This is a genomic window from Bradyrhizobium sp. Pa8, from assembly GCF_052588265.1.
The window spans coordinates 6,963,806-7,190,842 of the sequence record NZ_CP176767.1; the positions used below are offsets into that span (position 1 = coordinate 6,963,806).

Sequence of the window (227,037 nt, forward strand, 5' to 3'; positions counted from 1 at the left end):
CCTCGTCAAGGGCGCGGCCGGCGTTCATGTCACCACGCGTGCGGCGTTTCTCGCGGGCGGCGCATCATGAATGTCGCGCTGAGATGGCAAGCGCCGCCGCAACGCGCGCTCCGCGCGGAGCAGCTCGGTCATCTCGCACCGCTGTGCCTGAAGCGCGAGGTCGAGACCTATCCGAAGCCCGGGCTCGTCAGCCACGTCGACAACGGCGCGCATCGCGATATGGACGCCGGGCTCTTGTGCCGGAGTGCCGACACGCTGGCTCCGTTCTTTTGCGACCTCGCAACCGCGGGCGCCGAGGGCGCCAGCATGGACCGGTTGCGCGCGATCGGGGTTGCGGCGGAGCGCGCGATGTTGGCGGCGACCTCAGGTGTGAACACGCATCGCGGTGCGATCTTCGGACTGGGTCTGCTCTGCGCCGCGGCCGGGTATCGTAATGCTCTCGGCATTCGGAAGCCGCTCGGCGAATTGGTGTCGCAACGTTGGGGCGACGCCATCCACGCGGGCCCGATATCCCTGCGCAGCCACGGCGCCGTGGCGTCACGTCGCTACGGCACCGGCGGCGCCAGGGCGGAAGCGGCTTGCGGCTTCCCCTCCGTCTATGTCATCGCCCTTCCCGCGCTACGTGCGGCACGGAGGCTCGCGCCTCAGGATGAAGAGGCGGTCCGGGTTCAGACCTGCATGGCGCTGATCGCAGATGTTGCCGACACCAATCTGTTGCACAGGGGCGGAGCTGACGGATTGCGCTTCGCGCAGGCCAGCGCATCCGCATTCCTTGCCGCAGGCGGAATCGGTTGCCCAGGCTGGCGCAAACACGCCGACGGCATTCACCAGGCTTTCGTCGCGCGCAATCTCAGTCCGGGCGGATCGGCAGATCTGCTCGCCATGGCTCTGTTTGTGGACGCTCTCTTCGTCGATCGGCTGGCCCCCTGATGCTTGCACTGCTCTGCGGCGGACAAGGCACCCTGTCGGACAAGATCTTCGATCTCGTCGCCGATCGGCCTGCTACGGAATCGGTTTTCGCCGGCGCGACCGCTTGTCTCGGTGAAGATCCGCGGAAATTGATCACGACACGCAGCGCGGAAGAGCTGTCCGCCAACCATGCCAGCCAGATCCTGACCGTCACATCGGCGCTCGCGATCCACGCCTGTATCGTGGACTTGCTGACTGAGGACACCGCTGTCACGGGCTACAGCGTCGGCGAGATGGCGGCCTGGAGCGTTGCGGGAATATGGACCGCCGCCGAAGCGTTGCGACTGACCGATATTCGCGCCCGATTGATGGACGGCGTGGCGGGGCCGGATGGGCGGCTCGGCTATGTCCGCGGGCTCGAACGAACCGCGCTCGAACACCTGCTCGAGAGGCACCGCTGCGAGATCGCAATCAGGAATCCCGACCTTCTTGTCGTGTTTGGAGGCGCGGAGCGCGATGTCATCGACCTCTGTCGGGAGGCGACGACACAAGGCGCCGCCCGCGCGGGTCTCCTCGCCGTCAAAATCGCCTCGCATACGACGCGTCTCGAACCAGCCTGCACACCCTTGCAGCAGGCGCTTGCGACCAGCAGACGCACTCCTGTCGCAGATCAACGGACTCTTCTCGCCGGGGATGGCGGCGAGCGCATCTTCTCCGTGACCAATGCGACAGCAAAGCTCGCATGCCAGATCGCGCGCCCGATCGACTGGGCGGCGACGCTGGAGGCTCTCGTAGAGCTCGGGGTCGATCAAGTCCTGGATCTCGGTCCAGGACACGCGCTTGCCGAGATGATGCAAGGCTTCCATCCATCGATCCGATGCTACGCCGCCGACGGGTTTCGCACGATCGATGGTCTGCGAAACTGGGTTGCTTCCGAATGGGCAGGGCGCCCGGCGGCTCGCGATTGAGCGAACGCATGAAATTTCTCGAGAGAACTCGCCCTCGACAAGAGAAGCCTTCAGATACTCACCGCGATCGGTGCTGAAAGCTGTGGTGTTGAGCAACGCCAGGCATTGCCCCATAAGCCCTGTTGGGCCCAAACCAGGGAGCCGCGCCGCCGGGGAGCTCAAGGCCCATTCTGCCTGCTGGCGTTAACTCGCAGTCGTTCAATATATCCCTGTCGGGATATTGCGCCTGAAACGAAGCTGGATTTGAAGTCGCCCACGTCGGGCACTGGGCACTGGCAGAGCTTATCACGCCAATCGACATCATCGCTGCAATAATGGAAGTCCTGAATCCAATCATAGTCGTACTCCGAACGGTTGTTGTTTTCGTGCGGAGCGTTCGCGCTGGCCGGAATAGGCTGCTCTGTTGAAAGCGTTTCCTTAGAACTTTTTTGGATAAGGATTACGTAGGTATGCGCTTGAGAAAGGACACGCGGTGGAAAATCACGGCCGCGCGAACGGCACTCACCGTTGCGTGACCCGCACCCACATCCACACATGTCTGACGTCGGGATTACGGTGACAGTGTACTCAATGACCCCGGGCCGCTCCCTCTGCAGCTTTGGCCGCACCTCTTCTGAGGCTTTGGCGATCAACTGGTGGAAGAGATGTCGAAGATTACGGTGACACTGCACTCAATGGCTCTGGCCGCTTTCGCGGATTCGAAGGCTCATGAACTAAGTGCACCGTCTCTGTAACATGTAACGCTGGATGGCGAAGACCTGCTGACGCTGCTCGGGCGGACGTAGAAGCAGGCCTCGCTGCGTGAGCACAACAATGGATCGCCGTCGCCGACCCAAGATCGGGCCCTGACGCCTGTTCGGAAAGTCCGACCTGAACCAAAGTCCGTCTCAACTGTTCAGGTCGCAGCCGGAGCCGATCCGAGACGTGCGGTTCAGGCCGAATGGCCGCTTTGCCCCGCGTCCGCGCGTAGTCGCGTCTTGACCAGCAGCAGCCGCTGGCAAGCGAATGATAGCTGGGGCAGCAGCGCGGCCCATCGAATGGTTGGACTCGCGCTCAAGACCGAGACAAGCCCCAAAGCCATCAGCAGCATGCCAAGCCAGGTCCAGACCCGTCCGTCATCGCCCGCCTCCGCGGCGGAAAAGGTGGGCGGCGCCGCCGAGGCGGCAACCACGTCACTGGCGGCCGGCGCCGCCGCCAGGAGTGCCTCCACGTCAACCTGGCGCGGCGTGATCTCGTCAGCCGTGAGCCGGTCGCGTTTGGAAAGCGGGGCCGGCGACGCGCGGGTTGCGATCCCGGTGGCGAGGACGGGACTGGCGTCAACCACCTGCGCGGGCACGGACGGGCTCGGCCGGGATGTATCCGCAGGTGCGGAGCGCGGCAGCTCCGCGCGCGCATCCACCACCACCTTCCGCTTGCGCGCCGCGGTCTGGTTCTCTTCGGCCGTGGCGACACGATGTTTGGTGGCGCGTTGCTGAACCAGCTTCTTCACCGTCTCTGTTCCTTCGGCGACCTGGAACCAGCATCTGCGCTGGCCTTCCACCCGATAGACCCAGTGCTGGCCATCGGCGGTCGACTTGCCGGGCCGCGCCAAGCACGCCGCTTCCGCGGAAGCGGGCGCAGGGGCTGTGGCGGGACCGGCATTGAAGAGTTCGGAAAGGGGAGTCGAAAACGCGGATGATGTCGAGAGACCCGCAAGAAGCGCAAAAGCGGCGTAACAAACTCGCAAATGACCGGACATGAAAAACCCCGGTGTTGCGCTCCTGCCCGAACGGGAGCTTTGGCCGTGACCTAGGTCGCAATGCGACTTAAATCCGGCAACGCGGTGGATTCATTTTGGCCGCAGGCGAGATGCAGGCGACCTGGCCGTCAGCTCGATTGTCCATTTTCGTCATCCCCTCAAGGTCGCACTTTCAAGCATCGGCCCACGCAAAGTTGCAAACGCTGTAACTTTACCCGAACGGATGTAGCCGATGTTACGGCTGCCAGACGAAGCGCTATATCCGAACTGACGACTGGGCTTTCGACCTTCCCGGGATGACATTCTGTCTGGAGTCCAGAACCCGTCCGATTGCGTGGAGCGATTGCGATGAGGGAGGCTACGATGGATTTTTCGCGGATGTCGGATGGGATCCGGCTGCATCACGCCTCTCATCGGCACGATGGGTACGATGGTGACGACGAAGCGGGCCCGGCACCGAGTGCCCCGTTCGTGGCTGACGCAGTCGGTGGTGGCACCCTGGTCCATGGTCCCGGCCCGTTTGCAGATCAATTTGTAGGTCAATCTGCTGATCCTGGAGCGCACCCCGCGCGCGCAAATACCCAGCATAATGACTCCGACCCGATTCCATCCAAACATCCCACATCGGTGGGCGACACGGGCGGCCACGTCGGCAACCACGCTGCGGCGGGCCTGGATGTATCGCCCACCACGCCCGCTTCCGGCGCGTCACATCCCGGGATGAGCATCGCTACGGTCGAGAGCGGAGCCAACACGGCCGGGAATGGCGGAGATGGCTACTTTTACGGAAGTATCATTCACGCGTCCCTGTTGATCTATCAACCGATCAACATTTCGGTGAGTTTTGGATACGGCTCGGTCGCCCTGGCCAACCAGTCCAACAATTTGAATGTCGATCAATCCGCCTTTCAGATGGCCGGCGTCGGCGGCCATGGCGGCAATGACAACATTGCATCGGGAGGCAGCGTCAGTACGTCCTTAGGCGCCGGCGTGATCGCGACCGGCGACAACGGCGCCGGAAACGGCGGCAGCGGCTATTTCTCGGGTGCGATCGTGGACGCTCCCGTGGTGATCTATCATCCGATCAATATTGCGGTGGCGGCCTCGAGCGGCACTGCGCATGCAAGTCAATCGAACACGGTGGACATCGATCAATCGGCCACTCAGATCGCCGGCGTCGGCGGAAGTGGCGGAAATGGCAATTTGGCCGCCGGCGGCAGCGTCATGACGCTCGACCCCAGCTGGGGATCAAGCAACGGAGAGAGCGTCTTTGGCGTTCAAACGGGCGGAAGCCAGGCGGGCAATGGCGGTGACGGCGTGTTCTACGGTGAACTCGTCCATACCTCGTTTGTAGTGTACAACCCGATCAACATCGCAATCGCGGGCTATGGTTCCAGCACCTACGCGGTCCAGATAAATGATGTCTCCGTGGATCAATCCGCGGTTCAGATCGCTGGCATTGGCGGGCACGGCGGCAACGACAACGCCGCAGCGGGCGGCCATGCAAGCCTTCTCTCCCATAATCTGTGGGGCGGCTCCGATACGATCGCGACCGGTTCGAACAGCGCAGGCAATGGCGGCAACGGCCATTTTGCCGGCAATCTGATCGACGTCAGCGTCGCGATCTATGCACCCATCAATATCGCAATCGCAGGTCCCCATTCGACGGCCGTAGCCGATCAGGTCAACAACGTGCACATCGACCAGAGTGCGGTCCAGATCGCCGGCGTTGGCGGGGACGGCGGCAACGGCAATCTCGCGCTGGGTGGCGATCTTTCCGCCCATCTTCTGTCGGATCTTCACCTGATGGCTTAGCGAAGCATCGCGCCGCTAGCACAAGCCCGATCGCGCGCTGCATCGACACTCTGCGCATGCAAGCACGCCCTGCGGGCCCTCCCGGATGTTTCGAGCTCTGGTGTTGCGCGACGAACGCCATACTTTCGTACGTAGGTCGACCAAACCGGATGGTGTCCGATTTGACATCTATCGCCCTCGCGCGTGGGCGGATCAGACTTGCCGCGCGCGTCCGCCTGATCGGGATGGATGTTGCACGACACCCAACAAAACGACGGAGGCCTCAAATGATGCCAAAGGCAATCAACATCTCGGATACGATCAAAGTCAAATCGATCGACACCGGTGGTCAAAGTGCCGGAAATGGCGGCGACGGTACTTTCAAGGGAGCCATCATCAGCAAGCCGACTGTCAACTTCGATCCGACCAACAAGGCGGAAGGTGCCGACGTTCACGTGAGCACCGGCGATCACGTCAAACAAACGGCGGATTGGGATGCCGGCGGCGCCAACGCGAAGGCCTCGTATTTTTCGAAGGCCCATGGCGGAGACGCCGAGTCGAACGGAAGCCAGAAATCCTACAGCGGCTACGATACCTCCAAGGTCTACGCCAATACCGATGCGACCCAGATCAACAAGGTCATGGTGGACCAGCACCAGGACGTTGTGGCCGGCATCGGCGGCGATGGCGGAGACGGCAACTTCGCATGGGGTGGCGGAGTAACCTTCCATCTCGATACGCTCTAACCAGCCGCTCGTCCGACTGGCAGGACCGGCGGCCGCGGCCGCCGGTCCTGGATTTCACGCCAATGATCTAACAATGCCGTTGCCGGATTGCGTTGGCCCTCGGTCAAGTGCGCCGGACCTCGATTTCAGGCGGTGACGATCATGCTGATGCCGCCCCTTCAGTTGCCTATCCTGCCGCAGATCGGGACGCCACTGCACGCGGCCCTCCGGTCCTGCGCGGGACCGCTCGGTCTCGTATTCGCGTATAGCTGCAGCTACAACCTGCTTCTGTTTGCGCCCTCCATCTATCTTCTTCAAATCTACGACCGGGTGTTGTCGAGCCGAAGCGGCGACACACTGCTCCTACTCACGCTCATTGTCGCGATCACGGTGGTCGTCGGCGGCGTGTTCGATGCATTGCGGCGCGCCGTCCTTGGACGCCTTGGCGCCTGGCTCGACGATCGCCTTCGTCCTTGCGTGCTTTCGGCCGGCCTCGGATCGGCGCTTCGCAGCGATTGGACGCAAGCGTCGGGCGCGTATCGGGATCTCACCGTGCTGCGCCAGTTCGTCGAGTCCGGCGCATGTACGATGCTGTTCGACGCGCTCTGGGCGCCCTTGTTCCTCCTTGTGCTCTTTCTGATCCATCCCCTGCTTGGCGTGGTGGGCGCCTGCTGTGTCGCCTTCCTGTTCGCGCTCACGGTTGCCGGAGAGCTGGTCACGCAAGACGCTCTGCTCAGATCCGGCGCCGCGCTGTCCAGAAGCTGCGGCCGCCTCCAGACTGCGGCGAGCAACATCCACATGATCCGCGCCATGGGAATGTTCGATAGCGCTGCGCGCATGATCCACCGTGACGCGCAGCACGCCCGCAGAGAGCACGATGTGGCACTGCGGCGAGGCGAGATCGTCTCACTGGCCACCAAGCCGGTTCGCGCGCTGTCGCAGGTCCTGATCATGGGGGCTGCCGCATGGCTCGTCCTCGATCACGGGAAGAGTCCGGCAATCATCTTTGCTTCCACGCTGATGTTCAGTCGGGCGCTCGCGCCGGTTGAAAGTGCGGTTGCAGGCTGGAAATCACTCGTGACGGCCGTGAGCGCCTGTCAGCGGCTCGGCGCACTTCTCGCCGCATTCCCCGTCGCCCGACAGCAGAGCGCGGAGGTTTCTCCGCCGCAGGCGCGAAGCGGCCTCGTCGTCGACAACGTTGACGTGAGGCTTGCGGGGACCAACCGTCTTCTGCTGAACGGCGTCTCGTTCAGCCTCATGCCCGGAGAATGCCTTGGCATCATTGGTCCGTCCGGGTCAGGCAAGTCCTTGCTCGGCCAGGTGATCGCCGGGCTGTCGATGCCAACGCATGGCCGTATCGTCCTCGACAATACCGACGTCTCGCTGCTTCGCGAGGGCCGAAACGGCGACCGCCTCGGATATCTCCCCCAGGACATCAACCTGCTCGGCGACACGATCAACGACATCATCGCACGCCTTGAAGATGCCGACCGGCGGAAGGTCATCGAAGCGGCCAAGCTCGTCGGCATCCATGGGGCGATCATGGGCCTGCCGCTGGGTTACGACACGGTGGTTCAGAGTGAAGCAACCTTCTCGCGCGGGTATCGGCAGCGCCTCGGTCTTGCCCGCGCCTTTTTCGGCAGTCCACGCCTCGTCGTTCTCGACGAACCCAACGCCAGCCTCGACTACGGGGGCGAGCGAATGCTCCTGGATGTCATCGAGCACATGAAGCTCGCAGGCGTCATCCTTGTCGTCGTCACCCACAGGATGGGTCTCCTCGCCGCCACGAACAAGATTGCCATCATGGAGGGCGGTGCGGTCGCCGCGTTCGGCGACAGCGAGGACATCTTTGAACGGCACCTGAGCCGACCCCAGGTTACTTCGCAGATTGCGCCATGATCTGGAACTCTCTCACCATCTGGAAGCTTCCCGCCGTCTCGAGACTTCCCATGATCTGGGACCAGCTCATGCGAGCGCCGGCGAGCCCCCCGCCCGCCCGGCGATTTGGCGTGGTGACCGCAATCGACGATTTCGAGCCTCTGGAGTTTCCATGGTGTTCGACGCCCACGCCGACCTCTCCGCGCGGAAGGCTTCGCGGTATCACGGTCGCGGGCAATTTGCTGGTGCTCTGTTTCATGCTGGGGCTTGGGACATGGGCGAGCTTCGCACCTCTCGAGAGCGCCGCGATCGCGTCCGGCGTCGTGGAATCGGAATCGAGCCGTAAGACGATTCAGCATCTGGAAGGCGGTATCGTCAGGAAGATCCTGGTTTCGGATGGCGATATCGTGCGCGGCGGCCAAACGCTGATCGAGCTGGACGACACCCGGGCCGGCTCGGAGATGCAAAGCCTCCAAGGCCAATTTTGGGATGCAGCTGCTCGTGCCGCACGGCTTCAAGCCGAGCAGCAGAGATTCGAGAGGATCGCAATCCCGGACGCGCTTGAACAGGACAGCAGGCAGAGCGGGGTGGCGGCCGCCGCGGTGTCGGCGCAGCAATTCATTTTTCAGGCACGCCTGCAGGTTCACGAGTCGCAGCTTGCGGTCATTCGCGAACGAAGGCGTCAAGTCGAGAAGGAGATCGAAGGTCTCAAGGCTCAGGAAACCGCCACCGGGCAGCGGGTCGACATCGTTCGGGAGGAACTGGATATGGTCGTGACCCTCGTCAACAAGGGACTCGAACGGCGGCCGCGGCTTCTGAACCTGCAGCGGGAGCTGGCTGACGTTGAGGGCCGCCGCGGCGAGATCGCCGCGCAGATTGCCCGCGCCGGGCAGGTCATCAGCGAACAGCAGGCCACCTTGTTCAAGCTCGAGAGCGAAAGGCAGAACGAGATCGCACAGTCGCTTCGTGAAGCACAGAACCAGATATTCCAGCTCCGCGAGCGGTTGCTTGCGGCCAGGGATCAGCTATCGCGAACGGAGATCAAGGCGCCCGAGGACGGCGTGATAACCGATCTGCGGATTCATACGGCCGGCGGCGTCGTCGGAGCGGGCGCTCCGCTCATGGACCTGGTGCCCCGGCAAGACCGCCTCATCGTGACCGCGCGCCTCAGGCCCGAGGACATCGATGTGGTTCATCCCGGCCTCAATGCCGAGGTTCAACTCGTACCGTACAATCAGCGTCGCGTGCCTCGCCTCAAGGGAACCGTCGTGCACGTATCCGCAGACCGGCTGCTCGACAAGCGTACCGACCAGCCATACTACGCGACCAGGATCCGGATCGACGACGGGCAGATCGTCGCGAACGACATCCAGATCGTCCCCGGCATGCCGGTTCAGGTGTTCATCACGACGGGGCGCGGCACCGTGGCTCTCTACGCGCTCAGGCCCCTGCTCGACAGCTTCCGTGGTGCCTTCAGAGAGGACTAAAGCGCGGTGAGATCGGGGTGGATCGTCATCGCACTTTCCGGGGCCGGATCATGCTTCAGGTCTCCGGCATGAGAGCCGCGCCGGGGTCGTGATCGCGACTCTGCGCGGGCAACCGGCCGCGCCAGCGGAGGACGGCTTCCGTGCGATTGTGGGCAGCACATTTCCTCATGATATGCTGAATGTGCATTTTGACAGTGCTTTCCGAGAGGCCCAATTTGGCGGCGATCAGCTTGTTGGGCAGGCCGAGCTCCAGTTCCGCCAGAACCTGTTGCTCACGAGGCGTGAGATCGGTCACGCTCCTGTCGATAGCCACTCTGGCTCCCTCGTTCATCAGATATGCGGGCGTGAGCCCGCGCGCATCCGGCGGCTCGAAATCCGGTATCCTGTTCATCCCGGCCACGGGCAACGGCCTGTAGGCGCCGCCGACAAGAACAAGGCGCAGGCCAGCTATGGCGATCTCGATCGGTAGCGAGGTGGAAAGAAAGCCGCGCACGCCCCGCTGCATCGCGGCCTGCACGGTCGGCTCGTCGTCATGGTTTGACAGGACCACAGTGGCGGCGTTGGGACAACACTCCGCAACGAAGGCGAGATCGTCCTCAACCGAGGGATCACCGACGGGCTTGTCCGCGATACTCAGCATCACCAGACGAACATCGCGGGCTGACGTGCAGTCCAGGCCTTGGACCGATGCCATGTCAAGGATCTCAAGTTCGTCCAACTCCCGCCTGAGGACGTGCAGAATGCATGTACGAGGCAACAGGAGCGGCTCGATGATCACCAGAACCGGCAAGTGAAGCGATTCATTGAGTCGTTTTGAAGTGTTGGTTATGTCGTGCATGATGTCCTCGAGATGAAAAGAACTTCCGCGATATTCCCATTCCGTATTGCGTCTCCCCTGCTGCTGCATTCATCCTGAATGCATCATCACGAGAGCGGCGCAGTGCCGCCGTTAGCGCCGCATCCACTGCGGGATCGCTGGCACCTGGGGGGAAATTCTTTCCGCTCAAATCATGTGGGCGCGTACTGCGCGGCGGCGCAGTCGACGCATTCCCTCAATTGCAGATATTTCGATACGCCGTTGACGCCGCCGACCACGTTTTGCCGTCGACGACATAGGCTTCATCCTCCTTCACAAGATAAAGAAATGGTCTCTCTCCGGTCTCGCCGCCTGATGCGCTTCTTCCTTTCACACGCCCGCATATCGTATCCACGGGGCGTCCAAGCATGTTCTTTCGCATTGTGCGCTTCATTTCGGTGAATTCGGCCGATCCTGGATCCTCCATCTTCGCCGCGATGGTGACCTTCGCCTTGTCCAGGACAGGATCTGATACTTCCGCGGGCCGCTCGGATGCCGGCACGCTGATCTTCGTCCGCGGGGACGCCGCTTTGGCGAGATCGGCCGATCCGCGCTTCTTTGGAAACGATTTCTTGTCGGACCGTCCTGGGGTTGCAGAATCCGATTTGACGATCGCAGGAACCGGCGCCAGGGCCGCCTGCATTGGCTGCGCGGGTCGGGCGACTGCAACCCTGTCGAAGCAGGGGCGTGACGCGCAGCCAAGGAAATACCCTCGGGAAGGCGCGAACCAGCCAAAGCCGATCAGGACCCCTGCCAGCACTCCAACAAAAAGCAGTCCCATCCGATTCCCCTCCTTGGGAGCTCGGCTCGCACTCGTAACTAGGACTAATTCCGCGCTGGTGATCTATCTGTTGCGCAAAAGCATTAAGCGCCCATTAAGCGCGCGCCGTTGTCCGGCCCATGCCTGGATGGGGCGGATTAGATCGGGCTCCAGACCCGTGCCGAAATGACCGCAAAAGACCAATCGTGAAAGCAATCATGGCCGATTTGGTCCGCTCTTGGACCGTCTGCAACCGCACCGAGCAAAAGTGGCGAACTCGTCGACATCAAGGAGGCACCACAACTCAGCGCTCGGTTAAACGCCTCGCGCGTGAGAATAAAGGAGCTCAAACTGCACCTTCGGATTGAGAGGGTACCGCTCGAACTCGTCGTCAACGAGGGCAATGGTGAGCCGTATGACGAGAGCACTCATCGCCACTGGGTCTCAACCGCGCGCGCCGTCGCCGTGTTTGGCTTTAGCGCGTAGACGATCGTGAAGCATGAGCGCGCCCGCGATGCGGGAATTTGCGATCGCACAACGCAGCCCGATTCCGAGTCGGGCGCCGTGATTGCAATCCTCACTGCCGGGCGTGAGACCTGGCGCCAAGCACACTCGACCGCGTAGCGCTCCCATTGATCTTCGCCGCGAGACGCCTTGCTCATCGGCGGCATCCCGCCTTGCGGGATTCAAGCACGACCGCTGTGCCACTCGTCGCACCCGTGCGACCTGCGACGACAAAAAGCGTCGCACGAGACCCGTTTTGTTCGGGGCGTCCCAATGCGTAACTTATTGTAGGGGAAGGCTTTTTGAATGGTGGGCGCACCAGGGCTCGAACCGGGACCCGCTGATTAAGACGTTGCTCCGTCGAATTCGGTAAATCAACGTCGTGCGTCCGAGCCTTGGGCGGCTGGAAGGAAATGCCCGGATGCACCTGGCGCGGGTCTGCCCAAGTCCGGAAATCGTTGGCAGCACCGCTGTCGGTCCAGCGGAAACAGGAGAACGTGTTGTCGCTGATCGCTAGCGACGCGGCGACTCGTATTGAAAGCTCCATCAAGGATTGACGAGCTTCCTGCGAACGGCGTAGCGGACCAACTCGGCCGTCGATGACATTCTGAGCTTGCGCATCGCTGACGCGCGGTGGGTCTCGACGGTCTTTACGCTCAGCTTCAGGATGACACCGATCGACTTGTTGGTGTGTCCCTCTGCAATAAGCTGGACAACGCCCTGCTCGCGCGCGGTGAGCAGCATGTCGGACGTATTTTGCCTGCCGGCCTGGTATTCGTGGAGCAACTTCTCCAACAGAACGCCCGTGAAGTAAGGTCTGCTATCGAGCAAGGCCTCGATCGCGAAGATCAGGTGCCTACTGGCGTCCGATTTGAACAGGAAGCCGCGAACGCCAGCCAGGATGGCTTCAGTCAGCAATTCCTCATTCTCGTGCATCGTCAGGATCAATACTTCGGTGCGCAGATGCATCGACTTGAGGCGGCGGCTGACCTCAAGTCCGTTCATCAGCGGCATCGAATAGTCGGCTATCACGACGTCCGGACGTGTCTCCATCGCCACGGCCACAGCCTGCTCGCCGTTGGTCGCCTCTCCGCTGACGATCCAGTCTGAGCGGGTCTCAACGATCGCTCGGAGCCCGGAACGTACGACTTCATGATCATCCGCAATCACGATGCGTTTCACGGCGTCGTTCCCGTATGCGGGCCCAGAACCTGTCGGGCAATCGATGGGGATTTCCAGCAGTCAAGTTTGCCAAATCTACCGATTATCCTTCAATGGGTTATCCTACAAAACCCTGATATCTCCAGGCGGATGTACCAAACATCAGCGTTTCCAATCGGACATCGACGGGTCTTGCCCGCGCGCAGCCCAAATCGGACCGCGACACGATCATCGTCGATCAGCCTTCGTTTCGTGGAGGGAACTCCGGAAACCGACGGACAGAGACTGCCTGCCCTCGGGGGTCCATGATCTCCGTCATTCCGTGCGCACGCTGGCTTATGATTTCAGTGACGCGCGCCGGCTGCGCCTTTTGGTCATGAGACCATGCGGGAACACCGCGCACAGCGTCGTGCCGGAGTGTCGCGGTGCAGCATCGGACCGGATCTCGAACGTGCCCCCAAGCTGCTTAAGTCTCGCTCTCATGGCGGGAATGCCGACACCGGACGATATCGCACCGTTGCCACGTTTTGTGTGATCGACCGGAAAACCGCGCCCGTTGTCGCTGATCGTCAGATGGAAGTGCCCCTCGATCGCCTCAACGACGATTCTGACCTCCGTCGCCTTCGCGTGACGGAATATGTTGGTGAGCGCTTCCTGAATGACCCGCAGCACCGAGAGCTGGCTCGCGTAAGGTAGCTGATCGACGGCGACGGGAATCCTCGTGCTCACCCGCAACGACGTACGTGCACCAAACCCCAAGGCATGCTGCTCGATCGTCGCCTTGAGTCCCCGGTCCGTCAGATCCTGGGGGTGGAGCAGATAGGTCAGGGAACGGATTTCCCTGAGTGCCGCGTCGATCGACGCGTCGATATCATCGCAAAGCCGCTCGACGCCGCGCGGGTTATCGAGGCAAGTGCGGACACGCATCACACCAAGACTGGCGGCAACCAGCTCCTGGCATGTCGAATCATGAAGCTCCGATGCGATCCGCTGGTGGATGTCCTCGCGGATGGACATCAGGCTGACGTCCCCGTGAAGGAAAGCAGCCTCTTCAGTCATACAGTCGAGCCCCTCCTTGTGGAGTAACCGATGACCGCCAATCAACCGGGCCGCATTGCCGGCCATGCGATGGAGGATCGGAACAACGGTTGTCTCGACATCCCGCAGCAAGCCGCCGAGCATCAGACTGTGCTGGATTTTGGCCTCGGTTCCTTCCGCAAGACATCCCTTGAGGATTTCACAGAGACGCTCGGCGTCTTCCTTGGCAAGACATTCGAAGACGTCCAGCTCTCGGACCTCCTGCTGCGACATTCCAAGGAGAGCCTCGAAGGCCTGATTGATTGCCTCGTACACGAAGCGCCCGCCCCGTAAGGGGCGGACCGCGAAAAGGAGCTCTTCGGAGTGTGTCCAATTTGAGCGATCGCTAATTGCGTCCGGGCCAATCAGGTGACCGTCGATAAAGGGACGCGTCGGTTCGCAAGCAGGAGAACTGTGTGGCTTCACGGTACGCACCCAACTTTCCGGGTCGTTTTCGAGGTCGAACTCAACGCTCAATCTCGAAAGCTCCCCTCTCCAGTCGTCCCGGCATCGATCACCGGACTACAGGAAACGCCCTAGGGGAGAGATCGGACTATACGCTCGATCTTACCCTGAGCCAGCAGGTTGTATTCTCCGAAGACCAAAACCTCGCATGACTGGCATGAATTCCGGCATATGACTATGCAGTTCGTGCCACGCAAATATGGCGGCGACACCCAAGACGCGACGATACGGGACGCAGCGCACAGTGGTGGGATTGTGAGCCATATCGATTTCACGCACCCCTCCCTATCCTGAGATCGCTTTCTGCGCTGCAGGATGATGTTGAGCCGATCGCGCGCGATGCAACTGCGCTGCGGTACAACCGAAATGGCACAATCTCGCCGAAAATTTCGACCTTCGATGGAGCCGGCTTGCGATCGCTGAAATCAAGCGCAAAACTCGATGTGCCCCGAACGTGCCAACAGGAGGCTTGCGTGCGAACATTCCGAGCGCTTTGCGGCGTTGCATCAATCGCAGTATTTGCCGGTCCGGCTTTGGCACAGACACCCGCCAGTCAGGACCAGAAACCTTCCATGGAAGAGTTGATGCGCCGTCTCGATGCGCTGCAAGCCCGCGCAACAGAAGGTGACAAGCTGATCAGCGCGCTGCGCCGTCGCGTCGACGAACTCGAAACACGCGATAAGCATTCGAAGTCCCAGGCCGCCACCGCACGTCGTGACGTCGTCGCACCGACCGCCGGGCAAAAGCCGCCTGCGATTCCGGTTGCGTCGACTGAGCCGCGAATGACTGCGAGTGCTGCGGTCCCTCCACAAGCCGCGGCGGCGCCCATTCCGGGCCTGCGTCCGCCCGAACCGATGGGCAGTCAGTTCGACGGCGAAGGCGAGGACGCGCTGCGTTCCGATCTCCCGGGTTTGTCCTTGCGCATCCCGGGTTCGCAGTCCGAGGTGCGATTCTACGGTTTCGCGAACGTCAATGGCTACCACGACTTCAATGGCCGCAATCAGTCCGATGCGCCGACAGTGCAAACCATTCCGCTTTCCGGAAGCCCCGCCGACATCCAGGGAGGCGATACCGGATTGTCCGCCCGGTTCAGCCGCATCGGTATGGATACGCGCACGGCGACCGCCTGGGGCACTCTGGAAACCCGCTTTGAAGGCGACTTCGGCGGGGGCACGGCAGCCTCACCCAATGCGGTCTTTCGGCTCCGTCAGGCCTGGGGCGAGGTCGGCAGCGAACAGTTTCGTGTCCTGGTCGGCTGGGCGAACAGCCTGTGGAACGAGGGCGTCTATGAAACTGTGAACTTCTCGACCAATCTCAACCAGTCATTCGTGCGCCAGGCGCAGGTTCGGGCGACCGCGACATTGGCTCCGGGATTGACCGGGCACGTTTCGATCGAAATGCCGGATACGCAGTACACGTCCGCGGCAGGCGTATTCACGCAGATCAGCACCCCGGCTGGCTTTGGTGGATTGAGTCCGTCATTTGCCTCCGTGCCCGATCTACTCGGCCGGCTCGAATACCGGAACGATGGCCTGGGCCTCGACCTGCGCGGCCTGCTGCGCGATCTCACCATCCGCACGGCTGGTACGGCGGCGGCGCCGCCAGCGGTCGAGCGCAATACCGCCGGTTGGGGTCTCGCGGGCAGTGGTCGCTTCCCAATGCGATGGCTGTCACCAGCTTTCGGTCCGGACGAGCTGGTTGGCATGGCCTATTACGGCCAAGGCATCGGGCGCTATTTCGGCGGCAATACCTTCGGCCAGGATGCGCTGTCCAACATCGGCCTGCCCGGCGCTGTCGATCCCAGCCTCGACGCCCTGCCGACCTATGGCGCGAGCGCAGGCTACCGCCGCTTCTGGACACCGCAATTGCGCAGCAATTTCGTCTACTCCTACGCATGGCAGCAATATCCGTCCTATGCGCAATTGTTCGTGCCGGGATCTGCCTCGGCGACGTCGTTGAACAGCACCATGCAGCAGGGGATCGTCAATTTGATCTGGAGCCCGTTCGCCGAGCTTCGTGGCAACAGCGTCGGGACCGGATGGCTCGACGTCGGTCTTGAATATGTTTACTCCCATCGGGACGTGTACGGCGGCACCGCAGCAACAGCCCCGGTCAGCGCCGGCTCTGGTACCGCCAATCGCATCCTTGGCTCGGCCACTGTGCGGTTCTGAAGACAGCCTTGTTGCTTCGCAGGCAGACATGGAAGCCTTGCTGACACAGACGTTCGTTCGGGTCGGTAATTGCCCCGGAACAATCTAGGCGCATTCGGTATTCAGGCGGATTTTGATGCGCCTTATTGATTGTTCGTAAGGCAGCGTGTGAACGGACAGATCGCGAAAGGATGAGCAATCCTCTCCCGAGAGGCCTCCGTGTCTCCATGGTCCTTTCAGATCGTCGCCGCACTCGCGGCGATGACGCTGGCATCTTCGTCAGAGGAGTAGCGGGGTCGTCGCGTTGATTACGAGATCAGCGGTTTCGAGCGCGCATTGGCGTCCGATCCTTCCTCGCTGTTCTCATAGCATGGATCATCATGGTACCAGCGCTGCTCCAGCCGTCGCTAATGGAGCGGGAGGATTTCCGACATGAGCGCGCGCAGTGACGCCACAAACACGCCGCCATCGAAGACGATGACGCAAAGAGCCCTCGACACTGTCGAACGCGTCGGAAACAGCGTCCCGCACCCGGTCGTGATATTTCTGATCCTCATCGCCATCGTGTTGGTGCTGTCTCACTTACTCTACATCTTGGGGGCAAGCGTCACCTATCAGGCCATCAATCCGGATACTCACAAGATCGAGACCGCGACCTCTGCCGCCAATAGCCTGCTGACGGCGGATGGAATTCGTCATATTTACACCCGGCTCGTGCCAAACCTCATGGGTTTCACCGCGGTTGGGCTATTGATCGTCGCCATGATGGGCGTCGGCGTCGCCGAGGAAGCCGGCCTGATCAACGCGTTGATCAGAAAACTCGTAGCCGTCTCTCCGAGCTGGGCACTCGTTTACATCGTCGCGTTCGTCGGCATCTTGTCCAGCATTGCCGCAGACGCCGGCTATGTGGTGTTGATCCCGTTGGCCGGCGCCGCCTTCTTGAGCGTTGGCCGGCATCCTCTCGCCGGGCTCGCTGTGGGATTTGCCGCAGTCGCCGGTGCATTCACCGTGAACATGATCATCAAGCCGCTTGATGCCGTTCTGACGGAAATCACCAACGACGCAATCCACATGGTCAACCCCACCACGTCGCTGGATCTGACCGCCAACGTCTCGTTCTCGATCGCCTCCGTTCTTGCCCTGACCATCGTCATCGCGCTCATCAACAACCGGATCATCGAGCCACGGCTGGGCGCTTACCAAGCCGAGAAGACCGCCAACACTCAGCCGGCGGCGAACGGAGGGCAGCTTTCCGCCGACGAGTCGCGTGGGCTGAGGTACAGCGGCTTTGCGCTGCTCGGGGTCGTGATCCTGTTCCTTCTGTTGACGGCTCCGTCGGGCGCGCCCCTGCGCAATCCGACGACGGGCGTCCTGATCGGCAACTCACCATTCATGAACGGCCTGATCGGGGTCATCATGGTGCTGTTCCTTGCAACTGGAATCGCATACGGCATCGGCGCTAAAACGGTGAATAGCTCCACGGCCGTCATCGCGGCCATGACCAAGGCGGTGGCTTCGCTGAGCGGCACCATCCTCCTCTTCGTCGTCATCAGCCAGTTCGTCGATTACTTCAACTATAGCAACATTCCAACGTTGATGGCTCTGACGATGGCCGATGTCTTGAAGAGCGCGAATATCGGCACGCTGTGGCTGCTTGTTGGCTTCATCATTGTCGTCATGATCCTGGACTTCGTGTTCACGCCGGCGATCGCCAAATGGGCCATCTTCGCGCCGGTCTTCGTACCGGTGTTCGTGCAGCTTAACGTCGATCCCGCAGCCGTCCTGGCCGCCTACCGCGTCGGCGACTCGCCGATCAACGCGATCACCCCGCTCAATGCCTACTTTGCCATGGTGGTCGGATTTGCCCAGATTTACGACAAGAAAGCGGGTGTCGGGACGGTTGTCGCGCTGATGTTGCCGTACACTCTCTGGATGGCGATCATTTGGACCGTGCTGTTCGTTGTCTGGTACCTGCTGGGCTTGCCTTGGGGATTGTGAGGCGCAAGGCAGCCCTAACCCGGAAAAACCCCGAGATGTCCGGGTAAAGGGCCTGATTGTTCACCAAGGAAAATCACGTTAGATGACGGTCCGTTGGACTTCGTTAAAGGCAGTGAACGAAAACGGCGAGTGAGGAGCGTTTGACCCGACACATGTCGGGGCTCCCTCGGTGCTTCTCATTATGGAGGCTTGGAACGCGCAATGAATGCGAACGCCGATGCCGAGAACAACTATTCCTATGTATCAACCGGACACCTGCCGGCCGAAGCTGAAGTCATCTCGCTGATCGACGAGGTGTACGCGCGCTACAAATCAAATACGGACGGCAAGAACTCTCAAGTATATCCCGCGCTCGCCGAAGTGCCGAGCGACCTGTTCGGCGTTTGCGTGGTCGGCACCAACGGCGCGGTCTACGCTGTGGGGGCGGCCGAATACGAGTTCTCGATCATGAGCGTTTCCAAGCCGTTCATCTTTGCATTGGTCTGTCAGGCCCTCGGCCCGGCGCAGGCACGCCAGAAGCTTGGAGCGAACGCGACCGGCCTTCCGTTCAACTCGCTCGCTGCCGTCGAACGCAGCCCCGATGGCCGCACAAATCCGATGGTGAATGCGGGCGCGATTGCGACGACAAGCCTCGTCCCGGGAACGACGGCTGATGCGAAATGGAAGTTCATCTACGACGGATTGTCACAGTTCGCCGGACGTCCGCTTGCGCTCAACGACGAGGTTTATGCCTCGGCGTCGGAGACCAACTTCCGAAACCAGAGCATCGCCCGCCTGCTCCAGAGTTTCGAACGGATTTACTGTGATCCCGCAGAGGCGACCGATCTTTACACCAGACAATGCGCGCTGAATGTGAGTGCCAAGGATCTGGCGGTGATGGGTGCGACTTTGGCGGACGGTGGCATGAACCCCATCACGAAAGTGCGCGTGGTCGATCCGTCGGTCTGCCACTACGCACTGGCCGTCATGACGACTGCCGGAATGTACGAGACATCAGGCGATTGGCTTTACGATGTCGGGCTCCCCGGCAAGAGCGGCATCGGCGGCGGGATCGTCACGGTCTCCCCGGGAAAAGGCGGTCTGGGGACTTTTGCGCCGCCGCTGGACAGCGCCGGAAACAGCGTCAAGGGACAGCTTGTAGCGAAGTATCTGTCGCAGCGGCTGGGCATGGATTTATTCATGTCCAACCCGGAAGCGTAGGTTTGCAATTGTCGGAGATTCAGCCCGCACCGACTTTGGCTGGACTTCAGAAAAAATGACAGGGGACACGCCATGACGATGGCATCCGCGACGACGGTTCACTCTGTTGAAGAAGAGAATGCATCCTGGGTGCCAATGATCACCATCGCCCTCGGCCAGATGATCATGTCCTACAACGTCGCCTCCTTGCCAGTTGCGCTGGGAGGGATGGTCAACAGTTTTGGCGTTCCGCCTACAACTGTCGCCACCGGCGTCGTCGCTTACTCGATGCTGGTTGCCGGCTTCGTCATGCTCGGTGCGAAGCTGACACAGCGCTACGGGGCGACGCACGTCTTCCGCATTGCCGTTGCCGTGTTCGGCGCCGCGCAGGTGTTGATGACGTTCAGTCCAAACGCAGACCTCATGATTACCGCACAGTCCTTGTCCGGCGCGGCTGGTGCGGTGATCGTTCCGTCGCTGGTGGCGCTTATCGCGGAAAACTACAAGGGACGGCAGCAGGCAACGGCCGTTGGCGCACTGGGATCCGCCCGCGCTGCTGCGGGCGTTCTGGCATTCGTCATCGGCGGCACTCTGGGCACATTCATCGGATGGCGCCCGGCGTTCGGGATTCTGATTGCCGTGTCGGCTGTGGTTTTCCTTTTGAGCTTTCGCCTCAAGCCCGATGAGGCCCGTCCGGAGGTCCGGATCGATTTCGTAGGTGTCATTCTCGCTGCCGCAGCCATCATTCTGATCAGCTTCGGTTTCAACAACCTCAATCGGTGGGGGCTGGGATTGGCGGGGCCCAATGCGCCATTCGACCTCTTTGGCGTATCTCCCGCCCCGATCATGATCGTGGTGGGTATCGTGCTCGGTCAGGGCTTTCTGAGTTGGACCCACAGACAGCAGGCTGCGGGGAAGACGCCGCTTCTTGCGCTCGAGGTGATCGACTCCCCGCAGGAGCGGGCCGCGGTGTATGCGATGTTTGCTGTCGTGGCGCTGGAATCGATGCTCAATTTCTCGGTTCCACTATACATCCAGATCGTGCAGGGGCGCACGCCGCTGGCGACAACGATCGCCATGATGCCCTTCAATCTCACCGTCTTCTTCGCTGCGATGCTGATCGTGCGATTCTATGGTCGGTTCACGCCGCGGCAGATCGGACGCTATGGCTTCATACTCTGCACTGTGGCGCTCCTTTGGCTCGCCTTTGTCGTGAGGAATGATTGGAGCGCCGTCCCGGTTCTCCTTGGCCTGGTGATTTTCGGCATTGGACAGGGATCGCTGGTCACACTGCTGTTCAACGTGCTGGTCACGGCTTCGCCGAAAGAGCTCGCCGGCGACGTCGGCTCGCTGCGCGGCACGACCAACAATCTCGCCGCGGCCGTCGGCACAGCGGTGGCCGGGGCACTCCTCGTCGGCCTGTTAAGCGCGGCTGTTTTGCGGACCATCGCCGAAAATCCAAAATTGCCGCCTGAGATACAGGCGCAGCTGGACCTGGATAACATCACCTTCATCAGCAATGACCGGCTGCAGAGCGTGATGGAGCAAACCACGGCCTCTCCGACTCAAGTGGCGGAAGCGGTGCGCGTCAATACTGTCGTGCGATTGCGCGCTTTGAAAATTGGCCTCATCATCATGGCTGGCGTTGCCTTGCTTGCAATTTTCCCGGCAGGAAAGCTTCCCAACTTCCTGCCAGGCGAAATTCCCGACCCGGCGCCGCGTAAGCGCGGAAGGAACGAATAGCAATCGTCACCTCGCGGCAAGGAACAGCCCTTGCGACAACGGACGATGTGGCAATCGTGCGCGTATTGACCAACGGCTCAAACGACCCTCCGGAGGGCTCCATGACCAAGCTCGATGATGTCCTGTCCAACGTCGACGCAAATCTCGATGCGGCTCTCGAGCGTCTGTTCGCGATCCTGCGCATCAAGTCGATTTCGACCGATCCGGCTTACAAGGCCGAATGTATGGCCAATGCCGAATGGCACGTGGCCGACCTCAAGAGCATTGGCTTCGACGCCTCGGTGCGCCCGACACCGGGGCACCCGATGGTCGTGGCGCATGACCGCAACGCGCCCGGCCCCTCGGCGCTGTTCTACGGTCATTACGATGTGCAGCCGGTCGATCCTCTCGAGCTCTGGGATCGCGATCCCTTTGACCCGTCTATCCAGACGATGCCCGATGGCGCGAAGATCATCACTGGCCGCGGCTCCGCCGACGACAAAGGCCAACTCATGGCCTTTGTCGAGGCCTGTCGCGCCTGGAAGGCGGTCACCGGCAAGCTACCGATTCCGATTTCGATCCTGCTGGAGGGGGAGGAGGAATCCGGTGGCGTGAACCTGCCCGGCTTTCTCGATGCCCATGCCGCCGAACTGCGCGCAGATATCGGCCTGATCTGCGACACCAACATGTGGGACCCCGAGACGCCGGCGATCCAGACCATGCTGCGCGGACTCTGCGGTGAAGAGGTCATCATACACGCCGCCGACCGCGACCTGCACTCGGGCTTCTATGGTTCGGCCGCGGCCAATCCGAACCGCATCCTCGCCCGCATCCTCTCTGACCTGCACGACGACAACGGACGCGTCACGCTGCGCGGATTCTATGACGGCGTACCGGAACTGCCCAAGGCGCTGCGCGAGCAATGGGACAGCCTGAACTTCAGCGCTAAGTCCTTCCTCGGCGCAATCGGGCTTTCGATTCCCGCCGGCGAGAAGGGCCGCGACGCGCTGGAGATGGTCTGGTCGCGCCCGACCTGCGAAATCAACGGCATGGGCGGCGGCTACCAGGGGGCCGGATTCAAGACCGTGATTCCCGCCATGGCATCGGCAAAGGTGTCATTCCGTCTGGTTTTCGATCAGGACCCCCATGCCATCCGCAAAGCCTTCCGGGAGCATGTGCATGCACGCGTCCCGGCCGATTGTCGTGTGGAATTCCTGGAGCATGGCGCGGGTCAGGCGATCCGCTTCCCGATCGAGGCCCCGGCCTTCGGCAAGGCGCGCGACGCACTGACGGCCGAATGGGGCAAGCCCGCAGTCTTCATCGGCGGTGGCGGCTCCATTCCCGTAACCCATCAGCTCAAACAATCGCTGGGCATGGACGTGGTGCTTGCGGGCTTCGGCCTCGAGGATGACCGCATCCACAGCCCGAACGAGAAGTACAATCTCAAGAGCTTCCATAAGGGCATCCGCTCCTGGGCACGTATTCTGGACGCGCTGTCGCGGTAGAGCGGCACGGGCACGCAGCGCTGGCTCCGGGCCGGACCGCCCTCGCGAGGTGCGATGACGCCGCATATCCTCATTACCTTTGCCATCATCGCCACGATGGTGCTGCTGTTCGTCTCGAACCGGGTGCCGGTCGCGGTCGTGGCGCTAAGTGCGACACTCGTGCTTTACGCGACCGGCATTCTGGAGCTCTCCGAGGCGCTGGCAGGCTTCGGCGACTCCACGATACTCTTCATTGCTTCGCTCTTCGTGGTGAGTGCCAGCCTGGATTCGTCCGGCGTCACCACGTGGGCAGGCCAGGTGCTGATCCGTTACGCCGGCGAAAGCCGGACACGCCTGTTGGTGCTGTCGATGTTGCTCGTGGCCTTTCTCACGGCGCTGATCGGCTCGGGTGGCGCGGTGGCTGCCCTGCTGCCCGTGCTGGTGATCGTCTCCGTCCGGCTCAAGCGTCCGCCTGCACAACTCATGATGCCTCTCGCCTTCGCCTCCTATTCGGGTTCGATGCTGGTACTGACCGGAAGCCTTGTGAACGTGCTGCTTTCCGACGCGGCAAGCGATGTCGGCCTCGCGCCCTTCGGCTTTTTCGAGATGACGGTGATCGGCGTACCACTCCTGGCCGGTACCGTGGCCATTGTAGTTCTTTTCGGCGATATGCTGCTGCCGGTGCGCACTAGCCGGGAGATGCCGGAGGACCTTAGCCACCATTCGCGCATGCTGACTGAGCAATACAAGCTGTTTGACCAAGTGTACCAGCTCGAGATCACCGCCGCCTCGCCCTATCGCGGCACGTTGCAGGCGGTGCTGGAATCGCGGCTGGAGCGCGAGAACCACCCGGAGCTCAGCTTCATCGCTATTCGCCCGCGCCGCCAGAACAGCATCTCGTGGCAGCATTCTCTCGTCGAGGGCGATCGACTCATCATGCGCGGCGAACAGGCGGCGATGGACGCGTTCGCGGAGCAGCATGGCCTGACGCCCTGCGAGGAGACGATCGGCAAAATGCGGGAGGCACTGTTTAACGATAGCCACGGCTTCTCCGAGGTAGTGCTGCCGCCCCGCTCTCGTTTGATCGGTGAGACCGTCTTCCCCGGCATGGTCACCGAAAGTGGCGATCTGATTATCCTGGGCGTTCAACGCGGCGGCGAGAATCTCGGACCGGGCGAAGCCGTTCTTGCGGCGGGTGACACGCTGTTGCTGCAAGGTCGTTGGGAAGCGCTTGAGGAGTACGGGCGCGATCCCAACGTGCTCGTCGTTGCTGCCCCCGACATGATCCGCAGCCAGGCCAGGCCCCTGGGCACCGGCTCCATACGCGCCATTGTCATTCTCGCGGTCATGGTTACGCTGCTAGCGACGGGCGTCGTGCCAAGAGTCGTCGCTGGATTGGCGGCGGCCTGCGCGGTGATCCTGCTGGGCGTACTCAAGATCGAACGAGCCTATCGGGCGATCAACTGGAACGTGCTGATCATGGTCGCTTCGCTGATCCCGCTCTCGACCGCCATGTACAAGACCGGTGCAGCCTATCTCATCGCCGATACACTCGTTGCCATTGTCGGCAATGCGAGCCCGTACGCGCTGTTGGCGGGGCTATTTTTGCTCACGGCACTAATTGGTCAGTTGATCAGCAGCACAGCGACGACACTCATCGTCATTCCGATAGCCATTGCCTCCGCGGAAGCTGTCGGTGTCTCGCCGCGCACCGCGCTGGTGACTGTAGCGGTGGCTGCGGCCGCTTCCTTTCTTACGCCAATCGCCGCCTCAGCGAGCCTCATGGTGCAGGGCCCCGGCGGCTATCGATTTGGCGATTTCTGGAGGATGGGTCTACCGTTGCTGCTCTGGTTCTTCCTGGTAGGCACGTTTCTCGTGCCCATCTTCTGGCCATTCGCAGGATGAGCAGTTTACGCAGGATGATTGATTTGCGTCTTAACCGACCGGATATTTCCGTATGAACACCAATCTTGCTTTGGTTCTTCTGCTGCTTGCGGCAGCGATCGTGATGTTTATGGCCAATCGCCCGCGCATGGATGCGGTCGCGCTGCTGATGATCGTGATCATGCCATTTACTGGGGTGATTACCATCAACGAGGCGCTGGCGGGGTTCAGTGATCCCAGCATCGTGCTGATCGCGGGCCTCTTCGTGATCGGAGAAGGGCTGGTGCGCACCGGCGTGGCGCGGCGCCTCGGCGACTGGCTAAATGCGACTGCCGGCAGCAGCGAGACGCGCATGCTGGTGCTGCTGATGCTGGCAGTCAGCGGGCTCGGTGCATTCATGAGTTCGACCGCCGTGGTGGCCATATTCATCCCGGTCGTGCTGCGCATCTGTCAGAACACGGGCGCCGCGCCGAGCCAGTTGATGATGCCCTTGAGCTTTGCGGCCCTGATCAGTGGCATGCTCACCCTGGTCGCGACGGCGCCAAATCTCGTGGTCAACGCCGAGTTGATCCGCCAGGGTGCGGCAGGCTTCGGCTTTTTCAGCTTCACGCCCTTTGGGCTCACATTCCTGGCGCTCGGCATTGCCTATATGCTGTTCGCGCGGCGGTTTCTGCCCGTCTGGGCCAAGCGTGTGGACGGCGAGCGCCGTCAGCCGAACTTGCTTGATTGGGTAACGCAGTATGGCCTCACCGATCGCGCCTTGCGCGTACGCGTGCTGACTGACTCGCCGCTGGTCGGCAAGCGCCTGGAAGAGCTCCCGCTCCGGAACAGTGGCGTGAATTTGCTCGCCATCGAGCTTCCCGGCCGTTTCGGGTCCGAGGCGATCCGCCCGAACGCAAGGACCGAGCTCGCCGCGGGGGAGATCTTGCTGCTCGACGTCATCGCGTCCCCTGCTGAAACCAACCGGATGCTGAATGACTATATGGTCGAAAGGCTTCCTTTGGGCGATTGCGGCTACTTCACCGATCGTTCGCAGGAGATCGGCATGGTCGAAGTCATCGTCCCGGCGGAGTCCAAGCTGATTGGCCAGAGCATTTTGCAGGCGCGGGTGCGCAGCGAAATGGGATTGACCGTGCTGGGGTTGCGGCACGGTCGCAAGGTCGTCAGCCGGGAGCTGCTCGATGAGACCTTGAAGGTCGGTGACACCCTTCTGCTGACCGGCTTCTGGTCTGACATCCGCAAGCTGCGATCCGAATTCTCGGATCTTGTCGTCCTGAACCTGCCGACCGAGCACAAAGAGGTTCTGCCGGCCGCGAACCTCGCACCTCAGGCTCTGGCGGTGCTGGCTTTGACGGTCGGCATGATGGTCAGCGGTGTGGTGCCGAACGTGCACGCGGTTCTGATCGGCTGCTTGCTGATGGGGTTGCTGGGCTGCGTGGATTTCAACAGCGCCTATGCCTCGATCAATTGGAAGAGCCTGGTTCTTATTGTCGGCATGCTGCCCTTTTCGATGGCGCTGCAACGAACCGGTGGCGTCGATCTCGCCGCCGACGCGGTGACGCATCTTGCGGGCGAGGCATCACCGCGAGTCCTGTTGGCGCTGCTCTTCGTGATCACGGCTGCCCTTGGCCTGTTCATCTCGAATACGGCGACCGCGGTGCTCATGGCGCCAGTAGCGCTCGCTGTCGCGAAGGACATCAGCGCCTCGCCGTATCCTTTCGCGATGACTATCGCCATCGCGGCCTCGGCCGCCTTCATGACGCCTGTGTCTTCGCCGGTGAACACCTTGGTGGTCGGACCGGGCAATTACGGGTTCGGTGATTTCTTGAAGATTGGTGTCCCTTTTACCGTCGTCGTGATGGTAGCGACCCTGGCGCTGGTGCCTTGGCTGCTTCGATTTTAGCGGCCGTCAGGCCGGGCGCGATCCCGCGGACGGTTGCACTTTCTCGTCCCGCGCAAACCAGGCTACATACAGCGTCGGCAGGAAGACCAGCGTCAGAACGGTGGCGACCAGGAGTCCGCCCATGATCGCGAATGCCATCGGTCCCCAGAATACTGTTGGCGCGATTGGAATCATCCCGAGAACAGTCGATACGGCCGTCAACATGATCGGCCGAAAACGGGAGCTGCTGGCATCCACCGCAGCGTCCCAGGCCGTCTTGCCCAAAGCGCGTTCGGCGTCGATCTGACCGATCAGAATGACCGCGTTCTTGCTGATCATGCCGAGCAGCGCGAGCACGCCGAGAATGGCGACAAAACCCAGGGGCCTGCCGGACAGCATCAACGCTGCAACCACGCCGATAAGGCCGAGCGGCGCTACGCTGAGCACCATGAACAGTCTCGGAAAGCTCTGGAGCTGCACCATGAGGACGGTAAACATGACGAACAGCATCACCGGCACCACCGCCAGCACAGACGCCTGCGACTTCTGACTTTCCTCCACGGTGCCACCCACGACGACGCTGTACCCCGACGGAAGGCTCTTTCTGAAGTTCTCGATCGCCATCGAAAGCGACGTAACCACGCTCTCCGGCAGCTTGTCGCCGGCAATAGCAGCCTGAACCGTCAGGGTCGGAATGCGGTCGCGCCGCCAGACGAGCGGAAACTCCTGGTCATATTCGAAGGAGGCGAACTGGCTGAGAGGAACAGTTTGCCCACCCGGCAGCGCCACTTGCAAGTTGCGCAGACCGTCCAGCGAGCCCCTCTGCTCGTTGGTCGCGCGCGCCACCACATTGACCAGATAGATATCGTCGCGAACCTGGGTAATGGGTGTGCCGGATATGACCGTATTCAGGACTGTCGCGATCGCTTGCGAACTGAGGCCGAGAAGGCGAGCCTCGTTCTGGTCCACGCGAATACGCACTTGGCGATTGGGTTCCATCCAATCGAAATTCACCTGTTTGGTGTCCGGACTGGAGGCTACGATCTGTCCGACTTTGAGCGCGATTTCGCGCACCCGTTCCACGTCGGGCCCACTGACCCGATACTGCACCGGCCATCCAACCGGCGGTCCGAGCTCAAGCGGAGAAACGAACGCAATCGCGTTAGGAAAATCTTGCGCGAGCAGCTTTTCGAGCTTGGAATGCAGGCGCTCGCGTGCAGCGACATCCTTGGCGATCACCACGGCCTGCGTGAAGAAATCGTTCGGGAGCTGAACATTAAGGGGCAAATAGAAGCGGATGGCGCCGCGCCCGACATAGGTGCTCCACCGCGCCACATCGGCATCGGTCGAAAGGGCAGCATCCAGGCGCTTTGCCGCAGCCTCGCTCGCGTGGATTGAAGAGTTCTGCGGCAAGCTCAGGTCCACGAGCAATTCGGGACGGTCCGACGATGGAAAGAATTGTCGCGGGATGAGCGGCAGCGCAAGCACCGAACAAACGAAGAGCGCCAAGGAGATCGCGATCGTCAGCCATTTCGCGCGCATCGCGAAAGTCAGGAAACTCCGATACATGCGGAAGATCCTGCCCGGATCCGCCGTACTTGTCTGCTTCGGTGGAACAAGGATCGCTGCTCCGAGCAGTGGCGTGAAAATGACCGCAACGAACCAGGAAACCAGAAGTGCGATCGTGACCACTGCGAAGAGCGAGAACGTGTATTCACCGGCGGAACTCGCGGCAAAGCCGACCGGTATAAAGCCCGCTATCGTGACTAGCGTGCCCGCGAGCATCGCCATTGCATGGGTCCGATATGCGAAAGTTGCCGCCTCGATCTTACTGGCGCCCTCTGCGAGTCGACTGAGCGTCGCATCGGTCGTGGTCATCGCATCGTCGACCAGCAATGCGAGCGCAATGATGAGCGCGCCAAGCGATATTCGCTGCATATCGATGCTGAGAAGTCCCATGATCGGAAACACGATCGCCAGCGTGAACGGTATGGCCAGCGCGATGATCAAGCCGGGTCGTACGCCCAGGCTGATGAAACTCACCACCATGATGATGCCGATCGCCTGCATCAGCGAGACCGTAAACTCGCGGATCGCCTGGTCGACGACAACGGGCTGGTCCGCGACCAGGCTGGGCTCGATTCCAATGGGTAGATCCGCGGTGATTTGCGCCATTGCCTTTCCGATATTGGCGCCGAGCGCGAGAATGTCGCCGCCATCCCGCATGGCGATTGCAAGGCCTATTGCCGGTTTGCCATTGATCCGAAACATCGGCTGGGACGGATCCGTGTAGCCGCGTCGCACCTGCGCAATATCGCTCAGGCGAAGCATGCGGCCGCCGGCGGAAAAATTGATGTTGGCGATGTCCTGCTCCGACTGGAAGCTGCCTGATACCCGAATCGAGATGCTTTCCAAGCCGGTCTGAATCGTTCCCGCCGGACGCACGATGTTTTGCGACTGGAGCGCCGCAATAAGAGCGGACCGATCAATTCCGAGGGCCGCGAGCTCCTTCGTGGAAAACTCGACGAAGATCACTTCATCCTGTTCGCCCAGAAGCTCAATCTTTGACACGTCAGGGACGAGAAGCAGCCTTGAGCGGATGTCCTCGACCCGATCGCGCAACTCGCGCTGAGTGAAGCCGTCACTGGTAAAACCATAGATGATGCCGAATGTATCACCGAATTCGTCATTAAACCCCGGCCCGATCACGCCTGCGGGCAGTGTATGACGCATGTCTCCGATCGTCTTTCGTACGTGGTACCAGGTGTCGGCCACCTGTTTCGCATTCGCGCTCCCCTTCAGATTTACAAAGACGGTCGCGACACCGGCCCTTGTGAAGCTCCGCAGGAAGTCCAGATGCGGCGTTTCCTGCAAGTGACGTTCGAGGCGCTCAGTCACCTGCTTCATCGTCTCTTCCACAGTTGCGCCGGGCCACGCGGCCTGGACGACCATGGTCTTGATGATGAAGGCGGGATCTTCGTTGCGCCCCAACCGGAAATAGGACAGCGCCCCCCCGACCACCGCAATCATCATCATATAGACGACCAGCGAACGGTGTTTCAGAGCCCAGTCGGAAAGATTAATTCCGCTCATGGCTCGGATCCAAGAATCCGGACCTTCTGACCCGGATGCAGCGCCTGAACGCCGGCGGTGACAACTATTTCGCCGATGTCGAGCCCCTGGGAAATGATGGCCTGCGCTTCATCGAATCGCAGCACGTCCACATTGCGCACCGCGACCGTCGCGGTGGCCGGGTCGACGACCCATACGGCGGGCTGCTCGTTCATCCTGGTCAGCGCGGAAGATGGAATATCGATCATCGGCCCTGCAGTGGTACTCACTCGCCCTATCACTGACGCACCCAACCGCATCGCGGCCGGCGGATCCGTCAGGCCGACCTTGACCTCGAAGGTTCGGGTCACAGCACTGGCCTGTGCAGCGACTTCGCGAATGCGCCCTTGCGCCGTTATCGACGGATCGTCAGCCAAGCTGACAGTGATCTCTGGATCGGTGGAGGCCGACCTGATCAATTGAGCGGGGACATCGAAGATCGCATCGCGACCGTCCTGCCGTGCGATCCTGGCGATCATCTGCCCGACTTGGACGACCTCGCCGGCGACCGGACCTGTAGCTGTTATCACACCGGGCGCATCAGCCTTGAGTTCGGTGAAACCAACGAGGTCATGCGCAGAACTCAGTTGCGCTTCGGCCGCATCGACTTGCGATTGCGCGGTTTGCCGTGCCTGGGTTGCGGCATCATAGTTGGCGCGCGTGGTCCACCCCTGCGCCAACAGCGTCTCCTGACGATCGAAGTGATTGCGCGCCTGGGTCAATTGCCCCTGAGCGGCGGCAAGGGAGGCCTGCGCCTGCCGCAGCGTGCTCAGTTCATTCTGCGACTCCAATCGTGCCAGCACCTGGCTGGCCTTGACCCGGTCGCCTATCTTGGTGTCATTACTCAACAATCGTCCCGAGATCCGGAATGCGACATTCACCTCGTCTTCTGCCTCGACCCGTCCGGAGAATGTCAGCGGCGTTGTGACCTTGCGTTTTTCTACGGTCGCTGTGCGTACGATCCGCGGCGGGGATGCGTCCTTGGTTTCGGTTTCCCGTCCACATCCTGCCAGCATCAGCGAGAACGCCGTCACCAGCGTCGATGTGAGGATGTTTCGGGGCGCGGATCGGCTGCCGTGCATGAACATGACCTGTTCCGTTCCGGAAGTGAGATCTTGCCGGGGGGATTGCTCAGTCCGCAGTCGCATTTTCCCCGGTACCGCCATCCGCATTTTTGCCGAAGGAGTCCGCCGTCAACATCGGTAAATCTACTCGGTGGCGCCGGATGGAATCCGTGCTCGGCCATCAGCAGATTCCTGAGACATGATCAGGCAATCACCCGATGTCGCCGGTTCCGTCCACGACGCATGATGCAATCGTCAGGTGAAGCAGTCGCGACCCCTGTCGCGGCTCCGCCGTTCTCGTCTGGGGCGCGCAAACGCGCTTCTTCAAAACACGGCAGACCCGGACGACACAATCCGGGAGCAACCGAGGAAACCGGGATGACAGGGTCCTCAGGTGATCGATATGGGCGTGCCGTCGTCGAGGTTGGAGGATCGTGGCGAACTGCGACTTTCAGAGCCGCATTTTTCCTTTGCCTCTGGCTCGTGCTTGCCGGCGCCAATCCGACCGATATTCCTGCCGCGGCGGCAGCAATCGCGGCAGCAACCTGGGCAAGCCTGCGCTTGCTGGAGCCGAGCAGATCCCGGCGGTCAATTCCTGCCATGGTCCGCCTGGCGCTGCTTTTCCTGTACCAATCGGTGGTCGCCGGCGTAGACGTCGCACGCCGCGCGCTCGATCCCCGGCTGCCGCTGCGGCCGGGATTTGTGTTCTATCCGACCGGCCTCTCACGCGGGATGCGACGTAACGTGTTCACGACACTCACCAGCCTTTTGCCTGGCACTGTGCCAACCGGGGAGGAGAACGGGCAGCTCGTCTATCACTGTCTCGACGTCGAGCAACCTGTCGTTGCCGAACTTGCCGCGGAGGAAGCGGCGTTGGTTCGGGCCCTCTACAATGACTGAATTCCTGACCGCCGCAGTCGGCTTGATCCTGGCGATGCTGGGGCTCGGGCTGGTCTCCATCTTGCGTGGCCCGACAGATGCCGACCGGATGATGGCGGCGCAACTGATCGGGACTGCCGGCATTGCCGTCTTGCTACTGCTCGGCACCGTGACAGGCGTGCCGGCGGCCGTCGACGTGGCATTGATACTGGCACTGCTCGCCACTTTCGCATCCATCGCATTCGTCAAGAAGGGGCTCTCCCGCCTCGAAACCGATGGGGCCGATCCGGGGGAGGACAGATGAGCGTCGCACGCGACATCATCACGGTTGCGGGAGTGTCGGCAGGCGTATTCTTCTTTTTCGCCGGCACCGTCGGCCTTCTTCGCTTTCCCGACACCCTGACTCGTCTGCACGCGCTCAGCAAGGCCGATAACCTCGGCCTGGGTTTCGTCGTGCTCGGGCTGCTCCCCCAAACAGGAGGTCTGCGCGACGGACTGAAGCTGATCAGCATCTGGATGCTCGTGCTGCTCGCGGGCGCCACGGTCTCCCAATTGATCGCGCGCACGGCACGTCAGAGTGGGTCAGGCAAATGAACATCGCAACAGTGTTCGAGATCGCGCTCGCCGCCGTGGTGCTGGGCCTCGCCATCTGGACGATCGCCGTCCCCGACACCTATTCGGCCACGGTCGGTTTTATCGCCTACGGACTGCTGGTTGCGCTGATCTGGGTCCGTCTTGACGCCGTCGATGTCGCGCTGACCGAGGCTGCAATTGGCGGAGGCCTCGGCGGCGTCGTGCTGTTGGGTGCGGCCGCCCGGCTGCGCGATACCGAGGCGATGACAACGGAAGGGCCCAGCCTGATCGTGCGCTTGAGCGCGGCCATACTGTCCGCGTCGATCGCCGCAGCGCTGGCCGTCACGATCCTGCTGCTGCCCGATCCGGCGCCAACGCTCGCGCCCGCCGTCGTCGCGAATGCCGGGGCGACCGGAATGGCCAACCCCGTCACCAACGTGCTCATGGCATTCCGCGGAATGGACACCATGCTCGAGAAGGTCGTGCTCCTGCTCGCCATCGTCGGTGTCTGGTCGCTTGCGTCGGACCAGGCCTGGGGCGGTCGTCCCGGACCACGCCATCAAGCTGATCCAAATGGCGTTCTCGCCTTTCTTGCGCGCCTGTTGCCACCCGCCGGCATCGTCGTCGGCATTTACATGCTGTGGACGGGCGCTGATCACCCCGGCGGAGCATTTCAGGGCGGCGCGGTTCTGGCATCGATGTGGCTGCTGGTGATCATGGCCGGGCTGGTGGATACCCCGCCCGTGCGCAGTCGATGGCTACGTCTCATCCTGGTGGCCGGCCCCGGCCTATTCCTTGCCGTCGGCCTTGGCGGGCTCTGTTTTGGGTCGGCGTTCCTTGCCTATCCCGTTGCGTTCGCCAAGCCGCTAATTCTGAGCATTGAGGTCGCGATGCTCCTGACGATCGCGACGACGCTCGGCCTGCTGCTCGCCGGTGCACCTGAAAGGAGCGCTGAGCGATGAGCTCCGTGACGGTGTTCGGACTATGCGCCGCCGCGGCGGTCGGGCTCGGGCTCTACGGCCTGATTGCCAATCCGCAACCGCTTCGCAAGATCATCGCATTCAACCTGCTCGGCAGCGGCGTGTTTCTTCTGTTCGGCATCGTCGGGCGGCGAGGCGCCGCAGCGGGCTTTGGCAACGACCCGGTGCCGCAGGCCATGGTGATCACAGGAGTCGTGGTCGCGTTTTCCGCAACGGCTCTGGCGATAGCCTTGTTGCTGCGGCTTTTTCAGATCGCAGGCTCGACGACGCTCAATAGTCGGGGGGCGGCGAGCCCGCGCTCCGATCCGTCCGGTCACTGATGCTGCCCCCCGCCCCCGCGCTGGTGACCACCGCCGGCGGCTTTCTGCTGGTGCTGTCGATCGTCGTACCGGTCGCGGGCGTCTTGCTGGCGTTCGCTCTCGGCCAGCGCTACGTCCGGCAGGTTGCCTCCACGGTCGTACCGGTCGGGTCGGCGATTGCTCTCGCCGTTCTCGTGCTCTTGCCTCGGAGCGACGGCCACCTCGTCTACCTGCTCGGCGCCTGGCCACCCCCGCTCGGCGTAGCCCTCCGCGCGGACGGATTGTCGGCGGTCATGCTCGCGACGACGGCGGTCGTGATCTGCGCGGTCGCCATTTTTGCCGCAACCGATTTTCGTCCGCAATCTGTCGAAGCGCGCGCACCTTTCGCATTCTGGATCCTGCTTCTGGCAATCTGGGGTGCGCTGAACACGATCTTCGTCGCGGGGGACCTCTTCACGCTGTATGTTGCGCTGGAATTGCTCACGTTCGCCGCGGTGCCTCTGGTCTCTCTCGACGGTCGCGCGGAGACGCTTCGGGCTGCGCTGCGGTATCTGCTCTTCGCACTGCTCGGCTCGGTCCTCTACCTGATGGGCACCGCGCTGCTCTATGGTCTCTGCGGCACCCTTGATATCGAGTTGTTGTCGCATCGCGTGAGCGCGGACTCCGGCGTGCTCATCGCGGCAGCCTTGATGACGACCGGTCTCCTCGCAAAAACTGCACTCTTTCCGTTGCACCTCTGGCTGCCGCCCGCTCACGCCGGCGCACCGGCCGCAGCTAGCGCGATCCTGTCCGCCCTGGTCGTGAAGGGATCGTTCTTCATCCTTGTGCGGCTCTGGTTCCACGTCATGCCGGGTTTGCCCGGCTTGGCTGCCGCACAATTGCTCGCGGCGCTGGGAGCCGGAGCGATCTTGTTCGGAAGCGTTGTCGCTCTCCGGCAAGAGCGCCTCAAGCTCCTGATTGCCTATTCGACGCTGGCTCAGATCGGGTATCTCTTCCTGATGTTTCCTCTTGCGTTCGGCGCGTCCGGGAAGCTCGAAAGTGACCAGGCCCTGGCGGGCGGCCTGTTGCAGGCAGTTTCCCATGCGACTGCCAAGGCGGCGATGTTCATGGCCGTCGGATCAATCTACACCGGGCTCGGCCACGATCGCATCACCGGGCTGCGCGGTGTCGCACGGGCCCTGCCCTTGAGCGTCCTGGCGTTCGCAATTGGCGGTATCGCCCTGATGGGTGTTCAACCGAGCGGAGCGTCACTCGCGAAGGAGTTGTTGCTCCAGGACACGGCGAGAACGGGGCAGTGGTGGTGGGCCGTCGTGCTCGAGGCCGGCGGAATGTTCACGACGGCCTATGTCGTGCTGGTCCTGTCCCATGCGCTCGCGCCATCGGACCAGCCGATTGCCCTCGTCGGCCCGGCACCGCTCAGCCGCGACCTCGCGGCACTTGCCTTGGCCCTCTGTTCTTTGTTCCTTGGCTTGCTGCCCTGGGATTCGTATTTGCCGGTCCCGTATGATGCGACATCGAAGCTGTTCGGCATCGACGCGCTATCCAAATTGCTCCTGCCGGTGCTGGGAGGGGCGGCGCTCGCGATCCTGCTCAGCCCGTGGCCACACCCGCTGGGCTCATCCGCGGCCTGGAAAGCGCTCATGAGAGTGGTCGGTCCGCTCCGGCGCGGCTGTCTTGGATTCGGCAGCCTTGTCGAAAGAAGCGACGAAGTTCTCCGTCAATGGTCCGCCGCGGGCATCTCCCTGCTCCTGGTGTCGCTGCTGCTCGCCGCGTCGATGTTAGCCGCAAATTGAAGACTCAGAACAGCCGGATCGCGCAGATCGGGCCGAGGGATTCCCCTGCTCTAATGATCCGGAACATTCTCTCCCGCGCCCAAGGGTTTTCTCGGATGTCGAGCTTGCAATTCGCCGTTTAGTCTCCGCGCCATGCAGTTGGCATCAGTCTTCCCGCGGACCCTGCGGGAATGCCCAGGAGGTCTCCATGTCTGATCTGGTTGCGATCGTATACCCGACCGAAGCAAAGGCCGAAGAAGTCCGGAATCGGCTGTTCAAATTGCAAAAGGAATATTTGATCACCATCAGTGACGCCGTGATCGCCGTCAAGGCCGAGAACGGCAACATCAAGCTCAACCAGCTCGTCAACACCACGGCAACGGGCGCGATTACCGGCAGCTTCTGGGGACTCCTGGTCGGCGTGCTCTTCCTCAATCCGATCATCGGTGTCGCGGTCGGCGCTGCGTCCGGCGCGCTTGGAGGCGCCTTGTCCGATTTCGGCATCAACGATTCCTTCATGAAGGAGCTGTCCGCTTCGCTCCATCCCGGCAACGCCGCGCTCTTCGTCCTGATCAAGAACATGACGGCCGACAAGGTGTTGAACGAAATCAAGGATGCCGGCGGAGTCGTATTGAAAACGTCCCTGGACGAGACCAAGGAAAAGATCCTGCGCGATGCGCTCGCCAGCGCGGCGGAGCGGCCGGCGGCCTGAAGCCGCCTACCGCCTGCCGCCGAGCAGGCGCAGCAGCATCATGAACAGATTGAGGAAGTTGAGGTAGAGCGACAGTGCCGCGATCACAGACTTGCGGCCTGCCGTCGTCGCATCGTCTCTGCTCTCGTACATCCCCTTGATCCGCTGCGTATCATAGGCTGTGAGTCCCGCAAAGACGCCAACGCCGACGATCGAGATCAACCAATCGAGCCCCGTCGACCTCAGGAAGATATTGACCAGGCTTGCGACGATGATGCCGATCAGGCCCATGAACAGGAAGCTGCCGACTGCGGACAGGTCGCGCCTCGTGGTGTAGCCGAAGACGCTGAGTGCCCCGAACATCGCAGCCGCGATGAAGAACACGCGCGTTATCGAGGAGCTGGTGTAGATGTGCAGCAGCGTCGAGAGCGAGACGCCGACCAGCGCCGCATAGACGAAGAACAGAATGCGCGCCGTTTCCGCCGACAGCGTATTGATGCGCGCCCCGATGAAGAACACCAGCCCGAGTGGCGCCAGGATGAAAACCCACATCAACGGGCTCTCAAGCAATGCGGGCCCCATGAGCTGATACGTCAGCCACGCCACAATTGCGGTCAGGCCCACGCCCGCGGCCATATAATTGTAGATGCGCAGCATGTAGGCGCGCAATCCGGGATCGATCGCAAGCGCGCTGCCACCAGTGCCTGAGGCAGTCAGATTCGGATCATAATTCGACATCGCTTGCCTCCTCGGTTTGGTTCGCATGAACAAACCAAGCTAGCGGTGCGGCCCTTGCGGGGACATCGGATGATCACCCGAGCGTCGGAAGATGTATCACCCTATCTCGGGATACCCGTATCCCGTCAGAGCGACTTACCGAAACGTAACCCTGGGTTGCCCCAGGCTTCTCATCCTTTTTGCCTGGACTCTGACACCTTTGTCACTGGAAGCTGGTCACGCACCGGCCTAATCCGTTCGCATGCGCTACTTCTTTCACATCGTCGACAGATACGGCCTTTGTCCGGACGGAATTGGATGCGAGTGCGCCGACCATGACGCCGCCGTTCTGCACGCCAGGCATATCGCGACTGAACTCGCTAAGGCAGGCGAGTTGTTCCGCGCGAGCTTCGTGTTGGTCGCCCCGGCCGCTGCGCCCGGATCGGCAAGTCCTCATTAGAGGAGTCGGCCGATTTCCTGCCTCGCCCGCTACATAGAATCCCTGATGTGCCGACCGAGAAGCTGCCTCTAGTCTCGTAACCGAGGGTGGCGGGCCTACCCCGTTCAAATTCGACCCTTCCGCCCACCTCATCTCCGGGGTTGAGGGCTCGCCGCACGCGTCCGCGTCTATGCGTTGGCCGTCGGCGCCATCTCGATCTGAAGTGTTGTGGGTCAGTTGGAGACAAACATGAATGTCCGGACCATTTGCGGTGCCGTGATCCTTGCCGGATCGATTGCGTCCGCGCAGTCGACCAGTTCCCAGGCGCAGACAACCGATCCGGCCGCATCCGTGCCAAAGCAGGTCACGACACCTGCCCCAAGCACCGCCGCGCCAAATACGAATACGAACCCCACCAAGCATCGCTACTGGCGTCATCGCGGCGGCTCGCATCCCCATTTTGGCAGCCGTCGTGTTCGCACCTGAGCCCCGGCGCGACAGTTCGTCATTGCAATCCGCCGCCGAGACACCCCGATCGATGAGCGATGTGAGGACAGGACAAGAGCAACCGCGCGAGGCCGTGGTCCGCGATCCTCCAGACCAGGGCATGACCGACAGGCGGCGCGGCTTTCTCGCAACGGGTCTCGCCCTGCTCGCCATCTGCGTTGCTCTCTTCCTCGTATGGCAAACGGCCTCGAGTCTTCTCATCATCTTCGCAGGCGTACTGTTTGCTGCCTTTCTGGATGCCGCCGCACGCGCACTGGCGCTACTAATTCCACTCAATCGTGTCTGGCGGCTGACATTCGTGCTGCTGCTGCTCACCACCTTGGTCGGACTAGGCCTCGTCTGGGGAGGCGGCAAGCTGCCGGAGCAAACACGCATCCTGCTGAAGGTCATGGACACCCAGTTCGACGTCTTGCAGCAACGCCTTCTGACGTACGGCGTCGATCTGCTTGGTCCGGAATCGGGGCGCGATTTTGCGCAATGGCTGCTGTCCGATCAGGGCCGGTTCTTCAGCCACGCCCAGCTCGTCGTTGGCAGAGCGTCGAGCTTTCTGACCGGTGTGCTGGTGATCGCGTTCCTCGGTATCCTCTTCGCCTTTGATCCCACCAGCCATCGCGAGAGTCTGGTGATGCTGGCGAAGCCTTCCTATCGCGCCCGAACACGCGCCGTAATGAACGAGATGGGAAACGTCCTGCGGCTGTGGTTCGTCGGACAGCTGATCCGCATCATCCTGATGACACTGTGCGTGTGGGTCGCGCTCTATCTGATCGGGCTTCCCGGCCCGTTCGTGCTTGGGCTGCAGGCGGGCCTTTCCAACTTCGTTCCGTATCTGGGACCCATCCTTGCCGCGATCCCGATCGCGCTCGTCGCGATGCCGCTCGGCGCATCGCTGCTGATCTGGGCCGTCGTCATCTACACAATCATTCAATCGATCGAGGGCTATGTGATAGGCCCGTTGATCCAGCGCCAGGCGGTCGAAATTCCTCCCGCATGGACATTGGTCGCGATCGTACTGTTGGGCGCAATGCTAGGCGTGATGGGTATCGCACTCGCCATGCCGCTGGTCGCCGTCGGCCGGGTCGCGATCATCAGATTCTACGTCGAGGATTACCTCGGCGATAGCAGCGGGCGGATGTCCAACAGGGGACCATCGCAAATGGGCGCGCCATGAGCGAGATTCGAGCCGAACGGAACAATGGAATGGAGCCATCCCCGGCGCACGCGCGGATGACACATTTTCTGTGGCAGCAACTTCCCTACATCATCGCACTGGTGCTCGCCGTCGCGGGCGTCGCCTATACCAACGCCTCTCACCAGCCTCTCGTTGGCTATTGGGAATTTCTCGCGCTTGCCATCGGCGTTGTGTGCGTCATCAACAAATGGCCGGAGGTCGATGGCAAGGAGGCCCGGTGGCGACTGATCTGGACCCAGGCGCTGCACTGGGTTGCCGTCCTGGTCACGATGAACATCATGCTGGTGTCAGGCGTTCAGCAATTGTTGCCGACGCCGGCAACCAGCCTCGTTCTTCTCACATTACTTGCGCTCGGTACCTTCCTCGCGGGCGTCAGTCTTCTGTCGCCGCAAATTGCCTTCCTCGGCCTTGCGATGGGCGTCACGGTTCCGGCGATATCCTGGTTACAGCAATCCATCATCTTCTTCCTGTTGGGCGCCGTCCTGCTGATCGGCCTCGGCATCACGTTCTGGCTTCGCCAGGATCGCAGCCCAGGGAGTTCGCCCACCGACACCGGAAGTCAAATGGAGGCCTGAATGCGCATTAACCTGCTTCTTGCGATCATCTCTGGATCCGCCTTGATGTGCGCCGACGCCCTGCCCGCACGCGCCGAGGCCTTCAGGGTCGGCCGGCTCGTATGCACCAGCACTCCGCGCGTTGGGCTGGTGCTTGGCTCCGCGCAGGAGCTTCGTTGTATATTCATCACGAGACGCCCGGCCCGGCAGTACGTCTACGACGGACGGATCAGGCGCGTTGGTCTCGACATCGGCGTGACCAGCGCAGGAACCCTCTCATGGGCCGTCTTCGCCAGGAACTCGCGCGTCGGCCCCGGCACGCTGCGCGGGAGCTACGTGGGGGCGAGCGGCAATGTCGCGTTCGGCCCCGGTCTCGGAGCGAACGTTCTGATCGGAGGCTCTCGCCGGACGATTGCGCTCCAGCCTCTGTCGATCGAGCGATCGATCGGATTGAACCTTGCGGCGGGAGTTACGAACCTGACACTCGGCCCGCGCGGACCGGAATAGCGGCTTGTCCCGAACCCCGGAGCAAGGAGGGGACAATGGACCTTGCGGACGTCTCGGTCAGGATGCTGGCGGCGGGTTTCCTGACATTCACCGCTGACGGCACGGGCTGGACACAGCCAGCCGCAGACCCTCCGCCCGCTGTCGGCATCGTGGAAGCGATCAGACGATGGCATGCTCGCCGCAAGCTCAATCGGGATTTTTATGGTGCCGATGCTCTACGTCCCGTTTCAGCGCCTGCGCGAGCGCGCGAAGGCACGACCGGTCCCGACGCGGACCACATGACCCGAGTATCCAGGACGGCGGGAATACTCCGAACCAATTGCTCGGGGTTTCGTCGGATGCACCGCGGTCGCCGCCATTGCGGGTGGCGGTGGAGGTGACCGTCCGCGATCCCTTTGCGGACGGGAAAGGACAGAGCTGCGCTTCCGCAGCGATCAGCTCTGCTTCACCGCCGCGATCGGTTGCGAAGCGCGGCGGCGCCGAGCCGCTGATTTCGTTCACTCTTCAATCAATTTAGCTCTGATCGCGTAGCGGACCAGTCCAGCTATCGAATTGACCCCCAGTTTTCCCATGGCCGACGCCCGATGCGTTTCCGTGGTCTTCACGCTTGAGCTCAGCATCGCGCTGATACCCTTATTGCTGTACCCCTCGGCCACAAGCTTGACAACGAGCCGCTCTCGCGGAGACAGCTTCACATGCCCCTCGCCAGCTTCGTCTTCTCGACCCGACTGACCACAAAATCGTCCGCCGACGAATGGCTTACGTGCCATTAGCGCTTCAACAGCAGCCAGCAGCAGCTTGTTTGCGTCCGACTTGACCAGGAACGCGCGCGCACCCGCTTGAAGTGCCTCTTGAGCCAGCACGCCGGATTCGTGCGCGGTAAAGATCAGCACCTCAGTTTCGCGGAGATGTTTTCTTATTCCTCGGGTTATTTCCAGTCCCGTCATGCGCGGCATGAAGAAGTCGACGATCGCAACATCGGGCCGCTCTTTGAGAGCGGCCTCAAATGCCGATTTTCCGTCGGACGCCTCGGCGACAATCATCCAACCCGGCCGCTGCTCGAGGACCGCCCGTAGCCCGGATCGAACAGCATCATGATCATCAGCAATGAGAATTCGTTTCATGAGAGGGCTGCCTCGATGATCTTGTCGTAAGAAAACCTGGACGAACTATGGGCTCTGCGTTTCAGCAGCATCTCCAACCGGGCCATCTCATTCGCGCGCAAGAGCACATGGAAAGGTCGCGCGCAGGATGGTTCCGCGCCGCAGCGTTGTGGGTGCCGATAATATCTCAAGCTGCCCTCCCATCTCTTGCAATCGAGCTCGCATGATACGGATTCCCGCTCCGGGTACCCACGGACGAGAGCGGCATGCGCCATCTGCAGCGACCATGCCTTGTCCGTCGTCTCGAACCTCGAGCTTGAACTTCCTGTCCCTCGCCCCGATAGTTATGGCGACCTGTGTCGCCTTGGCGTGGCGGTAAACGTTCGTCAGGGCCTCCTGAACAATTCTCAGCAACGCTCGCTGCGCCCCGTATGGCAGGCCGTCGACCGCGGACGATATCGAAACCTCAATATTCAGCGGCGTTCGGGCTGCGAACCCTTCTGCGAATTGCTCGATTGTCGTCCTGAGCCCTCCTTCAAACAGGTCCTGAGGGTGAAGCAGATATGTGAGAGACCGCAATTCCTTCATAGCGCGACCGATCGAGATGTCGAGCTGATCGCAATGTCTCGTCGCCTTCAGAGGATCGCCGAGCGCGCTCCTTACTTGCATCAGAATGAGGCTCGCCGCCGCCAGATGCTGGCACGTTGAATCGTGAAGCTCCGACGCAATTTGACGATGAACTTCTTCCTGCAGAGCGAGCTGTTCGGAATTCGCCTTGCGCGCATGCCTCGATCCTCCGGAGGCATTTCGAACATGTCGGCTGACCGGTATCTCCTGAAGGGACATGATACACTCGCCTTCCTGCAGTGCTAACTTTCGAACTGCTAGTTTCCTGGCATATGCAGACAACTCTCCGATAAATTTAGCCTACCGCCGCGACATACGACCAAACAATCAGTATAAGCCACTACGTAGAAATCCTCTAGGCAGCCAATCCCCGTCGTGTGCCGAGCATCCCAAATTTGGCGCGATGCTCCCTGATTCAAATCAAGGAGCTGCATGCAAGGAGCAGCATGCGGGTCGTCGAAAACGCGATTATGAAGACGCGTCCGTCAATCTGCGCGCTGTGTCATCGCCCGCCTGACGGCGGCGGCAGCAATCGAGCGGCCCGGCGAGGGTGTTGCGCCGCAGAACAGTCCGCCGCTGTTTAGGTAAGACGTCTTTCCATATTCCGCCCGGGGCCACTTCTTTGAAATTCCGGGTGGATCCTTGGACATGGCGGTAGGTTCGATGCTCGATACGGGGACCAGGCCTGCTGCTCGCAGACTATATGCTCTTGTTGGAACGCAACCTGCCAAATCTGACTATCGATGGTGCGGCGCGCCTTCCGAATGCCGTTCGAGCCATGGTGGCGGGCTGCGTTTCTCCTTCTGATGATCGATCGGCATGGGCGCTCCCACAGATCAGACCCACGCTGCTGGAAAAGGTCCGTCAGGCGGTTTCCAAAAGTCTGCCTCTCCATCCTTGGGCCCAGACCAACTGTGTCGCCAAACGGCCATGTCGCGGTCCCAGCTCTATCGCGTCCTCGAGAGCGAAGGCGGCGTGGCGAGTTACATCCAGCGCCGTCGTCTCTCTGAAAGCTTTTCCATGCTGTGTGACACTTCAAATGCGCAGCCGATCGGCGAGATCGCGACAAGTCTGTGCTTCGCCGATCAGTCGAGCTTCAGCCGTATTTTCAGACGCGAGTTCGGTATGACGCCGACAGACGTGCGCGCATCCGTACATTCAGGGCTTCCGCCGCCATCGGCACGTCGTCCAGGTCCATCAAGTCCTGCACATAGTCAGAGGAGCTGGCAGCCAGCGCCTTCGTGTTGTCGTTCAAACCCCTCGTCGATTGAGAACGACACTGCTTTGATTACGTCGGCAAACTTGGCAGCTTCCTGGCCTGAAGCCATCGGCTGAGCCCCGATCCGCACATGGTCGGGATGCTCGTCGTCTAGGTTCTTCTGCTGCATGATTTTCAGACCATCGAAGAAACCGAGTACGCTTTCGATGAACTTGGGATCATCGAAGATGCGCTCTGCGCAACCCATCGGTGTCTTTGATCGCATCGCGTATCAGTGGTATGATGATGCGCGCTGAAGCCCATGGAAAGCCGAAAGTGTAAGCCAAGGTTGTCGTTTCAATGCGGACCAGGCCCCGACTTCGCGACGTGACCAAGCCCCTGGGCCAAGCGGCGGTGGGCACGTTGACGATCGGAATATTACGTACCGCTCGCTATTTCGATCCAACCAAGACCGCCAACTTATTCGCTCGGATCACTCGCTCAATCGGGCCCATGATGCGGGAGCAAAAGACCGGTCGAGCCAATCTAACCGCCGCATTTCCGGAAAGATCGCCTGCGGAGATCGATACCATTCTCGCAGGCGTCTGGGACAATCTCGGTCGAGTCGGCGCCGAATTCGCGCATCTTGATCACATCTGGAACTACGATCCCGCGCGGCCCGAGGATAGCCGGATCGAAATCGACAAGCGCTCGTATGATTTGTTTACGCAGTTGCGGCTCGACGGGAAACCGGCGCTGATCTTTGCGAGTCATCTCGCTAACTGGGAAATTCCGGCCCTGGCAGCCGTCGCGCACGGGCTGGATACCGCGATCCTGTATCGCCGACCCAACATCGCGTCCGCCGACCGCATCATCCAGGATTTGCGCGCCGTGAAAATGGGCACACTCATTCCAGCGGGTCGTGACGCGCCCTTAAGACTTGCCGAGGCCCTTAAAAGTGGCCAGCACGTTGGAATGCTGGTCGACCAGTATCTGACCAACGGCGTCGAGGTTACTTTCTTCGGCCGCAAGACCAGGGCCAATCCGATGCTTGCCCGACTGCTGCGGCAGATTGAGTGCCCGATTCATGGTGTGCGCGTCATCCGTCTGCCCGGACAACGCTTTCGTGGCGAACTGTCTGAAGAAGTGAAGCCGGTCCGCGATGCCGCCGGACAAATTGACATTCAGGGAACGATGCAAGCGGTCACGTCGGTCATCGAGGGCTGGATCCGCGAATATCCCGATCAGTGGCTGTGGCTACACCGTCGCTGGAGGTAGCACTTGACTAACCGCGGTCACCCTTAGTGGAGGTACATCGTCCAACTCGGCAATGCGGCGGTCAATCTCGCCGATCACGCGTTCCGAGAACGGCCCGAGGTGCATGTACAACGCCATCAGCATCACGATGTACCGTAGCGCGCCCGGATTGGTCTCCGCGACTTCGACGAAGGTCTTCCAGAACGGCTCGCGAACCTTCGGCAGAGCCCGCATGATCTTGTGTACGCTGTCGATGCCGCCAAGCCTCTTGCGCACATCGCCATCCGGGAGATCGCGTCGCCGGTCGGACCGGTCGAGCATGGCTGCGAGACGCGACAGCCGTCCAGCATATGCTACCGGACTGTAGACGTGCCCGAGCACGGCCTTGTAATCGGCAAGGATGTCACGAAGCGGACGCTTGGTATCGAAATTACAGCCGAGCGTGCACTGATCGCCCATCTGCTCGACGTTCATGAGGTCATGGCCCTGGTGCAAGCGGCCTTCCGCAGCCAACCGCCGTGTAAGCTGCGTCCCAGGCAGCGCATAAAGCAGTCCAACGATGGAGACTGGAATGCTCGCCTCCTCGATGAGGTCGGCCATTGCCTGTCCTATCGAGGCATTTTCGCTATCGAACCCGACGATGAAGCCAGCGGTGACGAACATGCCGTAGCCGTAAATCTTGTGAATGCACTCGGCGATGTTGCGCTTGGTATTCTGCTTCTTCTTCATCTGCACGAGCGTCTCGGGATCCGGGCTCTCGATGCCGACGAAAATCGCGAAGAAGTTCGCATCCTTCATCGCCTGCAGCAGTTCGCTGTCGTCCGCGATGTTGATCGAGGCTTCGGTTGAGAACTCGAATGGATAATCGTGGTCTTCCAGCCAGGCTTTGAGCCGCGGCATCAAGGTGCGGAGGTTCTTCTTGTTGCCGATGAAATTGTCGTCGACGAAATCGACATGCCCGCGATAACCGTGATCGTAGAGCGCCTGCAACTCTGCGAGAATCTGATCGTTGGTCTTGGTACGCGGCACACGACCATACAGCTCGATAATATCGCAAAACTCGCAGGTGAACGGGCAGCCACGCGAATACTGCAAGCCGACGTATAGATAGTGATCGAAATTGAGAAGATCGTAGCGAGGCATCGGGCTCAGCGTGACATCTATCTTGAATTTCTCGGCGACGAACACGCCCTTGCGTTCGCCGCTTTCCCAGGCGGCGATGAACTGCTCGATGACATGCTCGGCCTCGCCGATCACCTGAAAGTCCGCGTCCGCGTAAAGATGCGGGCTGGAGGAGACGTCCGGCCCACCAACACATACTGGCTTGCCGCGCAGATGGGCGAGATCGATCAGGTAGATGGCATCAGGCTGCTGGTTGAGCATACCGCCGATCATCACAAGATCGGCCCAATCGAGGTCCGCATCTGTCAACGCTTCGGTATTGCGGTTGACGAGCCGGATGTCCCAATGCTTCGGCAACATAGCGGCGACGGTGATCAGGCCGAGTGGCGCCGTTGGATACTTCGCGCCGACGAGTTCGCAGGCCTCCGCATAGTTCCAAAACGAATTCGGAACGAACTTCGGATAGATCATCAGGACGCGGCATGGGATTGTCATGCTGTTCCAGCCCAGGCGTTGATGGCACAATGCCCCGCTGTTGATCGGGGCTCAAGGGTTCGCTTCGCTTATCGATAAGGCGTCTGAGTACTGGTGGAGGTGAGCGCTGCGGTTCAGTTCGCGCACCTCGGCGGTAGTGCATTGCGAATCAATCAGGCCTGACGCGAACATCGCCGGCCGCAAGGCTAGTATCAGTTTCCGCAGATACGCGTTCTATTTGGATTTTTTTGGGGCATGCTTTTTCAGTCCAGTCCCGGCAGCGTCCCCACGGCAGGGCCAAGCATCCCTGAATGCTTCGATCGCGACGGTGATCCCCGGTTCATTCACCCGATCCGGATTGTTATCAAGATACTGCAGAAAAACCTTCGCACTTTGCAATGGGCTGCCTTGCGCGGGGGGGCATGCACGCACGTCAGCGGGCAGATTTGGTGAAAAGAGCATCGCGGTCTCGATCATTCCCTCACATGCACCTGCGGACCGAGCTTCGTCCTGATTGCGAAGCGAGTTCTTGACAAGCAGCTCGCAAGACTTTTGCGCGTCGGTTCCCTTATCGACAACCGTGGCGCTGGCCGTCCCGATGATAGCTAGGATTAGGCCGGCAACAATCATATGGACCCGCATCCACGTCCCCCGAATACCGGCGCGATAGCTTGCAAGCATTGAGTATGCCGCAATAGAGCGGCCGCCCGCGCCGTGCCAGGCGGCTCAGACGGCTTAGCTCAAAAAAAGCGTCTGATCCATCGCGCTCGAATACGAGCGACGTGAACTCAGCTCTTCCATTTCCACAGAGCCGAAGGAGCGCTTGTCGACTTGATAACACGCAGCTTTCCGCGCCGTGACCGCTGCAAAGGTCGGCTACACCGCGATCATGATCGCGGATCGCCATAGACCGCGACAAGCGTGCTGATGGTACAGATCTCGATTCGGCACGGAGAGCGTCTATTGTCCCGCCGTGTACGCGACGTGCACTGGTCGATTGATGTTGATGCTCGGCCTTGACGCAGAACCATTGCCCAAAACGGCAATCTTCGTCTGCGACGACAAGTTCTGCGAACCTTCCGGAACTACGCCAAGGAGGACTTCGCCCTCGAAACGGCTTTCAACAAGAGCTTAGCAATGTCAAAGCGGAGGTGGAGCTGCCTTGCAGCGCAGCGCCACGGACGCTCCCATGATCTCCCGGCCTATTCATCAACCAGGCGAGGCAGCCTACGAATGTTGGTCGTATCGAACCGCATCCTCAAAGAACAAGCTCGCTTGAATTTCTTGAAGACCTCACACCCATCTTGACGCGCGGAAAACTGGATGAACTCAATCCGAGGATTCTAGCCTCGACCGGGTTCAAGCTGCGCAGTTTTTCGCCCCCCGTTCAGCTCTCTGAGTTTGTTGACGTATTCCTCAGGCTTTAGCAGATGAAACGGAGCGTTGAGGCCCATGAACGTCGCTATGCGGCCGATAAAGGCAGTACAGTTTGTCGTTGCTGCATTCCAGAGCGGCGAAGACGCCTGCTGGCGCTTGATATAAGCAAAGACCTTCTTGGCGTCTGCCTCAGACAAATAGACGCGATAGCTGGCCGTCAGATATTGCTCGTCAAGATCACCGTAGGTCGCGCCCGTCTCAGAAGGGACAAACATGATGTGTCCCAGGATATAGGGCACCTCGTCGCCGGCCGGAGCCAGACCAGCGACCTCGACCTGCTTTTCGCCCGTCTTTCCATACCAGACGAATGCATGACCGTACGTTGCCGCCGTGCGGGCACGAAAATCAACGTAGTAGGGACCCGTGGCGGCAGCTCTTCGAGCTGGCTTTACATCGGATATCGCCGGCGTAGCAGCAGCCATGCTCGCCGCATGCTTCGTCGCCGAACTGGGGAGAGCGTCCCGTTGCTGCTGGTCAGTACGCGCCACGACTGGTTGCGCGCTACTGATCCCGCCCCCCAAGCCTACAAAGGCCGCCAGCATGGCGGCCTTTGCAAGAAGCTTTAGACCCGGATATTTCCGAATCAGTCCCGCCATCTTCGAACCCTCTTGGATCCAAGATCCGATGCCACAGGTAGTCTGCTACCCCAAACGAACGCCGCTGGCGTACGAATGAATAGTCAGATCAACCCTTGGTCACCAACGGAGCCGGGGCAGCGACCGGGTATTTGCCCACGGGGCTCTTACCCACGGGATATTTGCCGATCGGAGCTTTGCCAACGGGCGCCGCGGCGGCAACCGGCTGAGGCCGTGGCAGGTCCGCAGCAGCTGCGGTTCCCACGAAAGCCAAAGTAGCGATTCCAAGGACAACGAATTTCAACATCGGTTCTCACCATTGTTCGGAACGATTGGATTCACCTGACACGCATAGGAATAACCCGACACTCGCCACAGCACCAACGAATAGACCGGGAGTCCGCGGTTCCGACCGCTTTTTCCTGGCGTATGTTGCGGAAATGGCACGCAAATTGAGGCGTCTGGTTCCAAATCAGTCTCGTGCGTACCACAGGTCGAGACATGCCGGGACCTAGCTCAGAGTATCCACGGGAAGACCCGACCGGTCCGTGCCATATAATCGCGATAGCTGTCGCCAAACGTCTGCAACATCATTCGCTCCTCCCTTGCGACGCGGCCAAAGAACAAGATCCCGAAGCCGGCCAGGCCCGCAAAACCGGCAATCCAATTCGGCAGCAGCAATGCCTGGGCGATAGCCCACAGCCAAAATGCCGAATACATCGGGTGTCGAACTCTCCGGTAAATCCCTTCCGTCACGAGCTCATGATTCTCCCGCACGTCGAGACTTATCGACCAATTCCGGCCGAGTGCACGGTGAGTCAGGTGAAACACGCCCAAAGCCGCAATCGCAAAGAAAGAGCCCAGCCAAGCCAACGCGGGATAAAAGCTGTGAGCTGCGAAACGAGGCATTCCTGTCGCTACGTAGAAAAGCGGAACAAGTCCGAGTCCCGAAAGAGATATGAGCAGGAGCGCAGTTTCCAGGGGGCCGCGAGCGCTCCGCACAACCCTCGCACGGCGGGAACGCCGCGCGTACTTATAGCGTATGAGGTACCAGCCGATCGCCAACGCAACGAAGATGACTTTTGAAATGGTGGGCGTCATTTGAATCAGGCTGCCGCGCCCGGATTTCCCAGCAGTTCGCTTTCCGACACCGGCGCGCCCGCAATAAGGCCTCCGTCGTCAGCGATCATCGACACAGCGCCATCCGGGGCGAGCGTCTGGGATTTGGCTGAAATAGGTCCGCATGTGAGCATGAAGTAGTCGTACGATGTTCGCCTGTCATTTCCACTGACGAACTGGCAGTGCACGCGGAAGAAATTGAAGCGGATGCGTTGATACATGTCGTCGTTAAGCATTCGACTAATCTTCACGACCCTGACGGTCGCCTCGTTTTCTGTCGACAAGCCCATTTCGGCCATTGGCCGGCATTTGTAAAAATTCAACACGTCGGTGAGGGCTTGATAGTCGCCCCAGAAGATCGCGCGGGAATTGGCGACGCGTTCCACCGCCCTACGAAAGCGTACTGCCTTCGGGTGCATGCCGATCTTGAGTATGGATGATCCAACGCTCAAGAATGTGACGGGAATCTTCTTCCGACCGAGCGCAGGGTCCAGCTTCAAGGCGCGATCGAGTAGATCAACCGCTAGCACGGCGCCAAGGCTATGCCCCACGACCAAAATTTCGTCTGCGGCAGAGTTGCTCGCCGCAACCACGAGCTCGGCGGCCAACCTGTCCAGCCTCTGCTCTATCTCCGAATTACCGAATCGGATGTACTCGCAAGAAAAGATCCAATCGTCGAACAAGTCGCCCAGGTGCAGCCAGCGCCACGGACCCGCCAACACGGCTGCGAGCCCGAAGAGGCCGCCACCGGTAGCAATGGCAATTGATCCGGTGATCTTGAATGCAGCCACGCCAATCAAAAAGGCGGCAGCGATGAGCAATCCGAACGCGACAAATGGATAGAGAAAGAAAAGTGCGTAGCGCCAATTGGTCTGCAAGTAACGCCAAAGAGTGCCGGCCAATACGAAATCCAGAAACGCAAGAATGCCGACGGAAATGCGTGAGCCGATGCTTCGCCCCCCGAACACCTCAATTACATCGTGCCATCGGACCAGACGGTAATCGGTTTCGACGAGCCAATCGGGGCCGATTGTCGTCACGTTCCATTGTATCTGGTCGGCGGTATCATGCGAACCGTCGACGGTCGCTTTCACTGACCAAGTACGTTGGAACCTCGCAATTTCGCGCACAAAGCGTCGTTGCGCGCTGGCATGCGACGTGATTGGATCATAGCCGCCGATATGGAATACCAACCGTTTCGCTACAGGCTTGCCGGACATTGTCCTATCCCCGGACTCATGCGTGCTGCTCGCTGCCCCCTCAATCGATCTGTAATCAAAAACAGACGTTTGACGCCAAGGGTTGTCAAGAGAGAATCCACCAGTTATTGGGGAACATGTGTCGATTTGTTCTGCCATCCGTAAGCCGAACCGCTCGAACAATAGCGTCGATCGGTGCTGCCGCGATTATCGGATTGTCCAGCACGGCGCCCTCTCAAGCGCAGAACGAGGCATCATCTGGCGAGAGATGCCTTGCTGCAAATTTGGATGTTTCGCTGGGCGCACAATTGCCCCGCACGGCGGCGCGCTTGAGATCTGGTGAGCCGCTAAAGATTGTCGCGATCGGATCATCGTCGACCGTGGGGCTCTGGGTACTTCGGTCCGCGGCCACATATCCGCAGGTGATGCGCCGAGAACTCTCGAGACTTCGATCCAACGCAACGATCGAGGTCATCAACAGCGGTCGAGTCGGCGATACGATTCCGAACAACGTCGCGCGGTTCGAGCGTGACGTTTTCGCGCACACGCCTGATCTCGTTATCTGGCAATTAGGTACCAATGACGTCGCCTGGGGTGGCCGGCCGGACCAAGGGCTCAAAAGAAACGTTGTTGAAGGGGTAAGGGCACTTAAGGCGGGCTCTGCCGATGTCGTGTTGATGGATCTGCAATATGCGCCACAGGTGCTCGCCTCAGCTGGCTATTCGACGATGGAGGACATCATCATCGATGTCGCAAAACAGGAACGGGTCGGGCTATTCTCTCGTTTTGCGCTGATGCGAAACTCGGTCAGTGCCGGAGTTGCGCAAAGCGCGCTTGTAACGTGGGACGGATTGCACAACACCGCCGATGGTTATGATTGCATTGGACGAGCCCTTGCCCGAGCCATCTCAACGAGCGCGCGTTGAGAGGCCCTAGACCAGGCGAATCGAAGGCTGCGGGCTCGCAAGAGTTTGGGCACCGGCCGTGACAGCGATGCCGAGCGTGCAGGTGCCCACCAACGCGAACAAAGACCAATTATCGTCGACAATCACCGCATCTCTCGCAGCGGTGACAGCAATTCGCGCCGACGCTGTCAGGAGGTGCGCTCATGCACCATTATGCCAGCCAACTTTTTGACCTGTTACTGGTGCTTGTCGCCGCGTGGATGGTGCCGGCCACCATCTTTATTATCTACGCCTATTTCGCTCGTCTTAAGAATCCGGTCACCGAATCGGTCTTTGGACGTGTGGTGATCATATCCTTGTTCATCATAACCACGTCGATCTGGCTCCCGATAATTCTGACCGCCATAGTCCTATCACTGATCGGTCATTTGTGGTTCCGCTTCAGGGGACAACTACGCAAATAGCTACATATTGCTAGAGCCGAAAAAGATGGAGTCGAATTAGAGCGGCCCCTCGGCAAACTAAAAAAGGGAAGCGAAGCAATGTCCGCGTTTCTCCCTGCTCTGACGATAGCTGCCGTCAATTTTATAACAATCGCCACGGCTGCAGAATGGCGACCGCAGTTTCTCTCAGCGTGCCGAAACGGTTGCGTGCAGCAAAGCGGCTTTTCGACGGACGCTTGCTTGCAGATTTGCATCTGCATGGCGTCAGAGTTGGAAGCGAAGTTTAGTATCGAGACTCTCGGCTCCATTGATCCCCCGAGTGCTGAGCAACTACACCAAACTAACGAAATCAGAATGCTTTGCGTCCGGCGCGTACTAGGACGTTAGAGCTGTTGCCATTGGCACGGTGGTCATCAGCTTGACCGTGACGTCGCTCTCCGTCTTTCCAGCCGCAAAATTGGCTGCCCCGGCTGTTCGAGGACAATATCGCGCCGACGGCGCATCCGAGTTCTCCCTTGCGAGACCATCTCAGCCCTGAGCTCGAAGATGGCCTTTGAACCGATGCTCACATCGTTGAGCGCTTAGCTCACACCGCGTTTGCTGAATCGCCAGCGAGCGGCCGCGTACTGCACCCTCGCCAACGACGCTCTCGGGCAAGCTCCAGCCAACCGTGCAACTTGGCAAGCTTGAGAAAACCGTCGGTGCTGCCGACCGCCACCTGACATCGCCCCCGTTGGTGCCTTATCGGGAGTTCAAGTCGGGAGCGGCTCGCCCCAGCGATCCGAATATTCCGGTTGTGGCTTTGCGACGAGCAGTGGGTTGTCCGATTTCCACGCCCTGGCATCCCAACTTGCGATGAGATCGCAACCGATCTGTACCAAGTGGTCTGCGCGCTGTACTTCAGCGCGCGAAGGTACAGAACAAGGACAAGCGCATGGTCATGAAAGTTTGATTCCCACGCGAGGTTATCAGAGCGGATCAAGCCGATTTCGCAACTGTGGGGCCCGTTCTGATCCCCAAATGTCCCAAATCGTTGATCTTATTTGGTGGGCGCACCAGGGCTCGAACCTGGGACCCGCTGATTAAGAGTCAGCCACGGCTTGAGAACAATCAATGACTTACCCGTCGCACCGCTGGACCTCTCCGGCCGAGAATGGGCATTCGTCGCACGATCATCGCATTTCGCGCTGACTATCGTCCGAGCGCGGAAGTCAATCCCAGAGTCGAACCTTGGCATCAAAGTTCGCGATGCGAATTACTCTTGCTGCCCGAATAAGGGACATCAGGCCTAAATACGGCAGGCTGCTTAGCCGGACTTGCCCAAAGCTTTCAGGATAAAGCAAATTTGGGCGCGCATGCTTGCTTCAGTGTCTTCACCGTGTGCAACGCAGTGCTCGATCAGAATCGGATGGAAGAAGGGCGCGAACGCGGATCTGACCGCTCGTGCGACTTCCGCGGCGTCTTCGACGTCGAACTCGCCCGTGTCAGCGCCCTTGCTTATGATCGCCTCCAAGATCATCAGCATCCGCTCGATGTGCGCCTGAATGATCGGCCAGTTCTCCTGCGTGGCAGCGACGATCAACTCGTGCATGGGCTTTGCCTTGGCCAACATCTCTTGCTGTGGTGGTGAACGACGGTCAGCAGTTGGTCGAGTTTCTCCCCGGCCGGCGCGTCCGTGCGTGCGATCGCAAAGGCGATCTCGGCAACCTGGTTCATCAGACGCCCGCAGATGGACTCGTTGATTGCATTCCTGGAGGGAAAGAAGCGGTAGATATTCGCCGGGCTCATGCCGAGTTCAGCGGCGATGTCGGCCACCGACGTCCTGTGGTGACCGACGCGCCGAAAGCGCTCTTCCGCCGCTCCCAGGATCCGGGCGCGGGCCTCGTCGGACTCTTTTCCCGTTCGGACCGGACGATCCATTGGAGCAACAGAGCCTTACTCGGCAGCCAATGCTGGTCGCAATTCTGGCTTCTCGCGCGAAGCCTCGTGCATATCATCTGCGGTCGGCTTGATCCGAAACCACGCGGCATACAGCGCAGGAAGGAACAACAGGATCAGAACCGTTCCGACCGCGGTGCCACCGATCAGCGTATAGGCCATCGATCCCCAGAAAACGGAATGCGTGAGCGGGATGAAGGCCAGCACGGCAGCCAATGCGGTCAGGATCACCGGCCTCGTGCGTTGCACCGTCGCTTCGATAACGGCGTGATAGTCATCAAGGCCGGCGGCAAGGTTTTCCTTGATTTGTTCGGTCAAGATTAGAGTGTTGCGCATCAGGATGCCCGCCAGTCCAATCAGGCCCAGAATGGCGTTGAATCCGAAGGGCTGGTGAAAGATCAGCAACATCGGCACGACGCCGACGAGGCCAAGTGGCCCCGTCAGCACGACCATGGCCATCGTCGAGAAGGATCGCACCTGCAGCATGACGACGATCAGCATGGCGGCAATCATGGCCGGGAAGATCGTCGCCAACGCGTCATTGGCCTTGGTTGCCTCCTCGATCGATCCGCCCAGCTCGATACGATAGCCGGCCGGAAGAGATGCGATCAGGGGCTGCAGGGCCGTCTTGATCTCCTTGGAGACTTCCGGAGGTTGGGTCGCCTCATTGACATCCGAGCGTATCGTGACGACGGGGGTGCGATCGCGGCGCTTCATAATCGGCTCTTCAAGTCGGATTTCCGAATGGCCGACCTGGTCGAGCGGAATCGAACCGCCGTCCCGGCTCATCAACGAGAAATCCGCCAGACGCGCCGGATCGAGCCGCTCGCCACCGGCGCTACGTGCCACGATCGGGACATTGCGGATGTCCTCGCGAACCTGCGTCACGGCGATGCCCGTGAGGAGGAACTGGAGCTGGCGGCCCACCTCGGCCGGCGAAAGGCCGATCAGGTTCAGTCGGTCCTGATCCGGGATGAAGCGAAGCACGGGCGTGCGATCGCCCCAATCCCGATTTGTCTGCCGCGCGTCCGGGACGCCGCGCATGATCTCGAGGGCTTTTTGAGAGATCGCGTACAACTGCGCGGGGTCGGGCCCCATGACCCGGAACTCCACCGGGAACGGCGTATAGGGTCCGAACACGAGCTGGGTGACGCGCAGATTGGCCTCGGCTGCAAGGCCCTGTGACACGGCCTGTCGGAGCCGGTGCTTCAAAACTTCGCGCGCTTCCGCGTCGGGCGTCAGCACGACGATCTTGGCGAAGGCCGGATCCGGCAGCTCGGGTGCCATCGCGAAGAAGAAGCGCGGCGCACCCTGACCGACATAGCTCGTGATGATCTTGGCCTCGGATTGATCGTGCAGCCAGCCCTCGAGCTTCTCGACGGTGGCCGTCGTCGTCTCGATGCTGGTGCCTTCCGGCAAGCGAACCTCCACTAGCACTTCCGGGCGGTCGGAGGTCGGGAAGAACTGCTGCTTGACGCCGCCCATGCCGACGACGGAAAGCGCGAAGGCGACGGCGACGATGCTGCAGGTCAGGAACTTGTGGCGGACGGCGAAGGTGATGAGGCCTCGCAGGCGCTGATAGTTGGGCGTGCCGTAGATCGCGTGGTGACCGCCTTCGACCGGCTTGATCGCGGGCAGCATCTTGACGCCGAGATAGGGCGTGAAGATCACCGCGACGATCCATGAGACGATGAGGGCAAAGCCCACGACCCAAAAGATGTTGCCGGCGTATTCGCCGGCGGTCGAGCGCGCAAAGCCCACCGGCAGGAAGCCTGCGATCGTCACGAGTGTTCCGGACAGCATCGGCGCCGCAGTGTGACTCCACGCATAGGCTGCCGCCGAGATGCGGTCCATGCCCTCTTCCATTTTCACCACCATCACCTCGATGGCGATGATGGCGTCGTCGACGAGAAGGCCAAGCGCCAGGATGAGGGCGCCGAGCGTGATGCGGTCGAAGAATCGGGCGGTCTCCAACATGATGAGGAACACGACGGCGAGCGTCAGAGGAACAGCAGCCGCGACCACGATGCCGACGCGCCAGCCGAGGCTGAGCAGGCTCACCAGCAGCACCACGCCGAGCGCCATCGCGAACTTCATCATGAACTCGTCGACCGCCGAGGTGATGTTGACGGCCTGATCGCTGACTTTGGCCAGGGTCATCCCGAGCGGCAGCGTCCGAGCGATGGCTGCGGACCTGTCCTCCAGCGCCTTGCCAAGCGCCAGACCATTCCAGCCCTCCTGCATCACCGCTGCGAGCATGATGGTGGGCTCACCCTGGTGTCGGATGATGTAGGTGGGAGGATCCTCGTAGCCGCGGCGGACCTCGGCAATGTCGGAAAGCTTCAGCGTTCGCCCGGCAGCGACGATCGGCGTGTCGGCAATCGCCTGGACGCTGTCATAAGCGCCATCGACCCGGATGAAGACCTGCGGCCCCTTGGTGTCGATCGAGCCTGCCGGTGTCACCGTGTTCTGCCGCTGCAAGGCGGCAACGATATCCGTTGCCGACACACCGAGGGTTGCCAGCTTAGCATAGGAAAACTCGACGAAGATTTGCTCGGGACGTTCGCCGAGGATGTTGATCTTCTTGACGCCGGGCACGTGCAGGAGGTCCTGACGGATGACCTCGGCTTGCCTGGCGAGCTCGCGCATCGGCATGCCCTTGGCCTTGAGGGCATAAAGGGCGAAGCTCACATCCGAATATTCGTCGTTGACGAAGGGGCCGAGCACGCCAGAGGGCAGCTTGCGCGCTTCATCTCCCAGCTTCTTGCGGGCCTGATAGAATTCCTCCTGCACGCTCGATGGCGGCGTGCTGTCCTTCAGCGTCACCGTCATGTAGGCATAACCGGGCCGCGTCGTCGTCTCCACCCGGTCGTACCAGGTCAGTTCCTGAATCCGCTTCTCCAGGGGTTCGGCGACCTGGTCCTGCATCTCGCGAGCCGTCGCGCCCGGCCACACGGTGGTGACCGTCAGGGTCTTGATGGTGAAGGACGGGTCCTCGGCACGCCCGAGCATGATGAAGGCGTAGGCGCCTGCGGCCGCCAGCAGGAGGATGAAGAACAGGGTGACGGCCCGCTCGCGGACGGCGAGCGCGGAAAGATTGAAGCTCATCAGTTGCTCCTGCTTTCCGACGCGGTCCGGACGCGAGCGCCCTCGTGCAGGAGATGAGCGCCGAGTGAAACAATCTGATCACCGGCGTTCGATCCGGAGATAACGGCCGTTTCGCTGGTCACACGAAGAAGCTTGACGGGCTGCAGGCGTACGGTCGAGGTGGCGCCGTCGAAGACCCAAACGCCCGTCGTCCTGCCGTCATCGAGCACGGCTCCCAGAGGCACCTGGAGTTCGGGCTGACTATCCTGGCTTGCAAGCCGAATGGTGACCGTCGCGCCAAGTGGTGCCACCGCGGCCTCACCATCGAGCACGTAGCGGGCCTCATAGGTGCGGGTCTGGGGATCAGCGGAATCCGACAACTGCCGAAGATGTGCGCTATAGCGGCGCCCATCGCCCCCATACAGGCTTGCATCGGCGAGCGAACCAATCGCCGGCCGGGTCGTTTCGGGAAGCGCCACCACAGCTTCGCGAGGACCGGACTGTGCCAGCCGAACGACCGTTTGGCCGGCGGAGACCACTTGTCCCGGCTCGCCAAGTGTTTGGGTGACCGTTCCGTCCGCATCGGCCACCAGGACGGAATAGGTTGCCTGGTTCTCGGCGACCCCTGCTTCGGCTTCCGCTGCGGCAAGCTGCGCTTTGGCGGTGTCCGATGCGGCCTTCGCCTGCTCGTAGCGCTGTTTGGACGTCCATCCGTCGTTCACGAGGTTGGCGTAGCGCCGCTCGTCGGCGTCGGTCTGAACGACAACTGCACGCGCAGCGGCGACGGCGTTGCGCTTCGCTGCGACCGCCAGACGGAGGTCGGTTTCGTCGATCCGCATCAGCGGCTGGCCGGATTTGACCTGCTCACCGACATTCACGAGTCGTTCGACGATCTTCCCGGCAACGCGAAAACCAAGATTGCCCTCCACTCTCGCGCCGATGGTCCCGGTGAACCCGCGTTCGGATCCGCCGACTCGCGCGGCCGTCACCAGACGGACCATCGGGGGCTCCTGCCTGGGGTCGCTGACCGCGGAGGCTTCATGGGAGGGAGTCGCAAGAGCAACGAAGGTCGCCACCCCCGCAGGCACCAAAATACCAGCGAGCACCGCAACACCCCTCATCATGACCCGTCTCCTTTGAATTTTAGATTTCGTATGACATCTATAATCCATTTAGATGTCGATCGCAATCCATAATTGGCGGCTAACGGGAACGTGATCCCGGAATCCTCCGCCACGCGCCGGTCAAATCCAGCCGCGCAACTTGATAGATTGCGCTTGAACTCTATATCTCATATAGAAGTCGAACGAAATCCAAATGGAGATCTACGATGCGAGTGAGTCGCACTCAGGCGGCGGAGAACCGCCAAACCGTGATCAATGTGGCAAGTCGCCTCTTCAGGGAGCGCGGCTTTGATGGCATCGGGCTCAAGGATCTGATGAAAGGTGCCGGGCTAACCCAAGGCGCCTTCTACAAGCAGTTCGGCTCAAAAGAGGATCTGGCGGTAGAGGCGTCCAGGCGCGCATTGGAGAGTGCGTCCGGCCGATGGTCGGACGCTGCCGCGGCACATCCTGATGATCCGCTTGGCGCGGTGATCGCGTTTTACCTCAGTGGCGACCATCGCGGAGAAAAGATGGACGGCTGCCCGATCGTGGCTCTCGGCTCAGATGCCGCCCGACAGGGCCCCGACGTGAAGGCGGAATTCGAAGCGGGAATCAAAGCGCATCTCGACGTGCTCGGCCGCTTCATCGCCGGGACCGGCGACGAGGCCTCCCGCGGCAAGGCCATGACCATTCTCGCGACGATGGTCGGCGCAGTGACGCTATCGCGCATCGTCAACGACCCTGATCTGGCTCAGGCGCTTTTGGACGCCGCGGCCGAACAGGTTCGCGACGTCGCTTCCGCTTGAAAGCGCGCGCCCTCACGGAGAGATCGAATGCTCAGCATGAATGAAGCCAAACCAAGTTTGCTGAAGATATCGGATAAGCTAAGCGTACGCTTTCAAAAGACCGGTAGCGGGCCTCCGCTGCTCCTCATTCATACGATCCGGACGCAGCTTGAATATTTCCGCGCTCTTGCGCCCCTCCTCGCCAGATCGCACACGGTGTATACTATTGACCTCCCGGGCCACGGCCACTCACCTATAGATCCGAGCGCGAACTTCGACGAACCCTACCTTAGGCAGGCCGTCATTCGCTTCATCGAGGAACTCAATCTTTCGGACGTCACGATCGTCGGCGAGTCGATCGGCGGCGCATTGGCCCTCACGGTGGCGGCGTCGCTTCCCCAGAGCGTGAAGCGGGTCTACGCGATCAACCCCTACGATTACGAGACTCGCTACGGCGACGGTATTCGACGCGGCAACTGGTCCGCGAACTTCATCATCGGAAGCTTGCAGATCCCGGTGCTCGGCGCGATCAATGCTTCGCTCGAGAACAAGATCGTGCTCGGCAAGATCATGGGCGGCGGATATCACGACCCGCGCAAACTCCCGGCGGATCTGCTTGCTGAGTTCGGTGAAGTAGCCCGTCGCCCGGGATACAAGCGGGTCGCACGCAAGGTGCTGGCAGGCTGGCGATCCTGGAGCAAGGCACGCGATTACTATCGGCAGATCTCAGCGCCCGTGACGCTCATTTACGGCGACAGCGATTGGTCGCGGCCAGATGAACGCGAACGCACACGCTCGCTGATTCCTGCTTCGCAGATGGTGACTCTCAAGAATACCGGCCACTTCTCGGCTGTCGAAAATCCGTCGGAGCTGGCTCGCTTGATAATGGAGACAGAATGACCGCAATGATCGACACAAGGGTGTTCGATCACGTTCACAGTTTTGCTCGCCCTAGTATTCCGTTCTACGACGGGGACATAATCGACCTGTACCATCGCATCTGCGCGCTCTATCGAATGGGGTGAAGATGCAGAAGCAAAGAAAAAGGTCGCACAACAATCCGACCGTGCGACGTCCGATCGCGAAAAGCATTGCACGAAACGCGCTTTGGTTTCCGCCCGGAATTGAAAACCCTACATCAGCAGGGCTTTGAGATGGTGGGCGCACCGGGGCTCGAACCTGGGACCCGCTGATTAAGAGTCAGCCACTTTCGAAGCAAAATCAATCGCTTAAGTTCAAAAGGAGACCTCAAGACACCTAATCAGATCAATAGGTTACCGAGGAATTGTAAATCGTAGCGGAGCAACCCACACGACCTGCAGCCCCTGCGTCCCGAACGTAACTAGCAATCGAAAAGATCAACAAAAACAATGTAGTTTGCCTGCAGTTGACCAGCTTTATCACCGTCCGTTCACGGGGCTTCGGTGGTCAATCGGTAGTCAGTTGCTCGCCAGCTGTCGAATTCATCTTGGCAATCGGCACTCCCTTCACTCGGGAGAGGTCCAAGGTTCGATCCCTTGTGCGCCCACCATTTCATCCTTCTATTCAAGCGCTTGGTAGTTTAATTCCCTCGCCGCGTGCCCCAAAAAAGCTGGGGCACAATGTGGGCACATCGATATCGGACGGCGCCGAGCCGATCGTCATCCGCCGCGGATGCTCTAGCACCGATATCGCTGCCTCGAAGACCAATTGCCGCTACCGAGGGCGCCCCTCCTCTTTGGACTTTCCGCAGCCGACGTTAGGTACAGCCGAACCCCGGAGGATAGAACGGATGGACGACGAATCTGATGAAGCTGAAGGGGCGCGGGGCCGTCTCGCCAATGCACAGCAAACGCTGATCAACCTCGGTTTGACAGAGGACGAGCTCGACGACTTGGGTAGCTCAGACATCTTCAAGTACGCACGAAACGGAACGTCCCCGCTGAGGCGACAGTTCTAGTTTTCCGACGTCGACCTTCGACATCGCAGACGAGTTGGCGTTCGGACGAGCCGCTGATTAAGCGGGCGTATGATTTGTTAAAGAAATCAATCGGCATTCCGACAATTGGGTCGATAGACCTTCATTGAAGCCGCAAAGGCTTTTCTCTCTGTCGGAATGACCTGGTTCGGCCAGACGTTCTCGGCAAATTGATAAGGCAGAACCGACCGGTCAGCCCATCGGCCCACGCGTCGAACTATGGGCCGAAGGTCATCGCCGACGATCCCGACGGCAAAGCCTATACGCAGCGAGACTACCGCGTCGCGCTCGAGCGGCTGCTGGCGGCAAACCGCGTCAATACCGCCAGAATCAGCCCCTCGACCGGCCCACTTCAGGCGGGACGTCGCTTGCTACAGGCAAAAGCAGAACCGACGGAATCTCGGCATTGCATAGCCGAAGAAAAAAGTATCCAGCGCCCGCCAGGCCGAGCATCAAGCCTGGACTTTCGACGTCAGCCAGGCCGCGAAATCGGGTGATCGCGCTGGCGGCTTGTCTGGCAACATGAATATCATCTGCCCTTGCCGGGCCGAGCACCTGGTAACCGGAAATCAGCACGTCGGCGTTCCCCGGCAGCCCATGACACAGCGAATGCTCCAATCGACGAGACTCCATTGCGGCAACGATCGCCGCACGCGTCGTGTTCAAGGCAATCTCGGCTTCTTCCCGATATGCGTCGTTGCCCGTAATTTGATAGGCACGGAGCCGGGACAGCGCGATCCCTGCGGCCCCGTGACACCAAAACGTCTTGTAGGACAGAGGGCTCTTGCGGTTCGTGCGATGCGACTCCTCGCGAAAATCAGGCCAGTTTCCAAGATCGCTATTGAAGAACTGTCGCTCATGGCTGAGAGCATCCTCCGCAGTTCTCAAATACCCGGCCTCCTTTGTCGCGTTATAAAGCTCGAGGAGAGCGTAAGCGACCCCGGCTGTACCATGGGAAAAACCTATCAAATTGTGCCGGTAGCGGAAGGTATGTGACCGCCAGGAGCATCCGAGAGCAGAATGCTCGGCGTCTCTCAACAACCCGTCTCCCAGTTGACGTGCAAGATCGATGTGAGCCGCATCTCCCAAATCATATCGCAGCCGCAACAGTCCGATGATCGCACCAGCCTTCCCGGCGATCAGATCAAATTGCCTGTCCGTCCGGTTTGCATGTCCAAGAAGGGTCAAAAGCTTGGCGGCACCCGCCGATAGACTTTCGTCACCGAAGATCGTTCCAATACGTGCAGCCGCGCATGCAATTCCTGTCAGGCCTGAGTAGAATCCAAAACGCTTTTCCGGAGGCACGCTCCGGAAACAGGCGAGCGCGTGCCTGATAGCGCCAACAGCGGTCCGGCGTACCTCTGGATCGCCGGTTAGCACTGCCAGCTCCGCCATGAACAGGGCGACGCCGCTGGTTCCGGCATACACGTCTGGCCCCAATGTCCTGTACACTGTATTGAAGTGGGAACTCGTTTTGGCGTGGTCGAGCACGAGCTCTGCACCGATCCAGTTACATCGCTGGTCGTGCCATATCGCCTGTTGAACCAAGACGCGGCCGATTTCAGCAGCCGCTTCCAGGCATTCTGCGCTGCTGCACGCTCCAGGCGCGGCATCCGGCGCGGGCCCTCGTCCTGAACGAGGCACAAACTCGAATCGGTCGAGCGATCCGAGGTTTAAATAGGGGGATTCGAAATCAATGCTATCTTCGATGAAGCATTGCTCTACCGATTGCAATCGATCCTCAATCGAGGTTTTGCCCGCTTCATGGGCCCGCAGCATCCCCTCTGCCAATGCCCGGCAGCGACTGAGCCCGAAGCTGAGGTCCGACGGCGGACTCTCCGCAATTCCCACACCCGCAGCGAGTCGCTTGGTCAATGCGGGCGTTGTCGACCGCAAGCTCGTTTCGATCGCCCGGTAGGTGCTCTCGAGAATTGACGAGACCTGGCGAAAGTCGTCCTTGCGTATGTATAGCACAACGGCATCGCAACGCGTGTAATGCGCGGCATCGTCGAGTGTCCGAAATGCCGCAAACGGGCACGAGATCAGCCACCAAGAAGCGCGCGCAGAAGTTAGAGGCCAAGGGCAAGACTGTCGACTTCAAGGAACTGCTTCGGTTCGAGCCAGATGGTGGCACCACAAACATCCGGCGACTGAACAGCAAACACTGGAGCCGATGATACGGCACGGAACACCGCTGCGTCGTACCGTTCACATCGTTCAGCGAGCTCAACAGAGACGCCGGCGACGATATCTGGTTTGCGCTGGACGAAGCGCGCCCCCTCGCCTGCTTCGCCGGGCTCTGGACGAACTGGACGTCGGTGCGGAAGGTCAAGGAAGGTGAAACGACGAACGATCTTTTTGCGTTTCTGACCACAGATGCAAACGCTGAGGTTCACGACGTCCCCCCAAAGCAATGCCGGTTATCTTGACGACTCCCGCTGAAGTCGACACGTGGTTGGGGTCACCTTGGGATGAAGCCATGGCATTGCAGCGACCACTTGCGAACGGGCGTCTTAAGATCGTCGCAAGAGGTACGAAGGAAGACCCAATCAACTGATTTTTGAAGCTCCTTCCCGCAGATCTTTTCAGCGAGTGCGCGAACAAAAGGCCTGTGCCCGCCAAGCCATCCGACATCTTGCCGATAGGTCACAACAAATGATTAAACTGTTCGCGATCTTGCTCTCGTTGGCGGAGCTTCTTCCCAACGCGCTCGCCGCTGAGGAAAGCATCGTCGGCCGCGCCAGCGTGATCGATGGCGACACGATCGAGATTCACGGCACCCGCATCCGATTGTGGGGCATCGATGCGCCTGAGAGCGATCCGCGTTGCCGTGGCAGCGACAGCGAGCTTTATCGGTGTGGTCAAAAGGCTGCCGCCGCCCTGGCTGGCTTGTTCTTCGCGATCGCGCGCCCAGTAATCTGCGATCGAAAGGATCGAGACCAGTACGGCCGCATCGTCGCCTTGTGCAAGATCGGCGATCCTGGACCAGACATTGCGCACTGGATGGTTTCCAACGGACACGCACTCGACTGGCCGCAATACTCTGCAGGTCAGTACGCGGAGGCACAGCAGCGGGCAGAGCGTGCCAGCGCTGGGATGTGGGCGGGCAGTTTTGTCGAGCCGTGGCGGTACCGGGCCTGCACCCGGGCCGGTGAACGGCCTTCAGAGTGCTCGGACAAGGCACCCTTCCGATGAACAGACGCCTTTGTCAGAAGCGAGGACGACTGTCTGCCTTCAGGAATAGAGCGGACTGGCTCGCGGCCCATCTGCACTTCGGCTTGTGACCCAGAACAGACATCGCAAATGCAGTAATCGCAAGCAATTCATAACCAAAAAAAGCCTCGGCGAGCCGGGGCTTCGGTTTGCGTAGACTGAGGCGATTAGTACCTGGCCGCGATCGGAGCACCGTAGCCGCCGAAGACCATGTCCACATCCTGGTGACCCGCTCGTTGTTCCAACTGAGCCTCTGAAGGACGCCGCTTAGCGGCGGTTCCTTGAGCGGCGTCTCGATGCAAGCTGTAATTGGCTCAGCTTGCCCCAAGACCATAGCTGTCCGCAGTTCTAGAGATTTGACCTCTTGGTGTTGTTTGATCCCGATGGAGCGTCGATCTGCCTCAGGGTTCGCGGATGCTTTCGTCGAGACCACGCAGCAGCGGATAGAGGAAATAAGACAGGATCGTGCGCTCGCCGGCCTTGATCTCCGCGGTTACCGCCATGCCAGGGATCAGGCGGAAACTGCGCGGCACATCACGCAGGTCGGTCGCGGTCAACTCCACCCGCGCCTTGTAGTAAGGACGCTGCTGCCCATCTTTCTTCGGATCCGGCGTGAAGGTGTCGTCCGTGACGGTTCGAATCTTACCGGACAGGGTACCGTGCTTCTGGAAGGGCCATGCCTCGAGTTTGAGGCGAGCTTGACCACCGGTTTCGACAAGACCGACATCAAGCCCCTCGACCGAGACTTCTGCCTCTAACGGGGATTCGAGAGGAACGAGGGTGTAAAGGGCCTCGGCTTCTTTCAAGACCGAGCCGACAGAGCGCTGCGCCACTTCGAGCACGATCGCGTCGGCGGGTGCGCTTAGCACCGTGACAGCATTCCGCCGTGCCGCCTTGCCGAGTTGCTTGGTCCCGGCGTCGTGGTCGCGGCGCGCTTGGACCATCTCCTCGGCGGTCTTCTGGCGGAACTCTGCGAGGTAGGCCGCTTTCTCGGCCTTGAAGCGCTCCATATCCTCCTTGAGTTCCGTCATGCTGTTGACCGCAAGAAGAATTTCTCGCTCGACCTGCAGTCGCTGACTCTTGGCATCAAGATAATTGACCTTTGAGCCGATCTGCCTCTGCATGAGATAGTCCCGCATTGTCTCAAGGTCCGTTGCCACGCCAAGGCGGACCTCTAATGCAGCGCGATCGGCGCTCTTGGTCGCCATCTCAGCTTCAACATGGCGGATTTGCTGATCGTAAGCGGCGAGCCTTGCCTTGTTCTGCTCGATTCTGCGAATCCAGATCGTCGACTGCAGGCGCGCTTCGTCATCGAGTCTTTGGGGCTCGTACGGCCGATCGTTGAGCTCGGCTTCGAGCCGCTCGATCTGCGCGGCGAGGCTCTCGACCCTTCCCCGCAGTTGGCTGACATCGGCTTCACTGAAAGTCGGGTCGAGCGTCGCCAATGCGTCGCCTTTCCGCACGACGTCGCCCACCCTGGCGTGCAGGCTGCGCACCGTCGAGGTCTCGAGCGGCTGCACGACGATCGTTGATGCCGTCGTGACCAGTTTGCCCGACGCGACCACGATCCGGTCTACCTTGGCCACTGCCGCCCAAATGCCTGCAATTATGATGACCGCGACAAGCACGTACAGAGTGGCTCGCGTGACCCAGGGCGGGCGCCGCTCGTCAATTTTGCGGGCATCGCTTTGGAAGTCGATCACTGCTGTGAGAAGCGTATTCATCGGGCGAGGTGCCTGTGCTGCTGGTTCCACAGCTGACGGTAAGTCATGCAGCGGGAGAGGAGTTCGCTGTGCTTGCCGTAATCTGCAATACGGCCACGATCGAGCACGACAATGGCGTCCGCTGCCACGAGCGAGGACAGTCGATGCGACACCATGATCACGGTCCGCCCCTCGGCAATGCGGGCGAGATTTGCCTGGACGATCGCCTCACTCTCCGGGTCGAGGGCGGAAGTCGCTTCGTCCAAGACCAGGATGCGCGGCCCACGCAGCAATGCACGGGCGATCGACAGGCGCTGCTGCTGGCCGCCGGAGAGATTGGTACCGCCCTCCTCGAGGAATGTGTCGTAGCCCTGCGGAAGAACTTTGATGAACTCGTCGGCGCCGGCCATCGTGGCGGCGTGGACGATCTCCTCGAGGCTCACATCGGGCTTGGTGGCAGCGATATTTTCCCGCACGGTTCCGCGGAACAGAAAGCACTGCTGCATCACGACGCCGACCTGGCTGCGCAAGTGCGGCAGATCGAGCTCGCGAACGTCGTGTCCATCGATCCGCACGGAGCCGAGCTGCACCGGGTACATGCCGCGGATCAGTCGGGTCAACGTCGTCTTACCGGAACCGCTGCGGCCGACGATGCCGAAAACCGACCCGGCCGGTATGGTCAGCGACACATCGTCCAGGGCCGGCGGGGCGCTCTCGCTGTAGCGGAAGATAACATGCTCGAACTCGACCGCCCCCTCGATCGGCGGGCGCAGGCCGCGTGCATTCGAAGCCCGCTCCGGAGTGCGGTTCATGATTTGGCCGAGCATTCGCACCGAGAGCCCAGCCTCCTGGTAGCCCTGCACCAGTCCGACGATCTGCGCGAGCGGCGAGGTGACCCGGCCCGACAGCATGTTGAACGCGATGAGCGCGCCAACTGTCATCTGGCCGTCGAAGACCAACAGGGCGCCGAAGCCGATGACCGCGACCGTAAGCAGTTTTTCGAGGAGCCCGATCACCGCCTGCGCCGACGTCGAAATCCGCCCGACATCGAATCGCGACTCGGCGGCCTGGGCGCAGCGCGCGTCCCAATCGCGCTGGCGCAACGGCTCGGTCGCCAACCCCTTGACCGTCTCCATGCCGTGGATGGTCTCGACGAGATAGGCCTGACGCTGCCCTTCGGCCTCGTAAAGGACGCGCAACTTGCGGCGGTAGAGCGGGATCAACCCGCCGATTATACAAGCGGTCATGGCCGAAAAGCCAAGCACCAGCGTGGCGAGGCGGCCGCTGTAGAAGAACAGCAGCGGCACGACGACCAAAAGCGAGGTGGCGTCGAGCAATGTCAGGAATAATCGACCGGTCAGGAACTCGCGGATCTTTTCGACCTGCTGCATGTGCTTGGTGATGACCCCGGCGGAGGCGCGCTCGAAGAAATCGATTGGCAATGACATCAGACGCTCGAAGGTCCGGATCGAGGTTCTGACATCGATCCGCGCCGAGGCGTAGACCAACAGAATCCGCCGCAGGTAGTTGAAGACCGCATCGAACAGGACGGCGGCGCTGACCCCGGCGGCGAGCACATAGAGCGTCGTATAGGCATGGTGCACGAGCACCTTGTCGATCGTGATCTGGATAAAGATCGGCAGGGCAAGCGCCAGCACCTGCAGCATCACCGCGGCCACCGCGATGTCGCGGAACGTCGCGCCGTTGCGGACGACTTCCGGGATGAACCAGGCAAAGCCGAAGGGCCGGCTCTCATCCGCGAACGCGAAGGTGCGGCGCAGCAGCAAGAGCTCGCCGTTCCACTTCTTGCAGAAGGCCGCCTGGTCGAGGTGCAATGCCGCGACGCGGTCGGCCAAGGGGTCGAGGACGCCGACCTTGTCATCGTGAAATCCGAGCACGACGACGCTGTTGCCATTGTTCAGCCGGGCGATCGTCGGATATGCCTCGCCGAGGCGTTGCAGGTCCTTCCAGCCGACCTGCAATTTACGGCTGCGCATCCCGCTGCCGCGCGCGATCTTCGGCAACAACCGCGTGATGTCGTCGTCGGATTTCAGCGCATAATCGTGCCTGATGCGGTCGATGGAGAGGTCGACGCCGTGGTGCCGCGCGACCGCAACAAAACATTTCAATGCGGTTTCGAGCGCGGTGCCTTCCATTGACTAATTCTCGCTAAAGTTCGGCGATTTCGGCGGCCCCGACTCCGGCGCGGGCTGAAGAGCGGGCCCGCCCACCGGCGCCGGAAGGGGTGCGGGTTGGGGCACCGGCTCGATGCGCCCCAGCCGCCGCACCGCCGCTACGCCGCCGCCCCGCTCAGGCGACGGCTCGGCTGCGGGCGGAAGGGTGGGCGAGCGGATCACGCCGGCCTTTTCGAGCTGCTCGCGCATGCCGTTCTGCGCCTGCAACATTTGTGAGAAGGCCTGCAGACTGGTGATTAGCCGCTGCGTCACCTGCGGCTCGGGACCCGACAGCGATACCAGTTCGATGCGGATCATGCCGTGCTTCAACGAGATCTCGCCAAAGGCGTCGACAAAGGTTTCGGGCACCGCGTCCATGACCTAATCCTAGACCTACTCCAAAAAAGCGGCCGGGCTTTCGCCCCGGCCGCTGCTGCATGGCGTTAAGCGTTCGCGACGTGGATCGAGAACGGGTCGCTCTTGGTGTCGTTATCGCCATCGGCGATGGTTGCCGTGAGGTTCACGTTGAGCGGCTCCGGGTTGAACGTCGTGGAAATATTGAACTCGATCACCGGAACCTTAACTGTGCCCGAACCCATGAAGAGCTGGACCGCGTCGAGGTCGTTTTTTTGGTCGACGGAGGGGATGACGAAGCTCACTTGCCCGCCTGCTTCTGAGTGGAGATCCGTGCTCGCCACCTTGGTGATCGCGCCCGCGGTGACCGAGTTGTCGGCGTTGCGGGTGTAGGTCCTGTAGAAGATGCCCTCGGTCGTGGGGTCGTAGCCGCCGACCGAATTGTCGATGAAGAACTTCATGCTGCTGACCAGGAAAGCCGTCGGGTCAACGACGAAGCTCTCGTCGATGGCACCTCCCTGTGTCGTCTGGCCGTCGACGCCGGCAAGGGCGTTGCCGTCGAAGTTGTTGTTGGCCAGCCCGATGCCCGACGTGCTGACGTTCATGGCCGCCGAGCTGATGTAGGACGGGAGGGGGTTAGTCTGGATTTGGGCTTCGGTCTTGTCAAGATTGCCTTCGATATCACCTACCGGCGCAAGGGCATTAACTGCGCTGAATACGATCTTGCTGCTTCCGATCGTCAATGTCTGCACCGGGTCCGGGCCGCCCGCACCGAGGCTTCCGTTCGCGGTTGAAATCGTCGTTATCGACCCGGGGGGAGTCGTCAGTTGGAAGTTATAGGTGGGGGGAGGACCAGCATTCGGGTCGAGGGTCAGTGTAAACTGCACCGTCTGACTGTTGGCGATGCCGTCGGCAGTAAAGTCGGCTGTGATCGACCCGCTGTAGTGGAAATTGTCCGTCTTGGTCAGCGAGCTGTTGGAAGGCGTGGCGGTCACAGTACCATGCGTGTCGATCTCGAAGCTGTTCAGTGCCAGGTTCAGTGACTTGAACCCATCGGCGCCGGGAGCCTCGGTCCAGGTGCCCTGGGCGCCCGCGCTGTAGGTGCCGGAGGAGTCGTTGACCGTGATCGCCGGGCCGTCGTCGAGGAATTTGAAGCTTGACGTGATGTCGACCGTGTTCGAGCCGGGATCGCCATCGCCGTCCGTGGCGGTTGCCGTCAGCTTGACGAGATTGGTGCCAGAGAGCGTCACCGAATCATTGGGATCGTTGGCGTTTGCGTGTACCACCGCCCGCTGCTGGTCGAGTGTCACGAACCCGGTCGAGAAATTGACGCTGATCACGAACACGATCGGGTCGGACAGCGTCGTTCCCGCGACCCCGACTACGTTGGCACCGTTCTGGAGCATGACCACCGTCTTGCCGGTGGCGGTATCGACCAGGTTCGAATTGCCTCCAGCGGTCGAGAGCCCATAGGTCGGATTGGGCGAGCTGCCTGCCCCGTCGGCCCCGAAGCTGACCGAGAACAGGCCCGAGAAATCGGCCGAATTGTTCGTGGTGAGGTCGCTCTCGTCATCTGTGACGGTCTGCGAGTTTCCCGTCGAGGTGACCGTCGGAGCGTCATCGAGAAACTTGAAGCTCGATGTGATGTCAGCCGTCTTCGCGGCGGTATCGCCATCGCCGTCCTTGGCGGTTGCCGTCAGCTGGACAAGGTTAGTGCCAGACAGCGTCACCGAGTCGTTGGGATCGTTGGCGCTTGGGTGTACCACCGCCCGCTGCTGGTCGAGCGTTACCTCCCCGGTCGCGGAGTTGACGCTGATCACGAACACCGTAGCGCCCGTGATTGCCGTCTTGCCGATGATATTTCCGGTGACGGCATCCTGCGACACCACGACCGATTGGCCGGTCGCGGTGTCGGTCAGGTTCGAAGTGCCTCCGGCGGTCGAGAGCGCGTAACTCAGACTGCCTGGGCTTGCCGGCCCGTCGGCGCCGAAATTCGGCGTGAACACGCCCGCGAAATTGGCATGATTGTCTGTGGCCAGGAAGCTCTCGTCGTCCGTGACGGTCTGCGACGCTCCGCTCAAGTTGACCGTCGGACCGTCATCCTCGAAGAAGGTGTGCGACCCGACCTCTGTCGCGCTGGTTGAGACGCTGACGATCTGGAAGCCGCCGACGTCGAAGGCGGCGCTGGCGTTGCCTGTGCCGCTGCCGGCGTTCCGGATCAGCACCCGTTCGTGGCTGCCATTGGTCGTGTAGTCGATGTGGGTGCGGGCCAGCACGCCGCCAATTGTGACGCTGCCGTCGGCGGTCCATGTTACGGTCGCCCCGCCACTCGACTGAGTCCCGGTTCCCCCTGCCGGGCGCGTAAAGCTCGCGCTGAGCGACCCGCTCAACACGACCTTGTCAATGCTAACAGTTCTGCTGGCCAGATTGTTGAAGTCGTCCAGAACGCCATCGACGTAAAGTGTTCCATCCTCTGCTGACCCATCGTGTGGCGAGTTGACCGCGGTGAGCTTGACAACCGCCGATTTTCCGCTTTGCAACTGAACGACATCGAACGTCGCTTCGTTGGCGCTGAAGAACGTGCCGTATTGGATATCCGCTTCGACGTTAGCCTCTGTCGGGCTGAGATTCGGAACGGTGAAGTCCGGGTTCGGATTGGTGACGAAGGTGAACCAGATGCCGTTTCCGTTCGGGTCCTGAGTCGATGGCGGCTTTATCTGCTGGGCGTTGGTGCCGAAGGTCGTGTTGGTGACCTGGCTGGTGACGATGGTGTCACCGCTCGAGATGTTTGCGCCGGTGGACTGGTTTGCCGGCTGCATGCCGGTCGCGACGACGGCCTTGGTCCCGTTGCTGCCGGCGAACATGATGAACAGGTTGTTGCCCGACGGCGAGTTCGAGGCGTCGAATGTGAGGCGTTGCTCGGCTGCTACAAAGAGCTTGTTTGTGAGGTCGACCGAGTCGTCGGGCGTGTCGCTCGCCGAATCCTGGGCAAGCGGTTCGGTGATCACCGTCCACATCTTGGCGCCGGTGATATTGCCCGAGGCGTCCTTTGTCTCATCGAGATAGACGGCGAAGGCGATGTTGCCGCTGGGATTGGCCGTGCCGTCGCTGTTGCCTTCCACGCCATAGGCGATGTTGTTGTTTGTCCCATCGACGAACAGGAAAATTTCGCGCCCGCTGGTGGTCTTAAATCCGGTATCGACGTAAACGACGCCTGCGGTGTTGTCCTGGTATATCGGCAGCGGATCGCCGCTTGAGTCCTTCGCGAAGGACAAGCCGGTGATCGTGCCCCCGGGATCGGGCGTGATGGAGACGATATCGGCGCCGGTATTGCTGCCGTCGAAGCCGCTCTCCGCCGCCTGTGTCGCTGTAGCGCCTACAGCCGTCAGCCGGGTTGCGAACGCACTCGGGAGCGAGGCGATAGCGATGTCATTATCGTTCGCGTCTCCTGCGGGCGACGGTGTTGCGGTTGCGTTCTGCAGGCCCGCAGTTTCATCGATCGTCAGGTTCGTCGTCGTGGTCGTGACAGTCATTATCGCCTCCACTGTTGCGAGCCTCATCGGCTGTTAGTAGCGTTCGAATCGCCGCTTCGCGGCTTCGATGCAAAGCAAAGCGCAATCCATGCGCCCACTCTTCGGCGATCTGCCTTGATCGCCGCGATGTGTCGTCAGTTTCCGCAGTTCTTGGAGAGGAAAATCGGGGCGCGGCGGGAGCTGCTGCTACTCCTCGTTCGCCCTATCAGACCTGCCGGGTGGGCCCGTCGCGAAGAGGAGCCTCGATCGACGCGTTGTGGACCAATGAGCTATGGACCGCATTTGCATGCCTCCTTCCCACGAGTGCAGGTGGAGAAGCGAACGGAAAAACCGTCGCTGACATAGCGCGATCTGCAAATTCCATTTGACCCCGACGTGATCGCGTCGGGAAAAAGTAGCACTCGTATCAATAGCTCTCTAATGAGAACGCGTAAAGACAGCAGAGCATACCCTTTGGATACCCCCCAGCGGCTGATCCACGGCAGCGAGAGTATTGTTGCCAATCGCGGTATCATCCAATCGGGCGATGTGATCTAGCTATCTTCGCAGGGGGCGTTGCCGAGATGATCTCTGGCCATAGTCGTGTCGGAAACGTCGCCAAGTGTGTGTGATTATGTGCCGAGAAAAGTCTCCAACCGCACAATGCGAGCACGGCAGCGCGAGGGCTTCCTAGATATGCTGGGGGTTTCGCAGAGTTCGAGACCAATTTGCGGCGTGAGCGACAACTCGAAGGGATCGCCGACGCAAAGGCGCGCGGCGTCTACAAGGGACGCAAAGCGACAGTCGATCCAGAGAAGATCGGAAGATGACGGCTGATGGCATGGGGCCATCGCCAAAGCGCTGAAGATTGACCGCGCGTCGGTCTATCGAGCGTTCGAAAACTGAGGCGAGAGGTCTTACCTCAGCGATGATTTCTGGCGGACCACCGGGGGAGGGAAAACTCGCAGCAAAGCATGCTTTCGCAATCGGACGTTGGGATCGTTCCCAGTTCGGTCCGCTCCTACCCTGAAAGCGGACTGTTGCTCCGCTCGGTTGAGGTCAGCTCAGGGCCACACAAGCAGACGACCAGTCGCTGCCCACTGGGGCGCGACGCAAACGCCGGTAGGCTTCACAAGGCAAAAATATATAGGCATTGCCGAAGCTCGGCCTCGTAGCCTCCGAATAGCGAAAGAGTTCGCTCGAATGCTCCATCAGCCTTTGGACAATGCTGACACCAACTTCGATACGGACTCCTCCAATTTGCTGGCTGGATCGCGGTTCTCTTGATTTGCCGGACAAGCCTGGCCTCCCGGTGATCCATCAGGATGCGCTGTCCATCGCTCGACAAAGTAGCCGCCCTCGACCAATCGATTGGACTCGCGAGATGAGGGCATTGTCCGCTACATAACGCCTCATGGTTGACGGGAGGCGCATGCAAGCTTGACGGATGAAAATCAGGACGGCGCTTCTCGCCGCCCTGATTGTTCGCTGTTGAGTCCCGTCCGCTCAGGCAGGACGATGTCGAGCGCATGCGCGGAGCGCGCGCGGTCGACAAACTGCGAGAACATTTTACCAGTTCTTCTGAATGCGGAAAGCGGCCGATGCCTCAAAGTCCCACGCCTATTCCACAAGGCGACGCGGACGCCCTTGAGGAATCCGTCGATCAGGCACTCGCGGCCTGCGGCGGCGATGCACGTGCCACGATCAGGGCTTTGATCCTGGCCAACGAATACCTGGAAGCTGAAGTTGCCGAGCTTATGAAGTCGGTTTCGCACGCCTACGCGCGCGGAAGATTTCATCCTTACAACGGCTAGGAACGGACGAGATGTCAGAAGTCACCTATTACGTCGCGTTGCCCTTTGTCGCCGCCGATGACGGCATGGCGCCTGGCGAGCCAACCGAGTGCTTCAATCCCAATGCAGCCGTGGTACGGGCCGAAGCGCTGTCGCGAAAGCCCGGGCATATCGGCGCTGTCGCGTTCTCGCGGACGGGAAACCCTGCCACTGGTGACTTCAGCGATGCCAAGCTGATCAAGAAGTTTGGTGAGGTCCCGACCGACCTGAGTGCGCTTTAGCGCGATGGAAGGCCCTCTCCGCCCTGACATGAGCGGGTCAAGGCCGTGTAGCGCCCATCGGGCTTGGCCTTGACGCGGTCAGGACAGGGTGGCTTTGAGTTTCTGGACAGCGAAGCAACGCGGAGCCAGGAGTAATGCACCCGGCGCGCGCATCAGTGTTAGCGGTGCCGCAGGCAGATGCTTGACCGAGTGCCTCCGGCAAGAAGTCATCAGCGCTTCGCGTGAGGGATTGTGACCCGAATGGGCGGAGACGGCATAGCGGCTCCGGGCGCAGCCTAAAGCCCGGCCCGCAAGGCACGCCCAAATGTTAGTCCCCAGGCGTCCAAAGGGGAGCCCGGACTGGTTTAGGTGGAGGCGTGAGCGATAGGGGCTGTGGCTTTTGGACCGGTCTCGGCCTGGGCATAGGCGGTGGCGTTACAGTGGCCGGTTCTATTGGAATGACTATCTCGCGGGGCACGGATTTCCGCAATCGGATCTCGATGCGGCGGCGCTGCGGATCATCGCGTGGTGCCCCCTCAATCGCAAGCGTCTCGTCGGTATTGACAAGTTGAGCTCCGGATAGGGGCAACAGCTTGTATGGCGCCAACAATTGACTCTGCCTGAGCACGCTCACAACAGAGGCGGCCCTGGCCAGCCCCAGACCCGCGTTATCGGCAGGAACCAGCGTCGATATGCTCGAAGTGCCCTTGAGGACTGAAGGCAGGTCCCGATCTAAATTCGTCGGCCGAACGCCTAACGGCTGTTCGTCAGTATGGCCAACAACCTCGATAACATCGACGTCGTACTTCTTGATATATGCGAGAATTTCCTCAGGCGTTTTGCCAGTAAGCGCGTCCATCAGTTTCTGTGAGAGTTCTGCGCTCCCACTTTTGAATGAATAACCCGCCGCATCGCTCAGCGTAATAATCGGAGGCCATTGGTGGCCGCTGGGGCCCGCCCCTGGAGACGCAGTCGTTCCACGCTCGATCGCTTCCAATATCGCCAACGTCGAGACCTGCGGCTGTCCGGGCTTGGACATCGCACGATTGATCGCGCCGACGGTTTCCGCATTCCTAATGGCTCTGTCGACGTTAAGCCCATTTGCCTTCAGCCGGTCGAGATCAGCGATTCGCTCCCGAAGCTCCTTAATCGACACGCCGCTCTTCTCAAGGTCGGCCATTGCGGTTTGGCTATCCACTAGCTCCCGCCAGTATTTGTCGATTTCATTGGAATCAGAGAGGCCCGAGAGATTCTTGAGCTTCTCGGCAACCGCCGTGTTCTCGCGGAGCGACGCGACCGTATCTCGATCGCGCTGGTTCTGTGCGATTTGCTGCTGCAACTTATGTTCCGCGGTTACCCGCTTATCTTGTTCGCGTTTCAGAAAGGTCGCCATGACGATAAGCAGGCAGAACACCAGCAACAGCATGATCTCAGCCATGGTGAGCCCGAGCACAAGACCTTGCCGGTACGATGAGCGCTCTTGGATGATCTCGCCGTCTATAGCCATAGCTATCCTCAAATTCCTCCAGGGCCTTGATTACCTTGACCGCAACGCTTCGTCAGCGGCCCGCGCAGCTTCTGCGGTTCGGATTTCCTGCATGAGCCGCACGACGGCTGCGCCAACGGCTTGCGTTTGCTGAAGATTGGCCTCGATCGTCTGTGCCTGGACCTCGGCGCTTTTGTTGAATGAATTGATAGCTCTCGTCAAAGCCGACATCACGGGAGAAGGCTTGATTTCGATGATCTGGTCTGGAGTCTGAAGGGTTGCCAGCTTTGATGTGACCCCGTCTATGGCTTTGGTCATATTCGCCGTGCTCCGCGCCACGGCATCGCCCTCGTGACTAAGACGCTCAGAAATCGCCTCCAGGGTTTCGACGACACCTGTGTTGAATTTTTCAAGCGTCTCACTAGACTTCCTGGAGGCTTCCTCAAGGGGTCTACCCGCAGTCTGCGCAAACCCTTTAATGTCAACTGCAAGCTTTTCGCTCGCCTTGCCCAGCGTCTCGTTTCAGCGCTGTTTTCCGCGCTTACTGTTCGTGTGTGCGTCGCAGAGCTACTGCCGTTGGGGCATCAGCGGAGGTGAGCCCTACCCTAGCTAGAGCGTTTCACATTTTGACTGAAGCATAACCGGCGTTGGCGAAGTAGTTGGCGCATTCGCGAGGCTGGATGTCGTGGACGAGGTGACCGATGTGGCGCCAAGTGTCCTCGATGGTGCGCTTCTGAGCTTGCCGCATCCAGTGTTTGATCTTGGAGAAGGCCTGTTCGATCGGGTTGAGGTCGGGCGAGTATGGCGGCAGGTACCAGAGCCTGGCGCCAGCAGCCTGGATCATCTGCCTGACAGCTTTCGACTTGTGGCTTCCGAGATTGTCGAGAATGACGATGTCGCCTTCGCGCAGGGTTGGCAGGAGAAGGTGCTTCACATAAGCGCGGAAGCATTCGCCGTTGATCGGGCCGTCGAAGACGCAGGGTGCCGTGAGTTGGTCATGACGGAGCGCGCCGAGGAATGTGAGGGTACGCCAGTGACCGTGTGGGGCGAAGCCGCGCAGGCGTGCCCCTTTGGGGCCCCAGCCCCGCAAAGGGGCCATGTTGGTCTTGATCCAGGTCTCATCGATGAAGACGAGCCGGCCCGGATCAAGTCCGGCCTGCCAGGATCGCCAACGCTGGCGCCTACGAGAGACGTCGGCGCGAGCCTGTTCGAGGGCGAACAGTGTTTTTTTTGAACCGCAGCCCTTCCCGACGCAGGAACAGCCAGACCGCGTTGTGTGAGACCTTGACCCCACGGGTTGCCAGTTCCGCCTTCAGACCATGCAGCGTCAGGTGCGGCGTCTGAGTGATCCGCTCGACGATGAAGGCGCGGTGCGGATCAAGCACAGGCTTGCGGTGACCGCCCATCTTGCCAGGCACAACCGAGCCGGTCGCCCGCTGCCGCTGTGACCACTTCACAACCGACGAGACCGCAACACCAAACCGTTCCGCCACAGACCGGCAGCTCTCGCCCGCCAAAACCGACGCCACCACACGCTCGCGAAGATCCAGGGAAAGAGGTCGGGTCATGCGATGCTGGCCTCCAATCCAGTCAGCATCTTGAATCACAATCCGCCAAAAACCGGAATCCCCTCCGATTCCATTAAGCAATGAAAGGCTCTAGCCTGCTCAGTCCGCTTCAACCTGGGCCAGGAGCCGACTAGTTGGTAAGATTCGCGTTTGAACTCTCCCGCGCCGTCATTACTGTGACTGGATTGCCAATTGCCTTTCCCGCCGCGCGGATGGTGTCAATGAACAGCTTCGCGGCCGGGTTCAAACCAATCGGACCACCATGTCCTCTAGCTCCAAAGCTAGTATCGCCAAGAAAGCGCGCACGAAGGCTGAGGCGGATTTTGCCACCTGGCTCATGATGGCCAAGCTCGGTGGTTTCGATGACCTGCCGTCCAGCGCCCAAAGCTTTCTGACTAACTATCGAACTCGGCTCGAGACAATGAGCGAGACCGAGTCCACGGCCCTAGCCGTTCGCGAGGTCTACAGCGCTTATTACAGCGAGATGGGAGACGTGGGCGCGCCCCCGGAACCAAAGGCTCGCACACGCGCGGCGATTTCGAAACGAGGTTCGCTATGACCTCCAGGTCCTCGATCAGTTGGCTCGGTGCGCCGCTCGTCGCTTTTTTTCTGACCATCTGGCCGTTAGTTTCGTCGGTACATGCTGTTGAGGACGCTGGAAAGGTTGGCGTGGTGTCCTTTGGCCTGTTCGGGGATCAAGGCGTGTTTAGATCCGAGGCGACCGGTGCAGCTCAGGTCGTAGCTGGCCGTTTTCGGACTGGATCGATCAATGTGGAGTACAATTCCAAGAAGGGCGGAAATGCAACGATCGAAGCGCTGACCAGGTCGTTGCAGGCGGCAGCCAACCGCCTGGATGCTGAGAAAGACGTTCTCTTTTTGATTCTCACCTCGCATGGCTCTCCAGACGGCCTCGCAATCAAGGCGGGGCGGCACACAGAGACGCTCACGCCATCTCGTCTCAGCAACATGCTCGCGAAGACAGGTGTGCGACACAAGGTGGTTGTCATCTCGGCTTGTTATTCCGGGGTCTTTATCCCGCGCCTGGCGAATCCCGATGTGCTGGTCATCACCGCGGCCGATGCCAACCATCCGTCGTTCGGCTGTCAGGACAAGGCCAAGTGGACCTATTTCGGCGACGCATTTTTCAACATCGCGCTCCGGAAAGCCGTTAGTGTGAAGGATGCGTTTCTGGATGCGCGCTCACTCGTCCGGAAGCGAGAATTGCGGGAACACTTCGAGCCGTCGAATCCCCTCATGGCAGGCGGCGCAGACGTGCTGCCGTTGCTCGTCGGAGGCCCTTGAACAACCGGCCGCGAAGCCCTGAGGCGATTCCTCGCAGGCGTGCACCCGCAATGCACATCCCATCACGGTTTCGTGGAACAAGTTCGCTTTATCAAATTCGCGAGTGCGCCGGGCAAATGAACTCCCCGCCGCACGACGCGTGCCGCCGATCTTAAAGTGTTACCTTCTGTCGGCGGTTGCTCACGTTTGGGCCAATTGTTTGCAGCTTGTCACCGTAGCTACTCGCGCATGCCTCTTTGGAGGAGCGGTGATCCGCCAACGTTTGCGGCTGCCACACCAGAGTGCGCAAGCCTCACTTTCTCTTCACCAGCCAACGCCGAACTCTTCAATGGCAACGAGCTATTCACATCATCCTCGTTCAACAACTAGTCTGGCATCAGCGCCTATGTAGCGGGGGTGTTCACTTCGTCGTCGGTCCGTTGCCTCAACCGTCATAAAGACCGGAAGCCTCTGCGGATTGATCTAACCACTTCTGGTAAGCGACGAACACAGAGCGGCGTCGAACTCTGCCCTGCAACGGTGGCGGATTTCATCGTTAGCTTTCTGTTGGGCTTCCGACCCTCGAGGCGCAGTATTGAGCCCATACTGCCCGACAGACTGTTGTGCGATGGGAGAAGAGCGAACGCATCGCCGAATGGTCGAGCTATTAGTGATCGCCCTGGACCAGGTCGAAGGCTGCAACCGTCGCGGATATGCCAGAGAGATCAGCTCAGCAGATGGTTCCCCCTCGCATCAACACCGCAACTGGTTCGACAGCAACGGCAATCCCAAATACCTCTATACGTCGGCGAGATGAACCACATCGCGATCAAGATGTATGAGCAGCTTGTCGACCTCATTCAACTGAAACATGCGCTAAACGCATTTAATCCATAGCGTAAATATCGCCCTGATCTAGAGAACTTCATGCGGAGGCAACAACGCCGGTTGCTGGCTGTCCATCATCGCGTCAAGCGTCCTTTCGTCTGCTCACAGGCATAGAGGTTACGCCTTGCCACTTACGCTACTCACAAAAATACCCGCCGCCGGTGTCGGGGCCCGCGGCGGGCAGTCTACCTACCTTACTCAACGAGTTTCTAACTTCGGAGGCCGGAGACGCGTTCCATCCGTGAATACATCCCAGCGTCTCCTACAACCGCGAGCGCCTTTGCAGGTTGTATTTTTAAGAACGGTTCTCGAACAGCGCGTGAACCTGATGTGATAAAAGAGAACGGGGCTAGGGAATGTCGCTCCTGCTTCGACTCGGGCCGATGCTGTGCGGCTTGTTGAGGAAGAACTCCCGGTTGCCGAAAGCGGCTTCCGCATACTGGTCAATCGCGACCTGGATGGCCTCGATGTGCGCCCTGCACCAACCTTCACGGGTCGACAGCCTCCGCGTCTGGTCGAGTGACTTCAGGAATTCGGGAGCATCCTGAATGTCGGAGAAATACTTCGGTCGTTCAACTACCACTTCCGCCCTCCTAGAACGCGCGTACTGGTTTCCTGCGGCTGCGCTTTCTTCATCTCGTCCCGCTGCAAACAGAGGCCATCGACCTTGGCCTGCATCCGGCTTAGCAGAGCTTCCGCCGAGGCGGTCCCTACCCGGCACGCTGGAGCTGAAGGATTTCCTTGCGCTGCCGGCCTATTTGCGCGCGCATGCGCTCGATCTCAGAGCGGAGATATAAGAGTGTGGGCATCTGTTTTTCAATGAGTTACGGAGCTCAATGAGAACAAATAGGGGGTAACGAGTCAATCGCTAGGAATAGTTGTTCTGATTTAGAACGCCCCTATTCCAAGTTTCTTGCCCCTTATGAGCAAGCAAACCGAGTACCTCAGAGAACAGGCCCGTAGAGCGGAACGGCTCTCTCAATCTGTCAGCAGCAATCAAGACTGCCAGACTCTGAAGGCTTTAGCCGAGGACTTGGACGCGGATGCCGAGCGGTTGGAGCGCTTCGAAGATTCCCTCAACCCGCCAAGCTGAGAAGTAAAACGCCGCCTGCTTGGCGGCGGCTTTCCAGCCGCAAGAGGATAACGCGCAAAATCTCATCTCGATATTCTAGGCACATCTTATGCCAAGCTCTTACGAAGAAAGACGTCCGGGCGGTTGGAACATTGCTGTGGCCCTGGGGCTGTTGGCGGAGCATTCCTGAGCGATCGCGGCGCTCCGCCGAACCAAGATGCAGAAGACGCATCGCCGATGCCATCCAAAGAAAAGCGTGACGCTTCCACGGACGATCTTTCGCTCTTCATGCTCGGGACGCTGACTCAGGCACCTCAGCATGACCTCAGAGAGGTCGGGCAGACCACCGACGACGCGACAATCGTGTTCTTTCCTTAGGACATGACTGTAAGCGACGGCACAAGATGATGACGGGCTATGTCCGGTTCGGGGTCATAATGCGAAGAACTCAACCGGACCAAATCTGGTCCGCATTGCCGTACTGAGCGGACCTCAACGAAGCGCTCGGCGACTTCGCTGATGGGCCAGAAGCGGAACAAGAAGGCGGCCCGGCGACCTATGACGGCGCTATCCCTGGGACAGGGAAAGCGCGGCACATTTCAACGCTCTTCGCTCTGAGTCGCCTTACTACTGCTGCATCTCCCTTCGACCTGAGAGAGTCCGCAATGAGTTCGGCGATAAGCCGCATTTCGGGCTCACCCATGCCACGCGTGGTCGCTGCCGGCGTACCGAGGCGAACGCCGCTTGGTTTGAGCGGCGGACGCGGATCATCGGGAATGATCTGCTTGTTTGCAGTTATTCCGACGGCGTCGAGAATGTCTTCGGCCGCGCCGCCGTCTAACCCAGCACTCGTCACCGTATCCACGACCATCATGTGATTGTCGGTTCCGTCTGTAATCAACTTCATCCCGCGTTCCATCAACGCTTCGGCTAGAATCTTCGCATTGCGTATGACCAGCCGTGCGTAGGCCTGATAGTCGGATGTCGTTGCTTTCTTCAGCGTTACGGCGGTCGCGGCCACGACATTCATGTGCGGACCGCCTTGCAGTCCGGGGAACACCGACGCGTCGATCTTGCCCGCAAACTCCCGACGACAAAGAATGATTCCGCCGCGCGGCCCGCGAAGTGTCTTGTGCGACGTCGTCGTGATGATGTCGAAACCCGCATCGAGCGGATTGCGCAGAACGTTGCCGGCAATCAAGCCGCCGTAATGGCTCACGTCGGCCATGGTAAGTGCACCCACTTCATCGGCGATGCTCTTGAAGGACGCGGCGACGCATCAAGCCGTTCAAAGGTCTGAACCTGAGCAACTCACCGCTCAGATGGTTCGACGGCTTCGACCAGTTACCAGTCCGTACACAAAGAGCACGATGACGGCGCCGACGACGGCTCCGATAAGACCGGCTCCTTCTCCCGGCCGATACCAGGCGAGGGCTTGTCCCAAATATGTGGCTACAAAGGCTCCAACGATGCCAAGGACGGTTGTCAGGATGAATCCCGACGGCTCGTTGTCTCCGGGCATGATAAATTTCGCGATGACGCCCGCGACGAAGCCGATGATGATCGTCCAAATGATGCTCATGACTGATCCAAATGGTGCGAATGTTAGGCTGGAAGGCGTCCGTCCGGCGTGTATTTGTCAACGGCTGCAGGCAGCTCCCGTGACAACCGGTCGAGGATTTCTCGCTGCGACAGGCCGGTCTGTTGCTCCAATTTTTGGAGAACATCCGGACCGATTGCTTGCTGAAGTTCGGGTGGTGTCACTTCCCTGTTCGGACCTTGATTGATCCAGGATTGAGCCGTATCGGCCTGACCATTCTGCTTGAAGTGTTCGAGCAGTTCTCCGATCCCGCCGTTAAGCAGCGAGCCCACACCGCCGCCGCCTACCAGACCGCCTAGATTGCCGAGCATACTGCTCAGGGAATCCTTTCCGTCCCCCGTCGGCTGACCGGATGTAGCGTTGCGGAACAAGTCCGCCAGTTTGTCACGATTTTGGTAGCCGGCAATCGCGAGCAGACCCAGCAACGCAGTCATCGATGGCATTCCGCGGCTCATTGTCGGCTCCTGAATTAGATCACTGATTATCTCGAGAAAAGGCGGTCCGCCGGGCGGACCGCCCGGGAACTCACCGCGCTCCGGTGCCGTAGAGTTGACGCTCTCTCCGAACCTCTTCTGCGCCATAAGGCTGGGCGGCAGGATCGTAACTCTTCCAGCCAGCCTTCTGCCAAGCCGCGCTACGGTCGCGCAGATTGACGGCGGACTGGTTCAGGATCGCTTCGTATCGCGCCCGATCCGCATCCGGGACGCGGGCCGAAACCAGCGTGCCGCCGCGCCTCACGCCCTCAGCGTAGAGCGGTGCTTCCTCGTCGGAGACACCGGCCTGCGTCAAGGCCCCGACGACCCCGCCTGTGGCTGCGCCAGCTGTCGCGCCCAAAGCGGTCGACGCAAGCCATCCGGCTGCGACAACCGGCCCCAGGCCGGGGATCGCCAATAGGCCAAGGCCCGCGAGCAGACCGGCGGCGCCGCCGAGACCCGCGCCTACTCCTGCTCCCGTAGCCGCACCTTCGGCACGATCGTCGACCCCGTCGCGGTCACGATCGACCCTCTTGTCGGTGTTGTACCAATTGTCCGAGTTGTTGGCGACGATGCTCAGATCCGAATGCGGCACGCCCGCCGCCTCCAGGCCGGTCACCGCGCGCTGCGCGTCGGAATAGTTGTCGTAGAGACGTGAAATCGTAACGGTCATATCGAATCCTTCTCGGTTATCGGTGTTGAGCGATCGCTCACTTGGCTGCGTTCACGTTGCCTTGGAAGTCCAGGCTGACATCGGTGGCGCTACCGCCCTTGCTCGCCTTCCCGCGCCACACGCCATTGTCGTCCTTCTTCAAGGAAGTCACGTTGGTGTAGCCAGCTTCTTCGATCTTCGATTTGGCCTGACCCTCGGTGAAGCTGTTGGCACCTGAGACCGGCTTGTCGGAATTGTTCTGTCCGGAGCTGTTGACCGCGTTGTTGTTGGGCCGATCCGTCGCCGGCGGATTCTGCGCAAACGACGGACCAGCCAGAAGGGAAGCAGCCGTCAGCAACAAGAGAAATTTCTTATTCATGTCGTCCTCCAATAGTGGCCGGGCACAACATGCTCGTTGCGACGATGTTCCTATTTTTCCCGTTTCGGATCGAACGAATAGCCACGACGGGACCGGCCGGATCCTCGATTCAGCTAATGCCCCGCATCGACAGCCGAAAAAATCTCAGGTGCTCATTTGACGGAGGGAAGACGTCGAAACCACGGGACGCACACTTCCAATGTGATTATTTCGATCCGGCGAGTCGTCCTTCAACCACCCGAATCGCGTTCGCCGAGCGCTTTTTGGGCGTTTAAGGACGCGACGCGCCGCGGCCTGGCCAACAGAAGTTGGCCATCGCACTTCCGCTTGGCGGTCATCAGCGCTGCATCAGCATTATCGCTCATGCTAGTAGGTTCGTTCTTTGGGAACGATAGCGTCAAACGCCCGCAACTTACGCGAGCACCAAAGTGCACACAGCGATTGCGGGCGCCACGACTTTTGCTGCGTTGCCGTCAGGAACGTCGCTTTGCCTTCGTCGGTTGGACAACTCCCGTCACTGATGACGGCGGCCTAAAACAAGGGACTTCCGATCATGAGCCAAAACAATCAGAACCAAGGCGGCCAGCAAAATCAACAGGGCGATAAGGGTGGCCAGCAGGGCCAGAACCCAAACCAGAAGCCGGGTCAGCAGACACAGAACCCCGGACAGGACAAGCCGGGCCAGGGCAGTCAGCAGCAAGGTAACCGCTAGACGAACAAGAGGCCTCAAGGGAAACCTTGGGGGGCCTCTCCCCATTCGAGACCTTGTGAGAATGGTTCTTACCGGCTTGGAGCGCGACTTCTTATCGAGATTAGCTGTCGAGCCTAGGGCCAGTCCTCCGCTGTTCGATCACAACCTCGTCGGGCGGTTGACCGAAGTCGGGTTGGTGAGCGCGGGATGTTCTCCATCCGCCGCCATCTGGTACAAAATCACCGATGCGGCTGCACTTCTCGCAAACTGAGGCGCCTGACCAGATCAGTTAGTTCTTGACCGGAACGACCAGCCGCTTTCTCAGCATTGCAAAGCGGCTTTCGCAGGAGGCTTGCGTCCGCCCTAGGGTCTTGGCAACGACCGGCCAAGGCGAACCGGCAGATCGCATGTCTTGCAGTTTAGCCTCGTCCTCGGACGACCAAGGCTTCATGCGGTTGGGCGATGGCTTGCCGATTGTGAATGGCATTTTTCATTCCTGGACGAAATCACTTCTCATACGCATTAAAGATTCCACGGCGGTACGCGCATGTTCAGAAAGCGTGCCACTCATTGGCGAGGCGCAACCACGCTTGCCGATCATCCTCACGGTATCGCCCCCGCCGCCGACCGACGACATTCGTCGGCGTTGCTCTTAAATCGTTCAGCATCGGCTTGGGTCACGGCGCTTCCTTGTTCCTTCAATCGAGGAGGAAGGGCGCGCGTTCCAATTGATTGTCGATTGCCAGACGCGGCCCGCCACACGTAGCCTCGGTTTGTCGGGACCAGCGCCAACCCTTTCAGAAGGATGCTTAACTGCAAGGGTTGCTGACGTCAGTGCAAGGAAAACGCGAGGAACCTGGATCAAGTCTCGCGAGTTTTCCGGCGAGCGGTGCATTCTTGCGCATTAGATTTCCGGCCCTGGTAAAATCGGCAAGGACGAGCCCGCCAAGCGAGGTACCAAGTGGGTCGCCCGAACGCGGTCAGCAAAAGGATAGCCAAGCCCGGCACACCGACGGCGACTGATCGCGAAGTGGCGGAGCAAAAGCCACTCCCTCTCGGTTCGGGCGCACGCATGAATGCCCGAGTGGTGTTTGCGGTGGCGATCGTAGCGCTCGCGTTATGGACCGCCGGAGAGTTCTTGCCACCTTTGATCTGGGCGACCATTCTCGCTGTCACCTTATGGCCCCTCTACATCAAGTTCGCTGCACGGCTAACCTCGGGCCCAACAACGCTTGCAGCCGTCGCCTTCACGGTTATCGTCGCGCTTATCCTGTTTACGCCTATGGCACTCGCTATCTACCAGGTGGCCGAGCAAAGCGGTGACATCACGAACTGGCTGAAGAAGGCCAGAGAGAGTGGAATAGAAGTGCCCGACTGGATCGCTCGCCTACCGGTCGCAGCAGAAATCGTGCAGCAATGGTGGCGCGATAATCTGTCGGATCCAAAAGCCGCGACTGCCTGGCTCAAGACCATAAATGCGGATGATGCGTCTGGTCTATTCAACACATTCGGCGGTCAGTTAATGCGTCGCCTGTTAATGCTCTTCTTCTCTCTATTTGCCTTGTTTGTGCTGCTCAGCAATGGCCGCTCTGTCGCCAATCGCACCGTTGAAACGTGTGATCGTATTCTGGGGCACCCCGGCGAGGGTGTGGTGCAGAAGATCGTGGATTCGATCCGAGGGACGGTGAACGGTACCGTGATCGTCGCCATCGGCGAGGGCCTGTTGATCGGCGTCGGATACCTTGCTGCAGGCGTACCAAATGCCGTGATGTTTACCATCATAACGACCGCCTTTGCGATGCTTCCGTTCGGCGCTTGGGCAGTGTTCACGGCCGCCGCCGCGACTCTTTTGTCCGGCGGTGGCAGCGGGATCGCGGCCGCAGGCGTCTTCGTTTGGGGCGCTGCTGTCATGCTTGCTGGGGATCACTTTGTGTGGCCAACTTTGGTCGGGGGAGCGGCGCGGCTCCCTTTCCTCTTTGCATTCGTCGGAATTTTTGGTGGGCTGGCTGCCTTTGGCCTACTCGGTTTGTTTCTAGGACCCGTCATCATGGCCGTACTATTGACGGTCTGGCGAGAGTGGATATTTCGGCCTGAAGAGCAAGGCCTGTCTGACTGACAGCGCCGACGCGCCGGTCGTAACGCATTCGCGTAAGGCTCACAGCCGAGCGCTATTTTGAGCGGTATCTGATACGGCACAGGCTACAGCCTCCGCCTTTGCGTTTCGTACCGATACCTATTGCCTGCGTCTGCCGTTCGATGCGTCCGGCTCTCCAAAGCCGATCCAGCACATTCGCTATCTCATGGGCTTCACCGCCGCCTGGATTTGTCCGGGCGTTTGCCAATCAGATCCAACGATCTTTACCAATTTGTCGTCGAGAGAGCGTGCCATAATAGCTATCCACAAAGCGTTCGTGCGAGCACGCCGCCGCGCGTGGCCTTATCAGCAAGCTGCGGCAGAGGCGGACCTGGGCGTGCGCGCCTCAAATAACATGACTTCCAACACAGTGCTGACGGGTTGCCGCCGACGCGCCTCGCCTAATGAGGCAAGATCGATGCCGCTCGTCCGCCCGAGTCACCTGCAGACGACGAGGTAGAGTTCAGCGTAACGGGTTCAAGACCCGGGATCAGATGAACGGTTTGCCTCCGGTCACGGCGACCGTCGTGCCAGACGTGTAACTCGAAAGCGGATCCGCCAGCATCACGTACGCCGTCGCCAGCTCGGCCGGCTGCCCGGCCCGCTTCATCGGTACCTGCTTGCCGAAGTTCTTCACAGCGTCGTCGGGCATGGTCGACGGGATCAGCGGCGTCCAGATCGGCCCAGGCGCCACGGCGTTCACACGGATGCCCTTCTCCGCCAGCATCTGGGCCAGCCCGCCGGTAAAGTTCTGAATGGCGCCCTTCGTCGTTGCATAGGCGAGCAGTGTCGGATTCGGCATGTCCGAGTTCACGGAGGCGGTGTTGATAATGGCGCCGCCCGGCTGCATTTGGGGCACGGCGGCCTTCGCAAGAAAGAACATGGCGTGGATGTTCACATCGAACGTCATCCGCCATTCCTCATCGCTGATGTCGGCGAGATTCTTGAAGGTCGCCTGATGGGCGGCGTTGTTGACGAGAATGTCGACGCCGCCCAGATCGCGGATTGCCCGATCGACGACCTTCCTGCAATGGTCCGCGGACCTCAGATCGCCCTCGACCAAAACGGCCTTGCGGCCTTCCGCTTCGACGAGCGCCGCAACCTCCTTGGCGTCTTCGTGCTCCTCGAGATAGGCGATCAGAACGTCGGCGCCCTCGCGGGCGAAAGCGATAGCGACCGCCCTTCCTATCCCGCTATCTCCGCCCGTGATGATGGCACGCTTGCCCTTCAGTCGCCCGGATCCCTTGTAGCTGGCTTCTCCGTGATCGGGGCGTGGGTCCATCTTCGCGGTCGACCCGGGCGTCGGCTGCTTCTGGCTGGGGTAAGGCGGCTTCGGATAGTCAGGCATTGAGATCGGTCTCCACGGGTCGAGAGCGCGACAACCGACTGAAGGCCATCAAGGTTCCTAACCCGTCGCCCGCCTCTCTCCTCCCGACACCACCCGTGACGCGCTTGCACAAAGCAGGAGAAAGAGAGCGCGCTCGGCCTTGTACCTTGCGCCCACGCGACTGCACTCCGAGCCGGACATGACGACGTCTCCTCCGACGGTGCAGACGGCCCACTTCCATCGGCCGCGACCACGCCTCTTCAGCACGATGTCGAACCCCGCAAATCGATCCTCTCCGCCCGGAGAAGTCACGCCGCCACCTTCGGCAAGCCAATCTGGAGCTGGTCGAGAAGCCGCTGCTCACTCTCGATCCGGCTAAGATAGAGCTCGCGCTCTTTCTCGGTCTTGGCGCCGGCAAGCAGCAGGCGGTATTGATCGATGACCTTCTCGCTGCCGCGGATCAGCAGATCGCTGACGGTCATGACACCACCCCCGCGCTCGCCTGCGCGGCCGGCGTTTCGGACAGGGCAAATCCGATGGGGAAGGTTTCAGAATTTAGCGCCTCGAGTGATGCAGTCTCCTCGGCCATGCGCCGTTCGATGAACTGGCGCTCGATATCCGATAGCTGCGTCTTCAGCAGGCTGCGATAGCGGTGAATGTTGTTGCGGTGCGCACGGATACGGGCAAATTCTTCGTCGAGCATCGTCGCCACTCCCTGACGGTCTTCAGTTGTCCTTTGCGGTTCGAGAACGGGGAAGCGAGCTTCCCACGGGGAAAATATTCGCCGCGAAAAGGCTGTCAAGACATCAGCCGTGCGATGCCGAAATCCTTGGGCCAAGCGTGTTAACCAATCGCGGCACGCAAAAAATTTGCGGTCGGCCTCTTGAATCGTCCTTGCGTTTTTCTAGGTCGTTTTTCGCCGCGAGCGCGGTGTCGGACGCCTTCAAGGGTCCGGCACGGGCGCCGGCCGGCAGGGTTTCGGACAGCCGTCCTGCGCTTCTTGTACCATCTTGCTCCTAGGAGGACTTGGATATGAGCACCACCTTCGACTTCGCGCCCCTCTGGCGCTCCACAGTCGGCTTCGACCATCTGGCCGGCCTCGTCGATAGCGCGCTGCGGTAGGCGGCCGAAGACAACTACCCACCCTACAACATCGAACGCTCAGGCGAGTACAACTACCGGATCACGTTGGCGGTCGCGGGCTTCGGCGCCGACGACATCGCCGTCACCGCCGAGCAGAACGCGCTGACCATCGAGGGCAGGAAGCCCGACAAGGCGGTCGGCGAATTCCTGTACCAGGGCATCGCCACGCGGCCGTTCCGGCGGGTCTTCAATCTGGCCGACTACGTCCAGGTAAAACAGGCCTCCTTCCAGGACGGGCTGCTGATCATCGACCTCATGCGCGAGGTGCCCGAGGCCATGAAGCCGCGAAGGATCCAGATCGCAGGCAGCGCTCCTTCCTCAGATCGAGCAGAAGAAGGCGGCCTAACCGCTTCCAACCGAAGAAGAGCGACGGCGGGTTCGCGCCCGCCGTCCATCAATCATCATGAAAGGAGCGTAACGGAGGCCGACGAATTCCAGCAATTTCAATCCTCTCTTCCAGCCCGCCGCGTACTATGCGTCGCCGGGCCACTTGCTGAACGACGAGCCCCTCTCGGCGCCCGAGAAGCGGATCATCCTGTCGTCTTGGGCGTCCGACATGTCCGCCGTCGTATCCTGTCCCGCGCTGCGCAATATCCCCGGCATGGGTCACACCATCCGCCTTGACGATATCCTAGCGGCGCTGCGGCGTCTGAATGGCGAGGACGACGATCCGCCCCGCCCGGGCGGCGCACCATGCGGCTGAGGCGGCCTTGGGCCGCCGCGCGGCGGAGGTCTGCGTGAGGCCGTTCTCGGAATGGTGCTGCTCGGCCACGTCTCGGCGGCCTGGACCGTGCCATTTCTGGCGCTGTTGTCCGGCTCGTCCGACACAGGGCCTTCCGCTTCGACTGACGGCTGCCGCTCAGCGCCGGCGCGCCACCCATATCCCGACAAGGAAGGCGACGAAGAGCGATCGGAGCGGCGCTTTGACGGTCACCTCGCGCAACTTTTCGGCCCAGCGATCGAAATCATCTTGCGAGGGCATGCCGAGGGCGCTCCCTTCCGCTCCGGACGATCTTGCGCTGGCGACCGTGGCGCGTTCCGGATCCACGAGGCCAGAGGCCTCCGTCATTGCCGCCGTTTCCTTGGGGTCCATGCCGCTCTCCATTGGCTGACGGAGCGGATAACCCGCGCGAAAGACCGCAAGTTCCTGAACGGGCTTTGTAAACGCTCAGGCGGGCTTCCGCTGCGACCTGGACAACTTCTTCGACGCCGCTTCCTTCGCCGGCTTCTTGCCGGCGATCGACATCAGCATCTCCTTCTGGCCAGCGGCAGCCTTGCGGCTTCTTCGCCGATTTCTTTGGCGCCTTCTCTTCGGCCCCAGCTCCAGACACGCTGCGCCGCAGGGCCTCCTCAAATCGACGACGTTGCAGCCCTTCGGCCTCTCCTTCGGCGCAATCGGCTTGCCGGCACGCTTCTGGTTGATGAGATCGACTTCGTATTGGTCTTCGAACTTGTCCGGCTCGAACGACCCGGCTTTTTTGGTTCACGATGTGCTTTGCGCTTCGGCTCTTCCAAGGCAAATGCAGGCACTTTTTGCTCCCGCTCAGCGTCCGTGTAGAAGGTCGAGGAATGACGACCGATGATCTCCTCCGCTTCATAGCCTTTGAAGCGCTTGGCACCGAATTCCAGCTGGTTACATGGCCCTCGCGGTCGCGGCGAATCCTTGTGCGGCGAATAGGAACGGGAATGCTCACACCCTGTTCTTCGGTAACCATCCCTCCTTGAACGCCGAGGCTCCCCATGTATCATCACGTCAAGAAACTCATGTTCACCGTCCGCGTCGACGAGCCGGATCCGCGCTTCGGCAATATGCTCCTCGAGCAGTTCGGCGGCGCCAACGGCGAACTAGCGGCCGCCATGCAGTATTCGATACAAGGCATCAACTGCGAGGATCCGGATCGCAAGGATCTGCTTATGGACATCGGGACCGAGGAACTCAGCCACCTCGAGGTCGTCGGCACGCTCGCCCGCATGCATCTCAAGCCGTCGAAGTTCGACCGCCAGGCCGCGGAGGCCGACCCGTTGATCGCGATCGCCGGCGGCGGCGGCGTGAACCTATTCAATTCGCAGGGTAACGCCTGGACCGCCGACTATCTCAAGATAACCGGCGAACTCGACGTCGACCTACGCAGCAACATAGCTGCCGAGGCGCGCGCCAAGATCGTCTACGAACGCCTCATCAATTTCACGGACGATGCAGGAACAAAGGACGCGCTACAGTTCCTCATGACGCGCGAAATCACGCACATGAAAGCATTCTCGCTGGCGCTCGAGAGCATGGGCAAGCCGCAGCTGAGCATCGGGCGCATTGCGCCAACGCCGGGCCTCGTCGACCAGTTCTTCAACGACTCCACTGGCGCCGGCGACCACGGCGAGATCGACACCCGCGGCCCCTGGAACGAGGGCGGAGACTGGGTCTTCACGGAATCGCCGGCCATCCAAGCGGGAGACCCCGGTCCCGCATCCTCGATCGTCGCCGAAAGCTCGCCAACCGCTGATGAGGTCGGTCTCGGCGCACTTCTGATCGACGAGCTCGGCGATATCCTGCACGCCGAAAAGCAGCTCACCAAGGCGATACCGAAGATGGCGGAAGCGGCGCGCCACGATCAGCTGCGCGAATTGTTCGAACAGCACCTCGCCGAGACGGAAGCCCAGATCGAGCGGATCAACGAATGCTTCGAGCTACTGGGCAAGACGGCCCGCGCTAAGCCCTGCAAGGGCATGATGGGCCTAGTTGAAGAAGGCCAAGAGGTCATCGAAGAGGGCGAAGAGAAGGAGGATGCCACAGCGGACCTCGCCTTGATCGGCGCGGCGCAGCGGGTCGAGCACTACGAGATTTCCGGCTACACCACCGCCCGGAATCTCGCTCAGCAGCTCCGACACAGTGCCATCGTCGCCCTTCTGTCGAAGTCGCTGGCCGAAGAGGAGAACGCCGACCAACTACTCAACCAGGTCGCGCGCTCGCTCATGTCAATCGCCAGGATGCCATCGGCGATCGAGCAGACAGGGGAAGCTGAGTAATCCGATCCCCGCTGTCGGCTTGCCGGCCGACAGCGGGCTTGGCTCCCCAATTTGGCGGCCAGCTCCGCGCCACCATGTCTTGGAAGCATCACGTACGCCCCGGACACACCGCGGTGAATCGCGCCCCGAAGTTGCGTTGCTGGTTCACAAGCGAGCAGCAACCCAAGAAGGCAACTTTTGATCCCTCTCTCGATGAACCCCTTCGACGTACGGTCGTCGCGGGACACGCCAGTCGCTCGGGTCGGACGTCGAGGACCAACAGATTGTCCGCGAGGCCACCGGCCCCGCCTCCTCCAAAATGCCTGGGCCTCGCACGTCGAAAGCAATTTTTGAACAAACCAGCGCGACGGGCCGGGCTCGTCCCGCCGCGCGGAGACGGCGCCCGGACCCCAAATCTATCCCGGGCGATGCGGCAAGTGCGGCGGCAAAGGACAGGTCTTCCACGAGCTCGCCATCAACGCGGCCAAATACGGAGCCCAGAAGAGCGACCGACGGCGCCGGGCTTCGGCACCAGATTGGTAGAAACGACGACAGACCGGATCGGGGACTGGAAGCCGGACGGGCTGGTCATGTCCTTGCCGCTGGCATCGCTCCGCATCTGACACGTCCGCAGGAACTGCTTCTTCGCCAAGGCCGTTAGCGGTCGCGGAGAAGAGAATGGACGTCCGGAGCCGACCGAGGAAACACGCCAGCGCCGACGGCTGGAGCATCGCCGCAGCGCTAGGGCTGCTCGCCGTAGCGTTCTTATGGGACCGCATAGCTCCCACGGAGCCAAAAGAAAGCGGCGGCTTGGAGCCGGAGGATAACGAGAGCCGGCATGCATCCGCCACCGCCGTGGCCACCGAGGGAGGAGACCGTGGGCGGCACGCGGCATCGCCGTCGGAAATTCCCGCGAGGGGTTGGAAGGACATCCTGTGGCGGGTGCACGGCAACATCGGCGACCATCGCATCCTCGCCCTCGCCGCCGGGATGACCTACTACAGCATCCTCGCCATCTTCCCAGCGCTGGCCGCGCTGGTGTCCATTTACGGTCTCTTCTCCGACCCGGGCAGTATCGCCAAACATCTCGATGAGATAGCCGGTTTCGTACCCGGCGGCGCTATTGATGTGGCGCGCGAGCAGCTCACTCGTGTTGCCACGAAAGGCGATCGAACGTTGGGCTTCACCTTTGCGGTCGGGCTTGCGATTTCGCTCTGGAGCGCGAACGCCGCCATGAAGTCTCTGTTTGACACGCTGAACATCGTCTATGGCGAGCAGGAGAAGCGGGGCTTCTTCAAACTGAATGCCATGTCGCTGACCTTCACCGTCGCCGCCATCGGCTTCATCCTGGCCGCATTGGCCGCCGTCGTCGCCATCCCCATCGTTTTGCAGCACCTTTGGCTCTCCGACCCCGTCGAACTTCTCATTCGTTTCGCGGTTTGGCCGGCGATGTTCTTCGCCGTCGCGCTGGGCCTGTCCTGCATCTACCGCTTCGGTCCAAGCAGGCAGGCACCGCGATGGAGATGGATCACTTGGGGTAGCACAGGTGCAACCTTGCTTTGGCTCGCGGCCTCCGCGCTGTTCTCGTGGTACGCCGCCAACTTCGGTACTTTCAATGAGGCCTACGGCTCCCTCGGCGCCGTCATCGGCTTCATGACGTGGCTATGGCTCTCGGCGATCGTGATCCTGCTCGGCGGTGAACTCAATGCGGAGATGGAGCATCAAACCGCGCGCGATACCACCACAGGACGGCCCAAACCGCTCGGCGCTCGCGGCGCGAAGATGGCGGATACGGTCGGCGCGACACACGCCGCGACCTAAAGTTTTTGGCCCAGACGGTCTAAACGTTCGGAAGTTTCATATAGATCCGTGAGTTCATCGTGGAGCGACGAACGCTGCCACGTCTTCCACGTCTCGGACGGCGAAAAGGCGCTTGCGTGGTGCAAACGCACGGCAGCGGACGTGCTGGTGACCGTATCTCGATGCCGGGAAATATAGACGGGTGGCAGATCGCAGAGCGTTGTCGCCAGCACCATCCGGAGCTGCCGATCATTACGCGACAGGCTTTTTCCCATGGCGGCCCGACCGGTGCATAAAAGCCTCATAGTGCAAAAGCACCATCACCCGGCGCAAATCGTCCAGAAGGTGAAATAGACAACTAACGAACGCGGCCGCCGTGACGGAACCTGAGCGATTCTTCGGCGTTCCCTTGCCATCATTGTGCAAGGAGGTGTTTTTATGGGATTCTTCACCAAAGACATCAAGACGATGGACGACCTGTTGATCCACGGTCTGCAGGACATCTACTATGCCGAGCAGCAGATCCTCAAAGCGCTGCCAAAGATGATCGACAAGGCAACAAACCGCGACTTGGTCACCGGCCTCAAGACCCATCTCGAGGAAACCAACAAGCAAGTCGAACGGCTTGAGAAGGCATTCATCAAGCTCGGCAAGGAGCCGAGCGGCACGAAGTGCCCAGCCATCGACGGCATCATCAAGGAGGCTGACGAGACCGCCGGCGAAATCGAAGACAAAGCGGTCTTGGATGCCGCCATCGTCGCAAACGCGCAAGCCGTCGAGCACTACGAGATGTGCCGCTACGGGACGCTAATCGCTTGGGCCGAGCAGCTGGGCCACGACGAGATCGTGCGCTTCCTCACGACCAACCTGAACGAAGAGAAGGCGGCGAACACCAAGCTCAACACGGTAGCGCTCCGCAAGGGCGTCAACGCCAAAGCCTCCGACGCGGCCTGAAATCCTTCCGTTGAATGTTCAGCGGCTCCGTGACATCGCGGGGCCGCTGCCGCGTTCGGGCTTGCGAGCAGCACGCAGCTTGCGCCGGGCGAACCAAGCGGCCACAGAAACGCAAAGCCAAGCTAGGGAGGCGCCAGTAAACGCGCCGACGACGCTGCGTTCGACCAGCAACCAAAACACTACGGCGAACGCCAACATGCCCAGCGCCCCGAGCGCGGCGCCGGCGGCGTCGAGCGCTGCGGCCTGTTGGCCTCGCCGCTCGCCTTGTAGCCCAGCCTGCCGCATGCGGCGGATTTCATGTTTCTCGATGAGCGTGGCGCTGGCGCAGAAGATGGCCGGCAGAGCGAGGAATAGGCCGCCCACGGACGCTCCATAGCGGCTGCTGATCAGACCGGTGAAGACCGTCGCCGCCCCGCCGAGCGCGAAGCGGACCACATACTCATACCAGCGGCCTTCCCGCAGCGAGGACGGCGAGACGCAGATGGGCGTGCTCATGTCTGACCTCCGGCGGCTGCCTAAAGGCAAAAGGCCGTGGTTAACCAAGCGACGATCGACAGCAAGGTCGCCAGCAGCGCGCTAATCCGCGCGCGAATCAGCAACTGGCAGACGACGACGCTGTAGACGGCAAGTGCGACCGCACCCGCCATCATCGACAGGCTTTGGACGGCTGCGTAGGATTCGCCGTGCCGGTAAATCGCGATGCCCAGCGTGGCCAGCGCGACCGAGGGCGCGGCCCCGAACAAGCCGGCGAAGCTCTTGGGCTTCAGCACGTCCCCAAGCATTGAGAACGCCGACACCACGACGCCACCGATCAGAAAGCGGATGACGTACTCGGTCATTTCGGCCGCCTCTCATCCGAGGATCGCAGCGGATATCCCGTCCAGAACCGCAGCATCCGCTCCATGACAGCACCGAGCGCAAAGCCTGCGACCACGTCGCTCGCCCAGTGCGCCAGTACGACGATCCGCGTCAGGGAAAGGCCCACCGCCAAGGTTTGGATCACTCTTCGCGGCATCGGCGGTAAAGTGCCCGCGGCGGACGCCAAGGCGCCCATATGCAGCGCATGCTCCGATGGAAAAGCGTCCTCCCGCTTGCCCGAAAACGAGACGCCGTGCACGTGGCCGAGCACCGTCTTGCGATCCGGACGAGTCTGGTCAATCACCGACTTCAAGCCGTGAGGTACCAAGGACACCGCGACAGTAACCAAGAGCGCGTGGTTACCGGCGCGTTGCAACTGCTCCGATCTGCCTCGGCTCGCGACCCACCCGGCGACAGCCAACGCCAGCAGTATCTTTTCGTCGACGCCCCACGTCAGTCCACGTGAGACCATCTCCGCGCGATGGTTTGTGTTGCGCGCCACGGTTTGCGCAATCAGCAAATCGGGCTTGGTAGGCTTAACCTCAACTAGGGCCATCAGCTCGTCCGTCGCTGCCCGGAGAAGCAACGTTGTTCGAATTGCATCTGCCATCATAACGTCCGGACGAGTTCCAAGTTCATATGCGTGTCATAAAACCAATTTGTCTGGCCTTCATTGAAGATGCATCGGCTCTGTCGGGAGAGGGGGGAATCGCAATGGCTGACGGCAACTCCTATCGGACGACGCCTATCGTTGTCAGCATGGCGACGTCAGGCCGAGCAATACGTTATTGATCGCCGCCACCGACAACAGCGTTCGGATAGGTCAAGGCATTAAATAGATCGAATGCGCGAGCCGTTCTCAGCATCAACAGACCGGCCAAGGCACCGGTCTCGGCCTCAGCCAGCTGTACGCTTCGTCAAACACTCGGGCGGCCCTATCAATATCTACGGCGAGTTTAACGAAGGGACGCCCTCAAACTCTACCTGCTTCACTATTTGGGAACGTCAGTTGTCGAAGACATCGCTGCGATGCCCAAAACCATTTTTGACGGCGCGGAACTACTCGCGCAACGCGATCGTTCATCAAGGACGTCTCGATCCGGGCGTTCATCTCATCCATAAGCAGCTCTCAAGCGGAGATATCACGGGATTTGGTCGGGCGGATTTTCAACAAGTCTTGCCCCCACTTTCATGCGCGCCACGAATGTCGCGCTAAGCCGCGCTCAAGAGTGGAAAAACAATGTCCATACGGCGACGAGGCTCGCGGCCGCCAACGCGAGGCTGGCGAGCAGGAGCACGAGGACACTGGGTCGGGTTCTGCCTGACGGACTTCCACGGACTCTCGACGATCGGGCGTTGGCGATTACTGTACATTTTGGAATCCTTCCTCTGAAGCAAGCCCGCGCCAAAGCGTTGGTTCCTGCGGAGGAACGGCGCCGCCCGCCAAGCGTTCATGTTGGCGGAAACAAAGGAAAGCCCATGGCTGAAAAATTCGATCCGGCACCACAGGACAAGCATGCCAAAGACCCCAACCAAAATGTCCAAGGCAAGGAAAAGACGAAAGACGAGGAGCTCGAACAAGGTCTGAAGTACAGCTTCCCAGCGTCGGATCCGGTCAGCAGCACGCAGGCATCGAAGGCGCAGCCTGACTGAGGCGGCGCAGGTATTCAAAGCGCTATGATGTGAAGATACATCCCCAGCACGATAGCGATGCTGAGGATGATGATGCCGATGAAAAACCGGCCCATCAGTTCTCCTTCCGAACACCCTTAAACTTCTTCGCGGTCTTCTTGACGGCCATGAACTCGCCGCTCGTCTTGTTGCGCTTGGTCGAGGTTTTGGTGAGAGGGTTCTTGAGTTGCGTCCGCTTCTTCACCGCGCCCTTGCGTGCGTTGTCTCCAGACGGTTTGTTTACTGCCATCGGTGCCTCCAAAACGATTCAAGGCACGAATCAGGTTGTTGGTTCCTGGCAGGAACATCGTCCAGCTTGTGGGCTTTTCATTCCTACGGTCCCCGTGCTCGCGGGGAGGCCGTCAGCGCGCGGTATACCTGCGGTGTATGGTGCAGGGCCCGCGCGCTCTTTTAACCTTCCTGTTTGGGAACGGCGTCGGCGTTGAGTGAGAGCTTGACGACGTCGCCTTCGACCGATCCGACAAGCTTCTTGTCGATATAGTGGTGATGGTCCTTGTGACCCTCGGGGCTATCCTTCTTCGTCAGCTTGATGCGATCCCCCTCTACTTTATCGACAGTGCCAACCTGGACGCCGTCCTTACCGACGATTTTCATGTGTTCTCTGATTTCGGACATGTGCTTCTCCTTGTGAAGAGGCAACGGGAACAGCGGTACATCGTTGCAATGCCCTCCGAAGAGGGCTGTTCTGGCGCGAGGACGGCGCTGCCCCCAGAGAATCGCAACCCTCCTCAGATTTCAATCACTTCCTAAAGTGGCGGCCGAGCGGGCTTCCATCTCCACCGGTTTCGACCTAACTAGTAGGAGAGCGCCGGCGTTTACCCTGATCATGTCAGACGCTTTTGATTACTTCCGCGCCTACGCTGTTAGAGCCCTTTGCAGGGCCCGATCGATGCCGCAGGGCAAGATGAAACATCTCCAGCTTATGGCCGGGCGGATCTATAATCTCCTCAAGAAAGAGGCCGCTTATGGCCCGAACACGCAGCACCTCGAGGACTTCCGGGCAGCGCAGAAACTCGATCGATCTTTCGACGATCGGCCCGATGACGCCTCGACAAAGTCGCTTTGCTCCGGCGACTACGCGAAGCATGGGACGGGAGGCTCGTTGAGTGGCCTCCGACGCTCGCACCGTGCAAGGCCTCCTGCGGGAACGCAATGACGCTTGGGGAGATCACGCGCTACCTCCGCCACAAGCGGCGCTCGCTCGCCCGCGCCGCCTGATGCCGCAGGGGCACGATCGCTCGAGGGAAGGGTGGTGGCGGTCGCCGCCGATCGCGGGCACCGTTTCAGCAAACCGACGAAGGACCGCATAGTTCTGGTGGAAGGCAATGGCGTCGAAGGCGACGCCACGCCGGCCCTTTCGTCCGGCACCGCTATCTGGCCCGTCGCAGACCCCGCCTGCCCAATCTCCGGCAGGTCCACCTGATCCCATCCGAACTCTTCGCAACGCTACTTAAAGCTGGCTTTGAGGTCGGTGCCGGCGACCTCGGCGAGAACATCACCACTGCCGGCCTGGACCTCGAGCGCTTGCCGCTCAGGTGCCTGATCGAACTCGGGCCGACGGCGATCATAGAGCTGACCGGGCTCCGGACGCCCTGCGTCCTCATCGACCGCTACCGGGCTGGCCTCAAACGGCAGGTGCTCTCGTCGGCGGAAACGGGCCGTCCGTTCAAGTCCGGGGTGCTGGGCGCGGTCCGGGCCGGCGGGACGGTTGCGGCTGGCGATATCGCGCGAATTCGGCTTCCGTCCTCGCCATTTCGCGCCCTCCCGGCTCTGTAGAAGGCCCAATACCTCGACGACCCGCCCCAGATTATCCCGAGGCTTCATGAGCCGGCCCGATCGGATGATCTTCTTGGCGATCAGTTCGCCGAAAGGGTGGCCTTCCACGATGATCCGTGATGCCGTCCTCGACGACTTCTGGCATCGATCCAAAGCGGTAGGTGATCACTGGCCTGCCGCAGCCATCCCCTTGATCATGACGACACCGCTTCCGTCCTCGCCGCCGTATGCGCGCCATCCCGACGTCCTCTCATGCGACGGAACATTCAGGTCCGGCGCCGGTTCGCCAAGTTCCCTGGCTGCGCGCTTGAACTCCCAAGAAGACGCTTGTTCACGGAGAGTCTGCTGATGCCACCATCCAACGCGGTCAGAAGCGTTCCTGATCGGCGCCAACGAAGGCTTCTAATCGTCTTGGCGATGGGATTCGTAGCCTTCGGCGCTGCAGCGGCCGCCCTCTTCTACGTGCTGCAGCCCGAGACACTCCGGATCGCCGTCGGCCCCTCAGGCAGCGAAGATCACCACGTGGTCGAGGCGATGGCCGAGGCCTTCGAGGAGGAAAGCAGGACGGTCAGGATCTTGCCGATCACGACCGCAGGAGCGGCCGAATCCCTGGCCCTCATGGGCGCCGGCAAAGCCGACTTGGCGGTCGGCCGGGGCGATCTTGCCATGCCGGCCGACGCGCAGACGCTCGCCGTCCTACGTAAGAATTACGTCGTCCTGTGGTCGCCCTCCGGGCGACAGGGCAAGGACATCAAGAAAAAGGCAGGGGCCAAGATCGCAGAGATAGCCGATCTGTCGGGGCGTAAGGTCGGCATCATCGGAAGGACCGGCGCCAACGTCGCACTCCTGCGGACAATTCTAGAGGGCTCCGGCGTGCAGCCTGACAAGGTTTCCACGGCTCAATTCGGGACCGAAGAGATCGAAAAGCTTGCGCAAGACACCACGCTGGACGCGTATCTCGCCGTCGGGCCCCTCGACAGCAAGATCACGGCCGCGGCCATCGCCGCGACGTCCCGATCGCGCGGAGCGCCGAAGTTTATTCCAGTCGAAACGCCCGAAGCCATCTCCCTGAGGCACCCGCGCTACGAAGCCGAGGAAATCCCCGGCAGCGTCTTCAACGCAAATCCGGCTTGGCCGGAGGACAAGGTCGACACCATCAGCGTCAACCATCTCATCCTGGGCAGAAAACAGCTGTCAGAAGCCAAGGCCGCGGCGTTCTACCGGCAGCTTTTCGCTGTCCGGGACACGATCACGCAACGTGTCGCCGGCGCCGCGCACATCACGAAGCCGGAGACGGAGAAAGAGGCAGAGCCTTCCGTGCACCGGGGCGCTGCTGCGGTCATCAACGGGACCGAGCGGACGTTTCTGGACAAGTACGGCGACTACTTCTGGTTCGCCCTGCTTCTTCTTTCCGGCATCGGTTCGGCCGCCGCCTGGCTGCGTCGCTACCTGAACCGGGACGAGCGAGACGACAACACCAGCAACCGCAACCGCATTCTCGAACTGGTCTCGGGCATTGGGGAAGCCCGGTCAGAAGAGGATCTGCGGACATCGCAACGCGAGGTCGACGCGATCATCGCCGAGACACTCAAGTGCTACGATGATGGAGCAATCGAACAGGAGGACATGGCCGCATTCGGTTTGGTGCTCGACCTCTTCGATCATGCCGCCGCCGAGAGACGAGCCGCGCTGCAGAGCGGTTCGAGCTCTTCGCTTCCCTTCTCGAAGTCGCCTCGAGGTGGCGTCGGGTGACGGGCGCGAACAGCCAGCGATGTGGTTTCGGGCTCGGCCTTTCCTTGTCCGACGGAACTCACGATGCATCCTACACGTTCCTTGCCCACTGTTGTCCCGTCGTCCGGCCATGACCCGAAAATCCACGCTGCCTCATCGCCTGCAGCCCATGCTAGCCACGCTGACCGACTCACCGTTTGACGATCCTAATTGGGTCTTCGAGGACAAATTCGATGGTTTTCGTATGGTCGCGGAAATCCGCGGGGGTAGGGTCGCGCTCTATAGCCGCAACGGGAAAATCATCAGCCACTCCTATGTCGAGGTCGCGAAAGCACTTGAGGGCGTGAAGGCCGACGCCGTGATCGATGGCGAGCTCGTCGCGATCGGGAAGGACGGCGTATCCCATTTCCAGTTGCTTCAAAACGCCCTGCGCCACGAGGCTAAGCTTTTGTACTGCGCGTTCGACCTCATGTTCGCAGACGGCAAGGACCTGCGTGCGCTGCCGCTCCTCGAGCGCAAGAAGCGGCTCAAGGTCATCCTGCCGCGCCACAAGCTGATCGCGTTCAGCAACCACCGCAAAGGCAGCGGCACAAAGTTCTTCGCAGAAGCCGAGCGGAGACATCTTGAAGGCATCATGGCTAAGCGTGCCGACAGCCCGTACGCGTCCGGACGCCGGACCGCCGACTGGCTGAAGGTGAAGACCGCGCAGCGGCAGGAGGTAGTTATCGTCGGCTTCACGGCGCCGAGGCGAACCCGGCCCTTCTTCGGAGCCCTCGTGCTGGCGGTACGCGAGGACGATGCGTGGCGGTACATCGGCCACGTAGGCACCGGCTTCAGCCACCAAGTTCTCGAAGAGCTTCACGGCAAGCTCGTGAGGCTCAAGACAGCCAAATCGCCCTTTCCTGCCAGGGTGAAGGATGAGCGGGTCACTACCTGGGTGCGTCCTTCGTTGGTTGCTGAAGTGAAGTTCGCGGAGTGGACCAGCAAGGGCGAGCTGCGCCAGCCGGTCTATCTCGGCCTGCGGTCCGACAAAAAGGCCAAGGATATCGTTCGCGAAAAGAGTTGGTCGCGAAAATAACGTCGCCGAGACGAAGCGTACGACTTGGAGTTCAGCCGGTTTCGCGCTCGGATGCTGAAGGCCACGGCGGCAGGGGCGGCAACCCGAGAGCCTTGCGTATAGGTCCGAACGATCGCCGGTGAGCTGCGCATGCGCCGAGCCTGGCGAGCGCCTCATAATGAGCCGGCACCGGGTAGCCCTTGTGATCCGCGAAGCCGTAGCCGGGGTGGCGCAAATCGAGCGTCCGCATGACGGCGTCGCGCTCGACTTTCGCGAGGATGGAGGCGGCGGCGATGCTGGCGGACTTGGCGTCGCCTTTAATGATGGCCTGCTGAGGGATGTCGATTTCCTTCAAGCGCTTCGCATCGATCAGCAAGTGCTGCGGCGTCAACCCTAGTCCCTGGACCGCACGCTGCATAGCCTGGATGCCTGCCCAATAGATGTTGATCGCGTCGATCTCCTCGACCTCGACGAACGCCACACACCAACTCTCTGCCTTTTCCTTGATCTCCTTCGCGAGTTCTTCGCGAGCTGCGGTGTCGAGCTTCTTCGAGTCGTCGATTCCGACTATCCGCGTGCCCGGTTTGAGAATCACGGCGCCAGAGGAGACGGGCCCGGCGAGAGGGCTCATTCCGGCTTCGTCCACGCCTGCCACTGCATGATGGCCGCTTTCCCAGAGAGATGTTTCGAAGCGGAGCATCTTGCGGAGACGCTGCCCTTCGGACCTATTTCCGAAACGCCGTTTGTCGATTGAAGCCAGGATGGCACGGGCTCCCGCGCGGGTGTCGGCCCGCAAGATCTCCTCGATGCTGGCCTCGAGCGGTCTTTTCTCGACGACATAGCGTTGACGCAATAGATCGAGTGAATATTGGGACATAGCGGCCTTGCTGGGGTCTGACTCTGGGGAGCGTGTCGATGAACTTTGTGGCGATTGTCTGAAGTTAAGCCATGCCCCTCCTCGACCTGCGCAGCGCTTGTCGAAAGGAACCACCGGCTCCCATCCGTGGTCCGGATAGTCTTCGCTGCATCTACACATCGCGTCCGCCGACCCCAGAACGGAACCAACAGGTGCCTTCGTTCCTTTAGAGGGAGTGGGGCCTCAATCTCAGGGTGCTTCCGAGGGACAGGCCCATGCTCCGACAGACCGGCAACGAAGAACAGGTTCTAGACCGCACCGCCGAAGTGGCGGCCACCATCGCGGAAGAAGGGCTTCGGTACGTCAGCGACTCCGCCCCCGGCTACACGCGCAAGCGGACCGGGACCACCTTCAGCTACTACGACAAGGACGGAAGGCGCATCACCGACGCCGGCGTCGTCCGCCGCATCAAGTCAATCGGCATCCCGCCGGCCTACGAATCCGTGTGGATTTGCCCCTCGGCCAACGGCCACATCCAGGCGACCGGGCTCGATGCGCGGGGCCGCAAGCAGTATCGCTACCACGCGAAATGGCGCGAGCTGCGCGACCAAAACAAGTACGAGCACATCATCCAGTTCGCGGTCGCGCTGCCCGCGCTACGCGACCGTGTCGCCGCCGACATGAAGCTGGACGGACTACCTCGCGAGAAGGTGCTGGCCACGATCGTCAGTCTTCTGGAGAAGACGCTAATCCGGGTCGGCAACGCCGAGTATGCCGAAACAAACAAGTCCTATGGGCTCACCACCATGCGCCGCAAGCATGTCGCGGTTGGCCGCGGCGTACTTCGGTTCGACTTCACGGGCAAGTCAGGCAAACAATGGAAGCTTCGCGTCGAGGACAAGCGGATAGCCGCGATCGTGAAGCGCTGCGCGGAGATCCCGGGACACGAGCTCTTCAAATACCTCGACGACGACGGACAGCCCCGCACTGTCGATTCCGGCGACGTCAACGCCTACATCAAGGACATCACGGGCAAGGACTTCAGCGCCAAGGATTTCCGGACCTGGGCAGGGACGGTTCTGGCAGCGTTGGCGCTGGCCGAATTCAAGAAGTACGACAGCCAGGCCGAGGCCAAGCGCAACGTCGTCGCCGCGATCGAGAGCGTCTCGAAGCAGCTCGGCAACACGCCGGCCATCTGCCGCAAGTGCTACGTGCACCCGGAAGTCCTGAACGCCTACATGTCAGGTGACCTCGTGAAGATGATTGAAGCCAAGATCGCGCAGAAGTTCAAGCGCCAGTACACCAAGCTCACTTCCGACGAGATTATGGTGCTGGCATTTCTTCGCAAACGTCTCGATTTTCTGACTGCCCCCACCTAAGCCGCGGCTTCGGCGTCCTGATCGCCGACAGCCTTTGCCGAACGAAGCCGGTCGCGCTCCTCGCACTAACCCATGTGAAAAACTTCGGGACATCGCACAACGTGCGCAGTTTCAGGTTTTTGCAACAGGGTTGAGTGCTTGAGGGCAGGAAGTGCATACCGCTTTAGCCTCGTCGACAGCGGCCTGCCGGGCTGGCTCGAACGCGGCGGGGCGGGCCTCCATGAACTCAAGCACTACCCGTCCCTTGGACGTGATCTGCCAGCCGCCCCTGATGCGTTCGACCAGCCCCTGTGAAAAGATGTCGAGATCCGGAACCCGCGCAGCGAGGCGTTTGGTCCGCTCCGTCCAATCCCGGCCACTGGTCGCCAGGATGGCCAAGTCCCGCTTGAGGTCCTTCATGACTGCGAAGCCGTCCGGATAGCTCACCAGGATCTTGAGGACCGTCACCTGAAAGTTCACGCCCGCTCCGGATCGATCAGCGCCACATCGTGGGCGCACGGGATAGGGCGTTGCGGCCGACCTGCCTGAAGCCGTTCGGGCGAAACCTCACCTCTGGTAGCGGCCTCCAGTATCTTCGCTCCGACGTGAGTCCGTGCTCCGATCTCGCGGCGCGAGACGCTTTCGCATACTTCGTCGAAGACCGCGCGCAAAAGCGCGGTGGTTGCCGTGTCGAACATGACCTGCCCCTAAACGGGAAAATGCCATCCTAGCTTGGTTCTTCCAGCCTGGCGATTCAGGCATGTTAAATTTTGCGGAAAATGGGTTTGGAACTCGAGTCGCCAGCGCGGGTGCTGAGCGCCTCAATGCAGCGGCGGCAAGCCCTCGCAGACGGGTCTTTTCGGAAGGTTATACGCTGAGGGCAAAAGCGTCGAGAAGGACAAGACTCGGGCGCAATATTGGTTCGAACAAGAGAACATGGGAGAGGAATAACGCCGATTGATGGAGAAACTCTACCTCCAAGACTAGTGTAACGTCGGTTGTTGGCCCTCAGCGGGCCTTCGTGAAATGTCGCCTTCTGCGCCGCTGTTAGCGAATAAGCGGACATCGCAGGTCTAGGAGAAGGGAGAAGCTTTCTTCACTCGACATCATTGCGAGGTTTACTTTGGCTTCTCAGCTTGGATGTGCAGGACGTAGAGCGTGTTCTGAAACTCGTCCGTCACTTCCATACGCCAATCGTGCCCCGGCCTCAGCTTTCCGTCGATGCCCTGAAGCATCTGCCCGGCCGTGACCGTGGCTTCCTTCCATGCGGCGTGCTTGTCCGAAAGCTCCTCTCCCACGTCATCGACGTCGGTGCGTTCGTGGGTGATGTGGAAGAAGTATCTTGGCATGCTTGCGTTACGGCAGGTTCGCGCTAGGTCGACGCGGCTTAGTCTGGTTGCCCCAACCCGGGGGACGTCAGCCAATCACTCAGGTGCGCGCCGGTCTCAGCGATCCGTGCTCGCTTCAGCAGCGCTTCACGTTCTGCCCCGGCGGGCAACTGGCTGGCCAGTTCTTTAAGCTTAGCGGCCTGCTCGGCCATTCGTTCGTCAAGCGAGCGGGTTTGCTTCACTCTGCGGCGCATGGCGCACCTTTGATTCGTTAAAAAACGAATCCCCAACTGCTACAGCGGCATTGAGTTCCTAAAATTGAACTCTGGTCGCCGCCGGAGAAGCCCGCGTGGCCTCAGTGCTCGGAGGGCTTTTGTCGTTGAGCTCTGCGCGCCATCTCCATCCATTCTTCCCCAAGCTTCAGCCACGCCTCCTTGTCGACCTCACGGGTCGCCTTTTCAGCCTCATCCAGGCAATTCTGCGCTTGATGCAGGTATCTGGCAAAATCAGCGTCGCCCATCGCGTCCAACGCGGCGGCGAAAAGAAGGTGCCAAATGAGAGGCCGCAGGACGCCGCCTGAAGACAGCTCCTGCGGCCTGTGTCGCGACGTCTCGAAGGAGCGTGACAGCATCTACCCGAGCAGCAGGGGCAACAATTGGGTCAAGAACTGCGCCCAACGCGAGACGCTGACGATTGCCGGCTTCGCGCTCGATGATGGCAAATGGGACGGCATTTATCGCGCGGCGCAAGGGCGACAACCTGATCTTTGCCGGCAAGGTCGATCACGGCTTCGACAAAACATCGGCGGCCGAGTCGCGGCGGCGCCTCGAGCCGCTGGTCCGGAGGACACAGCCCTATGCCAAGAGGATTGTGCAAAGGCATATGGGTCCAACCGAAGCTATTTGCTGAGATCGAGTACCGCGCGAAGTCGGCCGAGGAATGTGAGGCATCCGTTCTTCAAGGGGCTGCGCGAAGATATTTGATTAGGCCATGTACTCATAAATGCCGCTCTCGAGGTGAATGACCCAAAGCGGACGCAACACCTCCGTTTTTCGCTGGCACAAACTGTGCATCACACTTTGGCGATCCCCCGTCGCGGTTTTTACGGTAGTCGGCGGGGAGGAAGAGCCTGACCCCGCGGGGACGAGGCTCTTCGCTTTAATTAGAAGCCGGCGTAATAGTCGTTGACCGTACGCGTTCGGCTGGGGTCTTCCCAATTCCAGCTGCTCTCGTCGGCGTACTTCGGTGCGCCTTCGAGTTGTTGCTTCGTGACGTTGGTGCGGTAGCCCTCCAAGCTGGTATCGTATTTCAACGATTGCCAGGGCAGAGGATAGTGATCATCGCCGATGCCGAGGAATCCGCCGAAGCCGAGTACGGCATATGAGATCTTGCCGCTCTGCTTTTCGATCATCACTCGTTCAATCGAGCCGATCTTCTCGTTGTCGGCGCCGTAGACGGCGGTTCCTTCCACCTTGTCGCTACCAATTAGGCTGCCTGTTTCGCGTTGTTCTGTGGCCATGTATTCCTCCACTGACTGAACACTGTCAACCGAACAGAGGGGCAGCCGTTCCTCGCTGCGACGAACGGCCCCTCGGCTGGTCAGGGTTGCTCGGACTGCGCGCCCCTCCCACCATAGCTTGCAGCGCCTGACCTCTGAATAGGATGCTCCGAGAAAACGCAGTCTGATGCAGGACCGGAGCCTTGGCAGACCAGGAGGAGCGTCAATTTGGGCAAGGTCCGAGCCGACTAGCTAGGGCAAACTGGCCATGTCCGGTCTTGACCTACCAAACATCGCTGGGATTCTACGATCTCGCGATTGCCACGCTGTCCATGAAGAAGGCGCTGGAGGCGTGAGGCGCCGGCGGAAATCTCTTCCATCAAGGCTCTGCCAAGGAGACCGACGATCCGGTCGTCGTTGCTGCGACTATGGCTTGCCCGAGCGCGGTGCTTAAGCGGCCCGGCCGGATCGAATGAGCGGTTCGCGGAGCACTCCGACCTTAAATTGCCTACTCGGCATGTCGGGAGCTCACCTGCGCGACCGTGAAACTTCGGCATACGGACGTACTGCGCAGCAGTGGTCTGTCCGCGCGGCGCTTCGGGCAAGACAACTTTTTGCGGAACGAGCTCATTGATCTTCGGACCGAGCCTCGAATGCTCTGCGAGTTGCCAATCTACGAAAGCCGGCCCGGACAAATCTACCTCAGCGGAATGCCTGCCCGTCGCCCCAATCGAGCGCAAATACAGAATGCGCTAAGCAATGTTCCGAAGACTTCGGGAAATCTCGCCCCCGAAGACATCAGCCGGTGTGGTGAAGTCGATCGGTGCTTCCCGCTCGCCGAAGGCATGTCGCAGAATGCCCCACGCGAAGGGCTACGGCTCACAGCCGCGTCATGAGGAATGTACCCTACCGGATCAGTGGAACGATGACGCCTCCGGCGCCTTTGCCTTTGTGGATGGGTCGCAGTTGCGGGCGCGTATATGAGAGGCGCAGCACCCCCTGATGCAAAGAGGCCCAGAAACGCATGGCTCCCGTTAAGGCGGAGTTGAACAGATACTTCGAGTTGATCCAGCGCCGAGTACCCACGAGGGTATTCCGTTTCATTCGGTGGCTACGTGAACCCTCTTCATTTTGGGTTCGTGTTATTGTCGCAATGTTGCTCATTCTGGGAGGTGTCTTCAGCTTTTTGCCCGTCTTTGGTCTCTGGATGCTTCCTCTCGGGCTCCTTCTCATCGCACAGGACGTACCGATCCTTCAAAAACCCCTCCTCATCTTTTTGAAATGGGTCGAGGCTAAGTGGGGGTGGCTAAGAACCGCCTTGAGGTGGAAGCCACAGCAACATGGTCGCGATGCCGATCCACCAGGTGCAGGCGATCGCGAATGACGCCAAGTTCGTGCGTCTGTACTTAAATCATAATCCTCCGCTTCGGGCAGCGTAGCTGCGCTTTTTTCAATGGCAAAAGGCCCCCGGTCTAGGACGAGAACCTTGGGTGGCGCTAGGAGTACATCCGTGCAGTGCCACGCCTCCCACAACCTTCGCCGCAACTCGGCCAAGGAGCTGCTCGACCTTGATCGCGCTGTGGCGCTCCTCGGAAGGGTTCTTTGTGCGCGAATATTGAAGACTCCGGCTGCGGACGGCGTATCATCGGCCGTGGAGATTTCGGGGATGGCTGTCTCGACCAACGAGCGTCCGATGTGTCCTGTGTGCAAGCACCGGATGGTGTTGGCGCGCATCTCTCCCGGCCCCGCGGGTTCGATGAGCGCACCTTCGAGTGCTCGACTTGCGAGCGTACCGAAGTGGTCCGCTTCGCCGTGGATACGATGCAAACAGACGCGGTCGGCTGGCTCGCCGGTGAGCTGAAGCCGCCAAACTGAAGTTCGGTGTGAGTGGCGCGATAGATGAGGACTACTGCAAGGAACAGACGCAACGCATTCGGCTGAGCGGGCTGATCTCCTTCACCAGGCGCGGTCTGTTGGCGCTGGTCGGCCGATACGCCCTCAGGGCGGCCGGTCCCTTGAAGGCCGCGGAGCGGCTGCTGCCGGTGCGCGCCACGCCGCCGGGGTCGATCCTCTCGGGGTCGGGCGAGGCGTGACGAAGGGCGCGATCGAAGTCCGGTTCGACGCTTGCGACGGCGCGGGATCGCTGCCCGCGCGGGAGTCCGAGCCCGGCCGTAGGACCTATCCGGGCCGCTGCGTGAAGTGCGGAAGGCAAGGGCCGTATGCCGGCCAAGTCCGAGTGAGGTGCGGCTCGAACCTCCCGGCGCTTGACATGGCAACTATGAATTGAGGAGGCGAGAATGGTCCTGATAGGATTTGGCGCTCTGCTTGTTCTCGGCGGAATCTTGTACATGGCAGGCGCTACTATTTGGCGGGGATCGCTTAGTCGGCCCGCTGGCGATACACTAGAGCCGACCCGGCGCGGCGTGGGATTTTTGGGGGTCGGAGCGAACTGGCCGGGCATTCTCCTTCTGGCAATCGGTGTCCTTCTGTTGGTATTGGGGGCCGGCCTCTAGCCTTAGCCACCCGCCGAGCTGCCCGCCTGGATGACAAGTTGGTATCGACGTTTCAGCCGGTGGCTCGTGGTTGTGGCGGCGCACTCGAGCCGATCGAGGTCCGCACCGTCTTCCGCAATCACGAGCTGTCGCCAATTCAGGCCATTGGTTCCACGTCGCTGTGTTCAATCTCGACGGAGATCGAGCGCCCCGCCGGACACGTGCCGGATCCTCTTGAAGAGCGATCAGTTCGTGATCGACTTGGACACCAACGTTCTTGCCACCGGTTCCCTCCCGGTTGGCCTAAGGCGGCCTCGATCGCTCCGCGACTGCTTCATGAAAACGGCCCGCTCGATCATGTCAGCGGGCTATTTCTTTTCCCTTCTATTTCCCTTTCATCTTCGGGTCATTCATGGTCGCCCCCGGGTTAGCTGAACTCGGGCTGCTCGATGGCCCTTGACCGCTGGTCGCGGCTGGAGAATTGCCGCCGCCCCCAGATCCCGCACCTGCGCCGCCGGCTCCGCCCGATCCAGCGCCCGCGCCGGCTCCAGCTCCGCCTGCACCGGCTCCAGCTCCGCCTGCACCACCCGCACCGCCTCCAGCGCCGCCCTGCGCCGAGGCAGCAGCGATCGATCCGAATACAAGGGCAGCTGCAAGGACTATCCTACCAAACTTCATTGTCGTTTCCTCCTGTTGAAGTTTGTTTGCAACCGACCCTCCAGTGCAACGTTCCTATGCTGGTGCAGACGCGTCGAGGTGCCACATGGCCACGGACACTCCTCTCAAACCGGACGATTTTCCTCTTGAGGTCGAAGACCAAAAGTTGAGGACGCAAAAGGGCAAGCCGGTCGCAACGGCCTCGTCGCATAAGCTCGCTGACCAGATCGCCGAACAGCTAAACGAGCATGCTCACCGGGAAGAGCAGGATCGCTGGTCGGCTTGAAAGGCGTTCGTGGCCGTAGCGCCGCCTGAAGGCCGAGACGTCGCTGGGTGCGGCCGTCTTCCTGGAAGAGAGCTAGGGATAGCGCTTCTGCGGGTCATCCCGCCGCTGCGCTGCTTTCGTTGTCCGGTCTAGTTGAGCGCGCTCGCTGCGGCGCAAACGGCCGGATTTCATCACGCCGTACAGAATCGCTCCGCCCAACACGAAAGCGCTAAGAAACCACAGCCACAAAAGCGAGGCTGAGGTGTCGCCCAGCAGCATACCTACACCAGAATTGCCCATCTAATCTCTCCTCGGTTTAGAGAAATCAATCGAGCGTCAATGGCGATGTTCCTATCGTGGTCTTCGCGCGGGAACGCACCAGTTCCGATAGCTACCAAACCACCATGTAGCGGAGGTGCCGCTTGGTCAGGCTGCGGCCTCAGTTTCGGCGGCGCACTTCCGAATGACAATTCCCGGCCAGCCGAGCACCGCTGAGAGGCGTTCGAACAACAGGGTGCAGATTGCCGCCCGCAGCTGAACGGCCTGCCGGTTGGGCTGCGCCTGCCGCATAAGGGCCAGCAAGTTGATGTTGTCGAAGGCCTCGATCCAGCGGAGTCCAAGGTCAGCCCAGGCCGGCTGCGCTGCGATCAGATCTGGCCCAGATGATAGGCGCTTTGAGGGCTCGTTCGTTACCGGTCAATTCCGTGATCGTCCGCAGGACTAGCGTCAGGTGACCGGGCCCATGCTCATCGAAAATGGTCGCGATCGTCGTGTCGGCGCACGTCTGGCGATCGCCGGGGCGAACCGTCGTCGGCACAATCTCAATGCCCATGTCTTGGCAGATGGAGTCCGCGGAAATCGGCATAGCTAGATAAGTAGAGCCGGTGGCCGAAAAGCGCCACAGCGCTTTAGTCGTTCCTCTGATCGGCAGCCTGCGTCCGGTTCACCCTTGGAAGCAGACTTCGCAATGGCCCCTGCGCGGTTCAGCTAAGCGCCATAACCTGACCTTCCATGTGGCCCCCCGCGACCACAAGCAACTTCATTGCGCCAGCTCGTCGAGTAAGGACTTGGCCTGCTTCAAATCCAACGTGTCGAAGCCCTCGGTGAACCAGCCGTAGATAGGCGCGAGGAGATCGCGGGATTCTCTGCGCTTGCCACGGTCGCGCCAGATCTGGGCCAAGCTGGTGGCAGCGCGCAGCTCCAGGCATTTGGCGCTCTGGCAACCAGCCACGTCTAGCGCACGCTGAAACCACCCCTCTGCTTCGGTCCCGTCGCCGCTCCGCCTGGCAAGCGTCAGCTCCCCAGTTAACCGGCAGATTTCCGCCTCCCATCGCCGCTCGCCGGTTTCCTCGACAACGCGCGCAGCCTCGACCAGCGCGGTTAATCCTTGCTCGATTTCTCCGGCCCACGCCGATGCTTCAGCCAGCGACGCGAGATAATAGGGCCGACGGATGCGCACGCCTGTCGGCTCGACGGCCGCGAGACCGCCGCGAATCTCCGCGATACCTTCCGCCGCTTGCCCGCGTGCCGCGATCGCCCACCCCCGCAAGATGCTCCCAGCCGCCGCCAGGTGCGGCGCGATGCCATGCTCGGCGCACACCGCGATTGCGGTCTCCGCATGCTCCTGGGCCGGCTCCGCTTCCCGCCGATGCTGGTAGATCATTGCCGCGAACACCAGGGCGAGAACAAGGCTGAAGGGGTGCGATAGCCCCCGCGCCATCCTCACTGCTTCGCGCGCCGTGGCAAGCGCTTGCTCGGGGAAGCCAAGCGGCCACAGCGTGGCGGCCGAGGTGTATCGATTGCAGACGGCTGCGTCGTGGCCGCCATACAGGAACATATGGGCACGGTGCGCGTCTGGCCGATATAGCGCCCATCCGGCTTCAAGATGCGTCCGGCACGCGGTCAGTTCCGGGAGATGGAGGAGCGTCGTCCATGCGGCATGATGCGCCTGCAGGAGGAGCGCCGGATCGGCGCTCTGCCGAGCGATCGCGAACAGGCCGTCCAATAAGCCGCGAGCCGCCTTGAACTCGCAGCGCTGCTGGTAAACAACCCACAGCCCCCAGTTCACGGCAAACAGTTGCGCTACATCGCCGGCTCGCTGACACAGATCGCGTGCGCGCAGGTAGGCTTGCTCCACCTCCGGCGCCGAATAGCCCTTGGTGGCGATCAGCACCGGCGCAAGCACGAGCTGCAGGGCGAGTTCGCGGCGGGCACGCTCCGCCGGATCGACGACCCGCCTGACGAGCGCCAGCCCCTTGTAGAGATGGGCAAGGCACTCGGCATGCGCCGAGCGCTCAGCCGCGCGCTGGCCGGCCGCTTGCCAGTAGGCAACGGCGTTTTCCGCAAGATCAGCTTCGGTGAAGTGGTGCGCAAGCACCTCCGGCTGGGTTGCCGCGATGTCCGGGAACGTCTCCTCGAGCGCCCGGGCGATGCGCGCATGCAGCGCATGCCGCCTGTTACGCAGCAATGTGCCATAGGCGGTGTCCTGAACGAGGGCGTGCTTGAACAAATAAGTCGCGTGCGGCGGGATGCCGTTTCGGAACAGCAACCCGGATTGCATCAGGCGGTCGAGCGCCGAGACCAGTTCCGGCTCTGACTGCCGCAGCACGGCGGCTAACAGCACATGAGAGAACTCACGACCTATCACCGCTCCGATTTGTGCTACTTCCTTGGCCGGGCCAAGCCGGTCGAGCCGCGCCATCAGCGAAGCATACAGGCTCGCGGGGACCGCCAGCGCTGGAGAGGGAATCGCGCCCGCAGTCTGCATCGCTCCGCGCTCGCCCCCAGCCTCCAGCACCGCCTTCGTCATCTCCTCGACGAACAACGGGATACCGTCGGTGCGCTCGACAATGTCCTTTCTGACCTTCGCCGGCAGCAGCTTGTTGCCGACGACGCACTCGATGACGGTCCCGACCTCGCGATGCCCCAGCCGATTGAGGGCAATCGTTGTCACATGCGGTTGTCCGACCCAGGGCGCGTCGAACTCAGGCCGAAACGTCACGATCAAGAGCACGCGAAGGCTCGCGATCCGGTTCACCGAGCGACCGAACGCTTCCAGGCTCGTGGGATCGCCCCAGTGCGCATCCTCGACGATCATGAGCACGGGGCTGGACCGCGCTAGGGCTTCCAATTGGACGCCGAGTGCCGCCAGCATTTTCTGCCGGCGCTGTTCGGGAACAGGCTCCAGAGCGGGATAGCGTCCGTCGTTAGGTAGCGACAACATCTCGGCCAACAGCGCCGCGTCCTGCCGGGACGTCGAAGTCTGCGCCAGGAGCGCATCGAGTTTGTCGAGCTTGGCTAGCGGTATGTCGCCGTGCACAAGTCCGGCAGCCCGTTTGAACTGCCCGATGATCGGATAAAGAACGCTGTCGATGTGTTGGGGCGAGCAGAAATAACGAAGCCGTGTGTGAGGTTCGGCGGTCAGGCGCTCCATGAGCGCGGTGGAGAGTCTGGATTTGCCGATCCCGGCCTCACCGGACAGCAGCACCACCTGGCCTTCGCCGGCCTTGGCTTTTGCCCAGCGCCGTAACAGGAGTTCAAGCTCTTCTTCGCGGCCGACGAGTGCGGTCAGGCCGCCGGGATGCATTGCATCGAAACGGCTCTCGACAGAACTGGCCCGCAGCACCGCGAAAGCTCGCACTGGACCTGTGATCCCCTTAAGCTCCGTTGGCCCGAGGTCCCGCAGCTCGAAGAGATTGCCCAGCAGTTTGCGCGTGCCCTCGGCAATGACGACCGTGTTCGGTTCCGCGATGCTTTGCAGACGGGCCGCAAGGTTCGGCGTCTCGCCGACAATCCCGCGCTCCTGCGCTTCGCCGGAGCCGACGAGATCTCCGACGACCACCAGCCCGGTGGCAACCCCAACCCGCATCTGCAGGGGCTCGCGAGCTGAGAGGGCAGCAACCGCGTCGATCAGGGCAAGGCCGGCACGAACAGCTCGCTCGGCGTCATCCTCATGCGCCTGAGGATAACCAAAGTAGACGAGAACGCCGTCGCCCATGTATTTCGCCACGAACCCGCCGAAGCTGCGGACGGTCTCGGCAACACACTTCTGGTAGGCCGTGATGACCTCGCGCAAATCCTCTGGGTCCATCCGGACCGAGAGCGCCGTCGAGCCGACGAGATCCGAGAACATTACGGTCACTTGGCGACGCTCGGCGGTGTCCTCTTCCTGGATTGCCAGAGAAACGTCGAATACTGGCGTGGCTGCGCTCTTTTCCGCGCGCAGAGCCGCAATCGCATCTAGAAGCATGCGGCGGTGCCCAACCATGGCGACGCCCAAGTCTTTCAAGTCCTCCGCCGTCAGATTGGGCAGGACCTTCTCACTGATCTCATTTTCGCGGAACGCCGCCTCATACTGTTCGAGGCCAAGCCTCCGCAGCCAAACTCCGACGTCCATGATGGCGCCCCGGTTCGCCTCGCGCTGCATGATCCCGCAGTCGAGACAGCCTGTCTAGAGCACCCTCTTGGAGGACCGGTTTGGGTCACTTGCGGCAGTCGAGGCAAAACCACCCGGCGTCCGTTTTAACGCGAACAGCCGACGTGACGATAAGCGGCTCGCTACCTGCTAAGGGCCAGTAACCGACTTGCGAGAAATGGCAGCTTTGGACGGCAAAGCGGCATCGGCCGACGAGTTGGCTTCGACCTCCATCCTTTCCTCCACCCCGAAGTTCCCTTAGTGGACCGGATTTTCATGGTTTCGTTTGCAGGTGACGGAAAGTGGACCCGCGCAGGCTTGTAGGCGCTCCTCATCCACGAGACATTCTGTCGCTGAACCATTCGTTTTGCCGGAGGACTAAACTCTAGGCGGATATCTGCCGTTCGCAATGTCGAACGGGCGTGCAGCGGTGTGATGCGCCACGTCGATTGCAACAGCCGTGGACGTGGTCGTCCTTTCCGCTGATCCGTTCAAGTGAGAACTGACTGCCGAAATACTACCGCTAGTCACGGAGGAGATGCCATGACGCAGATCCGGCTGGCCTCGCTGCAGGGCGAGGCGATTACACTTGAAAGCGATGCAATTGAGGCCTTTCGCCAAACCTTGCGGGGTAACGTCTGTCTGGCCGAGGAGCCGGGCTACGATGAAGCACGTACGATCTGGAATGCGATGATCGATCGCCGCCCAGGCGCGGTCGTGCGCTGCAAAGGGGCCGCAGACATCATTCGTGCCGTACGGTTTGCGCGAGAGTACGGCCTCTTGGTCGCCGTGCGCGGCGGCGGACACAACATCGCGGGCAATGCCGTTTGTAACGGCGGGCTCTTGATCGATCTCTCGCTCATGCGTTCCGTCCGGGTTGATGCATTTCACCGCACGGCGCGCGTGGACCCGGGGGCAACGCTTGGCGACTTCGACAAGGAGGCGCAAGCTTTCCGCCTTGCTACCCCGCTCGGGATCAACTCGACGACCGGCGTTGCGGGATTGACGCTGGGCGGCGGGTTCGGGTGGCTTAGCCGCAAGTTCGGGCTTGCCGCCGACAATCTGATCTCGGCCGACGTGGTGACGGCCGAAGGTGAGCTCATCCGGGCAAGCATCGCCGAGAATACCGACCTGTTCTGGGCGCTGCGCGGAGGCGGAGCCAATTTCGGGGTGGTGAGCTCCTTTGAGTTCCGCCTGCACCCTGTTGGCCCAATGGTTCTGGCCGGGCTTATCATCCATCCCTTTGCCCGGGCGAAGGAGCTGCTCGCGGGCTATCGTGACGTCGCCGCCAAGGCGCCCGATGAGTTGACCGTGTGGGTGGTGCTCAGGCAGGCGCCGCCGTTGCCGTTCTTGCCTGCCGAGGTTCACGGCAAGGAGATTGTCGCGTTCGCCGTCTGTTATGCGGGAGATGAGAACGAGGGCAAGCGCGCATTGGAGCCGTTGCGCGCGCTCGGAGAGCCGATCGCGGACGTGATCGGCATGCAGCCCTTCGCGACGTGGCAGACTGCGTTTGACCCATTGCTCACGCCCGGCGCCTATAATTACTGGAAGTCGCACAATTTCGTTGAGCTGAAGGACGGGCTCCTCGACACGCTGGTAAGTCAGACGACAAGCTTGCCGACTGGGGAGTGCGAGATTTTCATTGGTCAGCTCGGCGGTGCCACCAGCCGCGTAGCCATCGACGCCACGGTGTTCCCCCACCGCGATGCGAAGTTCGTCATGAACGTTCACACACGATGGCGCGACCCGGCGGATGAGCAACGTTCGATCAGCTGGGCGCGCCAGCTCTTTGCTGAGACCGCATCCCACGCAACCGGCGGCGTTTACGTCAACTTCATGCCGGAGGACGAGACCGATCGCGTGGCGGGCGCCTACGGCCCGAACTATGCTCGTCTCGCGGCGCTGAAGGCCAAGTACGATCCCGGCAACCTGTTCCGGTTAAACCAGAACGTCATGCCGTCCGCCGCACAGCGACCGGCCGCCTGACAAGAAACCGTAGTTGAGGCGCAACGGAGACGAAGTTGGACATCGGAGAATGGCTGCGCACCCTGGGCTTGCAGTCCTATGAGCAGACCTTCCGCGACAACGGAATTGACCCTGAGATCCTGTCCCATCTGACGGTTGAAGATCTCAAGGAGATTGGAGTCCAGGCCGTAGGCCATCGGCGAAAGATTCTCGATGCAATCGGCCTGCTGCCAGCGGACCTGGCAGCGGCGCGGCCCCCTGCGTCGGTCGAGCGACGTCAGCTCACGCTCATGTTCGTCGACCTCGTCGGATCGACCGACCTCAGCCGCCGTCTCGATCCCGAGGAACTGCGCGACGTCATGCGGGCCTACTCGAATACAGTGGCGGGAGAGATTGCGCGACTGGAGGGCCACGTCGCGAAGTTTCTAGGAGACGGGGTGCAGGCCTATTTCGGCTGGCCGCGCGCAAGCGAAGATGCGGCGGAGCAAGCCGTCCGGGCGGGACTTGCCGTCGCAACAGCGGTCAGCGGCATGTCGTCAGGCGCAGGGGGCCTGCTGGCGGCACGTATCGGCATCGCCACCGGGCTTGTCGTGGTGGGCGATCTGCTCGGGGAAGGTGCTGCGCAGGAGGAAACGGTCACCGGGGAGACACCCAATCTCGCTGCCCGTCTGCAACAGATTGCGGAGCCCGGTACGGTCGTTATCGCCGACAGCACGCGCCGCCTCGTCGGCGATCTCTTCGAATTTGTTGAGCTCGGTTCCCTTCAGCTCAAGGGCTTTGTCGAACCGGTCCAAGCGTGGCGGGTCATAGGCGAAGGCAGGGCAGAGAGCAGGTTCGAGGCTCTGCACGGCGCCCACGTCACGCCACTCGTTGGGCGCGGCGAGGAACTCGAACTGATGCTGTCACGGTGGAGGCTTGCAGAAGGAGGGGCTGGACAGGTCGTCTTGCTTTTTGGCGAGCCGGGAATTGGAAAATCACGATTGGTGCTCGCAATGCGCGAGCGGCTACAGACCAAACAAATCGCGCTCGTTAGCTATGCCTGTTCGCCGCATCACCTGAACAGCCCGCTCTTTCCCTTTATCTCGCAGCTCGAGCGCGAGGCGCGGTTCGCACCTGAGGATGCCGCGGAAGCAAGGCTCAAGCGCCTCAAATTACTCCTTGGCGAAGACGGCGAAAGGCTGTCTAGCGATGAAATCCAGCTTCTTGCCGAACTGCTTGGCTTTCCAAGTGAGAGACCGAGCACCCAGCCAGAGATGTCGCCGCAGCAAAGGAAGGCGCTCCTGTTCCGCACATTCTTGGCCCGGCTCAATCGACTTGCCGCTTGTGGCCCGGTTCTGATGGTGCTTGAAGACGCGCACTGGCTCGATCCGACCTCGCGCGAGCTGTTCGACCAGATCGTGGATCGTCTCCAGGACTTGCCAGTGCTGGTCGTCGCCACATTCCGCCCGGAGCTCCCGCCGCCATGGACCGGGTTTCCGCACGTCACGTTGCTCATGCTGAACCGCCTACCACAGGCGCAGGTGGTCGTGCTCGTCGACCGGATCACCGATGGTAAAGCGCTTCCCGCCGAGGTTCTCGATCGGATACTGGAGCGGACCGAGGGTGTGCCGCTTTTCACCGAGGAGCTCACGAAGGCCGTTCTTGAAGCCGGGATTCTCCGCTACACCGGCGCTCGCTACGTGCTCGCCGGAGCATTACCGTCCTTGGCGATTCCAGCGACGCTGCACGATTCGTTGATGGCGCGGCTTGACCGCCTTGCTCCCGTCAAGGAGGTCGCCCAAATCGGAGCCTGCATCGGCCGCGAGTTCGATCACGAGCTGCTTGCTGCAGTCGTGTCGATGCCAGAGGTGGAGCTCGCCGCGGCGCTTGACCGCCTGGTGGCCGCAGAGCTCGTTTTCCGGCGGGGGCTAGCGCCTGCCGCTACCTATGTCTTCAAGCACGCCCTGGTGCGCGACGCCGCCTATGAAAGCCTGCTCAAACGGCGCCGCCAGGAATTGCACGCGCGGATTGCCACGTCGATCGAAGCGCTGTGTCCTCAACTTATCGAAGCGCAGCCGGAGCTCGTCGCCCGTCACTTCGGCGAGGCCGGATTGGCAGAGAAGGCCATTCCATACTGGCTGAGGGCCGGTCGCCTCGCAGCCGCTGGATCGGCGAATATGGAGGCAATTGCCCATTTGAGATCAGGGCTCGAGTGCGCCCGAACACTTCTCCTCGGCGCAACACGCTCGCGCTTCGAGCTCGACCTGCAGCTTGGGCTTGGCGGCCCGTTGATTGCAACGAAGGGATTTGCGTCGCGCGAGGCGGAAGCGGCGTTCCAGCGTGCGCAGGAGCTCAGCCGCGAGCTGCAGAGCGAGGCTGATCTCTCCGCCGCGTTGAAGGGGCTCGGCCACGTCTATCACGTGCGCGCCAACCTGCGCGAGGTCACAAGCCTCGTGGAGGAGACGGAGTTGCTGGCCAAACGAAGCGGTGATCCCGTGCGTCAGGCCGAAGCCGATCATCTTGCGGGAGTGCTCTCGTTCCACCTTGGCCAATTTCAATTCTCGCGCGATCGGCTCGAGAGAAGCGCACAAGCCGGCGAATACCGCGGCCGCTATTATTCCGAAGTTTACGGAATTAATATGAGCGTATTCTGCCGTGCCTATATGAGCCATTGCGACTGGCATCTGGGCTATCCCGTTCGTAGCCTCAGGATTGCGGAGGAAGGGCTCGCCGTGGCGCGTGAGATTTCACATCCATTCAGCATTGCGCTCGCGCTCAACTATCTGGCGATGCTCCATCAATTCCATCGGGAGCCAAATGCCGCACTGCAAGCCGCTGTCGAGTCACGCGACATCTGCGCCAAGTACGGCTTCGACTACTATGGCGCATGGGCCAGCCTCGTTCGCGCCTGGGCGATTGCAGAATCCGGCCGGCGTGACGAAGGTCTTGCGGACTTTGATGCGGGGCTTGAGGATTTCCGGCGCACAAGTGCGGGGCTACGTATTCCGCACCATCTTGGCTTGCTCGCCGCGCTTCGTCGCAAGGCTGGAAACGCCGTGGCCGGGCTTCGGGTCATCGACGAAGCGGTCGCACTTGCGGACGCAAGTCTCGAGAGCTGGTGCGCCGTCGAACTTCACCGGGAGCGCGGTGAACTGCTGTTGCTCGCAGCCGGGGCGGAGGCCGAAAATCAAGCGGACGCGGAGTTCGAGGCTGCGATTGAAATTGCCGCGGCCCAAGGAGCAAGGTTGCCCGAGCTTCGCGCAAGCGTTGCGCGCGCCAGACTTCAAGCGGCACGCGGCATGCGGCGAGAGGCGCGCAACGCTCTTGTGCCGATCTACAGCTGGTTCAGTGAGGGCTTGGAAACACGCGATCTCGTGGAAGCTCGCAAGTTGCTGGCAGACTTGTGACCAAGTTGACGCATTAACCACTCGATCTGGGTTCCGGACAAGACAGAGCATCTCGCAGGCTGACTTTGGGTTCAAAGGGCTACCAAGGCCGAACCGACCGGTTTAGACACCGGGCAAAGCGGACATCTTGCAGACACGCCACTTCTGCTGTGGGTCAAAGCTGTCATCACCGGCCAATCGTGTTTTGGTCCGCTTTCCCTCCGAGATCGGACGCGAGCGGCAGCGGCGGCGAAGTCAGCCATGGGCCAATAGGTGACATTCGAGATGGAAGAGGCGGGCAATGTCAGCAGGCAAATGGCTTTGCATTTTTATTGCTCCCTGACACCTCCCTTCCTCAGCCCATCGAGAATGTCATCGAACTCTCGACGAAACTGCGGGTTGCTTGAGATTGAGTAACCGAGGTCACGGTACCACTGGATCGTAAAGTCCGGCCGGAGCTTGTTCAATTCAGTCAAGCTCTGCTGTGCCTGTTCGAATTGCCCCGTGGCTCCATAAGCCGATGTCAGATCCACATAGGCGTACCAGTTGTTCGGATTGGCCGAGCGCCTGCATTCTTCGATGGCTTCTCCATATTGGCGTAGGTGCAAGTGTGCATGGCAGAGCCAATAGCGCCAACGGGAAGCAAAGGGATCTTTGGGGCTGATTCGGAGAGCCAACTGGGCCGGCGAGAAGGCTTCGCGCGCTCGCCCAGAGGTAACAAGTGCAATTGTTTTGGCAGCGTAGACATCAGGATTATTTGGATCAATTTCGAGCGCAGCATCGTATTCAGCCATAGCCCCCTCAGGGTTTCCAAATAGAAGAAGGGTTCCCTTGATCGCATGAGCAGTCGCGCTTGACGAGTTCTTGGACAGAACTTTGTCTATGAGGTCGATCGCTTGTTTTTTGTCTTCGACCACGGAAGCAGACCATCGATTGTTCACATCGGCGGCCAAACACCGCGCTTTCCCGACCATGGCCTCAGCGTTGTCTGAATCAAGGCGCAGCGCACTATCGAACAGGTCCTTTGCCTGACTATTCTGAATCTTCGACGGCGGCTCGAAGAGCTTTGCCCAGCCGCGCATCGTGAAGTCCGTGGCGTCTGGATTCCTCGTTCGATCCACTTCGCTGCGACGGCTTTCCGCTTGGATCAATTCAATGTTCAGCGAGCGAGCGAGCCGCGCTGTGATCTGGTCCTGCAAGGCGGCGAGGTTCGGACGATCGCCGTCGAAACGATCGGACCAGACGTCCCGACCGCTCGCGACGTCCGTAAGTGATACGTACACAGTCCAGTAGCCGACGAGGCCCCCCGCGACCGCGCCGATCGCGGCAATCGAGGCGAGCGCCCCGCCGATCAGCTGCAACCGCGCCCGCACGAGACCCTTAAAGTTGAGAGTCGATGCCGGCTGGTCCGGTGGCTCGTTGTCGGAAGGCGTTTTGTTCAGCGAGTCATTTTCGGATGGCGGTTTGTCCTGTTGGCCGCTGGAGACTTCTGAATTCGTCACCTTTGCATCCTCGCAGGGCTAAGTGCCCGGATGCTCAAGCCTAGCAGGTTTTTGCGGCGTCCCGTTGGTCAAGGTTGCTGACCAAGTTCACACCTCTTACGAGTTGTTGCGGTGAAGTCTAATTGATGATGTCCGCTCCGGAGCAGCCGATGGTGGGCAATCCTCGCGTTCTATCTATACCCAACAACAGACGCGCCGGCGGCCGCCGAGGACTTCGGCTCAGGGCCATAACCGGACTCATGCACCGCAGCAATTGGCGGTTTTACTCGATCACGAGGCCGACACTGCAGATCGTCGGTGGCGGTGAAGATGAACGCTTGCCGGCACACTGATCTCGACGCATGTATGTGTGACGTGGAAAGTTTCTCGCTTGGCTACTAAAATTGTTTCCGTTCTGCCTGCGACGGAGGCGAAAATGTCACAAAGTAGCTCCGGCGCTCCCGGTTGGCAGCTCGAAGGTAACGCTCCCCTCGCCTACGACACACACATCGTCGAGGTCTTCTTAAAGGACTACTCGCGCCGACTTGTGGAACTCGCCGCGATCAAACCGGGCGATCGCGTGCTGGACGTCGCGTGCGGCACTGGTGTTGTGACCCGACTCGTAGCAAATAGGATCGGTTCTACAGGACAGGTTGTCGGCTTTGATCTCAACGAGGGCATGCTCGCGCGGGCGCGCACTTCGCATGAAACAGCCGGCGCGATCGATTGGCGTGTGGGCAGCGCTACAGACATGCCGTTTGCTGATGCGACTTTCGACTGTGTCATTTGCCAACATGGCTTGCAGTTCATTCCTGACAAAGCCGCAGCGGTTTCCGAAATGCATCGAGTGTTGGCCGATCGAGGTCGGACAGTTATTAGCGTCTGGCGTTCAATCGAGCATTGCCCGTGGCAAGCGGCGATCGCTGAGGCTGTTGATCGTAATGTGGGGAGTGAACAGGCTGCGCAAATTCGATCAGCATTCAGCTTCGGTGACGCTGACCAGTTACAACAAGTCATTGTTGCGGCGCGATTTCGAGACGTCGAAATTCGAATCGACAGCGAGACCATTCGACACACCTCAATAGCTGAATACGTGCCAGGCTATATTTCAGCAACCCCTGTCGCAGCAGCAGTTGCCGGCTTGGACAAGGAGGCACACGCAAAGATTACCGCCGACGTAAGAGATGCACTTGCCGCCTACCGCGTTGGCGATGGCCTCGCCGCACCAATTGAGGCTTACGTGGCAATAGGGCATCGCTGACGACGAATGCGATGGCTTTGGCATCCGAGGAGACGATGCGTGTTATGGCACCCTTCGATTAGCGGGGACGACTTCTCATGCTCTTCCCTCAAGTTGACGAACCCGCCCTGCCACATCCCTATTGTGCGTCACAGCAAAAGTGCCGCGCCCAAGACCGCTCCGGGTCACAAGCGGCGGTGTGAAGCTGCACTGGCCGATGTCCGGCCTACCGCTGTCAGCCGACCTGGCAAATGCTCAAGCCTTGTTCTGTTAAGGGCCATGTGTGGACGGCTCCGGGTTGGCAAGAGTTTTCTTCACGTCTGCGGCGGTGGTCGGAGCAGCCATGTGTTCGGCCTGTTTGCGCGGTACTCATGACCGCTGGCCATAATGCCCTCCGCGGATCAGGTCCCTCTCAAAACCTCGCATTCGATGATGCTGTGGCCCATGTGGGTTGTCCTGATCGCCGGATCGACCGGCGCTGCATTACGTGCTGTCGCCCTCCCAACCGTGACGTCACGCCGGATATCCGGCGCGATTCCTTTACGCCGCGAGTGCGACGGGCTCCCTGTAGAGCTCACCCCTGGCCATCATCGCCCATGCCATCCTGGCGAGCTTATTGGCGAGTGCAATCGCAGCGACTTTTGTCGGTCGACGCGCCAACAGCCCCGTGAGCCAGGGCCGATGCCCGGTGCCATGGATCTTGGCATAGCGGATCACGGCGAGCGCTCCGGCCGTGAACAGGCTGCGCAAATAGCGATCGCCTTGTTTGCTGATACTGCCGAGCTTGTCTTTGCCACCGCTCGAGTTCTGCCTCGGCACGAGCCCAACCCAAGCTGAGAAATCCCGTCCCGATCGGAAGGCCCTGGCATCGGCAACACTCGCGACCAGCGCTGTTGCCAGCGCCGGACCGACGCCCGGGATCGCGTCCAGCCGCTTGCTCGTCGCGCTTGATCGATGCCAGGCGATGATGCGTCGGTCGAACTCCAGGATCTGGCCCTTCAGCACGCGCAATTGGCTGCCGAGAGCAGCAAGACACGCGCGGGCCACGTCTGGGAGCCGGCGATCAGCTGTATCGGCGACGACTTCCAGCAACTGCTCGACACCCCTGCGCCCGACGGGGGCAACAATCCCGAACTCGACAAGATAGGCGCGGGTTGAATTGATGACGGCAGTCTGCTGGCGGATGAAGAGATGACGCGCCCGGTGGAGCATCAGACAGCCCTGTTGCTCGACCGTCTTGGTCGGCACGAAACCGCATGTTGGGTCTCGTGACCGCGTCGCAAATCGCCTCCGCGTCCGTGCTGTCGTTCTTCTGTCGCTTGACGTAGGGCTTCACATAGGCCGGAGGCATTAATCGCACCGTATGCCCCAGCGCGCCTGCAGCTCGCGGGACCAATGATGCGACGAGGCGCAGGCCTCGATCCCCACCAAACATGGTGGCAACTTCTGGAAAAATGCCACGACCTGCTGGCGCTTTAACTGACGGCGGACGACTACCTGGCCGGCTGCATCAACGCCATGCACTTGAAAGACCGACTTCGCGATATCCAGACCGATTGTCGAAATTGACTGCATAGGCTGCTCCTCCGAATCGTGGGAGCCTCAAACGGCGCCCACTCCTTGGCACTCTCGTGCCCGTGGAGGAGCCGTCCACAGCATCAAATCCGGACTCATGCGCGCAGCAAAAACGACGATCCGATCCACCCCGCGGCGAGTGGTCACTAGTGACCGCATCATGAAGACATTGCCCGATCCACGCCGTTCAGCAGCCCGCGAAGTGGTAGTGCCTCCAGCCCCGAGAGGGGCCACATAGAGGTTGGACCTTCAAGCGTTAAAGAAGGTCGCAAGGTACCCGGGCAGCCAAACCACGGTAATACCGATTCCCATTAGGGCGGCCTGTTAGATGAAGCCATGGTGACGAAGAGGGCGCTTTCAAACAAACAAAAAGTCATTCGCCATCATCAAGCCCGTGAAGTTTGCAAGCGTGACTTGATCAGCTCCCGCCATGATAATGGTGCTACTTCCGCTTTGGGTGATGACAAGGTCATCAAACGACTGCACGCCCGCAACATCAATGAAGGCTATTTTATCATCCTGGCATTGGCTGAAATCCTGGATGACATTGTTGGTTCCTACGGTCATTGAACCGTCGTCCTTGAATACAAACGTATCGGCACCTCCATGAGCATTGCCGCTCAGCTCGCCATCTCCCCACATCTCATTGCTGACTGTGCAACCTTGCCCAGCCGTCCCCGCGTATAGGACATCGCTGCCGCCCTTGGCACGACCGGACATTTGCGCCGCATCGCCCCACAAGAAGTTGTCGACCCGGCCGATTTCAACGGCGTGGCCGCCGACGAGAAGATCATCGCCTCCTTGGGTCGCCCCGCCCATGGCCTGGGCGTCGCCATAGAGCTCGTTTACAACATCGGTCAGCGACCTGTCGCCGCCGCTTAGACTGTCACCACCTCCGCTGGCAGCGTCGAGCATCGTAACAGCATCGCCGAGGGCGAAGTTTTTGCTCCCCTGCAACGTCGCAACGTCGTCGCCGCCTTTCGCATGGCCCGACATTGTGGCGCCGGCGTCCCCGTAAAAAGACACTGTGGAGCCGCCGTCGTTGACGAAAGTATCGTTGCCGCCCTCGGCAAAGCCGGAGATGTCGCCGCCGGCATCGCCATAAAAGGTCTTTGACGTTACCGCCCCACCGGAGCCCATGAAACTGTCGTCGCCTCCCTCAGCATGGCCCGACATGTTACCTCCGGCATCACCATAGAACACCTGCGTGGCGAACAAGGCCCCGTTGAAGGTGTCGTTGCCACCTTTGCTGTAGCCGGTCATGTCACCGCCGGCATCTCCGTAGAATGTGTTGCCTGAGTCCGTTCTGGCTGTGAATGTGTCATCGCCGCCCTGGGCGTGGCCGGACATGTTGCTCCCGGTGTCCCCGAAAAAGATATTTGCCGCCTGCCTGGAGCCCTGGAAGCTGTCATTGCCACCCTTGCTGTGGCCAGACATTTCGCCGCCCGCATCGCCGTAAAAAGTGTGGGTGCCGCCCTGTACCGTCTGAGTAATAAAAGTGTCATCGCCGCCCTGAGCGTGACCCGACATGGCGCCGCCGGCATCGCCGAAAAACGTATTGATTTGCTGTCTGCCAGTTCCACTCAAGAAGGTGTCGTTGCCGCCCTTACTGTGGTCCGACATGTCCGCGCCAGCGTCCCCGTAGGCAGTGACACCAGCCATTGGGAGTCCGTTAAATGTGTCATCGCCGCCCTGCGCAAAATCGAAAATGCTGCCAACCACGTCGCCATAAAATGTGTAATTGGAAAGTCCGATTTCATCGAAGGTGTCGTTCCCTCCCTTCGAAAAGTCAAACATGCTACCACCAGCATCCCCGAATAGGGTCGGTGCGTCAGGATTGCCTATCAGGTTGTCGTCGGTGCCAAATTGACGATTGACTAGGTCACCCGGAGTAAGCGGAACAGGCTGCCTGCGCATCGGAAGTCCTCCTCGACTGCATCCAACACAATCTTAAGATGTCTCGTCCGGCAGCAAACAAACTATAAGTGGGTACTTCCTTAAGCCATCCCGTTCCTTGAACCGACGTCGTCGAATCTCGCTTCTCCCAAGCGACTTCCAATCGAAGGAGCCCCCGATTGGTCTAGGAGACCGCGTGGGTCGGTCGAGGGATCCTTGAACGAGATACTCGATCTCGCCCCTAGTTATTCCGATATCCCTGAGCTCCAGCTCGCTCAGGTCGTCCAGCGTCGCTCGGAAGGTTTGGCGGATACGACAAGCACAAAAAGCGTCAAAATGACTCTTAAGAAAATTGGGGGGCGCTGCGTCGACACTGACGTCTGCGCCGATCCCGTCGCAGTATAAATCGTGCTCATCGCTATATCCCGGAGTGACCACCCACGGGGCGACCTTGCCAGGGCAGATCGGAGGCGCTTGACACCGAGCTCACATTTTCCTCACCAGAGGCTTATTTTCTGCGTCGCACCCTACTGCTACATTCCCTCGTGCCACGCGTTGGACACCGACCGCCGCGAGTTTCGTCGCGGACCGGATGCGTTGCCCGTAGCGCCCCAGGTATTTGACTTGCTCGCGCACCTGATACCTCACCGGGAGCGCGTCGTCAGCAAGGATGAGCTGATCAATGCGATCTGGTACGGACGCGCGGTATCTGATGCCGCGCTCACAACCGTCTGAATGTCGCACGACGTGTGATTGGCGACAGCGGCGAACGGCAAGGTCTCATCAAGACGGTGTCGCGCAAAGGTTTCCGCTTCGCATCGTGCAGGAAGAAAGGCAGGGAAGCCGGGCCGAGCAGGCCGGTTCGACGACGTATCGTGTAGAGACTGAAGAGACGCCGTCTTCAGCCCCTCGCCTTTCAATCGTTGTGCTGCCGTTCGCCAATCTCAGCGGAGATCCCGAGCGAGAATATTTCGTTGATGGTGTGACCGAGCCTGACCACGGACTTGTCGCGTGTCTCCGGCTCGTTTTGTCATCGGCCGACACATCGCATTCACGTGCAAGGGCAAAGCGATAAATCTTCAGCAGATTGGCCGTGAGCTAACTGTTCGTTACGCGCAGTGGTTTGCGACGTTTCCAATCGCGCTTCCGTGGAGCGTGCAGCAGAGCAGGCGTTCGCTGCCTTCGGCAACATTCACCTCCTCTGGAACAATGCCGGTGTGGGCGTCGGAGGTCAATTCGAGATGATTGCCCCGAACGACTGGAAATGGGTCATCGCGGTCAATCTCATGGGCGTCGTCCATGGCGTACGGGCGCTTTTGCCCCACATCAGGGCGCATGGTGAGGACGCTCACATCGTCAATACCGCTTCGCTTGCAGGCGTTATTTGTCCGCCCGGAACCGCCCCATAAGACGCTTTCAAATTTGGTGTTGTAGCTCTCTCCGAGACGCTGGCTGCCGAATTGGCGGAAGCCCGATTGGCGTCACCGTGCTGTGTTCGTCATTCGTCCGTACGCGGATCGCTACCAGTTCGCGCAACCGCCCGCCGCGGTTCGGCGGCCCGCTTGCCCAAGCCAATGCGCAATTGGAAGCACTCGTGCAGGCGGGATTGGATCCGCAAACGGTCGCACAGCGCGTCATGGCGGCCGTGCGTGATAACGACCTCTATATCTTCACGTACGCCAACCCGGGTGCCGCGGTCGAGGAGCGCTTTGGCAAGATCGTCGCTGCTTTCGACAAGGCCGCGAACCCTCAATAGGTGTTCGTCATGTCTTGCCGGTGACCAGGGGGTCCTGAAAGTCACCGGCCTATAAAGCGGCGCACGCTTAAAGCAGGCAATCACTACGGCATCTGATTGACGTTCCACGTGTGCGCCTTGATCCGCAAATCGGGGGCGTCTTTCTCTGCGATAAGCAAGAAGTTTCCGCTGATATCCGTTGTCTTGTCATCGGGCAGGTTGACATTCCCGGTCCAAGTCCCTTGCTCCCAAATAACGCTTCCGTCGTCCGAGCAGTGTCCCTGCTGGATCTCAAGATGATTCCAGATTTTGGTCGCGACTTCGGCCCATTCTTCGATGCCTTTGCGCCCGACCACAGTCGGTTGTCCGGCCGGTACGAGAACAGCGTCATCGGAGAACAATGCCGCCCAACGATGCGCGTCGTGACCGTTGACCAGTTCGACAAACCTGGCATTCAAATTGGAAAATGCTTGGGATATATCCATGTTCGCCTCCTAGAGGTGCGATGAGATTTGCGGTAGTTTGCGCCACGTCCGGCGAAAATCTCAACTCACCCTGATCCGCACGTGGCGAAGCCGCCCTTTCGGACAGTCGATTTCAGGGGCGGTCAAATTCTATTGCTGGACCGGGCGGCTGTCGAGTGACGAGATGTTGGAAGGTAACGTCGTACGCGGATGCGTAGGGCATTGAGAACCTACGGCAGCGGCAAAAACTCTGCGCCATTCGCGACAATGCTGGGCAAGTAACATTGTTAGAGCGGGAGGATCGTCATGAACTCTGATCAGGTTCGACAGGCAGTCGATGAGGCAAATCGCAGGTTTGGCGTCGCCGCCGCCGGCAAGGACTATGCCGGTATGGCTGCGTTCTATACCGAGGACGCCAAGGTTCTACCGCCCGATGCGCCGATTGTTTCGGGGAGAAAGCCGATAGAGGAATTTTGGCGGACGGCGGCAGACGCGCTGGGTCTAATAGACGTCACTCTCAAGACGATCGACCTCGAGGTTGCCGGCGACACCGCTTACGAGATTGGCGAGGCCGACCTGAAGCTCAGCTCTGGACAGGCGAAGGTAAAGTACCTCGTTGTTTGGCTCCAAAGGGATGGCCGGTGGCACTTGCATCGCGACATCTGGAATAGCATGCCGACTAGCTAGAGGCGGACGGAGTATCGGCGCGATCCAATGCGTAACAAGGCTTTCCCGATTTGACTTGCTACGAGTTCGCTCGCGCGGCCCTGACTAGTCGATGAGATGAAATGTCGCCTAGTGGCCTTGAGCTGAATGCCACTGAAGCCATTGCCATGTCTGCTGTCTGAGGGAAGCCGGATGCCTCCCGACCGAGAGGCCGACCGCTGCTTTTGACCCTGGCCGTGTGAAAACGCTGGGGCTGCTGTTATGATTCTCCTGTGATTCTTTGGGGGAATCGATGAGGCGCTTCGTTGAAGAGGCGGATCGTGGGCAGCGGACGCTGCTGCCTGAATGCCTCGATGATTTCATTGACGAGCACAACCCTGTTCGCGCGATCGACGGGTTTGTCGATGCGCTTGATCTGGCCGAGATGTGCTTCGGTGGAGTTACGCCGGCGGCGACTGGCCGGCCGTCGTATCACCCCTCGGTCCTCCTGAAGCTTTACATCTACGGCTATCTGAACCGGGTGCAGTCAAGCCGGCGGCCGGAACGAGAGGCTGGACGCAACATCGAGGTGATGTGGCTGCTGGGTCGGCTTGCTCCCGATCACAAGACGATCGCGGACTTCCGCAAGAACAACAGCCTGGGGCTGGGTAAGGTCTGTGCGCGCTTTGTCGAGCTGTGCCGCGGGATGGGTCTTCTCACGACGGCGAGCGTCGCCATTGATGGGAGCAAGTTTAAGGCCGTGAACAACCGGGACAGGAACTTCACGCGCGCGAAGGTGGAGCGGCGGCGTGCTCAGTTGGAGGAGAGCGTCGCGCGCTATCTGAGCCAACTTGACACGGCCGACCGACAGGAGCCGAGCGAGGTGCTGGCGGCGAAGGTGACGAGGCTGACCGAGAAGCTGACGAAGCTGAAGGGGGAGATGGCTAAGCTTGCTGCCTACGAGAAGCAGATGCTTGCTTCGCCGGATCAGCAAATCTCCCTGACCGATCCGGATAGCCGTTCGATGGCAACCAGTGGCCGCGGATCCGGCGTTGTCGGCTACAATGTCCAAGTCGCCGTCGATACCGACCATCACCTAATCATCGCGCATGAGGTGACGAACAGCGGCTCAGATCGGGCACAGCTTGCCAATATGGCCAGGCAGGCGAAGGCTGTTCTGAGGACTGAGACGCTCGAGGCCGTTGCCGATCGCGGCTACTTCAGCAGCCCGGAGATCCTCGCCTGCCACGAGGCCGGCATCACGGTAACTCTGCCCAAGCCGATGACTTCGGGCGCCAAGTCGGACGGACGCTTCGGTAAGCAGGACTTTGTCTATTTGCCGGAGGAAGACGCCTATCGTTGTCCGGCCGGGGAGCGATTGCCGTATCGCTATACAAACGAAGAAGCCGACAAGATGCTGCGGCGCTACTGGACCAACGCCTGTAAGAATTGTTCGATCAAACCCCAGTGCACGCCCGGGTCAGAGCGACGGATCACGCGATGGAAGCACGAGGATCTGCTCGACGCCGTGCAGCAGCGGCTCGATGCGAGCCCGCTCGCTATGCGCCTTCGTCGCGAGACTGTCGAGCATCCGTTCGGCACGATGAAGGCACGCATGGGAGCGACGCACTTCCTGACCAAAACTCTCCCAAAGGTAGCCACCGAGATGGCCCTCTCGGTTCTGGCCTATAATCTGACCCGAGCAATGAATATCCTCGGGATCAGGCCGCTGATCGCCGCGATCGCGGCCTGAGGCGGGCCCAGTTTTGGCTTCAAGACTGACGGCCCTGCAAGGCCGTTTTTACACGGCCAAGACCCATGGCGGACAAAGCTTTGTTTCGGCGTTAGCTTTCAGATACGTGCGCGTGTCGTCGATTTCCGCACAGAACGCGGCGAACTGGGACTACCGTCGTTTAGGTGGGCCAAAGGCGATGCCGAAGGGATTTCCTTGGCAATAAAGGCACGCCTAGTGACCCATATCAGTCATTGCTCGAGCAAAATCAGTTGCCAATAGCCTTCGGCGATTCCTACCCCGAACGTTCCCATCGAGCAAGTCGTTCGCGAAGAAACGGCATGAGCGCCCGCGCAGTCGCGGCAACTCGAAGCTATCATTGGTAAGCAGAGCGCGGGAGGACTGGCTCTTCTCAGACTGACCCGTTGGACGTGTGTCTGTGGGATCGCCAGCTAGACGTTCGTTGGTTGGAGTTGCTACCTAGAATCATCCTCGACTTCCAAAATGTGCGATTGATCTTGGTTCTGGCGGAACTCCTACAATCCGAGGGTTTGGAACGCCACATCGCAATGCCTGTTGTCTTTTCAGAAATGATTGTGGCCCACTTTCTTGGAGCGTGAGATGAGCAAACGCAAACTGGCAACAGGGGCAAAGCGCGCCCGCAATCCGAAAAAGGCAGCAAGGGCCCAGCAGAACAAGCAGGACGTTCTTAGAAGCCCGAAAGACGGTTTGTCGGGCTCTGTTGCGGCAGTCTCGATTGAACCGCCTCTTAAGCTTCATGACCATCCAAAGCACGATGCGCCCCTCATTGAGACCCGGATGGATACGCTACCAAGTGACCTCAGTCAGAAGATGATGGACAGCGATCCAACGAAAGTCTTCGCTTTAGCGACGGTAAATATGCAGACTTATCAAGCGAAGCTTCTTGAGATAGCCCAGGCCAACGGACAATTTGCTTTTGAATTCGGCCTGAGGCTTGCGGCGACCAGGTCGCCAACGGAATTTTGCGCTGTCATTACGGACTTTACAAGCAGACGGATCGCCATGTTCGGGCAGCATGCGAAAGAAATGGCTGCATATCCGTTCTGGCGCATCGACGCGTCTCGTGAACTCCCGGTTCTGCCCGGACAATGACAGTCCAAGCCGTAGCCGCTGCGGCAAAACAGATGGGCTCAACGCGGCGACTACGGTTTGCTTGCTTTCGGCTTGGCGAGTGTGAGCTCATCGGGCGGGAGCGGGAATCAGCGGCTGCCATTGGCCCCAAGCCAGAAAATAGTGCCGGGCTCGAGACCGTCCAGCGCCCCAACATCCCAAAAAAACCAGGGCCCACGAGAAATCCGCCCATTGTTGAAAAGCGATGCCAAGCAGCGATCGCCTGTGCTGAGGGCGTTGCACTCAGCTAGCATCGCGTCCGGGGAATGGCAGCGACCGTCATCCGCCTACCATCATTAGCTACAACCATTACGCTGAACCAGATCTACGATACGCTTCCGTGTCGCGCGTAACCCGGCGGAGTTGACGAATTCAAAAACTGGAACTGGCAAAGCCTGGTGCAGCTGCTCACGGTAGCTCGTGGAGATACCGCCGGAGGGCGCCTTCGTGCGGAGCGTGGCCGAGGCCCGCGCAAGCAGGCAAGGACTCGGGTTGGGGCCATACATCGCTTCTCAGATCGCGAAGGCGCATGACGGCTCTTTGACCGTGGCGTCGTCGCCGAAGGAGACGCGCTTCACATTCACGATGCCGTCGAGTTAGCTCCGCTTCACGATTCATCCGGCGTGCGGATGCTCCAGAAAGAATCGCAGCATTTCCTTCGTCGCATCCGGCCCCTCTCCGTCCGTATAGGATCCGGCGGGGCTCCCTCCGGACCAGGCGTGGCTGGCGCCGTGGATGTTCCAGTGCTCCAAAATCTCGCGCTGGCCGTCGACGTGGGTCGTTCGGGTATATCCATGCCCTCCCGGAATTTGCCCGCGATGCACTTTCTTCTGCGTCTTGGTCGCTCCGATAGCCTGCCTGACGACCTGGGCGCCATTGTCGGGATGGACGGTAGTGTCGCGATCGCCGTGAAAAACAATGGTTGGGATCATCGGGCCGGTCGCCACAAGACGAGCGCCTTTGCCCCCTTGCCGCATGGCATTGAACGCCGAGGGCATATCGGTGGCGGCTCCGTAAGCGAGTCCGGAATGGATCCCGACCGCCGCGTATAGATCGCTATAGGTAGCTCCCATGATTGCTGCAGCGGCGCCCCCGGCCGAGAGGCCGGCGACGAAGACGCGCTTTGGATCGATCGAGTAGTCACGCATGACTTGGCGCGTGATGCCGGCGATCAGCGAGGGCTCGCCTTCGTCGCGGCGCTGGTCGGACGCGCGAAACCAGTTCCAGCACTTGGACGGATTGGCGCCGCCAGGCTGTGCCGGATAGACCACCAGGCAGTTCTGTTCTTCCGCGATGAAGTTCATTCTGGTGCCGGCTGCGAAATCGTCCGGCGACTGCGTGCAGCCATGCAGCATGACGACCAGTGGGCGCGGCTGACCGCGTTGGTAGCCGCTGGGGATGAACAGCTTGTAGATCCGGCTTCCGGCGTGGTTGCTATAGGTGCCGCCGATGAACTTCGTTCCTTCCGGCACGATGTCGGTGATCGAAGCAGGCGCGTGCTTGGCGCCCCGCAGGCCAAGCCAGGTGCCGTCCTTGGCCCGATCGAACAGCGGCGGGTACCGACGTGCCGTCGTAGCCGGAGCTTTGAGGTCAGCCCTGCCGACGCGGGTAGACTTGAGGTCGATGCTGGCCGGAACGCCGCCTGGAAGACCGACGAGCTGCGTGACGAGCGATGCCGCAGCGGGCGCATGCTCGCCTTTGAACATGCGTTGTAGCAGCGCCGTGGCTTCGGTCAGTTGCCCCGCTCGCGTCAACCGCGTCGCTTCGCGCAGCGTGTCGTGATTCAACATCGTGTTCACCTTGTTCTGTCGGCGAGAGCGGCCTTGACCGCGGGGGTGGCATGGAGGGCTCCGAGCACGGAAACCGAGCCGATGGTGGCGCGGGCGAGTTCGGCCGTGACGTCCTGCGCGATGCTGGCAAGGCCAAGCACATTGATGTGCACCATCTCGCCGGCTCGCCGCGCCGCTTCGAGATCCGCGCGCGTGTAATTCCGGAGGCCGAGATCCAAGCCTTGACGGGCGGTAGATTGCTTGACCACCTCGGCGTGACGCTCGAGCTGATTGCGGATCGCCGTCCGGATGAAATCCGTGCGGTTCGAATAGAACCCATCCTTCACCATCAGATCGACGTGGCCCAGGTCGACGAAACCGAGATTGATGGTGATCTTTTCAGTTTCCGGAGACTTCGGCCTCAGTTCTTGAACATTCGAGGGCATTTGCTTCGCCATCCATATACCATCTGATGGGATGGGATATGGATGGTACTACGCCCTATACAAGAGGGGCTTGACGGAACTTTGGAAGAAAGTGCCGGGCTTGTCTGCAAAAGCGAAAGCCACGGCGATCGAAACGGTCGAGCAGAAAGCAGGGTGTTGAGGTCGTGCAGAACGTAGAACCACCGTCCAGCGAGCCGCACGAACTCGGTTTCGGCAAATTCGGTGGCCCACTCGCCCGTATCCACCTTTCCTCTGACCGCCGTGCCGGGGGGCAATTCTCCGCAGCGCGGTGATGATCTCGGGATTACCGATGTCGCCGCCGTGAATGATGTGGTCGACATGGGCCTCGCATGCGAAGAGCCTCCCGCCTGAGCAGGCCGTGCGTATCCGAGATGATGCCGATGGGGAAGGTCGCGCGTTGGGCCGCGGCTTGCTGATGCACCGCGGTGCCCGGACATCAACCGCCTAAGCCGACCTCCGCCGCTGGCCCGCCGCGGGTTTCTTCGCCGATGCTTCCTTCGCCGGCGCAGCCTCCCGACCGACGCTCCGCCGCAGCATCAGATCGACGACGTTTTCCCCTTTAAACCCCGTCTTGCTGCGCCTGTTCCTAGCTTGAGGAAGGAGTCCCGGTTCCGTTGCGTGAGTCTCTTCCAGCGTTGAGTGTCCTTTCAAGGCGTCATTTCTGATTTTCTCGTCCTAGCGCACGCGCGAGATAGTGCGCTGTGCGGCTGAGCGGTTGACGCGCGACCTCCATAGGCGTTCCTGCCGCGACGATACGCCCCCCGTCTTCACCCGCGCCCGGGCCGATATCGATCACCCAGTCGCTTGCGGCGACGACCGCCATGTCGTGCTCGACGATGATCACCGAGCTGCCGGACTCGACAAGACCGTCCAGCTGAACGATCATTTTTTCGACGTCGGACGGATGCAGGCCCGTCGTCGGCTCGTCCAGGACATATATTGTCTGGGAACGCTGAGTGCGCTGTAGCTCGGTGGCGAGCTTGACGCGCTGCGCCTCGCCGCCGGACAGCTCTGTGGCGGGTTGACCAAGCCGGATGTATCCAAGTCCGACCTGGCGCAAGACATCGAGAGAGCGCGCGATGACGGGATCGTCGGCGAAGAACGCGTGGGCGCCTTCGACCGTCATTGCGAGCACGTCGGCGATCGATTTGCCGTTCAGCTTGACGGCGAGCGTCTCACCGTTGTAGCGCGCACCATGGCAGTCCGGACAAGGCGCATAGACGCTGGGCAGGAAGAGAAGCTCGACGCATACGAAGCCCTCACCTTGACATGTCGGGCATCGGCCCTTGGGCAGATTGAACGAGAAGCGTCCGGCGTCGTAGCGACGCCGGCGCGCTTCCTTGGTTCCCGCAAAGAGCTTGCGGACCTGATCGAACAGCCCCGTGTAGGTTGCCAGGTTCGATCGCGGCGTTCTGCCGATCGGCTTCTGGTCGACGACGACCAGACGCTTCAGACCTTCGAGCCCTTCTACGATGTCACCGCCGGTAGCTCCACTCGGCGCACGCTCGAGGTCATCTTCGTTCGGCTCATTCGCCGATGTTGCATGTCCGAAATGCTGTACCAGCGCGTCGACGAGAAATTGGCTGACCAGGCTGGATTTGCCGGATCCGGATACGCCAGTCACGCTCGCCAGCACACCGAGAGGCAAATTGACGTCAAGGTTTCGCAGGTTGTTGCGGGTGACTCCGCGCAGACGAAGCCAGCCCTGCGGGGATCGTTCTCTCCGCCTCGGCGGAGCACGCGATCCGAACAGATATTCTCGGGTGCGGGATCTCTCGACCTTGCTTAGACCGTTCAGCGGACCGCTGTAGAGAATCTCGCCGCCATACGTTCCGGCATCTGGCCCGACATCGACGATCCAGTCAGAGTGGCGAACGACGTCCAGTTCGTGCTCGACCACAAACAGTGAATTGCCCGCCGCCTTTAGCCGATCGAGCGCGCGGAGAAGAGCCTCGGTGTCTGCTGGATGAAGCCCGGCGGATGGCTCGTCTAACACATAAACAACCCCGAAAAGATTGGACCGGACCTGCGTTGCAAGCCGAAGGCGCTGTAATTCCCCCGGCGACAGGGTTGGCGTGCTGCGCTCGAGCGTGAGGTAACCGAGCCCGAGATCGAGCAGTACGCCAAGCCGACCGACCAGATCCTGCGCGATGCGCTGCACGACCACGGCCTTTTCCGGATGAGCCTCGCGACCTGCGCCGGCATCCTCGCAGTGAGGCCGCATCAGCTCAGTCAGCCGTTGCAACGGAATTCGAGCGATGTCGGCAATGTCCATGCCGGCGAATTTGACGGACAGTGCCTCCGGCTTCAGCCGCTTGCCGTGACATGCGGGACATTCGGTGCTCAGCATGAACTGAGAGACCCGCTTCTTCATCATCGCGCTGGTCGTATTTGCGAAGGTCTCGATCACGTAGCGCCGGGCGCCAGTAAACGTGCCCTGATAGCTCGGCTCCTCCTTGCGCTTCAGCGCCCTGCGCACTTCCTCCGCATCATATCCTGCATAGACAGGGACGGTCGGCTGCTCGTCCGTGAACAGTATCCAGTTACGCGCCTTCTTGGGCAGCTCGCGCCAGGGCTTGTCGATGTCGTAACCGAGCGTTGTCAGGATGTCGCGCAGGTTCTGGCCGTGCCATGCGGTCGGCCATGCTGCGATCGCCCGCTCCCGGATGGTCAACCTGTCGTTCGGCACCATTGAGTGCTCGGTTACGTCATAGATCCGCCCGAGCCCGTGGCACCGTGGGCAGGCGCCCTCTGCCGAGTTGGGCGAAAAGGCCTCGGCGTACAACAGCGTCTGTGATCGCGGATAATCTCCCGCGCGCGAATAGAGCATGCGAAGTAGATTCGACAGGGTCGTCACGCTGCCGACGCTTGATCGCGTCGTCGGCGATCCCCTCTGCTGCTGAAGCGCGACCGCCGGCGGCAGGCCCTCGATCTCGTCGACCTCCGGCACAGCCATCTGGTGAAACAACCGTCGAGCGTATGGAGAGACCGATTCGAGATAGCGGCGCTGGGCTTCCGCGTAGAGTGTTCCGAACGCCAGGGACGACTTCCCGGAGCCTGACACGCCAGTGAAGACGACCAGGGCGTCACGCGGGACATCCAAGTCCACGTTCTTCAGATTGTGCTCGCGGGCACCGCGCACGCGAACGTATCCGCTCGTTGGTCGCTCCTGAATTCGTTGTTCAGGCTTTTTGACGGCGTCATCCATCAATGAACTCCCCGCCTCCGCGTGAGGACTGACGACGGCTTAACTCTAACCATCCTCATTCCGCGCCATACCATCAAGCCCATGGATCATAGCTACGACGATCGATACATCTTTTGCTCTGATCAAAGGCTGAAGCTCTCCCGAGCCGTATAGGTCACGGCTTCGATTTTGTTGCCGTCTAGATCGCGCACGAAGGCCCCATAGTAGTTGACATTGTATTTTTCACGAATGCCTGGCGCCCCGTCGTCACTTCCGCCGTTCGCCACCGCCGCCGCATAGAAGCGTCTCACGACCGCCCGGTCGGACGCCCGGAAGGCAATGTGGACGCCGTTTCCCGGGCTGGCAGGCTCACCATTTGCCGGCGTTTCGAGACTGAGCACGATGTCGGGTGCGCCGTAGTGAACAGATTGATCCGAGGACTTGATAACGCGAAAGCCGATCAATGCCATCAATGGATCATAGAACGTGCGCGCCCGAGGCACGTCGTTCGTTCCGATCGATACATGATGGATCACCGGTCAAACCTTCTCCTGGAACCTGAGCGCGAGAAGCAACTGACACTGCCAACCCCTCGCGCTCCCTTTTTTAATCTTTCCGATCTAGCAATCCTTGTCGCCGGCGCCGGCCGTCGTCTTCGATTGTTCGGATGCCGTCGGCTGGCCTTGCAGCTGACGCTGGGCATCCTGCGACGATGTTGCGGTATGTTCGCTGGCCTTGTTCATGGCCGACGTCGGCGGATGCTCCTTGGCGGCCGGCGCAGCAGTGCCCGTGGTCTCGCTCGCCTTGCCGGCCGTGACCGGTCCCGATCCGGCGTCTCGATTGGCGGTGCTGCAAGGACCGGCAAGCGCGACGGTAGAGCTAACTGCCAGCAACGCGCCGACCAGCATTGACTTCATAAGCATGACATTTCCTCCTGTTTTGCCGGCTAATGCTTAGCGGAGCCGGGTTCCGCCGTTTTGCGATGCTGCTTTGCGAGCGCCTCGGCAGGCGTCACGTTTGCGATCGCGGATTGGATCTTGTTCTTGAGTCCCGTGACGACATCGCCCTCGCCCTTCATCATGGCGTTAAAGCCTTGACACGCAACCATGGCGGGATCGTCTTTCTCTTCTGAACCCACCTTGGTATCGAGCATGTCGGCGCGCCGGAAGAACTCGGTCTCGGTGGCGCCCGGCATGAGGCAGGTCACGCTGATCTCCGTGTCGCGAAGCTCCTCGCGAAGCGCAAACGACAGAGAATTCAGATAGGCCTTCGACGCGTTATAGACCGCCTGGAAGTTGCCGGGGGTAAAGCCGGCAATCGAGCCCGTAATCAGAATGTGGCCTTGATTGCGTCGGCGCGTGTCGTAGCCGAGTTTGTGCAGCAGACCGGTGGTCCCAGTGACATTGGTGTGTACGACACCGCGAATCCGGGCCAGGTCCCGATCGAGGAAAGCATGCCCAAGTCCGCGCCCGGCGTTCGCCATGGGCACGTCGATCGGACGGTCCTTGGTAGCCGCTTGGAGCTGTTCAATGCCTTCCTGCGTTGCGAGGTCGACGTGGAGAGCCTCGATGGCGCCCACACCAGGCTCGCTTCTCAAATCGGCGGCCGCGATCTCCACCTCGTCCGCGGCAATCAGCAGGTCAAATCCTTCACGCGCGCAAATGCGCTCAAACTCGTAACCGATCCCCGTCGATGCGCCGGTCACGATTGCAAATTGCCTGTCCATCTCTGCTCTCCGTATTGTCGCGGAACTCGCCTGTCTAATCGCGCCAAGCTTCGGCCGTTCCTAACGCGATAGGAACTTCGAGGCACAGTCCCGCTTAGCCGTCATCCCGCGCTTGGAGTTCCCCATGAAAGCTCTCACTTGGCACGGCAAAGGCGACATTAGGTGCGAGACCGTGCCGGATCCCAGGATCGAACATGGGCGCGACGCCATCATCAAAGTGACCGCCTGCGCGATCTGCGGATCGGACCTGCATCTGCTCGACGGCGTCATGCCGAGCATGGAAAACGGCGACGTCGTGGGCCACGAGACGTTGGGCGAGGTCGTCGACGTCGGGAAGGACAATACCAAGCTCAAGGTCGGAGACCGGGTCGTGGTGCCCTTCACGATCTCTTGCGGTGAATGCTTCTTCTGCAAGAACGGTTTCTACTCTGGATGCGAGCGGTCAAACCCAAACGCCAAGATGGCCGAGAAGATGTGGGGACACTCGCCGGCCGGCCAGTGCGACACAGTGGCCGTGTGGGGTTGCGGTCCGGTCGGGCAGTTCGCGATCAAGAGCGCATTTTTGCTGGGAGCCGAACGCGTGCTGGCCATCGACACCGTTCCGGAACGCTTGGCACTTGCCAGACAATCGGGCGCGACTACGCTCGATTTTCAGAAGGATGACATCTACGATCGTATCCAGGAGTTGACCGGCGGGCGCGGCGCGGACGCTTGCATCGACGCTGTGGGCACCGAGCCTGACACGACGGCCAGCATTAGCTCCGTGATCGACCGGATCAAGGTCGCGACCTTCATGGGAACGGACCGGCCACATGTCTTCCGTCAGGCGATCGAGTGCTGCCGCAATTTCGGGACGGTTTCGATCGTCGGCGTCTATGGCGGTTATCTGGACAAGATTCCCATGGGCAGCGCCATCAATCGTGGGCTCACCTTCCGGATGGCCCAGACCCCCGTCCAGCATTACATGCCGAAGCTGATGGAGCGCATCCAGAAGGGCGAGATCAATCCGTCCTTCGTCATCACCCATCGCGCGACACTCGAGGAGGGACCGGAACTCTACAAGACCTTCCGCGACAAGAAGGACGGCTGCATCAAGGTCGTGATGAAGCCCTTCGGAGCCTTACGACTGTCGGCTATCCGAGCAGGATTACAATGGAGAGCACGGACGCGTATTTCGATCGCAAGCTGGCAGAACTGAGGCTTCTGAACAGCTGTCTGGCCGCACCACTATCTCTGGATCGTCCCGGTTCGGTCGCCGACGTCGTTCGTCGCAAATTTCAGCTGACCGCCGCTCTCAGAGCCGCGCATGAGATGCAGGAGTGGAACGCCACCGAGACGGCCTGGGCCGGCAGCGCGCATCCAGTCAGGGGGCCCTTTAAATTCCAATACGACTATCAACGCGCGGACCTCGCCGTGGAAGGACCGTCATTCTATGCGCTCGATGCGTGGCACATTCGACAAACGATCTACACGGCGTCCGGCATGGCGGCGATCGCTTCGCTGCTGCTGGCATTCTGCAAATCGATCGGAGGTGCGGAGGTCCTTGCGCTGCCTGGCTCTTACGGAGAAACGCTGGAACTGATCGAAAGCTATGCTGGTCAATTGCACCTGGTGGTCGGGTCGGTCGAGCGTTTCCCGGCGGACAGCAGCTCTTGCAGAATTCTGCTGTTGGATTCGTGCATTGCGTCTCGCGATTTCGGCGATGTCATCAATTGCGGAAAGCTGGAATTCGACCTCGTCATCTTCGATACGACCTGTTTCACCAGCAGTTCAGGTCGTATTGAGCAGGTCGTTAGGTGGGCATGGCGCCGGGGCATTCCGTTGATCCTGGTCAGAAGTCACAATAAGCTGGATTCGCTAGGTGCGGAGTACGGGCGGTTAGGTTCCATTACATTGATCCACGACGACTTTGCGACGAAGCGGATACCTTCTCCATGCCTTGAAAACCTTATGACGGAAACGCGCAACGCCATAAGGCTCCTCGGCAATGCGGCCTTGCCCGCACACTTTCCGCCTTTCGTGGGTACATCCTCCTACCGTTCCCTGACGCGGAGGCGTATGGCCTCGATCCTTCATAATGGTCGTTTCTCCTCCCGGCATTTCGCCTTGAGGCTGCGAGGCGTGCCGTCGCAGTTGCAGCCCGTTCACGGACTCTACGTCACGTTGGGATCTCGCGAACCTCTCGACGAGGCGGCAGCGCGGCAGGCGGCCGCCGCCATGAGCGAGGAGCTAAGCGAAGTCGGGTTTCCCATCCGTCACGCCGGAAGTTTCGGGTTCGATTTCGCGGCGACGGAATGGTTCCACGACTTGACGACCGATCGTTATAGCGTCCGCATAGCCGTGCCGGATCTCCCCTCGAGCCTTTGGCGCGATCTGACGGAAGCGATCGGCGACTGGTGGCTTGCTTCAATGGCCTGAACCTGAGCGTCGGACAACCTGAATATTGTCGGACGAGTTCTTCGACGCCGAACCGGAAGACGCAGCAGTGCGAGAAAGTATCGCCTCGCCGGACTGAGGCATGCCGCACGTCTCGTGGTCAGGAACCTTCGGAAGGCATGCACATTATTGCGGCAATGGCGCGTGAGACGTCATCATCAGGAGCACCTCGTTCATGATTGACACCGTCGTCGTTACCCCAAGAGATACTCCCGGTTCGTCACTCCCCGGCCTCTCGTGGCCAGCCATTGTTGCCGGGCCATCGTTGCTTGCGCAATCACCTTGCTTCTTCTTGCCTTCGGGACTGGCCTCGGCTTGACCATGATGTCGCCCTGGTCGGGCTCCGGCGTATCGGCAACCACCTTCAAGATCACCAACTCTCATCGTGATTGCGATGATCGCCTCCTCGATCGGCGGCTATCTTGCCGGCCGCCTGCGCTCCGGTTGGACGGGCGTCCACAACGACGAAGTGTATTTTCGCGACACGGCGCACGGCCTTGTAGCCTGGGCCCTGGCTTCGGGTCCTGCGGGCCGCCGTGCTCGCAACCCCAGCGACCTCCCTTCTCGGCGTGGCGGCCACTGGCGCAAGCCAGGCCGCGGTCACGAGAACGAGCCAGCCGGCCGGCCGGTCCGATGGAAGGCTACAGCGACTCGCTTTTGCGTGCCGATCCACTTGCCGACATTGCCGGCGTACCAGGAAAAACCCCCGCCAAGCCAAAGCATGGAGCAAACCGAACGCTGCGGCCAAGCTCCATCCAGTGGGGTCGTTTTGTCCGCCAGAAGCTTTCTCGACGTCATCAGTCCCTCCACGATTTCGATCACAGTGGATGGAAGGAGTTCCTGTCGGTCGCTCTAGGCGGCCGGCACCTGCTGGCCCGTTCGGAAGCCTGAGCCGAAGTCTCAGATCAAGGGCATTTCGGAAACTTCAAGCACGGCATCAAGGCTTCGCCGCACATTAGGCGACGGGACGTTGTCGGCAGTTAGAACGAACACGAGCAACGATCGCCCGGTGACCTCGTAAGCATGGCCGAACTCGAAGGCCGGCATCTGACTTTCCGGCTGGTTCGTGTCGATAAGTCCCGTCCAATTTCGCCCCTCGGCCACGACGGGCAAGGTGAAGTTCACGACGTCGTGGTGGGCGTTATAGATCAGCAGCATAGTTGCGTCCGAACCGCGCCGCTTGATCCCGCTCTCCTGGGCGCGTCCATCCAGCAACATCCCGAAGCATTTCGCGTTGCCATCCTGCCATTGCTCCGCAGTCATTTCCTCGCCAGTCGGCGACAGCCACGTCACATCCTTGACGTCCAGCTCCTCGTTATGCGTTCCGACCAGGAAACGGCTACGGTACAGGATCGGGAACGCCTTGCGCAGGACTATCAGCCTCCGAACGAAATTGCGCAGGCTTCGTCCCTTAGCCGACATACCCATCCAGTCGAGCCAGCTCGTCTCATTGTCCTGGGCATAGGCGTTGTTGTTTCCATTCTGGGTATGACCGAATTCGTCGCCCGCCAGCAGCATCGGGGTACCGTGCGAGAGCAGCATCGTTGCGAACATGTTTCGCTTCTGACGCTCCCGCAATGCCGTGATGTCTGCGTCCTCGCTCGGTCCCTCGATCCCACAATTCCACGAGTGGTTGTCGTCATGGCCATCGCGATTGTCCTCGCCATTCGCTTCGTTGTATTTTTCGTTGTAGGAAACGAGGTCGTTGAGATTGAAGCCGTCATGGGCGGTCACGAAATTGACGCTCGCCCAGGGCCTGCGCCCACGCTTGTTGAAGAGATCGCCGGACCCGGAAATACGCTTGGCAAACTCGGGCATCGTTCCGTCGTCGCCTTTCCAGAAGGCTCGTGCAGCATCCCTGAACTTGTCGTTCCACTCGGCCCACCCCGGAGGGAATTGGCCAACCTGGTAGCCGCCTGGCCCGATATCCCAGGGCTCGGCAATGAGCTTCACAGTCGAAAGAACAGGATCCTGGCGACATGCATCGAGGAATCCGCCGCCTTCATCGAAGCCGTACGGCTCCCTAGCGAGAATGGTCGCTAGGTCGAAACGAAAGCCGTCGACCCGCATCTCGGTCGCCCAGTAGCGAAGTGAATCCGCGACCAGCTGCAACACACGCTGGTGTGAAAGGTTTACCGTATTCCCGGTGCCTGTATCGTTGATGTAGTAACGCTTCTGATCGGGGAGAAGACGGTAGTAGCTGGCGTTGTCAATGCCTTTGAATGATAAGGTCGGGCCGAGCTCATTTCCTTCCGCCGTGTGATTGTAGACGACGTCAAGAATGATCTCGATACCATGGGCATGAAACTGATTTACCATGGCCTTGAATTCGTTTGCGACCGGCGTCTTGAGATAGCGCGGCTCCGGCGCGAAAAAGGCGATGGAGTTGTAGCCCCAATAGTTGCGCAATCCCTTTTCGACCAGATAGCTGTCATCGACGAAGGCGTGGATCGGCAGGAGTTCGGCGCTTGTGATACCGAGCGAGCGCAAATAGGCAGGGACGTCGGTGTACGCGAGGCCAGTGAACGTGCCGCGATCATCCTCCGGCACGAGCGGGTGCCGAGCGGTAAAGCCCTTTACGTGCATCTCATAGAAAATGGTGCGTTCCCACGGCACTTCAGGCTTGCGCGACCCGCCCCAGGTGAAAGCCGGGTCGATGACCCGGCATTTCTGCATTAGAGATGCACTATCACGCTCGTCGTAAGAGAGATCCTTGTCGGAATGATCGAGCTGGTAGCCAAAAAGCTCCGGCCCCCAGCGCAATTGGCCGACCAACTGTTTGGCATAGGGATCGAGGACCAGCTTGTTCGGGTTAAACCGATGTCCTGCGTCCGGCTCATAGGGACCATGAACACGGTAGCCGTAGACGGTCCCGGGACGGGCCGAGGGCAAATAGCCGTGCCAGACCTCGTCGGTATATTCGGGCAGCTCGATCCGCTCGAGTTCGGTTTTGCCGGCGTCGTCAAACAGACAGAGCTCGACTTTGGTGGCATTGGCGGAAAACAGTGCGAAGTTGACCCCGAGTCCGTCCCAGGTGGCCCCGAGCGGGAACGGCTTGCCTTCGGTGATCCGGGAGCGTCGCAGGCTGGATGCTGCGAGAACGAGCTTCTCTCGTGCGTTCGTCGATAAATCCATAAGCCCCCTCAAGAAATGAGCACCCCACTAGGGGCGTGTTCGATGGTCCCGACCGGGGTCGGATCGACGGTGGTTACGGAGGCGATGACTGCTGCAGCGGGAAGCTCGGCGACCTTCGGAACGAGACAGGCCTTCTGGTTAGCCACTTCCTTGCTGATGGCGGCTATAGAATTGCCGATCCCGCCGACGATTTCACCTAGCTCCGCGTCCGTGACGCGGAGCCGTTTCTTGAGTATCCGGACCTGCGTGCGATCCGACAGGTCGAGCTTGTTGCGAAAGGCTTGCGGTTTTGAGCGGCGCATAATGGAGACCTTCCTAATTGAAATAATGCTCGCCTGATCCCACGGTTCCCGACCAATCCTTTGCGCCGACCTAAGAGCTATTCCGCCGGGTCGGCGTGCTCTATCGCAATCGGCATCTTGGCAACCGACATCAGCGAGCGAGCGACCTAGTTCAACAGCTGGTCAGCGTTCTCTTCCAAGGCCAAAGACTTTGGACAGCAAGCCGACGATCGCGCTGTGGCGGAGTTCATTCCGGAGTAACGGCGCCGATCTCGCTCGCAACCTCCTTACCGAGACAAACGTCCTCCAATCCCGAGCTTTGATAAGAGAGTGCGATCGGCTTTTTGCCTAACCTGTTCAAACGTGCATTGAGAAGGCTTTTTGTCCGGTCGCCACCTGATGATCGAAGTCCCGTGACGGAAGCGGCCGCCGGTGAAATGATCGTAGGACACTTCGACCACATATTTCGCCTTGATCGGCTGCCATTCTGACGATCGCTTCTTCGACCAGCGACTGGGACCGCCCGGGGCATTCCCTGTAAAGCTCTGAGCTTGCTTGACGGCTTCAAGCTTGTCGGTCAAAGCCAGCCTGTCCCTTGCTTTGATTCCCGACGAAAATCCGATGTGGTGCAGCAACCCGTCGTCATCGTAGAGCCCGAGAAGAATCGATCCGACAACCTGCCGACCCGCGAGACGGTTTTCACCGTAGCGAAAGCCGCCGATGACACAGTCCGCACTACGGTAACGCTTTATCTTTTGCATACCCTCTCGATTGCCGGCCTGGTAAGGAAGGTCGAGGCGCTTCGCGATGACACCATCGCTTCCACCGCCAGCCGACGCGAGCCAGCGTTGGGCATCCCTTAGCTTCGAGCTGGCCGGCGAAAGGCGAAACAAGTTTGCCTTCGAGAAGAAACGAGCGGCGAAATTCTCCAGAAGTGGTCGCCGCTTGGCGAGAGGCTCACCCGCCATATCGCTACCGCATTTCATCAGAAGGTCGAACGCGACGAAAAAGGCTGGGGTCTCCGTAGCCAATTTTTTCACGCGGCTTGCGGCGGGGTGAATGCGCTGCAGCAGGTCATCAAATGAGAACTGACCACCTATCGGAACGACGATTTCACCATCGAGGACAAAGTCTTTCTCGCGGACCGTCAGAGCGCCAGCCATTATTTCGGGAAAGTACCGGTCGAGGTTCCGTCCGGACTTCGAATGGAGATCGACTTGCTCGCCCTCCCGCACCAGAAGGCAACGAAAGCCATCCCATTTCGGCTCGTACAGCCATTGCTCCCCGATCGGAATGGTGTCGACCGAACGGGCCTCCATGGCCTCGATGACGATGCGGCGCTTTTTCACGCCGGTCAGTCTTCGACACGAGCGAGAGGCCCGATGGCCGGAGCGTTCATTGGCTGACCGTCGACATCGAACATCGATCCATGACAGGGGCAGTCCCAACACATCTCAAAGCTGTTCCAATGCAGGTGACATCCCACGTGAGTACAACTCGCCGATCTCAGGTGCAGGGCACCTTCCTCGTCTCTAAAGGCAGCAAGTTTTTCCAGTCCACGTCGCACAATCGCGCCTTTGCCGGGCTTGATATCGTCGAGTGAACTGACCTCGCCAGGCGCCACATACTCCGCAAAGCTTTTAATTGCGGTGACGTTCTCAGTCACAAAGTTTTTGGCGGCTTTAAGAGGAACCCGGCTTGGCTCGTAGATGTCCCTCCAAGGGTGATCCTCACCTAAAATGAGGCTCGTATTCAGCATCGCACCGGCGACACCATGTGTCAGGCCTTGTCCGGAATCACCCATTGCAACGTAAATTTTCTTGCCGCCGGAATCCTGTCCGACGAAGCCGGCATAATCGATTGTATCGAGCACCTGCCCCGACCAGCGGTGCGTCTCTTTGCCGAGGCCGGAGATCAGGCTGCGGGCCCAGGCTCCCAGCCGATCAAAACGGCTATCAGCATCGTCTGCCTCTCCGCTTTTGTGATCTTCGCCTCCGACCAGCACATAGTCAGTATTGGCCGGACCGGGTTGCAGGCGCAGGTAATGGTAAGGATCCTCGGTGTCCCAATAGAGCGCGTCAGGTAGCGCGCCGCGCTTGATCTCGAAGGTGATGACATAAGTCCGGTAGGGTGCCGTCTTGGTGTGGATGGCAAAGCGGTCGGAGATCGACGAGTTCGTTGCGACAACCGCATGTTTGGCGCGAATAGTGCCGCGCGCGGCTTTGACCGTAACGATACCATCGTCTTCTGTCACTTCATCTACCGGGCTGTCCCGGAAAAAGATGACGCCCTTCTTACTGCTGGCCTTTGCCACCCCGGCCAGATATTTGAGGGGGTGAAACGTCGCCTGCCGCGGATAGCGCAGAGCGTGACGGTTCTCGCACCCTTTGAGAGGTACCCCCATCAGCCGGTAAACGGGGGCGCCGACCTTGCGGACCGCATCCATTTCCTGGTCGATCGTATCGGACGGCATGTCGCGACCCTGAAAAAGATAGCCGTCAAGCCTGCGAAAGTCGCAATCGATCTTCTCTATCTTCTGGATTCCTTCGATGCGGTCGATCGCAGCCGCTTGGCTGCCGCAAAAGAGCTTTGTCGCCTCGTGCCCCCTGATCTTCGTCATTTCGCTGACGAGATCGTCGCACAAGGGAGCAAGGTGAGCCGACGTCCGCGACGTCATGCCACCGCAAATGCGGCCGCGGTCGATGACAATGACGGACTTGCCCCGCTGGCAAAGCTCATACGCCGTTGATATCCCGGCGATCCCGGAGCCGATCACGGCGACGTCGCCCCCCTGCGCGCCGTCGAGCACGCGTGAACCAGGTGCGACGTCAGTATCCATCCAGAGCGATCTGCTGGTCATGATGTTCTCCAAACACGTGAGAACGTTCCCATGACAGGCGGAGTTCCAATTCTACGTGTCAGACCTTGGGTACGGTGGCCAGCATGCGCCTGAAGGTTGTCGCGTTCTTCGGATCTGGCGGAAGACATCCCCGATAGTCTGCTGCTGCAGTGGTCGGACGGAGTTGAGCTGCTCGGTTCCGAATCCGTTGGCCGCTTAATGGAGCCGCGCGCCCATCCAATCACGGATGGCAACGCGCGATACGACCATGCCAGTGACTTTCTCCACGCGCTCCTGAGAGACCTCGGACAAAAGGTGCAGTGATCAAAACCGCAGCGCTATGGTCGCGGAAGCCGTCAGACGCGCAGATTTTCTGCGCTGCTCTTTCCGCGCTTGCGATCAACTTGAATTTCGTAAGAGACCTTCTGCCCCTCAGCCAAGCCCGATAAGCCGGCGCGCTCCACTGCGCTAATATGCACGAAAACATCCTGGCCGCCGTCATCGGGCTGGATGAAACCGAATCCCTTGGTTGGGTTAAACCATTTCACAATGCCTATCGCCACGTCCGCCTCCTGGTTGAACAATGAGCATAGCCTAGGTCGACCGCCTTGGTGCTGACAAGCAAAATTCCCGCCGCGCGCGAACGTCGAGTAGTGTAAGCAATCAGTGGTCTGATACGGGCAAGCGATCTGAAGGCGACGACCTGGCGCTGGGAATGTGAACTAGTTCACAGATCGGGAAAGAAAAGCTCACTACCGTGGACGAGAACGGGCGAAGATACTTCGCTAGGTCTTGCAGTGCTACTCCGGGTTGCGTGCCCCATCAAGCAAACGATGGAATGGATTAGTGTATCCGTCACAGGCACACGATGATCGACGACCATTTGGCGCGTGCACATCGCAAGAATATTCAACGCTATCGCCTTTTATTGCAAACTAATCTGACCGAGTGCGAGTGCCAGTTTGTCGAAAGGCGCCTAAGCGAGGAGCAATCCAAGCTGGAGATGCTGGTCAGCTCGTGTTCAAGCGAAGCGCACTGCGATCGATCAAGTGCTCCAGGTAACCACGTGGGCTACGTCGGCGCCCCCGCCCAAGGAGGAGCCATGCCACCTCCGGTCAGCGGCCCGTGGGCTTCGCATCGTGACTACTAAGCAATCCTCCATTTCCGTCTTTCGCGTCACTGCGCGCCGAACGCGGCGCCTGAGCCGCAGCACGTCAGAGATCCGCCTCGTTGCAACCTTGGGGAAAAAACTCACCAATGGTCATGCGCGCTGCGACCCGCCGGGTCCTAGCGGGCTCCCTGTCTACTGCCCAGCGTGGGCGGTGCATCCTCGGATCTCATTCGATTGCGATAGGGAGCGGTCAACAGTAACTGGAAAATAGCTCGAGCTGCCATGTATTGCGCAGCGGACCGGCTGCGCTCGTCACCGGCCAACAGAGGACTTCCGCATCCATCTGAAACAAACCACCGCCAGGTGCGGCCGCGCCTGCAAATCGAAAGGTCGAAGAGAGCAAAATCGCCAAAGGCCATTGGGCGCCCCATCAAAGAGCTTCAAGAATAGACAGCAAACATTACAATTCTGACAGAACAACTTTCGGCTAGTGCACGAGTTCCTGAGACTGCGTACGGGTGTCCCGAAAGCACCATGGCGCTGACGATCTTCGGTGGCTATCTGTATAAAATGCGACCGACTACTTCCCGGTGCGGATGTAGCTTCCTCTCAGCTATTACGTTGCAGGTCGCTCGGAAACGGCAGCCATGTCACCTTCTGCCACTAACAAGATCGCGCTCTTCATCGACGGGGCCAATCTCTACGCGACGGCGAAAACTCTGGGCTTCGACATCGACTACAAGCGCCTGCTGAAGGAGTTTCAGAGCCGCGGGACGCTGTTACGGGCGTTCTACTACACCGCGATCATTGAGGATCAGGAATACTCCTCGATCCGCCCGCTGATCGACTGGCTCAACTACAACGGCTATACGGTCGTCACCAAGGCGACCAAGGAGTTCATCGACGCCTCCGGCCGCCGCAAGGTCAAGGGCAACATGGACATCGAGCTCGCCGTGGACGCCATGGAGCTCGCCGAGCACATCGACCAGATGGTGCTGTTCTCGGGTGACGGCGACTTCCGCTCCCTGGTCGAAGCCGTCCAGCGCCGCGGCGTCCGGGTCACCGTGATCTCCACCATCGCGAGCCAGCCGCCGATGATTGCCGACGAGCTGCGCCGCCAGGCCGACGTCTTCACCGACCTCGTCGAGCTGCAATCCAAGCTCGGCCGCGACCCGTCCGAACGCCCCGCCCCGCGTGACCGCGGCGAGGGACGCGGTCATCCGCCAAAGTTTTTACAAGAGCCTAGGGGGAATGACCCTAGCGGCTGAGCCCTCCGATGACGGGGGCCTAGGAATCGTACCTCAAGAGACCTTGGCTGAGCAGTCCAACAAGCCCCTTCCCGAGAAGGAGCTAAACAAGACCGAAGCCTCCGAGCTCATCGATAAGTTAGTGAATGGCGCCCGCTGCGAACGCTTCGGGGTCAAGAGTGACGGTCGGCGAGCTGCGCTACGAGATCAGCTAAGGGGCGATATTGTTGCAAAAGTCTTTTTGGGGCGACGAACGAAAATTCCTAGAGCCGCTGATGCGTTTTACGCGCTGCGACGTGAGGACCACATCGTTTCATCCAAAATCGATTACGGATCTCCGTAGTGGAGCTAAAGAGCCACGCAGCCGCGCAGAGGGGACTGTCTCTAAGGTCACTGTACCAAGGTGCAATGTCAGGAGCATTCAACCGGCCGAACAGCCCGCATGACCGCAACAAAATCCTCGGCTTGAATGGGGCACAAGACTCCGCGCTATTAATATATGCACCTTGCCGGGAATTTGGTTCCTTGTAAGTCCTTAACAAATATAAAGAAATCCCGCTAAACATCTGAGCCCAGTGTTGCGGCTGAGCTACATCAACCTGCGGGCGAACGGGATAGCATCGATTCCTTAAGTGGGCGTCGCGCCTTTTTTGAACTTCTTTCTGGGGAGATTTCTCGTAATGAAAAAGCTTCTATTTGCCGCGGCCGGGATGATGGCCGTGGGTCTATCTGCTCCTGCGTCGGCGGCTGATTTGGCGGCACGCCCGTACACCAAGGCGCCACCCCCGATTGTCTCTCCGGTCTATGACTGGACTGGCTTCTACATTGGCGCCAACGGCGGATGGGGCCAAAGCCGCGGTTGCGTGGATTTCGTAACTGATCTCGGAACAGTCGCAGGTGGTTGCGCGGATCGCTCCGGCGGCCTTGTCGGCGGACAGATCGGGTATCGCTGGCAAACCAACCAGTTCGTTTTCGGGTTGGAAGCGCAGGGCGATTGGGCCGACATCAAGAACACGCGCGTCAGCCTAGTCGATCCACTCATTTCGACCACAGGGAAAACCGACGCTATTGGTCTCTTCACGGCTCAACTCGGTTGGGCGTGGAACGCCTCGCTGCTCTACGTGAAGGGTGGTGCGGCCGTGACCCACAATCGTCTTGATGTCTTCAACAACTTCACCGGAGTGGGTCTGGACTCGGCAAGTCATACGCGCTGGGGCGGCGCCTTGGGCGTCGGCTGGGAATATGGCTTCACGCCGAACTGGACGGTTGGTGTTGAATACGACCACCTCTGGATGGGGAATGACACCCGCACCTTCGTGGGTGCAGGCTTGGTCACGCCCGGTGGTGTCACTCTCGTTGGCGAAAGGTTCAGTCAGGATGTCGACATGGTCACCGTCCGGTTGAACTATCGCTTCGGCGGTTACGGCTCTCCGGCCAGATACTAATCGCTCCATCTGCGCAAACCAAAGCCCCGGCTCGCCGGGGCTTTTTTGCGGTTCATGAATTACTAAGGTCACTGCATCCTTGCGATGTCCGAGATGGGTCGCAAGCGGCGGTGAACGCCGGTGCTGCCCATCGTCTGCTCTACCTCCCACAGCCGACATTTCAATGGCTTGAACGCTGTTCGGCGTGGGGCCACAAGCGGAAGTCAGAGATTGCCAAATCGTGGTCAAGATTCTGCTTCTCGCTTGAAAAACGCCGTTCTGACGTTCCTAAGGAACTCGGAATATTTCATGCCGCTCGTTCTGACGACGGTCTGCTGCGCGATCGCGAGCCCGAACAGCATGTAGAGGAATGCAAGCAGCCATGAAATTGGCTGCGCCAGATTGTAATGGATCACGTAGGCGAATGTGTAGAGCGAGATCGGCAAAAGGATCACCAGGGCGGTCGCCAGGCCCGGAGAGTAGAAGTGTTCGAGCCGGAACATCCGGATCATGGAGATATGCATAATCGCCTCCATAATTCCGAGCATCATGGTCGCCATAGTCAGAAACATCACGTGCGGAAAAACTAATGGGACAAAGGCAATCAGCAGCGCGTAGGCCGCGGTGATTATCTCGCCGAAATTTCGATTGCTCGCGGTGAAGTGCAGATGCGCCGTGATGAGTTCGACGAACCCGCCGGGGAAGCGGCCCTCCTCCCACAGATGCAGCACCAGCCCGACGAAGAAAAGACCACCATCCGCTGCGGGACTGGCATCGATGCCCAATTGGCGCCCACGTAGACGGCGACGCCCAGCCCGAGGCCGGTCATCAGGGCGAGGTCGTTTCTAACAACGAAGCCGATCATGGCTGGCCCTGCCGTTCTATTCCCGGCTTCCGACACGGACAGCGACGTGAACGGAACCTCGCTGCTCTTCGATGGAAGGCGGACCTTGCGTCGTGGTCCGTCAACTCGATGGCGCTATCCGTTGACCAGACTACCTCTCTTGCAAGGCCATGCGAACACCAAGACCCAGGTAGATCGCTCCGATGACGCGGCCTTGCCAGCGACCGATGCTGCGATGACGAGCGAGCCAGCCGGCGACTTGGCCGGCGGTGAGAGCGATCAACGCCGTGTAGATCGCGCTCATGATCACGAAGACAAGGCCGAGAACCGCAAGCTGCGCGACGACGGAGCCTAGCTCGGGATGCACGAACTGGGGCAGGAAGGCCAGAAAGAAGAGCGCCGTCTTCGGATTAAGCACTTCAGCGAGAACGGCCTGCCGGAAGGCAAGCGGTGCGTCGACCAAACGCGACTGCGCCAACTTGAGATCTTCGCCTCGTTCCATCAACGCGCGGATGCCAAGATAGATGAGGTAAGCGGCACCGGCATACTTCACCAGGCTGAAGGCGAGAGCGGACGTCAACAGCACTGCCGACAATCCGAGCGTGGCCATCGCCGTGTGAAGCATGTCGCCGGTGGCAATGCCGAGACCTGTGGCTATTCCGACGCGATGTCCGCCTACGGACGATCGCGCGAGCACCAAGAGGACGGCGGGCCCCGGAATGAGGAAGAGACCGAGAACTACTGCGATGTAGGTCAGCAAGGTGTCGAAATGAATCATGGCAAGTCCCAATCTGGCAGTTGGAGATCAAGAGCCAGCCAGACCTGATCTTTCAATGCAAGTCCTGAATTGTCCCTTCACAAGTGGTGGGAACTTGACGTCTGGTTCGGGTCAAAAGCCGTAAGCTTCAGTTTGAGCAAATGCTTTCCGGTTTGCGCCTCAAAGCAGACGCAGGGCGTTCATGAGTACACGCCCTTCTGTAATGGGCCCGATGATGTCAAGCCTCCCGAGTGAACGTCACGCCGCCGAGCTCATGCTTCTGTCCGTGGTCGACGCCTGGCCGCCACATCATGCTGTCAGAGGGAGCGGTGAGCCTATCTAGATACGCGTGGTTCGTCAGACGACGGCCACTGGGCGTGTAACGGCTTCACCGGATCCACCGTCCCGGCGACGGGACTTCGGGCATTGGGCTTCAGTTCAGCCCGGTTGCGTTCTTAATTTCCTCCGCCTGTTCTATGCCGCTATCGGCCCCGCTTCAGCCCATCGGTAAGTTGTGCCGTCGACCCAGATCCGATGCAAGATCACTGCGAGCTTACGTGCCAGGGCGACTTTTGCGCGCTTCGAGCCTCGCCGTTTGGCGACGTCCATCCCCCAGCGCTTGAGTTTCGAGAACCGTGTGATACGCGATAGCAGAACGTTGGCGGCTTCATACAAGACCGTCCGCACCGTCTCATCGCCGGCCAGCGTGATTCCGCCCGTGACGTCCTTTTCTCCCGATTGATATTTCTTTGGTGTGAGCCCGAACAGCGCGCCTGCTGCCTTTGACTTTGCAATGCGCTTAGGATCATCAATCGCCGATTTGTAGGTAATAGCCACTAGGGGACCAACGCCTGGCACTGTCATCAGCCGGCGACAGACCGCATCGTCACGCACAGCTGCCAGCACAGCCTTGTGTAGCCTTCCGTATTCTGCCTTCAGGGTCGATCGCGCCGAAAGCATCGCATCGGCAATGCGCTCCAATGTCGCCTGGCCCGCAACCAGCTCTCGAATCCGCGCTTCGAAATTCCTTCGCGTCACCGGACCAACCTTCAGACCGAAGCCGCGCAAAATCCCTCGGATACTTAGTTCTACATCGATGAGCCGCCCGAGAAGCTGTTTGCGTGCGATCAGGAGTGCCCGGATCTCTTGCGCGTCAACCGACTTTACGTGTACCGATCGATACCACCCCATCCGGATCAACTGGGCGATCCCGCGGGCATCCTTCCGATCCGTCTTAACCGTCATTGCAGACAACGCGGCCTTCACGTGCCGCGTTTCCAGCAGAACTGTTTCGAATCCTGCACCTCTCAGGCCCGCATGCAGCCATTGCGACAGCGGCCCAGCCTCCAGCCCGATCCGCTTCACTGCAAAGCCGAGCGCCTCAAAAAGCTCAACTAAGGCGCCGGGCTCGCTTGCGACCTTTGCTTCCCTCAGGATCTTACCCTGGGCGTCCACAACACACACGCTCGACAGTTCCAATGACACGTCGATTCCGGCATAATTGTCCACGGCTGTCCTCCGTCTCCAGATGCTTGGGGCCGACTCAAATCGTGACCCCGTTTCATCATCTATCGGGGGACAGCCACCATCATGACCCCTTGCTCGGAGCCGGGCCCATTACCGCATCTAAGTTTGGCATCGGTCGCTCCTCCCTATTGCGCAAACCAGCTCAAGAAGTTCTCGCGATCGATCTTCAGTGCCCCCGGAAAATGTATCGACGTTTTAATCTTGCGGTTGTCGTCCGAGCGGCATACTCGATGCGATCTATGTCGGCGTTATCGGCCGCAGTAACGTCCAAACGCCAATTCATGTCGTTCGGATAACCTTCGTCGCATTCGATTTCGACCGCGATGACCAATTCGCCCCCCGGAAAGCTCCGGATCTCCTGCAGTGCTATCAGCACCAGATCTTTCCTTGACACGCTGATCATTGCGAGGCTCCGCCGCCACTTCCTCTGACAATACGTTGCGTTATTGCCTCGTTCCTAAAGCTCGAGACGAACAGCATGCCGTCTTGTCGCACACAGTAAGGCACAGCAGACCCCGTCAGTTCTAGAGGAACCAGGCTCTCCACGGTTCATTATCGCTCGAGGAGGACGCCATGACTGACACGCCATCCCAAACCCAAACCCCAACTTTCGCTGCCGCCAACGAAACGGTCCGCGCGGTCGCACGCGATGTCCGCGAGGGGCTCGGCGACGGCAAGGCCCTTCCAGGCCGAGGCCGAAGCTAACGACAAGAACGCCGAATGCGTCAAAGCGCGCTGGCCAATTTCCACGACAACCGCGGCACAGCCGCGACGCTGCTCGCTGATGCCGGCGCAACGGCCCCGGAGATCGCCGAGGCGCTATGCTGGAGCGTCGACAAGGTGCGGAAGGTGATCGATCTCTACCCCGCCACACGGGGCGTGCTGGCGACCAATGCAATAGCGAAGCTTGAGCAATTTCGAGATCGAAAGACTGCACCACCGGAGTAGAAGCCAAGCTGCGGATGCTGGAGGCTAATATGATTTGTGCCTTCGGTTCTGCAGCTTCTACGGTGCGTCGCAGCGCGATGGCTGCTTGCTGCGCTGACCCCTCCCAAAAGATCTAATATACCGCTACTTTCGCGCACCCGTTTTTTTCCGTGACTTTGCCTTTGCAGGCTTGCGGTCGCCTTGGCCCGCTTTGGCGGCTCTCTTTGCCTTGGTGCGCTTGTCCTGCGAAAGCGAGCGACCGACGTTATCGCTCTCTTTGATCCGGCCTTTCGCGTCGCGCCGGATGTAACGCTTGTCGCCCTTGGTCTCGATTAGTTCGCGTCTGGCGGCGGCTCGCCATTTTGTAATGCGCTTCATTCCAATCCCCAGCTTGTGTTCTCATCCAACTACAAGCGGAGCCGCAGGGTTCCGTTCTGGAGATGGGCGCGCCGGATGGTGCGCAGCCGGCCAGGCTCTAGCGCGTGCCGCGCCCGGGTCTTCGTCCCGGCCATCCGGTGACGATCCTTCGCGCTGAAAGCCGGGACTCGCCCCCTGCAGCCGTCAAAGGCGAGCTCGCTCGCGCTCGTGCGAAGAGCACCCTTGACCGCTAATCCCCGCTCATTGCCGCAGGCGCAACCCATTTATGGACAGGAACCAGGCTCCGCCCCGCTCCGTTGGAGCTGGCGTTTGAGGATAGGGCCATGGCAAAGAACGACGACCTTCGCTGGGGAAGTCTTGGACAGAACGCAGTTCATATCTGCGTCGATATGCAGAGGATATTCGCAGAAACCACGGAATGGAAGATGCCGTGGCTGCCACGCGTGCTGCCGAATATCGTTCTGATCGCGGGCGCGCATCCCGAGCGTACCATTTTCACCTTACGCTCCGTCTAACAGTTCGCGTTCTGCCGAGAGCCAAAACTCTAGGTCCCTCCCCCCGGGCCGCCCCGCGCGCTCCCAAAGCTCGTGCGCCCGCATCCTGATTTGCTCTTCTTTGCTCTCCGCTTTTAGTCTGCGAAGTCTCACGCTGATCTCCCAAGCGAAAGCTTCGAGCCGCTCTACGGTCGCTCCATCGGCAATGAGTGAGACCGCTCGATGCGCCAAATCAAGCTGATGCTCTAGTCGCCGAAGTTCAGGCAGGTAATCCATAACGCACTCGCACGCTAGTCAAAGAGTGTCCGGTGTCTTCAGCGACTGCTCGGCCTGAAACAAAAATTCGTCATCCGGTCATTAGGCTTCTCGGCCTCCTCCCAAAGCTTGTAGGCGCGAGCGCGTATCTCGTCTAATTCTGCTCGCCCCATGTCCGTACTCATTGGCGGCGGGCGCTCGTCCTGGGGCTAGCAGGGCCGCCTAGGTAACCCGACCGATAATGAGCGGTTCCAATCCCCGAAGGCCCCGCCCACGGCGGCTAACCCTGCAAGCCCGTTAACCACAATGTTTGACCCCTCGCCTCTGCTCCACAGTGTCGCGGGGAGCGAAGCGATGGACTGGAAAAAAGAACTAGACGCGCTCCGTGCTGTCGTTCTTCTGTCGCTTAACGTAGGGCTTCACATAGGCCGGAGGCATTAATCGCACCGTATGCCCCAACGCCTGCAGCTCGCGGCACCAATGATGCGATGAGGCGCAAGCCTTGATCCCGACCAGGCATGGCGGCAACTTCTGGAAAACGCCACGACCTGCTGGCGCTTTAACTGACGACGGATGACCACCTGGCCGGCTGCATCAACGCCATGCACTTGAAAGACCGACTTCGCGATATCCAGACCGATTGTCGAAATTGACTAAATAGGCTGCTCCTCCGAATCGTGGGAGCCTCAAACGGCCCTTGGCGCTCTCGCGCCGGTGGCGGAGCCGTCCACAGCATCGGAAGCGGAAGTCGCGGAAAGTTTGCAAGTTAACTGGAAGCGGTCGCCTTAAGTTGCAGCCGTCGAGCGTGTCGTGGGTCGCCGCAGTTGTCGATCTAAACTATCTCAACTGCCATATCGCTTCCGGGCTTTGCGCGGTCATCGTCCAATCGAACAATCCTGCGCGGCGTTAAACCCGATACAATTAGCCACTCGTCAGGCTTACTCCCCTCGCCGATAACCACCGTAGCATCCTGATCGGGCAGCGCCTGAAGCGCTTGCACGAGCTCCCGAACTCTCATCTGCTATTCCCCCTCTCAGCTGGAGGCAGCTCAGGCAAAAAGCATAGCGAGCAGGCCGATACCAGCGAGCCCAAACCATCGATTGAGCATCCCTGATCGCATTCGCGCTACGGGTTTAATTGCTCATACCAAGCGGCACCTGAGAGCGGGAAGTGAATTGAGATAGATCAATGGTGGAGGATCAGCACCGAGACGGCGGCCACGGTGAAGACACCCGCCGCAACAGCAACCACACGCACCAGTAGCTCACTGCCCATGACCTAAACCAACTCAGGTTAAGGCCGAAAGCCTGTGCAGTTCGTGCCAAAACGAACAACAACTGGGAATTCTAGGGGAGAGACAAGCTGCCCCAGCCCCGGGGGGAAAGGGGAGTGAAACCTCGCCGAGCGCCCGCTCAGGGCAAACTGAGAAGAGTTCAGTGCGAGTATATTTTTTCCGCTTTGCACTCGAACGCGGACATTCACCGTGGAGGTCGGCAAGTCTCTGAAGGGCCAATAGGCGGCATTGATCCTAATCCCATCTGATCGCAAGGACGCTTAGCTAATCAAACGCGCCGCGCGGACCGAATGTCCATTCGGGGTCACTAAGCGGAAGTTTGGGGCCGCCTACCGAGGCGGCGTTACTCACTCTTAAACTCCGCAACCTTTTGATCTTGCCTCCAGAGCTCCACGTCGCAGCCGTCTGCCAGACATCTGGCGCGTCTCTTTGCTTCGCTTTCGTCCTTGCACATTAGATCGATGCGAAGCTCGATATGTCCATCGAGGCCCAAGATGTATGCACGGTACTCTTGTTTTGGTGGCCCCTTCCCAAGGTTAAGTGGCATTTCGAGTTGCTCCGGTGAATTTGTGCGTGAAATAAACGCTTATGATCGCCACTGCGACGAGTGGTGCCGCCGATGACAGCAACGACAAGGCAGATACGAGCTGGGGTTGAATAGGAGGCGAAATGGGATGTTCGATCATGACAACACTCCCTTTGCCCTGACGGCGGGAGCGCAAATGGTCTCTCAGGTGCCGGTGTGCCTTGCTAGGTCCAGCAATGGAACTATGCTGAACTTAACTGGCCGACATAGCGAGTCCGAAACTGAGCGTCCGCCAACTAAAATTATGCCAATGGGGCTTACCCGTGGGCGCTTTAGTGCCGACCGACCGTCCGTTTAGGGCCAGCCCTTAGCGGACTTCAGGGCTTGACGCCCCTGCCCCGCCGGTGCCCCTTCTGACCCCCGAGGCGGACATTCGGTAGCAGCATCTCGCGCATGGGCCGATCAAGAGCACATCGCTCAGCCGCGATCCCTGCCGATGTAGCGAACCCCACGCGGCGAATCGCCGAAGCGAACTCGGAACAGGCGATTGAAATGCGAAACGTCCGAGAAACCCACCTCCAGGGCGATATCGGAAATCAGTTGCGCACCGGCGCGCGCCTCGGTCAGCAATTTGAGCGCAAGTTGCAGACGTAGCTCATTCACGTGCCCGGTGAACGACGATCCTGACAGCGCCATCAGGCGCTGCAGATAGCGAGGTGAAATGCCCTGGCAGCGAGCGGCCGTTTCGACGCTGAGCCCGGGCTCCTGAAAGTGTGTCGCGATGTAGTCGAGGACGGCACTGTGGCGCGAGGCCACGACCGCACTCGCATCGCTCTCGCCCAAGGGAGCGCACCCGCCGACTGCGAGCGCTACGAGATCACAGGTGTGAGCCATGACGACTTCACGCAGCTTGGGGGCGGCCAGAGCCCCCTCCTTGAATGCCGACTTCAGATAGGCCATGAGGAGACGAAGCGGTTCATTTCGCTGAGGGATCGGTCGCATAGCGAGGCTCTCGATGTCCGTCACGCGCTGCGCAAGCGCCTCGCGGGGCACGGCCAGACCGAATAGTATTCCGTCGACATAGGTGACGGTGGCGGGCTCCGAATGCAGAATCGAGACTGCGCCGCCGGCGCAAAGCTCGACGTCGCGGCCCCGCTGCGTCAGCTGACTTTTGCCGGGCGAGGAGACGATCAGGCCGATCGAGTCGTCACCGTCGGCAATGCTCGTCCGCAAGCGCTGGAAGCGCATTGGCGAGCCTTTCAGTGCGAGCCTGCGCAAACTGCGGATCGCCTGCAGCGTTGCGTCGACTTGAAACGGAATGTTCGCAAGAGGCTCGACATCGACGTGGACTATCCCCCGCACAAAGCTCTCGCGCCATAGTGGAAGTCGCATCCGCTCCGGATGTTCGCGCGTCGAAAATCGATGCGATACGAAATCGGCTGCGTCCGTAGACATGGGGACCTCCAGCCTTGATAAGACATTGGGTTCAAATGCAGCGAAAGGCCAGCTGTCGGTATCCGTACTTTGCAATTTGCGCACCGACCGTCCCTTGAGGTACGCAGGCCTCCAAGAAGCTACATCGCTTGTCTGCTAGTCTCGTTCACCTGTGATTGATGTTGATGTGAACTGGCTCACGTGGCGACCGGAAAATTGCGACAATCTTTGATTGCGAATATCGCGTGCAAATATCTCCTTTGAGGGGATGATTGTGATGGCTCTATTTCAAATTGCTGCCATCGGATCCTATTTGGAAATCCCTGGCAGGTTGCAAGACCAAGTCAAACTTTACAACGCTGTTCGCGACTGCTCGGGCTCATCGACCCGCGAGCAGAAGTTCTGCAGCACGAGACTATCCTCTACCGATTTCCTGTCGTGCCTTGATCGTCGCATCACCATTAAGGTCCGTCGGACACAAATTACGTCCCGGCACAGCTCCTTTTCAGCCGCCGGGTGAAATGGTCGAAATCTGTCACATGGGACGTCAACCGTGGTGATCAGGAAGGGATTCGATCATGTCCGCCATAGTCGACATGCTTTATCGCGAATACTGCCGTGCGCGTCTCATCGAAATGCGAAAGCAACTTTTGATACGGGGCGTCGGCGACATAACCTTGCAAGTGCCTTGGGAGGACGACGATCCTGCCGACCCCGGCGCTCAGAGGAGCAGCTGGGCGACCAAGGAGCCCCCATCATCCAACGGGTAGCTGGCGCGCGTTATCGACCCCATGAGTGCGAGCGCGCGCAGACAGGCCGGCAGATGGATGATCGAACTCACACCTCGACGCGATGGTTCGGCGAAACTCCGCCGGAGTTCAAAGCGGCTGGCCGCGATCTGCGTATCGACATCTGTCGCGGGATCGCGTTATGGTGGATCTTTCTCGATCACGTTCCCAATAACATCGGGAGCTGGCTGACACCGCGCAACTACGGCTTCTGCGATGCCGCCGAGATATTCATGTTCCTCTCGGGCGCGACCTGCGCACTCGCCTACGGCAGAGCACGGGAGCGCGAGGGCTGGAGCGGCATGATCGGCCGTTCGCTGCGGCGAGGATGGGACATCTATGCGGCGTTTCTGCTGCTCACGCTCGCTTGCGTCGTCCTCGTCTACCTTGCGGGCAGCGATGATCTCGCCGACGAGAGCAATACGCGAATTCTGCTCGAGCATCCGGGCGCCACGCTTGCGCACGCCGCAATCCTGCAATACCGGCCCGTCAATACCGACGTCTTGCCGGTTTTTGTGATTTTTCACGTGCTGTTTCCGCCGCTGCTGTGGCTGCTGCTGCGAGCACCGAAGGTGACGCTTGGAGCGTCCCTGTTGCTGTACGCACTCGTGCACGTTTTCGGTTGGAGTGTGCCAGCCTGGCCCAATGGCGTCTGGTTCTTTAATCCGCTGGCTTGGCAGCTTCTGATCGTGCTGGGCGCATGGTGCGTCGTTGAGGGAGGGAAATTCCGGCCATGGATGATGTCGCGCCCGGCGCTTGTTCTGGCCGTTCTCTATCTGGTTTTCGGCCTGCTCCTTGCACAGAGTTGGAGCATCAAGCCGCTGGTCCCGCAAATTTTGAAGGATCTGGTGTTTCCATTGGATAAATCGAATCTCAGTCCGATACGGCTGCTGCATTTTGTGGCTCTTGCAATTGTGGCACTGCGATTCATTCCTCAGAATTGGGGAGCGCTATCAACGCCGGCGCTGAGCTGCGCAAGGTGGTGTGGCGAGAATTCGCTGCCGATCTATTGTCTCGGCGTCCTTCTGGCGCTCGCTGGCCACCTTACGCTGCTCGACCTCTCCGAGGGGCTTGCGATGCAGATCGTGGTCAGTTTTGCTGGAGTCCTGATGATGATCGTCGCCGCGCGGCTACTGAACGCGATCAGCCTCAAGCGCGAGCGGAAGTCAGAGTGGACGCAGTTGATCGAGAAAGTTCCGCCGGTTCGCTAAAACTGTAAACTGGTAGATTGCGTGGAGCACGGCGAACGGCTCTTGGCCCTTAGCTGCTTCCCTATTCGCACACGTTGTGTCGGCTTGCGGGGTGCGAGCGGACCGAGGACGAAGATCGCCGCGACGCCGGCATGTACCCCTATGTAGACGTCCGCCGAGGACGCCGTCGCGCGGTCCCCCCAAACCCACACGCCGCGAAGGACCCGAACGACCGATTGCGGAGGGTCCGCTACCCACGAGGTCTCGCGTATCATCGCAACCTCGATGCGAACCGCGTCAGCATCGATAGCCCGACGGGAAATTCCACATCATTTTCTTGAGGTTCCACCTCCGTCTGTAATCCACTTCACACCTGAACCGCAGCTGCGGCGCGATATAATCTCTTGAGACGTCTTGGCGTCATTCGAGGCATTTACAGATTTCGTTCGGGCGGGCTCAGTCGTTCTTGCGTGGTTTGGCACCGAAACGGGAGGCCAGCATGCCAACGTCATCTCCCCTTGTGCGATGGTCGACTGAGATGCTGCCGGAGCACATGCGGTTCTCCACGTTCCGTGAAGAGTTTGCGCGGCTGAACCTCGCCTTGGACGTGATAGATCACAGCGGCGGCCGCCCGCGTATCGACGTCACTTACTTGCCGCTCGGCACGGTTGGCGTTTGTAGCATTAGCACCAGGCCGGTCGAGTTTATCCGTCACAAATACCACCTCAAGGATAGCCGTGAGCAATTCGGACTAAACATCGTCGAGGCTGGACCGGTCCAATTTGCAAATGCCGGCCAGGAACATGTCTATAATGCCGGCTCCGCTTGTTTGATTGACCGGGGAAGGCTGCTTCGAGTATTTGGGTCGCGCGGCGCCAGGGTCAAATTCGTGACCGTGCAGGCTGCCGCCCTTAGGTCTCTGGTTGCGCAGCCGGAAGATCTATCAGGTCGGCCGGTGCATCCTGGACCGGCGCTTCGGCTGCTCCACCTCTACCTGCGGTCGCTCGCATCCTTCAAAGAACCTTCGTCATCAAAACTCGCCTCCACCGTCGGCGCACATCTCCTCGATCTCGTGGCCGCGACGCTCGGACCGACCGCCGAAGCTGCAAACATCGTTGCGGAGCGTGGTGTGAAGGCAGCCAGGCTACAGGCGATCCTAGCGGAGGTCGCGAAGCGCTCCAGCGATCCCAATTTCGATCTGCACAATGTCGCTGGAGCAGTCGGTATGTCGCGGCGATACGTGCAAAAATTGCTCGAGGGGACTGGAAAGTCGTTCACCGAGCACCTTGCAGGGTGCCGGCTTGAGCGTGCCTTCGCGATGCTGACTGACCCGCGCCACCTGCATTTGGCCATCATCGATATCGCGTTTGCAGTCGGCTTTGGTGACGTTTCTCATTTCAATCGCTCGTTCCGCCGGCGCTTCGGCGAGACGCCATCAGGCGTGCGCGCCGCATCGATCGTGCGGCAGAAGTCATGCTGCGCCCCATCACAATGCGCGGGCGACGGCCGCTGAGAACGCGGACAACTCGACCTCACGGGACGGCAGAAGCGCAGACTTGGCGCTGCGTAAGGCCGCAGGAAAGCCCTGCACCACGCCAGGAGCGCGGGGCTACCTGCGTGCTCACGGACTACTGCAGCGGCGCTGATCGGCTGCAAGGGGCCGAGCAGGCCATGCAAGGGTTCCTTCACCTTGATCCAGGGATACATCCGAATGGGCTATAGCCGGAGATCGCTTCGCGCTGAAGAGTGAGACCGCCGCTGCTGGGGGCCAAACGGAGATGTCCGATGGGTGTGGCAGGCTGGCGCTTCGCGCGTGTGAAGAGAACTCTCCGCGTCCGGGTGGCCCTTGCCGGCCTGCTGGAAGAGTTGCCGTTTACCTGCCCGGTGCTGGTCGCGATCGGCTCGATGATCATGATCGCAGTCAAACTCTGCAAGGATTGGCCGCAGTGAGCCGGCCCCCGGGGCGCGCTCAATCATCTACCGAGTGATCTGCAACCTTCTCACGCCCCTCGATGTGAAGCGTGCCAGCATTGAGCCGCCGTCAGCCACCAAGAGCGACGCGAGAACGGATAATCCGGGACCGCAACTTAGTGCCCATAAGCCGTCGATCGATCAGCTGGTCGCAGTTGGAGCGCTATTCGGGCAACCCCGCTTTCCGGAGGCCCTCAATCAGCAGTTTCGAGTTTGATTGTCCGCCCCGGGCGATGTACGCGGATATCGTAAACGCGGGATCGGTCTCAAGCAGATGCGCTGCCGCCTCACGTGCTTCCGCATCACGTCCGAGGTGGGCAAATGCGGACGCGAGACAGCGGTAAGATGTCGGAAAGGAAGGGTTCTGACGTAGGGATTTTTTCCCTGCGGCGATGGCCTCGTCAAACCGACCAAGCTCGATTAAGGCAGTCCCCATCCCAGTAAACGACCGGTGTAGCAGCGGGTCTACCGGACTCATGCGAATGGCGCGTTCGAAGCTCAGGATCGCTCCCTCCGGCAGCCCGGCAACTTTTAAGACCCAGCCTCTGCAGTGCCATGCCCAAAATGAATTCGGGTTGAGGGCGACCGCCCGGTCTGCCATTTCGATCTCACTTTCACTATCGCCGACCATGAACGCCGAGATTGCGGCAGCTCTTGCTAACGTGTCGGGATCACTGTCGTCGATGCTCAATGCCAAACGAGAAAGCCGAACTGCTTCCCGGCGCTCGAATTGAGGATCGACAGCATAGCCCTGAAGGACGTTTTGCATGTGAAGGTTACCTGCCAGAGCCGCGACTGGGCCGAACCGAGGGTCCAGCTCCAAAGCACAATGCGCCAACCTGATCGCCTCGGTATTCCCTTCGCGGGTCGCTAGGTACCACTGCTGCATAGCCCGCAGAAAAAAGTCATAGGCGGTCAGGTTCTCCGGTCGCCGCCGCGCCGCCATTGCTATTTCCGTTTGAAGCAACTTTGGTTCAATGGCTGAGACAACGGCGACCGTCACGTCGTCCTGAAGCGCGAAAATATCTGTCAGATCACGCTCGAACCTGTCCGCCCAAATGTGTGCCCCTGTGATCGCGTCAATTAGTTGCCCTGTGATACGAACTTTCCCTGACGCCTTGCGCACAGAGCCTTCAAGTACGTAGCGGACGCCAAGCCTGAGCCCGACTTCCTTGGCATCGACCGCTCGCCCCTTGAAAGTAAAGCTCGAATTGCGAGCGATCACGAACAACCATTTGAACCGCGAGAGTGCGGTGATGATTTCCTCCACCATTCCGTCCGCAAAATACTCCTGTTCGGGATCGCCGCTCATGTTCTCGAACGGCAACACGGCGATGGAGGGCTTGTCCGGGAGTGGCGGGACCGCACTCAGCCTATCGATCCGCGCGCTATCCCCCCCTGCGCGTACCGCGTAAGCACGGATCGGTTTAGAAATGTTCTTGAGCTGCTGTTCGCCCCGGTCCTCGAAGCCAACGTCCAGCTTACCCTCGACCTCGCTGTGCACCTTTTCGGAAATCAGGATGCCGCCTGGATCGGCTGTCCCCTCCAGCCGGACAGCAATGTTGATCCCGTCGCCAAAAAGATCGCCGTCGGCGCCGACGATAACCTCCCCGAGATTGACCCCGATGCGTAGCTTAAGGGAGCTTCGGCCTGATGCGATGCTTTCCTGTATCTCCACCGCGCACCGCACCGCAGCCGATGGACTTGCGAACTCGGCCAACGCGCCGTCACCCGTGGTCTTGATCAGTCGCCCATTGTTGCGGGAGAGGCCAGGCTCGATGACTTCGCGCTTCAGCCACTCGAACTCGGCGTAGGTGGCTTCCTCAGCGCGTTGCATCAACGCAGAGTAACCGACGACGTCGGCAGCCAAGATCGCCGCTAGTCGTCTCTGAACCCGCTGCTCGGTCACGGCGGCCCTCCGAACGGCCAGACTAACCACGCCGCTGAGACAAGAAGCAGCCTAGCACACCGCACACCGGGAGCGGCGACGCAAAGGCGTCAGGGGCGAGGTCCTAGGAAGGCCGCACGACCGCCCGGAGCGGTAGGGCTACAGGACACCGGGAACGGACCACGGCGAGCAACATGTGAAATAGGGCCTAATAGGGCCCGGCGGGTTCGTGGCGGACCCTCAACCCTTCAACTACATTTGATAATTGTCTTCATATTCAATATCTTACAACGATCTTGACAGACCATAAAAGGCTCTTGCGGAAAGGACCACACGGTTTTGCCGTACGCGCGTTCGCGGTCGTCTCGATGCAGCGGGTGCGCGCTCCACCCATCTCGCCGCCTATGCTTCGAGGTCCAGATCCGACCTGAGCTTGTAGCCGGCACCGGCAACAGCAACGCCGCTTCTGACGACGCCGGCGCCGACGCAAGGCCGGATGGACCCGACCCCGGGCCTAGCCGGCGCAGGCAGCAATCCGAAGCGGCGCAGCTCGCTAAACCTCGAAAAGCCGTTTGACGGCGGATAGGACCTCGCTGGCGCGATTGCCGAAATCGCGAGCATAGCTAGGGAATACCGCGCCTCTGGGTGAGGCGAGAATCACCGGCAGGGAGGCATCGATTAAATGGCGCTCTTCGCCATAGAACGGGACCAAACGGAAAAGGCCCGCACCGGTCCCTCAAAGAGATGTGACGCTAGTCCGTCCGATTCCGGAAAAGTTGCGGCTGCGCCTGCACCGATCGGGCATCGACCCTGTCACGATCGTGGTTGGGACCCATCTGATCAAGCGATATCCCACGCGAGATCGCGAAGAGATCCGCATCTTGTGTTACGCGCAGACCAGTTGCAGGCCCAACGGCGTACCGTCTTCTTCGAACGTGGGTGAGCGGCCGTTACCGGCGGAACACTCTCAAGGCGCGCATCACGAAGCCCAGACGCGAGGCCGTCCGCGCTGAGAATCGTGGTCCCAAGCCGCTGATGGCTAGATCGCGCCTGAGACTGAACCGATCCTGATATGGGTCTCAAGTAGCGTCTGCGACAAACCGGCTTGATGTCGGCTACGCGTCTTCGCGATGTAGAGATGCGCCCGGTCGCTTATCCGAAACGCTGACTTGGATCCCACCGCCAGACAAGCCGGCAGACGCGCTCTAAACAGGTATCTGCCGTCCCGGCGGGAAAGGTAAGCGTGGCGAGCCATCTTCAAGACCGTGTCCAGTGTGAGGGACACAGGTCGCGCCGCTGCGATAGAATACGGTTCAATCCATTGAAATAACTGAAGAATTTCGGGAGTTGGTAGCTACCCTAGTTGTGGTAGCGGGAGAGGGACTCTCTACCAAAACCGGAAATTCTGCAGATAAATCAATTAAATCGACCGAACACGATGCGCCTGTGTCTTGTGTCGGTGATACAAAGTTGTGGCGAGAGACGCAAGCGCGCACCCTTGCTTGATGAAGAGGAGCTTGCCGTGGCGAGGTACCGGCGCTCGCTCGACTTCAGGATCTGCGATCACGCCGCAATCTCTTCTGTCCCGCTCCTACTCTCATCACGCTTTGCATTGATCAAGTTGGGCTGCTGCGCGAGCGTCGCATAGGGCGCGGTGGTGGTCTTTGAGTTCGATATTGTACGCCCAGGTCAGCTTGCCAGGACTGCGCGACATCCAAACTGACATCTAAATGAGTGAATGCAGTTCAACCAAGCCTGCAAAGTTCTCATTTCTCGGTCGGTTCCACGACAACGCAGACTAAGCCCAAAATCAAAGCTCACGAGCGCTTTGGGAGGATGCGTCTGCGAAGCCAAATTCGGGCAGCAGCTGCGACCGCGCAAGGCGCCGAATGGCAATCTTCGGCATTGACTGACCTGTTTGCTCGCGGCGTCGGGGCCGCCGTCCGGGCCAGCCAACCATCAGCCAACGGCCACGGCCACGGCCATTTGATCGACCAAAGATCACGTGAAGAGCGCTCCGAAGCCGACTTGCGGATCGCCGAGATTAAGAAGCGGAGGAAGACGGGATGAAGTTCAGGACGTTTCTCGGTGCAGCGGCCACGCAAGGAGCATCCGGGTCAAATCGCGCGCACGCTCTACCGGGCGACGCTGCTCGGCAAGCGCGGGCTGGCGCTGGCGAAATTGCGGGTACTCGAATTCACGGGCGAAGCCATCGAGAAATAGGCGATCGGGTCATCCGTACGTGATCAGCCCCGCGAAGCCTTCGTCCATGTGGTCTTGGTGGTGGCAGTGGAAGAAGGTCGGTCCGGGGTCGTCGGCAACGAAATCGACCTCGGCAGTAGAGTACCTGGGCATGCTGATCGTATCCTTGATCACCCCGGAGGTCGGCTTGTCCCCGACCTTCGTGATCTCGAACGAGTGGCGATGCAGGTGCACGGGATGCTCGTCGCCGCTGTTGTTGTTCAGCACCAGACGATACCGCTTGCCCTTGACGACGGTGAAAAGCGGATTCGTGTCCGGCCATGACTTTCCGTTGATGGTCCAGCGATTGTAGCCGCCCCTTCCGCCGGGAATCTTCTCGAATTTGAGGCCAATCGTCTCGTCCGGCGCAGCGGCCGGCACCTCGGAGTGTCCGAATGCGGTGTAATCCCAACTAGATTCCGCGGGCGCCGACCAGGTCGGCTCGCCGCTGTGGCCGGCGTATTCGACGACCACGCCCATTCCCATGTTGCGGTCCTCATCCTCCGTCGAGCCGAAGACCCAGACGCCGGGATTGTTCATCTCCACGATCACGTCGGCGCGCTCGGCGACGTCGAGTTTCAGGTTATCAACGGTCGCAGATGTCGGGACCGGATTGCCGTCCAGCGCCAGCACCTTGAAACGATGTCCGGGCAGTGCAAGCGAGATGCCCATATTGCCGCTCGCGTTGAGCACCCGGAAGAGCACGCGCTCGCCTTCGCGCACCCGGATCGGTTCTCCGTGGCCCAGCATGCGATCGCCGAGGGTCGCGGCGTGATACATGACCTCAAGTCCGTTGTCCGGCGGCGGGCCTTTTTTGATGTCCTGCATGCTGACCCAGTGACCGCCCCAATGGTGAGCGGCAAGAAGCACCTCGCGGTCATAGCTGCCGGGATCGCCGGCGGCGGGCTCCACGATGAGGAATCCGAACTCGCCCGTATAGGTGCTCTTGTTGAGATCGGTCATGGCCATCGCGTGGCTGTGGTACCAGCGGGTCCCAGCGGGTTTCGCGACGTACTCGTAGGTCAAGGATTTGCCGGGCTCGATGATCGGCGAGCCTTCTTCCGTCGACCCATCCTGCTGCGAAGGGATCATCAAGCCGTGCGAGTGGATCAAGTTAGGGTAGCCGGAATCGTTGGTGACTTCGATCCGGACGGGCTGGCCTTCCTTGACGCGCAGCGCGGGCCCGGGAACAGTCCCGTTGTAGGCGGTGGTCTTGATGACCTGTCCGGGCGCGATCTCAAGCGATGTCGGTGCAATTCTGATCTTGTGGTCGACAGTCTCCTTGGGCAGCGCCTGAGCACGAACGAGCGGGAGGGTCTTGGCGCTCATGAGCGAGAGTGCACCGGCCTGCGCGCCGCGCAGCAGAGTTCTCCGGCTGATAAGCGTTCGTCTCCGCGTGTCTCCACGTCGATCGATCTTTGTCATCGCTCTAGCCTCCTTCGGACGCCGTTGAGTATCACCGGTCGATCGGCCCGCGACAGCCAAGAGAGCAAATTCCGCCAACAAAAGAAGTTGAGTGAGGGAGTCCGTTTTGGCCGAAACGGACGAGAGAACCGCCCTTTTATCGAAATTCGATAACCGCCAGAACGACATCCGAAGATGCGGGGTGAAGGAAAAGTATGAGGGATGACGCGACCGACGGGAGCACAGGTGTCGTCTCGCCTGCTGAAGTGCTCCTGATCTTTCTCAAATTGGGGCTGACGTGTTTCGGCGGTCCGATCGCCCACATCGGTTACTTCCGCGACGAGTTCGTTCTGCGACGAAAGTGGATCGATGAGCACGCCTTCGCCGACCTCGTCGGCCTGTGCCAATTCCTGCCCGGCCCCGCCAGCAGCCAGGTCGGCTTCTCGATCGGCCTGATGCGAGCCGGCTACCTTGGTGGGCTCAATGCCGCCGTGGTCGGCGTGCAGGTGCTGCACTTTACGAGCCGGTCTGGACCACGACCGTGCACACGGGGAAGGATTTTGGCATTGCGCTTGTCGGCTTCGTCTTGCTGGTCGCCTGGCGCGCCCCTCCGCTGGTCGTGGTCGCCTTCAGCGCCGTTGCTGGAGTTCTAGCGGCGCTAATCTGACTTCGGGCTGCGGGCGTGACCCACGGCTAACCACGGCGTTTCACTCCTGCGATGTCAGCAAGTGGCCGATTGTGTTGCAAAAGTCGTTTTGCAGGAGACGTCAAAAATTCTGAGGGCCGCTGGCGCGTTCTTCGTGTAATGATCTGAGGGACCTCGTCGCCTTGCGCCAAATTCATGGGCGACTTCGGTAGCGCGACCGAGGCTATGTGAATCGTCGACCTCTTTGCGCTTCAGGTTTTCGCTAAAAATTTGGACCGCTGCAACTTTCGACTTTTGCAACAGTATCGGCCCATCAGGGAAGTGGCGGCACGTCCCAATGAGGTCCGCTCCGAAAGGCATTGTGGACTCGATTTGCTCAAGTTGAGTTCTTCGCATTTTAACCCAGAGCGGACTTTGCCGAGGGCCCTTGCAGACCCCCGACACAGAACTTCTTGAGCGACCTTCCGGAGGACCGGCGGCTTCCACGATCCATCGAGGATGCCCTCCTTCCCCCAGTAGGAGCGAAGATAGAGCGAGAAACGTCCGCCTGGCGCGGGCAGCCAGTTCGATTCCTTGTCTCCACCCGGCGACTTCGCGCCGGCGTACAGCGAGAGCGACCCGTCGGCATTGCGCTTCAGGTTCTTGTTCTTGGTGCCGAGCGAGTAGCGCTTGAGGTCGTTAGGGTTGAAGAGGTGCTTGTCGTTGTACAAGGTCAAAGACCAGGAGCCACTATTGCAGAACACGACGCTTGAGACTCGAAGTCGCGGTCCCGGATGGTCCGGGCTGCCCATTCCACAGCCGTGTCCCACATCGAGCGTCACCCTTGCTCGGCCCGAGACGAGCGTTTCAATGCGACATTATCACCCAGCAGGGTGGCCGCCCGATGATAGTCTTGGTCGCGCCGCCCCAAACCCATTCGCTCAACCGATAATGACCGTAGGCCCCCATGACCAAGAGATCGGCGCCTCTAACTTTGACCTCCGCCTCGAGTATCTTCCCGACGGAACTGCCATCAATCCGCACCGTTTCGAAGCTTGCGCTAATGCCATGTTCAGCCAGATGGCGGACCACTGCCGCACCCGACTGCTGCTCCGCCAGGGTGTTGCCGTCGGTCGCTGTGATGATCTGCACATCGCGAGCACGGCGCAGCATCGACAGGGCATCGCCAACGACTCTTGCAGCCGGCGCGCTATGGTCCCAGGCAACGATCACCCGGTCGAAGTTGACAGGCAGCTCGGCGGCGAGTTCTTCCGGGCACAACAGAATCGGTCGACCTGATTGAAAAATCAATCCCTCGATGACCTTTTCCGCTCGGTCATCGTCCGGCTTGACCGGAACAATCGACAAATCCTTCGGGCGTGCGCATAGCGCAAGGTGTTTCGGGGCATCCCCCACTCTCAAATGCGCAACCCTCTGTACGTTGCGTACCCCGACCTCGGAGACGGCGGCATCGAACGCTTTCAATAAGCCTTGCGCATCCGTAGTGCTTCTGACCTCGTCGGGGAAATCGGCCGAGATCATGACTTGCGGCCGAACAGAGACATCCTCTTCGACAGCCAGCGCAGTGATCTCGGCGTCGAAACTCGCCGCCACATCAACGCATTTCGCGATCGCTGCAGTTAATCTTGGGCTTGGGTTCCCAATGAGCGGCAAAAGCATATCCTTGATAGCCATCAACGCTTCTCCGAGAATGGCCCTATTCTAGCTGATCCCAATGTCGCCGATTTGACGCAGGTCAACCCTTGCCCGACTTCGGGTATATGGTCGCCTGCGGCGAAGTCTATCCCAGCAATCGGCGCGATTCTTGAGCGCCGCCTACACCGCCTCGCTATCGCTGCTCACGCGTTAATAGCAGTCATCGTGAAGCGCCTGCGGAAATCACTTGTTGCGCCTTCCTAGCGAACGCCGCAAACTGTCTCCGTAGACCGCGAGACGCGACGGCACGGTGCAAGCGGGCCACAACGGGAATGCGACATGTACGCGATGGTTCTCTCCGCGCGCGGCGCGCCGTTGACGTTCCAAGAGCGACCTGACCCGATCCCGGGCCCTGGCGAGGTCCGCGTCAGAGTCAGCGCGTGCGGTGTGTGCAGGACTGACCTGCACGTGGTCGATGGCGAGTTATCCGGCATTCGCTATCCAATCATCCCCGGGCACGAAGTCGTCGGCCGCATCGAAGCACTGGGAGCAAGCGTCAACGAGCTAGAACTAGGCATGCGGGTGGGCGTTCCCTGGCTCGGCTTCACCTGCGGCGAGTGCGCGTACTGCGGCGCCGACAAGGAAAATCTCTGCGATCGTCCGAAATTTACCGGCTACACGCGCGACGGCGGCTTTGCCAGCCACCTCATCGCCGACGCCAGATACTGCTTTCCGCTCGGCGAGCGCGGCGAAGACGCCGCGCTTTCACCTCTCCTTTGCGCCGGTCTGATCGGCTGGCGATCCCTGGCGATGGCCGGCGACGGCAAGACGCTCGGCATCTATGGCTTCGGTGCTGCCGGCCATATCGTGGCGCAGGTCGCTCGTGGGCAAGGGCGGAAGGTCTATGCCTTCACCCGCGGTGGCGACCAGGAAGCACAGGAGCTCGCGCTTTCGCTCGGCGCAGACTGGGCCGGCGGCTCTGGGGATACCCCGCCCACCGAGCTCGATGCCGCGATCATATACGCACCGGTCGGACCATTGGTGCCGCTGGCCCTGCGCGCGGTGCGCAAGGGCGGGCGTGTCGTCTGCGCCGGCATTCACATGTCCGACATTCCGTCGTTTCCCTACCATATCCTCTGGGGTGAACGGCAGATCATATCGGTGGCAAACCTGACCCGAAAGGACGGCATCGATTTTCTCGCCGCCGCGGCGAGGATCGACATTCAAACACACACGACCGTATTCCCGCTCAGTCAGGCCAACGAGGCGCTCGCCCGTCTGAGGGACGGCAAGCTCGTTGGTGCAGCCGTGTTGTGTCCATGACCGCCGCGTCTACTGCTCGAGCACGTAGGAGCCCGGCGCATCGCCCAAGGGCGCGCCTTTTTCTGTCGCACCTGGCAAGGGGGCCGGAACAGGTTGACCGGAATGGGCGGTAAGAAATCGCGTCCACTCGGTCCACCATGATCCTTCGTGAGATGGCGCACGCTGGATCCATTCGTCCGGGCCGAGATAGAGATCATGCGCTTTCTTGGTGAGCACCTGATAGCTGCGTCCCTCTTCGCCTAGCGGCGCGACAATGCCGGCATTGTGTCCGCCACTGGTTAGGACATAAGTGATGTCGGCATCGGCAAGGAAATTGATCTTGTACGTCGATTTCCAGGGCGCGACATGGTCGCGTAACGTGCCGACGACAAACATCGGCATATGAATATCCGAGAGAGCGACCGGCCTGCCGTTGACCTGATAACGCCCCTCGGCAAGATCATTGTTGAGGAACAGCCGCCGCAGATAGTCCGAATGCATTTGATAGGGCATACGCGTGGCATCGGCATTCCACGACATCAGCTCGCTCGGTGCGGCGCGCTCTCCGACCAGATAGTCCCGCACAACTCGCGACCAGAGTAGGTCGTTGGTCCGCAACATCTGAAATGCACCGGCCATCTGTGCCGTCCCGAGCAACCCCTGCCGCCACATCATATCCTCCAGGAACGCGACCTGGCTTTCGTTGATGAACAGGGTCAGCTCGCCGGCTTCCGTGAAATCGGTTTGCGCCGCGAGCAATGTCACGGTTCGCAGGCAGTCGGGGCGCTCGCGAGCCAGCCTGGCCGCCGCGATCGACAACAGCGTGCCGCCGAGGCAATAGCCCGCGGCGTGGATGGCTTGCCCAGGCCGAATCGAGTCGATGGCAGTGATCGCGGCATCCACCCCGAGTTCGCGATAGTCTTCGAGACTGAGATTGCGATACTCAGATGTTGGGTTCTTCCATGAGATTATGAAGACGGTGAAGCCGCTTTCAATTAGGTAGCGGACCAGAGAATTACGCGGCGACAGGTCGAGAATGTAGTACTTCATGATCCAGGCAGGCACGATCAGAACGGGTTCGGGCCGCGCAGTCGGCGTCGTCGGAGAATACTGGATGAGTTCGATCAGCTCGTTGCGATAGACGACTTTGCCGGGTGTGATCGCAACGTCCTTACCCACCACGCAAGTCTGATCGCTCCTCAGCCTCGCACCAGCGAGCAGAGCCCGCCAATCCTCGACAAAGTTGTGCAGGCCGTAGACGAAATTGCCGCCGCCCGTCTCCATGATCTTGCGCAGAACCTCTGGATTACTGATGGCAAAATTGGTCGGGGCCACCGTGTCCAGGCATTGACGAAGCGCGAAGTCGACGATCGCTGCGTTCGAATGGGCTAGTCCGTGAATGCCAGTTGTCGTCGAATGCCACCATTGTTCGGTCAGCAGGAAAGCCTGGGCTAAGAAATTGAAGGATGGCAGCTCCCAATCCGTACCCGTGAAACGGCGATCGTTCTCCGGCGGCTTGATCACGGACCAAGCCTTGAACGTTGCATGTCTCGGCACCATGGCGTCGACAAAATCAAATGCGTTCTGGATTGCGCGACCGGCAAGACTGGCCTGCTTTCCGGGCGAGGCCAGCAGATGCAATTGCCAGTCGGCAAAGGCCAGAGCCAGCGCAGCCGGCGAGAGGCCGCCAGTAAAGCGCACCAGCGTTGCGTGAAAGGATCGGTCGATGGCATCAACGGCGGTATCGGAGCTCGACGGCTGCTCTGGCGCCGGTCTGTCATTGATCGGGGGCGCCAAGGGGACCTGATCAGAATTGGAAGCCGTGGGAATGCGGCCGGCGGATGCTGGAAGCGACATGGTGAACTCCTTTGGCGCGACCAGCCTACCAATATCGACCGCTGCCGGATTGAGCTGCATCAACCCGGAGATTGGACTGCCGCTCACCTTCGCTTGGCCCAGGCAGCAACAGACCGGCGAGCCTATCGATGATCGAGCAGCCTAGCGTGGCCAAGGGTTTGGCAGCTGCCGAGTTCTGGCAAACGCCAAAGGACGTCCTCTACGGCGCGCTCGGCTCCGGTCCGGACGGTCTATCGCAGGCCGAAGCAGACCAGCGCCCCGCTGGTTCAAGTTCGTAAGCCTCAAGTGAGCGGCTCGTGCGAATTGGGAGCGTTGACATCGGCGACCAACCCCACGCTCAAACCATATACTGTCCGCCATTGATCGAGAGCGTCGATCCGGTGATGAAGCCCGCCTCATCCGCCGCCAGGAACACGACGGCGCGCGCGACCTCTTCGGGTCGGCCAAGACGGCCGACAGGAATCTGCGGCAAGATATTCTTTTCCAGAACATCCTGCGGCACCGCGTCCAGCATCTCGGTACGAATATAGCCGGGGCAAATGGCATTGACCGTGATTCCGAACCGCGCCGTCTCCAGCGCCAGTGCCTTGGTAAACCCAAGCTCGCCGGCTTTGGCCGCGGAGTAGTTGGTCTGTCCGAACTGGCCCTTCTGCCCGTTGATCGAAGAAATGTTGATGATCCGGCCATATTTTCGTGCGCGCATGCCCTCGATCACCTGCCGGCACATGTTGAACATGCCGTCGAGATTGGTGCGGATCACGGCCTCCCACTGCGGCCGGGTCATCTTGTGAAGCGCCGCATCGCGAACGATGCCGGCATTGTTGACCAGGATGTCAATCGGCCCGAGCGAGGCCTCAACGGACCTCACCCCGGCAGCACAACCATCGAAATCGCCGATGTCCCATTGATAGGATGAGATGCCCGTTCGGCTCGCGAAGGCTTTGGCCGCCTCGGTGTTTCCAGCGTGGGTCGCCGCCACCAGGTAACCCGCACTCTGGAGCGCTTGCGATACGGCGGCACCAATCCCCCTCGTCCCGCCAGTCACCAATGCCACCCGCACCATGTCAAAAAGCTCCCATGTCGTAACAAACACATATCCGGCGCGCCTGCCGCCGCTTTGACGTGCGTCAAGGTACCCAATGGCGACACGTGCTGTTCTTAAACGTCCAGACCGGAGCGGGAGGCACGCATGTTTAGAGACCTACTGGTGCACATTCCGACGGAGCGCTCGCCGCAGCCCGCCATCGACGCTTCCGTTTCCCTAGCGATGACTACAGGCGCACAGCTGGATGCAATTGCGACCGGATACACGTCGACGATCGTACCATTTGTTGCGGAAGGCGGTGCGGCCATCGCATCGTCTCTGCAATTCGAGTACGAACGTGCTCTGGAACGGGCCGACGCCGCATTGCGCATTTTCGAGGTCGAGGCGAAGAACGCGAAGATCGCCTATGGGATATACGCACTGAGCGACTCTGTCGCCGAGACCATTTCGAGGGTTGGTGCGGCGGCTCGCCTCCACGATTTGACGGTCGTGTCACAAGGGAATCCGGACGTCGAAACGTTCGACAACCGGGTCCCACAGGAGCTTCTCTTGCAGGCGGGCGGGCCGGTGCTGTTCATCCCTTACACTTTCCGTGGCGCGTTTAAAGCGTCACGCATCGGCATCTGCTGGGATGGCAGTCGCCTCGCCGCTCGCGCGTTGCGGGACGCGATGCCATTCATCACCGAAGCAGATGCCCTGACGACCATCAGCCTCAACGCGTCCGAGGTTCCGGCCGACGCATCGCCCGAACGGCTCGCGAGACACCTTGCGCGGAAGGGCCTGCCGACGAAAGTCATTTCGCTTCAATCCGACCGTGGCAATCTGCAGTCGAGCATCCTGTCGATCGCTGCGGATGAAGGCCTCGACCTCCTGGTTATGGGTGGCTACGGGCATTCTCGGCTTCAGGAAACGGTGTTCGGCGGCGTTACGCGGGAGATGTTCCGGAGTATGACCCTTCCTGTCCTAATGTCGCACTGATGGAGCACGACGTGAGGACACTTCGCCGAACTGAACTCGCCATAACAGGCGCCATTCTCGCCGCGGCTTTGCTTCTCTTCGCAGGCCCCACTATGGCGTCGAGCATCGAGCAAGGACGGCGGCTCGCACTGCTGTATTGTGCAAAGTGCCACTCCACCGACAGGGTCAGTCCCAGCCCACTAAAGATCGCTCCTCCGTTCAGGACGCTACACGAACGATATCCGATCGAGATGCTGCAAGAGGCACTGGCCGAGGGCATCGTCACTGGGCATCCGGCGATGCCGGAGTTTCGTTTCGATTCGGACCAGGTTGGCGATTTTATGGCCTTCCTGAAGACGCTGGAGCAATGAGGGCTCGATTTCTGGAGAATGGCTGGATGACTCTACGGAATCTCTGCGCGGCTTTTGCCATCTCGGCGTTGGCGGGCACAGCCGCAACTGCCCAATCGGACTTCCAGCCTTCCACAACCGTAAGGCAGTATGCGCCTCGTCTGGTCGAACTCATGAGTTCGGCGCAGCTTCAGCATCTGAAATTGTGGTTTGCAGGCAAGTCGAAGAACTGGGAGCTCGCCGCGTATGAACTGCGCCAGTTGACGGATAGTCTTACCCAAGCTGCCATACTCTACCCGGGCATTCCCGTGAGCAACGTGACCACGATGGAAGAACCGCTGCTCTCAATAGCAGACGCGATAGAAACGAGAGACGGCCGCAAGTTCGCTGCTTCCATGCGCGGACTGACGGACGGCTGTAATGCCTGCCATACCTCGCTGGGGCGCAGCTTCATCGCAATGGCAATACCGACAGACCAGGAGCCACCTGCCAATCAGATATTCTCTCCATCGAGGAAAGCGCAGAACAATTGACGCAGCGCAGTCCTTTGCGATCGAGCAACTCGATCCTTCGCTGTGTCGGCCCGTCGAAGACCAGCAATTGTTCATCTCTGAGGATCGAAAGAGTGCGTGAAACGGTCAGCCGTTCGTCCATTTCGAGGAGGAGTGCGGCCACCCTTTCCGGCGCCCTCTTTCGGCCGAGAAGAAGCATATGGCTCTCGGCGTGCTCGGGGTTTCGCGTGACGAGACTGAGAAGGCTTCCTGCCCCCAGCCTGCGATCATCGGCGGACCTACGTTTCAAGATTTCATAATCAGGATGCCGCACCAGTGCCCTGGGCAGATTGCGCTAGGAACACTCCGCGTGGAACTTTGCGCTGCCGACTACAAAGGGCGTCTCGGCCCTCAGCCTCACGTTGACCAGGATCAAGCTGGGCCAAGCGCAGTCGTACACACTGGTCTCGGATCGGCAGAAAATCTGAGGCATTCAAATGGCGCACAAACAAGTCCTGTTTCACTCAGCAGCCCGTGAAAAAGTCCTGCGCGGCGCATCCCTGCTCGCAGACGCCGTGCGCGTAACCCTGGGCCCGAAGTCAAAGTCCGTTCTGATTCAGAAGGGGTGGGGGGCGCCTATCGTCTGCAATGATGGCGTCACCATTGCCAAGGAATTCGACCTCAAGGATGCCGAAGAGAACCTGGGTGCTCAGGTGTTGCGGCAGGCAGCAGAGAAGACCGGAGACGTCGTCGGCGACGGTACCAGCACTTCAACCATCCTTGCTCACGCCATCCTTTCGGACGGAGTTCGAAATGTCGTCGCCGGCGCCAGCGCGATCGACCTCAAGCGCGGGCTCGATCGTGGGACCCGGGCCGCCATCGCGGCTTTGCACGCCATGGCGAAGCCGGTGAAGACCAGAGCGGAGAAAGTACAGGTCGCCACGATTTCGGCGCACAACGATGTGTCCATTGGTGAATTGGTGGCAGATGCGATCGAAAAGGTCGGCGGCGACGGCGTCATCTCGGTCGAGGAGTCCAAGACGACCGAGACTCTCCTGGACGTCGTCGAAGGCATGAAATTCGACCGCGGCTTCCTGTCGCCCTATTTCGTCACGGATGCCGACCGGATGGAAGCTGTGTTGGAGGATCCACACGTCCTGCTCTGCGATCAAAAGATCGGAGCGCTACGCGATCTGGTCCCCCTGCTCGAGCAGGTCGCCAAAAGCGGCCGGTCGCTTCTGATCATCGCCGAGGACATCGAGGGCGAAGCCCTGGCCACCCTCATCGTCAATCAACTTCGGGGCGTACTCAAGGCCTGCGCGGTCAAGGCACCCGGCTTTGGCGATCGACGCAAGGCCATGCTGGAGGACATTGCCATACTGACCGGCGCGCAAGTGATCTCCGAGGAGATCGGCATGAAACTGGAAAGCGCTGCCCTGCAACAGCTCGGTCGCGCCGCGCGCGTGGTCTCCGACAAGGAGAATACAACCCTGATCGGCAGTGGTGGCGATCGTGCCCGCATCGATGCGCGGCTCGCCCAAATCCGCGTCGAAATCGAAAAGACGACCAGCGACTACGATCGCGAGAAGCTCGAGGAGCGCCTCGCCAAGCTATCGGGCGGCGTTGCCGTGATCCGGGTGGGAGCACCGACCGAAGCAGAGATGAAAACGAAAAAGGAGGCGCTGGACGACGCGATCAGCTCGACGAAAGCTGCGGTCGCGGAAGGCATCGTGCCGGGCGGCGGCCTTGCGCTGCTTCGGGCCGTCGAGGCTGTGGCCAAGGAAGAGGCCACGTGCGAGGGCGACGAACGGACGGGCGTACAGATCCTGAGGCGCGCACTCGAAGCCCCCGCACGTCAAATTGCCGAGAACTCCGCGACCGACGGGGGCGTCGTGGTTGCACGGATGCTTGGCAGCGAGGGCAATTTCGGCTTCGATGCCGCCCGGAAGGTCTATGTCGACCTCGTGGAGGCCGGCATCGTCGACCCGGTGAAGGTCGTACGGACCGCGCTTGAAAACGCGGTTTCCGTCGCAAGCGTGCTTCTTTTGACGGAAGCGACGATGACGGAAATTCCGGAACCGAAACGCGAGCGGTTGCCTGAGCCCGACATGGCGATGTAGTTGCGGCACGTCCCTGCCGCAAACTCCAGCATCGGGATCATTTGTCACAGGATGTGACGATGCCTTATCGTTCAAACGAAGATCTTCCCGCCGGAGTACGACACCACTTGCCCCCTCATGGCCTGGACATCTATCGGGAAGTGTTCAACCACTCCTTTGCCTCGCATGTCGGGGACCTCCGGCAGGAAGAGATCGCACACCGAACGGCCTGGGCCGCCGTGAAGCGCTCCTACGTGAAACTTGGCGACCAATGGGCGCCGAGGGACCGGATGCATGACCGACGCATATGATCTCGACCGTTGGTCGAGAAATGTCTGTCTCGCTGCCGCATTTTGCTCCGTCGGAAGGGCGCTGATCGCCGAGCTCGCGCCACGTTGAACGAGGCCTCACTCACCACCTTTTTTCCAGTGAATCTAAACGCGAGTGTAACCCGGGCAGCTCGAAACACCTTTGCGGCGCGGCTCGCGAACTTGAGCGAAATCAACCTCCGTCCGATGGCCGTGCTTATGCTTCATGGCGACCGGGATGGTCAAACCTCGAAGGAGAAATCATCATGGCAACCGAGACAAGATTACCTGTCACGAAACCGTCCAGCGCGCCCGTTGCCGGCAGCGAGACATGGCGGCCGTTTCAAGCACTGAGAAGCGAAATCGATCAGATCTTCGACGATTTCGGCAGCGGCTTCTGGAATCGGCCGTTCCGATCGCTCGCACGGCTCGAACGCGACCTCTCCAAGTCGATCTCTGCGCCGGCCGTCGACGTCGCCGAAAGCGACAAGGCCTACGAGATCACGGCGGAGCTGCCTGGCCTCGACGAAAAGAACATCAACATTACGGTCGCAAACGGCGCTCTCACCATCAAGGGCGAGAAGCGGGAAGAGACCGAGCAAAAGAAGAAGGACTACTACGTCTCCGAGCGCCGCTACGGCACCTTCGAGCGCTATTTTACGCTGCCGGACGGGGTCGACGCCGACAAGATCGAGGCGACCTTCAAGAACGGCGTGCTCAAGGTCACGCTTCCGAAGACCGAGGCGGCGCAGAAGCCGGCCAAGACGATCAACGTGAGGGCCGCCTGAGGGCCTCACCGGAGCGAGGCTGCCCCCAGCCGCAGCCTCGCCCCTATCATGGAAGTCAGAGCATTGTCGACCTTGGAGGGCGTATCATGCGCGCACATCATGTCATGACTAAAGACGTCGTCGCCGTGACGCCGCACACCACGATCGAAGAAGCTGCCAAGATCATGCTTCGGATGCGCATCAGCGGTCTGCCCGTCATCGATGATGCCGGCAAACTCGTTGGCGTCGTCTCGGAAAGCGACTTCCTTCGCCGCAGCGAGATCGGCACCGCTCGCAAGCACGCCGGCTGGCTGAAGTTCTTCATGGGACCGGCACGAGCGGCCACCGAATTCATTCACGAGCGCGGCCGCAAGGTCGAAGATGTCATGACGCGGCACGTTATCACGGTGCAGGAAGAGACCTCGCTCGCCGAGCTGGTCGACCTGATGGAAAAGCACGACATCAAACGTGTTCCGGTAATGCGGAGCAAGGCGCCGGTCGGAATCGTCACGAGGACGAATCTGTTGCAAGCAATGGCGAGCCTCGCGCATGAAATCCCCGACCCGACTGCCGATGACGAGCACATTCGCGAGCGCATCACGCGTGCGGTCAACGCGGCTGACTGGCGCCCAATCGGATTTGAGGTGAGCGTCCGCCGAGGTGTCGTGCATCTGCACGGGCTCATCACCACCGATCAGGCCCGGCGGGCAACGATCGTTGCCGCCGAGAACACCAATGGCGTCAAGGAGGTTCACGACCACCTCCGCCACACCTACTCGGAATATTTGGCCGAGTCGGAGAAAGACATGAAGGCTGCGGGCTAGTCTGCTCGCGGATCGAGGTCGCCATGCTCGGATGGATCGTTCGGATTCTATTTGTCATAGCAGCGCCGATCACGGCGCTGTTCGTAGCGCGTGGTGACGCGCTGAACTTCGGCTTGATTCAGACCTTTGTTGCAGTGCTCCTTGTCACAGGCCTGGTCGGGCTGGCTGCGGCCTATTCCGGGCGCAGCCGACGCGCCCCTCGCTGAACATGCATACGTCCGGATCGGAATTCGGATCGCCGACGGGCCGAGGACGATGACCGCGGCAAGATCTTGATCCTATTGGGCGGACACAAAAAGCCTCGTGATCGCGTCGACCGGTGCTGCAAAAGCGAAACCACCTATTCGAGCGACGATCACTCCGATCAGCTTGCCCTTTATATTCACCAGCGCGCCTCCCGAGCTCCCCTGGCCCACAAGCACATCTGATTGGATCAGATCGCTATTGGCGATGCCTGGGCACGAACGATGCAACGCTGAAACAATGCCAAATGTCACGCTCTGTCCCCAATCCTGGGGATCGCCGATCGCCAGGACGGGCTCTCCCACCTCAAGCGCGCCAGGTTTCTCCAAAGCCAGTACACGAAGGTTATCGGCGGCGATTCGCAGTAGCGCAACGTCATCTCGCTCGGATCGGGCCAGCAGAACGGCGTTCAGGGCTCGCCCATCCTGGAGCAATGCTTTTACGACCGTTGCGTTTGCAACCAGGTGATCTGCGGTGACGATCAGCCCTGTCAGGGCATCCACGATTACGCCCGCTCCCTGCAACTCTCGAGGTGTAGGAGGATCTGGAAATCCAGCTTCCGGATCGAATATTCGTGGCTCTGACGGCAGGCCCCAGCTTCGTATCCCCACCACAGCCGGCGAGACGCGTTTCACGAGGGGAGCAAGGCTTCTCGTCGAGTAAGTCTCTTCTTGTTCTCTATAGAGACCGTCGCCCCAACAGGCACTGGACCCGAGGACAAGCGTCAGACTCCACACCGAGAGGCCTATCCATCTCAGACATCGGCAAAACATACTGTGTGACATAGGGCACCGCCCCCGGCGATCAGAGTACGTTACCTGAAGAGACTAACGACCTGGATTGGGAGCGATTTGAGGATTCTCAAATTGCTTCGCTCTGCTCGCAGATTTCCGGGTGGATGTTGGATGGCCACGGGCTGCACCACCTTTTTCCGGCCTAAGGATACTTCCTTAGGTGAAGCCCCCAAATTTCAGCCGCACGGTGGATGCTTTAGAAGGGCTTCGCAGGCACGCATTTGGCTCGATGACGAGCGGCCTGCAATGAACCATTCGATCTGCACCGTGGATAAGGCAACGCACCTGAAGGTGGTCGTCTCCGTGCTGCTCGCCAGCATCGCCATTGTAGCGACCGCACTGACCGCCCGCCTGACTCATCCGGAAATGAATGCGAAGGCGACGACTCAGACGGTCTACGAGGCTCGTTCAGCCCATGCTCTTACCGAGGTCGCGCGACGCGAGAGGCACCCGATTTAGATCGGCTGTTGGAGGATCGTGAGATGACCGCCGAAGCGATCAAGGCGTTGATGATATTGGCGCTGTATAGCGTGCTCGAAATCACGCTCTTTTATTCGTCGATTGGCGATTTTCGCAAACGTCTGGTTCGCCCGCGCAACCGAACCGCCACCGCCGAACTTGCCGGTCGAACACAGGAGGACCAGGGCGCGCACTCATAAATGCATCGTTCACCTCCGAGGTGATGCATACGTTCTACGACGCACTGGGTATTTCGACGTTGCGACCTTCGCCCATTGTCCAATCACGTCAGGCCAAGGTTGCGAACCAGCATATAGATCGCCACCGCGAATATGAGCGCCGCGAACACGGTGTTCAACGTACCTTTGCGCTCGGCGAGGGAGCTGGCCGAGCGGGCGCCAAAGAGCCCCCCGAGAACTCCGCCGCAGACAAACAACGCGGCAAGATACCAATCGACGAGGCCGGACAGGGCGTAGTTGGCCGCCGTCGTCAGCCCAAAGGCGGTCACCGCCACGAGAGAGGAGCCAACCGCGTAGAGGATCGGCATGCCGGTGGCAGCGATGAGTGCCGGCACGATCAGGAAGCCGCCGCCGATCCCGAAGAAGCCGGACAAAGCTCCCGTGATGAGCCCTGAGGCGAGAAGCCTCGGCAGGTTCTCGCGGTTGAGCCGGACCGATGGCTCACCCATGCCGGAGCGGCCCTTCAGCATCAGCGCGCCCACGACCATCATGACGGTGGCGAACAGCGCGAGCAACTTCTGGCCCTCGACGATCTTGCCGAGGGTAGAGCCGAGGAAGGCGCCGGCCACGCCTGCGACTGCGAATACGGAGGCGCAGCGCCACTTCACGTTGCCGGCGCGGGCGTGGTTGACGAGGTTCGCGGCAGCGTTCGCCGCGACGGCGATCGCGCTGGTGCCGATCGCCACATGCGGATCCGACACGCCGACCAGATAGACGAGGAGCGGCACGGCCAAAATCGAGCCGCCGCCTCCAACCAGCCCCAGCGAAAATCCGACCAACGAGCCAGAGACGAGGCCGAGCGCGCCTTGGGTCAGCGCCAGCATAGTGGGCTACTCCTCATTTCAAACCGCTGTCATCCGGCCCGTGTGGGCGAGCCGTAGACGCTGCGGTTCCAAGGCGCGCGCATGAGAATGCGGGCCATGCCGCAAAAGCCGGTGAGGCCGGCCGTGAGCAGCCCGGCGCCGACGAAGGCCGGCACCGCGAAGAACCAGGGCGACACGAAGAGCCCGAGCAGCGTGCCCACGACAGCAAGACTGCCGGCCCCAATCTGTACCTGGCGCTGAAGCTCCAGCGGTTGGCGCCGGTCGTTCACGACCGGCAGGCCCGCCTTGCGCCAGGCGTCGAGTCCGCCTTCGACGATAAAAGCTTCGCAGGTTTCGCCAAGCTTCGCCGCGAGCCGGGGCGCGTTGGCCTGAGTGCGCGCGCCGCTTTTGCAGTGAAAGATGACCGGCCTGCCCTGATGCAAGGCGACATCTGCCTCGTCGAGCTTCGACAAGGGAAAGTGCCGCGCGCCCGGGATCTTTTCGCGGGCGTGCTCATCGGCTTCGCGGATGTCGATCAGGACGGCGCCGCTGTCGAGAAGGCGACGCGCCTCGGCTGGCTTGATTGTGGGTAGTGACATGATTAGCTCCTCTACTTTCCTGAATTAGTTCTTCGCCTTGGTGGGCTTGCAAAACAGCCTGTGCAGCGTGGCAAAGAGTTGCTCGATGCGCGGATCGGCGATGCGGTACCAGAGCGTCTGGCTTTCGCGCCGAAACGCGACGAGGCCCTCCTCGCGCATCCTCGCGAGGTGCTGCGACAGTGCCGATTGCGATAGCCCTACGGCTTCCGCGAGCGCACTCACGTTGCTCTCGCCACATTCGACGAGCTGGCACAGGATCATCAGCCGACGCTCGTTGGCGAGCGCGCGCAAAATGCCGGCGACCTCGACCGCCTGCTTTTCGAAAGTCTCCAGATCGAAGGCCCGGGAGGCCATTGGCCGCTACCTTATTTAAGGTATTGCTAATTTAGATATTGCTAATATATTTGTCAAGAGCAGCGGAACAGGTGACATCCAGGAGGTTCAAGCCATGTCAGGACAACCGATCATCCGAGCGTTCTTCGACGAGCCGACCAACACGGTGAGCTATCTGGTTGCCGATCCGGCGACCAAGAGAGCCGCCATCATCGACCCGGTATTCGACTACGACCACAGTTCGGGTGAGGTGGACACGCGCTCGGTCGAGTCCATGCTGAAGACCGCCGAAGAGGCGGGCTACACGATCGAATGGGTGCTCGAGACGCATGCCCATGCCGACCACCTCTCGGGCGCCCCTTTCATCAAGGCGAAGACCGGCGCCAAAATCGGCATCGGCGAGCACATCAAGGACGTGCAGCGCATCTTCCGGCCAATATTCAACGCCACGGACCTGAAGACCGACGGCAGCGACTTCGACCGGCTCTTCCGGGACGGCGAGCGCTTCAAGATCGGCGAACTCGACGTGGAGGTGATCTATACGCCGGGGCACACGCCTGCCGACGTCTCTTACAAGATCGAGGATGCCGTGTTCGTCGGCGACACCCTGTTCATGCCGGACTACGGCACGGCTCGGGCCGATTTCCCCGGTGGCGACGCGCACAAGCTCTATCGATCGATCCAGCGGCTCCTGGCGCTGCCGCAAGAGACGCGGCTTTTCATGTGTCACGACTACAAGGCTCCCGGCCGCGACATCTACGCCTGGGAGACGACGGTGCGCGAAGAGCACGAGAAGAACGTCCAGGTCAAGGAGGGCGTCACGGAGGATGAGTTTGTGGCCATGCGCAAGGCGCGCGACGCCAAGCTCTCGGCGCCGCGGTTGCTGCTGCCCTCCATCCAGGTGAACATCCGCGCCGGCAAATTCCCACCGGCGGAAGCCAACGGCGTACGCTATCTCAGTATTCCCGTTACGCTGAAGGGAGGAGCGGAGACCTGCGTTTAAGCGCAGGCCAGCCGCTATCGTCTGAAACTCTCATTGCGACGCCTCTTTCGCTCTAGTCGTCGACGGACGTGCGCGAAAGAAGGATGTCGTCTTGTGGCCCCAAAAATGGCGGTGGAGCAAGATTGGCGGAAACATGATCGCTGCTCCGCTCGCGATCGCACGTTAGGCCGCATCCGATGCCTTCAATTTGACGCGGATCAATGCGGATACATTGCCAATCGAACCGCTCGAACGTCGCCGCGATGGCGCAAGGGGTTACAGCGGTCGTGGTCCGGCGTAGACGGCTCCGTCTACAGCGACACGAAATCGCCTCCGCCGTAGTCGTCCTCCGGGTCGGGATCGACGGCTGGAGACAAAGGCGGTCGTCCATCTCTCGAACACCTGGAACGTTCTCGCAGGCTATGATTGCAGCCCGATGGGCGTTTTCGCCTTTGCTGATGGCACGTAGCGCGACCGTATCGTCCCGGACGCAGGTGGCTGATTGCTGCTTGGCAGCTATACCGCTCCGCTCCGGCACCATAGGACGAGTACGTAGTTCTCCTTAGGGTTTCCTGCGAAATATCATTCCTGAATGGGGTCACATACTGTCTGTCGATCACGAGGGAGATGGCCGATGCTCACAAGCGCCCCCACCACCATCACGCGGATCGCTGCTAACAAGATTGCACCTGCCCCCAACCACGTCTCCGACCAATTCGCGGGCATTACCGGCCATGTCGGCCTGGTCGCCAGCGAGTTCACTTACAAGAAGGACGAGGAGATATTCGGCGAGGATGAGCCGGCCGAATACGTCTACCAGGTGACGTCCGGCGCGGTGCGCAGCTACAAGCTTTTGTCAGACGGACGTCGTCAGATTGGTGCATTCCACCTGCCCGGCGACGTTTTCGGACTGGAAGCCAGCTCGGTTCACCGGCTCGCTGCTGAGGCTATCGTGGATACGACGGTACGCCTTATCAAGCGCAACTCTCTTGAAAAGGCCGCAAGCGCCGACGTCAGCGTTGCCCGCAAGCTTTGGATCATGACCGCCGGTGAGTTGAAGCGGGCGGAAAATCATATGCTGCTCCTCGGGCGCAAGAACGCATTGGAGCGGATTGCGAATTTCCTTCTGGATATGGACCGGCGTCTTTCCGTCACCGGCATGATGGCGCTGCCGATGTGCCGGCGCGACATCGGCGACTACCTCGGGCTCACCCTCGAAACGGTCTCGCGCGCGCTCTCTCGGCTCCATGTGCAGGGCGTTCTCGACTTTTCCGGTGCGCGTCAGATCGAACTGCGTAACCGCGATCGGCTACGCAAGATGGATGCGTAAAAAAACCTGGCATTTCGGCTCGAGCCATCTTCGCGGCTCGCTTGATCAAAGTGAGATCGGTTGATTTGCCATTTCCACTATGGCCGGCTCACTGATTCGGCCAGCCATGAGCAAACAATGATCTGGGTCAACATGCCGCTCGGTCGCGTCGGTACCCTGTTGCATCTGCGACAAAGATCTTCCTCTCGATGAGTGACATAGCATCCGGACGCGCCCAGCTCAAATCCCGCCGTGTCAATCTCGACACCGGCCGGGAGAACGTCGTTGTGATCTCCCGCCGGTCCACCGCGCTGCGGCCGGACCTGTTTCGAGGCTTTTCCAGAGTCGAGCTGCGCAGCGACTCGAAGACGCAACTGGCGACATTGCTGCTCACAGATGACGACAGCCTGGTCGGGCCCGACGAGCTTGGCATGGCGGAGCCGGCATTTCGGCGCTTTGGACAGCCGGCAGGCAGCTATATTGCGGTGACCCCTGCCCCCTCCCCACCCAGTCTGGACGCAGTTCGCGCCAAGATTCAGGGCAAGACGCTTGAGGCTCCCGAGATCGGCGCAGTCGTCGATGATCTCGTGCACTATCGCTATTCGGACATGGAAATCGCTGCGTTCCTCGTTAGCTCCGCCAATTTCATGACATCCGGAGAGCTAATCGCTCTTACGGTGGCTATGGCGAGAGCCGGGACGCAGCTGAGATGGAAGGCAACGACCGTCGTCGACAAGCACTGCATTGGCGGCATTCCCGGCAATCGCACGTCCATGATCGTGGTCCCGATTGTGGCCGCCCACGGCCTGACAATCCCGAAGACGTCGTCGCGCGCGATCACGTCGCCCGCCGGAACGGCCGACACCATGGAGGTGCTGGCCCGCGTCGACCTCAGCGTCGAGGCGATGAAAGAGGTCGTCGCGTCATGCAACGGCTGCCTCGCCTGGGGCGGGCACGTCAATCTGTCGCCGGCGGACGACATTCTGATCAGCGTCGAGCGACCGCTGGCGCTGGATACGCACGAGCAGATGGTTGCTTCCATTATGTCGAAGAAGCTGGCCGCCGGCTCGACGCATCTTCTCATCGATCTTCCGGTGGGACCCAACGCCAAGCTCACGACCGCATCGCAAGCCATGCGGCTTCGCAAACTGTTTCAGTTCGTCGGCGATCGTTTTGGCCTCGAAGTCGAGGTCGTGACCACAGATGGACGGCAACCCATCGGCAACGGAATCGGCCCGGCGCTCGAGGCGCACGACGTGATGGCAGTCCTCGCTAATGAGCCCGAGGCTCCGCGCGATCTTCGTGAGAAGTCGTTACGCCTTGCCGCCCATCTTCTGGAGTGTGACCCTGACTTGCGCGGCGGTGCAGGTTATGCGCGTGCGAGCGAGCTCCTGGAGAGCGGGGCGGCGCTTCGACAGATGGTGAAGATTATCGAAGCCCAGGGCCCTGCGCCTTCCGCAAGCGAATTCGGTAGTCTTACCATGGACATTCACGCCGCAAGAGATGGTGTCGTCTCGGCGATCGATTGCTTGCACCTTAATCGGCTGGCACGGACGGCAGGCGCTCCGCTCGACAAAGGCGCAGGCATCAAATTGTTCAAGAAAATCGGCAATCGGGTCGAGCAAGGAGAGCCGCTCTATCGCATTCACGCGTTCGAACCCTCGGGGTTCGACCTTGCTGTCGGTATGGCTCAGTTGGACTCTGCTTACCGAATCGAACCGCAAGCCGAGGCCTCACGATGATCCGGACTGCGGTTCAATGGCTGCCCACTTCTACCCATTTCGGGCCTCGGCTTGCTGAAACTCTGGGTATTGCCGGCCATGAAATTACCCTACATCGATTTCCGGATGGAGAGCTGCGGGCAACTGTTGGCCCGGCGGCCGCCACCACGATAGTTTGTTGCTCGCTCAATCAGCCCAATGAAAAGCTGGTAGCGCTGTTGTTCGGAGCGGAGGCCTTGCGACGCAACGGAGCCAAGCGGCTCGTGCTCGTTTCGCCTTATCTCGGTTATATGCGCCAGGACACGGCGTTCCATCCGGGTGAGGCGATTAGTCAGCGCGCAATCGGTGCTCTTCTGGCGAACATCTTTGATCGCGTCATCACGGTTGATGCACATCTTCATCGCACGCCGAGCCTCACCAGCGTTTTTCCCGGAATTGAAGCGGACAATCTGTCGGCCGCTCCTGCGATCGAGGCTCTGCTTCGTGCCGAGACAATCGCTCCGACGACGGTCGTGGTCGGCCCCGATGAAGAGTCGCGATCATGGGTGGCCGACGTTGCCGGCCGTCTCGGACTTGCGTACACCGTGGCGCAAAAAGTGCGCCGGAGTGATCAATCGGTACAGATTGCGTTGACAGATGCGGCGCTGTTCGTCGACCGTCCGGCGCTCTTCATCGACGATATCGTGTCGTCCGGCGGGACGCTTACCGCCTGTGCGGAAGCTATCGCCGCGTCAGGAGCCTCTTCTATCGAGGCTATCGTCGTCCACGCACTGTTTCCGCCGGCGCTTATGACGGCGTTCGGTCGCGCCGGCATCCGTGCCGTCCGATCCACCAACAGCGTGCCACATCCAACGAACGCCGTCAGCCTCGACGATCTTCTTGCTCGCGCATTACGGCGGGAGGTGGTTGGCATACCGGAGATTGGGAGCACCCCATGAGCGTTACCGTCCAGTTTTGCGGCGCCGCCCGCACCGTTACCGGCTCCTGCTATCTCTTTGTTACGCCGAAGGGACGATTCCTGGTGGATTGCGGATTGTTCCAGGGACAGAAAACGCTGAAAGCGCTGAACTATGGTGCGTTCCCGTTTCGCCCGGGGGATGTCGACGCCGTATTACTGACGCACGCCCACATCGACCACAGCGGGCTCCTACCGAAGCTCAAGCGCGAAGGCCTTTCAGGTCCGATCCTGGCGACGCGCGGCACTATCGAGCTCTGCTCCTACATGCTTCCCGACGCAGGCAACATCCAGGAAACGGAGGTTGCCGCCCTGAACCGCCGGAACGCCACCCGAGGGCGGGCCGCCGTCACGCCCATCTACTCGCAAGCCGATGCGATTGCGACCCTGGACGCCTTCCGGCCGGTCGAATACCAGGCCTGGTACACCGTGATACCGGGCGTGCGCGCCCGCTATTGGAATGCCGGACACCTGCTCGGCTCGGCTTCGATCGAGCTGGAGTTCGCAGATCAAGGTGGTAACGGGCGGCCCTTGCGTGTCCTGATGTCGGGTGACATCGGCCCGGATGCCAAACTGCTGGAGCCGGATCCGGAGGGCCCGACCAGCCTTGACTACGTGTTTTGCGAGTCGACCTACGGCGATAGCGACCGCCCGTCCACAACGCATGCGCTGCGTCGCTCGCATCTGGCCCAGGAGGTGCGCGATGCCGCCAGCGGGCGCGGCGCGCTGCTGATCCCTGCTTTCGCGGTAGAACGGACCCAGGAGTTGATCGTCGATCTGGCCGACTTGATGGCCCGTGGTGAGATTCCGACCGCACCGATCTTCCTCGATTCGCCTTTGGCGATCCGTGCGACGGAGGTCTTCAGGAATAACGCGGCGAGCCTCGACCCGACCGTCGATCTGGACCGACTTCTTACGTTCAATCAGTTGCACTTCACGGAAACCGTCGACGAGAGCAAATCTATCGCCAGGCTCTCCGGCTTTCACATCATCATTGCCGCCAGCGGAATGTGCGACGCCGGCCGCATCCGCCATCATCTGAAGCGATGGTTATGGCGCAGGGAGGGCACAGTCCTGCTCGCAGGATTCCAAGCCCAAGGCACCCTGGGCCGCTTCCTGCGCGATGGCGCGAAGGCGGTGAGGATCCAGGGTGACGAAATCAAGGTTGCGGCGAGAATTCGGTATATCGACGAATACTCCGGGCATGCCGACGGTCCCGAACTTGCGCGCTGGATAGCCGCGCGCCGCCCCATTCATCGCGGTTTGTTCATCGTGCACGGGGAAGAGCACGCGCTCGGAGGCCTTCTGAGCCGGATCGCCGAACGAACCGTTCCAACCGCCCAGATTTTCACGCCGATGCTGGACGATGTCTACGAACTATCGACCGCCGCACCGACACCGATCGACGTCTCTCGCCGCCGCAGGCTCACTCCCGATGCGGTCGTCAACCTCGATTGGCACAACGATATGTCCAAGCTTCTTCTCGATATCAATGACCAGATCGAGGCCGCGGCGGACGATCGATCACGCGGCGTCATCATCCGGAAATTGCGCAGAGCGCTTGAAGGGGCGTGAACGGTGCTCGCTGATCCTAGCCTCGAATCTGCGCGAAGACTGAAGAGAGATTTGGTCAGAACAATCTTATTCGAGGCGCGGCAAGGTCGGTGAGCCAGGTAAACACGGTCGCAAAGACTGTGAGAAGTGCGATCCCGGTGGCACTAACCATGACTTGAGCAACGACGCCGTCGGATACAGTCCTCAGAAAGATATAAGCGACAAGCGACAGCAGAACTCCCACACAGTAAACCTCGAGCGAGTTCTCTCCGCAACGAATGGCGCCCACCAGCGCCCGCGACCGTAAACCGGTCCAATGCGCCGGCACGAGATTGGTGACACAGACCGCAAGCGCAAGGAAATGCATGAGCCGCAGCGGATCGAGACCCGACTTGTCTATCGGATAGACCAACCCTTTCAGGAACTGAGGAACCGCGAGCTCGAGAGCCGGGTTGATCCAACTCATCGTAACAGCCAGCGACCAAATCAGGTATGCGGCCGACAGCAGGATCACCGGACGTGACGTCACGAGTGGCATTAGCCGCCAGCGCCCCACGACCACCCACCATCCCCCGAGCGTGACGAGGAATTGCCAGGCGAACGGGTTGAAATACCAGTCGTTCGTCGGCCATCCCCGGAGGTTCCAGCCGTATAGTTGAACAAGACCGTACAGCAGGGCCGAAGCGGCCAAGGTGACATTCGGGCACCTGAGCAACAAAAACAGCAACGGCGCAAACAGCAAATGGAAGAGCACGAAGGTCGGCAGCACATCCGTATTGACGGGCCGGTATTGCAGGATCGCCGCACGCGACAGCGCCTCTCCCGGTTGCTGCAGGACGATCGCCACATTTTCATCGTCTGCGAGTTCGGCATCCATCCAATGAACGGCGACGACCAGAAACAGCGTCAGCAGCAGAAATGCAGCATAAATCTCCCAGCTTCGTCGAACCGTATGACAGATTGTCGCCCAAGACCCGGTGCTTCGGAGCACGCGTCCATATGCCATCGCGCACGTCAGCCCCGAGACAAACATGAAGACTTCAGTGGTGTCGCTGAACCCATAATGGCTCGACGTAAGCCAACTGCAGATATTCCCCGGGATATGATTGATGAAGACAAACCAGAGCGCAACCCCTCTGCAGGCATCGAGCCGAATGTCCCGGTCTGGCATATTGTCGAGTGGACCCATCGCAAGTATTCGAAGCCCCCGCTCAGCTGATCCTATTCCCTTAAGGCTTTCCAGGTTCTCTAAGACACCTCTCCAGCGCTGTGAGGATCTGCATCCGGCCGACGATACCGACGGCCTGCCTGTCGTGCAGCACCAGCACCTGCGAGATCTGGTGCATATCCATTTCCTTGACGACCGCCTCGATCGTCGCGTTCTCGTCGACGCAAACGGGATGACGGCTCATGACTGCATCGACCCCTAGTCCCCTCGTTCGCTCACTGACGAGCTGACCTTCCTGCTTCCCCAGTAGCCATTCGAGCCAGAACCCCTCGGGATAACTGACGCCCAACTCGCGGCGATGAAGGAAGTCGCCTTCGGCAACGATGCCGACCAAAGCCCCTCCATCATCGAGAACCGGCAGGCCACGTTGATTGGTCTCGAGTAGGAGATGGAGGGCCTCTAGCAGCGGCGTCTCCGGCTTCACCGTTGCGAACGAGGTCCGCATGATATCTGACGCCCGCATTGCTTCTCTCCATCGGAACCGCGCCTCGGTCCTCTTGATCGCGCTATTGAGCGGCCATCAGTCGACCTGAATAGAAGGAGCATCGCGGCCTAGTGGGCCATCAGCAAGCAGACTGGCGCCTGTTGCAAAAGGCTATGTGTCATGCCGCCGAATATCCACTCGCCCAATCGGCTATGTCCATAGGCTCCCGCAACGATGAGATCGGCGCCGACGTCCGCGGCCAAGCGAACGAGATAACCGGCATCCGACTCCGTTGCATGTACACGAACTTCGTGCTCGCAACTCGCGCCGTGTTTTTTGAGATAGTTGGCGACATCGCGGACTCGCGCATGCGCCGCGTCCTGTTCATCCGAAGTGCAGATCTCAGCTATCGTGATCTTCGAGGCCCGGGTTAAAAACGGCAAGGCCTCGCGAACGGCAAGGCGCGCTTCCCGGGTATCCTTCCAGCCGACCACGATGCGATCGCCTGCCAGTTGCGTCACACCTTCCGGCACTGAAAGCGTGGGACGGCCCATCCGCAGCATGGCACCGGCAGAGTCCAGATAGCGAGGGTAGTTGGTCCTGAGCTGCTTGCGCTTAACGACGATAAGGTCAGCGGCCCTGGCTTGCTCAGCCAGAAACTCGGTCGGGAAACCGATCGCCGAGCGCCATTCAACCTTTTCGCTTGGCAGACGAACAATCCGTCTGAACCACGCCTCCTTGGCTGACAGCGCTGCCCGTATGCGCTCGAGATCCTCGGCTGTCGTTTCCTGGATGATCACGCCCTCGGCAACAATCAGGGGCTCTGTTGCAATCGCCGAGACACCGAGGATGGACGCCCCAAATCCGCTCGCGACGCCCTCCGCGACTGCAATCTGCCCTTCCTCCTGCTGCTCTGGATCGACGTAGACCATGACGCTGGCGAAAGACATGTCCGAACTCCGTTAGCTCAGGCGATGTGCTCTTATCCTGCATCCGGCCGCTTCCAGGCTTGATGCATATCAAGCGAAACAATGGTCGACTGTCCGGATCGCCTGTAGTCGGAAGCGCCTCAAGCAGGCCGCTCCCACGCGGCCTGCCCTACTCGTCCAGCAGATGCTTTTCGATGTCGCCGACCGGATGCCTGGTAAGGTCCTTGGCAAGCTCCGCCACGATCCGTCGTTTCACATCAGGGTGAAAATCCGACCGAAGCGCCGCCAGCGTGCGGGGTGGAGCGACGATGATCAGTACGGTCGACGGCTCGCCGCGTACAATGCGTTCCGCCGCAGCCGCCACTTGCTTCACAAAGCGGCGCTCCTCGAGCTCATGCCAGTCGGTCATCTCCACCGCGCTTCTCTGCCCCGATTGCGAGGCATTGCTCACCCGGCCTGGACGATCGCTTCCCTGGTCGTGAGCCGCCGGATTCTGGTCCTCGAAGACGGCTTCCACCTGCAAGTCCGGGAACTTCTCGTGGCCTTCGTTACGAAGGAAAAGCGCCTTTCGTCCGTCGCCGACGAACACCACGGCACGATGCGGTATCTTGGTCATTCGGATCTCCTCCCTCGAGGGACGATAATTCTTACCGTTCCGCAGGTCGTGTCGCTTGATCCCGATCAATCTCGACCGCTCGCGATCGGGCAAGATGCCACGACAATTCGAACCCGAGCGATTGTAAGGGAGGTTGTCATGCAGGCACGAGACGTGATGGTTTCCCCCGTTTTGACCGTCGACGCCAACGCCACCGTCCGCGAGATCGCGCAACTCCTGCTTGCTCGACGCATCAGCGCGGTGCCCGTCGTCGATGCAGACAACAAAATCCTTGGGATCGTGAGCGAAGGCGATCTGATGCATCGAGCCGAAGCCGGCACCGAACGGTCCTACTCCTGGTGGCTGCGCGCTTTGACCGGCGATGCTCAACTGGCAACCGACTACGTCAAATCGCATGCGGTCATGGTAAACGACATAATGACGCGCGACGTCGTAACCGCTGCGCCCGAGACGCCGCTGCACGAGATCGCCATGCTGCTCGAAGCGAACCAAATCAAACGCGTGCCGATCGTCAATGAACAAGGGCAGCTCGTCGGAATCGTCAGCCGAGCCAACCTGCTTCAGGCGATCGCGAGCGCAAAGCCGGCGCTCGATATCTCGCTTCCCGATTCGATCATCAAGAGGAAGCTGCTCGACGAGCTCAAGAAACAGCCTTGGACGCACACGTTCAACCTGAACGCGACCGTGCAGAATGGCATCGTCGATTTATGGGGCTTTGCGCCATCTGCGGCCGAACGCTCAGCCATCCGCGTAGCGGCCGAGGCCATTCCCGGTGTCGTAACGGTGAATGATCACCTGCTCGAGACACCAGTCTTCGTCTATTGACGCAATGCAGATATTTTGGATTACACAACGAGGTATGCATGGCACATTTTGTGGTCCGCTTCATAAAAGATGTATTTGGCGACCAGGGCCAGCCTTGCGAGGCGTGCCAGCGCACAATTGACGTCGAAGCGCACGACGAGACGGAAGCAGCCTTGCTGGCGAAGAGGAGCTTCTGCGAGGAGCGCGCAATTCGAGACTGGTCACTTCACGCCGATCGCATCGACGTGAAGCCGGCCGACTTTCCTTCTTGAGGGCGATTTGCGAGATCTCGCTATTCTCAACCAATCGCGCTCAGTCACCACGAGACTGCCGGACTGACGCGGACGACTGTGTCACATCCACAAGACCCTCGGAAAGCCGCCGTTTGCGTGCCGATTTAGATCATTTGGCTGACCTGCCAGAGACTGCGCCAGATTGTCCGACAAACCGGGTCCCGTTCCACCGTAGCAAGCTGCTGTTACCGTGCGCATCCACAACTTCCAGGACGGCATGATCATGAACGGACAGCAACCGAACGTCCTGAGCATGGACGGAAAGCACACGGCGATACCGACCGGTCGTCGAGACATAGATTTCGTGCAGGCATCCGGCGGCGCCGCAAACCACTGTCCTATTGCGGCAACGAAAGTCGTCGAAATGGAGAGTTAAAAACTGCGCGCTCGGAACCGTGAGATAAAGCCCAAACCGCTGGGCCGCAGCTACTGTGCCCCCGCACATCGAATCCCATTTTTTCACGTCCGCTCGAATTTCGGGAGGCAGCATCTGAAGATGCGCGGCATTCCAGGGGTCCTGCGCCGTTCCGCTATGGGAGAGGGCCGGCTGCAGGAGCCCGAGTAAAGCAAAAAGGGCGTTTGCAAGTACCGAAGTGATTCTGATTGACTTCACTGCCCAGAGCTCCTCAAGCCTTTTGAACCAATCTAGCCTCCAACGCCGCGAACAGATTGAGCGAGATCAAGTGAAATCTGCCGACGACCGGCAGGGAGATCGTTGAAGCACTCACTGCATCCCCACTTGTCGGGCGGTTCGTGGTCGGTTGATGCAAATCAACCCGTCAACGCTCTGGGGAAGTAAGCGATATCTGAAATCACGGGACGCTTTGGCTGCCCGGCGACAGAGGACATCCGTCATGCAGCTCCGGCAGGCGACGCTCCGTCCAATCCCGTTTCGGGGCACGGTCCGCGCTCTTGTTGCGCTGGCGTTCATTCTTCCGTCCTCGGCATCGATGGCGGAAGATGAGGTGAAGCTAAGCGCGGTGCAGGCTCACAATCTCGGAGTCCGGGTGACGCATCCGGTATCGAGCCGTATCGACCAAACGCTGCCCTATCCGGCGCAGATCGTGATTCCAACGCCGCAATTGTGGGTCGTCAGCGCTCCCGTTGCCGGCATGGTCTCCAATCTGGCTGTTGCGCGCGGAGATCGTGTCAATGCCGGTCAGCCACTCCTTACGCTGGAAAGCCCAAGCTTCGTCTCGCAGCAACGCGAATATCTGCAAGCGGTCGCGCAAGAAGTTCTCGCCGCCCAGCAACTCAAGCGCAACGCCGACTTGTTTGAAGGCAAGGCGGTGCCGCAACGTGTGCTGGAGGCCAGCCAGACCGAGGCGCGGCAGGCAAGCATCGCGGTCGCGGAGCGGCGTCAAATGCTGCGTCTAAGCGGACTGTCCGACGAAGCAATTTCGCGGCTGACCAACGAAGCGGCGATCAGCGCAAGGCTGACCGTCATCGCACCGCGGGCGGCCTCCGTGGTCGACATTGCGGTTTCACCAGGCCAGCGCCTCGAGCAGTCCGCACCGCTCGTCAAGCTTGCGCAGCTATCGTCACTCTGGGCAGAAATCGCAATTCCAGCGGCCAACATCCGTGCGATCCGCGCCGGCGCGAAGATTGATATAGAAGGCTATGCTATACCGGGCAAAGTCGTGCTGGTCTCCGAGACTACGGACGCGGCAACCCAGACCATTCTGGTGCGCGCGGAAATCGCCAATAACGGAGAGCTGCATCCCGGCCAGACGGCTGCAGCGCGCATTGGCTTCCTCTCCGCTGGCGAAAGCGCCTGGGAGATTCCTTATAGCGGGCTGGTCCGCCGCGGCGAACAGACTTGGGTCTTCGTGGCCATCGACGGCGGTTTCCGCCTCGTTCCGGTTACGCTGCTCGCAGAAGACCAGGACCACGTCGTGGTATCCGGCCCCATCACGGATAAGAACGAGATCGCGATCGGCGGCATTTCGGCGCTTCGCGGTATTATCTCTGGGTTAGGGCAATAGATGCTCCAGCGCCTCGTCGCATTTGCACTTTCGCAGCGGCTGTTCGTCGTCCTGAGCGCGCTGCTGTTGATCGGTGCCGGCGCCGTGTTTCTGCCAAGTTTGCCGATCGACGCCTTTCCGGACGTATCACCGGTTCAGGTGAAGGTCATCATGAAGGCGCCGGGCCTCACCCCCGAGGAGGTCGAACAGCGCATCACAGTTCCCATCGAGCTTGAGCTGCTCGGACTCCCCAACAAGAAGATTCTGCGCTCGACCACGAAATACGCGCTGGCTGACATTACCGTCGATTTCGAGGACGGCACCGACATTTACTGGGCGCGCAACCAGGTCTCGGAACGCCTGTCAAACATCTCGCGCGACTTCCCGGACGGCGTGAGCGGCGGACTCGCGCCAATCACCAGCCCCTTGGGCGAGATGTTCATGTTCACGATCGACAGTTCCGAGCTGTCGCTGGCGGAGCGGCGGACGCTGCTCGACTGGGTGATCCGCCCGGCCTTGCGCACGGTTCCCGGCGTTGCCGACGTCAACGCGCTCGGCGGCTATGTCCGTGCCTTCGAGATCGTGCCGCGGACCGACGCGCTCGCCGCCCGCGGCATCTCCTACGACCTGTTCCGCCGGGCCATCGAGGCCAACAGCCGCAATGACGGCGCGGGCCGCGTGAATCAGGGCGAAGATAGCGCACTCGTTCGCATCGAAGGCAGCATTCGGGGCATCGATGACGTCCGGGCGATCGTCGTCGACACCCGCGATGGCATTCCGATCCGAGTCAATGACGTTGCACGCGTCCAGGTCGGCGCGCTGACCCGCTACGGGGCGGTCACGGCCGACGGCCGCGGCGAGACGGTCGAGGGGCTGGTGCTCGGCCTGCGTGGCGCCAATGCGGGCCAGCTTGTCCGTGATGTCCAGGCGCGCCTCGCGGAGCTGCAACCGTCGCTGCCGAAGAGCGTCTCGATCAACGTGTTCTACGACCGGAGCCACCTGGTCAACCGTGCCGTCGGCACTGTGGTACGGGCACTTGGCGAAGCCACTGTGCTCGTGATTCTGCTCCTGCTGCTGTTCCTAGGTAATTGGCGCGCCTCTCTGGTCATCGCCCTCAGCTTGCCACTCGCCATCGTCATCGCGCTGATTGCGATGCGGGCGGTCGGGATGTCGGCCAACCTGATGAGTCTCGGCGGCCTTGCAATCGCGATTGGCATGCTGATCGACGCACTTGTGGTCGTAGTCGAGAACATCGTTGGTAATCTCAGCAAGCACGATCCCGGCAGAGCCGCGCCGCTGATCCACATCGTATTCCGCTCGGTCTGCGAAGTCTTGCAACCCGTCGCTTCTGGCGTGCTGGTCATCATCATCGTGTTCGTGCCGCTCCTGACCCTTCAAGGACTTGAGGGAAAGCTCTTCATTCCCGTGGCGCTCGCAATCATTTTCGCCCTGGCCGGCTCGCTGCTGCTTGCGCTCACAGTCGTTCCAGTCGCGACCTCCTTCATGCTCAAGTCCGCCTCGCATGGCGATCCCCTCCTGATCCGGGCCGCGCAGCGCGCCTACGCGCCTGTTCTGGGTTGGGCCTTGATCAATGAGCGCAAAGTCATCGCGGCGGCGCTGATCGGCCTAATCGCCGCGGGCTTTGCTTACACAAGACTCGGCAAGACCTTCATGCCGACCATGGACGAGGGCGACGTCATTGTCAGCGTTGAGACGCTCCCTTCGGTTAACCTGGACGAATCGCTCGCCCTCAATGCCAGGCTACAATCCGCGCTGTTGAAGGTGCCGGACCTTGCCGGCATTATCGCCCGGACCGGCTCGGACGAGCTCGGCCTCGATCCCATGGGTCCCAATCAAACTGATACGTTTCTCGTGCTCAAGCCTGCCGCAGAGAGAGAGACTACGGACAGGGAAGCCCTGCTGCAGAAGCTTCGCGAGGTTCTGGCCGGCTTTCCCGGCATCTCACTCAGCTTCACTCAGCCGATCGATATGCGCGTGCAGGAGATGATCAGTGGCGTACGCGGCGACGTCGCAGTCAAGATTTTCGGCTCGAACATCGTCAGGCTCAATGAGATCGCGGCGAAACTGTCATCCATTCTGTCCGGCATTGATGGTGCCGAAGATGTCTACACCACGCTCAACGAAGGCGCCCAATACTATACCGTCGCCGTCAACCGGATGGAGGCCGGCCGCCTCGGCCTGACGGTCGATTCCATTGCCAACTTGCTGCGCACACAGATCGAGGGCCGGACCATCGGGACGGCGCTCGAGGAGGGGCGCCGCACGCCCATCCTGGTCCGCGGCAGCGAGACGACTCGGGAGGCGCCGACACTGCTCGCCAGCCTGCCGTTGACGCTCTCGTCGGGGCAGCACGTCGCGCTGTCGCAGGTCGCCCGTATCCAGCGCGTCGATGGGCCCGTGAAGATCGACCGCGAAAACGGCAATCGGATGAGCGTGGTTCGCGCTAACGTCCGCGGCCGCGACATGGTCGGATTCGTCCAGGCAGCTCAGCAGAAGGTCGCAACCGAGCTTCCGCTGCCAGACGGCTATCGGCTGACCTGGGGCGGCCAGTTCGAGAACCAGCAGCGCGCCGCCGCGCGGCTCTCTGTCGTGGTGCCGGTCGCCATCGGCCTGATCTTCATGCTCCTGTTCACCACGTTCGGCTCAGTGCGCCATGCCCTGCTGGTGCTGGTCAACATCCCCTTCGCGCTGATCGGCGGCGTGTTCGCGCTGGTCTCGAGCGGCGAATATCTGTCCGTTCCGGCGTCGGTCGGATTTATTGCGCTGCTCGGCATAGCCGTGCTGAACGGCGTCGTGCTCGTCTCCTATTTCAACCAGCTCCGTGCTCACGGCTTGAGCGAGGGGCGCATCGTCGCCGAAGGCGCCAAACGCCGGCTCAGGCCGGTGCTAATGACGGCCAGTATCACGGCGCTCGGATTGATCCCGCTATTGTTCGCCTCCGGTCCAGGATCCGAAGTGCAGCGACCGCTTGCCATCGTCGTGATTGGGGGCCTGGTGTCGTCCACCCTGCTGACGCTGATCTTGCTGCCGATCCTGTATCGCCGCTACGGCGGCGCTGCGAAGGAGGCCAAATGACGAGCGTCTCCGTCTGCCTGGCGCTGATCCTGCCGCGCCAGCTTCGCGATGAGCTGTTCGACTATCTCGCCGAACAGACCGACCTGGTGAAGGGTTATACGGCTTCCGACGCTGCCGGACACGGCGCCGGCGTGCGACTCCAAAGCATGGCCGAGCGCGTCAAAGGGCACGCAGATCAGATCATCGTAAGGATTGTCCTGGGACGGAGCGATGCCGAACGCCTGCTCGAACGGCTTCGGGCTTCGTTTGCCGGCACCAATCTTGTCTACTGGATCCTGCCCGTGACGGAATTCGGAATCATCGACTGACGCGGAAGTCCATCATTCGATGCACGGGTCCTCTCATCGAGGCACGACGCACACTCCCGAATTTCCGGTCAACCAAGACCTCGTCAGCATTGACCCCTCGCCTGCCAGCTGCTGATGACAACCGCAATTGCTTGCGTCACGATTAGCGGTGCCAAACTGAAAGTGAGGACGACCGACCACATGTCCGCGTTGAGAGGAGCCAGGTTCAATAGATGGGCGGCCGGGGGAAGGTACGGCGGCGCGGCGAGCAGCCCCGCGCAAAGCAGAAGCGCAGCCCATAGCCAGCCGTTTCGGGTGACTTCGTTGACGACAGGCCGTGAGTGAAGATCGCGCATGTTGAACGTATGCCAGAGCTGCGCGAACGCGAGAGTGAGGAACGTAACAGTCACCGTTGCTCCAGCGTCGAGACCGAGCCAAGACGACGCAGCCAGCGCCCCGAATGTGCCGGCGGTCAACGCAGCGCCATGCAGGACAATCGTGATCCATTGCCAACGGCCCAAAATGGGCTCTTTTGGGTCTCGCGGCGGATGCTTGAGGATACCGGCCTCACCCTCGCCCATGGCGAGCGCGAAGGCTGGGAACACGTCGGTTACGAGATTGAGATACAGAATTTGCAGTGGCAGGAGCGGCAATGGGAGCGCAGACAACACGGCCAAGCCGACCACCATCACTTCGCTGAGATTGCAGGACAAGAGGTAAGCGACAAAACGGCGGATATTGGCGAAGATGACGCGGCCTTCGCGGATCGCGCCGACGATTGTAGGAAACGCGTCGTCAAGCAGAATCATGGCGGCCGCTTCGCGCGCGACATCGGAGCCTCGCAGGCCCATCGCCACGCCGATATCGGCCTGTCGCAGTGCGGGCGCGTCGTTAACCCCGTCCCCGGTCATGGCGACGATCTCGCCTGCGGCCTGATAGGCCTTGACGAGGGCAAGCTTCTCATCGGGGCTCACTCTGGCGAAAATTCCGACGTCGCGGAGTGCAGGCTGCCCGGTTTGGATTACCTGCGCGATTTTCTTGCCCTCCACGACATTCGCGATGGTCTCTCCAAGACCGACGGCTCGACCGATGCTTCGTGCCGTCACCGCGTGGTCGCCGGTGACCATGACAACGCGAATTCCCGCTTGGCGGCAGTCCTGAAGCGCCTGTGGCACGTCGGCACGCGCAGGGTCTTCCAGACCGATAAGGCCGACAAATACCAACCGCTCGTACGGTGCAACATCGGCCAGCGTGCCCCTCTTCATGGCGCAGGCGATTACCCGCAGGCCGTGATGGCCGAGGCGATCGGCGCGGCTTAGCCACTCTGTGCGCGTGGCGTCATCGAGCGCGACCTCGCCGTGCTCGACGGTTGCGCATGTCGCGGCCGCCAGGACCGCTTCCGGTGCTCCCTTCACCGCAACCAGCATGCCGTCGCTATCTTCATGAACCGTCGCCATCATCTTGGTGGTCGGGTCAAAGGCATGCTTGCGAACGATGCGATGCACGTCCAGCAAGTCGGTCCGCTTCAAGCCCGCGTGCAGCCCGGCACGCAAGAGTGAGATTTCCATTGGGTCGCCGCTGCCGCCTTCCCCTGCGCTATCGAGATGGGCGTCGTTGCAGAGGACTGCAACGCGCAGCAATACGGCGGCCTGTGGATCGCCGGCGAGTTGCGAACGCTCGCCGTCCTTTGGCGCTCCCGTCTCGAGCTGGATCTCGCCCGAGGCAGTGCAGAGCCGCCGAACCGTCATCCGGTTTTCGGTCAGGGTGCCGGTCTTGTCGGTGAGGATGACAGTGGTGGCTCCGAGTGTCTCGACCGCGGAAAGGCGCTCGATCAGCGCATTCTGCCGCGCCATGCGCCACATACCGCGGCCGAGTGCAAGGGTCGCAACGATCGGAAGCCCCTCGGGAATCGCCGCCACGGCGAGTGCAATGGCCGCCTCGACCATGAGAAGAGGATCGCCGCCGCCCATGAGGCCGACCACGCCAATCACGGCGGCGACAACGATGGTGGCCCAGACGAGTTGCGCCGACAGACGCCCGAGCTTGCGTTCGAGGGGCGAGCTGCCCGGGTCGGCTTCCAGGACGAGCCGCGTCACCTGGCCAAGTTCCGTGGCGAGGCCGGTTGCCACTACGACGCCGGTGCCGGTACCGCGCGTGACGGCGGTACCCTTGAACAGCATCGACGCGCGATCGCTCAGACGGGCGTCCGCGCTGACCGGGTGCGTCTGTTTGTCGACGTTGACCGACTCGCCGGTCAACGTCGACTCGTCTGCGGAGAGATTGGAAGTCTCGATGAGGCGCAGGTCCGCCGACACGGCGTCGCCAGCGTCCAAAACCACGATGTCGCCCGGAACGAGCTCCTCGGCCGGGACGAGATGAACGCGACCCTCGCGTCGGACGCGAACGGTGCGCGTGCCAAGCGCACGCAAGGCCTCGATGGATCGCGCCGCCTTCGATTCCGTCATGAACCCGATCAGCGCGTTGATGGCGAGGACCGCAATGATGGCGCTGCCTTCCTCCAGCTCGCCGAAATAGAACGCCAGCCCGGCAGCGCAGCTCAAAAGGTAGATGATCGGGCTCTTGAACTGGTGCAATAGTAAGCGCAAGCTGCTGGCGGCGCGCCGCGCGGCTATCGTATTCGAACCGAAACGCTTGCGCCGCGCGTTGACCTCGACATCGGAGAGTCCTTCGGCACCGGACACGCGCAGCTGCGGAAGCAGCTGAGCGACGGGCAGAGAATGCGGGGTTTCCGGCAGCATTGTCTGTTCAGCGACCGCGTGCTTTTCGATGGCGAACCTCCTTTGCGCCGGAAAACAGATACAGAGGGTAGATGCCCCTTGATAACCGCTATTGACATGGAGCAAGCGAGGGCTACCAAAATCCGGAGCAATGAAAGCTGATGATTGCCCAAGCATCCGAAGCCGGCGTGGCAGCCTACCAAGACGGATAGTGCCGTTCCAAAGGAAGAAGCGCGCGGATTGTGCAGCTAAGCCGGTGCCTGAGCCGACACGGCTTCGTAGATATCCTCCTCCTGGGCCGTATGCATGCGCACCAGCGTTTCGATGGCCTCGATCACCCGCTGGGCGTCTCGAATAAGATAACGGTCGATCTTTTCTGACGGTAGGTCCGCCGCGATCCGCGCGAGCAGCCGCGCAAGGTGCAGGATCTCACGATGCGCGCGGCTCATGGCCGAAAGGCCGTGGCGTTCACGCAGCACCTCTGCAATCTTCGGATAGACGCTGCCCTCGTCGTCGCGCTCGTGCGTCACTACGCTGCCCTGAACCAGGCGATTGGCCTCTTCGATAAAGGCCGCCGCGGTGTTCGGTGGCACATCGTCGATCGCATCGACGATCTTGCGCAGCCGGTCGAGATCCCGGAACAGTGCCTGATGGTCGTGATGCAGTGCCAGGCCCTGCTCTGCGGATATCCGCCGACCAGCGCTCCCATGAGCTGGAGTGAGCGCCCGCAGCGCGTTCAGGATGACCGCAACATCGATCACCTCCTGCACGATCGCCGCCGGTACGGGATCGAGCCAGCCAACGGTGGCGGCCACCATGGCGGCCAACGACAATCCCATCCCCACAAGGATGCTTTGGAGGGCGATCCGCCGTGCCCGCTGCGCAATCATGATCGCTTCGCCGACGCGATCAAGCCGATCGGCCAGGATGACCACATCTGCCGCCTCGGACGAGGCGCTCGCGCCACGCGCGCCGAGCGCGACCCCGATATCGGCCACGGCCAGCGCCGGGGCATCATTGATGCCATCGCCGACCATGATGGTCGGATGCAGCCGCTGCTCCGTGCGCACGGCCTCGACCTTGTCCGAGGGAACGCGGTCGGCCAGCACGGCATCGAGATCGAGCGCTGCTCCGATGGCCTGCGCCGCTGCGGCGCGATCGCCGGTGACCATCACCATTCGCGCGATGCCCGCGTCGCGCAGCAACCGGATCGCTCGCGGCGTATCAGGCCGCAGCTCGTCGGCCAGTAGCAGCGCGCCGATCGGACGGCCGTCCACAGCGACAAAGACGATCAGCGCCGAGCGCCACGATGCGCGCCGGATTGCCCGCAGCTCCCACGGCGACAGCTCGGCATGCAAGCGAAGCAGCTCTCGCGAGCCCGCGGTTACCTTGCGGCCGTCGACCAGGCCGGACAAACCAGTGCCCATGGTTTCCTTGACCTGTTCGGGCGCTTTGAGATTGAGGCCGCGATCAACGGCCGCAGCAACGACGGTCTTGGCAAGGACATGATGCGAGGCCTGCTCGAGCGATGCCCCAAGAGTGAGGACTTCGTCTGGGTTTTCCCCCGGAGCGACCTCGACCGAAAGCAACCGCGCACCTCCAACCGTAAGGGTGCCGGTTTTGTCGAACAGGACGGTGTGCGCGCGCGCCAGCGCCTCCAGCGCCGCTCCGCCCTTGGCCAAGATGCCGCGGCGGGCCGCTTGCGCCACGCCGGCGATGAAGGCGACCGGTGCGGCCAGAATCAGGGGACAAGGCGTTGCCGCCACCAGCACGGCGAGGCTGCGGGTCAAATCACCGGAGATCCACCACGCCAGGAAGGCGATGACGAGCGTCACCGGCAGAAAGATCAGCGCGTAGCGATCGGCCAACCGCACAAATGGAGCCTTCGCCGTTTGCGCCGCCGTTACCATGCGTACAATACCAGAGTAGGTGCTCTCGCCGGCCGGTGCGGTAACGGTCAACTCGAACGTCTCTCCCGCATTCAGCGAACCAGAAAGAACAGCACTGCCGCGCGTCTTCTCGACAGGTATCGGCTCTCCCGTAACGGCGGACTCGTCGATAGTCGCCCCGGCCGAATGGACGATCCCGTCGACCGGCACGATCTCGCCGGCGCGTACCAGCAGCTCTTCTCCGACGGAGACTACCTCGACCGGCACCTCCTCCACCCGCTCGCCGGTCTTGCGATGTGCCTGGCGCGGCGCACGATCGACCAGCGACCGCAGGTCGTGCTCTGCTCGTGCGATCGCGATATCCTCCAGCACGTTTCCACCGGAATACATCAGCGCGACCACAGCCCCTGCAAGTGGCTGGCCGAGCGCCAACGCCGCGCTCATCGAAAGGAGCGCGATCGCATCAACTCCCAGCCGGCCGCCCAGCAAGTCCCTGACGATCGAGACCGCCAGTCCTCCTATCACGGGCGCCGTGCCGATTGCCCATGCGAGGTCGGCCAGTTCAGGCCGACCCGCGGCTCGCGCAAGAATACCCGCGGTCAATCCCGCGATTGCGATGGCAACCAGGGCCCATCGCAGAACCCGTTCAAACGACATGGTCTCATTCCGCAGCTACTTGCGTCCCGGCTTAGGTGGTTGTTTAGGTGGTTCCTGAATTGCCTTCATGTAATTCAGGGCTGCTTCCGCGTCATCCCTGTTGAAGCGGAAGGTGGGCATCGCAGGATGAATGCTGCTGTAGCCCTCCTGTAGTCGCTCCAGGAAGTCGCTATCGTAGAGCTTGGTTTCGCTAAAGCTGCGAAAGGGCGGCGCTTGCCTGTTAGGACTTGCCCCGGTCCTGCCAACTGAGTGACAGCGGGCGCACATTTTTTGCAACAGCTCTTTGCCATGTTGCTGTTCCTCGCCGAGCGCGCGGGCGCCGGTGCTCGACCAGAGAACTATTGTCGAAAGTATCAGCAAGCATCGCATCTTCGCAGTCGTTCCCGCGAAACAGTTCACCAGCGCGAGGTTGCCTTGCCGTAAACATAGAGCGCAACCAACGCGACGGTTACCGCCGTCGAGAAGACCAAAATATTCCGATCCCAATCGACTCGCTCCATCTCGGCTCTCCTGAAAGCCAAGGCCGTAAATAGGGCCTTCAGGGCAAACCGGCGCATCAAAGCAGTCCTCCCAATTCGCACGATGTCACCGCTGTTAAAAGCCAGCTTGATGCAGCTCAACGAATCGGCGCGGTGGATGGGTCCGCTATAGCGACAAATGCGCCGCCAAATAACAGCGCCCCATCCGGAGCACCGGCACAATTGCCCTCAGGCGTATGCGGCTGCCAGGCTTGGCGGCCGGCGTCACCGATACTTGACCTGCCTCAATATGTGCCCGCTGCTCGGGAACTACACTGGTCGAAATCGGAGGCGACCAATGGACGAAATGTTCAGGCGGAAAATCCTTCGGCTTCTGGATCAGCACCGGACCACGAGGATCGCGACGGTACGATCTGACGGCTGGCCCCAGGTGACCACCGTCGGCTACGCCAACGATGGACTCGCCATCTATTTTCTTTGCGGGGCGGACAGCCAGAAGGCAGCCAACCTAGCGAGGGACGATCGGGTCTCGCTAACGGTGGACGACGATCCCGCCCAGGTGATGGACATCGCGGGTCTATCGATGGCGGCACGCGCGAAGCTCGTAACGGATCCCGCCGAATTCGAAAAAGCCCTGCGGCTCCTGATCTCGCGATATCCGAACCAAAAGGCCCTTGATCTCCCCATGCCGAAAACTTCGGATGTCTGCGTCTTCCGACTGACACCGACGATCGTCTCCCTGCTCGACTACTCAAAGGGATTTGGACATACCGACCTGATCGCGTGCTAAAGAGCTGCGACTTCCGTTAGCGCGCGCGGTTGCTCTCTGTCATTCTGCTTTCCGTCGCCGGAATTGCTGATCGGCATGCGGCTTTGGCGATGAAAATGCCCGCATGCGCTCGCGCGGTGTTGCCGTGAGTGGCCGACCGCGAGTTGAGAAGGAAACATATTGCGCAGCATCCGAGTTGACATCAGCCTTGCGATTTTGATCGCGTTAGCAGCATTGCTTCTCATCCGCATGCACAAGGCGGACGGATCTAAACTTGCTGCAGACAGCGCGTTGGAAGGACGTCGCCTCGCGGACGCATGGTGCAAGCCATGTCATGCAATCGAGCCGCACATGGCGGGATTATCAAATCAAGCACCGGGCTTCGCGGCAATCGCAAACAGGCATGGAACGACAGCGCTTTCGCTGAAAGTGTTCCTGAAGACCAGCCACCAAAACATGCCAGACCTAGTCATCGCGCCTGATCAGGCCGAAGCTCTCGCGAATTATATCCTTAGCCTAAAGAGCCAGGACTAGAACGCTGATCGGCCCCAACCGTGACCGTAAGCTAAGGTCTTAGCGAACCCGGTCGGCTTGCAAGGTCTCGAAGAACGCCACGATCGCGTCAATCTGGTATTCGACGAGCTTTGGCTTGAGCATAGCCTGGTTCGGGCCTACGCGACGGTGGTTCGACGTCAATAGCTGTCGGAGGTCGTCGGATGAAAAAGATGGTCGACTGGCAATTTCGCTGAAGCTTGGCGCGGGGAAACGAAAAGCCGGCGTCTCCCTTGAAGAATCCGAGACGACGTGACAGAGGCCGCAGGCCCCGTGAGCGAGCGCGCGCCCCTGTGCGATCTGATCCGCGAACAGCTGATCGCTGAAGGGCGACTTGGCCGGCACCTGGATGGTGATCGAACCGAATCCGCTGGTCCGGTGGCAGGCGTTGCAGCCGTTCGTGAGATCCGAGTAAGCCTTGGCGAAAGCTGCACCATCTTTCTGTTGGATCGCGCGATCCAGAGCTTGCAGCTGCTCGGTGGCTTGGGATGATCGCAAGCTTTTGGAGGGAGACGGCATTGCCCTCCGCAAGTTTATCTGGATCTGTCGAAGCTCATAATTCGCCAAATCCCAGTTGCTGAACTTTCCGGCAAACCATAATTTGGTGTGCTGGAATTGTAGCGTGATCATAAGGTCGGATAGTTGGATTGACGTGCCGCCAGCAGGCAAGTTCACCTGTGCTCCCGCATTGAATAGCGGGAGCATCGCAGCAATCGCGGCGATCATCTGAGTCCGTAACTTCATGGCAGCGCCTGAAATGGATGAGGCACGATAGCATTCTTGTGGATCGGCCCGGGCCTATTTGATCAGACAAGCAGGTTCGTAAAGAATGGTTCGGTGATGTCGGCGGCTGACGACTCCGTCCCGTCCGACTCGACGGCGGTCGACAAATTCGCTTTTACAATTCCAGCAAGGCCAGAGCTCTTGGGCTTCCTGAGCATTAATGCGTTCGTGCCACTCGAGGTGCACTAACCCGGAACCACAGCGAGGGCATTTTTCGTTATGCAGTGCTGAGACCGGTGCCATATGGAACCTCCCTCGTGTCCGGTGCGCAGCATGCGATGTTGGCAGTATGGTGAAATGATCTAGATCAACGATTTGCTCGTTCTCCGGTAGCTGACGTAGAGGCGCAGTCCTCGACCACATGACGTCGGTTCAGGAGACATCCAAGTCGAGACAATCGATCTCGGCTTCGTGTGCGGTCCCATGATGGCGTGCGGCTAGTCGCCGAGCCTTTGCCCGGGCGAAACTCATTTCAGCGTGCGCGGCTGCATGCTGAATCTGACCAGATTTGATCTGTCGCAAAGCAGATACAGGCCAGAGGATCATTCTTTCAAATGGTTCACTCAATGGAGTGTTGCCATGATCATTGAACGCCTGTCCCAAGAGCATCGTAATATTGAGACACTGCTCGCCATCCTCGAGCGGGAACTTGAGGTGTTCGACCGCGGAGACCGCCCCGACTACGAAGTAATTCGCGCCGTGATCAGTTATTTCGAAGTCTACCTGGAAATATATCACCATCCCCAGGAAGATCGCGTCTTTGCCAAGCTAAAAGCTCGTGATCCAGCTGCGGCTGCGAAGATCGGCGATCTAGCTCGCGAGCATCAGAAAGGGGCCGAACGCTTGCGTCGCGTCGCTCACGCGATTGACAGCGTGCTCGCGGATCGTGAGTTGCTCCGCCAGAATGTGGATACCATCGTTCGCGATTTCATCGAGCAGGAGCGCCGTCATATGATGATGGAAGATCGCGACTTCTTTCCCGCTGCGCTTAAGGCGCTCAAGCCACAGGATTGGACCGAGATCGCCTCGGCGGTAACCGGTCGTAGGGATCCGCTGTTCAGCGATGTGGCCGAAGAGCGGTTCGATGCGCTACGCGCACATATTTTGCGGCTGGAGCAGGAGGCTGAAGCCGAGCGGAAGTAGCCGCGTTCCCCCGGTTATAGGGCTTTAATGGCGAGTAAGGTCCATCATAGTCGTACCGACTACTATCGTCGAGCCGAAACGTTAAAAGAGCTACCATGTCCGAAGCACTCAAATCCTCCTTCGTCGTATTTCTCCTGTTCGCGATTCTGGCGCAATCCGCAGTGGCCGATCCCCAACACGGCAAGGACATCGCAAAACGCTGGTGCTCAAACTGTCATGTCGTCGAGTCCGGCCAGACGAATGCCATCGATCATGCGCCGCCATTCAGCCAAATCGCGCGAACACCCGACTTCGATCAGAACCAACTCGCGTTCCTGCTGCTCAAGCCGCACCCCAATATGCCAAGCCTGTCGCTCCAGCGATCGGAAATATTGGATTTGGCCGAATACATCCGCTCACTCAAGTAAGAAGAGCCGAAACGCATCGGCGCGCTAGAGGTGTGCTGCGCGTTGAATTGATCAGGGACCTCGCGACCGAACTCCAGAGGGAGCTATTTGCAAGGCGTTCCCTCTTTCGGCTTGGCAGCACAGTTCATGTCTCTGTGCGCGGCCCTGCCGCCCTCATCGTGTTTGAGGCAGGTCAAGGCTAACCGCCGCCTCAAGCCTATACTTAAATTGTACCGAATGGCATGAGCGCGCGCCGGTGCCGTTACGGTTGCGGAGCCTCGGACTCCTTGGGTCTTGCGACCGCGACCATGGGTCGGCTCCTGAAGCAGCTCCGCCGGCCCGTTCGGTAGAACTACGGTCGGCCTTGCCGGGTTGGACCGCCGAAGCCCTGAACTGAACGGAAGGTGGAAATCGGCCTCGGCGCTCCTTCAGGAAGCCGCGGCTTATTTGCGTCCGGCCCGTTCAGGCCGGGACAACGGGCTGCCGCGGGCGAGGCCCGTCTGCCGACTGACAAAGACGCGTTCGGGGCACTCAGGAAGGAGAGCCATATGATGTTCGCGAACCTCTACACAGACGACCTCGCTGCAGTTGTGCGCTATGCACTCGAGACCACCCGGGCCACGATGGTCTGCCCTTTCCACGAGGAGGTGCTCATCCGCGTGGGTGACGATGCCGCCGAGAGCCATGCCTTCGAACGCGCCAAACGAATCGTTAGGAGCGATGGCGAGGCCTGGCCATCGGACGCTCTCAGGGAAGAGTTTGGCCGTCAGCTCGGCGCCGCCGAGGACGGTCGATGCCCTGAGTGCGATCGGCACGATCCGCACGATTAGCTGCGTGCGGACCAGGCGCTGCTGCAGCCAACGCGCATTCAGATCGCCGAAAGCGAGCGCAGCCAGGCCAGTCTCAAGATCGCCCTCTCCGCGAGTCGCTGCAGGATTTTGACGCGATCGGCATCGTCCGAGCGTTCAGCTCCTTCGAGGTAAGCGTCGGCCAAAGCCTCGGCGATGACTTCAGCGTCCCGCTGCTCAAGGGCGCCGGAGAAGCTGCCGAAACTCCCGGCTCGATCGGCCATCTCCATCGTCTCGTCGAGAAGTTCGCGCGCACGCGCCGCCGCCGCCCCCTGTAGGCAGCGCTCGGCATCCGCAAGGTGCGTAGCGAGCCGAAGCTCGAGCCTTCGCGCATCGACCTGCGAGGGCGCCACCCTCGCCCATCCGTCAGCGTCCGTCCGGCCGTGCTCGCGATGGTAGGCGTGGCGCCGCTCCTTCCTGAGCGTCGAAACATGTCCCAGCTCTTCGCGGGCCATCGCTTCGGCCGCCCTCTTGATTTCCGCATCTTGCGCAGATGCGGCCAGATACGACCAGAATGCGAAGGCCCGTTCCTCATTCTGCACGGCCATGGCCAGCGCGCGGTAGGGCGTCATCAGACGAGATGCCTTGATTTCCGCGGACGTCTCCGGGTCGAACGTCTCCGGCGCTTCCCAGCGGACCAGGGCGGGATCCGGCGGCTTCCCGCGCCGCGACTGCGACCAGCGCTGCACGCTGTCAACGTGCTCGCGCTCGGCGTCGGCAAGTTCAGAGAAAACCGCGACCAGATCAGGACGGTCTTGCCGTTGCATCTCTTCGGCGAGTTCCGCGTATTTTGTCGCCGCCTCACGTTCCATCGCATTGGCGAGTGCGAACAGTTCGTCGAGCGAATGCAGGGTACCTGCGGGCTCGGCCCGCAGGAGCGTCGTTCGCAACAACGGCATGATCGATTTCCTTCGCTGTTTGCTGCAGCGCAAAGTTCACGTTGTTTCTTCCCACTACATAGCCCCTCTTGACCCAGATCAAGTTGTCTTGGCTCAACCCGTCGTCTTATCCGGTGTCAACGGCGATCCCGGACATCAAACATTCAACTCGATGGAATTTGCGGCGGGCTGTTCCGCTTTGAGGTACGCCATGGTCGGGCGTCTTTTCGCCGCCTCCAAACCTGCGCCAGCATTGGCCTGCGTCGCCATTCTCGCGATTTGCGCGACGTTGTGGGCACATGCGGCGCATGCGGCCGGCGATCTCGCCAGCTATCTGCCGAAAGTCGCGCCGGGCGACTTCTTTTCGGGGGCGGACCGTTTCGGGCCGCCGCAGGGGGGCCCGCCGATTGTTCCCGTCTACCGCGGCGAGCAGTTGCAAGGATTCGTCTACCTCAATTCCGACTTCGCCAATGCGATCGGCTATTCAGGGAAGCCGATCCGGCTTCTGGTCGGAATCGATCCGACGGGAGTCATCGCCGGTCTCAAACTCGTCGAGCACAAGGAACCGATCGTGCTCGTGGGCATCCCGGAAAAACGCATTCTCGAGGCCGTCAACAAGCTGGTCGGCGTCGACATGGGAAGCGTCGCGCGCGGATCGACGCCGGCACCCCAGGTCGACATCGTCAGCGGCGCTACGGTAACCGTTCTGGTGATCGGCGACAGCATCGTTCGTTCCGCGACGAGGCTGATCAAGAGCGGTCGGCTCGGCACCCAAGGCAATGCGGCCACTAGCGCGACGCCGCAAGCGACGAAAGCTATCGATTCCGGCAAAAACGAGGTTCGCGACTGGCAGAGTCTCGTCGGTGACGGCTCGGTCCGGCGACTATTCCTCTCGGTTGCGGACATCAACAAGGCCTTCGAAAACACCGGCAACGCCGCCGCAGTCGCGCATCCGGAGGAAGGCGATCCGGACGACACGTTCATCGACCTGTATGTCGCCGACGTCGCCGTCCCCACGATCGGCCGCAGTCTTCTTGGGGACGAAGGCTTCAATCGGCTCGCCGGACGGCTGAAACCGGGTCAACAGGCGCTCGTCGTCGCCGGATCCGGGCGCTACTCGTTCAAGGGCGCCGCCTACGTCCGCGGGGGGATCTTCGACCGCATCGAACTGATCCAGGAGACCAACAGTGTCCGCTTCAGGGACCGCGATCACACCCGGCTTGGCAGCCTTGCGGCCGAGGGCACGCCCGACTTCCCGGAGATCGCGCTGTTTACGGTGCCGCCCGAGCTCGCGCTCGATCCGACCGAACCATGGGTGCTGCAGCTCCTGGTACAGCGCGTGGTTGGGGCGCGAGACAAGGCTCTGGTTACCTTCGATGTCGGCTATACGCTTCCCGACATCTACGTGAAACGCGAAGCGCCGCCAACGCAGCCTGCACAGGCTACACCTGCGACGTCGTCGGCACCCGCGGCTGCCGAGGCGCGCGAAGTCGGAACGCCGCCAGCCGCGTCCGACGAGGAACCGCTGTGGATGCGGATTTGGCGCGGCAATACCGTCAAAATCGGCTTCACCATGATGGCGCTGGGTGCGCTCACCCTGATCTTCTTTTTTCAGAACATCCTGGTCCGCCGTCCCGCCTTGTACGTTTGGGGCCGCCGGGCCTATCTGCTCTTCATCCTTGTCTGGTTGGGCTGGTACGCGAACGCGCAGCTTTCGGTCGTCAACGTCCTGACCTTTACCAACTCGCTGCTGACCGGTTTCAGTTGGGAGTATTTCCTCTCGGCACCGCTGATCTTCGTCCTCTGGGCCTCGATCGCGGCGGGACTGCTGTTCTGGGGACGCGGACCGTTCTGCGGCTGGCTCTGCCCGTTCGGCGCCCTGCAGGAACTTCTCAACAACGTCGCGCAGGCGCTCAAAGTCCCGCAGTACCGCGTTCCCTGGGGGCTTCACGAACGGCTTTGGCCGATCAAGTACATCATCTTCCTCGGCCTGTTCGGCATGTCGCTCTACTCTACCGCGTTCGCGGAGCAACTTGCCGAGGTCGAACCGTTCAAGACCTCGATCATCCTGAAATTCGCACGCGAGTGGCCGTTCGTCGTCTACGCGTTGACCCTGCTCGCAGTGGGACTCTTCGTCGAGCGCTTCTTCTGCCGCTACCTGTGTCCGCTTGGCGCGGCGCTGGCGATCCCCGGCCGCATCCGCATGTTCGAGTGGCTGCGGCGCTGGCCCGAATGCGGCTCGCCCTGTCAGCGGTGCGCCAACGAGTGTCCGGTCCAGGCGATTCATCCGGAAGGGCACATCAACGTCAACGAGTGCATCTACTGCATGCACTGTCAGGAACTCTATTTCGACGACCACCGCTGCCCGCACATGATCCAGGTGCGGCTGAAGCGGGAGAAGCGCCAGGCGCTGTCGTCATCTTCGATGCGCACAGGCGGCAAAGGTCCCGCGACCGTCATCACCGCCGGGGGAAAGCCCGTCGGTGCGCCACCTGTCGATGCCATCACTCCACCCGCAACCTGAAACCGAAGCCGAGGAGAACCATCATGAGTGACAACGAGAACGGAAAGGGTGTCAGCCGACGAACCCTGCTGGGGACCACGGCCGCCGCTGCCGGCATGGGCCTGGCGGGAGGAGCGGTGGTGACGAAGGATGGCAGCGGCCTCGTCTCGACCGCGGACGCGCAGACCAAGACGGCCGCACCGAAGGCGCCGGCGGCCCGGCCAGCGGTGCAGAAGACCGAAGTCGCGCCCGGCGAACTCGATGAATACTACGTGTTCTTCTCGAGCGGCCAGTCCGGCGAGATGCGGATCATCGGGCTCCCGTCGATGCGCGAACTGATGCGCGTTCCGGTGTTCAACCGCTGTAGCGCGACCGGTTGGGGCCAGACCAACGAAAGCCTGAAGGTCCTGACCGAAGGGATGCAGCCCGCAACCCGTGAATTCCTCAAGAATCGCGGCGGCACGTTCATGAACGGCGATCTGCACCATCCGCACGTCTCGTTCACGGACGGCACCTACGACGGCCGCTACGCCTTCATGAACGACAAGGCCAACAGCCGCGTGGCGCGGGTGCGGCTCGACATCATGAAGTGCGACAAGATCATCGAATTGCCGAACCAACACACGGTTCATGGCCTGCGACTGCAAAAGTATCCGCGCACCGGGTATGTGTACTGCAACGGCGAAGACGGCGTGCCGCTGCCGAACGACGGTAAAATTCTCGACAATCCAAAGGACTACCACTCCATCTTCACGGCGCTCGACGGCGACACGATGAAGGTGGCCTGGCAGGTGATCGTCAGCGGCAATCTCGACAACGTCGATTCCGACTATCAAGGCAAATATTGCTTCTCGACCTGCTACAACGGAGAGGAAGGCGTCACCCTGGCAGAAATGACTGCCAACGAGCAGGATTGGGTGGTCATCTTCAACCTCAAGCGGATCGAGGAAGCGGTCAAGAAGGGCGACTTCAAGGAAATGAACGGTGTGCCCGTAATCGACGGCCGGAAGGGCTCGGCCTACACGCGCTACGTTCCCGTCTCGAACAATCCACACGGCATGAACACCGCGCCCGATGGGATCCACATCGTCGCGGCCGGAAAGCTCTCGCCGACGGTGACGGTGATGGACGTGCGGCTGTTCGACCAATTGTTCGACGACAAGATCAAACCGCGCGACGTCGTCGTCGCGGAGCCGGAGCTCGGCCTCGGCCCGCTGCACACCGCCTACGACGGTAAGGGCAACGCCTACACCACGCTGTTCCTGGACAGCCAGGTCTGCAAATGGAACATCGAGCTCGCCAAACGCGCCTTCAAGGGCGAGAAGGTCGATCCTATCCTCCAGAAGCTCGACGTGCACTACCAGCCGGGCCACAACCATTCCTCAATGGGCCAGACTAAGGAGGCGGACGGAAAGTGGCTGATCTCGCTGAACAAGTTCTCCAAGGACCGCTTCCTCAACGTCGGTCCGCTGAAACCCGAGAACGACCAGCTCATCGACATTTCCGGCGACAAGATGATCCTGGTCCACGACGGCCCGAGCTTCGCCGAGCCGCATGACGCCACGATCGTCCACCGTTCCAAGATCAACCCGATCTCGATCTTTGACCGAGCGGATCCGATGTTTGCGGATGCGGTCAAGCAGGCCAAGGCCGACGGCATCAACCTCGAGGCCGATTCCAAGCTCATTCGGGATGGCAACAAGGTGCGTGTCTATATGACGTCGACCGCGCCCGCCTATGGGCTCGAACAATTCCAGGTCAAACAAGGCGACGAGGTCACCGTATTCATCACCAATATCGATGCGGTCGAAGACCTGACGCATGGATTCTGCATCGTCAACTACGGCATCCAGATGGAGATCGCGCCGATGGCGACCGCGTCGGTGACCTTCATGGCCGATAAACCGGGCGTCTATTGGTACTACTGCTCCTGGTTCTGCCACGCCATGCACATGGAGATGAAGGGCCGCATGTTCGTCGAACCGAAATCGGTCTGATCGGGAGCGGCCCTGTGCGTCTGCTCTCACGAATGCTTCCGGCGGCGCTCGTCGCCGCCGGACTATCGGGCTTCGCCGCTGCGGAGACGCTGACGGCTGCGCCAGACCGGCCGCTGCAGGAGCTATTGGACCGTGCGCGCGCCGGCGACGTCGTCGAACTTGCTCCGGGCGAATACCGCGGCGCAATCCGGATCGATCGACCTCTGGTGTTGACTGGAGGCCCAGACGCGGTGCTCGACGGCGTCGGCGACGGCAACGTCGTCACGGTAAGCGCGCCGGACGTTACCGTTCGCGGCGTGACTGTCCGGGGATCGGGACGCGATCTCCAGGCGATGAACTCCGGAATCTTCCTGCAAAAGACCGCCGAACGGGCGGCGATCGAGAACAACCGTTTGGTGGGAAACCTGTTCGGCGTTTACGTGCACGGGGCACAGGGCTCGCGGGTCGTCCGCAACGTGATCGAAGGACTGCGTGGCGGGCGTCTCAGCGAGGCGGGCAACGGCGTCTCGCTCTGGAATGCGCCTGACGTCACCATTGCGGACAACACGTTCCGCTACGGCCGTGACGGCATCTTCACGATTTCCAGCCGGAAGGACCGCTTCGTCAACAATCGCTTCGAGCGGGTCCGCTTCGCGGTCCACTATATGTACACCAACGACAGCGAAGTCAGCGGCAACGTTTCTGTCGGCAACCATGTCGGCTACGCCATCATGTATTCGAACCGGCTGGTGATCCGCGGCAACATCTCCGATCACGATCGCGACCACGGGCTCCTATTCAACTACGCGAACTATGCCGAGATCGACGGCAACAGAGTGACGGGAGGGCCCTTGGGTACCATCGTGGGCAAGGCGGAGGAGAGCCCTGACGACGAACTAGGCATGAGTCCGGACGTGAAACGAGAGCAAGCTCTCCGGAGCGGTCCGGAAAAATGCGTGTTCATCTACAACACCAACCACAACAAATTCCGCAACAACTGGTTCGAAGGCTGTGCCATCGGTGTGCACTTCACTGCGGGCTCCGAAGGTAACGAGATCACTGGCAACGCCTTCGTCAACAACGCCAACCAAGTGAAATACGTCGGTACGCGGCACCTGGACTGGTCAACCGGCGGACGCGGCAACTACTGGAGCGACAATCCGGCCTTCGACCTCAATGGGGATGGCATTGCCGACACGGCATACCGGCCGAACGACCTCATCGATCGCGTGCTCTGGACAGCGCCGGCTGCGAAGCTCCTCATCAACAGTCCCGCCGTGCAGGTGATCCGCTGGGCGCAGGCTCAATTTCCGGCGTTGCTGCCAGGCGGCGTGATCGACAGCCACCCGCTCATGTCCCCGCCCGCGCGCCATCCGGCCGAGGAGGCGCGGCGATGAAAACGGTGCGCATCTCCGACGTCATCAAGGACTACGGCCGCGTCAAAGCGGTCCGCGGAGCTTCGTTCGAGCTGGGCCAAGGCGAACTCGTGGCGCTGATCGGCCACAATGGCGCGGGCAAAACCACGCTGATGAAGCTGATGCTCGGACTGATCCGTCCAACCGGCGGGTCGATCGAGGTGCTCGGCGACAATCCGGCGGCAGGGCAATTCGCCGGCCGCCGACAGCTCGGCTACCTTCCGGAGAATGTCTCGTTCGATACCGCCCTTACCGGGCGCGAGACCCTGGCCTTTTACGCGCGGCTCAAGCGGGAACCGGTTGCCAGCGCGCTGAAGCTTCTCGACACCGTGGGCCTAGGTGACGCCTCCCAGCGGCGGGTCGGCACCTATTCCAAAGGCATGCGCCAGCGCCTGGGGCTTGCACAGGCGCTCATCGGGCATCCGCGCGTGCTGCTGCTGGACGAGCCCACGACAGGACTGGATCCGGAGCTACGCCAGACTTTCTATGAGGTTATCCAGCGGCTCGCGACCGAGGGCACCACGGTTCTCTTGTCGTCCCACGCCTTGACCGAACTCGAAGAACGCGCAGGCCGCGTGATCATCATGAATCGCGGCGTCAAGGTCGCCGATGGATCGATCGAGAAGTTACGCAACGTCGCGCGATTGCCGACCAGGATACGGCTGAAGGTCGCTGGACTTGCACCCTCCGCACTACCGACGTGGTTGCCAAGCGATGCAGCCTGTCGGCGCCTCAATGGTCATATCGTCGAGATCGATGCTGCGCCGGAGCAGAAGATCAGCTTGCTCCACAGGGCCACGGCGGCAGGAAGCTCGGTCGAGGACATCGATGTGATCGCGCCGACGTTGGACGAGCTCTACGCGCATTTCTTGCGAGAGGCGGAGAAGACGACATGAATGCGCTGATCATCGCACGCAAGGAGATCCACACGGCGGTTCGGAACCGTTGGGTGCTGGCATCCACGCTGCTGCTCGCCGGACTGGCATTGTCGCTGACATTCCTCGGCAGCGCCCCGACCGGCACCGTCGGCGTGCGTGCGCTGGACGTGGTGATCGTCAGCCTCTCAAGTCTCACCATCTTCCTGATTCCGCTGATCGCGCTGCTGATCTCGCACGATGCCATCGTCGGCGACATGGAGCGCGGGACCATGCTCCTTTTGCTCGGCTACCCGGTTGCCCGCTGGCAGGTTCTCCTCGGCAAGTTCATCGGCCATCTGGCGGTGCTCGCGTTCGCGACCTGTCTTGGCTACGGGATAGCCGCTGCGGCCCTGATCGCCACCGGAAGCCGGATCGATTCCGACAGCCTTGCGGCCTTCGCCGCGATGATCGGCTCCTCCGTGCTCCTCGGCGCGGTATTCGTCGCGATCGGCTATCTCGTCAGCGCAACGGTGCGCGATCGCGGCACGGCCGCCGGCATCTGCATCGGCCTGTGGCTCCTTCTGGTCCTGATCTACGACATGGCACTGCTCGGCGTCCTCGCCGTGGATCAGGGCCGCAGCATCTCGGCGGCCGCCGTCGATGCGATGCTCCTGCTGAACCCGACCGACGTCTACCGGTTGTTCAACCTGACCGGCTTCGCGAATGTCAGCGGCTTCGCGGGCATGGCCGGCCTCGCTCAGAGCACGACATTGTCCGCCCAAGTGCTCTTGATGGCGCTGCTGGTCTGGACGTTCGTGCCGCTGGGACTTGCTGCGGCCGCTTTTTCGCGAAGGGAATTATGAGACGCCTCGCCTTGACGTTCCTGGGTCTGCTCGCACTCGCTGGCTGCGGCGAGAAGCAGGCCGCGCAACCGCCAACGCCTCACAAGATGACGGCTGAGGTGATCGGTCACTACTGCGGCATGAACGTGCTCGAGCACTCGGGCCCGAAGGGGCAGATCTTCGTGGCCAGTCTGATCGAGCCGGTCTGGTTCTCTTCGGTGCGTGACACCATCGCCTTCACTGTGCTGCCGGATGAGCCGAAGGACATTCAGGCGATCTACGTGTCCGACATGGCCAAGGCGCCGAGCTGGGACAAGCCCGGCGCCGACAACTGGGTCGAGGCCCGCAAGGCGCTGTTCGTGATCGGCAGTCGCGTCAAGGGCGGCATGGGCGGCGACGAGGCCGTGCCGTTCTCGGACCGAACCGCCGCCGAGAAGTTTGTCGGAGAAAACGGGGGCAGAATCGTCGCCTTCGATCACGTACCTCGGGATTACGTCCTGACGTCTACGGGCGCTCAGGGAGGCGCTAGGCCCGACGACGAGGCCAACCTGCAACGCCGACCGAGCGATTGAGGAGAACCAGATGACAGGAGGCAGGATCTCCCGCCGACGCTTTATCCGGATCACCGCCGCAGCGGCAGGTCTCGGACTTCTCTCCTCGGGACGCCCTGCCCGCGCCGGCACGGCGCCCGTCATCTGGCGCGGAACGATGCTGGGCGCGGTCGCGACCATGGAGGTCCACCACGACGACGGGGCCGAAGCGGAGCGCCTGGTCTCGATGGCGTGCGCGGAAGCTCGGCGGATGGAACGACTGTTCAGCCTCTACCTGAAGGAATCCGCGCTCGTCGAGTTGAACCGGACCGGAATCCTGGTGGATCCCGCCGCCGAGATGGTCGACTTGCTGACGATCTCGCAACACTATGCCAAACTGACCGGCGGACACTTCGATGTCACCGTGCAACCGCTCTGGGACCTCTACGCCGGCCACTTCGCCCGCGAGGATGCGGATCCGGCCGGCCCGCCGCCCGCGGCAATCCAAGCCGCGCTCGCGCGCGTCGATTGCGGCCGCCTGTCGGTCCGCCGCGACCGGATTGTGATGCCGCGCGGCATGGCCGTGACTCTGAACGGGATCGCGCAAGGCTACGTGACGGACAAGGTCGTCGACCTGCTGCGAGCCTACGGCATCGCCCACAGCTTGGTCGACATGGGCGAGACCCGAGCCATCGGCTCTCGTCCGGACGGACACCCCTGGGAAGTCGGCGTTGCCGATCCGAACGCTGCGGGGCGCACTGAAACGGTGCTTCCGGTGGTCGACCGCGCCGTATCGACATCGGGAGCCTATGGCTTCCGGTTCGAACCACAGGGGCGCTTCAATCATCTTTTCGATCCCCGGACCGGCGGCTGCGCCGGGCGCTACCGCAGCGTCACGACCGTGTCCCGCACCGCGACCGCGGCCGATGCTTTGTCGACCGCCTTCAGCCTGATGCCGGAGGAGCGCATCCGCTCGCTGCTGCCCCACGTAGATATCGAGCGCGTGCATCTCATCGACGCCGCGGGCAAGTCTTCCGAAATCGTTGCCTGATGAGTTGGTTGTCCTTTTGGATTTTTGCGCGGATTGAAAGTGAGGACTTCCAAGCGCCGCGCGCCATGTCAAGCGGCACGCCGGTCGTGTCGCGGTGCGAGATCCGGACACAGCACGAGTTTGCCCTCGAGACCCCCCGCCTCGAGGCGACGGTGAGCCTCGGCGACCTCGCCGAAGGAGATCCGCTCGGCGACGCGCGGCCGGATGGCGCGAGTTGCCAAAAGCCCGAACAGCCGCTCCAAGTCCTCCTTGAACCAGGTCGGATGTCGTGCCCGCATCGCATTGACCGAATAAAAGCGGACGCGCTTGCCGCCGGGCAGCAATCTCCACAGGTAAAGACGCGCGACCTCCATCAAAATGGGGAGCATGCGGCGCTGTGCCTGCACGCTCGCCGAGAAGCCGATGGCGCAGAGCAGGCCGCCTGGCTTGAGCGCAGCGTAGGAGCGGCGATAGCCATCTTCGCCAACGCCGTCGATGATGACGTCGAACCCGCCCGGCAGGACCCGCGTGAAGTCCTCATGCTGGTAGTCGATCGGCGTTGCCCCTAGCTCTCGGACGAGCCCTATGTGCTCGCCGCGCGCGGTGCCCCAGAGCTCGAGGCGAGCCAGCCTTCCAAGCTCGAGCAGCGCCTGGCCGACGGCGCCGGCGGCGCCGTGCACCAGCACGCGCTGGCCTGGCTGCACCCGGGCCGCGCGGTGCAGAAGCTGGTACGCGGTCGTCCAGCTCAAGATCAGGGTGGCCGCCTCCGCCGCGTCTACGTCTAAAGGCACGCGGGCCACGTCGTTTGCCCGAAGCGTACGATAGTCGACGTTTGACCCGACCACAGTCATGTCGGCTACGCGGTCGCCAATCTGAAAATCGTGCACGCCGTCGCCGAGCTGATCGATTACCCCGACGACGTCGTAGCCCATGACGAACGGCGGGCGGAGGCGCATCGTTTGCGGGTATAGGTGGCGCCTGATCAACACCTCGGTGTAATTGAGGCTTGACGCGATTACACGGACCCGCACCTCTCCCCGACCAGCGGTCGGCAGGGGAGCGTCTATCACCTCCAGCCTCTCCGGATCACCGAAGCTGCTAACTTGAACTACTCGATTGCGCAGCTCTATCATGGGTGATCCCCCTGTAATCTCGCAATTCGACGCAAGGACAGGCTCCATGCCGCAGCTATTTTGCGATCATATCGCTACGTGACAGAGAATATTGCTGACCTGAGGTTCAGTCTTGATCTGGCTCAAATCGGCAGGCCCGACGTTGTCGGACTAGGTGGCCGTTCGCGAAAACGTTCTTCTTAGATCCGCCTAATAGAGGCGTTCAGCTTCATCGTGATCGACACGAGCCTGGATGGTCTCCGGCCTGTCGGCCGAAGCAGCGGCTATTGAGTGGGAGCCTTGACTGCAGCGGCTTCCGTGATATGCCCTTCTGGGACATCTGGGTCGGGCAAACATCCGCTTTGCGCCAGCAAATTCTGCGCGAAAGCGTGCTGATGACCAACTTCGGCTGGCGACGTCCTCTCAGAGCATCTGGGAAAGCTACAGAATGAATCCGTCCAGATCAAAGCGGTCCCCTTGCGCTTCAAAATCTCAAGCGTGGTCCCGGAGGGTTGCTGCGAACGAGAGATCGATGAGCATCACCGTATTTGCGTTAGTAATGGAGCCGCGAAATTTCGATGCGCTCGTTAGGCAACGCGATGCCCAACAGTGGAAGAATGTATTTGTCGAGCATGGCAAAGTCGAATTCGACACAGTAGCCGATCGCGAACTACTAAGATTCCGAGTAGCGGTGGGCGTTGCCGAAGGCGCGGGAGGCCATAGCGAGCAAAGGCGTCGTAGCGCTTGGCAACGCTGAGGAGCCAAAGGACGTTCTGACGAGCTAGGACAATGGCCACTTTGCGCCGGCAGCCGCTTAAGGCCTGAGGCTCTCTACTCATGGTGCGTCTCGCTGCGCAATCCTGCTTCCGTCGGCAATTCGATCGCTTGGATGTACAGCGACCTGATCCCCCGCAGCCAGTCCAGACACCACCTCGGCGAACCGATTGTTGCGGTGACCGATCTGAACTAGCTTGGCGCGCGCACGGCCGTTCTCATCGGCAAAAACAGCCCACCGATCACCCTTTCGGAATAGGGCGCTTATCGGCACGGTCAGGACCTCCTGAGCGCTCCAAGTGGTGACGTGGACGACGACGCGGTAGTCGTGACCTAGCTGCGACCAGGCCTGCGGCGGGTCGTTGAAATCGATGGTCACCCGGACCCGCTGCTCCTCGATGCCGAGCGCGGAGACCTTCAGGAAGCCGGCGGGGTCCACACGCACCACGTTACCCGTGATCGGCGCCCCGCCCCAGCCGTCGATCCGGACCGGCGCGCCCACCTTGATCTGGACGGCGTCGGTCGAGAGCAGGTCCGCCACGACCTCCAGATCAAGAGGGTTGCCAATGTCGACCAGCGGCGTCCCGGGCAGGACCGTCGCCTCGCTGTCCTGGGCGATCTTAAGAACCTGTCCGCTCGCCGGCGCGAGCACCCGGACGCAGCACGTCGGCTCCGCCGACGGCGCGGCGTTGGCCGGATCCATCAGCCGGGCCGCAAAGCTGGTACGCACCGCGCGACGCATGTCGACCTGAGCCTTCGCGCTCGCCAAGGCGGCCTCGTTGGTGGCCACGTCGAACTTCGCCTTGTCGAAAGCCTGGGCCGAGATGGTCTGCGTCCGCGAAAGCGCCTGGGCCCGCTGGAATTCGGTCCGGGAGAAGTCCAGCGCGGCTTCGATCCGCTGCACCTCGGCTTCCTGTTGCTGGATGGCGGCATCCGCAGCCAAGACTTCGGCTTGGAGCTGATCGCGCGAACGCACGTCGATGAAGCCCGGCAGCGTCGGCTGCATCAGGGCGACGACTGTCTGATTGGCGACGACCTCGTCGCCGACGTGAAGCGAAGGACCCTGCTCGCCGAGCGGATGCGAAATCCTGAGGACCTTTCCTGCGATCGGCGCCGAGACCGTGTAGACGTGGCGGACATGCGTCTTGCCGTCGTCATCCGCCGTGACTTCGATCGGGCCCTTCGCGACAGTCGCGAGGTCCACCAGAACTGGCCGCGGCCAAGCGAACCAAGCCAGTCCTCCCGCGATCGCGGCCATCGCCAATGCGCCGATGATACGTTTGGTCCACTTTGCCGGCATGGCTAGTCTCGCGTCTTGAGGACCGCGACGAGGTCCAGTTTGTCGATGCGTTCGCGGATGACCGCTGCGGAGGTGATGGCCGCCAGCACCACGACGGAGGTGGCGATGACATAGGTCGAATGTTCGACGACGAGGCGGACGCGCATCAGTTCGCCAGCCAGGTTCGTCTTCATGACCCACGCGAGCCCGTAGCCCATCGCCCAGCCGGGCGGCTGGGCGATCAGCGTCAGGATGGCGAGCTCGAGCAGCAGGATCCGCAGCACTTCGCCGCGCGTGAAGCCCAGCACCCGCAGGCTGGCCAATTCCCGCGCCCGTTCGGAGAGCGAGATCCGAGCATTGTTGTAGACGACGCCGAACGCTATCACTGCGGCGAGTCCGGTGTAGATGCTCGCCATCGTGGTGACGAGCAGCGCGACGGTCTTGCGGAAGTTCGCCAGCGACACGCGCTGCAGCGCCACGCCGCCGACCGTCGGCATGGACTTCACCGCCGCGTAGAAGTCCTCCTTCCGGTTCTCGTCGAGGCTGAGGTTCACGCTGTTGACGACGGGCGCCTCGCGCATCAGCTTCCGGAGCGCCTCGATGTCCATCATTCCCCTGATCCCGAAATAGTCCTCGACGGTGTCCACGATCGGCATCGTCACGGTGCGGCGGGCACCCTCCAGCAAATCGAGCTCGACGGTATCGCCGGCCCCCACCCCGAGGATGTGACCGAGCATGCTGGAGATCGCAAGGCCCGTTTCCGGAAGCATCACCGGCCGGAGGTCGGCGTCGATGATGCGCCTGAGATCGCCATCGGCCGGTCGGCCGCTGATCGTGATCCGCCGTTCTATGTTGCCATGGCGAATCCGGACGGGCACCTCGCGGAGCGGCTCGGTCGCGAGAACGCCAGGAAGCCGGTTCACCTGCTCCACCACGTTCTCGATCCGCTTCTCGGAAAAGCCGATGGTCGCGTCCTGCCGGTCGGCGAGGAAGTAGGTTACGTCGATCAGTTGTTCCATCGTGTCCCGCGTGAACAGCGAGACGACCAGAATCGCTGTGGCCAGCGCCATCCCAAGCGCCGTGAACGCGGCCCGGACGGGGTGCCGCGCGATGTTGCGGATCATCATGAGCGTCGGCTGTGACACGATTTGATCGAGCTGGATGCTGGCCGGCAGCAGCCGCCGATAGACCGGCGGGGCCGGCGGTTGCATGGCGACGGCTGGCGGCAGCTTCACCACGTCGCGCAGCGCCCGCAGTGCGCCGATCGCGGCGGCGACCGCGCTAAGCGCGCCCGCGGTTACGTACAGGTCCGGCGCCCTCGCGAACACCAGGAACGGGAAGTGGAAAAAGTCGCCGAACAGCGCGGTGACGCGCAATCCGAGCCAAGTGCCGGCGACGCCGCCCAGGATGATTCCGATCACGACGATTAGCGCCACGAACTTGAAATAGTGCAGCACGATGCTGCCATCAGCATAGCCCAGCGCCTTCAGGAGGCCGATCTGCTCGCGCTCCAGCGCGACCAGCCGGCTCAGGGTGAGATTGACAAGGAACGCGGCCACCAGCAGAAAGATCGGCGGCAGCGTGCGGCTCATGTTGTTGAGCATGTCGAGCTCATGATCGAGCCAGGCGTGCGAGGTCTGGTCCTTGCGGCCGTGGGCCGCCTGCCCGCCGTACGGGTCGAGCAAGACGTCGAGCCGCGCGATCACCTCGCGCTCGGATGCGCCGGACTGCAGCTTGACCGACACCGCCGAGAAAGCACCGTCGAGATCGTAGACGCCGGCAAGCGCCTTTTCCGACATCCATACGATCGCGTAGCGGCGGTCATCCGGCATCAGGTCGCCCGGCCCGACAGTGTAGATGAACTCGGGTGACAGCGCGATGCCGACGATGACGAGCTCGCGCTTGGTGCCGTTCAGGATGGCCGAGAACCGCGCCCCCTCCGAGAAGGCGTGCGCTCGAGCGAACGGCTCGTTGACGACGATCTCTTCGGTCCGTCCGGCTTCCGGAAGGCGTCCGGAACGCATATAGAGCCGATTGAGACGCGGCTCGCCGTTGTCGGGCAGCGAAACGAACTGCCCGCTGGCGGGCTCTGAGAAGCCGGGAATGTCCAGCAGCGCCGGCTTGGCGATGCGGATGTCGACGGCGGCCACGCCGGGTATCTCGCCTATCCTGTCGCCGAGCGCCTTGGGCGCCCGCTTCGCCTGAGCGAACACGTCGCCGAAGCCATAGCGTTCGTAGTACGCGATCCGCGTCTCTTCCAGGGAGCGATGCGATCCGACCGCGAGCACCAGCGTCGCGACGCCCCCTCCGACGACCAGCGCCACGGCGAGCACCTGCGCCCACAGCCGCCTGACGTCCCGAAACAGCTTGATGTTGAGCGCGGTCATGTCGTCACCAGGTGAGCTCGGCCGCTTCCCGCCGGGTCTCGTTCTTCTGGATCCTGGAGATCCGGCCGTCGGCGAAGAACAGCACCCGATCGGCCACTTCCCGGATGCTGGCGTTGTGCGTGATGATGACCGTCGTGGTGCCGACCTGCCGGTTCACCCCGAGCAGCGCCTCAATGACGCGAATGCCGGTCTTCGAGTCCAGCGCACCGGTCGGCTCGTCGCAGAGCAGTACCGCCGGGCGCTTTGCGATCGCGCGAGCGATGGCGATCCGCTGCTGCTCGCCGCCGGATAGCTGGGCGGGAAAGTGATGCATCCGCTCTTCGAGGCCGACCAACGCGAGGGCGTCGGTGGGAAGCATCGGGTCCTTGGCCACTTCGGTGACCAGCGCGACATTTTCGTAGGCGGTGAGGCTCGGCACCAGATTGTAGAACTGGAAAACGAAGCCGACGTGATCGCGGCGGTACTTGGTGAGCTCGCGATCCTCGAGATCCGTCAGGTCGAGATCGCGGAAGAACAGCCTGCCGCTGGTCGGCCGGTCGAGACCGCCCATGATGTTGAGCAGTGTCGTCTTGCCGCTTCCGGAGGGCCCGAGCAGCACGACCACTTCCTTCTCGCCGATCTCGAGATCCACCTCGTTGAGCGCATGCACCCTCACCTCGCCCGTGTCATAGGTCTTGGTCAGATGCTTTACCGTGAAGACAGGCTGGGTCATCGGCTTCCTTTCGAGCCGCTGCCTTCCTGCGCCGAAATCAGCCGTGCCGATAACCGCGCGGAGGGGCCTGTCCGAACAGGCGGCTCAGGTGCGGAATGAATGCCGGCACGTCCGCCGCGTACTT

General features: G+C 60.8%; 196 protein-coding genes and 19 pseudogenes (2 of these 215 only partly in view). 110 read left to right on the forward strand and 105 right to left on the reverse strand.

Annotated features, from left to right (window positions below; translation table 11 throughout):
• The 3 genes in view from mdcG to ACKWRH_RS33060 are tightly spaced (each overlapping or abutting the next) and all read left to right on the forward strand, a layout consistent with a single transcriptional unit that may run on beyond the window.
• A protein-coding gene (gene mdcG, locus ACKWRH_RS33050; protein WP_445216927.1) for a malonate decarboxylase holo-[acyl-carrier-protein] synthase crosses the window boundary here: on the forward strand, positions 1-70 show its 3' end. 578 nt of this gene lie to the left of the window's left edge; 70 of the gene's 648 nt are visible here — the last part of the coding sequence; its start codon lies beyond the left edge, outside the window; the stop codon is at positions 68-70.
• On the forward strand, positions 67-930 hold the full coding sequence (mdcB, locus tag ACKWRH_RS33055) for a triphosphoribosyl-dephospho-CoA synthase MdcB (protein WP_445216928.1): 864 nt from the start codon (positions 67-69) through the stop codon (positions 928-930). Before mdcG ends, mdcB begins: the two co-directional genes overlap by 4 nt.
• A complete protein-coding gene (locus ACKWRH_RS33060; protein WP_445216929.1) occupies positions 930-1,877 on the forward strand; it encodes an acyltransferase domain-containing protein in 948 nt (315 codons plus the stop codon). Before mdcB ends, ACKWRH_RS33060 begins: the two co-directional genes overlap by 1 nt.
• A gap of 931 nt (positions 1,878-2,808) precedes the next feature.
• On the opposite strand, the gene ACKWRH_RS33065 is transcribed toward ACKWRH_RS33060, so the two are convergent.
• Positions 2,809-3,468 (reverse strand): hypothetical protein, encoded by a 660-nt coding sequence (locus ACKWRH_RS33065; protein ID WP_445216930.1) that lies wholly within the window; start codon positions 3,466-3,468, stop codon positions 2,809-2,811.
• 510 nt (positions 3,469-3,978) lie between these two features.
• Here ACKWRH_RS33065 and ACKWRH_RS33070 point away from each other — a divergent pair.
• From ACKWRH_RS33070 to ACKWRH_RS33085, 4 genes are all read left to right on the forward strand, one after another.
• Positions 3,979-5,430: a hypothetical protein gene (locus ACKWRH_RS33070; RefSeq protein WP_445216931.1), complete on the forward strand. Its 1,452-nt coding sequence runs from the start codon at positions 3,979-3,981 to the stop codon at positions 5,428-5,430.
• Positions 5,431-5,579: 149 nt separating this feature from the next.
• On the forward strand, positions 5,580-6,155 hold the full coding sequence (locus tag ACKWRH_RS33075) for a hypothetical protein (RefSeq protein WP_445216932.1): 576 nt from the start codon (positions 5,580-5,582) through the stop codon (positions 6,153-6,155).
• Between the two features lie 141 nt (positions 6,156-6,296).
• Positions 6,297-8,033 carry a type I secretion system permease/ATPase gene (locus ACKWRH_RS33080; RefSeq protein WP_445216933.1) on the forward strand — a complete coding sequence of 579 codons (1,737 nt, stop codon included), beginning with the start codon at positions 6,297-6,299 and terminating at the stop codon, positions 8,031-8,033.
• Between the two features lie 50 nt (positions 8,034-8,083).
• A complete protein-coding gene (locus ACKWRH_RS33085; RefSeq protein ID WP_445216934.1) occupies positions 8,084-9,499 on the forward strand; it encodes an HlyD family type I secretion periplasmic adaptor subunit in 1,416 nt (471 codons plus the stop codon).
• Between the two features lie 55 nt (positions 9,500-9,554).
• On the opposite strand, the gene ACKWRH_RS33090 is transcribed toward ACKWRH_RS33085, so the two are convergent.
• The 4 genes from ACKWRH_RS33090 to ACKWRH_RS33105 form a co-directional block, all read right to left on the reverse strand.
• The gene (locus tag ACKWRH_RS33090) at positions 9,555-10,406 is read right to left on the reverse strand and encodes a LuxR C-terminal-related transcriptional regulator (protein ID WP_445216935.1); all 852 of its coding nucleotides are present in this window, start codon (positions 10,404-10,406) and stop codon (positions 9,555-9,557) included.
• A 145-nt stretch (positions 10,407-10,551) separates the two neighbouring features.
• Entirely contained in the window at positions 10,552-11,136 is a 585-nt protein-coding gene (locus ACKWRH_RS33095) for a hypothetical protein (protein ID WP_445216936.1), read from the reverse strand.
• 1,029 nt (positions 11,137-12,165) lie between these two features.
• Positions 12,166-12,801, reverse strand: a complete 636-nt coding sequence (locus ACKWRH_RS33100; protein WP_445216937.1) for a response regulator transcription factor — start codon at positions 12,799-12,801, stop codon at positions 12,166-12,168.
• 315 nt (positions 12,802-13,116) lie between these two features.
• Positions 13,117-14,334 carry a sensor histidine kinase gene (locus ACKWRH_RS33105; protein ID WP_445216938.1) on the reverse strand — a complete coding sequence of 406 codons (1,218 nt, stop codon included), beginning with the start codon at positions 14,332-14,334 and terminating at the stop codon, positions 13,117-13,119.
• A 560-nt stretch (positions 14,335-14,894) separates the two neighbouring features.
• Here ACKWRH_RS33105 and ACKWRH_RS33110 point away from each other — a divergent pair.
• The 7 genes from ACKWRH_RS33110 to ACKWRH_RS33140 all read left to right on the forward strand — a co-directional run bounded on the left by ACKWRH_RS33110 (position 14,895) and on the right by ACKWRH_RS33140 (position 26,642).
• On the forward strand, positions 14,895-16,493 hold the full coding sequence (locus ACKWRH_RS33110; RefSeq protein WP_445216939.1) for a DcaP family trimeric outer membrane transporter: 1,599 nt from the start codon (positions 14,895-14,897) through the stop codon (positions 16,491-16,493).
• Between the two features lie 411 nt (positions 16,494-16,904).
• A complete protein-coding gene (locus ACKWRH_RS33115) occupies positions 16,905-18,470 on the forward strand; it encodes an AbgT family transporter (protein WP_445216940.1) in 1,566 nt (521 codons plus the stop codon).
• Positions 18,471-18,671: 201 nt separating this feature from the next.
• Positions 18,672-19,670, forward strand: a complete 999-nt coding sequence (glsA, locus tag ACKWRH_RS33120; RefSeq protein WP_445216941.1) for a glutaminase A — start codon at positions 18,672-18,674, stop codon at positions 19,668-19,670.
• Positions 19,671-19,742: 72 nt separating this feature from the next.
• On the forward strand, positions 19,743-21,392 hold the full coding sequence (locus ACKWRH_RS33125) for an MFS transporter (protein WP_445216942.1): 1,650 nt from the start codon (positions 19,743-19,745) through the stop codon (positions 21,390-21,392).
• A gap of 101 nt (positions 21,393-21,493) precedes the next feature.
• Positions 21,494-22,876, forward strand: a complete 1,383-nt coding sequence (locus tag ACKWRH_RS33130) for a M20/M25/M40 family metallo-hydrolase (RefSeq protein ID WP_445216943.1) — start codon at positions 21,494-21,496, stop codon at positions 22,874-22,876.
• 54 nt (positions 22,877-22,930) lie between these two features.
• Positions 22,931-24,760, forward strand: a complete 1,830-nt coding sequence (locus tag ACKWRH_RS33135; RefSeq protein WP_445216944.1) for an SLC13 family permease — start codon at positions 22,931-22,933, stop codon at positions 24,758-24,760.
• A 52-nt stretch (positions 24,761-24,812) separates the two neighbouring features.
• A complete protein-coding gene (locus tag ACKWRH_RS33140; protein WP_445216945.1) occupies positions 24,813-26,642 on the forward strand; it encodes an SLC13 family permease in 1,830 nt (609 codons plus the stop codon).
• A 6-nt stretch (positions 26,643-26,648) separates the two neighbouring features.
• Here ACKWRH_RS33140 and ACKWRH_RS33145 read toward each other — a convergent pair whose 3' ends face one another.
• A complete protein-coding gene (locus ACKWRH_RS33145) occupies positions 26,649-29,714 on the reverse strand; it encodes an efflux RND transporter permease subunit (RefSeq protein WP_445216946.1) in 3,066 nt (1,021 codons plus the stop codon).
• Positions 29,711-30,814: an efflux RND transporter periplasmic adaptor subunit gene (locus ACKWRH_RS33150; RefSeq protein ID WP_445222513.1), complete on the reverse strand. Its 1,104-nt coding sequence runs from the start codon at positions 30,812-30,814 to the stop codon at positions 29,711-29,713. Before ACKWRH_RS33150 ends, ACKWRH_RS33145 begins: the two co-directional genes overlap by 4 nt.
• 465 nt (positions 30,815-31,279) lie before the next feature.
• Between ACKWRH_RS33150 and ACKWRH_RS33155 the strand changes: the two genes are divergently transcribed.
• From ACKWRH_RS33155 to ACKWRH_RS33185, 7 genes are all read left to right on the forward strand, one after another.
• Positions 31,280-31,696, forward strand: coding sequence for a Na+/H+ antiporter subunit E (locus ACKWRH_RS33155; RefSeq protein ID WP_445216947.1), 417 nt, complete (start codon positions 31,280-31,282; stop codon positions 31,694-31,696).
• A complete protein-coding gene (locus ACKWRH_RS33160; protein WP_071911305.1) occupies positions 31,689-31,979 on the forward strand; it encodes a monovalent cation/H+ antiporter complex subunit F in 291 nt (96 codons plus the stop codon). The genes ACKWRH_RS33155 and ACKWRH_RS33160 overlap by 8 nt, the downstream gene beginning before the upstream one ends.
• Positions 31,976-32,269, forward strand: coding sequence for a cation:proton antiporter (locus ACKWRH_RS33165; protein WP_445216948.1), 294 nt, complete (start codon positions 31,976-31,978; stop codon positions 32,267-32,269). Before ACKWRH_RS33160 ends, ACKWRH_RS33165 begins: the two co-directional genes overlap by 4 nt.
• Positions 32,270-32,280: 11 nt before the next feature.
• Complete coding sequence (locus ACKWRH_RS33170) at positions 32,281-33,210, forward strand: MnhB domain-containing protein (RefSeq protein ID WP_445216949.1); 930 nt, start codon at positions 32,281-32,283, stop codon at positions 33,208-33,210.
• Positions 33,207-33,548: an NADH-quinone oxidoreductase subunit K gene (locus ACKWRH_RS33175; RefSeq protein WP_445216950.1), complete on the forward strand. Its 342-nt coding sequence runs from the start codon at positions 33,207-33,209 to the stop codon at positions 33,546-33,548. Before ACKWRH_RS33170 ends, ACKWRH_RS33175 begins: the two co-directional genes overlap by 4 nt.
• Complete coding sequence (locus ACKWRH_RS33180) at positions 33,548-35,320, forward strand: complex I subunit 5 family protein (protein ID WP_445216951.1); 1,773 nt, start codon at positions 33,548-33,550, stop codon at positions 35,318-35,320. The genes ACKWRH_RS33175 and ACKWRH_RS33180 overlap by 1 nt, the downstream gene beginning before the upstream one ends.
• Before the next feature lie 187 nt (positions 35,321-35,507).
• Positions 35,508-36,011: a DUF1269 domain-containing protein gene (locus ACKWRH_RS33185; protein ID WP_254115840.1), complete on the forward strand. Its 504-nt coding sequence runs from the start codon at positions 35,508-35,510 to the stop codon at positions 36,009-36,011.
• A 6-nt stretch (positions 36,012-36,017) separates the two neighbouring features.
• Here the strand turns inward: ACKWRH_RS33185 and ACKWRH_RS33190 are convergent, their stop codons facing one another.
• A complete protein-coding gene (locus ACKWRH_RS33190; RefSeq protein ID WP_445216952.1) occupies positions 36,018-36,728 on the reverse strand; it encodes a Bax inhibitor-1/YccA family protein in 711 nt (236 codons plus the stop codon).
• A 241-nt stretch (positions 36,729-36,969) separates the two neighbouring features.
• Here ACKWRH_RS33190 and ACKWRH_RS33195 point away from each other — a divergent pair, with 241 nt between their 5' ends.
• The 4 genes from ACKWRH_RS33195 to ACKWRH_RS33210 all read left to right on the forward strand — a co-directional run bounded on the left by ACKWRH_RS33195 (position 36,970) and on the right by ACKWRH_RS33210 (position 39,903).
• Entirely contained in the window at positions 36,970-37,167 is a 198-nt protein-coding gene (locus tag ACKWRH_RS33195) for a DUF6894 family protein (RefSeq protein ID WP_445216953.1), read from the forward strand.
• Between the two features lie 517 nt (positions 37,168-37,684).
• A complete protein-coding gene (locus tag ACKWRH_RS33200) occupies positions 37,685-38,821 on the forward strand; it encodes an AI-2E family transporter (RefSeq protein ID WP_445222514.1) in 1,137 nt (378 codons plus the stop codon).
• Positions 38,818-39,417, forward strand: coding sequence for a hypothetical protein (locus ACKWRH_RS33205; RefSeq protein ID WP_063981771.1), 600 nt, complete (start codon positions 38,818-38,820; stop codon positions 39,415-39,417). Before ACKWRH_RS33200 ends, ACKWRH_RS33205 begins: the two co-directional genes overlap by 4 nt.
• On the forward strand, positions 39,418-39,903 hold the full coding sequence (locus tag ACKWRH_RS33210) for a DUF992 domain-containing protein (RefSeq protein ID WP_445216954.1): 486 nt from the start codon (positions 39,418-39,420) through the stop codon (positions 39,901-39,903).
• 186 nt (positions 39,904-40,089) lie between these two features.
• Here the strand turns inward: ACKWRH_RS33210 and ACKWRH_RS33215 are convergent, their stop codons facing one another.
• The 3 genes from ACKWRH_RS33215 to ACKWRH_RS33225 form a co-directional block, all read right to left on the reverse strand.
• The gene (locus ACKWRH_RS33215; RefSeq protein WP_445216955.1) at positions 40,090-40,404 is read right to left on the reverse strand and encodes a hypothetical protein; all 315 of its coding nucleotides are present in this window, start codon (positions 40,402-40,404) and stop codon (positions 40,090-40,092) included.
• Positions 40,401-41,027, reverse strand: a complete 627-nt coding sequence (locus ACKWRH_RS33220) for a response regulator (RefSeq protein WP_445216956.1) — start codon at positions 41,025-41,027, stop codon at positions 40,401-40,403. The genes ACKWRH_RS33215 and ACKWRH_RS33220 overlap by 4 nt, the downstream gene beginning before the upstream one ends.
• 87 nt (positions 41,028-41,114) lie before the next feature.
• Entirely contained in the window at positions 41,115-41,852 is a 738-nt protein-coding gene (locus ACKWRH_RS33225; RefSeq protein ID WP_445216957.1) for a sensor histidine kinase, read from the reverse strand.
• 600 nt (positions 41,853-42,452) lie between these two features.
• On the opposite strand from ACKWRH_RS33225, the pseudogene ACKWRH_RS33230 reads away from it, so the two are divergent.
• Positions 42,453-42,770 (forward strand): annotated as a pseudogene (locus tag ACKWRH_RS33230) (helix-turn-helix transcriptional regulator); the annotation flags it as partial.
• A gap of 77 nt (positions 42,771-42,847) precedes the next feature.
• Here ACKWRH_RS33230 and ACKWRH_RS33235 read toward each other — a convergent pair.
• The gene (locus ACKWRH_RS33235) at positions 42,848-43,099 is read right to left on the reverse strand and encodes a hypothetical protein (RefSeq protein WP_445222635.1); all 252 of its coding nucleotides are present in this window, start codon (positions 43,097-43,099) and stop codon (positions 42,848-42,850) included.
• A 92-nt stretch (positions 43,100-43,191) separates the two neighbouring features.
• Between ACKWRH_RS33235 and ACKWRH_RS33240 the strand changes: the two genes are divergently transcribed.
• On the forward strand, positions 43,192-44,109 hold the full coding sequence (locus ACKWRH_RS33240) for a lipid A biosynthesis lauroyl acyltransferase (protein ID WP_445216958.1): 918 nt from the start codon (positions 43,192-43,194) through the stop codon (positions 44,107-44,109).
• Here the strand turns inward: ACKWRH_RS33240 and ACKWRH_RS33245 are convergent.
• The 6 genes from ACKWRH_RS33245 to ACKWRH_RS33270 all read right to left on the reverse strand — a co-directional run bounded on the left by ACKWRH_RS33245 (position 44,089) and on the right by ACKWRH_RS33270 (position 50,035).
• The gene (locus ACKWRH_RS33245) at positions 44,089-45,705 is read right to left on the reverse strand and encodes a B12-binding domain-containing radical SAM protein (protein WP_445216959.1); all 1,617 of its coding nucleotides are present in this window, start codon (positions 45,703-45,705) and stop codon (positions 44,089-44,091) included. The two genes, ACKWRH_RS33240 and ACKWRH_RS33245, sit on opposite strands and share 21 nt — an antisense overlap.
• A 213-nt stretch (positions 45,706-45,918) precedes the next feature.
• Complete coding sequence (locus ACKWRH_RS33250) at positions 45,919-46,314, reverse strand: Rap1a/Tai family immunity protein (protein ID WP_445216960.1); 396 nt, start codon at positions 46,312-46,314, stop codon at positions 45,919-45,921.
• Positions 46,315-47,027: 713 nt separating this feature from the next.
• On the reverse strand, positions 47,028-47,717 hold the full coding sequence (locus ACKWRH_RS33255; protein WP_445216961.1) for a hypothetical protein: 690 nt from the start codon (positions 47,715-47,717) through the stop codon (positions 47,028-47,030).
• Positions 47,718-47,805: 88 nt separating this feature from the next.
• Complete coding sequence (locus ACKWRH_RS33260) at positions 47,806-48,003, reverse strand: hypothetical protein (protein ID WP_014493472.1); 198 nt, start codon at positions 48,001-48,003, stop codon at positions 47,806-47,808.
• A gap of 209 nt (positions 48,004-48,212) precedes the next feature.
• Complete coding sequence (locus ACKWRH_RS33265) at positions 48,213-48,797, reverse strand: protein-S-isoprenylcysteine O-methyltransferase (protein WP_445216962.1); 585 nt, start codon at positions 48,795-48,797, stop codon at positions 48,213-48,215.
• Positions 48,798-48,802: 5 nt separating this feature from the next.
• A complete protein-coding gene (locus ACKWRH_RS33270) occupies positions 48,803-50,035 on the reverse strand; it encodes a hypothetical protein (protein ID WP_445216963.1) in 1,233 nt (410 codons plus the stop codon).
• Between the two features lie 194 nt (positions 50,036-50,229).
• On the opposite strand from ACKWRH_RS33270, the gene ACKWRH_RS33275 reads away from it, so the two are divergent.
• Both ACKWRH_RS33275 and ACKWRH_RS33280 read left to right on the forward strand, forming a co-directional pair.
• Positions 50,230-50,940 (forward strand): SGNH/GDSL hydrolase family protein, encoded by a 711-nt coding sequence (locus ACKWRH_RS33275; protein WP_445216964.1) that lies wholly within the window; start codon positions 50,230-50,232, stop codon positions 50,938-50,940.
• Between the two features lie 182 nt (positions 50,941-51,122).
• Entirely contained in the window at positions 51,123-51,383 is a 261-nt protein-coding gene (locus ACKWRH_RS33280) for a hypothetical protein (protein ID WP_445216965.1), read from the forward strand.
• A 1,285-nt stretch (positions 51,384-52,668) separates the two neighbouring features.
• On the opposite strand, the gene ACKWRH_RS33285 is transcribed toward ACKWRH_RS33280, so the two are convergent.
• From ACKWRH_RS33285 to ACKWRH_RS33300, 4 genes are read right to left on the reverse strand one after another with little or no spacing between them, the layout of a single operon-like run.
• Positions 52,669-52,953: a hypothetical protein gene (locus ACKWRH_RS33285; RefSeq protein ID WP_445216966.1), complete on the reverse strand. Its 285-nt coding sequence runs from the start codon at positions 52,951-52,953 to the stop codon at positions 52,669-52,671.
• On the reverse strand, positions 52,941-53,282 hold the full coding sequence (locus tag ACKWRH_RS33290; RefSeq protein WP_445216967.1) for a TetR/AcrR family transcriptional regulator: 342 nt from the start codon (positions 53,280-53,282) through the stop codon (positions 52,941-52,943). The genes ACKWRH_RS33285 and ACKWRH_RS33290 overlap by 13 nt, the downstream gene beginning before the upstream one ends.
• Before the next feature lie 15 nt (positions 53,283-53,297).
• Positions 53,298-56,408 (reverse strand): efflux RND transporter permease subunit, encoded by a 3,111-nt coding sequence (locus tag ACKWRH_RS33295; RefSeq protein ID WP_445216968.1) that lies wholly within the window; start codon positions 56,406-56,408, stop codon positions 53,298-53,300.
• A complete protein-coding gene (locus ACKWRH_RS33300) occupies positions 56,408-57,511 on the reverse strand; it encodes an efflux RND transporter periplasmic adaptor subunit (protein ID WP_445216969.1) in 1,104 nt (367 codons plus the stop codon). The genes ACKWRH_RS33295 and ACKWRH_RS33300 overlap by 1 nt, the downstream gene beginning before the upstream one ends.
• A gap of 206 nt (positions 57,512-57,717) precedes the next feature.
• Between ACKWRH_RS33300 and ACKWRH_RS33305 the strand changes: the two genes are divergently transcribed.
• From ACKWRH_RS33305 to ACKWRH_RS33315, 3 genes are all read left to right on the forward strand, one after another.
• Entirely contained in the window at positions 57,718-58,296 is a 579-nt protein-coding gene (locus ACKWRH_RS33305) for a TetR/AcrR family transcriptional regulator (protein ID WP_445216970.1), read from the forward strand.
• A gap of 27 nt (positions 58,297-58,323) precedes the next feature.
• Entirely contained in the window at positions 58,324-59,175 is an 852-nt protein-coding gene (locus ACKWRH_RS33310; RefSeq protein ID WP_445216971.1) for an alpha/beta fold hydrolase, read from the forward strand.
• Between the two features lie 871 nt (positions 59,176-60,046).
• Positions 60,047-60,214, forward strand: coding sequence for a hypothetical protein (locus ACKWRH_RS33315; RefSeq protein WP_445216972.1), 168 nt, complete (start codon positions 60,047-60,049; stop codon positions 60,212-60,214).
• A 348-nt stretch (positions 60,215-60,562) separates the two neighbouring features.
• Here the strand turns inward: ACKWRH_RS33315 and ACKWRH_RS33320 are convergent, their stop codons facing one another.
• A complete protein-coding gene (locus ACKWRH_RS33320; protein ID WP_445216973.1) occupies positions 60,563-62,206 on the reverse strand; it encodes a lanthionine synthetase LanC family protein in 1,644 nt (547 codons plus the stop codon).
• Positions 62,207-62,277: 71 nt separating this feature from the next.
• On the opposite strand from ACKWRH_RS33320, the pseudogene ACKWRH_RS33325 reads away from it, so the two are divergent.
• Positions 62,278-62,789, forward strand: a pseudogene (locus ACKWRH_RS33325) (SOS response-associated peptidase family protein); the annotation flags it as partial.
• Between the two features lie 98 nt (positions 62,790-62,887).
• Complete coding sequence (locus tag ACKWRH_RS33330) at positions 62,888-63,427, forward strand: thermonuclease family protein (protein ID WP_445216974.1); 540 nt, start codon at positions 62,888-62,890, stop codon at positions 63,425-63,427.
• A 419-nt stretch (positions 63,428-63,846) separates the two neighbouring features.
• On the opposite strand, the pseudogene ACKWRH_RS33335 reads toward ACKWRH_RS33330, so the two are convergent.
• The 4 genes and pseudogenes from ACKWRH_RS33335 to ACKWRH_RS33350 form a co-directional block, all read right to left on the reverse strand.
• Positions 63,847-65,031, reverse strand: a pseudogene (locus ACKWRH_RS33335) (HlyD family type I secretion periplasmic adaptor subunit); the annotation flags it as partial.
• Positions 65,032-65,165: 134 nt separating this feature from the next.
• Positions 65,166-67,304, reverse strand: a complete 2,139-nt coding sequence (locus ACKWRH_RS33340) for a peptidase domain-containing ABC transporter (RefSeq protein WP_445216975.1) — start codon at positions 67,302-67,304, stop codon at positions 65,166-65,168.
• Between the two features lie 3 nt (positions 67,305-67,307).
• Complete coding sequence (locus tag ACKWRH_RS33345; protein ID WP_445216976.1) at positions 67,308-67,700, reverse strand: hypothetical protein; 393 nt, start codon at positions 67,698-67,700, stop codon at positions 67,308-67,310.
• A 65-nt stretch (positions 67,701-67,765) separates the two neighbouring features.
• Positions 67,766-71,209, reverse strand: coding sequence for a DUF5801 repeats-in-toxin domain-containing protein (locus ACKWRH_RS33350; RefSeq protein WP_445216977.1), 3,444 nt, complete (start codon positions 71,207-71,209; stop codon positions 67,766-67,768).
• Between the two features lie 1,580 nt (positions 71,210-72,789).
• Between ACKWRH_RS33350 and ACKWRH_RS33355 the strand changes: the two genes are divergently transcribed.
• On the forward strand, positions 72,790-73,002 hold the full coding sequence (locus ACKWRH_RS33355) for a hypothetical protein (protein ID WP_445222515.1): 213 nt from the start codon (positions 72,790-72,792) through the stop codon (positions 73,000-73,002).
• Between the two features lie 11 nt (positions 73,003-73,013).
• Positions 73,014-73,262, forward strand: coding sequence for a hypothetical protein (locus ACKWRH_RS33360; protein ID WP_445216978.1), 249 nt, complete (start codon positions 73,014-73,016; stop codon positions 73,260-73,262).
• A gap of 307 nt (positions 73,263-73,569) precedes the next feature.
• Here the strand turns inward: ACKWRH_RS33360 and ACKWRH_RS33365 are convergent, their stop codons facing one another.
• From ACKWRH_RS33365 to ACKWRH_RS33375, 3 genes are all read right to left on the reverse strand, one after another.
• Positions 73,570-74,748 (reverse strand): hypothetical protein, encoded by a 1,179-nt coding sequence (locus ACKWRH_RS33365; RefSeq protein ID WP_445216979.1) that lies wholly within the window; start codon positions 74,746-74,748, stop codon positions 73,570-73,572.
• Positions 74,749-74,778: 30 nt separating this feature from the next.
• Positions 74,779-75,045 (reverse strand): hypothetical protein, encoded by a 267-nt coding sequence (locus ACKWRH_RS33370; protein ID WP_445216980.1) that lies wholly within the window; start codon positions 75,043-75,045, stop codon positions 74,779-74,781.
• Between the two features lie 301 nt (positions 75,046-75,346).
• Positions 75,347-76,295, reverse strand: a protein-coding gene (locus ACKWRH_RS33375) for an IS630 family transposase (protein WP_445215585.1) whose coding sequence is annotated in 2 segments (ribosomal slippage) — positions 75,347-75,958 and positions 75,960-76,295 — 948 coding nt in all. Because the reading frame shifts where the segments join, the coding sequence is not laid out codon by codon here.
• 262 nt (positions 76,296-76,557) lie between these two features.
• Between ACKWRH_RS33375 and ACKWRH_RS33380 the strand changes: the two are divergent.
• Positions 76,558-76,821: pseudogene (locus ACKWRH_RS33380) on the forward strand (hypothetical protein); the annotation flags it as partial.
• Positions 76,822-76,850: 29 nt separating this feature from the next.
• Complete coding sequence (locus tag ACKWRH_RS33385) at positions 76,851-77,597, forward strand: C13 family peptidase (RefSeq protein ID WP_445216981.1); 747 nt, start codon at positions 76,851-76,853, stop codon at positions 77,595-77,597.
• Positions 77,598-78,813: 1,216 nt separating this feature from the next.
• Here the strand turns inward: ACKWRH_RS33385 and ACKWRH_RS33390 are convergent.
• From ACKWRH_RS33390 to ACKWRH_RS33420, 7 genes are all read right to left on the reverse strand, one after another.
• Positions 78,814-79,047, reverse strand: a complete 234-nt coding sequence (locus ACKWRH_RS33390; RefSeq protein ID WP_445216982.1) for a hypothetical protein — start codon at positions 79,045-79,047, stop codon at positions 78,814-78,816.
• Between the two features lie 1,045 nt (positions 79,048-80,092).
• Positions 80,093-80,764, reverse strand: coding sequence for a serine hydroxymethyltransferase (glyA, locus tag ACKWRH_RS33395; RefSeq protein ID WP_445216983.1), 672 nt, complete (start codon positions 80,762-80,764; stop codon positions 80,093-80,095).
• A 90-nt stretch (positions 80,765-80,854) separates the two neighbouring features.
• Positions 80,855-81,118: a GlsB/YeaQ/YmgE family stress response membrane protein gene (locus ACKWRH_RS33400; protein WP_445216984.1), complete on the reverse strand. Its 264-nt coding sequence runs from the start codon at positions 81,116-81,118 to the stop codon at positions 80,855-80,857.
• Positions 81,119-81,141: 23 nt separating this feature from the next.
• Positions 81,142-81,591: a YidB family protein gene (locus ACKWRH_RS33405; RefSeq protein ID WP_445216985.1), complete on the reverse strand. Its 450-nt coding sequence runs from the start codon at positions 81,589-81,591 to the stop codon at positions 81,142-81,144.
• Positions 81,592-81,661: 70 nt separating this feature from the next.
• Entirely contained in the window at positions 81,662-82,282 is a 621-nt protein-coding gene (locus ACKWRH_RS33410; protein WP_445216986.1) for a hypothetical protein, read from the reverse strand.
• A 37-nt stretch (positions 82,283-82,319) separates the two neighbouring features.
• Entirely contained in the window at positions 82,320-82,640 is a 321-nt protein-coding gene (locus ACKWRH_RS33415) for a hypothetical protein (protein WP_445216987.1), read from the reverse strand.
• Positions 82,641-83,154: 514 nt separating this feature from the next.
• A complete protein-coding gene (locus tag ACKWRH_RS33420; RefSeq protein WP_445216988.1) occupies positions 83,155-83,340 on the reverse strand; it encodes a hypothetical protein in 186 nt (61 codons plus the stop codon).
• A 952-nt stretch (positions 83,341-84,292) separates the two neighbouring features.
• On the opposite strand from ACKWRH_RS33420, the gene ACKWRH_RS33425 reads away from it, so the two are divergent.
• Positions 84,293-85,447, forward strand: a complete 1,155-nt coding sequence (locus ACKWRH_RS33425; RefSeq protein WP_445216989.1) for an AI-2E family transporter — start codon at positions 84,293-84,295, stop codon at positions 85,445-85,447.
• A gap of 508 nt (positions 85,448-85,955) precedes the next feature.
• On the opposite strand, the gene ACKWRH_RS33430 is transcribed toward ACKWRH_RS33425, so the two are convergent.
• The 3 genes from ACKWRH_RS33430 to ACKWRH_RS33440 all read right to left on the reverse strand — a co-directional run bounded on the left by ACKWRH_RS33430 (position 85,956) and on the right by ACKWRH_RS33440 (position 87,495).
• A complete protein-coding gene (locus tag ACKWRH_RS33430; protein ID WP_445216990.1) occupies positions 85,956-86,813 on the reverse strand; it encodes a glucose 1-dehydrogenase in 858 nt (285 codons plus the stop codon).
• A gap of 287 nt (positions 86,814-87,100) precedes the next feature.
• Complete coding sequence (locus ACKWRH_RS33435) at positions 87,101-87,274, reverse strand: hypothetical protein (protein WP_445216991.1); 174 nt, start codon at positions 87,272-87,274, stop codon at positions 87,101-87,103.
• Positions 87,271-87,495: a hypothetical protein gene (locus ACKWRH_RS33440; protein WP_445216992.1), complete on the reverse strand. Its 225-nt coding sequence runs from the start codon at positions 87,493-87,495 to the stop codon at positions 87,271-87,273. The genes ACKWRH_RS33435 and ACKWRH_RS33440 overlap by 4 nt, the downstream gene beginning before the upstream one ends.
• Before the next feature lie 329 nt (positions 87,496-87,824).
• Between ACKWRH_RS33440 and ACKWRH_RS33445 the strand changes: the two are divergent.
• Both ACKWRH_RS33445 and ACKWRH_RS33450 read left to right on the forward strand, forming a co-directional pair.
• Positions 87,825-88,281 (forward strand): annotated as a pseudogene (locus ACKWRH_RS33445) (Hsp20 family protein).
• Positions 88,282-88,365: 84 nt separating this feature from the next.
• Positions 88,366-88,676: pseudogene (locus tag ACKWRH_RS33450) on the forward strand (hypothetical protein); the annotation flags it as partial.
• 118 nt (positions 88,677-88,794) lie between these two features.
• On the opposite strand, the gene ACKWRH_RS33455 reads toward ACKWRH_RS33450, so the two are convergent.
• Entirely contained in the window at positions 88,795-89,028 is a 234-nt protein-coding gene (locus ACKWRH_RS33455) for a hypothetical protein (protein WP_445216993.1), read from the reverse strand.
• A 75-nt stretch (positions 89,029-89,103) separates the two neighbouring features.
• Positions 89,104-89,434 (reverse strand): annotated as a pseudogene (locus ACKWRH_RS33460) (Ku protein); the annotation flags it as partial.
• Positions 89,435-89,675: 241 nt separating this feature from the next.
• On the opposite strand from ACKWRH_RS33460, the gene ACKWRH_RS33465 reads away from it, so the two are divergent.
• The 3 genes from ACKWRH_RS33465 to ACKWRH_RS33475 all read left to right on the forward strand — a co-directional run bounded on the left by ACKWRH_RS33465 (position 89,676) and on the right by ACKWRH_RS33475 (position 93,689).
• Complete coding sequence (locus ACKWRH_RS33465; RefSeq protein ID WP_445216994.1) at positions 89,676-90,956, forward strand: DUF892 family protein; 1,281 nt, start codon at positions 89,676-89,678, stop codon at positions 90,954-90,956.
• A 657-nt stretch (positions 90,957-91,613) separates the two neighbouring features.
• Positions 91,614-92,756, forward strand: a complete 1,143-nt coding sequence (locus tag ACKWRH_RS33470) for a YihY/virulence factor BrkB family protein (protein WP_445216995.1) — start codon at positions 91,614-91,616, stop codon at positions 92,754-92,756.
• Positions 92,757-93,173: 417 nt separating this feature from the next.
• Positions 93,174-93,689: a YciE/YciF ferroxidase family protein gene (locus ACKWRH_RS33475; protein ID WP_445216996.1), complete on the forward strand. Its 516-nt coding sequence runs from the start codon at positions 93,174-93,176 to the stop codon at positions 93,687-93,689.
• An 18-nt stretch (positions 93,690-93,707) separates the two neighbouring features.
• Here the strand turns inward: ACKWRH_RS33475 and ACKWRH_RS33480 are convergent, their stop codons facing one another.
• The 3 genes from ACKWRH_RS33480 to ACKWRH_RS33490 are packed head-to-tail and all read right to left on the reverse strand — an operon-like array spanning position 93,708 to position 95,103.
• Positions 93,708-94,184 (reverse strand): DUF3147 family protein, encoded by a 477-nt coding sequence (locus tag ACKWRH_RS33480; RefSeq protein WP_445216997.1) that lies wholly within the window; start codon positions 94,182-94,184, stop codon positions 93,708-93,710.
• Positions 94,185-94,204: 20 nt separating this feature from the next.
• A complete protein-coding gene (locus tag ACKWRH_RS33485; RefSeq protein ID WP_445216998.1) occupies positions 94,205-94,528 on the reverse strand; it encodes a DUF3147 family protein in 324 nt (107 codons plus the stop codon).
• On the reverse strand, positions 94,525-95,103 hold the full coding sequence (locus ACKWRH_RS33490) for a phosphatase PAP2 family protein (RefSeq protein WP_445222516.1): 579 nt from the start codon (positions 95,101-95,103) through the stop codon (positions 94,525-94,527). The genes ACKWRH_RS33485 and ACKWRH_RS33490 overlap by 4 nt, the downstream gene beginning before the upstream one ends.
• A 923-nt stretch (positions 95,104-96,026) precedes the next feature.
• On the opposite strand from ACKWRH_RS33490, the gene ACKWRH_RS33495 reads away from it, so the two are divergent.
• Positions 96,027-96,200: a hypothetical protein gene (locus ACKWRH_RS33495; protein WP_445216999.1), complete on the forward strand. Its 174-nt coding sequence runs from the start codon at positions 96,027-96,029 to the stop codon at positions 96,198-96,200.
• 94 nt (positions 96,201-96,294) lie between these two features.
• On the opposite strand, the gene ACKWRH_RS33500 is transcribed toward ACKWRH_RS33495, so the two are convergent.
• Positions 96,295-96,468: a hypothetical protein gene (locus ACKWRH_RS33500; RefSeq protein WP_445217000.1), complete on the reverse strand. Its 174-nt coding sequence runs from the start codon at positions 96,466-96,468 to the stop codon at positions 96,295-96,297.
• A 161-nt stretch (positions 96,469-96,629) separates the two neighbouring features.
• Positions 96,630-96,854: a DUF2171 domain-containing protein gene (locus tag ACKWRH_RS33505; RefSeq protein WP_445217001.1), complete on the reverse strand. Its 225-nt coding sequence runs from the start codon at positions 96,852-96,854 to the stop codon at positions 96,630-96,632.
• A gap of 807 nt (positions 96,855-97,661) precedes the next feature.
• Here ACKWRH_RS33505 and ACKWRH_RS33510 point away from each other — a divergent pair.
• From ACKWRH_RS33510 to ligD, 3 genes are all read left to right on the forward strand, one after another.
• Positions 97,662-98,015 (forward strand): MOSC domain-containing protein, encoded by a 354-nt coding sequence (locus ACKWRH_RS33510; RefSeq protein ID WP_445222517.1) that lies wholly within the window; start codon positions 97,662-97,664, stop codon positions 98,013-98,015.
• 348 nt (positions 98,016-98,363) lie between these two features.
• Complete coding sequence (locus tag ACKWRH_RS33515) at positions 98,364-99,767, forward strand: TAXI family TRAP transporter solute-binding subunit (RefSeq protein ID WP_445217002.1); 1,404 nt, start codon at positions 98,364-98,366, stop codon at positions 99,765-99,767.
• 109 nt (positions 99,768-99,876) lie between these two features.
• Positions 99,877-100,824 carry a non-homologous end-joining DNA ligase gene (gene ligD, locus ACKWRH_RS33520; RefSeq protein WP_445217003.1) on the forward strand — a complete coding sequence of 316 codons (948 nt, stop codon included), beginning with the start codon at positions 99,877-99,879 and terminating at the stop codon, positions 100,822-100,824.
• Between the two features lie 31 nt (positions 100,825-100,855).
• Here ligD and ACKWRH_RS33525 read toward each other — a convergent pair whose 3' ends face one another.
• Positions 100,856-101,680 (reverse strand): ribonuclease HII, encoded by an 825-nt coding sequence (locus ACKWRH_RS33525; RefSeq protein WP_445217004.1) that lies wholly within the window; start codon positions 101,678-101,680, stop codon positions 100,856-100,858.
• Positions 101,681-101,934: 254 nt separating this feature from the next.
• Between ACKWRH_RS33525 and ACKWRH_RS33530 the strand changes: the two genes are divergently transcribed.
• Complete coding sequence (locus ACKWRH_RS33530) at positions 101,935-103,038, forward strand: DNA topoisomerase IB (RefSeq protein WP_445217005.1); 1,104 nt, start codon at positions 101,935-101,937, stop codon at positions 103,036-103,038.
• Positions 103,039-103,149: 111 nt separating this feature from the next.
• On the opposite strand, the gene ACKWRH_RS33535 is transcribed toward ACKWRH_RS33530, so the two are convergent.
• The 4 genes and pseudogenes from ACKWRH_RS33535 to ACKWRH_RS33550 form a co-directional block, all read right to left on the reverse strand.
• Entirely contained in the window at positions 103,150-103,497 is a 348-nt protein-coding gene (locus ACKWRH_RS33535) for a hypothetical protein (RefSeq protein ID WP_445217006.1), read from the reverse strand.
• Between the two features lie 16 nt (positions 103,498-103,513).
• Positions 103,514-103,715: pseudogene (locus ACKWRH_RS33540) on the reverse strand (hypothetical protein).
• 420 nt (positions 103,716-104,135) lie between these two features.
• Complete coding sequence (locus tag ACKWRH_RS33545; RefSeq protein ID WP_445217007.1) at positions 104,136-104,366, reverse strand: DUF6894 family protein; 231 nt, start codon at positions 104,364-104,366, stop codon at positions 104,136-104,138.
• Between the two features lie 334 nt (positions 104,367-104,700).
• Positions 104,701-104,865, reverse strand: a complete 165-nt coding sequence (locus tag ACKWRH_RS33550; protein WP_445217008.1) for a hypothetical protein — start codon at positions 104,863-104,865, stop codon at positions 104,701-104,703.
• Positions 104,866-104,938: 73 nt separating this feature from the next.
• Here ACKWRH_RS33550 and ACKWRH_RS33555 point away from each other — a divergent pair.
• Positions 104,939-105,328, forward strand: a pseudogene (locus ACKWRH_RS33555) (ATP dependent DNA ligase); the annotation flags it as partial.
• Positions 105,329-105,507: 179 nt separating this feature from the next.
• Here ACKWRH_RS33555 and ACKWRH_RS33560 read toward each other — a convergent pair.
• Positions 105,508-105,864: a PRC-barrel domain-containing protein gene (locus ACKWRH_RS33560; protein WP_445217009.1), complete on the reverse strand. Its 357-nt coding sequence runs from the start codon at positions 105,862-105,864 to the stop codon at positions 105,508-105,510.
• Positions 105,865-106,121: 257 nt separating this feature from the next.
• Here ACKWRH_RS33560 and ACKWRH_RS33565 point away from each other — a divergent pair.
• From ACKWRH_RS33565 to ACKWRH_RS33575, 3 genes and pseudogenes are all read left to right on the forward strand, one after another.
• Positions 106,122-106,350: pseudogene (locus ACKWRH_RS33565) on the forward strand (cell envelope biogenesis protein TolA); the annotation flags it as partial.
• A gap of 1,376 nt (positions 106,351-107,726) precedes the next feature.
• Complete coding sequence (locus ACKWRH_RS33570; protein WP_445217010.1) at positions 107,727-107,936, forward strand: hypothetical protein; 210 nt, start codon at positions 107,727-107,729, stop codon at positions 107,934-107,936.
• 1,162 nt (positions 107,937-109,098) lie between these two features.
• Positions 109,099-109,278, forward strand: a complete 180-nt coding sequence (locus ACKWRH_RS33575; protein WP_445217011.1) for a hypothetical protein — start codon at positions 109,099-109,101, stop codon at positions 109,276-109,278.
• A gap of 72 nt (positions 109,279-109,350) precedes the next feature.
• Here ACKWRH_RS33575 and ACKWRH_RS33580 read toward each other — a convergent pair whose 3' ends face one another.
• On the reverse strand, positions 109,351-109,557 hold the full coding sequence (locus ACKWRH_RS33580; RefSeq protein ID WP_445217012.1) for a hypothetical protein: 207 nt from the start codon (positions 109,555-109,557) through the stop codon (positions 109,351-109,353).
• Between the two features lie 739 nt (positions 109,558-110,296).
• Entirely contained in the window at positions 110,297-113,683 is a 3,387-nt protein-coding gene (locus ACKWRH_RS33585; protein WP_445217013.1) for an ATP-binding protein, read from the reverse strand.
• A gap of 531 nt (positions 113,684-114,214) precedes the next feature.
• On the opposite strand from ACKWRH_RS33585, the gene ACKWRH_RS33590 reads away from it, so the two are divergent.
• Positions 114,215-115,657 (forward strand): FAD-binding oxidoreductase, encoded by a 1,443-nt coding sequence (locus ACKWRH_RS33590; protein ID WP_445217014.1) that lies wholly within the window; start codon positions 114,215-114,217, stop codon positions 115,655-115,657.
• A gap of 35 nt (positions 115,658-115,692) precedes the next feature.
• The gene (locus ACKWRH_RS33595; RefSeq protein WP_445217015.1) at positions 115,693-119,022 is read left to right on the forward strand and encodes an AAA family ATPase; all 3,330 of its coding nucleotides are present in this window, start codon (positions 115,693-115,695) and stop codon (positions 119,020-119,022) included.
• A 308-nt stretch (positions 119,023-119,330) separates the two neighbouring features.
• Here ACKWRH_RS33595 and ACKWRH_RS33600 read toward each other — a convergent pair whose 3' ends face one another.
• Complete coding sequence (locus ACKWRH_RS33600) at positions 119,331-120,503, reverse strand: tetratricopeptide repeat protein (protein WP_445217016.1); 1,173 nt, start codon at positions 120,501-120,503, stop codon at positions 119,331-119,333.
• Positions 120,504-120,918: 415 nt separating this feature from the next.
• On the opposite strand from ACKWRH_RS33600, the gene ACKWRH_RS33605 reads away from it, so the two are divergent.
• The gene (locus ACKWRH_RS33605) at positions 120,919-121,743 is read left to right on the forward strand and encodes a class I SAM-dependent methyltransferase (RefSeq protein WP_445217017.1); all 825 of its coding nucleotides are present in this window, start codon (positions 120,919-120,921) and stop codon (positions 121,741-121,743) included.
• Positions 121,744-122,262: 519 nt separating this feature from the next.
• Here the strand turns inward: ACKWRH_RS33605 and ACKWRH_RS33610 are convergent.
• The 3 genes and pseudogenes from ACKWRH_RS33610 to ACKWRH_RS33620 form a co-directional block, all read right to left on the reverse strand.
• Positions 122,263-123,297: pseudogene (locus ACKWRH_RS33610) on the reverse strand (IS110 family transposase).
• A 357-nt stretch (positions 123,298-123,654) separates the two neighbouring features.
• Positions 123,655-125,214: a hypothetical protein gene (locus ACKWRH_RS33615; protein WP_445217018.1), complete on the reverse strand. Its 1,560-nt coding sequence runs from the start codon at positions 125,212-125,214 to the stop codon at positions 123,655-123,657.
• 33 nt (positions 125,215-125,247) lie between these two features.
• Positions 125,248-125,631: a DUF1127 domain-containing protein gene (locus ACKWRH_RS33620; protein ID WP_445217019.1), complete on the reverse strand. Its 384-nt coding sequence runs from the start codon at positions 125,629-125,631 to the stop codon at positions 125,248-125,250.
• On the opposite strand from ACKWRH_RS33620, the gene ACKWRH_RS33625 reads away from it, so the two are divergent.
• From ACKWRH_RS33625 to ACKWRH_RS33640, 4 genes and pseudogenes are all read left to right on the forward strand, one after another.
• Positions 125,602-125,928 carry a winged helix-turn-helix domain-containing protein gene (locus ACKWRH_RS33625; RefSeq protein ID WP_445217020.1) on the forward strand — a complete coding sequence of 109 codons (327 nt, stop codon included), beginning with the start codon at positions 125,602-125,604 and terminating at the stop codon, positions 125,926-125,928. The genes ACKWRH_RS33620 and ACKWRH_RS33625 overlap by 30 nt on opposite strands.
• A 166-nt stretch (positions 125,929-126,094) precedes the next feature.
• Positions 126,095-126,306 (forward strand): annotated as a pseudogene (locus tag ACKWRH_RS33630) (adenylate cyclase); the annotation flags it as partial.
• A 35-nt stretch (positions 126,307-126,341) separates the two neighbouring features.
• Positions 126,342-126,602: an SDR family NAD(P)-dependent oxidoreductase gene (locus tag ACKWRH_RS33635; protein WP_445217021.1), complete on the forward strand. Its 261-nt coding sequence runs from the start codon at positions 126,342-126,344 to the stop codon at positions 126,600-126,602.
• Between the two features lie 77 nt (positions 126,603-126,679).
• Positions 126,680-126,949, forward strand: coding sequence for a hypothetical protein (locus ACKWRH_RS33640; RefSeq protein ID WP_445217022.1), 270 nt, complete (start codon positions 126,680-126,682; stop codon positions 126,947-126,949).
• Between the two features lie 83 nt (positions 126,950-127,032).
• Here ACKWRH_RS33640 and ACKWRH_RS33645 read toward each other — a convergent pair whose 3' ends face one another.
• Positions 127,033-127,413: a YybH family protein gene (locus tag ACKWRH_RS33645; protein WP_445217023.1), complete on the reverse strand. Its 381-nt coding sequence runs from the start codon at positions 127,411-127,413 to the stop codon at positions 127,033-127,035.
• 285 nt (positions 127,414-127,698) lie between these two features.
• On the opposite strand from ACKWRH_RS33645, the gene ACKWRH_RS33650 reads away from it, so the two are divergent.
• From ACKWRH_RS33650 to ACKWRH_RS33665, 4 genes and pseudogenes are all read left to right on the forward strand, one after another.
• Positions 127,699-128,079, forward strand: a complete 381-nt coding sequence (locus ACKWRH_RS33650; RefSeq protein WP_445217024.1) for a YybH family protein — start codon at positions 127,699-127,701, stop codon at positions 128,077-128,079.
• Positions 128,080-128,350: 271 nt separating this feature from the next.
• A complete protein-coding gene (locus tag ACKWRH_RS33655) occupies positions 128,351-129,790 on the forward strand; it encodes an IS1182 family transposase (protein WP_445217025.1) in 1,440 nt (479 codons plus the stop codon).
• A gap of 600 nt (positions 129,791-130,390) precedes the next feature.
• Positions 130,391-130,903, forward strand: coding sequence for a Phasin protein (locus ACKWRH_RS33660; RefSeq protein ID WP_445217026.1), 513 nt, complete (start codon positions 130,391-130,393; stop codon positions 130,901-130,903).
• Positions 130,904-131,383: 480 nt separating this feature from the next.
• A pseudogene (locus ACKWRH_RS33665) lies at positions 131,384-131,521 on the forward strand (ATP-binding protein); the annotation flags it as partial.
• A gap of 14 nt (positions 131,522-131,535) precedes the next feature.
• Here ACKWRH_RS33665 and ACKWRH_RS33670 read toward each other — a convergent pair.
• The 7 genes and pseudogenes from ACKWRH_RS33670 to ACKWRH_RS33700 all read right to left on the reverse strand — a co-directional run bounded on the left by ACKWRH_RS33670 (position 131,536) and on the right by ACKWRH_RS33700 (position 138,070).
• On the reverse strand, positions 131,536-132,711 hold the full coding sequence (locus ACKWRH_RS33670; protein WP_445217027.1) for an extracellular catalytic domain type 1 short-chain-length polyhydroxyalkanoate depolymerase: 1,176 nt from the start codon (positions 132,709-132,711) through the stop codon (positions 131,536-131,538).
• 5 nt (positions 132,712-132,716) lie between these two features.
• Positions 132,717-133,136 (reverse strand): CopG family transcriptional regulator, encoded by a 420-nt coding sequence (locus tag ACKWRH_RS33675; protein WP_445217028.1) that lies wholly within the window; start codon positions 133,134-133,136, stop codon positions 132,717-132,719.
• Between the two features lie 149 nt (positions 133,137-133,285).
• A pseudogene (locus tag ACKWRH_RS33680) lies at positions 133,286-133,488 on the reverse strand (metallophosphoesterase family protein); the annotation flags it as partial.
• Between the two features lie 324 nt (positions 133,489-133,812).
• Positions 133,813-136,365, reverse strand: a complete 2,553-nt coding sequence (gene uvrA, locus ACKWRH_RS33685; protein ID WP_445217029.1) for an excinuclease ABC subunit UvrA — start codon at positions 136,363-136,365, stop codon at positions 133,813-133,815.
• A 122-nt stretch (positions 136,366-136,487) separates the two neighbouring features.
• Positions 136,488-136,880: a VOC family protein gene (locus ACKWRH_RS33690; RefSeq protein ID WP_445217030.1), complete on the reverse strand. Its 393-nt coding sequence runs from the start codon at positions 136,878-136,880 to the stop codon at positions 136,488-136,490.
• An 84-nt stretch (positions 136,881-136,964) separates the two neighbouring features.
• On the reverse strand, positions 136,965-137,267 hold the full coding sequence (locus ACKWRH_RS33695; RefSeq protein ID WP_445217031.1) for a hypothetical protein: 303 nt from the start codon (positions 137,265-137,267) through the stop codon (positions 136,965-136,967).
• A gap of 23 nt (positions 137,268-137,290) precedes the next feature.
• Entirely contained in the window at positions 137,291-138,070 is a 780-nt protein-coding gene (locus tag ACKWRH_RS33700; protein ID WP_445217032.1) for an SDR family NAD(P)-dependent oxidoreductase, read from the reverse strand.
• Positions 138,071-138,194: 124 nt separating this feature from the next.
• Here ACKWRH_RS33700 and ACKWRH_RS33705 point away from each other — a divergent pair.
• The 3 genes and pseudogenes from ACKWRH_RS33705 to ACKWRH_RS33715 form a co-directional block, all read left to right on the forward strand.
• Positions 138,195-139,181 (forward strand): annotated as a pseudogene (locus tag ACKWRH_RS33705) (zinc-binding dehydrogenase); the annotation flags it as partial.
• A 41-nt stretch (positions 139,182-139,222) separates the two neighbouring features.
• Entirely contained in the window at positions 139,223-140,488 is a 1,266-nt protein-coding gene (locus ACKWRH_RS33710; RefSeq protein ID WP_445217033.1) for a hypothetical protein, read from the forward strand.
• Between the two features lie 651 nt (positions 140,489-141,139).
• Complete coding sequence (locus ACKWRH_RS33715; RefSeq protein ID WP_445217034.1) at positions 141,140-141,397, forward strand: hypothetical protein; 258 nt, start codon at positions 141,140-141,142, stop codon at positions 141,395-141,397.
• A 9-nt stretch (positions 141,398-141,406) separates the two neighbouring features.
• Here ACKWRH_RS33715 and glgX read toward each other — a convergent pair whose 3' ends face one another.
• The 5 genes from glgX to ACKWRH_RS33740 all read right to left on the reverse strand — a co-directional run bounded on the left by glgX (position 141,407) and on the right by ACKWRH_RS33740 (position 147,324).
• The gene (gene glgX / locus ACKWRH_RS33720) at positions 141,407-143,641 is read right to left on the reverse strand and encodes a glycogen debranching protein GlgX (protein WP_445217035.1); all 2,235 of its coding nucleotides are present in this window, start codon (positions 143,639-143,641) and stop codon (positions 141,407-141,409) included.
• 8 nt (positions 143,642-143,649) lie between these two features.
• Positions 143,650-143,943, reverse strand: a complete 294-nt coding sequence (locus ACKWRH_RS33725) for a DUF3606 domain-containing protein (RefSeq protein ID WP_445217036.1) — start codon at positions 143,941-143,943, stop codon at positions 143,650-143,652.
• A 266-nt stretch (positions 143,944-144,209) separates the two neighbouring features.
• Positions 144,210-145,241: an ATP-dependent DNA ligase gene (locus tag ACKWRH_RS33730; protein ID WP_445222518.1), complete on the reverse strand. Its 1,032-nt coding sequence runs from the start codon at positions 145,239-145,241 to the stop codon at positions 144,210-144,212.
• Positions 145,242-145,276: 35 nt separating this feature from the next.
• The gene (locus ACKWRH_RS33735) at positions 145,277-146,782 is read right to left on the reverse strand and encodes an FAD-dependent oxidoreductase (protein WP_445217037.1); all 1,506 of its coding nucleotides are present in this window, start codon (positions 146,780-146,782) and stop codon (positions 145,277-145,279) included.
• A 335-nt stretch (positions 146,783-147,117) separates the two neighbouring features.
• The gene (locus ACKWRH_RS33740; protein ID WP_445217038.1) at positions 147,118-147,324 is read right to left on the reverse strand and encodes a cold-shock protein; all 207 of its coding nucleotides are present in this window, start codon (positions 147,322-147,324) and stop codon (positions 147,118-147,120) included.
• A gap of 1,195 nt (positions 147,325-148,519) precedes the next feature.
• Here ACKWRH_RS33740 and ACKWRH_RS33745 point away from each other — a divergent pair.
• Positions 148,520-149,140 (forward strand): LabA-like NYN domain-containing protein, encoded by a 621-nt coding sequence (locus ACKWRH_RS33745; RefSeq protein ID WP_445217039.1) that lies wholly within the window; start codon positions 148,520-148,522, stop codon positions 149,138-149,140.
• Positions 149,141-149,799: 659 nt separating this feature from the next.
• Positions 149,800-150,564 (forward strand): outer membrane protein, encoded by a 765-nt coding sequence (locus ACKWRH_RS33750; protein ID WP_445217040.1) that lies wholly within the window; start codon positions 149,800-149,802, stop codon positions 150,562-150,564.
• A 224-nt stretch (positions 150,565-150,788) separates the two neighbouring features.
• Here ACKWRH_RS33750 and ACKWRH_RS33755 read toward each other — a convergent pair whose 3' ends face one another.
• The 4 genes from ACKWRH_RS33755 to ACKWRH_RS33770 form a co-directional block, all read right to left on the reverse strand.
• On the reverse strand, positions 150,789-151,328 hold the full coding sequence (locus tag ACKWRH_RS33755) for an HXXEE domain-containing protein (RefSeq protein ID WP_445217041.1): 540 nt from the start codon (positions 151,326-151,328) through the stop codon (positions 150,789-150,791).
• A gap of 210 nt (positions 151,329-151,538) precedes the next feature.
• Positions 151,539-152,165 (reverse strand): LysE family translocator, encoded by a 627-nt coding sequence (locus tag ACKWRH_RS33760; protein WP_445217042.1) that lies wholly within the window; start codon positions 152,163-152,165, stop codon positions 151,539-151,541.
• Between the two features lie 453 nt (positions 152,166-152,618).
• Positions 152,619-153,653, reverse strand: coding sequence for an IS110 family transposase (locus ACKWRH_RS33765; RefSeq protein ID WP_445216185.1), 1,035 nt, complete (start codon positions 153,651-153,653; stop codon positions 152,619-152,621).
• Between the two features lie 184 nt (positions 153,654-153,837).
• On the reverse strand, positions 153,838-154,074 hold the full coding sequence (locus ACKWRH_RS33770; RefSeq protein ID WP_445217043.1) for a hypothetical protein: 237 nt from the start codon (positions 154,072-154,074) through the stop codon (positions 153,838-153,840).
• A gap of 317 nt (positions 154,075-154,391) precedes the next feature.
• Between ACKWRH_RS33770 and ACKWRH_RS33775 the strand changes: the two genes are divergently transcribed.
• Positions 154,392-154,619: a hypothetical protein gene (locus tag ACKWRH_RS33775; RefSeq protein ID WP_445217044.1), complete on the forward strand. Its 228-nt coding sequence runs from the start codon at positions 154,392-154,394 to the stop codon at positions 154,617-154,619.
• Between the two features lie 123 nt (positions 154,620-154,742).
• Here the strand turns inward: ACKWRH_RS33775 and ACKWRH_RS33780 are convergent, their stop codons facing one another.
• Positions 154,743-154,976, reverse strand: coding sequence for a hypothetical protein (locus ACKWRH_RS33780; RefSeq protein ID WP_445217045.1), 234 nt, complete (start codon positions 154,974-154,976; stop codon positions 154,743-154,745).
• A 323-nt stretch (positions 154,977-155,299) separates the two neighbouring features.
• On the opposite strand from ACKWRH_RS33780, the gene ACKWRH_RS33785 reads away from it, so the two are divergent.
• The gene (locus tag ACKWRH_RS33785) at positions 155,300-155,491 is read left to right on the forward strand and encodes a hypothetical protein (protein WP_445217046.1); all 192 of its coding nucleotides are present in this window, start codon (positions 155,300-155,302) and stop codon (positions 155,489-155,491) included.
• Here the strand turns inward: ACKWRH_RS33785 and ACKWRH_RS33790 are convergent.
• The 3 genes and pseudogenes from ACKWRH_RS33790 to ACKWRH_RS33800 form a co-directional block, all read right to left on the reverse strand.
• A complete protein-coding gene (locus ACKWRH_RS33790; RefSeq protein ID WP_445217047.1) occupies positions 155,477-155,746 on the reverse strand; it encodes a DUF2934 domain-containing protein in 270 nt (89 codons plus the stop codon). The two genes, ACKWRH_RS33785 and ACKWRH_RS33790, sit on opposite strands and share 15 nt — an antisense overlap.
• A gap of 360 nt (positions 155,747-156,106) precedes the next feature.
• Positions 156,107-156,375: pseudogene (locus tag ACKWRH_RS33795) on the reverse strand (IS110 family transposase); the annotation flags it as partial.
• Positions 156,376-158,022: 1,647 nt separating this feature from the next.
• Positions 158,023-159,000: a helix-turn-helix domain-containing protein gene (locus tag ACKWRH_RS33800; RefSeq protein WP_445217048.1), complete on the reverse strand. Its 978-nt coding sequence runs from the start codon at positions 158,998-159,000 to the stop codon at positions 158,023-158,025.
• A gap of 802 nt (positions 159,001-159,802) precedes the next feature.
• Between ACKWRH_RS33800 and ACKWRH_RS33805 the strand changes: the two genes are divergently transcribed.
• The 3 genes from ACKWRH_RS33805 to ACKWRH_RS33815 all read left to right on the forward strand — a co-directional run bounded on the left by ACKWRH_RS33805 (position 159,803) and on the right by ACKWRH_RS33815 (position 162,907).
• Positions 159,803-160,978 (forward strand): OpgC family protein, encoded by a 1,176-nt coding sequence (locus tag ACKWRH_RS33805; protein ID WP_445222519.1) that lies wholly within the window; start codon positions 159,803-159,805, stop codon positions 160,976-160,978.
• A gap of 517 nt (positions 160,979-161,495) precedes the next feature.
• Positions 161,496-162,470: an AraC family transcriptional regulator gene (locus tag ACKWRH_RS33810; protein WP_445217049.1), complete on the forward strand. Its 975-nt coding sequence runs from the start codon at positions 161,496-161,498 to the stop codon at positions 162,468-162,470.
• Positions 162,471-162,742: 272 nt separating this feature from the next.
• A complete protein-coding gene (locus ACKWRH_RS33815; RefSeq protein ID WP_445217050.1) occupies positions 162,743-162,907 on the forward strand; it encodes a hypothetical protein in 165 nt (54 codons plus the stop codon).
• A 184-nt stretch (positions 162,908-163,091) separates the two neighbouring features.
• On the opposite strand, the gene ACKWRH_RS33820 is transcribed toward ACKWRH_RS33815, so the two are convergent.
• Positions 163,092-164,837 carry an adenylate/guanylate cyclase domain-containing protein gene (locus tag ACKWRH_RS33820; protein ID WP_445217051.1) on the reverse strand — a complete coding sequence of 582 codons (1,746 nt, stop codon included), beginning with the start codon at positions 164,835-164,837 and terminating at the stop codon, positions 163,092-163,094.
• A gap of 2,067 nt (positions 164,838-166,904) precedes the next feature.
• Here ACKWRH_RS33820 and ACKWRH_RS33825 point away from each other — a divergent pair.
• A complete protein-coding gene (locus ACKWRH_RS33825) occupies positions 166,905-167,039 on the forward strand; it encodes a hypothetical protein (RefSeq protein WP_445217052.1) in 135 nt (44 codons plus the stop codon).
• Positions 167,040-167,048: 9 nt separating this feature from the next.
• Here the strand turns inward: ACKWRH_RS33825 and ACKWRH_RS33830 are convergent, their stop codons facing one another.
• Positions 167,049-168,650: a multicopper oxidase family protein gene (locus tag ACKWRH_RS33830; protein ID WP_445217053.1), complete on the reverse strand. Its 1,602-nt coding sequence runs from the start codon at positions 168,648-168,650 to the stop codon at positions 167,049-167,051.
• Positions 168,651-168,676: 26 nt separating this feature from the next.
• On the opposite strand from ACKWRH_RS33830, the pseudogene ACKWRH_RS33835 reads away from it, so the two are divergent.
• A pseudogene (locus ACKWRH_RS33835) lies at positions 168,677-168,949 on the forward strand (chromate transporter); the annotation flags it as partial.
• Positions 168,950-169,559: 610 nt separating this feature from the next.
• On the opposite strand, the pseudogene ACKWRH_RS33840 reads toward ACKWRH_RS33835, so the two are convergent.
• Together ACKWRH_RS33840 and ACKWRH_RS33845 are read right to left on the reverse strand one after the other, a co-directional pair.
• A pseudogene (locus ACKWRH_RS33840) lies at positions 169,560-169,838 on the reverse strand (DUF1214 domain-containing protein); the annotation flags it as partial.
• 115 nt (positions 169,839-169,953) lie between these two features.
• Positions 169,954-170,781, reverse strand: coding sequence for a universal stress protein (locus tag ACKWRH_RS33845; RefSeq protein WP_445217054.1), 828 nt, complete (start codon positions 170,779-170,781; stop codon positions 169,954-169,956).
• A gap of 300 nt (positions 170,782-171,081) precedes the next feature.
• Here ACKWRH_RS33845 and ACKWRH_RS33850 point away from each other — a divergent pair, with 300 nt between their 5' ends.
• The gene (locus tag ACKWRH_RS33850; RefSeq protein ID WP_445217055.1) at positions 171,082-172,065 is read left to right on the forward strand and encodes a zinc-dependent alcohol dehydrogenase family protein; all 984 of its coding nucleotides are present in this window, start codon (positions 171,082-171,084) and stop codon (positions 172,063-172,065) included.
• Between the two features lie 9 nt (positions 172,066-172,074).
• Here the strand turns inward: ACKWRH_RS33850 and ACKWRH_RS33855 are convergent, their stop codons facing one another.
• Together ACKWRH_RS33855 and phbB are read right to left on the reverse strand one after the other, a co-directional pair.
• Positions 172,075-173,901: a PHA/PHB synthase family protein gene (locus tag ACKWRH_RS33855; protein ID WP_445217056.1), complete on the reverse strand. Its 1,827-nt coding sequence runs from the start codon at positions 173,899-173,901 to the stop codon at positions 172,075-172,077.
• A 337-nt stretch (positions 173,902-174,238) separates the two neighbouring features.
• Positions 174,239-174,964 (reverse strand): acetoacetyl-CoA reductase, encoded by a 726-nt coding sequence (gene phbB / locus ACKWRH_RS33860; RefSeq protein ID WP_445217057.1) that lies wholly within the window; start codon positions 174,962-174,964, stop codon positions 174,239-174,241.
• A gap of 126 nt (positions 174,965-175,090) precedes the next feature.
• Between phbB and ACKWRH_RS33865 the strand changes: the two genes are divergently transcribed.
• From ACKWRH_RS33865 to ACKWRH_RS33900, 8 genes are all read left to right on the forward strand, one after another.
• Entirely contained in the window at positions 175,091-175,924 is an 834-nt protein-coding gene (locus tag ACKWRH_RS33865; protein ID WP_445217058.1) for a universal stress protein, read from the forward strand.
• Between the two features lie 92 nt (positions 175,925-176,016).
• Entirely contained in the window at positions 176,017-176,274 is a 258-nt protein-coding gene (locus tag ACKWRH_RS33870; RefSeq protein ID WP_445222520.1) for a c-type cytochrome, read from the forward strand.
• A 26-nt stretch (positions 176,275-176,300) separates the two neighbouring features.
• The gene (locus ACKWRH_RS33875) at positions 176,301-176,786 is read left to right on the forward strand and encodes a hypothetical protein (protein WP_445217059.1); all 486 of its coding nucleotides are present in this window, start codon (positions 176,301-176,303) and stop codon (positions 176,784-176,786) included.
• Positions 176,787-177,241: 455 nt separating this feature from the next.
• A complete protein-coding gene (gene groL, locus ACKWRH_RS33880; RefSeq protein WP_445217060.1) occupies positions 177,242-178,864 on the forward strand; it encodes a chaperonin GroEL in 1,623 nt (540 codons plus the stop codon).
• Positions 178,865-178,923: 59 nt separating this feature from the next.
• Positions 178,924-179,154, forward strand: coding sequence for a ChaB family protein (locus tag ACKWRH_RS33885; RefSeq protein WP_445217061.1), 231 nt, complete (start codon positions 178,924-178,926; stop codon positions 179,152-179,154).
• 263 nt (positions 179,155-179,417) lie between these two features.
• A complete protein-coding gene (locus tag ACKWRH_RS33890; RefSeq protein WP_445217062.1) occupies positions 179,418-179,939 on the forward strand; it encodes an Hsp20/alpha crystallin family protein in 522 nt (173 codons plus the stop codon).
• Positions 179,940-180,025: 86 nt separating this feature from the next.
• Positions 180,026-180,742, forward strand: a complete 717-nt coding sequence (locus ACKWRH_RS33895; protein ID WP_445217063.1) for a CBS domain-containing protein — start codon at positions 180,026-180,028, stop codon at positions 180,740-180,742.
• A gap of 23 nt (positions 180,743-180,765) precedes the next feature.
• Positions 180,766-180,948 (forward strand): hypothetical protein, encoded by a 183-nt coding sequence (locus ACKWRH_RS33900; protein WP_445217064.1) that lies wholly within the window; start codon positions 180,766-180,768, stop codon positions 180,946-180,948.
• Positions 180,949-181,020: 72 nt separating this feature from the next.
• On the opposite strand, the gene ACKWRH_RS33905 is transcribed toward ACKWRH_RS33900, so the two are convergent.
• Complete coding sequence (locus ACKWRH_RS33905; RefSeq protein WP_445217065.1) at positions 181,021-181,488, reverse strand: S1C family serine protease; 468 nt, start codon at positions 181,486-181,488, stop codon at positions 181,021-181,023.
• Positions 181,489-182,025: 537 nt separating this feature from the next.
• On the opposite strand from ACKWRH_RS33905, the gene ACKWRH_RS33910 reads away from it, so the two are divergent.
• Together ACKWRH_RS33910 and ACKWRH_RS33915 are read left to right on the forward strand one after the other, a co-directional pair.
• Positions 182,026-182,238 carry a hypothetical protein gene (locus ACKWRH_RS33910; RefSeq protein WP_445217066.1) on the forward strand — a complete coding sequence of 71 codons (213 nt, stop codon included), beginning with the start codon at positions 182,026-182,028 and terminating at the stop codon, positions 182,236-182,238.
• A 23-nt stretch (positions 182,239-182,261) separates the two neighbouring features.
• Positions 182,262-182,438, forward strand: coding sequence for a hypothetical protein (locus ACKWRH_RS33915; RefSeq protein ID WP_445217067.1), 177 nt, complete (start codon positions 182,262-182,264; stop codon positions 182,436-182,438).
• Positions 182,439-182,521: 83 nt separating this feature from the next.
• Here ACKWRH_RS33915 and ACKWRH_RS33920 read toward each other — a convergent pair whose 3' ends face one another.
• From ACKWRH_RS33920 to ACKWRH_RS33930, 3 genes are read right to left on the reverse strand one after another with little or no spacing between them, the layout of a single operon-like run.
• Complete coding sequence (locus ACKWRH_RS33920) at positions 182,522-183,301, reverse strand: sulfite exporter TauE/SafE family protein (protein WP_445217068.1); 780 nt, start codon at positions 183,299-183,301, stop codon at positions 182,522-182,524.
• A gap of 29 nt (positions 183,302-183,330) precedes the next feature.
• Complete coding sequence (locus tag ACKWRH_RS33925; protein ID WP_445217069.1) at positions 183,331-183,879, reverse strand: rhodanese family protein; 549 nt, start codon at positions 183,877-183,879, stop codon at positions 183,331-183,333.
• 24 nt (positions 183,880-183,903) lie between these two features.
• Positions 183,904-184,233, reverse strand: coding sequence for an ArsR/SmtB family transcription factor (locus tag ACKWRH_RS33930; protein WP_445217070.1), 330 nt, complete (start codon positions 184,231-184,233; stop codon positions 183,904-183,906).
• Between the two features lie 94 nt (positions 184,234-184,327).
• On the opposite strand from ACKWRH_RS33930, the gene ACKWRH_RS33935 reads away from it, so the two are divergent.
• From ACKWRH_RS33935 to ACKWRH_RS33955, 5 genes are all read left to right on the forward strand, one after another.
• Positions 184,328-185,215, forward strand: coding sequence for an MBL fold metallo-hydrolase (locus ACKWRH_RS33935; RefSeq protein WP_445217071.1), 888 nt, complete (start codon positions 184,328-184,330; stop codon positions 185,213-185,215).
• 613 nt (positions 185,216-185,828) lie between these two features.
• Positions 185,829-186,524: a helix-turn-helix domain-containing protein gene (locus ACKWRH_RS33940; protein ID WP_445217072.1), complete on the forward strand. Its 696-nt coding sequence runs from the start codon at positions 185,829-185,831 to the stop codon at positions 186,522-186,524.
• 188 nt (positions 186,525-186,712) lie between these two features.
• Complete coding sequence (locus ACKWRH_RS33945; RefSeq protein ID WP_445217073.1) at positions 186,713-188,245, forward strand: thymidine phosphorylase family protein; 1,533 nt, start codon at positions 186,713-186,715, stop codon at positions 188,243-188,245.
• Positions 188,242-189,162, forward strand: a complete 921-nt coding sequence (locus tag ACKWRH_RS33950; protein WP_445217074.1) for a ribose-phosphate pyrophosphokinase — start codon at positions 188,242-188,244, stop codon at positions 189,160-189,162. The genes ACKWRH_RS33945 and ACKWRH_RS33950 overlap by 4 nt, the downstream gene beginning before the upstream one ends.
• Positions 189,159-190,754: an MBL fold metallo-hydrolase gene (locus tag ACKWRH_RS33955; RefSeq protein ID WP_445217075.1), complete on the forward strand. Its 1,596-nt coding sequence runs from the start codon at positions 189,159-189,161 to the stop codon at positions 190,752-190,754. The genes ACKWRH_RS33950 and ACKWRH_RS33955 overlap by 4 nt, the downstream gene beginning before the upstream one ends.
• 55 nt (positions 190,755-190,809) lie before the next feature.
• On the opposite strand, the gene ACKWRH_RS33960 is transcribed toward ACKWRH_RS33955, so the two are convergent.
• The 4 genes from ACKWRH_RS33960 to ACKWRH_RS33975 all read right to left on the reverse strand — a co-directional run bounded on the left by ACKWRH_RS33960 (position 190,810) and on the right by ACKWRH_RS33975 (position 193,930).
• Positions 190,810-191,922 carry an OpgC domain-containing protein gene (locus tag ACKWRH_RS33960; RefSeq protein ID WP_445217076.1) on the reverse strand — a complete coding sequence of 371 codons (1,113 nt, stop codon included), beginning with the start codon at positions 191,920-191,922 and terminating at the stop codon, positions 190,810-190,812.
• Positions 191,923-191,962: 40 nt separating this feature from the next.
• On the reverse strand, positions 191,963-192,424 hold the full coding sequence (locus tag ACKWRH_RS33965; RefSeq protein WP_445217077.1) for a CBS domain-containing protein: 462 nt from the start codon (positions 192,422-192,424) through the stop codon (positions 191,963-191,965).
• A gap of 89 nt (positions 192,425-192,513) precedes the next feature.
• On the reverse strand, positions 192,514-193,335 hold the full coding sequence (locus tag ACKWRH_RS33970; protein WP_445217078.1) for a universal stress protein: 822 nt from the start codon (positions 193,333-193,335) through the stop codon (positions 192,514-192,516).
• Positions 193,336-193,483: 148 nt separating this feature from the next.
• On the reverse strand, positions 193,484-193,930 hold the full coding sequence (locus ACKWRH_RS33975; protein ID WP_445217079.1) for a baeRF12 domain-containing protein: 447 nt from the start codon (positions 193,928-193,930) through the stop codon (positions 193,484-193,486).
• A 138-nt stretch (positions 193,931-194,068) separates the two neighbouring features.
• On the opposite strand from ACKWRH_RS33975, the gene ACKWRH_RS33980 reads away from it, so the two are divergent.
• The 5 genes from ACKWRH_RS33980 (at position 194,069) to ACKWRH_RS34000 (ending at position 200,395) form a co-directional block, all read left to right on the forward strand.
• A complete protein-coding gene (locus tag ACKWRH_RS33980) occupies positions 194,069-194,755 on the forward strand; it encodes a CBS domain-containing protein (protein ID WP_445217080.1) in 687 nt (228 codons plus the stop codon).
• Between the two features lie 38 nt (positions 194,756-194,793).
• The gene (locus tag ACKWRH_RS33985) at positions 194,794-195,006 is read left to right on the forward strand and encodes a hypothetical protein (protein WP_445217081.1); all 213 of its coding nucleotides are present in this window, start codon (positions 194,794-194,796) and stop codon (positions 195,004-195,006) included.
• Between the two features lie 875 nt (positions 195,007-195,881).
• Positions 195,882-197,012, forward strand: coding sequence for an efflux RND transporter periplasmic adaptor subunit (locus tag ACKWRH_RS33990; protein WP_445217082.1), 1,131 nt, complete (start codon positions 195,882-195,884; stop codon positions 197,010-197,012).
• A complete protein-coding gene (locus tag ACKWRH_RS33995; protein ID WP_445217083.1) occupies positions 197,013-200,087 on the forward strand; it encodes an efflux RND transporter permease subunit in 3,075 nt (1,024 codons plus the stop codon).
• Positions 200,084-200,395, forward strand: coding sequence for a DUF3240 family protein (locus tag ACKWRH_RS34000; RefSeq protein ID WP_445217084.1), 312 nt, complete (start codon positions 200,084-200,086; stop codon positions 200,393-200,395). The genes ACKWRH_RS33995 and ACKWRH_RS34000 overlap by 4 nt, the downstream gene beginning before the upstream one ends.
• Before the next feature lie 83 nt (positions 200,396-200,478).
• On the opposite strand, the gene ACKWRH_RS34005 is transcribed toward ACKWRH_RS34000, so the two are convergent.
• From ACKWRH_RS34005 to ACKWRH_RS34020, 4 genes are all read right to left on the reverse strand, one after another.
• Positions 200,479-203,133, reverse strand: coding sequence for a cation-translocating P-type ATPase (locus ACKWRH_RS34005; protein WP_445217085.1), 2,655 nt, complete (start codon positions 203,131-203,133; stop codon positions 200,479-200,481).
• A 227-nt stretch (positions 203,134-203,360) separates the two neighbouring features.
• A complete protein-coding gene (locus ACKWRH_RS34010) occupies positions 203,361-205,658 on the reverse strand; it encodes a heavy metal translocating P-type ATPase (RefSeq protein WP_445217086.1) in 2,298 nt (765 codons plus the stop codon).
• A 15-nt stretch (positions 205,659-205,673) separates the two neighbouring features.
• On the reverse strand, positions 205,674-206,027 hold the full coding sequence (locus tag ACKWRH_RS34015) for a c-type cytochrome (protein ID WP_445217087.1): 354 nt from the start codon (positions 206,025-206,027) through the stop codon (positions 205,674-205,676).
• Between the two features lie 26 nt (positions 206,028-206,053).
• Positions 206,054-206,215, reverse strand: a complete 162-nt coding sequence (locus ACKWRH_RS34020; protein ID WP_445217088.1) for a hypothetical protein — start codon at positions 206,213-206,215, stop codon at positions 206,054-206,056.
• Between the two features lie 259 nt (positions 206,216-206,474).
• Here ACKWRH_RS34020 and ACKWRH_RS34025 point away from each other — a divergent pair, with 259 nt between their 5' ends.
• Together ACKWRH_RS34025 and ACKWRH_RS34030 are read left to right on the forward strand one after the other, a co-directional pair.
• The gene (locus ACKWRH_RS34025; RefSeq protein WP_445217089.1) at positions 206,475-206,927 is read left to right on the forward strand and encodes a pyridoxamine 5'-phosphate oxidase family protein; all 453 of its coding nucleotides are present in this window, start codon (positions 206,475-206,477) and stop codon (positions 206,925-206,927) included.
• A gap of 159 nt (positions 206,928-207,086) precedes the next feature.
• Complete coding sequence (locus tag ACKWRH_RS34030; RefSeq protein WP_445217090.1) at positions 207,087-207,440, forward strand: c-type cytochrome; 354 nt, start codon at positions 207,087-207,089, stop codon at positions 207,438-207,440.
• 39 nt (positions 207,441-207,479) lie between these two features.
• Here the strand turns inward: ACKWRH_RS34030 and ACKWRH_RS34035 are convergent, their stop codons facing one another.
• On the reverse strand, positions 207,480-208,184 hold the full coding sequence (locus ACKWRH_RS34035) for a c-type cytochrome (protein ID WP_445217091.1): 705 nt from the start codon (positions 208,182-208,184) through the stop codon (positions 207,480-207,482).
• 636 nt (positions 208,185-208,820) lie between these two features.
• On the opposite strand from ACKWRH_RS34035, the gene ACKWRH_RS34040 reads away from it, so the two are divergent.
• The 3 genes from ACKWRH_RS34040 to ACKWRH_RS34050 all read left to right on the forward strand — a co-directional run bounded on the left by ACKWRH_RS34040 (position 208,821) and on the right by ACKWRH_RS34050 (position 210,600).
• Positions 208,821-209,384 carry a hemerythrin domain-containing protein gene (locus tag ACKWRH_RS34040; RefSeq protein ID WP_445217092.1) on the forward strand — a complete coding sequence of 188 codons (564 nt, stop codon included), beginning with the start codon at positions 208,821-208,823 and terminating at the stop codon, positions 209,382-209,384.
• A gap of 95 nt (positions 209,385-209,479) precedes the next feature.
• The gene (locus ACKWRH_RS34045) at positions 209,480-209,791 is read left to right on the forward strand and encodes a c-type cytochrome (RefSeq protein ID WP_445217093.1); all 312 of its coding nucleotides are present in this window, start codon (positions 209,480-209,482) and stop codon (positions 209,789-209,791) included.
• 527 nt (positions 209,792-210,318) lie between these two features.
• Positions 210,319-210,600 (forward strand): hypothetical protein, encoded by a 282-nt coding sequence (locus ACKWRH_RS34050; RefSeq protein ID WP_445217094.1) that lies wholly within the window; start codon positions 210,319-210,321, stop codon positions 210,598-210,600.
• A 38-nt stretch (positions 210,601-210,638) separates the two neighbouring features.
• Here the strand turns inward: ACKWRH_RS34050 and ACKWRH_RS34055 are convergent, their stop codons facing one another.
• Entirely contained in the window at positions 210,639-211,517 is an 879-nt protein-coding gene (locus ACKWRH_RS34055) for a ferritin-like domain-containing protein (RefSeq protein WP_445222521.1), read from the reverse strand.
• A gap of 190 nt (positions 211,518-211,707) precedes the next feature.
• Between ACKWRH_RS34055 and ACKWRH_RS34060 the strand changes: the two genes are divergently transcribed.
• Genes ACKWRH_RS34060 through ACKWRH_RS34090 form a run of 7 tightly spaced genes read left to right on the forward strand, consistent with a single transcriptional unit; the run spans position 211,708 to position 220,670 of the window.
• Positions 211,708-214,020 carry a 4Fe-4S binding protein gene (locus ACKWRH_RS34060; protein WP_445222522.1) on the forward strand — a complete coding sequence of 771 codons (2,313 nt, stop codon included), beginning with the start codon at positions 211,708-211,710 and terminating at the stop codon, positions 214,018-214,020.
• Between the two features lie 23 nt (positions 214,021-214,043).
• Positions 214,044-215,996: a TAT-dependent nitrous-oxide reductase gene (gene nosZ / locus ACKWRH_RS34065; protein ID WP_445217095.1), complete on the forward strand. Its 1,953-nt coding sequence runs from the start codon at positions 214,044-214,046 to the stop codon at positions 215,994-215,996.
• A gap of 32 nt (positions 215,997-216,028) precedes the next feature.
• Positions 216,029-217,372 carry a nitrous oxide reductase family maturation protein NosD gene (locus tag ACKWRH_RS34070; RefSeq protein ID WP_445222523.1) on the forward strand — a complete coding sequence of 448 codons (1,344 nt, stop codon included), beginning with the start codon at positions 216,029-216,031 and terminating at the stop codon, positions 217,370-217,372.
• Positions 217,369-218,286, forward strand: a complete 918-nt coding sequence (locus ACKWRH_RS34075) for an ABC transporter ATP-binding protein (RefSeq protein WP_445217096.1) — start codon at positions 217,369-217,371, stop codon at positions 218,284-218,286. Before ACKWRH_RS34070 ends, ACKWRH_RS34075 begins: the two co-directional genes overlap by 4 nt.
• The gene (locus ACKWRH_RS34080) at positions 218,283-219,110 is read left to right on the forward strand and encodes an ABC transporter permease subunit (protein WP_445217097.1); all 828 of its coding nucleotides are present in this window, start codon (positions 218,283-218,285) and stop codon (positions 219,108-219,110) included. Before ACKWRH_RS34075 ends, ACKWRH_RS34080 begins: the two co-directional genes overlap by 4 nt.
• Complete coding sequence (locus tag ACKWRH_RS34085; RefSeq protein WP_445217098.1) at positions 219,107-219,661, forward strand: nitrous oxide reductase accessory protein NosL; 555 nt, start codon at positions 219,107-219,109, stop codon at positions 219,659-219,661. Before ACKWRH_RS34080 ends, ACKWRH_RS34085 begins: the two co-directional genes overlap by 4 nt.
• A 10-nt stretch (positions 219,662-219,671) precedes the next feature.
• Positions 219,672-220,670: an FAD:protein FMN transferase gene (locus ACKWRH_RS34090; RefSeq protein WP_445217099.1), complete on the forward strand. Its 999-nt coding sequence runs from the start codon at positions 219,672-219,674 to the stop codon at positions 220,668-220,670.
• 68 nt (positions 220,671-220,738) lie between these two features.
• Here the strand turns inward: ACKWRH_RS34090 and ACKWRH_RS34095 are convergent, their stop codons facing one another.
• Positions 220,739-221,782 (reverse strand): medium chain dehydrogenase/reductase family protein, encoded by a 1,044-nt coding sequence (locus ACKWRH_RS34095; RefSeq protein WP_445217100.1) that lies wholly within the window; start codon positions 221,780-221,782, stop codon positions 220,739-220,741.
• 511 nt (positions 221,783-222,293) lie between these two features.
• Here ACKWRH_RS34095 and ACKWRH_RS34100 point away from each other — a divergent pair.
• Positions 222,294-222,518 carry a hypothetical protein gene (locus tag ACKWRH_RS34100; protein ID WP_445217101.1) on the forward strand — a complete coding sequence of 75 codons (225 nt, stop codon included), beginning with the start codon at positions 222,294-222,296 and terminating at the stop codon, positions 222,516-222,518.
• A 78-nt stretch (positions 222,519-222,596) separates the two neighbouring features.
• Here the strand turns inward: ACKWRH_RS34100 and ACKWRH_RS34105 are convergent, their stop codons facing one another.
• From ACKWRH_RS34105 to ACKWRH_RS34120, 4 genes and pseudogenes are all read right to left on the reverse strand, one after another.
• Complete coding sequence (locus tag ACKWRH_RS34105; protein WP_445217102.1) at positions 222,597-223,835, reverse strand: efflux RND transporter periplasmic adaptor subunit; 1,239 nt, start codon at positions 223,833-223,835, stop codon at positions 222,597-222,599.
• A 2-nt stretch (positions 223,836-223,837) separates the two neighbouring features.
• Positions 223,838-226,201 carry an ABC transporter permease gene (locus tag ACKWRH_RS34110; RefSeq protein ID WP_445217103.1) on the reverse strand — a complete coding sequence of 788 codons (2,364 nt, stop codon included), beginning with the start codon at positions 226,199-226,201 and terminating at the stop codon, positions 223,838-223,840.
• Positions 226,202-226,205: 4 nt separating this feature from the next.
• A complete protein-coding gene (locus ACKWRH_RS34115) occupies positions 226,206-226,913 on the reverse strand; it encodes an ABC transporter ATP-binding protein (protein ID WP_445217104.1) in 708 nt (235 codons plus the stop codon).
• A 37-nt stretch (positions 226,914-226,950) separates the two neighbouring features.
• Positions 226,951-227,037, reverse strand: a pseudogene (locus tag ACKWRH_RS34120) (methyltransferase family protein) (it continues 586 nt past the right edge of the window).

Excerpts from the sequence above, each read along its gene's own strand:
- ACKWRH_RS34045 (WP_445217093.1), top strand. The coding sequence starts at position 209,480 with ATGTCCGAAGCACTCAAATCCTCCTTCGTCGTATTTCTCCTGTTCGCG.
- ACKWRH_RS33135 (WP_445216944.1), top strand. The coding sequence starts at position 22,931 with ATGACGCCGCATATCCTCATTACCTTTGCCATCATCGCCACGATGGTG.
- ACKWRH_RS33805 (WP_445222519.1), top strand. The coding sequence starts at position 159,803 with ATGGATGATCGAACTCACACCTCGACGCGATGGTTCGGCGAAACTCCG.
- ACKWRH_RS33060 (WP_445216929.1), top strand. The coding sequence starts at position 930 with ATGCTTGCACTGCTCTGCGGCGGACAAGGCACCCTGTCGGACAAGATC.
- ACKWRH_RS34035 (WP_445217091.1), bottom strand. The coding sequence starts at position 208,184 with ATGATCGCCGCGATTGCTGCGATGCTCCCGCTATTCAATGCGGGAGCA.
- ACKWRH_RS34060 (WP_445222522.1), top strand. The coding sequence starts at position 211,708 with ATGGTCGGGCGTCTTTTCGCCGCCTCCAAACCTGCGCCAGCATTGGCC.
- ACKWRH_RS33360 (WP_445216978.1), top strand. The coding sequence starts at position 73,014 with ATGTCAGAAGTCACCTATTACGTCGCGTTGCCCTTTGTCGCCGCCGAT.
- ACKWRH_RS33305 (WP_445216970.1), top strand. The coding sequence starts at position 57,718 with ATGCGAGTGAGTCGCACTCAGGCGGCGGAGAACCGCCAAACCGTGATC.
- ACKWRH_RS33920 (WP_445217068.1), bottom strand. The coding sequence starts at position 183,301 with ATGCTGGCGCTGACCCAAGGCGCGCTCGGCCTCGTCTCTGGCTCGTTG.
- ACKWRH_RS33810 (WP_445217049.1), top strand. The coding sequence starts at position 161,496 with ATGCTGCCGGAGCACATGCGGTTCTCCACGTTCCGTGAAGAGTTTGCG.
- ACKWRH_RS33605 (WP_445217017.1), top strand. The coding sequence starts at position 120,919 with ATGTCACAAAGTAGCTCCGGCGCTCCCGGTTGGCAGCTCGAAGGTAAC.
- ACKWRH_RS34025 (WP_445217089.1), top strand. The coding sequence starts at position 206,475 with ATGGACGAAATGTTCAGGCGGAAAATCCTTCGGCTTCTGGATCAGCAC.
- ACKWRH_RS33125 (WP_445216942.1), top strand. The coding sequence starts at position 19,743 with ATGACGATGGCATCCGCGACGACGGTTCACTCTGTTGAAGAAGAGAAT.
- ACKWRH_RS33270 (WP_445216963.1), bottom strand. The coding sequence starts at position 50,035 with ATGTCCGGCAAGCCTGTAGCGAAACGGTTGGTATTCCATATCGGCGGC.
- ACKWRH_RS33160 (WP_071911305.1), top strand. The coding sequence starts at position 31,689 with ATGACTGAATTCCTGACCGCCGCAGTCGGCTTGATCCTGGCGATGCTG.
- ACKWRH_RS33440 (WP_445216992.1), bottom strand. The coding sequence starts at position 87,495 with ATGCTCGACGAAGAATTTGCCCGTATCCGTGCGCACCGCAACAACATT.
- ACKWRH_RS33935 (WP_445217071.1), top strand. The coding sequence starts at position 184,328 with ATGTCAGGACAACCGATCATCCGAGCGTTCTTCGACGAGCCGACCAAC.
- ACKWRH_RS33660 (WP_445217026.1), top strand. The coding sequence starts at position 130,391 with ATGAGCAAACGCAAACTGGCAACAGGGGCAAAGCGCGCCCGCAATCCG.
- ACKWRH_RS33735 (WP_445217037.1), bottom strand. The coding sequence starts at position 146,782 with ATGACCAGCAGATCGCTCTGGATGGATACTGACGTCGCACCTGGTTCA.
- ACKWRH_RS33500 (WP_445217000.1), bottom strand. The coding sequence starts at position 96,468 with ATGGCAGTAAACAAACCGTCTGGAGACAACGCACGCAAGGGCGCGGTG.
- ACKWRH_RS33585 (WP_445217013.1), bottom strand. The coding sequence starts at position 113,683 with ATGCAGCGCGAGGCGAACCGGGGCGCCATCATGGACGTCGGAGTTTGG.
- ACKWRH_RS33200 (WP_445222514.1), top strand. The coding sequence starts at position 37,685 with ATGAGCGATGTGAGGACAGGACAAGAGCAACCGCGCGAGGCCGTGGTC.
- glgX (WP_445217035.1), bottom strand. The coding sequence starts at position 143,641 with ATGGATTTATCGACGAACGCACGAGAGAAGCTCGTTCTCGCAGCATCC.
- ACKWRH_RS33700 (WP_445217032.1), bottom strand. The coding sequence starts at position 138,070 with ATGGACAGGCAATTTGCAATCGTGACCGGCGCATCGACGGGGATCGGT.
- ACKWRH_RS33370 (WP_445216980.1), bottom strand. The coding sequence starts at position 75,045 with ATGACCAAAGCCATAGACGGGGTCACATCAAAGCTGGCAACCCTTCAG.
- ACKWRH_RS34095 (WP_445217100.1), bottom strand. The coding sequence starts at position 221,782 with ATGATAGAGCTGCGCAATCGAGTAGTTCAAGTTAGCAGCTTCGGTGAT.
- ACKWRH_RS33365 (WP_445216979.1), bottom strand. The coding sequence starts at position 74,748 with ATGGCTATAGACGGCGAGATCATCCAAGAGCGCTCATCGTACCGGCAA.
- ACKWRH_RS33260 (WP_014493472.1), bottom strand. The coding sequence starts at position 48,003 with ATGTTGAAATTCGTTGTCCTTGGAATCGCTACTTTGGCTTTCGTGGGA.
- ACKWRH_RS33655 (WP_445217025.1), top strand. The coding sequence starts at position 128,351 with ATGAGGCGCTTCGTTGAAGAGGCGGATCGTGGGCAGCGGACGCTGCTG.
- ACKWRH_RS33095 (WP_445216936.1), bottom strand. The coding sequence starts at position 11,136 with ATGGGACTGCTTTTTGTTGGAGTGCTGGCAGGGGTCCTGATCGGCTTT.
- ACKWRH_RS33080 (WP_445216933.1), top strand. The coding sequence starts at position 6,297 with ATGCTGATGCCGCCCCTTCAGTTGCCTATCCTGCCGCAGATCGGGACG.
- ACKWRH_RS33930 (WP_445217070.1), bottom strand. The coding sequence starts at position 184,233 with ATGGCCTCCCGGGCCTTCGATCTGGAGACTTTCGAAAAGCAGGCGGTC.
- ACKWRH_RS34015 (WP_445217087.1), bottom strand. The coding sequence starts at position 206,027 with ATGCGATGCTTGCTGATACTTTCGACAATAGTTCTCTGGTCGAGCACC.
- ACKWRH_RS33745 (WP_445217039.1), top strand. The coding sequence starts at position 148,520 with ATGTCACCTTCTGCCACTAACAAGATCGCGCTCTTCATCGACGGGGCC.
- ACKWRH_RS33480 (WP_445216997.1), bottom strand. The coding sequence starts at position 94,184 with ATGAGCACGCCCATCTGCGTCTCGCCGTCCTCGCTGCGGGAAGGCCGC.
- glsA (WP_445216941.1), top strand. The coding sequence starts at position 18,672 with ATGAATGCGAACGCCGATGCCGAGAACAACTATTCCTATGTATCAACC.
- ACKWRH_RS33980 (WP_445217080.1), top strand. The coding sequence starts at position 194,069 with ATGCAGGCACGAGACGTGATGGTTTCCCCCGTTTTGACCGTCGACGCC.
- ACKWRH_RS33780 (WP_445217045.1), bottom strand. The coding sequence starts at position 154,976 with ATGAAGCGCATTACAAAATGGCGAGCCGCCGCCAGACGCGAACTAATC.
- ACKWRH_RS33495 (WP_445216999.1), top strand. The coding sequence starts at position 96,027 with ATGGCTGAAAAATTCGATCCGGCACCACAGGACAAGCATGCCAAAGAC.
- mdcB (WP_445216928.1), top strand. The coding sequence starts at position 67 with ATGAATGTCGCGCTGAGATGGCAAGCGCCGCCGCAACGCGCGCTCCGC.
- ACKWRH_RS33890 (WP_445217062.1), top strand. The coding sequence starts at position 179,418 with ATGGCAACCGAGACAAGATTACCTGTCACGAAACCGTCCAGCGCGCCC.
- ACKWRH_RS33430 (WP_445216990.1), bottom strand. The coding sequence starts at position 86,813 with ATGCCTGACTATCCGAAGCCGCCTTACCCCAGCCAGAAGCAGCCGACG.
- uvrA (WP_445217029.1), bottom strand. The coding sequence starts at position 136,365 with ATGGATGACGCCGTCAAAAAGCCTGAACAACGAATTCAGGAGCGACCA.
- ACKWRH_RS33550 (WP_445217008.1), bottom strand. The coding sequence starts at position 104,865 with ATGGGCGACGCTGATTTTGCCAGATACCTGCATCAAGCGCAGAATTGC.
- ACKWRH_RS33310 (WP_445216971.1), top strand. The coding sequence starts at position 58,324 with ATGCTCAGCATGAATGAAGCCAAACCAAGTTTGCTGAAGATATCGGAT.
- ACKWRH_RS33590 (WP_445217014.1), top strand. The coding sequence starts at position 114,215 with ATGACGCAGATCCGGCTGGCCTCGCTGCAGGGCGAGGCGATTACACTT.
- ACKWRH_RS33355 (WP_445222515.1), top strand. The coding sequence starts at position 72,790 with ATGCCTCAAAGTCCCACGCCTATTCCACAAGGCGACGCGGACGCCCTT.
- ACKWRH_RS33255 (WP_445216961.1), bottom strand. The coding sequence starts at position 47,717 with ATGGCGGGACTGATTCGGAAATATCCGGGTCTAAAGCTTCTTGCAAAG.
- ACKWRH_RS33770 (WP_445217043.1), bottom strand. The coding sequence starts at position 154,074 with ATGATCAGCGTGTCAAGGAAAGATCTGGTGCTGATAGCACTGCAGGAG.
- ACKWRH_RS33070 (WP_445216931.1), top strand. The coding sequence starts at position 3,979 with ATGGATTTTTCGCGGATGTCGGATGGGATCCGGCTGCATCACGCCTCT.
- ACKWRH_RS33115 (WP_445216940.1), top strand. The coding sequence starts at position 16,905 with ATGAGCGCGCGCAGTGACGCCACAAACACGCCGCCATCGAAGACGATG.
- ACKWRH_RS33295 (WP_445216968.1), bottom strand. The coding sequence starts at position 56,408 with ATGAGCTTCAATCTTTCCGCGCTCGCCGTCCGCGAGCGGGCCGTCACC.
- ACKWRH_RS33560 (WP_445217009.1), bottom strand. The coding sequence starts at position 105,864 with ATGGCCACAGAACAACGCGAAACAGGCAGCCTAATTGGTAGCGACAAG.
- ACKWRH_RS34110 (WP_445217103.1), bottom strand. The coding sequence starts at position 226,201 with ATGACCGCGCTCAACATCAAGCTGTTTCGGGACGTCAGGCGGCTGTGG.
- ACKWRH_RS33710 (WP_445217033.1), top strand. The coding sequence starts at position 139,223 with ATGGAGAGCACGGACGCGTATTTCGATCGCAAGCTGGCAGAACTGAGG.
- ACKWRH_RS33940 (WP_445217072.1), top strand. The coding sequence starts at position 185,829 with ATGCTCACAAGCGCCCCCACCACCATCACGCGGATCGCTGCTAACAAG.
- ACKWRH_RS33715 (WP_445217034.1), top strand. The coding sequence starts at position 141,140 with ATGGAAGGCTACAGCGACTCGCTTTTGCGTGCCGATCCACTTGCCGAC.
- ACKWRH_RS33970 (WP_445217078.1), bottom strand. The coding sequence starts at position 193,335 with ATGTCTTTCGCCAGCGTCATGGTCTACGTCGATCCAGAGCAGCAGGAG.
- ACKWRH_RS33785 (WP_445217046.1), top strand. The coding sequence starts at position 155,300 with ATGGCAAAGAACGACGACCTTCGCTGGGGAAGTCTTGGACAGAACGCA.
- ACKWRH_RS34070 (WP_445222523.1), top strand. The coding sequence starts at position 216,029 with ATGCTTCCGGCGGCGCTCGTCGCCGCCGGACTATCGGGCTTCGCCGCT.
- ACKWRH_RS33145 (WP_445216946.1), bottom strand. The coding sequence starts at position 29,714 with ATGAGCGGAATTAATCTTTCCGACTGGGCTCTGAAACACCGTTCGCTG.
- ACKWRH_RS33465 (WP_445216994.1), top strand. The coding sequence starts at position 89,676 with ATGTATCATCACGTCAAGAAACTCATGTTCACCGTCCGCGTCGACGAG.
- ACKWRH_RS33645 (WP_445217023.1), bottom strand. The coding sequence starts at position 127,413 with ATGGATATATCCCAAGCATTTTCCAATTTGAATGCCAGGTTTGTCGAA.
- ACKWRH_RS33140 (WP_445216945.1), top strand. The coding sequence starts at position 24,813 with ATGAACACCAATCTTGCTTTGGTTCTTCTGCTGCTTGCGGCAGCGATC.
- ACKWRH_RS33675 (WP_445217028.1), bottom strand. The coding sequence starts at position 133,136 with ATGCCCTCGAATGTTCAAGAACTGAGGCCGAAGTCTCCGGAAACTGAA.
- ACKWRH_RS33845 (WP_445217054.1), bottom strand. The coding sequence starts at position 170,781 with ATGGCTATCAAGGATATGCTTTTGCCGCTCATTGGGAACCCAAGCCCA.
- ACKWRH_RS34055 (WP_445222521.1), bottom strand. The coding sequence starts at position 211,517 with ATGCCGTTGTTGCGAACGACGCTCCTGCGGGCCGAGCCCGCAGGTACC.
- ACKWRH_RS34085 (WP_445217098.1), top strand. The coding sequence starts at position 219,107 with ATGAGACGCCTCGCCTTGACGTTCCTGGGTCTGCTCGCACTCGCTGGC.
- ACKWRH_RS34040 (WP_445217092.1), top strand. The coding sequence starts at position 208,821 with ATGATCATTGAACGCCTGTCCCAAGAGCATCGTAATATTGAGACACTG.
- ACKWRH_RS33250 (WP_445216960.1), bottom strand. The coding sequence starts at position 46,314 with ATGATTGTTGCCGGCCTAATCCTAGCTATCATCGGGACGGCCAGCGCC.
- ACKWRH_RS33750 (WP_445217040.1), top strand. The coding sequence starts at position 149,800 with ATGAAAAAGCTTCTATTTGCCGCGGCCGGGATGATGGCCGTGGGTCTA.
- ACKWRH_RS33265 (WP_445216962.1), bottom strand. The coding sequence starts at position 48,797 with ATGACGCCCACCATTTCAAAAGTCATCTTCGTTGCGTTGGCGATCGGC.
- ACKWRH_RS33575 (WP_445217011.1), top strand. The coding sequence starts at position 109,099 with ATGGCCACGGACACTCCTCTCAAACCGGACGATTTTCCTCTTGAGGTC.
- ACKWRH_RS33485 (WP_445216998.1), bottom strand. The coding sequence starts at position 94,528 with ATGACCGAGTACGTCATCCGCTTTCTGATCGGTGGCGTCGTGGTGTCG.
- ACKWRH_RS33245 (WP_445216959.1), bottom strand. The coding sequence starts at position 45,705 with ATGACAATCCCATGCCGCGTCCTGATGATCTATCCGAAGTTCGTTCCG.
- ACKWRH_RS33885 (WP_445217061.1), top strand. The coding sequence starts at position 178,924 with ATGCCTTATCGTTCAAACGAAGATCTTCCCGCCGGAGTACGACACCAC.
- ACKWRH_RS33225 (WP_445216957.1), bottom strand. The coding sequence starts at position 41,852 with ATGTCCCTTCAGGAGATACCGGTCAGCCGACATGTTCGAAATGCCTCC.
- ACKWRH_RS33615 (WP_445217018.1), bottom strand. The coding sequence starts at position 125,214 with ATGCGCAGGCAGCCTGTTCCGCTTACTCCGGGTGACCTAGTCAATCGT.
- ACKWRH_RS33815 (WP_445217050.1), top strand. The coding sequence starts at position 162,743 with ATGGGTGTGGCAGGCTGGCGCTTCGCGCGTGTGAAGAGAACTCTCCGC.
- ACKWRH_RS33895 (WP_445217063.1), top strand. The coding sequence starts at position 180,026 with ATGCGCGCACATCATGTCATGACTAAAGACGTCGTCGCCGTGACGCCG.
- ACKWRH_RS33900 (WP_445217064.1), top strand. The coding sequence starts at position 180,766 with ATGCTCGGATGGATCGTTCGGATTCTATTTGTCATAGCAGCGCCGATC.
- ACKWRH_RS33875 (WP_445217059.1), top strand. The coding sequence starts at position 176,301 with ATGACTCTACGGAATCTCTGCGCGGCTTTTGCCATCTCGGCGTTGGCG.
- ACKWRH_RS34090 (WP_445217099.1), top strand. The coding sequence starts at position 219,672 with ATGACAGGAGGCAGGATCTCCCGCCGACGCTTTATCCGGATCACCGCC.
- ACKWRH_RS33400 (WP_445216984.1), bottom strand. The coding sequence starts at position 81,118 with ATGAGCATCATTTGGACGATCATCATCGGCTTCGTCGCGGGCGTCATC.
- ACKWRH_RS33530 (WP_445217005.1), top strand. The coding sequence starts at position 101,935 with ATGCTCCGACAGACCGGCAACGAAGAACAGGTTCTAGACCGCACCGCC.
- ACKWRH_RS33650 (WP_445217024.1), top strand. The coding sequence starts at position 127,699 with ATGAACTCTGATCAGGTTCGACAGGCAGTCGATGAGGCAAATCGCAGG.
- ACKWRH_RS33960 (WP_445217076.1), bottom strand. The coding sequence starts at position 191,922 with ATGGGTCCACTCGACAATATGCCAGACCGGGACATTCGGCTCGATGCC.
- ACKWRH_RS33505 (WP_445217001.1), bottom strand. The coding sequence starts at position 96,854 with ATGTCCGAAATCAGAGAACACATGAAAATCGTCGGTAAGGACGGCGTC.
- ACKWRH_RS33870 (WP_445222520.1), top strand. The coding sequence starts at position 176,017 with ATGGCGTCGAGCATCGAGCAAGGACGGCGGCTCGCACTGCTGTATTGT.
- ACKWRH_RS34080 (WP_445217097.1), top strand. The coding sequence starts at position 218,283 with ATGAATGCGCTGATCATCGCACGCAAGGAGATCCACACGGCGGTTCGG.
- ACKWRH_RS33695 (WP_445217031.1), bottom strand. The coding sequence starts at position 137,267 with ATGCTTATGAAGTCAATGCTGGTCGGCGCGTTGCTGGCAGTTAGCTCT.
- ACKWRH_RS33790 (WP_445217047.1), bottom strand. The coding sequence starts at position 155,746 with ATGGATTACCTGCCTGAACTTCGGCGACTAGAGCATCAGCTTGATTTG.
- ACKWRH_RS33470 (WP_445216995.1), top strand. The coding sequence starts at position 91,614 with ATGGACGTCCGGAGCCGACCGAGGAAACACGCCAGCGCCGACGGCTGG.
- ACKWRH_RS33085 (WP_445216934.1), top strand. The coding sequence starts at position 8,084 with ATGATCTGGGACCAGCTCATGCGAGCGCCGGCGAGCCCCCCGCCCGCC.
- ACKWRH_RS33300 (WP_445216969.1), bottom strand. The coding sequence starts at position 57,511 with ATGATGAGGGGTGTTGCGGTGCTCGCTGGTATTTTGGTGCCTGCGGGG.
- ACKWRH_RS33455 (WP_445216993.1), bottom strand. The coding sequence starts at position 89,028 with ATGGACCCCAAGGAAACGGCGGCAATGACGGAGGCCTCTGGCCTCGTG.
- ACKWRH_RS33865 (WP_445217058.1), top strand. The coding sequence starts at position 175,091 with ATGTTTAGAGACCTACTGGTGCACATTCCGACGGAGCGCTCGCCGCAG.
- ACKWRH_RS33195 (WP_445216953.1), top strand. The coding sequence starts at position 36,970 with ATGCGCTACTTCTTTCACATCGTCGACAGATACGGCCTTTGTCCGGAC.
- ACKWRH_RS33915 (WP_445217067.1), top strand. The coding sequence starts at position 182,262 with ATGACCGCCGAAGCGATCAAGGCGTTGATGATATTGGCGCTGTATAGC.
- ACKWRH_RS33435 (WP_445216991.1), bottom strand. The coding sequence starts at position 87,274 with ATGACCGTCAGCGATCTGCTGATCCGCGGCAGCGAGAAGGTCATCGAT.
- ACKWRH_RS33545 (WP_445217007.1), bottom strand. The coding sequence starts at position 104,366 with ATGCCAAGATACTTCTTCCACATCACCCACGAACGCACCGACGTCGAT.
- ACKWRH_RS33950 (WP_445217074.1), top strand. The coding sequence starts at position 188,242 with ATGATCCGGACTGCGGTTCAATGGCTGCCCACTTCTACCCATTTCGGG.
- groL (WP_445217060.1), top strand. The coding sequence starts at position 177,242 with ATGGCGCACAAACAAGTCCTGTTTCACTCAGCAGCCCGTGAAAAAGTC.
- ACKWRH_RS33855 (WP_445217056.1), bottom strand. The coding sequence starts at position 173,901 with ATGTCGCTTCCAGCATCCGCCGGCCGCATTCCCACGGCTTCCAATTCT.
- ACKWRH_RS33760 (WP_445217042.1), bottom strand. The coding sequence starts at position 152,165 with ATGATTCATTTCGACACCTTGCTGACCTACATCGCAGTAGTTCTCGGT.
- glyA (WP_445216983.1), bottom strand. The coding sequence starts at position 80,764 with ATGGCCGACGTGAGCCATTACGGCGGCTTGATTGCCGGCAACGTTCTG.
- ACKWRH_RS34100 (WP_445217101.1), top strand. The coding sequence starts at position 222,294 with ATGAGCATCACCGTATTTGCGTTAGTAATGGAGCCGCGAAATTTCGAT.
- ACKWRH_RS33235 (WP_445222635.1), bottom strand. The coding sequence starts at position 43,099 with ATGGGTTGCGCAGAGCGCATCTTCGATGATCCCAAGTTCATCGAAAGC.
- ACKWRH_RS33190 (WP_445216952.1), bottom strand. The coding sequence starts at position 36,728 with ATGTCGAATTATGATCCGAATCTGACTGCCTCAGGCACTGGTGGCAGC.
- ACKWRH_RS33150 (WP_445222513.1), bottom strand. The coding sequence starts at position 30,814 with ATGCACGGCAGCCGATCCGCGCCCCGAAACATCCTCACATCGACGCTG.
- ACKWRH_RS33075 (WP_445216932.1), top strand. The coding sequence starts at position 5,580 with ATGGTGTCCGATTTGACATCTATCGCCCTCGCGCGTGGGCGGATCAGA.
- ACKWRH_RS34115 (WP_445217104.1), bottom strand. The coding sequence starts at position 226,913 with ATGACCCAGCCTGTCTTCACGGTAAAGCATCTGACCAAGACCTATGAC.
- ACKWRH_RS33670 (WP_445217027.1), bottom strand. The coding sequence starts at position 132,711 with ATGTTGAATCACGACACGCTGCGCGAAGCGACGCGGTTGACGCGAGCG.
- ACKWRH_RS33340 (WP_445216975.1), bottom strand. The coding sequence starts at position 67,304 with ATGGAAGGCACCGCGCTCGAAACCGCATTGAAATGTTTTGTTGCGGTC.
- ACKWRH_RS33490 (WP_445222516.1), bottom strand. The coding sequence starts at position 95,103 with ATGGCCCTAGTTGAGGTTAAGCCTACCAAGCCCGATTTGCTGATTGCG.
- ACKWRH_RS33925 (WP_445217069.1), bottom strand. The coding sequence starts at position 183,879 with ATGTCACTACCCACAATCAAGCCAGCCGAGGCGCGTCGCCTTCTCGAC.
- ACKWRH_RS34005 (WP_445217085.1), bottom strand. The coding sequence starts at position 203,133 with ATGCTGCCGGAAACCCCGCATTCTCTGCCCGTCGCTCAGCTGCTTCCG.
- ACKWRH_RS33110 (WP_445216939.1), top strand. The coding sequence starts at position 14,895 with ATGGAAGAGTTGATGCGCCGTCTCGATGCGCTGCAAGCCCGCGCAACA.
- ACKWRH_RS33175 (WP_445216950.1), top strand. The coding sequence starts at position 33,207 with ATGAGCTCCGTGACGGTGTTCGGACTATGCGCCGCCGCGGCGGTCGGG.
- ACKWRH_RS34075 (WP_445217096.1), top strand. The coding sequence starts at position 217,369 with ATGAAAACGGTGCGCATCTCCGACGTCATCAAGGACTACGGCCGCGTC.
- ACKWRH_RS33945 (WP_445217073.1), top strand. The coding sequence starts at position 186,713 with ATGAGTGACATAGCATCCGGACGCGCCCAGCTCAAATCCCGCCGTGTC.
- ACKWRH_RS34000 (WP_445217084.1), top strand. The coding sequence starts at position 200,084 with ATGACGAGCGTCTCCGTCTGCCTGGCGCTGATCCTGCCGCGCCAGCTT.
- ACKWRH_RS33725 (WP_445217036.1), bottom strand. The coding sequence starts at position 143,943 with ATGCGCCGCTCAAAACCGCAAGCCTTTCGCAACAAGCTCGACCTGTCG.
- ACKWRH_RS33385 (WP_445216981.1), top strand. The coding sequence starts at position 76,851 with ATGACCTCCAGGTCCTCGATCAGTTGGCTCGGTGCGCCGCTCGTCGCT.
- ACKWRH_RS33290 (WP_445216967.1), bottom strand. The coding sequence starts at position 53,282 with ATGGATCGTCCGGTCCGAACGGGAAAAGAGTCCGACGAGGCCCGCGCC.
- ACKWRH_RS33475 (WP_445216996.1), top strand. The coding sequence starts at position 93,174 with ATGGGATTCTTCACCAAAGACATCAAGACGATGGACGACCTGTTGATC.
- ACKWRH_RS34050 (WP_445217094.1), top strand. The coding sequence starts at position 210,319 with ATGATGTTCGCGAACCTCTACACAGACGACCTCGCTGCAGTTGTGCGC.
- ACKWRH_RS33995 (WP_445217083.1), top strand. The coding sequence starts at position 197,013 with ATGCTCCAGCGCCTCGTCGCATTTGCACTTTCGCAGCGGCTGTTCGTC.
- ACKWRH_RS33285 (WP_445216966.1), bottom strand. The coding sequence starts at position 52,953 with ATGCACGAGTTGATCGTCGCTGCCACGCAGGAGAACTGGCCGATCATT.
- ACKWRH_RS33985 (WP_445217081.1), top strand. The coding sequence starts at position 194,794 with ATGGCACATTTTGTGGTCCGCTTCATAAAAGATGTATTTGGCGACCAG.
- ACKWRH_RS33955 (WP_445217075.1), top strand. The coding sequence starts at position 189,159 with ATGAGCGTTACCGTCCAGTTTTGCGGCGCCGCCCGCACCGTTACCGGC.
- ACKWRH_RS33850 (WP_445217055.1), top strand. The coding sequence starts at position 171,082 with ATGTACGCGATGGTTCTCTCCGCGCGCGGCGCGCCGTTGACGTTCCAA.
- ACKWRH_RS33580 (WP_445217012.1), bottom strand. The coding sequence starts at position 109,557 with ATGGGCAATTCTGGTGTAGGTATGCTGCTGGGCGACACCTCAGCCTCG.
- ACKWRH_RS33185 (WP_254115840.1), top strand. The coding sequence starts at position 35,508 with ATGTCTGATCTGGTTGCGATCGTATACCCGACCGAAGCAAAGGCCGAA.
- ACKWRH_RS33350 (WP_445216977.1), bottom strand. The coding sequence starts at position 71,209 with ATGACTGTCACGACCACGACGACGAACCTGACGATCGATGAAACTGCG.
- ACKWRH_RS33330 (WP_445216974.1), top strand. The coding sequence starts at position 62,888 with ATGATTAAACTGTTCGCGATCTTGCTCTCGTTGGCGGAGCTTCTTCCC.
- nosZ (WP_445217095.1), top strand. The coding sequence starts at position 214,044 with ATGAGTGACAACGAGAACGGAAAGGGTGTCAGCCGACGAACCCTGCTG.
- ACKWRH_RS33280 (WP_445216965.1), top strand. The coding sequence starts at position 51,123 with ATGCACCATTATGCCAGCCAACTTTTTGACCTGTTACTGGTGCTTGTC.
- ACKWRH_RS33730 (WP_445222518.1), bottom strand. The coding sequence starts at position 145,241 with ATGGAGGCCCGTTCGGTCGACACCATTCCGATCGGGGAGCAATGGCTG.
- ACKWRH_RS33775 (WP_445217044.1), top strand. The coding sequence starts at position 154,392 with ATGCGTCAAAGCGCGCTGGCCAATTTCCACGACAACCGCGGCACAGCC.
- ACKWRH_RS33965 (WP_445217077.1), bottom strand. The coding sequence starts at position 192,424 with ATGCGGGCGTCAGATATCATGCGGACCTCGTTCGCAACGGTGAAGCCG.
- ACKWRH_RS33205 (WP_063981771.1), top strand. The coding sequence starts at position 38,818 with ATGAGCGAGATTCGAGCCGAACGGAACAATGGAATGGAGCCATCCCCG.
- ACKWRH_RS33210 (WP_445216954.1), top strand. The coding sequence starts at position 39,418 with ATGCGCATTAACCTGCTTCTTGCGATCATCTCTGGATCCGCCTTGATG.
- ACKWRH_RS34020 (WP_445217088.1), bottom strand. The coding sequence starts at position 206,215 with ATGCGCCGGTTTGCCCTGAAGGCCCTATTTACGGCCTTGGCTTTCAGG.
- ACKWRH_RS33315 (WP_445216972.1), top strand. The coding sequence starts at position 60,047 with ATGGACGACGAATCTGATGAAGCTGAAGGGGCGCGGGGCCGTCTCGCC.
- phbB (WP_445217057.1), bottom strand. The coding sequence starts at position 174,964 with ATGGTGCGGGTGGCATTGGTGACTGGCGGGACGAGGGGGATTGGTGCC.
- ACKWRH_RS33130 (WP_445216943.1), top strand. The coding sequence starts at position 21,494 with ATGACCAAGCTCGATGATGTCCTGTCCAACGTCGACGCAAATCTCGAT.
- ACKWRH_RS33910 (WP_445217066.1), top strand. The coding sequence starts at position 182,026 with ATGAACCATTCGATCTGCACCGTGGATAAGGCAACGCACCTGAAGGTG.
- ACKWRH_RS33800 (WP_445217048.1), bottom strand. The coding sequence starts at position 159,000 with ATGTCTACGGACGCAGCCGATTTCGTATCGCATCGATTTTCGACGCGC.
- ACKWRH_RS33525 (WP_445217004.1), bottom strand. The coding sequence starts at position 101,680 with ATGTCCCAATATTCACTCGATCTATTGCGTCAACGCTATGTCGTCGAG.
- ACKWRH_RS34010 (WP_445217086.1), bottom strand. The coding sequence starts at position 205,658 with ATGTCGTTTGAACGGGTTCTGCGATGGGCCCTGGTTGCCATCGCAATC.
- ACKWRH_RS33415 (WP_445216987.1), bottom strand. The coding sequence starts at position 82,640 with ATGAATAAGAAATTTCTCTTGTTGCTGACGGCTGCTTCCCTTCTGGCT.
- ACKWRH_RS33090 (WP_445216935.1), bottom strand. The coding sequence starts at position 10,406 with ATGCAGCAGCAGGGGAGACGCAATACGGAATGGGAATATCGCGGAAGT.
- ACKWRH_RS33220 (WP_445216956.1), bottom strand. The coding sequence starts at position 41,027 with ATGAAACGAATTCTCATTGCTGATGATCATGATGCTGTTCGATCCGGG.
- ACKWRH_RS33410 (WP_445216986.1), bottom strand. The coding sequence starts at position 82,282 with ATGACCGTTACGATTTCACGTCTCTACGACAACTATTCCGACGCGCAG.
- ACKWRH_RS33975 (WP_445217079.1), bottom strand. The coding sequence starts at position 193,930 with ATGACCAAGATACCGCATCGTGCCGTGGTGTTCGTCGGCGACGGACGA.
- ligD (WP_445217003.1), top strand. The coding sequence starts at position 99,877 with ATGACCCGAAAATCCACGCTGCCTCATCGCCTGCAGCCCATGCTAGCC.
- ACKWRH_RS33515 (WP_445217002.1), top strand. The coding sequence starts at position 98,364 with ATGCCACCATCCAACGCGGTCAGAAGCGTTCCTGATCGGCGCCAACGA.
- ACKWRH_RS33165 (WP_445216948.1), top strand. The coding sequence starts at position 31,976 with ATGAGCGTCGCACGCGACATCATCACGGTTGCGGGAGTGTCGGCAGGC.
- ACKWRH_RS33830 (WP_445217053.1), bottom strand. The coding sequence starts at position 168,650 with ATGTCGTTCTGGCGGTTATCGAATTTCGATAAAAGGGCGGTTCTCTCG.
- ACKWRH_RS33345 (WP_445216976.1), bottom strand. The coding sequence starts at position 67,700 with ATGGACGCGGTGCCCGAAACCTTTGTCGACGCCTTTGGCGAGATCTCG.
- ACKWRH_RS33240 (WP_445216958.1), top strand. The coding sequence starts at position 43,192 with ATGCGGACCAGGCCCCGACTTCGCGACGTGACCAAGCCCCTGGGCCAA.
- ACKWRH_RS33405 (WP_445216985.1), bottom strand. The coding sequence starts at position 81,591 with ATGAGCCGCGGAATGCCATCGATGACTGCGTTGCTGGGTCTGCTCGCG.
- ACKWRH_RS34105 (WP_445217102.1), bottom strand. The coding sequence starts at position 223,835 with ATGCCGGCAAAGTGGACCAAACGTATCATCGGCGCATTGGCGATGGCC.
- ACKWRH_RS33990 (WP_445217082.1), top strand. The coding sequence starts at position 195,882 with ATGCAGCTCCGGCAGGCGACGCTCCGTCCAATCCCGTTTCGGGGCACG.
- ACKWRH_RS33180 (WP_445216951.1), top strand. The coding sequence starts at position 33,548 with ATGCTGCCCCCCGCCCCCGCGCTGGTGACCACCGCCGGCGGCTTTCTG.